Annotated in this window: 209 protein-coding genes, 7 tRNA genes and 4 pseudogenes (1 of these 220 cut by a window edge); 85 read left to right on the top strand and 135 right to left on the bottom strand. The window is 55.9% G+C overall.

The features are described from left to right. Together alaA and yfbR are read left to right on the top strand one after the other, a co-directional pair. Window positions 1–324 carry the 3' portion of an alanine transaminase AlaA gene (alaA, locus tag PGR23_RS01100; protein ID WP_015365583.1) on the top strand. The gene continues 894 nt to the left of window position 1, outside the view, so 324 of the gene's 1,218 nt are visible here — the last part of the coding sequence; its start codon lies beyond the left edge, outside the window; it ends in the stop codon at window positions 322–324. An 81-nt stretch (window positions 325–405) separates the two neighbouring features. Further along, on the top strand, window positions 406–1,005 hold the full coding sequence (yfbR, locus tag PGR23_RS01095; RefSeq protein WP_032712094.1) for a 5'-deoxynucleotidase: 600 nt from the start codon (window positions 406–408) through the stop codon (window positions 1,003–1,005). Window positions 1,006–1,042: 37 nt separating this feature from the next. Here yfbR and PGR23_RS01090 read toward each other — a convergent pair whose 3' ends face one another. From PGR23_RS01090 to yfbV, 4 genes are all read right to left on the bottom strand, one after another. Beyond that, window positions 1,043–2,875 carry an SLC13 family permease gene (locus PGR23_RS01090; RefSeq protein ID WP_396279508.1) on the bottom strand — a complete coding sequence of 611 codons (1,833 nt, stop codon included), beginning with the start codon at window positions 2,873–2,875 and terminating at the stop codon, window positions 1,043–1,045. 76 nt (window positions 2,876–2,951) lie between these two features. Further along, window positions 2,952–3,611 carry a sugar phosphatase gene (locus PGR23_RS01085; protein ID WP_047043353.1) on the bottom strand — a complete coding sequence of 220 codons (660 nt, stop codon included), beginning with the start codon at window positions 3,609–3,611 and terminating at the stop codon, window positions 2,952–2,954. Window positions 3,612–3,622: 11 nt separating this feature from the next. After that, complete coding sequence (locus tag PGR23_RS01080) at window positions 3,623–4,117, bottom strand: YfbU family protein (protein ID WP_045391472.1); 495 nt, start codon at window positions 4,115–4,117, stop codon at window positions 3,623–3,625. Between the two features lie 85 nt (window positions 4,118–4,202). Then, window positions 4,203–4,658, bottom strand: a complete 456-nt coding sequence (gene yfbV / locus PGR23_RS01075; protein ID WP_045391475.1) for a terminus macrodomain insulation protein YfbV — start codon at window positions 4,656–4,658, stop codon at window positions 4,203–4,205. Window positions 4,659–4,996: 338 nt separating this feature from the next. Here yfbV and ackA point away from each other — a divergent pair, with 338 nt between their 5' ends. Continuing rightward, on the top strand, window positions 4,997–6,199 hold the full coding sequence (ackA, locus tag PGR23_RS01070) for an acetate kinase (protein ID WP_045391478.1): 1,203 nt from the start codon (window positions 4,997–4,999) through the stop codon (window positions 6,197–6,199). 118 nt (window positions 6,200–6,317) lie between these two features. Continuing rightward, a complete protein-coding gene (pta, locus tag PGR23_RS01065; RefSeq protein ID WP_026612251.1) occupies window positions 6,318–8,465 on the top strand; it encodes a phosphate acetyltransferase in 2,148 nt (715 codons plus the stop codon). A 67-nt stretch (window positions 8,466–8,532) separates the two neighbouring features. Here the strand turns inward: pta and yfcD are convergent, their stop codons facing one another. From yfcD to yfcF, 3 genes are read right to left on the bottom strand one after another with little or no spacing between them, the layout of a single operon-like run. Further along, window positions 8,533–9,090 carry an NUDIX hydrolase YfcD gene (gene yfcD, locus PGR23_RS01060; RefSeq protein WP_015365574.1) on the bottom strand — a complete coding sequence of 186 codons (558 nt, stop codon included), beginning with the start codon at window positions 9,088–9,090 and terminating at the stop codon, window positions 8,533–8,535. A 56-nt stretch (window positions 9,091–9,146) separates the two neighbouring features. Next, window positions 9,147–9,698 carry a phosphodiesterase gene (gene yfcE / locus PGR23_RS01055; RefSeq protein WP_047043293.1) on the bottom strand — a complete coding sequence of 184 codons (552 nt, stop codon included), beginning with the start codon at window positions 9,696–9,698 and terminating at the stop codon, window positions 9,147–9,149. Window positions 9,699–9,755: 57 nt separating this feature from the next. After that, window positions 9,756–10,400, bottom strand: coding sequence for a glutathione transferase (gene yfcF / locus PGR23_RS01050; RefSeq protein WP_015365572.1), 645 nt, complete (start codon window positions 10,398–10,400; stop codon window positions 9,756–9,758). A 161-nt stretch (window positions 10,401–10,561) separates the two neighbouring features. Between yfcF and yfcG the strand changes: the two genes are divergently transcribed. The 6 genes and pseudogenes from yfcG (at window position 10,562) to PGR23_RS01020 (ending at window position 14,191) form a co-directional block, all read left to right on the top strand. Then, entirely contained in the window at window positions 10,562–11,191 is a 630-nt protein-coding gene (gene yfcG, locus PGR23_RS01045; protein WP_047043304.1) for a GSH-dependent disulfide bond oxidoreductase, read from the top strand. A gap of 65 nt (window positions 11,192–11,256) precedes the next feature. After that, entirely contained in the window at window positions 11,257–11,619 is a 363-nt protein-coding gene (folX, locus tag PGR23_RS01040) for a dihydroneopterin triphosphate 2'-epimerase (RefSeq protein ID WP_015365570.1), read from the top strand. A gap of 21 nt (window positions 11,620–11,640) precedes the next feature. After that, entirely contained in the window at window positions 11,641–12,534 is an 894-nt protein-coding gene (locus PGR23_RS01035; protein ID WP_316423256.1) for a TIGR01777 family oxidoreductase, read from the top strand. Window positions 12,535–12,747: 213 nt separating this feature from the next. Next, window positions 12,748–13,002, top strand: coding sequence for a hypothetical protein (locus tag PGR23_RS01030; protein WP_063447805.1), 255 nt, complete (start codon window positions 12,748–12,750; stop codon window positions 13,000–13,002). A gap of 3 nt (window positions 13,003–13,005) precedes the next feature. Continuing rightward, the gene (locus PGR23_RS01025; protein WP_047078307.1) at window positions 13,006–13,560 is read left to right on the top strand and encodes a hypothetical protein; all 555 of its coding nucleotides are present in this window, start codon (window positions 13,006–13,008) and stop codon (window positions 13,558–13,560) included. A 75-nt stretch (window positions 13,561–13,635) separates the two neighbouring features. Continuing rightward, window positions 13,636–14,191 (top strand): annotated as a pseudogene (locus PGR23_RS01020) (GNAT family N-acetyltransferase). On the opposite strand, the gene hisP reads toward PGR23_RS01020, so the two are convergent. The 5 genes from hisP to argT form a co-directional block, all read right to left on the bottom strand. Further along, on the bottom strand, window positions 14,172–14,945 hold the full coding sequence (gene hisP / locus PGR23_RS01015) for a histidine ABC transporter ATP-binding protein HisP (protein ID WP_015365566.1): 774 nt from the start codon (window positions 14,943–14,945) through the stop codon (window positions 14,172–14,174). The pseudogene PGR23_RS01020 and the gene hisP sit on opposite strands and share 20 nt — an antisense overlap. Before the next feature lie 7 nt (window positions 14,946–14,952). Continuing rightward, window positions 14,953–15,669, bottom strand: a complete 717-nt coding sequence (locus tag PGR23_RS01010; protein WP_015365565.1) for an ABC transporter permease — start codon at window positions 15,667–15,669, stop codon at window positions 14,953–14,955. Next, window positions 15,666–16,352, bottom strand: a complete 687-nt coding sequence (locus PGR23_RS01005) for a histidine ABC transporter permease HisQ (protein WP_045391496.1) — start codon at window positions 16,350–16,352, stop codon at window positions 15,666–15,668. The genes PGR23_RS01010 and PGR23_RS01005 overlap by 4 nt, the downstream gene beginning before the upstream one ends. Before the next feature lie 66 nt (window positions 16,353–16,418). Beyond that, the gene (gene hisJ, locus PGR23_RS01000; RefSeq protein ID WP_015365563.1) at window positions 16,419–17,201 is read right to left on the bottom strand and encodes a histidine ABC transporter substrate-binding protein HisJ; all 783 of its coding nucleotides are present in this window, start codon (window positions 17,199–17,201) and stop codon (window positions 16,419–16,421) included. A gap of 267 nt (window positions 17,202–17,468) precedes the next feature. Further along, window positions 17,469–18,251, bottom strand: a complete 783-nt coding sequence (gene argT, locus PGR23_RS00995) for a lysine/arginine/ornithine ABC transporter substrate-binding protein ArgT (protein ID WP_015365561.1) — start codon at window positions 18,249–18,251, stop codon at window positions 17,469–17,471. 49 nt (window positions 18,252–18,300) lie between these two features. Between argT and PGR23_RS00990 the strand changes: the two genes are divergently transcribed. Continuing rightward, window positions 18,301–18,429 carry a hypothetical protein gene (locus PGR23_RS00990; RefSeq protein WP_163351141.1) on the top strand — a complete coding sequence of 43 codons (129 nt, stop codon included), beginning with the start codon at window positions 18,301–18,303 and terminating at the stop codon, window positions 18,427–18,429. Window positions 18,430–18,539: 110 nt separating this feature from the next. On the opposite strand, the gene PGR23_RS00985 is transcribed toward PGR23_RS00990, so the two are convergent. The 10 genes from PGR23_RS00985 to pdxB all read right to left on the bottom strand — a co-directional run bounded on the left by PGR23_RS00985 (window position 18,540) and on the right by pdxB (window position 28,364). Continuing rightward, a complete protein-coding gene (locus tag PGR23_RS00985; protein ID WP_047043317.1) occupies window positions 18,540–19,112 on the bottom strand; it encodes a UbiX family flavin prenyltransferase in 573 nt (190 codons plus the stop codon). 126 nt (window positions 19,113–19,238) lie between these two features. Further along, on the bottom strand, window positions 19,239–20,756 hold the full coding sequence (gene purF / locus PGR23_RS00980; protein ID WP_047043320.1) for an amidophosphoribosyltransferase: 1,518 nt from the start codon (window positions 20,754–20,756) through the stop codon (window positions 19,239–19,241). A gap of 33 nt (window positions 20,757–20,789) precedes the next feature. Continuing rightward, the gene (cvpA, locus tag PGR23_RS00975; RefSeq protein WP_015706172.1) at window positions 20,790–21,278 is read right to left on the bottom strand and encodes a colicin V production protein; all 489 of its coding nucleotides are present in this window, start codon (window positions 21,276–21,278) and stop codon (window positions 20,790–20,792) included. Window positions 21,279–21,497: 219 nt separating this feature from the next. Next, window positions 21,498–22,193: a cell division protein DedD gene (gene dedD / locus PGR23_RS00970; protein ID WP_348876100.1), complete on the bottom strand. Its 696-nt coding sequence runs from the start codon at window positions 22,191–22,193 to the stop codon at window positions 21,498–21,500. Then, window positions 22,183–23,451, bottom strand: a complete 1,269-nt coding sequence (gene folC / locus PGR23_RS00965; RefSeq protein WP_348876101.1) for a bifunctional tetrahydrofolate synthase/dihydrofolate synthase — start codon at window positions 23,449–23,451, stop codon at window positions 22,183–22,185. Before folC ends, dedD begins: the two co-directional genes overlap by 11 nt. 63 nt (window positions 23,452–23,514) lie before the next feature. Further along, entirely contained in the window at window positions 23,515–24,429 is a 915-nt protein-coding gene (gene accD / locus PGR23_RS00960; RefSeq protein WP_015365554.1) for an acetyl-CoA carboxylase, carboxyltransferase subunit beta, read from the bottom strand. Window positions 24,430–24,628: 199 nt separating this feature from the next. Further along, window positions 24,629–25,288, bottom strand: coding sequence for a DedA family protein (locus PGR23_RS00955; RefSeq protein ID WP_047066227.1), 660 nt, complete (start codon window positions 25,286–25,288; stop codon window positions 24,629–24,631). Window positions 25,289–25,339: 51 nt separating this feature from the next. Then, complete coding sequence (truA, locus tag PGR23_RS00950) at window positions 25,340–26,152, bottom strand: tRNA pseudouridine(38-40) synthase TruA (protein ID WP_396279507.1); 813 nt, start codon at window positions 26,150–26,152, stop codon at window positions 25,340–25,342. Next, window positions 26,152–27,165: an aspartate-semialdehyde dehydrogenase gene (locus tag PGR23_RS00945; protein WP_045364476.1), complete on the bottom strand. Its 1,014-nt coding sequence runs from the start codon at window positions 27,163–27,165 to the stop codon at window positions 26,152–26,154. Before PGR23_RS00945 ends, truA begins: the two co-directional genes overlap by 1 nt. Window positions 27,166–27,227: 62 nt before the next feature. After that, window positions 27,228–28,364, bottom strand: a complete 1,137-nt coding sequence (gene pdxB, locus PGR23_RS00940) for a 4-phosphoerythronate dehydrogenase PdxB (protein ID WP_045391501.1) — start codon at window positions 28,362–28,364, stop codon at window positions 27,228–27,230. Between the two features lie 109 nt (window positions 28,365–28,473). On the opposite strand from pdxB, the gene flk reads away from it, so the two are divergent. Next, complete coding sequence (gene flk / locus PGR23_RS00935; protein WP_020078229.1) at window positions 28,474–29,457, top strand: flagella biosynthesis regulator Flk; 984 nt, start codon at window positions 28,474–28,476, stop codon at window positions 29,455–29,457. Window positions 29,458–29,499: 42 nt separating this feature from the next. Here flk and PGR23_RS00930 read toward each other — a convergent pair whose 3' ends face one another. Both PGR23_RS00930 and fabB read right to left on the bottom strand, forming a co-directional pair. Further along, a complete protein-coding gene (locus PGR23_RS00930) occupies window positions 29,500–30,675 on the bottom strand; it encodes an MFS transporter (RefSeq protein WP_045391503.1) in 1,176 nt (391 codons plus the stop codon). A gap of 138 nt (window positions 30,676–30,813) precedes the next feature. Beyond that, window positions 30,814–32,034: a beta-ketoacyl-ACP synthase I gene (gene fabB, locus PGR23_RS00925; protein ID WP_015706178.1), complete on the bottom strand. Its 1,221-nt coding sequence runs from the start codon at window positions 32,032–32,034 to the stop codon at window positions 30,814–30,816. A 158-nt stretch (window positions 32,035–32,192) separates the two neighbouring features. Here fabB and mnmC point away from each other — a divergent pair, with 158 nt between their 5' ends. Further along, complete coding sequence (gene mnmC / locus PGR23_RS00920) at window positions 32,193–34,181, top strand: bifunctional tRNA (5-methylaminomethyl-2-thiouridine)(34)-methyltransferase MnmD/FAD-dependent 5-carboxymethylaminomethyl-2-thiouridine(34) oxidoreductase MnmC (RefSeq protein WP_396279506.1); 1,989 nt, start codon at window positions 32,193–32,195, stop codon at window positions 34,179–34,181. A 368-nt stretch (window positions 34,182–34,549) separates the two neighbouring features. Here mnmC and PGR23_RS00915 read toward each other — a convergent pair whose 3' ends face one another. From PGR23_RS00915 to prmB, 6 genes are read right to left on the bottom strand one after another with little or no spacing between them, the layout of a single operon-like run. Further along, window positions 34,550–34,831, bottom strand: a complete 282-nt coding sequence (locus tag PGR23_RS00915; protein WP_015365545.1) for a YfcL family protein — start codon at window positions 34,829–34,831, stop codon at window positions 34,550–34,552. Window positions 34,832–34,863: 32 nt separating this feature from the next. Beyond that, entirely contained in the window at window positions 34,864–35,412 is a 549-nt protein-coding gene (locus tag PGR23_RS00910; protein WP_032708825.1) for an elongation factor P hydroxylase, read from the bottom strand. Next, window positions 35,412–36,221 (bottom strand): sulfite exporter TauE/SafE family protein, encoded by an 810-nt coding sequence (locus PGR23_RS00905; protein ID WP_015365543.1) that lies wholly within the window; start codon window positions 36,219–36,221, stop codon window positions 35,412–35,414. The genes PGR23_RS00910 and PGR23_RS00905 overlap by 1 nt, the downstream gene beginning before the upstream one ends. Next, entirely contained in the window at window positions 36,221–37,045 is an 825-nt protein-coding gene (gene mepA / locus PGR23_RS00900; RefSeq protein ID WP_015706180.1) for a penicillin-insensitive murein endopeptidase, read from the bottom strand. The genes PGR23_RS00905 and mepA overlap by 1 nt, the downstream gene beginning before the upstream one ends. A 3-nt stretch (window positions 37,046–37,048) precedes the next feature. Beyond that, entirely contained in the window at window positions 37,049–38,134 is a 1,086-nt protein-coding gene (gene aroC / locus PGR23_RS00895) for a chorismate synthase (RefSeq protein ID WP_320482564.1), read from the bottom strand. A 40-nt stretch (window positions 38,135–38,174) separates the two neighbouring features. Continuing rightward, window positions 38,175–39,107, bottom strand: coding sequence for a 50S ribosomal protein L3 N(5)-glutamine methyltransferase (gene prmB / locus PGR23_RS00890; RefSeq protein ID WP_088389897.1), 933 nt, complete (start codon window positions 39,105–39,107; stop codon window positions 38,175–38,177). Window positions 39,108–39,273: 166 nt separating this feature from the next. Between prmB and smrB the strand changes: the two genes are divergently transcribed. After that, window positions 39,274–39,825, top strand: coding sequence for an endonuclease SmrB (gene smrB, locus PGR23_RS00885; RefSeq protein ID WP_045391516.1), 552 nt, complete (start codon window positions 39,274–39,276; stop codon window positions 39,823–39,825). A 23-nt stretch (window positions 39,826–39,848) separates the two neighbouring features. On the opposite strand, the gene sixA is transcribed toward smrB, so the two are convergent. The 4 genes from sixA to PGR23_RS00865 form a co-directional block, all read right to left on the bottom strand. Then, entirely contained in the window at window positions 39,849–40,334 is a 486-nt protein-coding gene (sixA, locus tag PGR23_RS00880; protein ID WP_045391518.1) for a phosphohistidine phosphatase SixA, read from the bottom strand. A 210-nt stretch (window positions 40,335–40,544) separates the two neighbouring features. Continuing rightward, window positions 40,545–42,689 carry a fatty acid oxidation complex subunit alpha FadJ gene (fadJ, locus tag PGR23_RS00875; protein ID WP_380378648.1) on the bottom strand — a complete coding sequence of 715 codons (2,145 nt, stop codon included), beginning with the start codon at window positions 42,687–42,689 and terminating at the stop codon, window positions 40,545–40,547. Continuing rightward, window positions 42,689–43,999 (bottom strand): acetyl-CoA C-acyltransferase FadI, encoded by a 1,311-nt coding sequence (gene fadI, locus PGR23_RS00870; RefSeq protein ID WP_045391522.1) that lies wholly within the window; start codon window positions 43,997–43,999, stop codon window positions 42,689–42,691. Before fadI ends, fadJ begins: the two co-directional genes overlap by 1 nt. A gap of 159 nt (window positions 44,000–44,158) precedes the next feature. After that, window positions 44,159–44,443, bottom strand: coding sequence for a YfcZ/YiiS family protein (locus PGR23_RS00865; protein WP_015706185.1), 285 nt, complete (start codon window positions 44,441–44,443; stop codon window positions 44,159–44,161). A 371-nt stretch (window positions 44,444–44,814) separates the two neighbouring features. Between PGR23_RS00865 and fadL the strand changes: the two genes are divergently transcribed. Further along, a complete protein-coding gene (gene fadL / locus PGR23_RS00860; protein WP_045391524.1) occupies window positions 44,815–46,137 on the top strand; it encodes a long-chain fatty acid transporter FadL in 1,323 nt (440 codons plus the stop codon). Between the two features lie 66 nt (window positions 46,138–46,203). On the opposite strand, the gene mlaA is transcribed toward fadL, so the two are convergent. Next, entirely contained in the window at window positions 46,204–46,965 is a 762-nt protein-coding gene (gene mlaA / locus PGR23_RS00855; RefSeq protein WP_045376992.1) for a phospholipid-binding lipoprotein MlaA, read from the bottom strand. Window positions 46,966–47,212: 247 nt separating this feature from the next. Between mlaA and PGR23_RS00850 the strand changes: the two genes are divergently transcribed. Both PGR23_RS00850 and PGR23_RS00845 read left to right on the top strand, forming a co-directional pair. Beyond that, entirely contained in the window at window positions 47,213–48,124 is a 912-nt protein-coding gene (locus PGR23_RS00850) for a formate/nitrite transporter family protein (RefSeq protein WP_045391527.1), read from the top strand. Window positions 48,125–48,198: 74 nt separating this feature from the next. Next, a tRNA-Arg gene (locus PGR23_RS00845) sits at window positions 48,199–48,273 on the top strand. 24 nt (window positions 48,274–48,297) lie between these two features. On the opposite strand, the gene PGR23_RS00840 is transcribed toward PGR23_RS00845, so the two are convergent. The 4 genes and pseudogenes from PGR23_RS00840 to PGR23_RS00825 all read right to left on the bottom strand — a co-directional run bounded on the left by PGR23_RS00840 (window position 48,298) and on the right by PGR23_RS00825 (window position 53,326). Beyond that, on the bottom strand, window positions 48,298–49,419 hold the full coding sequence (locus PGR23_RS00840; protein WP_316423358.1) for a hypothetical protein: 1,122 nt from the start codon (window positions 49,417–49,419) through the stop codon (window positions 48,298–48,300). A 74-nt stretch (window positions 49,420–49,493) separates the two neighbouring features. After that, window positions 49,494–51,938, bottom strand: a pseudogene (locus tag PGR23_RS00835) (T6SS phospholipase effector Tle1-like catalytic domain-containing protein). Then, window positions 51,926–52,498, bottom strand: a complete 573-nt coding sequence (locus tag PGR23_RS00830; protein WP_047045769.1) for a DUF3304 domain-containing protein — start codon at window positions 52,496–52,498, stop codon at window positions 51,926–51,928. The pseudogene PGR23_RS00835 and the gene PGR23_RS00830 overlap by 13 nt, the downstream one beginning before the upstream one ends. Before the next feature lie 48 nt (window positions 52,499–52,546). Continuing rightward, window positions 52,547–53,326 carry a DUF4123 domain-containing protein gene (locus PGR23_RS00825; RefSeq protein ID WP_396280094.1) on the bottom strand — a complete coding sequence of 260 codons (780 nt, stop codon included), beginning with the start codon at window positions 53,324–53,326 and terminating at the stop codon, window positions 52,547–52,549. Between the two features lie 322 nt (window positions 53,327–53,648). Between PGR23_RS00825 and PGR23_RS00820 the strand changes: the two genes are divergently transcribed. The 6 genes from PGR23_RS00820 to ypdK all read left to right on the top strand — a co-directional run bounded on the left by PGR23_RS00820 (window position 53,649) and on the right by ypdK (window position 58,950). Then, entirely contained in the window at window positions 53,649–54,140 is a 492-nt protein-coding gene (locus PGR23_RS00820) for a WbuC family cupin fold metalloprotein (protein ID WP_045391542.1), read from the top strand. Window positions 54,141–54,487: 347 nt separating this feature from the next. Then, window positions 54,488–55,351 carry a hypothetical protein gene (locus tag PGR23_RS00815; RefSeq protein WP_045391545.1) on the top strand — a complete coding sequence of 288 codons (864 nt, stop codon included), beginning with the start codon at window positions 54,488–54,490 and terminating at the stop codon, window positions 55,349–55,351. A gap of 348 nt (window positions 55,352–55,699) precedes the next feature. Further along, window positions 55,700–56,377 carry a MipA/OmpV family protein gene (locus tag PGR23_RS00810; RefSeq protein WP_052667981.1) on the top strand — a complete coding sequence of 226 codons (678 nt, stop codon included), beginning with the start codon at window positions 55,700–55,702 and terminating at the stop codon, window positions 56,375–56,377. 486 nt (window positions 56,378–56,863) lie between these two features. Next, window positions 56,864–57,319: a nucleoside deaminase gene (locus PGR23_RS00805; RefSeq protein WP_047078322.1), complete on the top strand. Its 456-nt coding sequence runs from the start codon at window positions 56,864–56,866 to the stop codon at window positions 57,317–57,319. Then, the gene (locus tag PGR23_RS00800; protein WP_047045754.1) at window positions 57,319–58,512 is read left to right on the top strand and encodes a cyanate transporter; all 1,194 of its coding nucleotides are present in this window, start codon (window positions 57,319–57,321) and stop codon (window positions 58,510–58,512) included. The genes PGR23_RS00805 and PGR23_RS00800 overlap by 1 nt, the downstream gene beginning before the upstream one ends. Window positions 58,513–58,878: 366 nt before the next feature. Continuing rightward, window positions 58,879–58,950, top strand: coding sequence for a membrane protein YpdK (ypdK, locus tag PGR23_RS00795; protein WP_077777854.1), 72 nt, complete (start codon window positions 58,879–58,881; stop codon window positions 58,948–58,950). 44 nt (window positions 58,951–58,994) lie between these two features. Here the strand turns inward: ypdK and alaC are convergent, their stop codons facing one another. Further along, window positions 58,995–60,233: an alanine transaminase gene (gene alaC / locus PGR23_RS00790; protein WP_047078323.1), complete on the bottom strand. Its 1,239-nt coding sequence runs from the start codon at window positions 60,231–60,233 to the stop codon at window positions 58,995–58,997. A gap of 381 nt (window positions 60,234–60,614) precedes the next feature. Between alaC and PGR23_RS00785 the strand changes: the two genes are divergently transcribed. Continuing rightward, window positions 60,615–62,312 carry a sensor histidine kinase gene (locus PGR23_RS00785; protein WP_047045749.1) on the top strand — a complete coding sequence of 566 codons (1,698 nt, stop codon included), beginning with the start codon at window positions 60,615–60,617 and terminating at the stop codon, window positions 62,310–62,312. An 11-nt stretch (window positions 62,313–62,323) separates the two neighbouring features. Then, window positions 62,324–63,067 carry a LytR/AlgR family response regulator transcription factor gene (locus tag PGR23_RS00780; RefSeq protein ID WP_047066271.1) on the top strand — a complete coding sequence of 248 codons (744 nt, stop codon included), beginning with the start codon at window positions 62,324–62,326 and terminating at the stop codon, window positions 63,065–63,067. Between the two features lie 40 nt (window positions 63,068–63,107). Here the strand turns inward: PGR23_RS00780 and glk are convergent, their stop codons facing one another. Next, window positions 63,108–64,073: a glucokinase gene (gene glk, locus PGR23_RS00775; RefSeq protein ID WP_047078324.1), complete on the bottom strand. Its 966-nt coding sequence runs from the start codon at window positions 64,071–64,073 to the stop codon at window positions 63,108–63,110. Window positions 64,074–64,337: 264 nt separating this feature from the next. On the opposite strand from glk, the gene PGR23_RS00770 reads away from it, so the two are divergent. After that, window positions 64,338–65,573 (top strand): ion channel protein, encoded by a 1,236-nt coding sequence (locus PGR23_RS00770; RefSeq protein ID WP_088389880.1) that lies wholly within the window; start codon window positions 64,338–64,340, stop codon window positions 65,571–65,573. Here the strand turns inward: PGR23_RS00770 and PGR23_RS00765 are convergent. Next, the gene (locus PGR23_RS00765) at window positions 65,570–67,231 is read right to left on the bottom strand and encodes an alpha-keto acid decarboxylase family protein (protein WP_045391573.1); all 1,662 of its coding nucleotides are present in this window, start codon (window positions 67,229–67,231) and stop codon (window positions 65,570–65,572) included. The two genes, PGR23_RS00770 and PGR23_RS00765, sit on opposite strands and share 4 nt — an antisense overlap. 176 nt (window positions 67,232–67,407) lie before the next feature. Between PGR23_RS00765 and mgrA the strand changes: the two genes are divergently transcribed. After that, a complete protein-coding gene (gene mgrA / locus PGR23_RS00760; protein ID WP_047078326.1) occupies window positions 67,408–68,400 on the top strand; it encodes an L-glyceraldehyde 3-phosphate reductase in 993 nt (330 codons plus the stop codon). Between the two features lie 126 nt (window positions 68,401–68,526). Further along, window positions 68,527–68,883 (top strand): DUF2502 domain-containing protein, encoded by a 357-nt coding sequence (locus PGR23_RS00755; RefSeq protein WP_013878154.1) that lies wholly within the window; start codon window positions 68,527–68,529, stop codon window positions 68,881–68,883. 39 nt (window positions 68,884–68,922) lie between these two features. Here PGR23_RS00755 and PGR23_RS00750 read toward each other — a convergent pair whose 3' ends face one another. Continuing rightward, entirely contained in the window at window positions 68,923–70,158 is a 1,236-nt protein-coding gene (locus PGR23_RS00750; protein ID WP_396279505.1) for an Nramp family divalent metal transporter, read from the bottom strand. Between the two features lie 345 nt (window positions 70,159–70,503). On the opposite strand from PGR23_RS00750, the gene nupC reads away from it, so the two are divergent. Further along, complete coding sequence (gene nupC, locus PGR23_RS00745) at window positions 70,504–71,706, top strand: nucleoside permease NupC (RefSeq protein WP_013878156.1); 1,203 nt, start codon at window positions 70,504–70,506, stop codon at window positions 71,704–71,706. 55 nt (window positions 71,707–71,761) lie between these two features. Here the strand turns inward: nupC and PGR23_RS00740 are convergent, their stop codons facing one another. The 3 genes from PGR23_RS00740 to PGR23_RS00730 all read right to left on the bottom strand — a co-directional run bounded on the left by PGR23_RS00740 (window position 71,762) and on the right by PGR23_RS00730 (window position 74,346). Beyond that, window positions 71,762–73,945, bottom strand: coding sequence for an EAL domain-containing protein (locus PGR23_RS00740; RefSeq protein ID WP_047045744.1), 2,184 nt, complete (start codon window positions 73,943–73,945; stop codon window positions 71,762–71,764). Between the two features lie 208 nt (window positions 73,946–74,153). After that, window positions 74,154–74,229: transfer RNA gene (locus tag PGR23_RS00735), tRNA-Ala, on the bottom strand. Between the two features lie 41 nt (window positions 74,230–74,270). After that, window positions 74,271–74,346 (bottom strand) — tRNA-Ala (locus tag PGR23_RS00730). Window positions 74,347–74,565: 219 nt separating this feature from the next. Here PGR23_RS00730 and PGR23_RS00725 point away from each other — a divergent pair. Together PGR23_RS00725 and PGR23_RS00720 are read left to right on the top strand one after the other, a co-directional pair. After that, window positions 74,566–74,919, top strand: coding sequence for a YfeC-like transcriptional regulator (locus PGR23_RS00725; protein ID WP_013878158.1), 354 nt, complete (start codon window positions 74,566–74,568; stop codon window positions 74,917–74,919). 7 nt (window positions 74,920–74,926) lie between these two features. After that, window positions 74,927–75,322 (top strand): YfeC-like transcriptional regulator, encoded by a 396-nt coding sequence (locus tag PGR23_RS00720; RefSeq protein ID WP_047045741.1) that lies wholly within the window; start codon window positions 74,927–74,929, stop codon window positions 75,320–75,322. A 55-nt stretch (window positions 75,323–75,377) separates the two neighbouring features. On the opposite strand, the gene gltX is transcribed toward PGR23_RS00720, so the two are convergent. Continuing rightward, window positions 75,378–76,796, bottom strand: a complete 1,419-nt coding sequence (gltX, locus tag PGR23_RS00715; protein WP_020078209.1) for a glutamate--tRNA ligase — start codon at window positions 76,794–76,796, stop codon at window positions 75,378–75,380. Window positions 76,797–77,054: 258 nt separating this feature from the next. On the opposite strand from gltX, the gene PGR23_RS00710 reads away from it, so the two are divergent. From PGR23_RS00710 to PGR23_RS00695, 4 genes are all read left to right on the top strand, one after another. Then, a tRNA-Val gene (locus PGR23_RS00710) sits at window positions 77,055–77,130 on the top strand. Between the two features lie 46 nt (window positions 77,131–77,176). Then, a tRNA-Val gene (locus PGR23_RS00705) sits at window positions 77,177–77,252 on the top strand. A gap of 46 nt (window positions 77,253–77,298) precedes the next feature. Continuing rightward, window positions 77,299–77,374: transfer RNA gene (locus PGR23_RS00700), tRNA-Val, on the top strand. Window positions 77,375–77,378: 4 nt separating this feature from the next. Further along, window positions 77,379–77,454 (top strand) — tRNA-Lys (locus PGR23_RS00695). Between the two features lie 96 nt (window positions 77,455–77,550). Here PGR23_RS00695 and PGR23_RS00690 read toward each other — a convergent pair. Next, window positions 77,551–79,356, bottom strand: a complete 1,806-nt coding sequence (locus PGR23_RS00690; protein WP_047078073.1) for a cation:proton antiporter — start codon at window positions 79,354–79,356, stop codon at window positions 77,551–77,553. Window positions 79,357–79,604: 248 nt separating this feature from the next. Further along, the gene (locus tag PGR23_RS00685; RefSeq protein ID WP_047065093.1) at window positions 79,605–80,531 is read right to left on the bottom strand and encodes a LysR family transcriptional regulator; all 927 of its coding nucleotides are present in this window, start codon (window positions 80,529–80,531) and stop codon (window positions 79,605–79,607) included. Between the two features lie 89 nt (window positions 80,532–80,620). Between PGR23_RS00685 and PGR23_RS00680 the strand changes: the two genes are divergently transcribed. Then, complete coding sequence (locus PGR23_RS00680) at window positions 80,621–81,619, top strand: bile acid:sodium symporter family protein (protein WP_045392582.1); 999 nt, start codon at window positions 80,621–80,623, stop codon at window positions 81,617–81,619. Here the strand turns inward: PGR23_RS00680 and PGR23_RS00675 are convergent. From PGR23_RS00675 to zipA, 3 genes are all read right to left on the bottom strand, one after another. Further along, a complete protein-coding gene (locus PGR23_RS00675; RefSeq protein WP_013878164.1) occupies window positions 81,616–81,834 on the bottom strand; it encodes a DUF3820 family protein in 219 nt (72 codons plus the stop codon). The two genes, PGR23_RS00680 and PGR23_RS00675, sit on opposite strands and share 4 nt — an antisense overlap. Window position 81,835: 1 nt before the next feature. Then, on the bottom strand, window positions 81,836–83,851 hold the full coding sequence (gene ligA / locus PGR23_RS00670) for an NAD-dependent DNA ligase LigA (protein WP_045392584.1): 2,016 nt from the start codon (window positions 83,849–83,851) through the stop codon (window positions 81,836–81,838). A gap of 74 nt (window positions 83,852–83,925) precedes the next feature. Further along, on the bottom strand, window positions 83,926–85,005 hold the full coding sequence (gene zipA, locus PGR23_RS00665; protein WP_045392587.1) for a cell division protein ZipA: 1,080 nt from the start codon (window positions 85,003–85,005) through the stop codon (window positions 83,926–83,928). 230 nt (window positions 85,006–85,235) lie between these two features. On the opposite strand from zipA, the gene cysZ reads away from it, so the two are divergent. From cysZ to crr, 5 genes are all read left to right on the top strand, one after another. Continuing rightward, on the top strand, window positions 85,236–85,997 hold the full coding sequence (gene cysZ, locus PGR23_RS00660; RefSeq protein ID WP_047043535.1) for a sulfate transporter CysZ: 762 nt from the start codon (window positions 85,236–85,238) through the stop codon (window positions 85,995–85,997). Between the two features lie 177 nt (window positions 85,998–86,174). Then, window positions 86,175–87,146 carry a cysteine synthase A gene (gene cysK, locus PGR23_RS00655; RefSeq protein WP_045362238.1) on the top strand — a complete coding sequence of 324 codons (972 nt, stop codon included), beginning with the start codon at window positions 86,175–86,177 and terminating at the stop codon, window positions 87,144–87,146. A 379-nt stretch (window positions 87,147–87,525) separates the two neighbouring features. Then, a complete protein-coding gene (ptsH, locus tag PGR23_RS00650; RefSeq protein WP_000487600.1) occupies window positions 87,526–87,783 on the top strand; it encodes a phosphocarrier protein Hpr in 258 nt (85 codons plus the stop codon). A gap of 44 nt (window positions 87,784–87,827) precedes the next feature. Beyond that, entirely contained in the window at window positions 87,828–89,555 is a 1,728-nt protein-coding gene (gene ptsI, locus PGR23_RS00645; protein ID WP_396279504.1) for a phosphoenolpyruvate-protein phosphotransferase PtsI, read from the top strand. Between the two features lie 42 nt (window positions 89,556–89,597). Further along, window positions 89,598–90,107, top strand: a complete 510-nt coding sequence (crr, locus tag PGR23_RS00640; protein ID WP_015365497.1) for a PTS glucose transporter subunit IIA — start codon at window positions 89,598–89,600, stop codon at window positions 90,105–90,107. A gap of 42 nt (window positions 90,108–90,149) precedes the next feature. Here crr and PGR23_RS00635 read toward each other — a convergent pair whose 3' ends face one another. Both PGR23_RS00635 and pdxK read right to left on the bottom strand, forming a co-directional pair. Beyond that, window positions 90,150–90,377 carry a hypothetical protein gene (locus PGR23_RS00635; RefSeq protein ID WP_015703131.1) on the bottom strand — a complete coding sequence of 76 codons (228 nt, stop codon included), beginning with the start codon at window positions 90,375–90,377 and terminating at the stop codon, window positions 90,150–90,152. A 2-nt stretch (window positions 90,378–90,379) separates the two neighbouring features. Continuing rightward, a complete protein-coding gene (gene pdxK, locus PGR23_RS00630) occupies window positions 90,380–91,243 on the bottom strand; it encodes a pyridoxine/pyridoxal/pyridoxamine kinase (protein WP_015703132.1) in 864 nt (287 codons plus the stop codon). An 82-nt stretch (window positions 91,244–91,325) separates the two neighbouring features. Between pdxK and ptsJ the strand changes: the two genes are divergently transcribed. Continuing rightward, the gene (gene ptsJ, locus PGR23_RS00625) at window positions 91,326–92,621 is read left to right on the top strand and encodes a transcriptional regulator PtsJ (RefSeq protein ID WP_396279503.1); all 1,296 of its coding nucleotides are present in this window, start codon (window positions 91,326–91,328) and stop codon (window positions 92,619–92,621) included. A gap of 14 nt (window positions 92,622–92,635) precedes the next feature. Continuing rightward, the gene (locus PGR23_RS00620) at window positions 92,636–93,352 is read left to right on the top strand and encodes a type 1 glutamine amidotransferase (RefSeq protein WP_047065088.1); all 717 of its coding nucleotides are present in this window, start codon (window positions 92,636–92,638) and stop codon (window positions 93,350–93,352) included. A 45-nt stretch (window positions 93,353–93,397) separates the two neighbouring features. Here PGR23_RS00620 and cysM read toward each other — a convergent pair whose 3' ends face one another. The 5 genes from cysM to PGR23_RS00595 all read right to left on the bottom strand — a co-directional run bounded on the left by cysM (window position 93,398) and on the right by PGR23_RS00595 (window position 98,216). Further along, a complete protein-coding gene (cysM, locus tag PGR23_RS00615) occupies window positions 93,398–94,309 on the bottom strand; it encodes a cysteine synthase CysM (protein ID WP_047043515.1) in 912 nt (303 codons plus the stop codon). A gap of 98 nt (window positions 94,310–94,407) precedes the next feature. Beyond that, window positions 94,408–95,502 carry a sulfate/thiosulfate ABC transporter ATP-binding protein CysA gene (cysA, locus tag PGR23_RS00610; protein ID WP_047043512.1) on the bottom strand — a complete coding sequence of 365 codons (1,095 nt, stop codon included), beginning with the start codon at window positions 95,500–95,502 and terminating at the stop codon, window positions 94,408–94,410. Then, a complete protein-coding gene (cysW, locus tag PGR23_RS00605; RefSeq protein WP_015365490.1) occupies window positions 95,492–96,367 on the bottom strand; it encodes a sulfate/thiosulfate ABC transporter permease CysW in 876 nt (291 codons plus the stop codon). Before cysW ends, cysA begins: the two co-directional genes overlap by 11 nt. Further along, window positions 96,367–97,200, bottom strand: coding sequence for a sulfate/thiosulfate ABC transporter permease CysT (cysT, locus tag PGR23_RS00600; protein WP_015365489.1), 834 nt, complete (start codon window positions 97,198–97,200; stop codon window positions 96,367–96,369). The genes cysW and cysT overlap by 1 nt, the downstream gene beginning before the upstream one ends. Then, window positions 97,200–98,216: a sulfate ABC transporter substrate-binding protein gene (locus PGR23_RS00595; protein ID WP_015365488.1), complete on the bottom strand. Its 1,017-nt coding sequence runs from the start codon at window positions 98,214–98,216 to the stop codon at window positions 97,200–97,202. The genes cysT and PGR23_RS00595 overlap by 1 nt, the downstream gene beginning before the upstream one ends. A 200-nt stretch (window positions 98,217–98,416) precedes the next feature. Between PGR23_RS00595 and PGR23_RS00590 the strand changes: the two genes are divergently transcribed. Continuing rightward, window positions 98,417–98,779: an endonuclease domain-containing protein gene (locus tag PGR23_RS00590; protein WP_072059378.1), complete on the top strand. Its 363-nt coding sequence runs from the start codon at window positions 98,417–98,419 to the stop codon at window positions 98,777–98,779. A 204-nt stretch (window positions 98,780–98,983) separates the two neighbouring features. Here the strand turns inward: PGR23_RS00590 and PGR23_RS00585 are convergent, their stop codons facing one another. The 4 genes from PGR23_RS00585 to PGR23_RS00570 form a co-directional block, all read right to left on the bottom strand. Continuing rightward, complete coding sequence (locus PGR23_RS00585) at window positions 98,984–99,883, bottom strand: Dyp-type peroxidase (RefSeq protein ID WP_032712132.1); 900 nt, start codon at window positions 99,881–99,883, stop codon at window positions 98,984–98,986. Window positions 99,884–99,977: 94 nt separating this feature from the next. Next, window positions 99,978–100,553, bottom strand: coding sequence for an RpoE-regulated lipoprotein (locus PGR23_RS00580; RefSeq protein ID WP_047043503.1), 576 nt, complete (start codon window positions 100,551–100,553; stop codon window positions 99,978–99,980). A 60-nt stretch (window positions 100,554–100,613) separates the two neighbouring features. After that, the gene (locus PGR23_RS00575; protein WP_047050999.1) at window positions 100,614–101,063 is read right to left on the bottom strand and encodes a DUF2919 domain-containing protein; all 450 of its coding nucleotides are present in this window, start codon (window positions 101,061–101,063) and stop codon (window positions 100,614–100,616) included. Then, window positions 101,050–101,475, bottom strand: coding sequence for a GNAT family acetyltransferase (locus PGR23_RS00570; RefSeq protein ID WP_045392622.1), 426 nt, complete (start codon window positions 101,473–101,475; stop codon window positions 101,050–101,052). The genes PGR23_RS00575 and PGR23_RS00570 overlap by 14 nt, the downstream gene beginning before the upstream one ends. Before the next feature lie 211 nt (window positions 101,476–101,686). On the opposite strand from PGR23_RS00570, the gene amiA reads away from it, so the two are divergent. Then, the gene (gene amiA / locus PGR23_RS00565; protein ID WP_045392625.1) at window positions 101,687–102,559 is read left to right on the top strand and encodes an N-acetylmuramoyl-L-alanine amidase AmiA; all 873 of its coding nucleotides are present in this window, start codon (window positions 101,687–101,689) and stop codon (window positions 102,557–102,559) included. Beyond that, window positions 102,559–103,458, top strand: a complete 900-nt coding sequence (gene hemF / locus PGR23_RS00560; RefSeq protein ID WP_047078069.1) for an oxygen-dependent coproporphyrinogen oxidase — start codon at window positions 102,559–102,561, stop codon at window positions 103,456–103,458. The genes amiA and hemF overlap by 1 nt, the downstream gene beginning before the upstream one ends. Window positions 103,459–103,513: 55 nt before the next feature. Here hemF and maeB read toward each other — a convergent pair whose 3' ends face one another. Further along, the gene (gene maeB / locus PGR23_RS00555) at window positions 103,514–105,793 is read right to left on the bottom strand and encodes an NADP-dependent oxaloacetate-decarboxylating malate dehydrogenase (RefSeq protein ID WP_015365481.1); all 2,280 of its coding nucleotides are present in this window, start codon (window positions 105,791–105,793) and stop codon (window positions 103,514–103,516) included. Between the two features lie 293 nt (window positions 105,794–106,086). Between maeB and tal the strand changes: the two genes are divergently transcribed. Together tal and tkt are read left to right on the top strand one after the other, a co-directional pair. Continuing rightward, window positions 106,087–107,055 carry a transaldolase gene (gene tal / locus PGR23_RS00550; protein WP_380378865.1) on the top strand — a complete coding sequence of 323 codons (969 nt, stop codon included), beginning with the start codon at window positions 106,087–106,089 and terminating at the stop codon, window positions 107,053–107,055. 6 nt (window positions 107,056–107,061) lie between these two features. Then, the gene (tkt, locus tag PGR23_RS00545; RefSeq protein WP_396279502.1) at window positions 107,062–109,056 is read left to right on the top strand and encodes a transketolase; all 1,995 of its coding nucleotides are present in this window, start codon (window positions 107,062–107,064) and stop codon (window positions 109,054–109,056) included. On the opposite strand, the gene PGR23_RS00540 is transcribed toward tkt, so the two are convergent. The 3 genes and pseudogenes from PGR23_RS00540 to aegA all read right to left on the bottom strand — a co-directional run bounded on the left by PGR23_RS00540 (window position 109,046) and on the right by aegA (window position 112,796). Beyond that, window positions 109,046–110,092 carry a DUF1176 domain-containing protein gene (locus PGR23_RS00540; protein ID WP_042892993.1) on the bottom strand — a complete coding sequence of 349 codons (1,047 nt, stop codon included), beginning with the start codon at window positions 110,090–110,092 and terminating at the stop codon, window positions 109,046–109,048. The two genes, tkt and PGR23_RS00540, sit on opposite strands and share 11 nt — an antisense overlap. Window positions 110,093–110,169: 77 nt before the next feature. Next, window positions 110,170–110,767, bottom strand: a pseudogene (nudK, locus tag PGR23_RS00535) (GDP-mannose pyrophosphatase NudK). Between the two features lie 58 nt (window positions 110,768–110,825). Beyond that, window positions 110,826–112,796 (bottom strand): formate-dependent uric acid utilization protein AegA, encoded by a 1,971-nt coding sequence (aegA, locus tag PGR23_RS00530; RefSeq protein ID WP_396279501.1) that lies wholly within the window; start codon window positions 112,794–112,796, stop codon window positions 110,826–110,828. A gap of 383 nt (window positions 112,797–113,179) precedes the next feature. Here aegA and acrD point away from each other — a divergent pair, with 383 nt between their 5' ends. Further along, the gene (gene acrD, locus PGR23_RS00525; protein WP_380378859.1) at window positions 113,180–116,293 is read left to right on the top strand and encodes a multidrug efflux RND transporter permease AcrD; all 3,114 of its coding nucleotides are present in this window, start codon (window positions 113,180–113,182) and stop codon (window positions 116,291–116,293) included. An 84-nt stretch (window positions 116,294–116,377) separates the two neighbouring features. Here acrD and ypfM read toward each other — a convergent pair whose 3' ends face one another. Further along, window positions 116,378–116,437, bottom strand: a complete 60-nt coding sequence (gene ypfM, locus PGR23_RS00520) for a protein YpfM (RefSeq protein ID WP_087867655.1) — start codon at window positions 116,435–116,437, stop codon at window positions 116,378–116,380. A gap of 355 nt (window positions 116,438–116,792) precedes the next feature. Here ypfM and PGR23_RS00515 point away from each other — a divergent pair, with 355 nt between their 5' ends. The 3 genes from PGR23_RS00515 to PGR23_RS00505 are packed head-to-tail and all read left to right on the top strand — an operon-like array spanning window position 116,793 to window position 118,534. Then, the gene (locus PGR23_RS00515; protein ID WP_015703145.1) at window positions 116,793–117,149 is read left to right on the top strand and encodes an ArsC family reductase; all 357 of its coding nucleotides are present in this window, start codon (window positions 116,793–116,795) and stop codon (window positions 117,147–117,149) included. A gap of 3 nt (window positions 117,150–117,152) precedes the next feature. Next, on the top strand, window positions 117,153–118,280 hold the full coding sequence (gene dapE, locus PGR23_RS00510) for a succinyl-diaminopimelate desuccinylase (RefSeq protein ID WP_396279500.1): 1,128 nt from the start codon (window positions 117,153–117,155) through the stop codon (window positions 118,278–118,280). Between the two features lie 53 nt (window positions 118,281–118,333). Next, complete coding sequence (locus tag PGR23_RS00505) at window positions 118,334–118,534, top strand: YpfN family protein (RefSeq protein WP_015365470.1); 201 nt, start codon at window positions 118,334–118,336, stop codon at window positions 118,532–118,534. A gap of 309 nt (window positions 118,535–118,843) precedes the next feature. On the opposite strand, the gene ypfH is transcribed toward PGR23_RS00505, so the two are convergent. The 6 genes from ypfH to dapA all read right to left on the bottom strand — a co-directional run bounded on the left by ypfH (window position 118,844) and on the right by dapA (window position 125,442). Next, window positions 118,844–119,542, bottom strand: coding sequence for an esterase (gene ypfH, locus PGR23_RS00500; protein WP_047043485.1), 699 nt, complete (start codon window positions 119,540–119,542; stop codon window positions 118,844–118,846). Between the two features lie 107 nt (window positions 119,543–119,649). Beyond that, window positions 119,650–121,650, bottom strand: coding sequence for a tRNA(Met) cytidine acetyltransferase TmcA (locus tag PGR23_RS00495; protein WP_396279499.1), 2,001 nt, complete (start codon window positions 121,648–121,650; stop codon window positions 119,650–119,652). A gap of 9 nt (window positions 121,651–121,659) precedes the next feature. Next, the gene (ypfJ, locus tag PGR23_RS00490; protein WP_047043480.1) at window positions 121,660–122,535 is read right to left on the bottom strand and encodes a KPN_02809 family neutral zinc metallopeptidase; all 876 of its coding nucleotides are present in this window, start codon (window positions 122,533–122,535) and stop codon (window positions 121,660–121,662) included. A gap of 121 nt (window positions 122,536–122,656) precedes the next feature. Further along, on the bottom strand, window positions 122,657–123,370 hold the full coding sequence (gene purC, locus PGR23_RS00485) for a phosphoribosylaminoimidazolesuccinocarboxamide synthase (RefSeq protein WP_015703148.1): 714 nt from the start codon (window positions 123,368–123,370) through the stop codon (window positions 122,657–122,659). Between the two features lie 142 nt (window positions 123,371–123,512). Next, complete coding sequence (gene bamC / locus PGR23_RS00480; RefSeq protein WP_396279498.1) at window positions 123,513–124,547, bottom strand: outer membrane protein assembly factor BamC; 1,035 nt, start codon at window positions 124,545–124,547, stop codon at window positions 123,513–123,515. 16 nt (window positions 124,548–124,563) lie between these two features. Then, window positions 124,564–125,442 (bottom strand): 4-hydroxy-tetrahydrodipicolinate synthase, encoded by an 879-nt coding sequence (gene dapA / locus PGR23_RS00475; protein WP_015365464.1) that lies wholly within the window; start codon window positions 125,440–125,442, stop codon window positions 124,564–124,566. Between the two features lie 153 nt (window positions 125,443–125,595). On the opposite strand from dapA, the gene PGR23_RS00470 reads away from it, so the two are divergent. Both PGR23_RS00470 and bcp read left to right on the top strand, forming a co-directional pair. Beyond that, the gene (locus tag PGR23_RS00470) at window positions 125,596–126,165 is read left to right on the top strand and encodes a glycine cleavage system transcriptional repressor (RefSeq protein ID WP_015365463.1); all 570 of its coding nucleotides are present in this window, start codon (window positions 125,596–125,598) and stop codon (window positions 126,163–126,165) included. A 3-nt stretch (window positions 126,166–126,168) separates the two neighbouring features. Then, window positions 126,169–126,639, top strand: coding sequence for a thioredoxin-dependent thiol peroxidase (gene bcp, locus PGR23_RS00465; RefSeq protein ID WP_015365462.1), 471 nt, complete (start codon window positions 126,169–126,171; stop codon window positions 126,637–126,639). 64 nt (window positions 126,640–126,703) lie between these two features. On the opposite strand, the gene PGR23_RS00460 is transcribed toward bcp, so the two are convergent. Beyond that, on the bottom strand, window positions 126,704–127,768 hold the full coding sequence (locus PGR23_RS00460) for an AI-2E family transporter (protein WP_045392657.1): 1,065 nt from the start codon (window positions 127,766–127,768) through the stop codon (window positions 126,704–126,706). 223 nt (window positions 127,769–127,991) lie between these two features. On the opposite strand from PGR23_RS00460, the gene bepA reads away from it, so the two are divergent. The 3 genes and pseudogenes from bepA to PGR23_RS00445 form a co-directional block, all read left to right on the top strand. Then, a complete protein-coding gene (bepA, locus tag PGR23_RS00455) occupies window positions 127,992–129,455 on the top strand; it encodes a beta-barrel assembly-enhancing protease (RefSeq protein WP_047043473.1) in 1,464 nt (487 codons plus the stop codon). A gap of 9 nt (window positions 129,456–129,464) precedes the next feature. Then, window positions 129,465–129,824 (top strand): arsenate reductase (glutaredoxin), encoded by a 360-nt coding sequence (gene arsC / locus PGR23_RS00450; protein ID WP_047043470.1) that lies wholly within the window; start codon window positions 129,465–129,467, stop codon window positions 129,822–129,824. Window positions 129,825–129,890: 66 nt separating this feature from the next. Then, window positions 129,891–130,112, top strand: a pseudogene (locus PGR23_RS00445) (ISNCY family transposase); the annotation flags it as partial. Here the strand turns inward: PGR23_RS00445 and PGR23_RS00440 are convergent. The 4 genes from PGR23_RS00440 to PGR23_RS00425 form a co-directional block, all read right to left on the bottom strand. Beyond that, on the bottom strand, window positions 130,109–130,810 hold the full coding sequence (locus tag PGR23_RS00440; RefSeq protein ID WP_026612247.1) for a DnaA inactivator Hda: 702 nt from the start codon (window positions 130,808–130,810) through the stop codon (window positions 130,109–130,111). The pseudogene PGR23_RS00445 and the gene PGR23_RS00440 sit on opposite strands and share 4 nt — an antisense overlap. A 98-nt stretch (window positions 130,811–130,908) precedes the next feature. Further along, entirely contained in the window at window positions 130,909–132,195 is a 1,287-nt protein-coding gene (gene uraA / locus PGR23_RS00435; protein ID WP_045379877.1) for a uracil permease, read from the bottom strand. 96 nt (window positions 132,196–132,291) lie between these two features. Continuing rightward, on the bottom strand, window positions 132,292–132,918 hold the full coding sequence (gene upp, locus PGR23_RS00430) for a uracil phosphoribosyltransferase (protein WP_015370402.1): 627 nt from the start codon (window positions 132,916–132,918) through the stop codon (window positions 132,292–132,294). 196 nt (window positions 132,919–133,114) lie between these two features. Further along, entirely contained in the window at window positions 133,115–134,545 is a 1,431-nt protein-coding gene (locus tag PGR23_RS00425) for a 6-phospho-beta-glucosidase (RefSeq protein ID WP_047043464.1), read from the bottom strand. Window positions 134,546–134,794: 249 nt separating this feature from the next. Here PGR23_RS00425 and purM point away from each other — a divergent pair, with 249 nt between their 5' ends. Next, a complete protein-coding gene (gene purM / locus PGR23_RS00420) occupies window positions 134,795–135,832 on the top strand; it encodes a phosphoribosylformylglycinamidine cyclo-ligase (protein WP_047043459.1) in 1,038 nt (345 codons plus the stop codon). Next, entirely contained in the window at window positions 135,829–136,470 is a 642-nt protein-coding gene (gene purN, locus PGR23_RS00415; RefSeq protein ID WP_045392675.1) for a phosphoribosylglycinamide formyltransferase, read from the top strand. Before purM ends, purN begins: the two co-directional genes overlap by 4 nt. Window positions 136,471–136,523: 53 nt before the next feature. On the opposite strand, the gene PGR23_RS00410 is transcribed toward purN, so the two are convergent. Beyond that, entirely contained in the window at window positions 136,524–137,864 is a 1,341-nt protein-coding gene (locus tag PGR23_RS00410; protein ID WP_047043456.1) for a glycoside hydrolase family 28 protein, read from the bottom strand. A 420-nt stretch (window positions 137,865–138,284) separates the two neighbouring features. Between PGR23_RS00410 and PGR23_RS00405 the strand changes: the two genes are divergently transcribed. After that, window positions 138,285–139,736, top strand: coding sequence for an MFS transporter (locus tag PGR23_RS00405; RefSeq protein ID WP_045392682.1), 1,452 nt, complete (start codon window positions 138,285–138,287; stop codon window positions 139,734–139,736). Beyond that, window positions 139,711–140,808, top strand: a complete 1,098-nt coding sequence (locus PGR23_RS00400; RefSeq protein WP_396279497.1) for a glycoside hydrolase family 105 protein — start codon at window positions 139,711–139,713, stop codon at window positions 140,806–140,808. The genes PGR23_RS00405 and PGR23_RS00400 overlap by 26 nt, the downstream gene beginning before the upstream one ends. Before the next feature lie 5 nt (window positions 140,809–140,813). Here PGR23_RS00400 and PGR23_RS00395 read toward each other — a convergent pair whose 3' ends face one another. Then, entirely contained in the window at window positions 140,814–142,472 is a 1,659-nt protein-coding gene (locus PGR23_RS00395; protein ID WP_396280093.1) for a hypothetical protein, read from the bottom strand. A 177-nt stretch (window positions 142,473–142,649) separates the two neighbouring features. On the opposite strand from PGR23_RS00395, the gene ppk1 reads away from it, so the two are divergent. Together ppk1 and ppx are read left to right on the top strand one after the other, a co-directional pair. Next, window positions 142,650–144,710 (top strand): polyphosphate kinase 1, encoded by a 2,061-nt coding sequence (gene ppk1, locus PGR23_RS00390; RefSeq protein ID WP_047043447.1) that lies wholly within the window; start codon window positions 142,650–142,652, stop codon window positions 144,708–144,710. A 3-nt stretch (window positions 144,711–144,713) separates the two neighbouring features. Beyond that, window positions 144,714–146,240 carry an exopolyphosphatase gene (gene ppx, locus PGR23_RS00385; RefSeq protein WP_045392691.1) on the top strand — a complete coding sequence of 509 codons (1,527 nt, stop codon included), beginning with the start codon at window positions 144,714–144,716 and terminating at the stop codon, window positions 146,238–146,240. A 48-nt stretch (window positions 146,241–146,288) separates the two neighbouring features. On the opposite strand, the gene PGR23_RS00380 is transcribed toward ppx, so the two are convergent. Then, the gene (locus PGR23_RS00380; RefSeq protein ID WP_045392694.1) at window positions 146,289–148,520 is read right to left on the bottom strand and encodes an EAL domain-containing protein; all 2,232 of its coding nucleotides are present in this window, start codon (window positions 148,518–148,520) and stop codon (window positions 146,289–146,291) included. Between the two features lie 370 nt (window positions 148,521–148,890). On the opposite strand from PGR23_RS00380, the gene PGR23_RS00375 reads away from it, so the two are divergent. Beyond that, window positions 148,891–149,082 carry a YfgG family protein gene (locus PGR23_RS00375; RefSeq protein WP_045392697.1) on the top strand — a complete coding sequence of 64 codons (192 nt, stop codon included), beginning with the start codon at window positions 148,891–148,893 and terminating at the stop codon, window positions 149,080–149,082. A gap of 268 nt (window positions 149,083–149,350) precedes the next feature. Here PGR23_RS00375 and guaA read toward each other — a convergent pair whose 3' ends face one another. Beyond that, the gene (guaA, locus tag PGR23_RS00370; RefSeq protein WP_015703162.1) at window positions 149,351–150,928 is read right to left on the bottom strand and encodes a glutamine-hydrolyzing GMP synthase; all 1,578 of its coding nucleotides are present in this window, start codon (window positions 150,926–150,928) and stop codon (window positions 149,351–149,353) included. Between the two features lie 69 nt (window positions 150,929–150,997). Beyond that, on the bottom strand, window positions 150,998–152,464 hold the full coding sequence (gene guaB, locus PGR23_RS00365; protein WP_015370334.1) for an IMP dehydrogenase: 1,467 nt from the start codon (window positions 152,462–152,464) through the stop codon (window positions 150,998–151,000). Window positions 152,465–152,622: 158 nt separating this feature from the next. Between guaB and xseA the strand changes: the two genes are divergently transcribed. The 3 genes from xseA (at window position 152,623) to PGR23_RS00350 (ending at window position 155,440) form a co-directional block, all read left to right on the top strand. Further along, on the top strand, window positions 152,623–153,996 hold the full coding sequence (gene xseA / locus PGR23_RS00360; protein WP_396279496.1) for an exodeoxyribonuclease VII large subunit: 1,374 nt from the start codon (window positions 152,623–152,625) through the stop codon (window positions 153,994–153,996). An 80-nt stretch (window positions 153,997–154,076) separates the two neighbouring features. Next, entirely contained in the window at window positions 154,077–155,105 is a 1,029-nt protein-coding gene (locus tag PGR23_RS00355) for a M4 family metallopeptidase (RefSeq protein WP_045392703.1), read from the top strand. After that, window positions 155,102–155,440, top strand: coding sequence for a protealysin inhibitor emfourin (locus PGR23_RS00350; protein WP_396279494.1), 339 nt, complete (start codon window positions 155,102–155,104; stop codon window positions 155,438–155,440). The genes PGR23_RS00355 and PGR23_RS00350 overlap by 4 nt, the downstream gene beginning before the upstream one ends. Here the strand turns inward: PGR23_RS00350 and PGR23_RS00345 are convergent. The 11 genes from PGR23_RS00345 to PGR23_RS00295 all read right to left on the bottom strand — a co-directional run bounded on the left by PGR23_RS00345 (window position 155,437) and on the right by PGR23_RS00295 (window position 172,367). Further along, window positions 155,437–155,652, bottom strand: a complete 216-nt coding sequence (locus PGR23_RS00345) for a zinc ribbon domain-containing protein (RefSeq protein ID WP_047043436.1) — start codon at window positions 155,650–155,652, stop codon at window positions 155,437–155,439. The two genes, PGR23_RS00350 and PGR23_RS00345, sit on opposite strands and share 4 nt — an antisense overlap. Window positions 155,653–155,769: 117 nt before the next feature. Next, window positions 155,770–157,248: a ribosome biogenesis GTPase Der gene (der, locus tag PGR23_RS00340; protein WP_049060146.1), complete on the bottom strand. Its 1,479-nt coding sequence runs from the start codon at window positions 157,246–157,248 to the stop codon at window positions 155,770–155,772. 113 nt (window positions 157,249–157,361) lie between these two features. Beyond that, entirely contained in the window at window positions 157,362–158,540 is a 1,179-nt protein-coding gene (gene bamB / locus PGR23_RS00335; RefSeq protein ID WP_045392712.1) for an outer membrane protein assembly factor BamB, read from the bottom strand. Window positions 158,541–158,550: 10 nt separating this feature from the next. Continuing rightward, the gene (locus PGR23_RS00330; RefSeq protein ID WP_045392715.1) at window positions 158,551–159,171 is read right to left on the bottom strand and encodes a YfgM family protein; all 621 of its coding nucleotides are present in this window, start codon (window positions 159,169–159,171) and stop codon (window positions 158,551–158,553) included. Window positions 159,172–159,205: 34 nt separating this feature from the next. Beyond that, entirely contained in the window at window positions 159,206–160,480 is a 1,275-nt protein-coding gene (gene hisS, locus PGR23_RS00325) for a histidine--tRNA ligase (RefSeq protein ID WP_015703166.1), read from the bottom strand. 89 nt (window positions 160,481–160,569) lie between these two features. Then, entirely contained in the window at window positions 160,570–161,691 is a 1,122-nt protein-coding gene (gene ispG / locus PGR23_RS00320) for a flavodoxin-dependent (E)-4-hydroxy-3-methylbut-2-enyl-diphosphate synthase (protein ID WP_015370324.1), read from the bottom strand. Between the two features lie 26 nt (window positions 161,692–161,717). Next, window positions 161,718–162,716, bottom strand: a complete 999-nt coding sequence (gene rodZ / locus PGR23_RS00315) for a cytoskeleton protein RodZ (RefSeq protein WP_047043431.1) — start codon at window positions 162,714–162,716, stop codon at window positions 161,718–161,720. 274 nt (window positions 162,717–162,990) lie between these two features. Then, a complete protein-coding gene (locus PGR23_RS00310; protein WP_396279493.1) occupies window positions 162,991–164,157 on the bottom strand; it encodes a bifunctional tRNA (adenosine(37)-C2)-methyltransferase TrmG/ribosomal RNA large subunit methyltransferase RlmN in 1,167 nt (388 codons plus the stop codon). Between the two features lie 349 nt (window positions 164,158–164,506). Next, window positions 164,507–164,938, bottom strand: a complete 432-nt coding sequence (gene ndk, locus PGR23_RS00305) for a nucleoside-diphosphate kinase (protein ID WP_004866348.1) — start codon at window positions 164,936–164,938, stop codon at window positions 164,507–164,509. Window positions 164,939–165,098: 160 nt separating this feature from the next. Then, window positions 165,099–167,423 (bottom strand): peptidoglycan glycosyltransferase PbpC, encoded by a 2,325-nt coding sequence (gene pbpC / locus PGR23_RS00300; RefSeq protein WP_047043428.1) that lies wholly within the window; start codon window positions 167,421–167,423, stop codon window positions 165,099–165,101. Further along, window positions 167,424–172,367 (bottom strand): alpha-2-macroglobulin family protein, encoded by a 4,944-nt coding sequence (locus PGR23_RS00295; protein ID WP_396279492.1) that lies wholly within the window; start codon window positions 172,365–172,367, stop codon window positions 167,424–167,426. It lies immediately after the preceding gene. Between the two features lie 204 nt (window positions 172,368–172,571). Between PGR23_RS00295 and sseA the strand changes: the two genes are divergently transcribed. The 3 genes from sseA (at window position 172,572) to PGR23_RS00280 (ending at window position 175,186) form a co-directional block, all read left to right on the top strand. Further along, window positions 172,572–173,429 (top strand): 3-mercaptopyruvate sulfurtransferase, encoded by an 858-nt coding sequence (gene sseA, locus PGR23_RS00290; protein WP_396279491.1) that lies wholly within the window; start codon window positions 172,572–172,574, stop codon window positions 173,427–173,429. A gap of 164 nt (window positions 173,430–173,593) precedes the next feature. Further along, on the top strand, window positions 173,594–174,244 hold the full coding sequence (locus tag PGR23_RS00285; protein ID WP_396279490.1) for a DUF5066 family protein: 651 nt from the start codon (window positions 173,594–173,596) through the stop codon (window positions 174,242–174,244). Window positions 174,245–174,343: 99 nt separating this feature from the next. Then, window positions 174,344–175,186 carry a hypothetical protein gene (locus PGR23_RS00280; RefSeq protein ID WP_348876949.1) on the top strand — a complete coding sequence of 281 codons (843 nt, stop codon included), beginning with the start codon at window positions 174,344–174,346 and terminating at the stop codon, window positions 175,184–175,186. 72 nt (window positions 175,187–175,258) lie between these two features. Here the strand turns inward: PGR23_RS00280 and sseB are convergent, their stop codons facing one another. The 11 genes from sseB to trmJ all read right to left on the bottom strand — a co-directional run bounded on the left by sseB (window position 175,259) and on the right by trmJ (window position 184,106). Continuing rightward, a complete protein-coding gene (sseB, locus tag PGR23_RS00275; protein WP_047043418.1) occupies window positions 175,259–176,035 on the bottom strand; it encodes an enhanced serine sensitivity protein SseB in 777 nt (258 codons plus the stop codon). 94 nt (window positions 176,036–176,129) lie between these two features. After that, window positions 176,130–177,416 (bottom strand): aminopeptidase PepB, encoded by a 1,287-nt coding sequence (pepB, locus tag PGR23_RS00270; RefSeq protein ID WP_045392740.1) that lies wholly within the window; start codon window positions 177,414–177,416, stop codon window positions 176,130–176,132. 71 nt (window positions 177,417–177,487) lie between these two features. After that, on the bottom strand, window positions 177,488–177,688 hold the full coding sequence (iscX, locus tag PGR23_RS00265; RefSeq protein WP_002913954.1) for a Fe-S cluster assembly protein IscX: 201 nt from the start codon (window positions 177,686–177,688) through the stop codon (window positions 177,488–177,490). Between the two features lies 1 nt (window position 177,689). Beyond that, window positions 177,690–178,025, bottom strand: coding sequence for an ISC system 2Fe-2S type ferredoxin (fdx, locus tag PGR23_RS00260; protein WP_012540871.1), 336 nt, complete (start codon window positions 178,023–178,025; stop codon window positions 177,690–177,692). A 1-nt stretch (window position 178,026) separates the two neighbouring features. Next, on the bottom strand, window positions 178,027–179,877 hold the full coding sequence (hscA, locus tag PGR23_RS00255; RefSeq protein ID WP_396279489.1) for a Fe-S protein assembly chaperone HscA: 1,851 nt from the start codon (window positions 179,875–179,877) through the stop codon (window positions 178,027–178,029). A 15-nt stretch (window positions 179,878–179,892) separates the two neighbouring features. Then, window positions 179,893–180,408: a co-chaperone HscB gene (gene hscB / locus PGR23_RS00250; RefSeq protein WP_047043410.1), complete on the bottom strand. Its 516-nt coding sequence runs from the start codon at window positions 180,406–180,408 to the stop codon at window positions 179,893–179,895. A gap of 74 nt (window positions 180,409–180,482) precedes the next feature. Next, window positions 180,483–180,806, bottom strand: coding sequence for an iron-sulfur cluster assembly protein IscA (gene iscA / locus PGR23_RS00245; protein ID WP_012540868.1), 324 nt, complete (start codon window positions 180,804–180,806; stop codon window positions 180,483–180,485). A gap of 19 nt (window positions 180,807–180,825) precedes the next feature. Further along, a complete protein-coding gene (iscU, locus tag PGR23_RS00240; protein WP_004866383.1) occupies window positions 180,826–181,212 on the bottom strand; it encodes a Fe-S cluster assembly scaffold IscU in 387 nt (128 codons plus the stop codon). Between the two features lie 26 nt (window positions 181,213–181,238). Next, entirely contained in the window at window positions 181,239–182,453 is a 1,215-nt protein-coding gene (gene iscS / locus PGR23_RS00235; RefSeq protein ID WP_015703173.1) for a cysteine desulfurase, read from the bottom strand. Between the two features lie 177 nt (window positions 182,454–182,630). Further along, window positions 182,631–183,122 (bottom strand): Fe-S cluster assembly transcriptional regulator IscR, encoded by a 492-nt coding sequence (gene iscR, locus PGR23_RS00230; RefSeq protein ID WP_015370314.1) that lies wholly within the window; start codon window positions 183,120–183,122, stop codon window positions 182,631–182,633. Window positions 183,123–183,371: 249 nt separating this feature from the next. Continuing rightward, window positions 183,372–184,106 carry a tRNA (cytosine(32)/uridine(32)-2'-O)-methyltransferase TrmJ gene (trmJ, locus tag PGR23_RS00225; RefSeq protein ID WP_015370313.1) on the bottom strand — a complete coding sequence of 245 codons (735 nt, stop codon included), beginning with the start codon at window positions 184,104–184,106 and terminating at the stop codon, window positions 183,372–183,374. A gap of 120 nt (window positions 184,107–184,226) precedes the next feature. On the opposite strand from trmJ, the gene suhB reads away from it, so the two are divergent. After that, window positions 184,227–185,030, top strand: a complete 804-nt coding sequence (gene suhB, locus PGR23_RS00220; protein ID WP_015370312.1) for an inositol-1-monophosphatase — start codon at window positions 184,227–184,229, stop codon at window positions 185,028–185,030. Between the two features lie 48 nt (window positions 185,031–185,078). Here the strand turns inward: suhB and PGR23_RS00215 are convergent, their stop codons facing one another. Both PGR23_RS00215 and PGR23_RS00210 read right to left on the bottom strand, forming a co-directional pair. Continuing rightward, window positions 185,079–186,059, bottom strand: coding sequence for a nickel/cobalt transporter (locus PGR23_RS00215; protein ID WP_047078052.1), 981 nt, complete (start codon window positions 186,057–186,059; stop codon window positions 185,079–185,081). Then, complete coding sequence (locus PGR23_RS00210) at window positions 186,050–186,688, bottom strand: DUF1007 family protein (RefSeq protein WP_045392748.1); 639 nt, start codon at window positions 186,686–186,688, stop codon at window positions 186,050–186,052. The genes PGR23_RS00215 and PGR23_RS00210 overlap by 10 nt, the downstream gene beginning before the upstream one ends. Window positions 186,689–186,812: 124 nt before the next feature. Here PGR23_RS00210 and csiE point away from each other — a divergent pair, with 124 nt between their 5' ends. Further along, window positions 186,813–188,090, top strand: coding sequence for a stationary phase inducible protein CsiE (gene csiE, locus PGR23_RS00205; protein WP_045392750.1), 1,278 nt, complete (start codon window positions 186,813–186,815; stop codon window positions 188,088–188,090). On the opposite strand, the gene PGR23_RS00200 is transcribed toward csiE, so the two are convergent. Next, window positions 188,087–189,223, bottom strand: coding sequence for a 3-phenylpropionate MFS transporter (locus tag PGR23_RS00200; protein WP_047043398.1), 1,137 nt, complete (start codon window positions 189,221–189,223; stop codon window positions 188,087–188,089). The two genes, csiE and PGR23_RS00200, sit on opposite strands and share 4 nt — an antisense overlap. A 299-nt stretch (window positions 189,224–189,522) precedes the next feature. Between PGR23_RS00200 and PGR23_RS00195 the strand changes: the two genes are divergently transcribed. After that, on the top strand, window positions 189,523–189,945 hold the full coding sequence (locus PGR23_RS00195) for a DoxX family protein (RefSeq protein ID WP_045392754.1): 423 nt from the start codon (window positions 189,523–189,525) through the stop codon (window positions 189,943–189,945). A 56-nt stretch (window positions 189,946–190,001) separates the two neighbouring features. On the opposite strand, the gene glyA is transcribed toward PGR23_RS00195, so the two are convergent. Continuing rightward, window positions 190,002–191,255, bottom strand: a complete 1,254-nt coding sequence (gene glyA, locus PGR23_RS00190) for a serine hydroxymethyltransferase (protein WP_015370305.1) — start codon at window positions 191,253–191,255, stop codon at window positions 190,002–190,004. A gap of 325 nt (window positions 191,256–191,580) precedes the next feature. Between glyA and hmpA the strand changes: the two genes are divergently transcribed. Further along, window positions 191,581–192,771 carry an NO-inducible flavohemoprotein gene (gene hmpA / locus PGR23_RS00185; protein WP_045392756.1) on the top strand — a complete coding sequence of 397 codons (1,191 nt, stop codon included), beginning with the start codon at window positions 191,581–191,583 and terminating at the stop codon, window positions 192,769–192,771. Window positions 192,772–192,913: 142 nt separating this feature from the next. Here the strand turns inward: hmpA and glnB are convergent, their stop codons facing one another. The 5 genes from glnB to purL form a co-directional block, all read right to left on the bottom strand. Further along, window positions 192,914–193,252, bottom strand: a complete 339-nt coding sequence (gene glnB, locus PGR23_RS00180) for a nitrogen regulatory protein P-II (RefSeq protein WP_002914032.1) — start codon at window positions 193,250–193,252, stop codon at window positions 192,914–192,916. A 65-nt stretch (window positions 193,253–193,317) separates the two neighbouring features. Beyond that, window positions 193,318–194,655 carry a two-component system response regulator GlrR gene (gene glrR / locus PGR23_RS00175; RefSeq protein ID WP_315711271.1) on the bottom strand — a complete coding sequence of 446 codons (1,338 nt, stop codon included), beginning with the start codon at window positions 194,653–194,655 and terminating at the stop codon, window positions 193,318–193,320. Continuing rightward, entirely contained in the window at window positions 194,642–195,334 is a 693-nt protein-coding gene (qseG, locus tag PGR23_RS00170; RefSeq protein WP_047043539.1) for a two-component system QseEF-associated lipoprotein QseG, read from the bottom strand. The genes glrR and qseG overlap by 14 nt, the downstream gene beginning before the upstream one ends. A gap of 17 nt (window positions 195,335–195,351) precedes the next feature. Beyond that, window positions 195,352–196,788, bottom strand: coding sequence for a sensor histidine kinase (locus PGR23_RS00165; protein WP_072251588.1), 1,437 nt, complete (start codon window positions 196,786–196,788; stop codon window positions 195,352–195,354). Between the two features lie 569 nt (window positions 196,789–197,357). Then, window positions 197,358–201,245 (bottom strand): phosphoribosylformylglycinamidine synthase, encoded by a 3,888-nt coding sequence (purL, locus tag PGR23_RS00160; RefSeq protein WP_396279488.1) that lies wholly within the window; start codon window positions 201,243–201,245, stop codon window positions 197,358–197,360. 173 nt (window positions 201,246–201,418) lie between these two features. On the opposite strand from purL, the gene mltF reads away from it, so the two are divergent. Further along, on the top strand, window positions 201,419–203,038 hold the full coding sequence (mltF, locus tag PGR23_RS00155) for a membrane-bound lytic murein transglycosylase MltF (RefSeq protein WP_396279487.1): 1,620 nt from the start codon (window positions 201,419–201,421) through the stop codon (window positions 203,036–203,038). Here the strand turns inward: mltF and tadA are convergent. Both tadA and yfhb read right to left on the bottom strand, forming a co-directional pair. After that, window positions 203,035–203,538, bottom strand: coding sequence for a tRNA adenosine(34) deaminase TadA (tadA, locus tag PGR23_RS00150; protein ID WP_289577840.1), 504 nt, complete (start codon window positions 203,536–203,538; stop codon window positions 203,035–203,037). The two genes, mltF and tadA, sit on opposite strands and share 4 nt — an antisense overlap. A gap of 79 nt (window positions 203,539–203,617) precedes the next feature. Next, complete coding sequence (yfhb, locus tag PGR23_RS00145) at window positions 203,618–204,253, bottom strand: phosphatidylglycerophosphatase C (protein WP_396279486.1); 636 nt, start codon at window positions 204,251–204,253, stop codon at window positions 203,618–203,620. A gap of 214 nt (window positions 204,254–204,467) precedes the next feature. On the opposite strand from yfhb, the gene PGR23_RS00140 reads away from it, so the two are divergent. After that, complete coding sequence (locus PGR23_RS00140) at window positions 204,468–205,316, top strand: MurR/RpiR family transcriptional regulator (protein WP_045392768.1); 849 nt, start codon at window positions 204,468–204,470, stop codon at window positions 205,314–205,316. A 34-nt stretch (window positions 205,317–205,350) separates the two neighbouring features. On the opposite strand, the gene nadS is transcribed toward PGR23_RS00140, so the two are convergent. Both nadS and PGR23_RS00130 read right to left on the bottom strand, forming a co-directional pair. After that, window positions 205,351–205,647, bottom strand: coding sequence for a NadS family protein (gene nadS / locus PGR23_RS00135; RefSeq protein ID WP_045392770.1), 297 nt, complete (start codon window positions 205,645–205,647; stop codon window positions 205,351–205,353). Window positions 205,648–205,713: 66 nt separating this feature from the next. Continuing rightward, complete coding sequence (locus PGR23_RS00130) at window positions 205,714–206,031, bottom strand: type II toxin-antitoxin system RelE/ParE family toxin (protein WP_045392772.1); 318 nt, start codon at window positions 206,029–206,031, stop codon at window positions 205,714–205,716. A 203-nt stretch (window positions 206,032–206,234) separates the two neighbouring features. Between PGR23_RS00130 and PGR23_RS00125 the strand changes: the two genes are divergently transcribed. After that, a complete protein-coding gene (locus PGR23_RS00125; RefSeq protein ID WP_015370294.1) occupies window positions 206,235–206,495 on the top strand; it encodes a YfhL family 4Fe-4S dicluster ferredoxin in 261 nt (86 codons plus the stop codon). 8 nt (window positions 206,496–206,503) lie between these two features. Here the strand turns inward: PGR23_RS00125 and acpS are convergent, their stop codons facing one another. From acpS to rseD, 12 genes are all read right to left on the bottom strand, one after another. Continuing rightward, complete coding sequence (acpS, locus tag PGR23_RS00120; RefSeq protein ID WP_045392774.1) at window positions 206,504–206,884, bottom strand: holo-ACP synthase; 381 nt, start codon at window positions 206,882–206,884, stop codon at window positions 206,504–206,506. Beyond that, window positions 206,884–207,615, bottom strand: a complete 732-nt coding sequence (pdxJ, locus tag PGR23_RS00115; RefSeq protein WP_032715172.1) for a pyridoxine 5'-phosphate synthase — start codon at window positions 207,613–207,615, stop codon at window positions 206,884–206,886. The genes acpS and pdxJ overlap by 1 nt, the downstream gene beginning before the upstream one ends. 11 nt (window positions 207,616–207,626) lie before the next feature. Next, the gene (gene recO / locus PGR23_RS00110; RefSeq protein ID WP_015370291.1) at window positions 207,627–208,364 is read right to left on the bottom strand and encodes a DNA repair protein RecO; all 738 of its coding nucleotides are present in this window, start codon (window positions 208,362–208,364) and stop codon (window positions 207,627–207,629) included. 11 nt (window positions 208,365–208,375) lie between these two features. Further along, window positions 208,376–209,281, bottom strand: coding sequence for a GTPase Era (gene era, locus PGR23_RS00105; RefSeq protein WP_015370290.1), 906 nt, complete (start codon window positions 209,279–209,281; stop codon window positions 208,376–208,378). Then, entirely contained in the window at window positions 209,278–209,958 is a 681-nt protein-coding gene (gene rnc / locus PGR23_RS00100; protein ID WP_020078171.1) for a ribonuclease III, read from the bottom strand. The genes era and rnc overlap by 4 nt, the downstream gene beginning before the upstream one ends. A gap of 253 nt (window positions 209,959–210,211) precedes the next feature. Beyond that, complete coding sequence (gene lepB / locus PGR23_RS00095; RefSeq protein ID WP_045392778.1) at window positions 210,212–211,186, bottom strand: signal peptidase I; 975 nt, start codon at window positions 211,184–211,186, stop codon at window positions 210,212–210,214. 14 nt (window positions 211,187–211,200) lie between these two features. Then, window positions 211,201–213,000 carry a translation elongation factor 4 gene (gene lepA, locus PGR23_RS00090; protein ID WP_008803765.1) on the bottom strand — a complete coding sequence of 600 codons (1,800 nt, stop codon included), beginning with the start codon at window positions 212,998–213,000 and terminating at the stop codon, window positions 211,201–211,203. Window positions 213,001–213,184: 184 nt separating this feature from the next. Further along, window positions 213,185–213,664, bottom strand: coding sequence for a SoxR-reducing system protein RseC (gene rseC / locus PGR23_RS00085; protein ID WP_396279485.1), 480 nt, complete (start codon window positions 213,662–213,664; stop codon window positions 213,185–213,187). Further along, window positions 213,661–214,617, bottom strand: a complete 957-nt coding sequence (gene rseB, locus PGR23_RS00080; RefSeq protein ID WP_045392783.1) for a sigma-E factor regulatory protein RseB — start codon at window positions 214,615–214,617, stop codon at window positions 213,661–213,663. Before rseB ends, rseC begins: the two co-directional genes overlap by 4 nt. Then, the gene (rseA, locus tag PGR23_RS00075) at window positions 214,617–215,267 is read right to left on the bottom strand and encodes an anti-sigma-E factor RseA (protein WP_015370285.1); all 651 of its coding nucleotides are present in this window, start codon (window positions 215,265–215,267) and stop codon (window positions 214,617–214,619) included. Before rseA ends, rseB begins: the two co-directional genes overlap by 1 nt. Window positions 215,268–215,299: 32 nt before the next feature. After that, window positions 215,300–215,875 carry an RNA polymerase sigma factor RpoE gene (rpoE, locus tag PGR23_RS00070; RefSeq protein WP_396279484.1) on the bottom strand — a complete coding sequence of 192 codons (576 nt, stop codon included), beginning with the start codon at window positions 215,873–215,875 and terminating at the stop codon, window positions 215,300–215,302. Continuing rightward, window positions 215,872–215,934, bottom strand: a complete 63-nt coding sequence (gene rseD, locus PGR23_RS00065; RefSeq protein WP_350425049.1) for a rpoE leader peptide RseD — start codon at window positions 215,932–215,934, stop codon at window positions 215,872–215,874. Before rseD ends, rpoE begins: the two co-directional genes overlap by 4 nt. A 363-nt stretch (window positions 215,935–216,297) precedes the next feature. Here rseD and nadB point away from each other — a divergent pair, with 363 nt between their 5' ends. After that, window positions 216,298–217,917, top strand: a complete 1,620-nt coding sequence (gene nadB, locus PGR23_RS00060; protein ID WP_396279483.1) for an L-aspartate oxidase — start codon at window positions 216,298–216,300, stop codon at window positions 217,915–217,917. On the opposite strand, the gene trmN is transcribed toward nadB, so the two are convergent. After that, complete coding sequence (gene trmN / locus PGR23_RS00055; RefSeq protein ID WP_049061051.1) at window positions 217,902–218,639, bottom strand: tRNA(1)(Val) (adenine(37)-N(6))-methyltransferase TrmN; 738 nt, start codon at window positions 218,637–218,639, stop codon at window positions 217,902–217,904. The genes nadB and trmN overlap by 16 nt on opposite strands. Window positions 218,640–218,770: 131 nt before the next feature. Between trmN and srmB the strand changes: the two genes are divergently transcribed. Continuing rightward, window positions 218,771–220,102 carry an ATP-dependent RNA helicase SrmB gene (gene srmB / locus PGR23_RS00050; protein WP_348876942.1) on the top strand — a complete coding sequence of 444 codons (1,332 nt, stop codon included), beginning with the start codon at window positions 218,771–218,773 and terminating at the stop codon, window positions 220,100–220,102. Between the two features lie 45 nt (window positions 220,103–220,147). Here srmB and grcA read toward each other — a convergent pair whose 3' ends face one another. After that, window positions 220,148–220,531: an autonomous glycyl radical cofactor GrcA gene (gene grcA / locus PGR23_RS00045; RefSeq protein ID WP_002914084.1), complete on the bottom strand. Its 384-nt coding sequence runs from the start codon at window positions 220,529–220,531 to the stop codon at window positions 220,148–220,150. A 312-nt stretch (window positions 220,532–220,843) separates the two neighbouring features. Between grcA and ung the strand changes: the two genes are divergently transcribed. After that, window positions 220,844–221,533, top strand: coding sequence for a uracil-DNA glycosylase (gene ung / locus PGR23_RS00040; protein ID WP_020078167.1), 690 nt, complete (start codon window positions 220,844–220,846; stop codon window positions 221,531–221,533). A gap of 55 nt (window positions 221,534–221,588) precedes the next feature. On the opposite strand, the gene PGR23_RS00035 is transcribed toward ung, so the two are convergent. Beyond that, complete coding sequence (locus tag PGR23_RS00035) at window positions 221,589–222,659, bottom strand: tRNA/rRNA methyltransferase (RefSeq protein ID WP_015703188.1); 1,071 nt, start codon at window positions 222,657–222,659, stop codon at window positions 221,589–221,591. Window positions 222,660–222,863: 204 nt separating this feature from the next. On the opposite strand from PGR23_RS00035, the gene trxC reads away from it, so the two are divergent. The 5 genes from trxC (at window position 222,864) to PGR23_RS00010 (ending at window position 228,584) form a co-directional block, all read left to right on the top strand. Next, window positions 222,864–223,289 carry a thioredoxin TrxC gene (trxC, locus tag PGR23_RS00030; RefSeq protein ID WP_015370277.1) on the top strand — a complete coding sequence of 142 codons (426 nt, stop codon included), beginning with the start codon at window positions 222,864–222,866 and terminating at the stop codon, window positions 223,287–223,289. A gap of 69 nt (window positions 223,290–223,358) precedes the next feature. Beyond that, window positions 223,359–224,057, top strand: a complete 699-nt coding sequence (tapT, locus tag PGR23_RS00025; protein ID WP_396279482.1) for a tRNA-uridine aminocarboxypropyltransferase — start codon at window positions 223,359–223,361, stop codon at window positions 224,055–224,057. Between the two features lie 35 nt (window positions 224,058–224,092). Then, window positions 224,093–226,768: a bifunctional acetate--CoA ligase family protein/GNAT family N-acetyltransferase gene (locus PGR23_RS00020; RefSeq protein WP_047043363.1), complete on the top strand. Its 2,676-nt coding sequence runs from the start codon at window positions 224,093–224,095 to the stop codon at window positions 226,766–226,768. A gap of 96 nt (window positions 226,769–226,864) precedes the next feature. Further along, the gene (gene pssA / locus PGR23_RS00015) at window positions 226,865–228,220 is read left to right on the top strand and encodes a CDP-diacylglycerol--serine O-phosphatidyltransferase (protein ID WP_045392797.1); all 1,356 of its coding nucleotides are present in this window, start codon (window positions 226,865–226,867) and stop codon (window positions 228,218–228,220) included. 40 nt (window positions 228,221–228,260) lie between these two features. Then, window positions 228,261–228,584, top strand: coding sequence for a YfiM family lipoprotein (locus PGR23_RS00010; RefSeq protein ID WP_045392800.1), 324 nt, complete (start codon window positions 228,261–228,263; stop codon window positions 228,582–228,584). A gap of 2 nt (window positions 228,585–228,586) precedes the next feature. Here the strand turns inward: PGR23_RS00010 and PGR23_RS00005 are convergent, their stop codons facing one another. After that, complete coding sequence (locus PGR23_RS00005; RefSeq protein WP_045392803.1) at window positions 228,587–229,885, bottom strand: MFS transporter; 1,299 nt, start codon at window positions 229,883–229,885, stop codon at window positions 228,587–228,589. Window positions 229,886–230,686: the final 801 nt, after the last annotated feature.

The raw sequence follows: 230,686 nt of genomic DNA, 5'->3' as shown, positions 1-230,686 counted from the left end.
TTTATCATTCCGGGCGGGCGCTTGTATGAGCAACGTAACCGCGCCTGGGAGTTAATCAACGAGATCCCGGGCGTCTCCTGCGTCAAGCCAAAAGGCGCGCTGTATATGTTCCCGAAAATCGACGCCAAACGCTTTAATATCCACGATGACCAGAAGATGGTGCTCGATTTCCTGCTGCAGGAGAAAGTGCTGCTGGTCCAGGGTACCGCCTTCAACTGGCCGTGGCCGGATCACGTGCGTATCGTCACCCTGCCGCGTGAAGATGACCTGGAAATGGCGATTTCCCGCTTCGGGCGCTTCCTCTCCGGCTATCATCAGCTTTAATCGCGCCGCCGCCGGTATTTGCATCCGGCGGCGATCCCTGCGCACAATGGAACCCGATGTTGTCACTGCTTAAGGGTTCCTATGAGTCAGAGTCATTTCTTTGCCCACCTCTCCCGCCTGAAACTAATTAACCGCTGGCCATTGATGCGCAACGTGCGCACCGAGAACGTCTCCGAGCACAGTTTGCAGGTGGCGATGGTCGCCCACGCGCTGGCGGCGATTAAGAACCGCAAGTTTGGCGGCCAGGTCAACGCCGAACGCATTGCCCTGCTGGCGATGTATCACGATGCCTCCGAGGTCCTCACCGGCGATCTGCCCACGCCGGTGAAATATTTCAATTCGCAGATTGCCCAGGAATATAAGGCGATTGAAAAAATCGCTCAGCAAAAACTGGTCGATATGGTTCCCGATGAGCTGCGCGATATCTTTGAGCCCCTGATTGATGAACACCATTACAGCGAAGAAGAGCAGTCGATTGTGAAGCAGGCCGACGCCCTGTGCGCCTATCTGAAATGTCTTGAAGAGCTTTCTGCCGGCAATAACGAATTTCTGCTGGCGAAAGGTCGGCTGGAAAAAACGCTGGAGTCGCGCCGTAGCCCGGAGATGGATTACTTTATGCAGGTATTTGTCCCGAGCTTCCAGCTGTCGCTCGATGAAATCAGCCAGGATTCACCGCTTTAATATTCAGGCCGGGCAGCCCCTGCCCGGCCTGAATGAATTAAAACGGAAAGAGTACCGGGATCAGCAGTACGCAGACCACCATCACCAGTACGGTGAAGGGCACACCGATTTTGACAAAATCACTGAACGAATATTTACCGGGTCCGAGCACCAGCGTATTAACCGGTGAAGAGACCGGGGTCATAAACGCCGCCGAAGCCGCCATCGCCACCACCATGGCAAAAGGATATGGCGATACTCCCATCGATTTCGCCGCCGCCAGAGCAATTGGCGCCATCAGCACCGCCGTCGCGGTATTCGAGATAAACAGACCAATCGCCGCGCACATCACAAACAGACAACCCAGCATCAAATAGGGGCCTTTACTTCCGGCGACGTCCATTAATCCCTGCACCACTAAATCCACGCCGCCGGTTTTCTGCAACGCCAGGGCGAAGGGCATCATACCCACGATCAAAATGATGCTCGGCCAGTGGATCGCCTTATAGGCGCTCTCGGCGTTAATACAGCGAAACTTGCCCATCAACAGGCAGGCGATGATGGCGGCGATAGGGTTGGGGATTTCATCGGTAAGCATCAGCGCTACCATTAACACCAGGCAGAAAATGGCGTGCGGCGCCTGGCTGTGCGCGGGCGAAGCATCGTTGACCTCTACCGGCATATTCAGCACCACAAAATCGCGGCCGCGTTTAGCCAGCATGGCTATCTGCCGCCAGTTGCCAACTACCAGCATAATGTCGCCTAACTGGAGTTGTTCATCGACTACCGCGCCGTCGAGCGCTTTACCATCGCGCTTCAGGCCAACGATATTCAGACCAAAACGGGTACGGAAGGCCATCTCGCGCACCGTTTTGCCGATAAGCTCTGAGTCAGGGATTAACGAAACTTCCGCCATACCGACGTCCAGCGCCTGGTCGGAAAAGTATTCGCCGCGCAGCACCATCGGCTCAAGCATCTGCTCGCCGCAAAACTGCCGCAGATCGACGTCGGATGCCGACATATCGATCAGCAACACGTCGCGGGCGCGAAACTCCGACACCCCGTTAACGTTGACGATCACCCGGCGAAAACGCCGCCAGCGTTCGACGCCGATAACGTTGGCGCAGTAACGTTCACGCAGCTTTAAATCATCAAGCCGCTGGCCGATCATCGGCGAGCCCGGACGAATCGCCAGCCGGCGCGCCCTACCGGTGAGGTGGTACTCTTTGATTAAATCGCGGAAGGTGCTTTTCTTGCGGCCATCGCGGGCGGCGCTGTCATCTTCGCCCTTCAGCATAAAGCGCATCACCAGCATATAGACGATACCCAACACCAGCACCACCAGGCCAATCGGGGTCACGCTGAAGAAGCTGAAGCCATGCAACCCCTCGCGCAGCAGCTCACTGTTGACCACCAGGTTCGGCGGCGTCGCCACCAGCGTCATCATGCCGCTAATCAGCCCGGCGAAGCTTAGCGGCATCATCAGCCGCGACGGCGAGGTATTCATACGCAGCGAGACGCTGAGCACTACCGGAATAAATATCGCCACTACGCCGGTTGAGCTCATAAACGCCCCCAGTCCGGCAACGGTGAGCATCAGGTAGACCAGCATTTTGGTTTCGCTATTGCCGGCAACCTTGACCAGCCAGGAGCCCATCTTAGTCGCCACGCCGGTGCGCACCAGGCCGTCGCCAATGATAAATAAAGCAGCAATGAGAATAACGTTCGGATCGCTAAAGCCGGAGAAGGCTTCGCTGAGGGTTAAGGTACCGCTAAGCACAAACGCAACTATCACCATCAGCGCGATGGCATCCATGCGCACCTTGCCGGTCGCAAACAAGACAACCGTGATGGCCAGTAGCGATAACACCCAAATCAATTCACCGTTCACAACTTATCCTTGTCTGAAGAGGGAGCCGAAATTGTGGCACAAAAAAGCCCCGGCAACGCGGGGCTAAGTCATGAGATTATGCTTTAAGATTCACCTGAACATTGCCATCCGCCTGCCGCTCAATGCGCAAGCTTTCGAGGGTCGTCAGCACCAGATCGGCCTCATCAAGGCGCGGCGCATCGGCCGGAACGTTGACGGCGATGGTGCGGCATCCGGCAGCCAGCCCGGAAAGCAGCCCCGCCGGCGCATCTTCCACCACCGCGCACTGTTGTGCCGGTATGCCCAGCAGTTCGGCGCCGAGCAGATAGGCATCCGGCGCCGGTTTCCCCTTCTTCACCTGCTCGGCGGTAACGAACACTTTCGGCATCGGCAGACCTGCCGCGCGGTGGCGGGCGTGAGCAACCGGAATGGAACCCGAAGTCACGATAGCCCACGGGATCCCCGCTTCATTAAGCGTATTCAGCAAGCTTAACGCGCCCGGCAGTGCGACAATGCCGTCGATATCGGTGGCTTCAATCTGCTCAAGGAAGCGGAACTCGGCCTGAATATCCTCTTCGCTGCGCCCCGGCATAAAATGACGAATCGAAGTGATGGCCTGTTTACCGTGAATGAAACCGAGAATCTCATCGTGCGGAATGCCGAAACGATCGCCCCATTTACACCATGAACGCTCGACCACCGGCAAAGAATCCACCAGCGTCCCGTCGAGATCGAACAGGAAACCTTTACACTGCACGGGCACCTCCATCAGGCATTGATAATTTGGTTAATTTCGTTACTACTCAAGTGATACTGGCGCGGGCAGGAGTGCCAGGCGGCCAGCATACGCTGGTATTTTTCCCACATCGGCGTCTGCGAGTTAAAGCCGTGAGTCCCGGCGTCGAAGTGGCTATAGCGCCCTTCTACATTGACCATAAAGCGCACGTAGCCGAGATAGCGGGCCTCGGTGGCGACGTCAAAACCAAGGAAGGTCACCCGACGTTCATCGATAGCGGACGCGTCCTTCAGGTTGGTCCACGAAACGTGCAGCGCGTGGTACATCTCCATGATATCGATAATGGTCCGGCAGGTTTCTTCCGTCAGTTGGCCAAACTCGCGGTCCAGCTCGCGCATTTGCAGCCCATATCCACGCTCGATGATGGTCTGTAGACGGCGGTAACGTTCGGCGTTGTCCGGGTCGAGCATAGTCATCATCTTGTACTGATTGGACAAAATCAGACGCTGCGCATTGGTCATTTCCATTTTTGACTCCTGTAGCACTTACGGCGTGAAATAAAGAAGGCGCATAAATCATGCGCCTTCTTTTATATGCGTTTTCCGTATGGAATTACAAATCATCAAGGAAAGTTTTATCCAGTTGTTTGAAGGCGCGCTTAAGCGTGTCAGCCAGCGCCTGGTAATCCGGCTTGCCGTCAACCGGCGCTAACGCCTGCCCGGCCTCTTGTAATTTGCCGCGCACTTCATAAAACCAGTTCAATATTGATGGCGGTAATGGCGTCACGGAACGCTTGCCCAACCACCACAGCCCCTGCATCGGCAGGCTTAAGGCAAACAGCGCGGTGGCGACGGCCGGGCCAAGCTGGCCGCCGAGCGCTATCTGCCAGCATAAGGTGAAGACCGCAACCGGCGGCATGATGCGAATCGCGTAGCGGGTAGCGCGAATAATGCGGTTTTCGACAAACACCGGCGCCAATCGCTTATCGAGGGGCCAGGTCTTCGCATAGTGCTGCCCGCGACGAAACAAGCTAAAAAAGCTAACGGGGCGATTCTCAGGGGTCGACATGGCTATACCTCAACTTTACATATAAAACTTAAAATTTTCGTGCAAAACACCAACTGTGCATGACAACGTTCAAAAGATTTTGGCAATGGATGCGGCAATCAGGTATCCTGTGCCCACCTGAGAGGGCGGTTAGACCCTTTTACCAGGTTAGTCAAATTATCGCATATTCTGCTGCTGGCGGAAAATTATGCAAAATGACATAAAATCATATGTACTTCCCTCATCGTGCCAGAAAACAGAACAAGGCATGATGTTAATCATAAATGTCGATGTCATCCTGCGCTACGCTTTGTGACACACTGATGTTTTTTTAGCCACGTATCATAAAAGGTACTTCCATGTCGAGTAAGTTAGTACTGGTTCTGAACTGCGGTAGCTCTTCCCTGAAATTTGCTATCCTGGATGCCGTTAACGGTGACGAATATCTCTCCGGTTTAGCCGAATGTTTCCATCTTCCTGAAGCCCGTATCAAATGGAAAATGGACGGCGGCAAACACGAAGCTGAGTTAGGCGCAGGCGCCGCTCACAGTGAAGCGCTGAACTTTATCGTTAACACTATTCTGGCACAAAAACCAGAACTGTCAGCACAGCTGACCGCAATTGGCCATCGTATCGTTCACGGCGGTGAAAAATACACCAGTTCCGTCGTCATCGACGATTCCGTTATTCAGGGCATCAAAGATTCCGCTTCCTTCGCACCGCTGCACAACCCGGCGCACCTGATCGGTATCGCTGAAGCGCTGAAATCCTTCCCGCACCTGAAAGACAAGAACGTTGCCGTGTTCGACACCGCGTTCCATCAGACCATGCCGGAAGAGTCCTACCTGTACGCCCTGCCGTACAGCCTGTACAAAGAGCACGGCGTACGTCGTTACGGCGCGCACGGCACCAGCCACTACTATGTGACTCAGGAAGCCGCTAAGGTACTGAACAAGCCGGTTGAAGAACTGAACATCATCACCTGCCACCTCGGCAACGGTGGTTCCGTTTCCGCTATCCGTAACGGTAAATGCGTTGATACCTCCATGGGTCTGACCCCGCTGGAAGGTCTGGTGATGGGTACTCGCTCTGGCGATATCGACCCGGCGATCATTTTCCACCTGCACGACGCGCTGGGTATGAGCGTAGATGCTATCAACAAAATGCTGACCAAAGAGTCCGGCCTGCTGGGTCTGACCGAAGTCACCAGCGACTGCCGCTACGTTGAGGACAACTACGCGGATAAAGCTGACGCTAAGCGCGCAATGGACGTTTATTGCCACCGCCTGGCGAAATACATCGGTTCTTACACCGCGCTGATGGACGGTCGTCTGGACGCGGTTATCTTCACCGGTGGTATCGGTGAAAACGCCGCGATGGTTCGTGAACTGTCCCTGGGTAAACTGGGCGTTCTGGGCTTCGAAGTTGATCACGAGCGTAACCTGGCTGCCCGTTTCGGTAAGTCTGGCTTCATCAACAAAGAAGGTACCCGCCCTGCCGTGGTTATCCCGACCAACGAAGAGCTGGTTATCGCTCAAGACGCACACCGTCTGACCGCTTAATTCCACACCGCCAGCGATAACCCTGACGTCTTCGAGTTGCCACTTGAAGCATGACGGTAAGCTGGCGGTGCTGTTTTGTATCCCGCCTAAAACTGGCGGTAACGAAAGAGGATATATCGTGTCCCGTACTATCATGCTGATCCCTACCGGAACCAGCGTAGGCCTGACCAGCGTCAGCCTCGGTGTTATCCGCGCTATGGAACGCAAAGGCGTTCGCCTGAGCGTCTTTAAACCTATCGCCCAGCCGCGTTCCGGTGGCGATACTCCAGACCAGACTACCACCATCGTTCGCGCCAGCTCTTCAACGACGACTGCCGCTGAGCCGATGAACATGAGCCACGTTGAGTCGCTGCTGTCCAGCAACCAGAAAGACGTGCTGATGGAAGAAATCATCGCCAACTACCATGCCAACACTCAGGATGCTGAAGTGGTGCTGGTTGAAGGCCTGGTCCCGACCCGTAAACACCAGTTCGCTCAGTCTCTGAACTACGAAATCGCGAAAACGCTTAACGCGGAAATCGTCTTCGTGATGTCCCAGGGCACCGATACCCCGGAACAGCTGAACGAGCGTATTGAACTGACTCGCAACAGCTTCGGCGGCGCGAAGAACACCAGCATCACTGGCGTTATCGTTAACAAACTGAATGCTCCGGTTGATGAACAAGGCCGTACCCGCCCTGACCTGTCCGAAATCTTCGACGACTCGTCTAAAGCGAAAGTCGTGAAGATCGACCCGGCGCAGCTGCAGAACGGCAGCCCGCTGCCGGTGCTGGGCGCGGTGCCATGGAGCTTCGATCTGATCGCCACGCGCGCTATCGACATGGCGCATCACCTGAACGCGACCGTGATCAACGAAGGCGACATCAATACTCGCCGCGTGAAGTCCGTAACCTTCTGCGCGCGCAGCATTCCGCACATGCTGGAGCACTTCCGTCCGGGTTCTCTGCTGGTGACTTCCGCAGACCGTCCTGACGTACTGGTCGCAGCCTGCCTGGCGGCGATGAACGGCGTAGAAATCGGCGCTATCCTGCTGACCGGCGGCTATGAAATGGACGCGCGCATCAGCAAACTGTGCGAACGCGCTTTCGCCACCGGCCTGCCGGTATTCATGGTTAACACCAACACCTGGCAGACCTCTCTGAGCCTGCAGAGCTTCAACCTGGAAGTACCGGTTGACGATCACGAGCGCATCGAGAAAGTTCAGGAATACGTTGCCAACTACATCAACGCCGACTGGATCGAATCGCTGACCGCGACCTCCGAGCGCAGCCGTCGTCTGTCTCCGCCGGCCTTCCGCTACCAGCTGACCGAGCTGGCGCGTAAAGCGGGCAAACGCGTCGTTCTGCCGGAAGGCGACGAACCGCGTACCGTTAAAGCGGCGGCCATCTGCGCCGAGCGCGGTATTGCTACCTGCGTACTGCTGGGTAACCCGGATGAGATCAACCGCGTTGCGGCCTCTCAGGGCGTAGAGCTGGGCGCTGGTATTGAAATCGTCGATCCGGAAGTGGTTCGCGAAAGCTACGTGGCGCGTCTGGTCGAACTGCGTAAGAACAAAGGCATGACCGAAGCGGTTGCGCGCGAGCAACTGGAAGATAACGTGGTTCTCGGCACCCTGATGCTGGAACAAGACGAAGTTGACGGCCTGGTATCCGGCGCGGTTCACACCACCGCCAATACCATCCGTCCGCCGCTGCAGCTTATCAAAACGGCGCCGGGCAGCTCGCTGGTCTCTTCCGTATTCTTCATGCTGCTGCCGGAACAGGTTTACGTTTACGGCGACTGCGCGATCAACCCGGATCCGACCGCAGAACAGCTGGCGGAAATCGCGATTCAGTCCGCTGATTCCGCGATTGCCTTCGGTATCGAACCGCGCGTGGCGATGCTCTCCTACTCCACCGGTACCTCCGGCGCAGGTAGCGATGTAGAAAAAGTACGCGAAGCGACTCGTCTGGCGCAGGAAAAACGTCCTGACCTGATGATCGACGGTCCGCTGCAGTATGATGCCGCAGTTATGGCTGACGTAGCGAAGTCCAAAGCGCCGAACTCTCCGGTAGCTGGCCGCGCGACCGTGTTCATCTTCCCGGATCTGAACACCGGTAACACCACTTACAAAGCCGTACAGCGTTCCGCTGACCTGATCTCCATCGGGCCGATGCTGCAGGGTATGCGTAAGCCGGTAAACGACCTGTCCCGCGGCGCGCTGGTAGACGATATCGTCTACACCATCGCGCTGACGGCGATTCAGTCTTCTCAGCAGCAGAAATAATCTCCCGCTGAGACAAAAAAGGCAGCCAAATGGCTGCCTTTTTTATGACGCTAACACGTAAAGGAAATTACGCTTCGTCTTCTTCCGGCTCGTCGCGATCGTGGCCGGTATTGCCCGCGTTACGGGTCATCCACAGCGCCAGCGCTTTCAGTGAATCGGCGGTGAACTCATCGCAGCGCGCGGTGATCTCTTCCGGCGTCAGCCAGCATACTTCGCTGACCTCTTCTTCCTGCAGGGCGAACGGGCCATGAGAAACACAGCTGAATAAGCTTCCCCAGACGCGGCAGTGTTTATCTTCGTAGTAGAATTGGCCGTGATCGGCAAAAGGCACGCCCGCAATCCCCAGCTCTTCTTCCGCTTCGCGGCGCGCGGAGTCCAGCAGCTGTTCATCCGCCTGCACCACGCCGCCGGCGGTCGCATCCAGCATGCCCGGCATGAAATCTTTGCTCTCGGTACGGCGCTGCACCAGAATCTTGCCCATCCCATCATGAACCACAATATAGGTCGCGCGGTGACGCAGACACTGCGCGCGCATCTGCTCGCGGCTGGACTGTGCTATCACCTCATTGTTTTCATTAACAATATCGACCCATTCTGTGCTTGCCAAATGCTTCTGTTCCGCCATCAGGAAACCTTACTTTTAAGCGCTCTCGCGGCGCGTCTTTACGATTGAGGGGTAAATTACGGGTAAATTGCGGCCTCTGCAATAACCTGATTATCTTTGAGTGCGAAAACCTGCAGCCGATCATCTTCCAGCATGCCGTAGCTGGCGGCAAAGCCGCCTTTCGGGATGCTCACAGAACCAGGATTGAAGAGGAAAATATCGCCGCGTTTCTCGGCAACCGGAATATGAGTATGACCATAAGCCAGTACATCGCCAGCGGCGAGCGGCGGCAAATTATCCGGACTATAGAGATGACCGTGGGTCAGAAACAGGCGGTAGCGTTCGCTGAGCACCTGCTGCCAGGGGGCGGTAATGGGGAAATGCAGCAGCATTTGATCGACTTCGCTATCGCAGTTACCGCGGACGGCGATAATCCGCTGCGCGACGCTGTTCAGCCGCTCGGCGACCTGCGCCGGCGCATACCCTTCCGGCAGCGCGTTGCGCGGCCCGTGATTAAGCACATCGCCGAGGATAACCAGCCACTGCGCCCCGCTCTGCGCGAAGCGTTCCAGAACGCGTTCGGTCGCAGGCAGCGAGCCGTGAATATCGGATGCGAACATCAGTTTCATATCAACCCCTTACCAGACAATACGGTCTGTCTATGATAACGGAACTGCCTGCGCTTATCAGCCGCTACGTTTAGCCGACAGTGCGGCATAACGCTGAACAGATGCCCGCTGCCACTGGAAGGTCGCGTAGTCCGCCAGCGCTTCCGGCACCTCGTCGCCGTTCAGCACCAGACGGTTTAGCATCAGTGCAAGATCGGCATCGGCGATACACCATTCGCCAAACAGATTCTGCCCGCCATGCGCCAAAAGCGCGCCGGCGGTAGCAAAGAGTTTAGCCGCACTGGTTTGCCCCGCGGCGCTGAGCGCCGGCTTCTTCGCGCCGCCAAACACCACATCGGTGGAACGTTCTTCGCGTATGGGCATCAGATCGCTGCGCAGCCAGGCCTGCACCTGCCGCGCCCGCGCGCGTTTTTGCAGGTCGTGCGGATACAAGCGCTCCCACTCCGGCGGCGCAAAGCGTTCATCAAGGTATTCGGTAATGGCCGAGGATTCGCTCAGCGAAAAATTATCCACTTCCAACAGCGGCACGCGCCGTGTCGCGGAGTAGCCCTTCCAGCCTGGCTGCAGATGCTCGCCGCTGTCGAGATTGACGGTCTTAAGAGTGAACGGCAGGCTTTTTTCCTGCAGCGCCACGTACACGGACATCACATAGGGGGAGAAAAAATCGGCATCGGACCACAGGGTAATAACAGGCTGATTCATAACATCCTCAATGAAGCCAGGGGGAGATAAATCAACATAGCTGGTCTGCTATAAGATGTCACTGGCAGCCGCATGAGGATTTCGCAATATAATCTTTGCCCCGCGATTGCGCAGGTCGCCTATACTCGAAACGTTTGCGACCTTCGATGGCGGGAGACCTCATGATCGATCTTTACTACGCACCCACCCCCAACGGCCACAAAATCACTCTTTTTCTCGAAGAGGCGCAGCTGGCCTATCGCCTGATACGCGTCGATATCGGCAAAGGTGAACAGTTTCGCCCGCAGTTTCTGGCTATCTCGCCAAATAATAAGATCCCGGCGATCGTTGACCACGTTCCGGTCGACGGCGGCGCGCCGTTAAGCCTGTTTGAGTCCGGAGAGATCCTGCTCTATCTGGCGGAAAAATCGGGAAAATTACTGAGCGGCGAGCTGCGCGAACGGCATACTACCCTGCAATGGCTGTTCTGGCAGGTCGGCGGTCTGGGGCCGATGCTTGGGCAAAACCACCACTTTAACCATCACGCGCCTCAGGCTGTCCCCTACGCCATTGAACGCTATCAGGTCGAAAGCCAGCGTCTGTATGGCGTAATGAACCGGCGTCTTGAAGCCAGTCCATGGTTGGGCGGCGAGCACTACAGTATCGCCGATATCGCCTGCTGGCCATGGATTAATGCCCACCAGCGCCAACGCATCGATCTTAGCCAGTTCCCGGCGGTGCATAACTGGTTTGAACGCATCCGCCAGCGCCCGGCAACGCAACAAGCGCTACTCAAAACGCAACAGTATTAATCCCCTGCTCGCAGGGCGTGCTTTGATGTATGATTGCGGAAATTACTACACGGAGGAAGCCTGCAATGTCTCAGCCAGACGCCATTATTCGTATTAAGAACCTGCGCCTGCGTACTTTTATTGGAATCAAAGAGGAAGAGATCGCCAACCGTCAGGATGTGTTGGTGAATGTGGTGATTCACTATCCGGCCGATAAGGCTCGCGACAGCGAAGACATCAATGATGCCCTGAACTATCGCACCATTACTAAACGCATCATCAGCCATATCGAGAATAACCGCTTCTCGCTGCTGGAAAAATTAACCCAGGATGTGCTCAATATCGCATGCGAACATCACTGGGTCACTTATGCTGAAGTAGAGATCGATAAACTTCACGCGCTGCGCTATGCCGACTCAGTATCGATGACTATGAGCTGGCGGCGCTAAAACGTTTGTAAGGGAGGCGGTATGAAAATCCTGCTCACTGGCGGTACCGGGCTCATTGGTCGGCATCTTATTACCAGGCTACTGGAACTTGGGCACCAGCTCACGGTTTCCACCCGCAACCCTGAACGTGCGAAACCCCGTCTCGATCCCCGCGTCACGCTGTGGCGCGGTTTCGAAGGGCAAAACAACCTCGATGGCTTTGACGCCGTCATTAACCTTGCCGGTGAACCGATCGCCGATAAGCGCTGGACGGCAGAGCAAAAAGAGCGCCTGTGCCACAGCCGCTGGGACATCACCCGCCAGCTGGTCGCGTTATTTAAAGCCAGCGAAACACCACCTTCCGTGCTGATTAGCGGTTCCGCTACCGGCTATTACGGCGATCTCGGTGAAGTCGTGGTGACCGAGGAAGAGCCGCCGCACAACGAATTTACCCATAAACTTTGCGCCCGCTGGGAGCAAATCGCCTGTGAGGCGCAAAGCGATCGCACGCGCGTGTGCCTGTTGCGCACCGGCGTCGTCTTAGCGCCGCGGGGCGGGATCCTGGCCAAAATGACGCCCGCGTTTAAGCTCGGCCTGGGCGGACCTATCGGCGACGGTCGCCAGTATCTGGCGTGGATCCATATCGATGATATGGTGAACGGTATTCTGTGGCTGCTGGATAACGATCTGCGCGGCCCGTTCAATATGGTCTCGCCCTATCCCGTGCGTAACGAACAGTTTGCCCACGCGCTCGGCCACGCGCTCAATCGCCCGGCGATTTTCCGCGTTCCCGCCGCCGCCATTCGCCTGCTGATGGGGGAATCCTCGGTACTGGTGCTCGGCGGCCAGCGCGCGCTGCCAAAACGCCTGGAAGCCGCCGGCTTTAGCTTCCGCTGGTACGATCTGGAAGAGGCGCTGAAGGATGTGTTGGGCTAGGTAGATAAACGGGGAGCAATGGCTCCCCATTCTCTTCTCTGGGGCGGAAGCCGCCTCGCAAATCGTTAATTCCCTGTTCTCCTTGCTACGTTTCTTGTGAAGCACATTCCAACCGCAAAAATATTCTCCTGCCATAACGTCCTGACGAGGAATATATCCTCAAAACTCGTTGACACCCGTCAACACTCTTTTTATTCTGAGCAGGATTTAACGATGAAGGAACATCCGGACAAACATATCAGGATGGCGATTGCCACGGCGCTGGCGCGGGGGTGGATATTGCTGCCTGCAGGTAAAAGCGCTCATTGCTTTGGGCGTCTCGTCTGCGGCGTGGCGGAGCACCGTGAACATATGATGAGCATTTGGTCGACGCCCGCCGTCCCTGAAAACCACGCCCGGCAAATAATCAGAATGGTCGAACGGTGTCCCATCCCGGCTACCGCACGCATCACGCATAAGGAACGCTAAACGATGCCGATATTTAATTTTACGCTGACGCTATCCGGCGTCACCAGTCAAACGCCCGGACTGGAAGATGCGCTCTTTGCCGCAGGCTGTAGCGACGCTCTGGTCTGCTTTTACGGTACCGCGGTCTACCTCGAGTTCGATCGCGAGTGCCAATCGCTGGAACAGGCGGCGCTGTCCGCCATCCGCGATGTAGAAACCGCCGCGCTGCCAGATATCCGCGTGGAGTCCATCGATTCGACACTGGTCGGGCTGAGCGATATCGCCGAACTTATCGGCGTCTCCCGCCAGGCGATCGCGCTATTAAAAGAGGGCGCTCGCGGCAGCGGGCGGTTTCCCGGCCCCGTACAGCGTGTGAAAGGCAATTCCCCTCTCTGGCGCTGGAAATCCGTCGTTGAATGGTTAGTCGCGGAAAAGCGCATCGCCGCCGATTCGCCGTTGGTGGCTAACGCCCAACTGCTGGATAGCCTCAACCTGGCGCTACAGCTTCGCCGTTCACCTGAAAATCACCGCGTGCAGCGCTACCTGCAAAGTCTGAGCGCCACGTCACCCACGGGCTGATTCGCGAGGACGAGCATGTTACCCGGCGCAGCATAGTGGTAAAGTAGTCTTTCGTTTTAGCTGATTAATCGCTTTATGACTACGATAACAACGCCCCGCCTGTTGCTTTCCCGCTTCACTCCGGCCGATTGGCCCTTTTTTCTGCGTCTGCGTCAGGATCCTGACGTCATGCGTTACATGGGTGAGGTGTTAAGCGAAACGGCGCTACGCAGCGTGTTTGAATGCCGCTGCGAAGATACCGGCGTCTTTGTGTTGCGCGATTCGGCCGGCACGCCGCTGGGAGATATTGGTCTGCGCATCAGTACGAAAAATCCGCACGAGGCCGACGTCGGCTACGCGCTACTGCCGCAAGCGCAGGGCCAGGGCTACGCCAGCGAAGCGCTGCGCGCGATTTGTGATTACGGCTTTACCACCCTTGGCATCCACGCCATTAATGCCTGGGTGCTGGGAGATAACCTGGGGTCGTCGCGGCTGCTGGAAAAGCTGGGTTTTGTACGCATTCAGGTGCTGGAACAGGCCTACCACCTCAACGGCGTGGATTACGATGATTGGATCTACCGACTGGAGCGTTAAGTCATTCCCGGCGAGCAAACCCGCCGGGATAGAGGCGATTACTTCAGTGAACCTTTAAGGAACTGCTGCAGGCGCTGGCTTTTCGGGTTGCCGAACAGCTCGTCGGGATGCCCCTCTTCTTCGATTCTTCCCTGATGGAGGAAAATCACGTGTGAAGAGACGTGGCGGGCAAAGCCCATTTCGTGGGTGACGACCACCATGGTTTTCCCCTCTTCCGCCAGTTTTTGCATAATACGCAATACTTCGCCCACCAGCTCCGGATCAAGTGCCGAGGTCGGCTCATCAAACAACAGTACGTCCGGCTCCATCGCCAGCGCCCGCGCGATGGACACGCGCTGCTGCTGACCGCCGGAAAGATGTACCGGATATTTGATCTGCTGGCGTTCATCGATGCCGACTTTCGCCAGATACTTCACCGCCCGCTCGCGCGCTTCCTGTTTGTTGAGGCCGAGCACCTGAATCGGCGCCTCCATGACGTTTTCCAGTACCGTCATGTGGCTCCACAGGTTGAAGTGCTGGAACACCATCGTCAGTCGCGTGCGCAGCAGACGCAGCTGGTTTTTATCCGCTACCTTCAACTGGCCGTCTTTATCGCGCACCAGGCCAATATTCTGTCCGTTGACGATAATCGTTCCTTCGCTTGGCTTCTCAAGAAAGTTAATGCAGCGCAGGAAGGTACTTTTACCGGAACCCGATGAGCCGATAATACTAATCACGTCTCCGGCCTTCGCTTTCAGCGAGACGCCTTTCAGCACCTCGTGCTCGCCGTAACGTTTATGCAGATCGATAACGCTTAATTTATTGTCGGTCATGGCTTTCTCAGTGCGTCGAAGAAGGTTTGATATGCTGCAGCCAGCGCTTTTCCGCCTTGCGGAACAAGCTAATCAGCACATACGAAATAATTAAGTACAGTACCGCGGCGATACCGAAAGCGGTAAACGGCTGATAGGTCGCCGAGTTAATATCGCGCGCGATCTTCAGCAAATCCGGCACCGTGGCGGTAAACGCCAGCGCCGTCGAGTGCAGCATCAGAATGACTTCGTTACTGTACGCGGGCAGCGCAATACGTAGCGCAGAGGGCAAAATAATGCAGCGGTACAGCTTAACTGACGAAAAGCCGTAAGCCCGCGCGGCCTCAATCTCGCCCGGCGCCACCGAACGAATCGCCCCCGCAAAAATCTCGGTGGTGTAGGCGCAGGTATTTAAGGTCAATGCCAATACCGTACAGTTCAGGCCGCTGCGGAAAAACGCATTCAACAGATCGCTGCCTTTGACGATTTCCAGCGTATACATCCCGGAGTAAAACACCAGCAGCTGCACGTACAGCGGCGTGCCGCGGAAAATATAGGTAAACAGCCAGATCGGAAACTGAATGTATTTATTGCTCGATACGCGCCCGATGGCGAGAAACACCGCGAGGATGCCGCCCATCACCACTGAAGCAATCAACAGCCACAGGGTGATCGCCACGCCGGTAAAACGGTAACCGTCGGTCCACAGCAGGGATTTCCAGTACTCCTGAATAATTTCAATCACAGGTCAGCCCTCTTCACACCCACGGAGTAGCGGCGTTCAAGCAGCAGCAGCACACCATTGGAAATCGTGGTAAACACCAGATAGATAGCCCCGCAGACGATAGCGAAATAGAACGGCTGCCAGGTACTTTTGCCCGCCAGCTGCGTTGCCTTAACCACGTCTTCCAGACCGAGCAGCGACACCAGCGCGGTGGCTTTGAGAATCACCTGCCAGTTGTTGCCGATGCCGGGCAGCGCATAGCGCATCATCGCCGGAAACAGGATGCGGCGGAACGTCTGCCAGCCGCTGAAGCCAAATGCCGTCGCCGCTTCAATATGGCCTTTCGGCACCGCCAGAAACGCGCCGCGGAAGGTTTCAGTGAAGTACGCTCCATAGATAAAGCCGAGGGTGATAATACCGGCAATCATCGGATCAATATCAAATTGCGCCATGCCGAATGCATCGGTAATGCTGTTAAGGGCGATTTGTAGCCCATAGAAAATCAGCAGCATCAGCACCAGATCCGGCACCCCGCGGATCAGCGTGGTATAGCCTTCAAACACCAGCGCCATAGGCCGGTTGGCGGATAGTTTCGCCCCCGCGCCCACCAGCCCGATAAGGACCGCCAGCACCACCGAGCTAAGCGCCAGCTCAAGGGTGACCAGCGCGCCCTGAAAAATAACCTGTGAGAACCCGTACAGCATGCTGTCTGCCCTGTCTGTCATCGATCGCCGCACGTGAAAACGCGTGCGGCGAGGTACTAACGATGATTAGTCGCCGTACACGTTAAAGTCGAAATATTTCTTCGCCAGCTTGTCGTAAGTGCCGTCTTTACGCATCTCGGCGAAAGCTTTATTTAGCGCCTCACGCAGCTCGGTGTCGTCTTTCCGCAGACCCATGCCGGTACCGACGCCAAACAACTTCTCATCCTTAATGGACGGGCCGCCAAACTGATAATCTTTGCCAATCGGTTGTTTGAGGAAACCTTCGCTGGCGGCGACCTCATCCTGGAACGCGGCGTCAATACGGCCCGCGGTCAGGTCGGAATAGATATTGTCCTGGCCCTGATAGGAGACAATTTCAATGCCTTTCGGCGCCCAGTGCTCGTTGCCGTAGGTTTCCTGAGTCGTACCCTGCAGCACGCCAATGCGCTTGCCTTTCAGCTTGCTCAGGTCTGGCGTAATATCGCTGCCCTTTTTCACCACCAGACGGGAATCAGCGGCATAAAGTTTGTCGGTGAAAGCAATTTCCTGCTGACGCTTTTCGGTGATCGACAGCGAGGACATAATCGCATCGATTTTCTTCGCTTTTAACGAGGGGATCAGCGCATCCAGCGGGTTTTCAACGAAGGTACATTGGGTATTGATACGCTTACACAGCTCTTTCGCCAGATCGATGTCAAAACCAATCAATTGACCCTGCGCATTCTTCGATTCGAACGGCGCATAAGTAGGATCGGTACCAATACGGATTTTCTGTGGAATGGCTGCGAATACCGTGGAAACGCTGGAAAGGGCCAGCGCCAAAGAAAGAGACAACGCCAGTTTTTTCATAATTATCCTCAACAGACTGTCATTCTAACGGGTTTATTAGAAGCACTTACGCCAGTTATCGTGCCATTATTCGCCCTGCCAAGGCAAAGCAAAATGCGCATGAAAGCAGATTTTTTTGCATCAGAAACGCTTAACTATGCACTTTCTGAACAAAGAAAAACCGCTATCGCCCCATTCTGGTGCAAGCCATTAACCGCTTGCACCTATCAAGGGCAACAATAACCGCGTCGCAATAGAGCGGCCTGGCATAACCAGACCGCTACAGTCTTAATCGCCGTAGACGTTAAAGTTGAAGTATTTCTTCGCCATTTTGTCGTAGGTGCCGTCTTTACGCATCTCACCCAGCGCTTTGTCGAAAGCGGCTTTCAGCTCGCCATCTTCTTTGCGCAGGCCGATGCCGGTACCATCGCCGAAGTATTTTTTGTCTTTAACGGAAGGGCCGGCAAAGGCGTAATCTTTACCGGCAGGTTGTTTGAGGAAACCTTCGCTGGCCGCGACTTCATCCTGCAGCGCCGCATCGAGGCGCCCGGCGGCGAGGTCGGAATAGATCAGATCCTGGTTGGCATAGGCGACAACATCCACGCCCTGGCTGCGCCAGCGTTCGTTGGCATAGGCCTCCTGAGTAGAGCCCTGCAGTACGCCAACATGCTTGCCTTTCAGCGACTCCAGCGTCGGCTGAATCGGCGAGCCTTTTGCCGCGATCAGACGAGAGTCTGCCGCGTACAGCTTGTCAGAGAACGCAATCTCCTGCTGGCGTTTTTCGGTAATCGACAGCGACGAGATAATCGCGTCGATTTTCTTCGCTTTCAGCGATGGGATCAGCGCGTCAAAATCGCTGCCCACCCAGGTGCACTTCACCTTGATACGCGAGCACAGTTCATTGCCCAGATCGATGTCAAAGCCAATAAAGTTGCCCTTCGAATCCTTCGACGAGAAAGGCGCATAGGTGGTATCGGTGCCGATGCGGATACTTTGCGGCAGCGCCGCAGATACGCTGGCGGCGCTACTGATTCCCATGATTAACGAGAGAGCCAGGATCGTCTTCTTCATAGAAAGCCCTTAAGTGTCGTGATGTTGTTATGTTGTGCGCTGTCTGGTTATGTGTGTTGCCGACGGTTCTTGCAGGTTTTATGCCATTTTCCCGGTGCGTGCCGGTAACAGCGTTAAATTTGTTAATATAAAGTTGCAAGATTGTCTTGAGAGGGAAGATACCAGCATTAACGGATAAACCGCAGCGGCAAAACGCAAAAAAACAAATTAAATGTCGAGGATTTGATCAGGACAACAAAAATGCACCAGCGGAAGGCAAAGGTAAATAAAATGCACCAAACAGGTGCATCAGGCCCCGCCCTGCCAGCGGGTAAACAGGTCCTGCGGCAGGTCAATATCAAACTGATCGATAACCCGGTTAACCGTCTGATTAATCACATCGTCCAGCGTCTGGGGACGATGATAGAAGGCCGGCACCGGCGGCATAATCACCGCACCCATTTCCGCCGCCTGCACCATTAAACGCAGATGCCCCAGGTGGAACGGCGTCTCGCGTACGCAAAGCACCAGCGGGCGGCGCTCTTTTAACACCACGTCCGCTGCGCGGGTCAGCAGACCGTCGGTATAGCTATTGACGATGCCGGAGAGCGTTTTCATCGAGCACGGTAGAATAACCATCCCGCTGGTTTTAAACGAGCCGGAGGAGATGCTGGCGGCGATATCGCGCGCGTCGTGTACCACATCGGCCAGCGCCTGCACTTCCCGCAGCGAGTAGTCGGTTTCCAGCGACAGCGTCTGACGCGCCGCCTGGCTCATTATCAGATGGGTTTCGACCTCCGCGACGTCACGCAGCACCTGTAGCAGGCGTACGCCGTAAATCGCGCCGCTGGCGCCGGAAATGCCGATAATGAGTCGTTTCACGATGTTATACCCCTTGCGCATAGTGCCGCAGACTTTGCCGGATTATAGTCCCCGACGCAACCTGGCGGGTAAAAATAAAAAGGCCCGCGGTCTTCGAAAGACGGCGGGCCAGCAACAAGGGACCAATTAGCCTTCGTTATGCATCTCTAAGTTTTCAACTTCGGTTTGCAGTTGCACCGCTTTCGCATCGTCGTTACGCAGAGAATCAAGATAATCGAGATACTGTTGGTCAACGTCTTTGGTGACGTACACGCCGTTAAAGACAGAACACTCGAACTGTTGAATGTCCGGGTTCTCGGCGCGTACCGCTTCGATCAGATCGTCCAGATCCTGGAAAATCAGGCCATCGGCGCCGATGATCTGGCGGATCTCGTCAACTTCGCGACCGTGGGCGATAAGCTCGTTGGCGGTCGGCATATCGATACCGTAGACGTTCGGGAAGCGAATTTCCGGCGCCGCGGAGGCCAGATACACCTTTTTCGCCCCCGCTTCGCGCGCCATTTCGATAATCTGTTCAGAGGTGGTGCCGCGAACGATAGAGTCATCCACCAGCAGCACGTTCTTATCACGGAATTCGGCGCGGTTGGCATTCAGCTTCCGGCGCACGGATTTACGGCGCAGCTGCTGGCCCGGCATGATAAAGGTACGACCAACATAGCGGTTTTTGACGAAGCCCTGACGATACGGTTTATCAAGGATACGGGCAATCTCCAGGGCGATATCGCAGGAGGTTTCCGGGATCGGAATAACGACATCGATATCCAGATCTTCCCACTCACGGGCAATTTTCTCGCCAAGCTTCGTGCCCATGTTCACGCGGGCGCTATAGACGGAAATCTTGTCGATAAAGGAGTCCGGACGCGCGAAATAGACGTATTCGAACAGGCATGGGTTGCTGACCGGGTTTTCCGCGCACTGGCGGGTAAACAGCTGGCCTTTCTCGGTGATGTAAACCGCTTCGCCCGGCGCGACGTCGCGCAGAAATTCAAAGCCCAGAGTATCCAGCGCCACGCTTTCGGAGGCGACCATATACTCGGTGCGGCCATCGCCGATATCGCGCTTGCCGAGCACCAGCGGACGAATACCGTTCGGGTCGCGGAAGGCGACCATGCCGTGGCCGATAATCATCGCCACGCAGGCGTACGCGCCGCGGATCTGGCGGTTCGTCGCGGCAATCGCGGCGAAAATGTTATCGGCTTCCAGCGGGTAATGACGGAAATTATCCAGCTCGCTGGCGAAGATATTGAGCAGAATTTCGGAATCGGAGGTGGTGTTGATGTGGCGGCGTTTTTCTTCAAACAGCTTTTGACGCAGCTCGTGGGCATTGGTCAGGTTGCCATTATGGGCCAACGTAATGCCGTACGGCGAGTTAACGTAAAAAGGCTGCGCTTCAGAAGCGCTGGAACTGCCTGCCGTTGGGTAACGGACGTGGCCAATCCCCATATTTCCCTGCATACGCTGCATGTGGCGCGCTTCGAACACATCGCTCACCAGTCCGTTGGCTTTACGCAAACGGAAGCAGTTATTTGCATCAATGGTGATGATGCCCGCGGCATCCTGCCCACGATGCTGAAGCACCGTTAACGCGTCATAAATCGACTGGTTTACCGGCATAACACCGGCGATACCGACAATACCGCACATACGTCTTTTCCTCGTTAAGCTACATCCCAACGCTTATGCTTTGGGCAAGAAACTTGACGAGCTCTGCAGATAGTCAAAGAACCATCTGATAACGAAACTGAACTGCGGGATAAGCTCAGACTTTTGCCAGTCTTCACTTTTTGCCATACCGGTGAAGCTGTCGAGAAAGAACAGAATAGCGGAGACGATCAGCACGCCGCGCAGGGCGCCAAAACAGATCCCCAACACCCTGTCTGTTCCTGACAGACCGGTTTTCTCTACCAGAGCGCCTATCACATAGTTAACGATAGCGCCGACGATAAGCGTTGCGATAAACAATATCGCGATAGCAATCCCATTTCGGACCAGTTCGTCTTCAAAGCCCGTGAACCAGACAGCCAGGTAAGTGTAGTAATGACTGGCGACAAAGAAGGCACATCCCCATGTCACCAGCGATAACGCTTCACGAACAAAGCCGCGGATAAGGCTAACCAAACAGGAAAAACCAATTACCGCAATAATGGCGTAATCAATCCAGACCATATACATCCCACGATTTTACGCCCTGTCGTCCAGTTCGGGGCGCATTCTAACAGAAAAAGAAAACGTTTGCGTAGGGATTTCCGTGCCCTACAGAAATAAAAATGGCGCTGAAAAAACATTCAACGCCATACTGCCTGACGCCTCTTCAGGGCGTATCCGGCAAGGGTTTCAGCAGGTTAACCCGCTTGCTGGCTCACCCAATCGGAGCGGATATGGTTTTTAATTCGGGCTATATCCCATGACCACGCCGCTCAGGCCAGAAATTTGCTGCAGCTCGCCGAGTTGCCCCTTCAGCTTGTCTTTCGACGCATCCGGCCCTACCAGAATACGGGTAATTTTACCCTGAACCGGGGTGGATGGCGATGTCCAGGCTTTAAAGCCCGAGGAACGCAGTTTACCCACGATTTCGTTAACCTTATCGGCATTCTTCAACGCCCCTAACTGCACCACATAGGCTTTTCCGGTCGGCGCCGGAATAGCGGCCTGCTGCTGTTGCGGCTGTGGTTGCGGCTGCGGTTTCGCCGGAGGCGGCGTCTGCGCGACCTGCTGCTGCGGTTTCTCAACCGGCTTCGGCTGTGGTTTCGGTTGCGGCTTGGCGGCCACCACCGGCTCCTGAACTTCATCGAAGCTATTGTTATTCACCGGGATGCGCGACGGATCCAGCGATGGCGCTGCGGCGTCTCCCGCTCTCACCTCTTCCGCGGCGCCTTCCGGCGGCTGCGAAGGCAGCGCCTGGGTAGCCGCCGGCAGCATATCCGGCTCATCGCGATCGCCCGGCTTCGGCACCAACGGGATCGCCGCAAACTCATCCTGATAATGTTTTTTCTGACCGTCGAGCAGACCCGGGAGAATAATTACCCCCAGCGCTACCAGTACAATCGTCCCGACTAAACGGTTCTGAAACTTACTCGCCACCGATTCTCCCCGCGTCTATCTCTTCCATTACATGCGCTACCGTGTGGAAGGAACCACACACCAGCACCGTATCTTCGGCTTTGGCATCCGCCATGGCGGCATGCCACGCCTGGGCTACGCTGTCATAACTTTGCCCTGCGCGCAGATGCGCAATGAGCTGATCCGCCGTGGCGCCGCGCGGCCCTTCCAGCGGCGCGCAGTACCACGCGTCTACTTCAGGCGCCAGATTCGCCAGGGTTCCGGCGATATCTTTATCATGCAGCATACCAATAACCGCCAGTACGCGCCCCGTTTTCGCTAAGGTTTTGAGACGCCCGGCGAGATAAGCCGCCGCATGCGGGTTATGCGCGACATCGAGGATCACCCGCGGCGCATCGCTGATAATCTGAAAACGCCCCGGCAGCATGGCGTGATGGATGCCGTCGCGCAGCGCCTGTTCAGCGACGTTAAGCCCGCTGGCGCGTAGCGCCGCCAGCGCCGTCGCGGCGTTCGGCAATGGAACCTGCGGCAGCGGCAGCCCTGCCAACTCGCCCTGACCATCGCTAAAGTTCCATGACTGGCCAGTCACGCTATAACGCCAGTCGTGGTCGCGGCGCAGCAGCGTCGCGCCCTTTTCATCCGCCACGTCGGCAATCGTCTGCGGCATATCGGGTTCGCCCACCACCGCCGGTTTGCCGGCGCGGAAAATACCGGCTTTTTCACGGCCAATGCTTTCACGATCCGGCCCCAGCCAGTCGGTATGATCCAGCGCGATGCTGGTGACCACCGCCACGTCGGCATCGACGATATTCGTGGCGTCCAGGCGCCCGCCGAGGCCCACTTCGAGGATAACCACATCGAGCTGCGCCTGCTTAAACAGCCATAGCGCGGACAGCGTGCCAAATTCAAAATAGCTCAGCGAAATATCGCCGCGTGCCGCTTCGATTTCGGCAAATGAGGCGGTATGCGCCGCTTCCGGCAGCTCTGCGCCCTGAATGCGCACGCGCTCGGTATAGCGCACCAGATGCGGCGAACTATACACGCCAACTTTATAACCCGCCGCCATCAGCACGGATTCCAGCGTCCGGCAGGTGGTGCCTTTGCCGTTGGTACCCGCCACGGTAAAGACAAACGGCGCCGGTTTTAGTATCGCCATCCGTCCGGCGACTTCGCTCACCCGCGAAAGCCCCAGATCGATGGCTTTACTGTGCAGATGCTCCAGATAAGAAAGCCACGTAGCCAGGGGCGACGTGGCCTGAGGAATAGGATCTTTTTCCATGATGTCCGCGAGAGTTAACGGTAAAAAAAAGGGCAGCGCCTGTCGGCCCTGCCCTCTGCATTATCAGGCCTCTGGTTCCTGATCCGGTACCGGTGGCACCACCTCGCCTTCGTGAGGCGCATCGGCCTGCGGCGAAGGAAGATTCATCAGTTTCGCCAGGATGCTGGCTAATTTCAGACGCATTTCAGGACGACGGATAATCATGTCGATCGCCCCTTTCTCAATCAGGAACTCACTGCGCTGGAATCCCGGCGGCAGCTTCTCACGCACGGTCTGCTCGATAACGCGAGGACCGGCGAAGCCGATCAGCGCTTTCGGCTCGGCGATATTAAGATCGCCCAGCATCGCGAAGCTCGCGGAGACGCCGCCCATGGTCGGGTCGGTCAGCACGGAGATGTACGGTAAACCGCGTTCCTGCATTTTCGCCAGCGCCGCAGAGGTCTTCGCCATCTGCATCAGCGACATCAGCGCTTCCTGCATACGGGCGCCGCCGGAAGCGGAGAAGCAGATTAGCGGGCAGTTGTCTTCCAGCGCCTGCTCAACCGCACGGACGAAACGCGCGCCAACAACGGAACCCATCGAACCGCCCATAAAGGCGAATTCAAACGCCGCCGCCACGACAGGCATGCCGTGCAGGGTGCCTTTCATCACCACCAGCGCGTCTTTCTCGCCGGTCTCTTTCTGTGCAGAGGCCAGACGGTCTTTATACTTTTTCGAATCGCGGAACTTCAGCACATCCTTTGGCTCGAGCTCGCTACCCAGCTCCACGAGAGAACCTTCGTCCAGCAGGCTATGCAGGCGATTGCGCGCCGACATACGCATGTGGTGATCGCACTTAGGGCAAACCTCCAGGTTGCGCTCCAGCTCTGCGCGGTACAGTACCTGACCGCAGCTGTCGCACTTGGTCCATACACCTTCAGGAATACTTGCCTTACGGGTGGGGGTTATATTGCTTTTAATTCGTTCAATCCAGCTCATTGATAACCTTTCTACCTGAACCTGGTCGATGCCAGTTTTGTCGCAAGGGGCGCATAATGCCACTTTTGCCCCTCACAGACCATGAATGTTGCACATTAAATCATAACATCCCGTAACATGGGATAAAAAAGTGGTCGAACCGCTCACACTTTGCGCGCCGGACGTCATTGCAACGCCCGGCGAAAATGCCGCTAAGGGCTTATTTAGCCTGCTTTGCCGCCGCCCGGCGATGGCGAATCACTTCGATAACACCCGGCAGTACCGACAGGACGATAATCGCCACGATCAGCAGCTTCAGATTTTCCTGCACGATCGGCAAATCACCGAACAGGTACCCGGCGTAGGTGAACAGCAGTACCCACAGCAGCGCGCCTACCACGTTATACGCCGCAAAATGACGATAGGACATGTGGCCCATTCCCGCCACAAACGGCGCAAAGGTTCTGACGATCGGCACAAAACGCGCGAGGATGATGGTTTTGCCGCCGTGGCGTTCATAGAAGGTATGGGTTTTGTCGAGATAGCTGCGACGGAAAATCTTCGAGTTCGGATTGCTGAATAGCTTTTCGCCGAACAATCTACCGATGGTGTAGTTCAGGGCATCGCCAACAACGGCGGCAATGACCATCAGCGTGACCATCAGGTGTACGTTGAGATCGTTAGTTGGCAGCGCGGAGAGCGCGCCGGCGACGAACAGCAGAGAATCTCCGGGCAGGAACGGCGTCACCACCAGGCCGGTTTCGCAGAACAGAATCAAAAACAGGATGGCGTAAACCCAGACGCCATACTGTGCGACCAGCTCCGCAAGGTGCACATCAATATGCAGGATGAAATCAATCAAAAAATGAATCAGGTCCATATTTGTCTTAGCCTTTAGTGACAACCGCCCCCTGTTACGGGGGCGCTGATATTAGTCCGCCAAAAATAGCGGGCCCATCGGCATTACCGGCAGATCGAAATGGGCCGGATAATCCACCGACACCAGATACAATCCTTCCGCTTTCGCCGTCGCGGCAGCCAGAGTCCGGTCCTTCGCCGCCAGCAGTTCTGCAATCCAGCTCTCTGGCTGGTTTCCGGCGCCTACTTCCATCAGGCTGCCGACGATGTTCCTTACCATATGATGAACAAAAGCGTTCGCCTTGATATCCACCACCACATAAGCCCCGTGACGGGTCACGTTGATATGCATCACGTTGCGCCACGGCGTGCGCGACTGACATTGCACCGCGCGAAACGAGGTGAAGTCATTCTCGCCAATTAAACACTGCGCGGCGCGATGCATCCGCCCGGCATCCAGAGGGTGGTAATAATGCGTCACCCCCTGGCTTAACACCGCCGGACGCAGGCGGTGATTATAGATGACGTAACGGTAACGACGGGCCGTCGCGCTGAAGCGGGCGTGAAAATCGTCCGCAACATGCTTCACCCAACGCACGGCGATGTCACCAGGTAAATTCGCATTTACGCCCAGCGTCCACGCGGCGTCTTTACGCTGAGCGCGGGTTTCAAAGTGCACCACCTGGCCGGTACCGTGTACGCCGGCGTCGGTACGCCCGGCGCAGAATACGAGTACCGGTTCGGCCGCCACCTGCGACAGCGCCTTTTCCAGCTTTTCCTGCACGCTGCGCACTTCGTTTTGCCGCTGCCAGCCGTAGTATTTGCTGCCGTCGTACTCGATGCCCAGCGCGATTTTATACACCGGCTGCTGCTGTGCTTCAGACATCAGTACAAATACTCCTGAACCAGCTTCTCGGCGATTTTCACCGCCATCAGCGCGCCGCCAAAGCGCACGTTATCGGCAACCGACCAGAACTGAATCTGCTCGGGCATGCCGTAATCGTTATGCACGCAACCGATGGACAGACGCGCGTTACCGGAAGCATCGCCGACCTGCGTCGGGAACTCGCCCTCTTCAGAAAGCTCGATATCCTCGCCGCGGGTAAAGGCGTCGCGCGCCTCCTCCGCCGCTAGCGGACGCAGCGCTTCAAAATTCACCATCTGCGCATGACCATAGAAGACCGGCGATTGCACGACGCTCGCGGAAATCATCAGGCCGTCATCCTGGAGAATTTTGCGCGCTTCATCGACGATACGTCGTTCTTCGCGCACGCTACCTTCGCGATCCGGCAGAATCGGCAGCATGTTGAATGCCAGCTGGCGACCAAAGAAATCGTCTTCATCAATCGGAATACCGTTCAGCAGCTTCGCGCTCTGCCCCGCCAGCGCATCGACCGCTTTTTTCCCCTGCGCCGAGGCAGACAGCAGATTGGTAACGGTAATACGCGACAGGCCGCCATCATCGATCAGCGGTTTCAGCGCCGTCAGCAGCTGGCTGGTCAGGCTGTTTGGTACCGCAATCACGTTACGGTTGCGGTAGTCGCCGAGCACGAACGGGTTAACGTCCGGCACCACCAGCGGCACGTCCGGCTCCAGCGCGAACAAGCCGCTGAGATCGATAACCAGACAACCGGCGTTGGTGGCTTCTTCGACATACGCCGCGCTGGCTTCGACGCCTGCGGCGAAGAAAGCCAACTGGGCCTGGGTCCAGTCAAATTCGGCGGCGTCCTGCACGATGACCGATTTGCCACCATAACGCAGATGTTCGCCCGCGCTTTCATTGCGCGCCAGCGCATAAATTTCGCCTACCGGAAACTGGCGTTCAGCAAGGGTTTCAAGCAGGGCTTCGCCTACGGCGCCGGTTGCGCCCAGTACGGCAATATTCCAGCCTTCAGACATGGTGGTGTACTCCAGAAAATAGCGACCCTGCCGGATTATCCGACAGGGGCATTAAGAAGATATTAACGAACAGGATGATGTACGGCATTAAAACCGAGCTGACGCAGCAGCGTCGCTGCTTTTTCATCGCTGCACTGTACGTACAGGGACGACCATTCGCGGCGTTCCTGATAATTTTTACGCAGCTTGTCGAATTCGCCGGCAATGCCTGCCACTTTACGCAGCGGCGCATCATCGCGGCGCACATCATACACCAAATGGACCAGCCTTTTTAGCGTCGCCTGATCGAGCGGGCCGTGCAGAGTGATGCGGCCAAATTCCGGCGCCGGCAGTAGCGTATCCAGCGCCACCTGCTGCGGATGACCAATGAACGCGCTATAGGCTTCAAACACCTGAGTGGTGCCGCGCGCTTTGCCTTCAAGGGTATAACCGGCGATATGAGAGGTACCGATATCGACACGCGCCAGCAACTCAGTATTCAGATCCGGTTCGGGTTCCCAGACGTCGAGCACCACGCTCAGTTGCTGCCCGGCCTGCAAGCGCTTGAGCAGCGCCGCATTATCCACCACGGGGCCACGGCAGGCGTTAATCAGAATAGCCCCCGGCTGCAGGCGGCTAATCAGCGCTTCATCGGCAAGATGCAGCGTTTTATACTGTCCGTCTTTAAACAACGGCGTGTGGAACGTCAGGATATCCGCCTGCTGCACTAACTCGTCCAGGCTGCGGAAATCGCCTTCATCGCCGCGATCGGCGCGCGGCGGATCGCAGAGTAACGTTTTAATTCCCAGCGCTTCCAGACGTTTTTGCAAACGCCCGCCAACGTTGCCGACGCCGACGATACCGACGGTGCGGTCAGCCAGCGCGAATCCATCGCGCTCGGCGAGCATCAGCAGCGCCGAGAAAACATACTCCACCACCGCGATCGCATTACAGCCCGGCGCGGCGGAAAAGCCAATCCCCGCCTGCTGCAGCCACGCTTGATCGACATGATCGGTGCCTGCGGTGGCGGTGCCGACAAACTTAATCGTCTTACCGGAGAGCAGCGCTTCGTTCACCTTAGTAACGGAACGCACCATCAGCGCGTCGGCGTCGGTTAACGCTTCCTGCGGAATGGGACGACCGGGAACGGCCTGCACGTCTCCCAAACGGCTAAAAAGCTCACGCGCATAGGGCATATTTTCATCAACGAGGATTTTCACGGTTCAGTACCTGTCTGAGAACGAGAGTAAACCGGGGAAGTGTGCCATAATCTGGCCGCCAGGAACATCATCACCCGGCTTAAGTACAGCACTACGGTAAGGATTCATCATGACACCACCCGTTTCAGGTATGTCCGATCGCCCTCCGGGGACTGGCCCATCCGGCGCATCCGCCGTGGGTCCAAATGCGCTCACCATGCAGCAACGCACCGTTCTGGAGCGGCTGATAACGCGTCTGGTGACGCTGACATCGCAGCAAAACGCCGAAGTGTGGGCCTGCGTGAAGCACGATCTGGGTCTGAAAGGCGATACGCCGCTACTGGCGAGCCATTTCAGCGCGGCTGAGAGCAACCTGAATCAGCGCTTAAGTATCGCTCAGCAAAACCATCACCACCGGCAAATTCTCGCCCAACTCAGCGAACTGCTGACCCAGGGGAATAACCGTCAGGCGGTGAGCGATTATATCCGCCAGAATTACGGTCAAACCGTGCTGCATGCGCTGACCCAGGCGCAGCTGGAGAACGTGCTGCATCTGCTGCAAAACGGCCAGTTGGCGATCCCGCAGCCGCAGCAGCGTACGCCGACGCTGCGTCCTTTGCTGCCGGCGGAACATAACACCCTGAACCAGTTAGTGACCAAACTGGCCGCCGCAACCGGCGAATCGAGTAAGCTTATCTGGCAATCAATGCTTGAGCTGTGCGGCGTGAAATCCGGCGAGCTGATCCCCGCCACCCACTTCACCCCGCTCTCATACTGGCTGCAGGCGCGACAAACGCTGAGCGCGCAAACCGCGCCGACGATGAATTCGCTGCAGGCAGCGCTTAAGCAACCGCTGGAGGCGCAGGAGTGGCAGAAAATCGCCGATTTCGCGCAAAGCAGCTGGCAGGTAACGCCAACGACGACCTTAACCAGCCCGCAGGTGCTAACGCTATTAAATAAAGTCTTTGCGCTACGCGTGGCCCGCGCCCAGGCGACAATGGCAATTACCCCGGTCGAGCCGCTGCCCGCCCCCCATGCGGTGTATAGTAAAAAAGCGTGGACGGTGGCGATTGCGCTGCTGGTGGTGATTATTCTGCTGTGGCTGGTGCTGTAAGCCTAAAAGAATAACGGCGGCCTGATAGCCGCCGTTATGCCTTTATTTACGTAGCGTCAACAGAGTGACCACAATCCCTAATACCGCGCAAATCGCCCCGGCAAGAAAAACGGATGCATAGCCCAACGAGGTGGCAAGCAGGCCAGTCAGCGGGCCGGTGACGCCGTAAGAGATATCCTGAAACGCGGCATAGCCGCCAAGCGCGGTGCCGCGAACCTGAGCCGGAACCCGTTTGACTACCTCAACGCCCAGCGCCGGGAAGATAAGCGAGCAACCGCAGCCGGTCAAAGCGGCGCCCGCCAGCGCCACCCAGGCGCCCGGCGCTTGCCACAGCAGCGTCAGGCCAATAGCTTCAATCAGTAGTGACACCATCGCCACCTTAATGCCGCCGAAGCGATCCGGCATCCAGCCGAACAGAATACGCATCAGGACAAAAGCGCCGCCAAACGCGGTCAACGTGAAGCCGGCCATCGCCCAGCCGTGGCTGGCGAAATAGAGCGAAACAAAGGTGCCGATTACCGCAAAGCCGACGCCCTGCAGGCCGAGACCAATCCCCGGCCGCCAGATCATGCCGATGACGCTCCATAGCGAAGGACGCTCGCCGCCGTGAGCGGGAACTTTACGGACCGTGCCGTTAATCGCCCACGCCAGCAACGGCAGCGCCATCGTGACGCAGGCCAGCGTCGCCACGCCGAAACGGCTGTAAATCAGCAGCCCCAGCGGCGCGCCCACCGCCAGCGCCCCATACATCGCCATGCCATTCCACGACATCACTTTACCGGAACGACGCGGGCCAACCAGCCCTAATCCCCAGCTTAAGTTACCGGTCAGCAGTTGGCTTTCACCAAAACCGAGAATCAAACGGCCCAGCACCAGCAGGCCAAATTTGGCCATTACCGGCACCGGCAGCAGCGCCGCCGCCAGCCAGGCGCCGCCGGCCAGAGCACAGGCCAACATTCCTTGCAGCACCGAGCGTTTCGCGCCGTACTGATCGGCCAGTCTCCCGGCATAGCCGCGGGTTAAGACCGTGGCGAGAAACTGGATGCCGACGGCCACGCCGACGAGAGTGTTGCCAAAACCGAGATCGTGATGCACAAATAGTGGGATAACCGGTAGCGGCAACCCCACGGTCATATAGGTCAGAAAAACCGCAAAGGTAATGCGAAATAGCGAGAGATTCTCTGAAGCGTTGTTTATCGTTTTTGTCGCTGCGGACATGCGTTACCCCAGTTTTGCAGAGCAAGGCGAGAAGATGGAATGAGAATAATGGCGAGCAATTTGCCTTCTCTCGCCGGGCGCTGTCAAGACGTCAAAAAAAGGGGAGCCTGAGGCTCCCCTGGTTCTGTTTCGTACCAATTAGGCGTTGTATTTACGCATAACCAGAGTAGCGTTGGTGCCGCCGAAGCCGAAGCTGTTGGACATCACGGTGGTCAGCTGAGCATCGGTCGGTTTGGTGACGATGTTAAGGCCGGCAGCCTGCTCGTCCATCTCTTCGATGTTAATGCTTGGCGCGATAAATCCGTGCTCCAGCATCAGCAGAGAGTAGATGGCTTCCTGTACGCCTGCGGCGCCCAGAGAGTGGCCGGTCATCGCTTTGGTGGCGGAGATAGCCGGGCTGTTGTCGCCGAAGACTTCGCGGATAGCGCCCAGCTCTTTCACGTCGCCTACCGGAGTAGAAGTGCCGTGGGAGTTGAGGTAGTCGATCGGGGTATCAACGCCGTGCATCGCCATCTGCATGCAGCGCACTGCGCCTTCGCCAGATGGCGCAACCATGTCCGCGCCATCGGAAGTCGCGCCGTAACCGACGATTTCCGCATAGATATGCGCGCCGCGCGCCAGCGCGTGTTCCAGCTCTTCAACCACGACCATGCCGCCGCCGCCCGCGATAACGAAACCGTCGCGGTTCGCATCATAGGTACGGGACGCTTTGTCCGGAGAATCGTTGTATTTGGTGGACAGCGCGCCCATGGCGTCGAACTCGCAAGCCATTTCCCAGCACAGCTCTTCGCCGCCGCCGGCAAAGACGATGTCCTGTTTGCCCAGCTGAATCTGTTCTACCGCGTTACCGATGCAGTGTGCGGAAGTGGCGCAAGCGGAGCTGATAGAGTAGTTGACGCCGTGGATTTTAAACGGCGTGGCGAGGCAGGCGGATACGCCGGAAGCCATCGCTTTGGTGACAACATATGGGCCCACGGCTTTCAGACCACGCGGGCTACGCATGGCATCGGCGCCGAAGACCTGGAATTTCGGGGAGCCGCCGCCGGAACCTGCAATCAGGCCGACACGCGGGTTATTCTGGTATGCTTCCGGCGCCAGACCGGCGTCGGCTACCGCCTGCTCCATGGACAGATAAGCATAAATGGATGCGTCGCTCATAAAGCGCACTACTTTGCGGTCAATGAGGCCCGTGGTATCCAGTTTGACGTTGCCCCATACGTGGCTACGCATTCCTGAATCCTTCAGCTCCTGAGAGAAAGTGATCCCTGAACGTCCTTCACGCAGAGATGCCAGGACTTCCTGCTGGTTATTACCGATGCTGGAAACGATGCCCAAGCCAGTAATCACTGCACGTTTCATTCAATACCTCTGTAAGTCGCACTATTTTAAGTTTCGAGTCGCACAATAGCGTACACTTGTACGCCGAACAAGTCCGATCAGCCATTTTGTGTATAAATTTGCGCCTTCTGGCACACATCGTTAAGATCGCGCTACGCCTTGTGATTCGAGTAACTTACGTGAAACAAAACGCCATACAACCCGCCAACCTGGAATTCAACGCTGAGGGTACACCTGTTTCCCGAGATTTTGACGACGTTTATTTTTCTAATGACAACGGTCTGGAAGAGACGCGCTACGTTTTTCTCAACGGCAACCGGCTTGATAGCCGTTTCCCAACCCACCCGCGCCCGTTGTTTATCGTCGCGGAGAGCGGCTTCGGCACCGGGCTCAATTTCCTGACGCTGTGGCAGGCGTTTGCTGTTTTTCGTCGCGATAATCCGCAGGCTACGCTGCAAAGATTACATTTCATCAGTTTTGAAAAATTTCCGCTGAAGGCCGACGACCTGCGCCTGGCGCACCAGCACTGGCCGGAACTGGCGCCATGGGCTGAACAGCTACAGGCGCAGTGGCCGCTACCAATCGCGGGCTGCCACCGCCTGCTGCTCGACGATGGCCGCGTCACGCTGGATTTATGGTTTGGCGATATCAACGCGCTTACCGACCAGCTTGATGATTCCCTTAACCGCCAGGTCGACGCCTGGTTCCTCGACGGCTTCGCGCCGGCGAAAAATCCGGATATGTGGACGCCGGGGCTGTTTTCCGCCATGGCGCGCCTGGCCCGCCCCGGCGGCACGCTGGCGACCTTTACCTCAGCCGGTTTCGTGCGCCGCGGGCTGCAGAAGGCCGGTTTTAGCATGCAAAAACGCAAAGGCTTTGGCCGCAAGCGCGAAATGCTAATCGGCGAATTGACCGCCGACGCGCCGACGCTGGCGCGGACGCCATGGTTTGCCCGCAGCGGCAGCCAATCGCGCGAAGCGGCGGTGATCGGCGGCGGTATCGCCAGCGCCCTGCTCTCGCTGGCGCTGCTGCGTCGCGGCTGGCAGGTGACGTTGTACTGCGCTGACGATGCGCCCGCCAGCGGCGCATCCGGCAATCGCCAGGGCGCGCTGTATCCGCTATTAAGCCAGCACGATCCAGCGCTGGCGCGTTTTTTCCCGGCGGCGTTTACTTTCGCGCGCCGCCTCTACGACGCGTTGCCAGTGGAATTCGATCATCAATGGTGCGGCGTAACCCAACTCGCCTGGGATGAAAAAAGCGCGCAGAAAATCACCCAAATGCTGGCGTCAGATTTACCAGAGGAGGTCGCCCGCGCGGTGACGGCGGATCGGGTCGCTGAACTTACCGGCGTTGATACCGGCTGCGGCGGCATTACCTATCCTGCCGGCGGCTGGCTATGCCCGCAGCAGTTGACGGCAGAATTGCTGTCGCTGGCGGCAACGCAGGGACTACGCAGCCACTTCGGTTATCCCGTTGAAACGCTCAGCGCGGAGGGCGACGGCTGGTTGCTCAATCAGCAGCATCATCATCAGGCGGTGGTACTGGCGAACGGACATCGCCTGACTGATTTTGCCCAGACCGCGCAGTTGCCGGCTTATCCGGTCGGCGGCCAGGTTAGCCATATCCCCACCACGCCGGGGCTTTCCGCCCTGCGCCAGGTGTTATGCTATGACGGCTATCTGACGCCGCAGAATCCCGCGAATCAGCAACACTGTATCGGCGCCAGCTATCATCGCGGCAAGACGGATACCGATTTCAGCGCCGAAGATCAGATGCAAAATCGCCAGCGCCTGATTGATTGTTTCCCGCAGGCGGCATGGGCAAAAGAGGTGGATGTTAGCGGCAACGACGCCCGCTGCGGCGTACGCTGCGCCACCCGCGACCACCTGCCGATGGTGGGCAATGTTCCGGATTATGAGAAAACGTTGACGCAGTACGCCACGCTTCACGAACAGCAGGAAAATGTCGACAGCGCGCCGGTTTATCACAATCTGTTTATGCTCGCGGCATTGGGATCTCGTGGGCTGTGCACCGCGCCATTGAGCGCCGAACTGCTGGCCGCGCAGATGAGTGAAGAACCGCTGCCGCTGGATAGCGACACGCTGGCGGCGCTGAATCCGAATCGGCTGTGGGTGAGAAAACTGCTGAAGGGAAAAGCGGTAAAATAACGGCGACTTGCGCCTTATCCGGCCTACGGTCCGTGGGGTCTGCCGTAAATTTATTCACTACGCTGGCTAAAACTGCCGGCGCTGGTGGCCTAAAAACCCCCGGTGGCGCTGCCGCTTACCGGGGCTACCGCGCTGTGCGATTTGGTAGCCCGGAAGGCCCTGTGCGCTCTCTGCGCCACGGAAAACATCTTGCAGAAGAATTAACCGGGAGCGCAGGATACTCTGGAGCGAAACGAGATAAATGCTTTCTCAAGATAAAAATTGCAAACCGATAACAGTATCTACAGCCTGGTAGCCCCGGTAAGCGCAGCGCGACCGGGGAGAGTCTCCGGATGTCGGCTAACGCCTCATCCGGATGACATCAGTTATCAGGCCTGATTTTTCGCCTGCTGGTACAGGTTATTCCACATCCCTTGCACCAGAATCTGATCCGGCGGCGATAGTTCGCCCGCGCTGATGGCCTTTTCCAGGCTGCTGGCGACTTTATCATTAATCGCCTGCGCCGTATGTTCCCCTTCCCCTTCCAGCTCAGCCACCGCCAGCGTCAGGTGGCCGCGCAGATAACCGCCAGCAAACAGTTCGTCATCACTGGCGTGGTCTACCATATCGTCAATTAACGCCAGAATGCGTGATTCAAACTCCGCGATCATCGTCTTTCCTCTTTCATTTGTAGAACGTGGCTTTAGTGCAGGTCTTCCGGCCACGGAAATTGTTCTGCCGTCAGCGGCGGCGTTTGATAATACTGTTGCAGCGCGCGAATAAAGCGTGCCGGTCGCTCAGGGATCCCTTGCTCCAGATAGGTCATCACCTGGGCATGTACGCGCCGTTGAAAGGCGATGCGGTCAGGCTCAAAGTCGCCTTCGAGGTTGTCACAGCTGACGTTAAACGGAAATCCCGCCGCCGTGCAGAACAACCAGTCAAAAGCCTGTGGCTTGACCTCGACGTCTTCGAACTTGCTTTGCGTCATCGCATCGCGGCCGTCCGGGCAGTACCAGTAACCAAAATCTACCTGCTCGCGCCGCGCCTTGCCGGCGATACACCAATGGGAAATTTCGTGCAGCGCGCTGGCGTAAAAGCCGTGAGCAAACACAATCCGGTTATAGGGCACTTCGCTATCTGCAGGAAGATAGATCGGTTCGTCGTCGCCTTTAATCAGACGGGTATTAAAATCATCGGCAAAGCAGCCGTCGAAGATCTCGACCAACTGCTGATAATGGTGTTGCTGTTGCATTAGTGAATTCCCAACCACTGCAAAATCTCAGCCCCGTGGCTGTCGTAAAGAAGTTTAGCGCTCATCACCGCGGAGACGATGACGATCATCGGCCGAATCAGCGACTGCCCTTTACTCAGCACCAGCCGCGAACCGGCGCGAGCGCCGATAAACTGCCCGGCCATCATCACAAAACCGGTGGCCCAAATCACTTTGCCGCCAATGATAAATAGCAGCAGGCCGCCAATATTGGAGGTGGCGTTTAGCAGTTTGGCGTGAGCGGTGGATTTCGCGAGATTAAACCCGGCGAGCGTCACAAAGGCCAGCGCATAAAAAGAACCGGCGCCGGGGCCAAAAAAACCGTCGTAGAAACCCACGCTGCCGCCAGCGACCAGCGCGAACGGCAAACCATACAGGCGACGCTGACGATCGGATTCGCCAAGCTTAGGCATCAGCAAAAAGTACAGCCCAATGCCGATCACCAGCAGCGGCAGGATTTGCTTCAAAATATCGGACTGCACGTGCTGCACCAGCAGCGCCCCCGCCGTCGAGCCGATAAACGTCATCAGAATATTGAGTTTCTGATCGGCAAGATTTACCACCTTGCGACGGATAAAGTAGAGCGTCGCGGAAATGGAACCGCCGCAGGCCTGTAGCTTATTGGTCGCCAATGCCTGAGCGGGCGGCATACCTGCCGCCATCAACGCCGGGACGGTTAACAACCCGCCGCCGCCAGCTAAGGAATCAATAAATCCGGCCAGAATCGCGACGAAAAAGAGCGCCACCAAAACCATTGGCGACACCATAAACAGTTCGACAAAACTATCCATTAGAGAAGATGCTCATCCAGTAGCGCCTGGCAGGAAGGCGGCAGCGGAGGCGGCGTCTTCTTCACAGGTGGGGTTGACCCAGGTTTAGGCGGTTCAAACCAGCTTTGCAGCTCGGCTCCGCAGCCATCGCCAGCCGGCGGCGGCGCTTGATCTTCGCACTCAAGGCTGCCCGCCGGGCAGCGCAGGCGCACGTGCATGTGGGCGCGATGCTGGAACCACGGGCGAACTTTGCGTAGCCATTGGCGATCGTTACCAGCATCGAGGCACAATTGCTGTTTGATAGCCGGGTTGACGAAAATACGCGTTACATCGTTATCTTCCGCCGCCATTTTAATCAGGTTGCTGATTTGCGGGCTCCACAGTGACGGCACCACCCGCTTGCCATCACGGGCGACTAAATCCAGCGCCTGCGGTTTCAGCAGCTGTGCGGAGGTCCAGCGGGTCTGCGGCAATTGCAGGAAAATATCAACATCCAGACCCGACTGATGGCTAGCGTGGCCGCCATTAAAACGCCCGCCGGCAGGCATGCCCATATCGCCAATCAGCACCGTCCCCATACCTTTATTGTGCGCCTGCAGGCTCAGCCGCTGAATAAACTGCACGAGATCCGGGTGGCCGAAGTAGCGACGCTGATCGGTACGCATCACCTGGTAATCAGGGGAGTTCAACGGTAGCGGCTGGGCGCCGACGATGCAGCCATTGGCAAACGCGCCAATAGACTGGGCGCTGCCGCTAATCGGCTGGGATATTTTCTGCCACGGCGTCGCCGCCAGGCTGGCGGTGCTGGCCAAAAGCGCCAGCAGTGCGATAACGGTATTTTTCATCGGTTACCAGCGTGGAATTGATGTTGTCACGTCGCCATTCTGCGCGCGTTGACGCATAAAGTGATCCATTAACACGATAGCCAGCATGGCCTCGGCGATCGGAACCGCGCGAATGCCGACGCACGGATCGTGACGCCCTTTGGTGATCATTTCGACTTCTTCGCCGAAGCGGTTAATCGTATGACCGGGAACGGTAATACTGGAGGTTGGCTTCAGCGCGATGTTAGCAACAATTTGCTGACCGCTGCTGATACCGCCAAGAATGCCGCCGGCGTGGTTACTCTGGAAGCCAGCTTTGGTGATTTCGTCGCGGTTTTCGCTGCCGCGCAGTTTGACCACCTCAAAACCATCGCCGATTTCCACCCCTTTCACCGCGTTGATGCTCATCAGCGCGTGGGCGATATCGGCATCCAGACGGTCGAAGACCGGCTCGCCGAGGCCCGGAGGAACGCCGTCCGCCACGACGGTCACTTTCGCGCCGATCGAGTCGCCCTCTTTTTTCAGGCCGCGCATCAGTTCATCCAGCGCGTCGATTTTATCCGGATCCGGGCAGAAGAACGGGTTCTGCTCAACCTGCTCCCAGTCTTTAATCGCCAGCGGAATATCGCCCATCTGCGTCAGGCAGCCGCGGATCACAATACCGAATTTGGCCGCGAGGAATTTTTTGGCAATCGCCCCGGCCGCCACGCGCATCGCGGTTTCACGCGCAGACGAACGCCCGCCGCCGCGATAGTCGCGCAGGCCATATTTCTGCTCGTAGGTGTAATCCGCATGGCCCGGACGGAACACATCTTTGATAGCGCCGTAGTCCTGGGAACGCTGATCGGTGTTCTCAATCAGCAGGCCAATGCTGGTCCCGGTGGTCACGCCTTCGAAGACGCCGGAGAGGATTTTCACCTGGTCCGGTTCGCGGCGCTGGGTGGTGTAGCGCGATGTCCCAGGGCGACGGCGATCCAGGTCGTGCTGCAGGTCGGCTTCGGTCAGCGGAATGCCTGGCGGCACCCCGTCGACGATGCAGCCCAGCGCCAGGCCGTGCGATTCGCCGAAGGTGGTGACGCGAAAGAGTTGTCCAATTGTATTTCCTGCCATCACGGCTCCGTTCTTTTCGTTATGTTTGCGTGTTGTTTTTTTAGTCTTTATAAATGCCGAAATGCGCGCGCGCCTCAATGAGCTGCTGTTTAGTCAGCATAAAGACGCCATCACCGCCGTTATCAAACTCAAGCCAGGTGAACGGCACGTCCGGGTACTGCTCCATCAGATGTACCATGCTGTTACCGACTTCACAAATCAGAATACCGTCGTCGTTGAGGTAATCCGGCGCGCAGCCGAGAATGCGGCGCGTCAGCTTCAGGCCATCGCTACCGGAAGCCAGACCCAGAACCGGCTCGTGTTCATATTCATCCGGCAGATCGGCCATATCTTCTTCATCAACATACGGCGGGTTGGTCACGATCAGATCGTACTGCAGCTTCGGCAGATCGCGGAACAGATCGGAGCGGATCGGCGTAACCTGGTTAATCAGGCCATGTTCTTCAACGTTATGTTCGGCAACGGCCAGCGCGTCCGGGGAGATATCGACAGCGTCGACTTCGGCTTCCGGGAAGGCATAGGCGCAGGCGATAGCAATGCAGGCGCTACCGGTACACATATCGAGAATATGCTGCGGTTTATGGTTTATCAGCCCGGCGAACTGGTTATTGATCAGTTCGCCAATCGGCGAACGCGGTACCAGCACGCGCTCATCGACATAGAATTCATGGCCGCAGAACCACGCTTTGTTGGTCAGGTAAGCGACGGGAATACGTTCGTTAACGCGGCGAATCACGCGCTCGACGATACGATGTTTTTCGCTGGAGGTCAGGCGCGCGGCGCGCATATCTTCCGGTATATCTAACGGCAGGTACAGCGAGGGTAATACCAGCTGTACAGCCTCATCCCACGGGTTATCGGTACCATGACCGTACCAGATGTTGGCGGCGCTAAAACGACTTACCGCCCAACGCAGCATGTCCTGAATGGTCTGCAGCTCATTGACCGCTTCATCAACAAAAATTTTATCCACGCAATCCTCCAGGGCACGCTCTGCTATAAATTCGGCGGCTAGTTTGCCACGACGGCGGCGATAAATCAGCATTCTTGCGCAGCCGGAGTGGGGAAAAATAGGTTTTCCTTGCCTGAAGCGCGGGCGAGTCGGGTAAACTACCGAAAAGAAATAGTGAGATTGGGCAATGAAAAAGAAAACACCGCTAAGCGCGGAGGATCAGGCGCTGTTCCGCCAGCTAATGACCGGCACCCGGCAAATTAAACAGGACACCATCGTACACCGCCCGCAGCGCAAGAAACTCAGCGAGGTACCGCCCAAGCGATTGCTGCAGGAACAGGTGGATAACAGCCACTATTTTTCCGACGAATTTCAGCCGTTGCTCAATACGGAAGGCGCGATGAAGTACGTGCGCGCGGATGTCAGCCATTTTGAGCTGAAAAAACTGCGCCGCGGCGACTATTCGCCGGAGCTGTTTCTCGATCTGCACGGTTTAACCCAACAGCAGGCTAAACAAGAACTCGGCGCGCTGATTGCCGCCTGCCGCCGCGAACACGTCTTCTGCGCCTGCGTGATGCACGGGCACGGCAAACATATCCTCAAGCAGCAAACGCCGCTGTGGCTGGCGCAACATCCGCATATTATGGCGTTCCATCAGGCACCAAAAGAGTACGGCGGCGATGCCGCGCTATTGGTACTGATTGAAGTTGAAGAGTGGTTGCCGCCGGAGCTTCCGTAAACGGAAGCTCCGGGGGAAAAGCCTTAGATTGCTTTCGCCATTCTCAAATTGCAGGGGCTCATCTGCCAGGTGAATTCGCCCTTGCCGTCGGCGTCGAGGGTGACACAGGCAATCGCTGAGGTCGTAAACATCGGGGGCGTTTCCCCCGGGCACAGCTCTGAGACGAGGTACCCCACCAGCGGCAGGTGTGAAACGACCAGCGCCGTTTTCACGCCTTCATTCGCCAACGCCTGAAGATAAGCGCTGACCATCCCTACATCGCCGCATGGCGTGAGTTCCGGCATCACGTCGACATCTTTCGGCAGGTTCATGCACTCCCCTACTATGTCCAGAGTTTGCTCTGCACGCAGGTAAGGGCTGACAAGCACCCGCTCAATATCCACTTTTTGACCTTTCAGCCAGGTTGCCATCTGACGAGATTCGTCACAACCACAAACGGTTAAGGGACGAACGGAGTCACTGGCTGCATCGAGGGCAGCGTCGCCGTGACGCATGATAAAAACTTGCATATTGCACCGCTTTTGTTAACCAGAATCACCGCAACTCGCTCTGCGTAAACAATACGTAGGCGACCCGGTGGCCGGGCATTGTGCCTGATCCATCCAACGAATGAAACGCTGTTTTTTACCTCAATGGCGTAAGTATAGTCAATATTTGTTTACAAAACCGCCAATCAACAGCGCCAGCCAACGTTGGATTTACCTTCTTTTGACCACAACTTAGGTCGTCCGTTCACCAGTGGGCCAAAAGGTCGCCCCCTGCTCGGCCATGCGTAATAAGGTGTCGCACGGAGAAAAACGAGGGCCGTACTGTGCGGCCAGACGCTGCAAGATTGCGGCGACTTCACCCGCGCCGAGGCTATCCATATAGCGGAACGGGCCGCCGAGAAACGGCGGAAAACCTATACCAAAGACGGCGCCGATGTCGCCATCGCGCGCGCTGCGCACGATCTGTTCATCAAAACAGCGCGCCGCTTCGTTGAGCATCATCATCACGCAGCGTTCAGCAACCTGCTGAGCAGACAAACGCGCCTGCGGACTGGCTACTGCCAATAATGGGTAAATAGCGGGGTCAGCCCGTTTTTTGCTTTTACGCCTTTTTGTCTCATAAAGATAGAAACCGCGATTATTTTTTCTCCCTTTGCGATCGTCCTTCAAAATCGCGTCAATGATGTTTGCAGGCGGGCTAAAACGTTCACCAAAAGCGGTCTCCAGTACCGGGATAATCTTAGTGCCGGTATCAATGCCGACTTCATCCAGCAACTGAATAGGTCCGACCGGGAAACCAAATTTAACCAATGCATTATCAATATGTTCGACCGGCTCGCCTTCCAGCAGCAGGCGCATGGATTCATTGATATAGGGCGCCAGAATACGGTTAACATAAAAACCGGCGCGATCCGCGACCACGATTGGCGTTTTCCCCTGCAGCTTCGCGAGCTTGACCACCGTGGCGATAGTTTGCTCATCGGTCGTTGCGTGCGGGATAACCTCAACCAGCGGCATTTTTTCGACCGGGCTGAAAAAATGCAGACCGATGACCTTCTCCGGCCGGGCGGCCTGAGCGGCGATCTCGCCGATCGGTAACGATGAGGTGTTAGAGGCAAAGATCGTTTGCGGCCCGCAGCATTGTTCGATCTCGCCCACCATCCGCTGCTTGAGCGCCAGATCCTCAAACACCGCTTCGATCACCACATCGCGATGGGCAAAGCCATGATAATCTGTGGCCCCGGAAATCAGCGCCAGCTGACGATCGCGTTCACTGGCGCGCAGATAGCGGCGACGCACCTGCTTATCCAGCAGATCCCAGCTGTACTTCAGCGCATGATTGATGCCTTTCGCCTGAATGTCTTTTATGCGTACCGGCAGACCGCCTTTACAAGCGGTGACGTAAGCAATACCGCCTCCCATTAAACCACCGCCTAGCACGCCGATGCTTTTAAGCGCAGCAGGGTCAGCCTCGGCGCCACGATCTTTTTTCAGATCGGTACTGGCAAAGAAAATAGAGCGTAACGCTTGCGATTGCGGCGTCATCGCCAGTTCGCCAAACGCCCGCGCCTCTTCTGCATAACCGCTGCTGCAGCCGTGCGCCAGTCCGTTTTCTATCACCTGTAAAATACGCTCTGCCGCCGGGTAATTACCCTGCGTTTTTTGCCGGGTCTTTTTTGCCGCCATGCGGAACAGCAGCTGACGGCCCAGAGGCCCGGCAAGCACCCGTTCGCGCGCCGGTACTGTTCGGCTCGCCGGCCGGCCCTGTAGCGCCAACTCAACCGCGGTCTGTAGCAATATCGATTGCGGGACAACATCGTCCACCAGACCGGCTTTCAGCGCCTGACGCGGACGCAATTGTTTACCGGTGAGGATCATTTCGAGCGCCGTACTGACGCCAATCAGCCGCGGCAGGCGTTGAGTGCCGCCCGATCCCGGTAACAACCCCAGCTGTACTTCCGGCAATCCCAACCGCGTTTTATCATCATCGCTACAGACTCGCCCATGACAGGCCAGCGCCAGCTCCAGGCCGCCCCCAAGGCAGGCGCCGTGAATGGCGGCAATCACCGGGATAGAAAGCGCGTTGATCTCGGCCATGATCTGCTGACCCTGACGCGCCAGCGCTTCGGCCTCTGCGGCGCTGGTACAACGAGCAATCATGTTGATATCGGCGCCGGCGATAAAGTTATCGGGTTTAGCGGAGATAAATACAGCGCCGCGCAGCGCTTTATTCTCGCGGAGCTGACGGATAATCGCCCGTACCTCGCCGCCGAACTCGGCTTTCAGTGTGTTCATCTTTTCGCCGGGCGCGTCGATGGTGATAACGGCGATATTATCCGGGCGAATTTCAAGCGTAAAAGCTGTTGCCGCTTCCATTATTCGGCCTCCAGAACCATAGCTGAACCTAAACCCCCTGCCGCGCAGGCAGTGACCAAACCAAATCCGCCGCCGCGGCGCCGGAGTTCATGCAAGGTCTGCGTAATCATGCGCGCGCCGGTCGCCGCAAAGGGGTGTCCGTAGGCGATAGAGCCGCCCAGCACATTGAACTTGCTGGCATCGACTTCCCCGGTCGCCTGCGCGCGGCCCAGAACTTCCCGGGCGAAACGATTGCTGGCTAAACATTGTAAATTCGCCAACGTCTGCGCCGCGAAAGCCTCATGCATATCAATCAGCGTGAGGTCTGCAAGGGTAATTCCGGCCCTGTCGAGCGCCAGGGGAGTCGCCCACGCAGGGCCCAGCAGCATATCCTGCCAGACATCAATAGCGGTGAAAGCGTAGCTACGCAGATAGCCCAGCGGCGTTAACCCCAACTCTTTGGCCCGGGATTCGGTCATCATGATCACCGCGGCGGCGCCGTCGGTAAGCGGCGTACTGTTTGCCGCCGTGACGCTACCGTGTTTGCGATCGAACGCCGGACGTAACTTCTGGTAATCCGCGAGGGTTGAATTTTTACGAATATTGTTGTCCTGTTCCAGCGGCTCGCGATAAGGCGGCACATAGGCCGTCATCACTTCACTGGCCAATTTGCCCTCTTCCCAGGCGCGGGCGGCAAGCTGATGCGAGCGCAGCGCCAGCGCGTCCTGATCTTCACGGCTGATGCCCCAGGTTTTCGCCATCTGCTCAGCGGTGTCGCCCATCCGCAGGCCGGTTGAGTATTCCGCGACAGCAGGCGGCACCGGTAAAAGATCGCGCAGGCGCAGGCGGGAAAAGAGTTTTAGCCGCTGACCAAGGGTGCGCGCTTTATTGGCATCCACCAGGGTGCGGGCCAGTTTTTTACTCACGCCGATGGGGAGAACGGAGGAGGAATCCGCGCCGCCGGCAATGCCCGCGCGGATCGTGCCGGCCATCAGGCTTTCGGCAATATTGGCTACCGCCTGAAAACTGGTGGCGCAGGCGCGACTAACACTATAGGCGTCGGTATGCACATTCATGCCGGTACCGAGCACGATTTCACGAGCAATATTAGGCGCTTCCGGCATCTGCACAACCTGGCCAAAGACCAGCTGTTCAATCACTTCCGGGGGAACTTCACTGCGCGCCAGCATTTCGCCGACGACCATTTTACCCAGATCAACGGCCGGAACGCCGTGATACGCCGTCGCCTGACGGGCAAATGGGGTACGTAAACCGCTGACAATGGCAATGCGATCGCCCTGACGGGTGATAAGCGGTAATGCCTGACTCATAACACTCCCCTGTTAACCGATAAAACCAAGTGGTCTGACCTGATAACTAGTCTTAACTAATTTTTTACATTAAGCCAATCGGGGAAGAGAAAAAGTGGGAGCCAAAACACATTGAATAGAAAAGATAACGCCTCAGGAAAGAGGCGTTAAGAGAGAGGATTAACGTAACCCCAACTGGAAGATCAGCGATTCCGCTTCGCAGCTAAAAACAAAATCGATATTCAACTGCACGCCGCCGTCAACATCGGTGAACGTCGAGTTAATTTTGCACGGTTCAGACTCCACATTGCGGGCTTTTTCGCTCAGCGCGGCGAGCGTCGCTTCCGCTTCAGCGCGGTTGGCAAACACGCGGCTGTAGGAGGCGGTGCAGTCGGTGTTGTCCACAATGGTGCCAACATCCATACAGCAGCAAACTGGGGTTTCATCAGCGCTACATTTACTCATCGTAGATTTCCTCTGTATATGCACCTTTGGTGCCAGACAAATAATGCGCCTATTTTACGCCCGCCCCCGGCCGCCCTCCAGTTGTTAATAGCAAGAAAACGGTTAAGTGACAGAAATCACACTTAAAAATGATCCAAAACAAAAATGCCCCACTTTGGGCATGACGCACCGGGGCAATTTTGCCAGCTGGATCGCGTTTCTGTTATCACAATTGAAAAATCTCATAAACAAACTTGCAACAACTCATCTGGTCAGACCTATACTCAGGCCACTGGTCTGATTTCTCTGTCGTAAAGCAGACCCTACACTTCGCGCTTCTGTTACGGCATGTAACATAGTTTAAATAAAAATAACTCAATGAGGTTATGGGCATGAGCCAGAAAACCCGCTTTACCCAATCTGCCCTTGCAGTGGCTGTAGCACTTGTTTCAACCCAAGCCTGGTCCGCAGGATTCCAGTTAAATGAATTCTCCTCTTCAGGTCTTGGTCGTGCCTATTCCGGTGAAGGGGCAATCGCTGACGATGCGGGCAACGCCAGCCGTAACCCCGCGTTAATCATGATGTTTGACCGCCCGACGATGTCGGCAGGCGCCGTCTTCGTCGATCCGGACGTTAATGTTTCTGGTACCTCGCCTACCGGTAAAAGTCTGAATGCAGACAATATTGCCCCAACGGCATGGGTACCAAACTTCCACTTTGTTTCGCCAATAAACGAGCAGTTTGGTTGGGGTGCATCTATTACCTCTAACTATGGTCTCGCGACTGAGTTTGCTGATGACTATGCTGCCGGCAGTATGGGTGGCAAAACCGATCTCACCACCGTTAACCTCAATTTAAGCGGCGCCTATCGCCTGAACAGCAACTGGAGCTTTGGCTTAGGGTTTGATGCGGTGTATGCGAAAGCGAAAATCGAACGCTACGCAGGTGATTTAGGACAAATCGTTGCCGGTTCCGGCAAGCTGCCGCCAGCGCTAGCGGGCCGGGTTTCCCAGATCCCTGCAGACACTCAGATTGCGCATTTGAACGGCAACGAATGGGGCTTCGGCTGGAACGCCGGTATCCTGTATGAGCTGGACAAAAACAACCGCTACGGTTTCACCTACCGCTCTGAAGTTAAAATCGACTTTGATGGCAACTATAAGAGCGATCTGCCGTCCGCGTATAACCAGATCCTCGGCAACTTCGGTCTACCGGCCGGTACCGATGGCCGTACCACTAACGGCGCGCTGACTCTCAATCTGCCAGAAATGTGGGAGCTGTCGGGTTATAACCGCGTCGCGCCGCAGTGGGCAGTGCACTATAGCCTGACCTACACCAGCTGGAGCCAGTTCCAGGAGCTGAAGGCCACCGGCAGCAATGGTCAGACGCTGTTCTATAAAGATGAAGGCTTTAAAGATGCTTATCGCATCGCGCTGGGTACTACCTATTACTATGACGATAACTGGACCTTCCGTACCGGTATCGCCTTCGATGATAGCCCGATTCCGGCTGGCACCCGCTCCATCTCTATCCCGGATCAGGATCGCCTGTGGCTGAGCGCCGGTACCACCTACGCGTTCAATAAAGATGCTTCAGTGGATGTCGGCGTCTCTTACATGCACGGTCAGCACGTAGAAATTAAAGAAGGTCCTTACACCTTCCGTTCTGAAGGTACCGCCTGGCTGTACGGCGCGAACTTCAACTACCGCTTCTGATAAGCAAACGATATAAAAAAAGGGTGAACATCATGTTCACCCTTTTTCTTTTATGAATCGCGTGGATTACTGCGAATCGATATCTTTCAGCTCATCCTGAATCGCCTGCGCGTTCGGGTTGTCTGCCGGCGTCAGCTTACCGCCGTTAGCGATAAAATCGTGCCGCTGGAAGTAGGCTTCACGCATCAGGATGTACGGATCGGAAGACTGGCGCAGCAGGCCATCGGAATCCAGCAGCTGAGCGCGAGTTTCAATCCCTTCTACCGCCCATTTACCGATAGACATCGGCCAGGTCAGCCAGGAGAGTACCGGATACAGGCCATCGGCCATGTCGCCGCCCTCATCACGCAGGGTGAAACTGCCATAGAACGGTAACTGTACGTACGGGCCGTAGCCCACGCCGTAGTGGCCCAGCGTGCTACCGAAACGATGCGGTTCAACGCGCTGCAGCTGCGGGTTCGCCATACCGGCCACGTCGATCAAGCCGCCCATCCCAAGAATAGTGTTAAGGAAGAAGCGAGTGAAATGCACCATGCCTTTATAGGGATCGCCCTGCAGGAAGGAGTTGACCATTACCGCCGGTTCTTCAAGGTTGCTGGTGAAGTTGCTTAAACCATTACGCGCCGGTTGCGGCACATAATCACGCCAGGCGACGGCAACGGGGCGCAGTACATAAGGATCAACCACATTAAAGTTGAAGTTGAACATGGTACGGTTAAACCCTTCAAGCGGATCTGAACGCCCCTGCGACCGATCGTCAGTGCTGGAACTGGCGCATCCCACCAGCAATGTGGCGCCAAGCGCAAGCGCCGACAGGCGATAATTCATAGGTTTCTCCCTGTTAATTCTGGCTATCGCTGGAGGCATCCGGGACGGCGCCCCCATTAGCATTTTATCGTTGGGTAGCTGCTTTCAGCATAGCCTTCTTTGGCATCAATGTAGCTTCCCGATTCTATACATATTTTGCAATATTCGTATTGCTATTCTTGCCATTGCGCTGAATTTAGGAGCATATCCTGTGCCGCCGCGCTGATTTCTCTCTACGCTTAGTAACAAATACAAATGGAGAGCAGCCATGACCCGACAAAATAGCGCCACCGGCACACATGATAGCGATGAACGCGAAGTTGAAAGCGAAGAGAAGCAACATGGCGAGAAAATAGAAGTGGATGAGGAGCGTCTGCCTTCGCAGGCAATGGCCACCCATGAGGTGATTCGCCAGGAGGGAGAAAAGGAGCTCGAGCGCGATGCCATGGCGCTACTGTGGTCAGCGATTGCCGCCGGCTTATCAATTAGCGCTTCGCTGGTGGCCAAGGGAATTTTTCATGTTCACCTCAGCGCCCTGCCCGGCGGTTATCTGCTGGAGAATTTGGGTTACACCTTCGGCTTTATTATCGTCATTCTCGCCCGTCAGCAGCTGTTTACGGAAAATACCGTTACCGCCGTGCTGCCGATTATGCATAAACCCAGCGCCGGTAATATTGCGCTATTGCTACGCCTGTGGGGCGTGGTGTTATTAGGTAATTTATTGGGTGGCGCTATCGCCGCCTGGGCGTTTAATATCATGCCGATTTTCGATGACGCCACTCGTGAGGCGTTTCACAGCATCAGCCAGAAAGTCATGGAGAATACGCCTGGCGAGATGTTCGCCAATGCGATTATTTCCGGCTGGCTGGTGGCGACAATGGTCTGGATGTTCCCGGCCGCTGGTTCGGCGAAAGTCATCGTCATCATCCTGATGACCTGGCTCATTGCACTGGCGGACACCACGCATATCGTCGTCGGCAGTGTGGAAATTTTCTATCTGATTTTCAGCGGCGCCCTGCCCTGGCAAGAGTTCATCTGGCCCTTCGCGCTGCCGACGCTCGCCGGCAACATCTGCGGCGGCACCTTTATCTTCGCCCTGCTAAGCCACGCCCAGATTCGCAACGACATGACCCAGGAACAGAAAGCCAAAGCGAAGGCCGAAGCAGATAAAAAGGGCTAAACGGCTGCAAATTAAGCAATTAATCGCAATGCGCTTAACGGGCGGCGGAAAAAACGCTATAATCCCGCCGCCTTGTCCCCTTAGTTAAATGGATATAACGAGCCCCTCCTAAGGGCTAGTTGCAGGTTCGATTCCTGCAGGGGACACCATGTTTACCTCATCTTACGGCTATTTCAATTCTCTTCCCCACCCGGTTTAACGATCCCAAGTGCCAGCGTATGTTGCGGATCGCGGGCTATCCAACTACAAGGTCGGCGAAAATACTCAGCACTTATCGCGGCAAGCGCGATGACTATTAACATTTCCATCTCGCCACAGTTGCCCCAATAAACATCCTGCCGATGGCGGGTAATATTCCAGCCGCAGCCAGATAGCGTAGGCTGCGCAAACAGTATGCAGGCGTCAGGCGCCTCTTCGAGCCCGATTTGCCGCTCCGCTCGAGAGCAAGTCTCTGATAATGTTTCTTTATCTGTAACATCGTACACTTCACCGCGAGTGAGGCAGACGGAGCCGCCCTTACCAACCAGCCATAATGCCGCCGACTCGCCGGCTGGCAGTACCGAGTAAAAGGAAGCCATTAGCGAGTGGCACCCGGCCACCAGAATCGCTTCATTGCTCGCTAAGGTGTCGCTTATCGCAGCAAATTCCGCAAGGCTCTGTTCGCCTCGCCACAACCGTGGCTCAGCAGGCAACCCGACTGTAGGAAATGTCGCCTGCATCTGAGCGCAAAATGCCTGCCAGGCGCGGCGCGAACCCTGCCAGTAACAGCACCGTAAATCGGGTAACCCAGCGTGGAGGCGTTGTTCCTTCCATTGCAGCACCAGCATTTTCACGAGCTGTACCTCGCGTTCATGCGCAGGCTCAACCAAGGTACGGGCAACTCGTAATGCCTTGCCGCTCGCCTCGTTTTTTACCTCTGCGGGACGCTGTTCATGTTTGAGCAGGCGCCACCAATGCGTATTCGTTGATCCAGACGGCCCGAGCAACACTACGTCACTTAACGTAAAATGCAGCTGATGCTCTGTCCACCACTCCTGCTGATACTGACTGACCAGCCGGTAATAGTATTGAGCGTAATGAACCGACAGCCGGTAATAGAGGAGACGAAGCATCCACAGTATCACCATCACTATCGCACTGCCGCATGACACTATGCCGACAACGTTTCCAACAGGCTGAAGTATTAGCGCCCCGATTCCCGAGAACACCACCACTATCAAGCTTATCGACAACCAGAGCACACCATAAGGCGGGCTGGCAACCTGGTAAGGCGGATATTCAGGTAATGGCCTCATCTTCCATATCCGCACAATAGGTGCAGAGTAAGGTTCTGGCGTCTTTCCTGTAACATTGTTCGCTCCTGCTCCAACTATACCAGCAGCGCTGAGGCTATTGATTCCGTCCAACGCTTTTCTATTTGTGATTTCTTCAGCGCCAGCCGCTGCTCACTAATCATCTGGGTTTGACCGGCAACGACCAGGCCAGGCTCCATGGTGGGCAACTGTAACTGCGCGGCGTTTTTCAGCATCGATAATGGCTTACCAGAAAGCAGATCGATTGCCTGAGTTTCTAGATAAATAGCCCCCGCAGCGCCAATTACCCCAATAAGCTCACCCATTACCCGCTTCTGTTTAATGATAACGGCGACACCGCCTGCGACCGTCGCTGCCCCAACTACCGCACCAGCAATCATCAGTGGAGTTAGCGGTTTACTACTTCGGCTGCCAAAGTAGATCATCCGCTGCAGAAAATAACTCCCCCACGGCTCGCGGGCTCCTAGAGCGCTGTGCATAAACCATGCGCGGGAATCATGTATTTGCTCGTCGAACAACGCCCGTACCAGTCCTGCTGGCAGATGGGCATTACTGCTCTCACCCTGCGGCGGAAAAAGTATTTTTTCTCGCTCGGCGCCTGTGGTTTTTATTTTTAGCCACTCACCGTATTCATCATCACCATTTAGCAGGAAAATCCCATTACTCATTGCGTCGACGGCCTTAAACAACCAATTGCCGTTATCCGTACGCGATAGTCGATGATAATCCTCCCGAAACTCATCTGCCGCCTGACGCAATTGCGTCTGCCCAAGGGCGGCATCAAAATCTTTTGGCCCTTGCGGCAGCATCAGAAACGCGGACTCCTGATCTTGCTCAACAATACGTTTACGCCGTGCTTTTTCTACCGCCTGTTGGGCCTCCTCTCTCTCAGCTTCAGATTTTTTTCTGACCTGCGGATCGCTATCTTTATCCAGTCCATTTGCCGCAGAATCGATGTAAAAGCGCTGGGTCTTGTAGCTACCGCCGGCATAGCGATTAATGCGCCATGCGGTGATCCAAGCGATCTGTTCTTCCAGGGCTCGTTCCAGGCAGAGGGGAGCACGTTGGGGGTCATATTTGGCGGCCAGTTCTTTACTAATATCTTTGGCGTAACTTTCAACACTTAAAGTTAAAGTCCTCCAACTGTTAAAACGCAGAACCACTTCTGGAGAAATATCAAAGTCACGAACTAATTGGACGGGCATAACGCGCCAAAGATCCTTTTTCAAATCAACAGGTAAACTTTGCAGCTTCACCTTTAATGGCGCACCTATATTATAGGCTGCAGCGTATATATCATTCAGCGCAATTTGGGATATTAATTCTAAATCAGAATCACCTTTTCCCTGATCCCCCGGCGGATATCCTCCCCCTATATCCGAGTGCACCCCCGGATAAATAACCTCCACGCTATTCGCCGGGTATTTGCCGTCCGGGCGGCGAATGGAATCCAGCGGGAAACACAGCCGCTGTTCATGTGCCGAAACCAGATGTACACAGCGTTTGATAAATCCGCCGTAGAACTCTTCATCCGGCAGCTCCTGGCTTCCGTCCGCCCACCCCATATGTCCTTCCGCTACGGGGGCAATATGCGCGACCCCCACTGAAGCAACGGTATCTAACAGGCCCAGAAACTCCACGCTTAATGGGATCTTCAGCTCTCCCACCGCCAGACACTGTTCGGGCTTTGTTTCTCCCTCCCCTGGCTTTGGCAGCAGTTCGCTCAGCCAGTTAACAAAGGTCCTGGCCGCTGCCGCTCCACGAGAAAAACCATACACATACAGCTTAATGCCTAATAGCTTCTGTTTGCCGGGCGTAGCGGGCAGCAGCGCTTTGCGCAGATCTGCGGACATTGCATTCAACAGATTATGGATGGTTTCATAGCGGTTAGCGCTGCCGGTCAGGCCAAAGGAAACCATCGATGTTGCCATCTTTTTGACCGCCTTCCAGCTATCGCCATCCGAGAGCGCATCCTTATCCATGGTCCGTTTGAGAGCATCGACCAGCCGTAGCAGCCCCCAGTTTATCCGGTCTTCGCCGTGTGTTGCCGCGGCGAGTCCCATTATGCTGAAATCCAGATCCATCACCTCCGGGAAAGGAGTACCGACGCCGGGAATATAATATTTGTAGTATTTATTGCCGCCACTGTTGCTGGCATCCAGCAGCTCAGGCCCTTTATCCGCCAACCCACCAGCATAACCCTGGCCAATAGTGGCGCGGAACAGGCGGGCAATATTAGTTGGATGCTTCGGATTGGCGACAAAAAGATCGTGATTAAGGTTATTACCGGTGCCATCAAAAAACAGGCTGATATGCAGTGTTTTGCAACAGGGGGGCTCCACGCGCCGCCCGACGGCCAGCGATAATTGCTATCGGTAGGCCGTTTCAAGGCTCTCCTGGCGGAGGCTATTCTGCCCTACCAGCGCGGCTTGCGTCGGTAAACGTCCTTGCGCCGGAAACGCAGGCGGGTACCATGCCCGCTCGCTAATTATCGCGGACATAATTTCGGCTCCATCATCTTTATAGGTTCCTTAATGGGGTATCCCGGACTGCCGTAGTTGGCACAACTGGTGGTCACTTTGGCCCGATCGCAAGGCAAAAAATGCACGGTGATCCCGCAGGTTTCCTGTCCCGTATAGTCCGGTACCGAAACTAAAAATGAATGATGTCCACCTAATGCATTGATTTTTTTATACCACTCTTGTATTTCATCTGAATAACTTTGCCACGCCTGATAATATTCTTTTTCACTCATTCTAGAGGTATCAGGCCGTTCTGGCTCTGGGATATCAGGAACATCGCTGGCAAAAGCCACCCCCGTTTCCCAGTTCACCTTTACCGTCATCCCTGGTCTCCATTTCGCAGGTACCTGGTAACAGCATCCACCGCCGCCCCCCTGATACGGCCCGATAATGTCTATTCCCGACTGGCCATCGACGCTGAAAGCGTTAATCGCCCAACGGGTATGATTGATGGCTTTAATGGTTCCCGCCAGCGCCCCCTGGCTGGCGACAGTCAGCAGCAATGCCACCAGTATCACGCGCGGAAATGTTAGGTTCATGGAATATTCCTTTATCAATAACGAGGCATGTGAGTCATGATTTGGTTTTCATTCTGCAAGAGAGTGCCGTTCCACCAGGGTATTCATCACCCATTCCTCGCGATCGTTGTCCAGCAAAATTCCATTTTTTGTCGCATCCAACATCGCCCGAAAGCAGGCTGAAAAGCGTTCTTCTTGGGAGCTGAACAAGCTGTCCGGCAGACTTCGATGGCGAAGAAATAACCTAACGTCGCAAAGACACATCATCACTTCGAATTGCTCATCACTGAAAGCGATTTTCTGGCATTTTTCACCACGCCCAAGCGGAGCGCCGTGACCGATCAATAGTGCCGGCCTGGCATCAAGATCCAGCCAGCTCCAGAAGAGTGCGGGACGACGTAGCTGCGCTTGCTGCTCGGGTTGCAGAATATCGGAAAATAGCCACGGAAATAGACGAGCGTCAAAGTAGCGAAAAAGGCCTGATCGCCCCTCATGCGTTGCATCAACGCAGTCAGTTAGCCATTCGGCTAGCGTGGAGAAAGCCCACTGCGACCCTATTGCCAGTAATGGCGTTCTGGTTTGCGTTTTATACGCCAGTTCGATAAACCACTGCCGCTGTAGCGGGGCATTAAGTGCGATACGAATCAGGAGCGGCGCCATTTCGGGCAGAGATTCCTCCGGCAGACCAAGGTAAAGGAACTGCCATTGAAGAGGGGGAGAAAACTCCTCAAGTGCCGGGATAATGGAATAATCGAGACCGCTCTGGTCAATAATAAAATCAAGATACGCCGTTTCTATTTCGGCACAAAGCGGCTCAAGCTTGCTTACCCAGTCACTTATAGATTGCATACTCAACTATGTTTCCCTCTGTAAGAAACGCTCAGGTATGTTGCTATTTCCCCCCTATTTTTATGCTACACACCTTCGCCAACAATAAAAGAATAATGATTGAGATGAGATAAAATTAAGCGACGCCACTAAAAAAATAAAAAATCACTTAAATATATTCATCAATATGAAATAGATAAATCACCCTATGCTAATGGCGTTAAATGTGCATAATCAGGCAACCGGGAGAGCAATCTGCGCTTCGTAGCGCAGATTGCTCAACTCCACCTTAGTCATGCAAACCGGCGTAAGCCCTGAGTCATCTTTTTTGCAGGCGGTATACATGAAACAAATCACTATCAGTGATATGCAACAACAGAGCGCGGCCGCCGCGGTCTCACCCCGCCTACGGGCGCATCGTAACTTCCATCCGGAACTCAGCGATCCGGTACAGCGTCTGGCCATTGCCATGGAGCCGGGAACTTACATTCGTCCTCACCGTCATCCTCATACTTTTGAGCTGCTGCTGCCGTTAAGCGGCCGTTTTGTAGTACTGAACTTCGATGAACAAGGCACCGTGACCCACCGCGTGGTATTAGGAGAAGAATGCACGGCGCTGGAAATGGCGGCCGGCACCTGGCATGCGGTATTGTCGCTCGATCGCGGCGGTATCATTTTTGAAGTCAAGCACGGAGGCTATCAGCCGGTAGCCGAACAGGATTCCGCGCCATGGGCGCCAGCCGAAGGCGCGCCGGGTACCGAGGAATTAATGGCGTGGTATGCCACGGCGCAGGTGGGGGATGGCGGTTTTACTCTCCAGAAGAGCGCCCGCTAATTTGTGCCTGCGATGGTTACTATAAAAAGGCGCTGCGGCGTCTTTTTTATTTGTCGATACAATCATTAACATCTAACGCATTCAGTTTTAGAGTAATTTATTATAGTTCAAACCCGGCTTACCGTTAATTAAGCATTGTTCTATTCCTTATTTATAAAACAGGGATTATAATTATCTACAGAGGGTATTTTAACCATCCTCCGCCGTATAAATATTATGAACTATAAACTCACATTCCGCTGATGAATAGTTTTTCATGAAAAGGATTGTGTAGTCGAATAAAAACGCTCGCGTTCTGTTAATCAGAACACGCAAACCATTTAAAACATTTATATTAAATTAACGCCATGAATAAGATAGAAAGAAACATTTGGAAGTTGAACAATCTCCCACCGCTGGAGTATTGCTCTATCGCTCGTGCGCAAAAACTCTTGCAGTGCGAACTGGAAGATTTACTTCACTGGCACGATATCGGCGCTATCAGCCTGTGCCTGAAACTGAAAAAAAATCGCGGCACTCTCAATAGCGCCTTAACCAGGAATCAAGGGGTTGGCGACTCGTCATACGGCTACGGTGGTTTTGATGACATTACCAAAGCCAATAAACCCTGGTCTCAGCACTCTAAAATAAACAATATCATCACCCTGAATGAAAATGTGTCGGTCATTGATGCCAATCACGACAGCGCCATCGCCAAAATTAAACTCAACGTTTCAGTTTCTGGTTTATGGCACACTCATTCAAGAAATCTAATGGATGTACTGGAGAATCCGGACAACATTCAACAAGAAGATTCACTGAGCATTATCTCTCCGGCTAAAAACGTCATCTACTGCAATTTCATTCCTGATAATGATGATAAGCCGACGATTGAGCTAAGCAAGCTGTACATTACCTGTAAAGAAATTGAGAAAATTTACGAGCACACCATCAGTAGTCGTCCGCTGGAACATTCTGAAGCCGCGATGAATTCATATAATGAAAAAACCATTAATGAGCCATCCACGCCGCCACAAAATAAGCTGCTGCTCGAATTCATTAATTATATCATTCAATCTAATCCCGCCTTTAACCGCGATCTACTTAATGCGACAGAAAGCAGTAAACAGCTCGCTTTTAAATCCATCATGGAAAAACTAAAAAAAGAAGGCATCGTCACCAACGAAAATCATTCGATGGCTTCACTCTCTGAACTGATTCTCAATTCATGATACTCATTTTTGTGCGGATTATTCACACGAATAATCCGCTACTGTTACAGTGATAGTGCTGATACCGGCGCACTTTGCTTTCCCGAGTAAAAGCAAAACAGAAAAAGTACGATAAAAGACAAAAAATATCCCCCTACCGCGTTCGCTATCGTCTATATATCTTCTATTGTTTATCACGGTCGATTCACATCGACTTCATCATCTCACGCCAACTATAAGCTCATGCTCAAACTATCCCGATGCCCCATAGCCATTCTCGGTACGCTTGCTTTGTATTGCGGTTCCGCTAGCGCTGAGGTCGACCTCGGCTCAATCGACATTTTTTCCGCCGATAACCCGAATAGCCCGGTGCCTAAAGGATGGGTTCTCGGCGGCGCCGCCATTAGCGGTACCGCACGCTACCAAAAGCAGGACAACGAAACCCACTTTATTCCCGGAGGATTGTATTTTGGCGACCAGTTAATGTATCTCGGCGATCGCGCCCGCTACTACTTTCACCTTGATGACAATATCGCGCTTTACGGCTATGGGCGCTGGCGTTTCGGTAATTTAGATCCCAGCGACGATGCGGCATTCAAGGGAATGGACGAACGTAAAGGGGAACTGGAAGGCGGTATTGGCGCTACCTGGATCACGCCATACGCGCTGATAAGCGCGCGCATCAGTTCCGATATCAGCGGCCGCAGCAACGGCCAGGAGCTGCTGTTATGGGCCGATTTTCCGATTGTTAAAGACAATCTGCTGGTGATGCCCGGTATGGGGCTGATGGTGCGTAGCCATAACATGGCGAACTACTATTTTGGCGGCGTCTCAGCAGGCGAGGCGACGCCCGAGCGCCCGCAGTGGGATACCGGTACGACGGTATCGCCAATGGTCGCCATCATTACCAGCTACCGCTTTAGCCCGCATTGGGTCGCTATGGTAGCGGCAAACTACGAACGCTATGATGACGATATTGCCGATAGCCCCATTGTCCAGCACAGCGGCGAACTGTATGGCATCCTTGGCGTTGGATATACCTGGTAGATAAACCGCATGTCTGGCAAAAATCATCCTCGCGTGAGAGAACTCAGTAGTATTTCGGCAACCCATAAGCAAATCTTATTGACTCAATCATAAATAAGTCTTTTAGCTTATGGCATAAGCTCGCTACCCTGAAGCAGGGTTCAATCTCCAGCCTGCCGCCGACTGAGTTCTTTTACCCGGCCTCTACGCCGGCATGTGCTCTGTAGGCCCGCGCAAGCATAGCGCCGCCTGGCAATAACCGCGGGTAAAAAGCCGCTTTCGAGCCGGATGGCGGCTGTGCCTTATCCGGCCTACGGTCCGTGCCATGGCGAGCTGAAAATTTCTACCGCTGTCCCCATGGTTACTGAAACTGCCGGTGTTGGTGGCTTCAAAATCACTGAGACGTTCCCGGCAGGAGGGGAGCGCAATGTGCTCTGAATTAACACCACATGTTTTTCCCGGACCAAAACAGTTGCAAACCGATAACAGTATCTACAGGAGCCGCTCATGCCTACTCATGATAACTATCTTCAGCGCGCCATTACGCTTGCTGCCAAAAATGTTGAAAACGGCGGCCGCCCATTCGGCGCCGTCATCGTGCGCCAGGGTGAAGTCATTGCCGAAGCGGTGAATACCTTGCACCAGAGCGGCGATCCTACCGCGCACGCTGAACTCAACGCCATCCGCGACGTTTCTCTACGTCTGGGCAATCAGGTATTGCGCGAATGCGTGGTTTACGCCAGCGGACAACCCTGCCCGATGTGTCTGAGCGCGATGTATTTAACCGGCGTGCGCGAAGTCTATTTTGCCAACAGCAATCAGGATGGCGAGCGCTTCAATCTCTCTACCGCCGCTATCTACCAACAATTGCAGCAGCCATTGGATGACCAATCACTCCCCATTCACCACTGCCCACAACCCGAAGGGCTGGCCCTGTATCAGCGCTGGGCGGGTAAAGCGTAATGAGCCAGACGCAACGCAATACGCTGACGTTATTTGTGCTGGTACTGATCGGCATTAATATGCGCCCGCTACTGACCTCGATAGGTCCATTGCTGCCGCAACTGCAACAGGCAACCGGTATGAGCTTTACCCTGGTTTCACTGTTGACCGCGCTTCCGGTCATCGCGATGGGGGTGCTGGCGCTCGCTGGCGGATGGATTAACCGCCACGTTAGCGAAAACCGCAGTATTGCGTTAAGTCTGCTGGCGATTGGCATTGGCGCGCTCCTGCGCGAGCTGGCGCCGCAAAGCGGCCTGCTGCTTAGTAGCGCGCTGCTCGGCGGGATTGGCATCGGCGTGATTCAGGCGATTATTCCCAGCGTCATCAAGCGTCTTTTTCATCGCCGCACGCCGCAGGTGATGGGATTGTGGTCAGCGGCGTTGATGGGCGGAGGCGGCCTTGGCGCCGCGCTCACCCCCTGGCTTGCGCAGCAAAGCGCGCTCTGGCACCACGCGCTGGCATGGTGGACGCTACCGGCCCTGGCTGCGCTCATTGGCTGGTTGCCGATCAGCAAAATGCTGCCCGCCGCGCCGGTTGCCGCATCGGCGCAAGCCGCGCCGTCGGTCTTTCGTCACCATCGGGCCTGGACGCTTGGCCTTTATTTCGGGCTGATCAATGGCGGCTACGCCAGCCTGATTGCCTGGTTACCGCCCTATTATATGCAGCTTGGCCACAGCGCTCAGTTTAGCGGCACGCTTCTGGCATTGATGACCGTCGGCCAAACCGCCGGCGCGCTGTTACTACCGATGCTCGCTCGCCACGAAGATCGCCGTAAGCTGCTGATGTTGGCGCTGGCGCTGCAGTTGCTCGGGTTCTGCGGTTTCATCTGGTGGCCACAACAGTGGCCGCTGCTGTGGGCGGTGAGCTGCGGCATAGGACTGGGCGGCGCCTTCCCGCTGTGCCTGGTACTGGCGCTGGACCATTCACCGCAACCTGCCGTCGCCGGTCGGCTGGTGGCGTTTATGCAGGGCATCGGTTTTATTATCGCCGGTTTATCGCCGTGGCTTTCAGGGCTGCTGCGCAGCCTGAGCGGAAACTACCAGCTAGACTGGGAATTCCACGCCATCTGCGTTTTCCTCTTAATGGCGCTTACCTTGCGCTTTGTTCCCGCACGTTATCCACATCAATGGCGCGCGCCGACGACCGGCCACTAACCTCATCGCGATAGGGTGCAGAAAGTGATTTCTGCACCTTCCCGCCTATAGAAAAAATCCCAAAATCAAATAACTACAGAATGTCAGGGTATTGCTTAAAATCATCGTCGCCGTAATTGAATTTATTACCGAATGAAATTAATGTGTCGCCTATTCACGACAGTCGTAAGTAACTAAAAATTAATAAAAAAATGGATCTTGTTTCCACCATTTTTTAAGCGTACATTAGCGCCATCTGGAGCAGTTAACGCACAGAATTTCGGGTTGCCGCAGCTGCCAGAATAGTCTGGTTTTATCTGCGACAATCCTGCAATGGTTAAAGTTAAATTCATTTAGGCGTTTCGCCAAAATGCGGAGTGACATGTCGTGAAATACTTTTTGATGGGAATTTCTTTTATGGTCATCGTTTGGGCCGGTACCTTCGCCCTGATGATTTAACCTGCTATGCAGTAAAGAGATGGGAGCCAGACGGCTCCCATTTTTTATTCGTGGTGTTCAGCTACCGTTTTACCAGCTGCCGGTAGCAGCCCATCTGCACGGAACATGGATTTGATACCGCGGATGGCCTGACGGATACGATCGCGGTTTTCGATTAATGCGAAACGCACATGAGTATCGCCATAGTCGCCAAAGCCGATTCCCGGCGAGACGCACACTTTGGCCTCCTGCAGCAACTTTTTAGCGAACTCCAGCGAGCCCATCGCCGCATATGGCTCCGGAATTTTCGCCCACACGTACATTGACGCTTTCGGGCATTCAACCATCCAGCCGGCTTCATGCAGCCCTTTCACCAGCACATCACGGCGACGTTTATATTGTTCCGCAATATCACGCACGCACTGCTGATCGCCTTCCAGCGCGGCAATCGCCGCTACCTGCAACGGCGTGAAGGTACCGTAGTCATGGTAGCTTTTGATGCGGGCCAGAGCATTAACCAGCGTTTTGTTCCCTACCATAAAACCAATACGCCAGCCGGCCATGTTGTAGCTTTTTGACAGGGTGAAGAATTCGACAGCCACATCGCGCGCACCGGGCACCTGCATAATCGACGGCGCTTTCCAGCCATCATAGACGATGTCGGCGTAGGCCAGATCGTGCACCACCAGCACGTCATAACGTTTCGCCAGCGCGACGACTTTTTCGAAGAAATCGAGTTCAACGCACTGGGCGGTAGGGTTCGACGGGAAGCCCAGAATCATCATTTTTGGCTTCGGATAACTTTCACGGATCGCGCGTTCCAGTTCATTGAAGAAATCAACGCCTTCCACCAGCGGGACGGAACGGACCTGCGCCCCGGCGATAACCGCGCCGTAAATATGAATCGGATAACTGGGGTTTGGCACCAACACCGTATCGCCATGATCGAGCGTCGCCAGCATCAGATGCGCCAGTCCCTCTTTCGAACCAATCGTCACGATGGCTTCTGATTCCGGGTCGATATCGACGTCATAACGCTCCTGGTACCAACGCGAAATCGCGCGGCGCAGACGCGGAATACCGCGAGAGGTAGAGTAACCGTGGGTATCCGGGCGCTGGGCAACGGTACAGAGTTTTTCGACGATATGCGGCGGCGTGGCGCCATCCGGGTTACCCATACTGAAATCGATAATATCTTCGCCACGCCGACGCGCAGCCATTTTCAGTTCGGCAGTAATGTTAAAAACATACGGAGGGAGACGATCGATACGCGTAAAACGGCGTTCAGGACTGAATTCAGCCATAGATTCCTCAGATTAACGTTAGCGCCCGGACCGTCCGAGCGACGCGGCCACCGATGTGGCTCGCTTAGAAAATAACCTGAAAAAAAACACGCTGTCGAGAGGGTTGATAAAAAATAATCGTTGGCGCAAAAAATAAGGCATTACTTATTAGTATGCGGCAGAACGCCTCCCTAAAACGTGCATATATTAAATAAACAATTAACATATTGATATCATTTATAATACTTGAATTTATCATCACTCCCCATCAACGCCCTGATAGCTGGAGATATCCACTTATCCCCTTTTATTTTTATGCTTGTTCCTCATTGATTTCTGCGGCTAGCCTTCTGGCGCGAGGTTTTCTATCATATTGCTTTCCTGCGAATCCTGGGCGCACCCATGCACGATATTTTTAATATGCTGCTGGCGGTTTTTGACCGCGCGGCATTAATGCTCATTTGCCTCTTTTTTCTTATCCGCTTACGCCTGTTTCGCGAACTGCTGCATAAATCGGCGCATACGCCTCGCGAGCTGCTGGCGGTCACCGCCATCTTCTCCATGTTCGCGCTGTTCAGCACCTGGTCCGGCGTTCCGGTAGAAGGTTCTCTGGTCAACGTACGTATTATCGCGGTGATGTCCGGCGGGATCCTGTTTGGCCCGTGGGTCGGCGCGATTGTCGGCGTAATTGCCGGGGTACACCGCTATCTCATTGATATTGACGGTGTGACCGCCATCCCCTGCTTTATCACCAGTATTGTCGCCGGGCTGCTTTCCGGGCTTATCAACCGCAAAATCCCGAAAGCCCAGCGCTGGAAGGTGGGGATTCTGGCCGGGATGCTGTGTGAAACGCTAACCATGATCCTCGTGGTGCTGTGGGCGCCGACGCTGGCGTTGGGGATCGATATTGTCTCCAAAATCGGTATCCCGATGATCCTTGGCAGCATCTGCATCGGTTTTATTGTACTGCTGGTCCAGAGCGTGGAAGGCGAGAAAGAGGCCAGCGCGGCGCGCCAGGCAAAACTGGCGTTGGATATCGCCAACAAAACGCTGCCGCTGTTCCGTCACGTGAACAGCGAATCGCTGCGTCAGGTTTGCGATATTATTCGCCGGGACATCAATGCCGATGCGGTCGCGATTACCACCACTGACCGGGTGCTGGCCTACGTTGGCTATGGGGAAAATAACTATAACGATCGCAACAACGATATCAGCCCAACGACTCGTAAAGCTATTGAAAGCGACACCATCATCATTAAAAACAACGATGAAGCCTACAGAACGCCGGAGATCCACTCCATGCTGGTGATTCCGCTACGCGAGAAAGGTGTGGTGACCGGCACGCTGAAAATTTACTACTGCCACGCGCATCGTATTACCTCCTCGCTGCAGGAGATGGCGATCGGCCTGTCGCAAATAATCTCCACCCAGCTTGAGGTCTCCCGGGCCGAACAGCTGCGTGAAATGGCCAATAAAGCGGAACTGCGCGCCCTGCAGAGTAAAATAAATCCCCATTTTCTGTTTAATGCGCTTAACGCCATCTCCTCTTCCATCCGTATGAATCCGGATACCGCCCGGCAGTTGATTTTCAATTTGTCGCGTTATTTACGCTATAACATTGAGTTAAAAGATGACGAGCAGATCGACATCAAGCGCGAGCTATACCAAATTAAGGATTATATTGCGATCGAGCAGGCGCGATTCGGCGACAAGCTGACGGTGATTTATGATATTGATGAGGACGTCAGCTGCGTCATCCCCAGCCTGCTCATTCAGCCTCTGGTAGAAAATGCCATCGTCCACGGTATTCAACCCTGTCGGGGCAAGGGCGTGGTGACTATCGCCATCAACGAATGCGGAAACCGGGTGCGCATCAGCGTACGGGATACCGGGAACGGTATTGACCCGGCGGTGGTGGCCCGCGTCGAAGCCGACGAGATGCCGGGTAATAAAATTGGCCTGCTGAATGTTCATCATCGGGTGAAACTGCTCTACGGCGAAGGGCTGCATATCCGCCGCTTGACGCCGGGGACGGAGATTGCGTTCTACGTCCCCAACCAGCACGCCCCGGCGACTGAACCGGTATCGCTGTTGCCATGAGCGGAGAAAACATGAAAGTCATTATTGTTGAGGATGAGTTCCCGGCGCAGCAGGAACTCACCTGGTTGATTAACACCCACAGCCAGATGGAGATCGTCGGCACCTTCGACGACGGTCTCGACGTGCTGAAATTCCTGCAGCACAATAAAGTCGATGCCATCTTTCTCGACATCAATATCCCCTCGCTGGATGGCGTGCTGCTGGCGCAAAATATTAGCCAGTTCGCGCATAAGCCGTTCATCGTCTTTATCACCGCGTGGAAAGAACATGCGGTGGAAGCCTTTGAACTGGAAGCGTTTGACTACATCCTCAAGCCTTATCAGGAATCACGGATTATTAATATGTTGCAGAAGCTGTCCAGCGCCTGGCAGCAACAGCAGCAAGTGGCGGTAAGCGGCACGCCCGCGCACAACCCAACCCGCGAAAACGACACCATTAATCTGATTAAAGACGAGCGGATCATCGTCACCAGCATTCACGATATTTATTACGCGGAAGCGCATGAGAAAATGACCTTCGTCTATACGCGCCGTGAATCATTCGTCATGCCGATGAACATCACCGAATTCTGCAGCAAGCTGCCGGCTGCGCACTTCTTTCGCTGTCACCGCTCGTACTGCGTCAATCTGAATAAAATCCGCGAAATTGAACCATGGTTCAACAACACCTACGTCCTACGATTGCGCGACCTTGAGTTTCAGGTGCCGGTCAGCCGCAGTAAGGTAAAAGAGTTTCGCCAGTTGATGAATCTGTAATGAGATGGGCGGCGCCAAACGCCGCCCGACTGAGAGTGGCTTAGAGTATATACCCAAGCGTCTGGCGCAGATGCGCGCCGGAGCCGAGCAGGCCAGGGTTATCATGAACGATGAGATAGACCGGAATATCCTGCACGTAGGCTTTAAAGCGCCCTTTATCTTCAAACCCGCCGCGGAAACCCGACGCCTTAAAGAACTCAAGGAAACGCGGGACAATGCCGCCCGCGATGTACACGCCGCCGAATGTGCCAAGGGTTAGCGCCAGGTTACCGCCAAAGCGCCCCATAATGACGCAGAACAGCGACAGCGCGCGGCGACAATCAATGCAGGTATCCGCCAGCGCACGTTCAGTGACGTCCTTCGGCTGTAGGTTTTCCGGCAAACGGCCATCGGATTTAACGATAGCCCGATACAGATTAACTAATCCAGGGCCGGACAAAACGCGTTCGGCGGACACGTGGCCCAACTCGTTGCGTAACTCCTCAAGAATAATGCCCTCTTCTTCGCTATTCGGCGCGAAATCGACGTGGCCGCCCTCGCCCGGCAGGCTCACCCAGCGTTTATCAACATGTACCAGGTGCGCTACGCCAAGACCAGTACCAGCGCCGTAGACGGCGATCGGTTTACCTTCCGCCGGTTGCGCGCCGCCGAACTGGATCAGATGCTCAGTTTTGAGCATTGGGATCGCCATCGACACCGCGGTGAAATCATTAATGATTTCCAGATGCGCAAATCCGAGGTTCTTTTTCATCTCGGCAATAGAAAAAGCCCAGGTATGGTTGGTCATCGCCACCCAGTCGCCGGTGATGGGGCAAGCAATGGCGATGCAGCCATCCTCGACCTTCACGGTTTGTTCGTCGAGATAGACGCGTACAACGGCCTCAAGGCTTGGGTAATCGAGCCCGGAATAAGTTTTAGCGCGGGAAATCTCCCCGCTTGCGATATCACATAACGCCAGACGGGCGTTAGTTCCGCCGACGTCTCCTACTAAAGCAAATTTTGTCATTCCGTTACGGCTCCGCTAAAGTCAAAATAATTCTTTTCGCACACTGTAAATTCATGGCGACATAACAACAACGACCAACGTACAGCCGCCGGTAGTTTAGCGACATTGGTCACATTTAGACTGTAATCTATGTAACATGCCAGTTTATGTCATACACGCAACGTCAGGTTTGGCCTTAAGTTTATCGTTTCAGCACCATTTGCGCCGAAGCTCTTTACAGAGACAGGCAAAGTAGCGCTTCAGGACATTTAAAAGGAACCCTTCATGCTGCACCCGCGCGCCAGAACGATGCTGTTGTTATCGATACCCGCCATTCTTATTGGTATCGCATCCAGCCTGGTATTGATTGTGGCGATGAAGATAGCCGCAGTCCTACAGAGCATCTTGTGGAGCGACCTGCCGGCACATGTCGGCATTGCCGCCGATAGTCCGCTATGGATAATTGCCATCCTCACTCTCACCGGGATAGCCGTGGGGCTGGTGGTCCGTTTCAGTCCTGGACATGGTGGGCCAGATCCGGCAACAGAATCCTTAATCGGCGCGCCCATCGCCACCAGCGCGCTACCGGGGTTACTGGCGGCGTTGATTCTCGGCCTCGCGGGCGGCGTGAGTCTCGGGCCGGAACATCCGATCATGGTCGTCAATATCGCGCTTGCCGTCGCCCTTGGCTCGCGTCTGTTCCCACGAGTAAGCTCGCTGGACTGGACAATCCTCGCCGCATCGGGAACCATCGGCGCGCTGTTCGGTACGCCGGTTGCCGCGGCGCTTATTTTTTCGCAAACGCTCAATAGCAGCAGCGACGTTCCGTTATGGGACCGGCTATTCGCCCCGCTGCTGGCAGCGGCGGCAGGCGCATTGACGACCGGTATCTTTTTCCATCCCAATTTCACCCTGCCGATCCCGCACTATCCACACCTGCGTATCGTCGATATTATCAGCGGCGCAATCGTCACGCTTATCGCCATCGCCGTCGGCATGGTCGCCGTGTGGTGTCTACCACGTCTGCACGCGCTGATCCACCGCCTGAAAAATCCGGTGTTAATGCTAGGTATCGGGGGGTTTTTACTGGGGATCCTGGGCGTTATTGGCGGGCATATTACGCTGTTTAAAGGGCTGGACGAAATGCAGCAACTGGCCTCTAGCCAGACCCTTGGCGCCGGCGATTTTCTACTCATTGCCGTGGTGAAACTGGCGGCGCTGGTGCTGGCGGCCGCCTGTGGCTTCCGCGGCGGGCGTATTTTCCCGGCGGTGTTTGTCGGCGTCTCGTTGGGGCTAATGCTGCATGCCCACGTTGAAGCGGTACCGGCCGCCATTACCATCTCCTGCGCGATCCTCGGCCTGGTGCTGGTCGTCACCCGCGACGGCTGGCTGAGCCTGTTTATGGCGGCGGTGGTGGTGCCGGATACCACCTTGCTGCCGCTACTATGTATCGTGATGCTCCCGGCCTGGCTACTGCTGGCCGGGAAGCCGCTGATGATTGCCAAACGCCGCGGCGATTAGCTGCGGTTGTTGCGATCTTCCAGCGCCTGGGTAACCGCGCGTAAGAAGTCAGGGATATCCATTTTCGGCAGCATCACTTCGACCATCGTTAGCTTATCGGAGTTAACGCTATCGGCCATCGCCTCAGCCAGCTCACCGGTTTGCGATACCCGCCAACAGCGGGAAGGCGTATCCGGCGCAAAAGCATCGGGGAAGCGGCTCCAGTCCCACAACGCAATATCGTTGTAGCGCTGTTCTGGTCCGTGGATGGCGCGCTCGACGGTGTAGCCCTCGTTATTCAACAGCAAAATTAACAGTTTTTGCTTATCGCGCAGCATTGAGCTCATCTCCTGGATAGTGAGCTGCGCGGCGCCATCGCCAATGATTAATACCACCCTTCTGTCCGCGGCGGCGGTCTGCGCGCCGTAAGCGGCAGGTAGCGTGAACCCGATTGAGCCCCATAGCGGTTGCACCAGCAGCGTGGCCTGCGAGGGTAGTTTTAATGAGGCGATACCGAATGCCGAGGTCCCCTGATCGGCAAGAATAATATCGCCCGGCCGCAGCTGTTTCTCGACCGTACTCCAGAAGTTTTTCTGCGTCAGATTACCCTGCGGCGCGCCGGAAGCGTCGGGCGCGATGATATCTGGCGCTCGCCATTCCGCGGACAGCTTGCCAGAAACATCAATGAGGGCCGCCAGCGCCTGATCCATCGGGATTCGGCTGAACCAATGATCGCCAACCCGCGCGGCAAACGGCTGGATTTCGATGGTTTTCTCCGTTGGCAAATGATGGGTAAAGCCGGCGGTAATCGTATCGGTAAAGCGTGTACCCACGCAGATGATGGCATCGGCGCTTTCCATCGCTTCGCGGGTTTGCGGCGCGCTGGCGATCCCGCTATAGGTCCCGGCGAACCCCGTTCCCTGTTCGTCAAATAGCCCTTTCCCCATTAGCATGGTGGCGTGGGTAATCGGCGCGGACTTAACCCACTGCTGTAGTGTGTTTTGCAGACCGTAACGCTGAGCGAGAAAATCCGCCAGCAGCGACACGCGGCGACTGCTGCGCAACAATTTGGCCGCGTGCTCGCGAAAGCCGGCAAGCTGGTTTTCATCGGCCGCCGGGCCCTTAATGACCAGCGCGCGGGCCGGCGGCACCGCGCGGGCTTTCGCCACGTCGGCAGGCAGCATCAGATACCCTGGGCGGTGGTGGGTCAGCATGTCGCTTAATACCCGGTCAATTTCGTGACAGGCGTTGCCCGCCGTTAACGTCGCCTGAGAACAGGTAATATGTTCGCTCATCCGCGAGAAATGGGTGAAATCGCCATCGCCGAGGGTATGGTGCAGCAGTTCGCCGCGCTGCTGCGCGCCGGTAGATGGCGCGCCCACAATGTGCAGCACCGGGATATGTTCCGCATAGCTACCGGCCACTCCGTTTAACGCGCTTAACTCACCTACGCCATAGGTGGTTAGCAGCGCGCCGGCGCCTTTTATACGCGCATAGCCGTCTGCGGCGTAGGCCGCGTTCAGTTCGTTAGCACAGCCGACCCATCCCAAATTTTGATGGGCTATCACGTGATCGAGAAACTGTAAGTTGTAATCACCAGGTACGCCGAACAGGCGATCGATACCACAATCTACGAGACGATCCAGCAGATAATCGCCAATGGTGTAAGTCGGTTGCATATCCATAATCCTTGTTGTTGTGCAGGTAATCTGAGTATTAGATATGCGTTTTACCTGTCCAGATTGTGAGCAATAATGAGGGTGGAAAGCAAAATTTACGCGTTTTCCCCATATACTCCGCGTGCAACATTGATTAGTGTAAACGTATACACACCCTGTTTTGATGCGGAGGAAGTATGGTTTACCAGGCAAGCGACACGCGTTATCAGACCATGGAATACCGCCGATGCGGACGCAGCGGCCTGAAGCTACCGGCGATATCTCTCGGTCTGTGGCATAACTTTGGCGATGAGACACAGGTCGAGGTCAGCCGCCAGTTGCTGCGTCACGCCTTCGACCTCGGGATTACCCACTTCGACCTGGCGAACAATTACGGCCCACCGCCGGGATCGGCGGAGAGCAACTTCGGGCGGTTCCTGAAAGAAGATTTTCTGCCCTACCGCGACGAACTCATCATCTCCAGTAAAGCCGGCTATACCATGTGGGACGGTCCTTATGGCGACTGGGGATCGCGCAAGTATCTGGTCGCCAGTCTCGACCAGAGCCTGAAGCGGATGGGTCTTGAGTACGTCGATATCTTTTATCACCACCGCCCGGACCCGGAGACGCCGCTGGAAGAAACCATGCGCGCGTTGGATCATCTGGTTCGCCAGGGAAAAGCGCTCTACGTTGGTTTATCGAACTACCCGCTTGAGCTGGCGCGTCAGGCTATCGCTATCCTCAACGATCTCGGCACACCTTGCCTGATTCACCAACCCAAATATTCGATGTTTGAACGCTGGGTGGAAGAAGGATTATTAGCGATGCTGCAGGCCGAAGGCGTGGGAAGTATAGCGTTTTCACCGCTGGCTGGCGGGCAGTTGACCAACCGCTATCTAAACGGTATTCCGCCAGACTCGCGCGCAGCCAGCAATAGCCGTTTTTTACAGCCGGAACAGCTCACCGCCGAGCGGCTGGAAAAAGTCCGCCAGCTTGACGCCATTGCCGGGCGCCGCGGACAGAAGCTATCACAGATGGCCCTGGCCTGGGTGCTGCGTGAAGATAAAGTGACGTCAGTGCTGATCGGCGCCAGTAAAACGACGCAACTGGACGATGCCGTGGGTATGTTAAGCAATCGTCAGTTCAGCGCTGAAGAGTGCGCCGCCATTGACGCGATCCTTGCGGTGTAAACTCATTTTTACTTTGGCAAAAAGTGCTATTTCTTGCGATTTAAGAGTTCCCTGATGCTACGCCTCTTTACCGGCTCGTAATATCTGATTAACAGGTCATTTAGACCCGATCGTGAGGAGAAGAGTATGTTCAGGTCACTGATTCTGGCTGCGGTACTGCTGGCGTGCGCGCCGGTTATCGCCAATGCTGGTGAAATCACCCTGCTGCCATCGGTAAAATTACAAATTGGCGATCGTGACGGTTACGGTAACTACTGGGACGGTGGCGGCTGGCGCGACCGTGATTACTGGCGTCGTCATTATGAATGGCGCGATCACCGCTGGCATCGCCATGATAACGGCTGGCATCGCGGTTGGGATAAACGCGGCTGGGATCGTGGTCGTGCTTACGAGCGCGGCTATCGCGAAGGCTGGAACGATCGCCGTGGCGGCTGGGGCCGAGGCCCTGGCGGCGGGCGCGGACATGGTCACGGGCACCACTAATTGATAAAGGGAGCGAAAGCTCCCTTTTTTGTTGCCGTATTAATCTAATGCGGAACCAATAATCAGCCAGCCGTTCAGCGCCACCACAATCGCCACAATCAGCCAACCGATGCGTTTTACCCAGCGACTGTTTACCAGATCGCCCATTAACCGCGCATCGCTGGTAAAAATCAGCAGCGGCACCAGCGCCAGCGCGATCCCGAAGCTCAGCAATACCTGGCTCATCACCAGGATACGCGTTGGATCCAGCCCCATCATAATCACGATAAACGACGGCAGCATGGTGATAGTCCGGCGAAACCACAGCGGAATATGGAAGCGGATAAACCCCTGCATCACGACCTGCCCGGCAAGCGTTCCGACTACCGTCGACGAGAGACCGGCAGCAACCAGACTGAGACCAAAAATCGTCGCAGCGGCATGGCTAAGCAGCGGTTCGAGAGTTAAATAAGCCTGGTCGAGATCGGCCACGCCGGTGTGGCCGTTGAAGTGAAACGCAGCGGCGGCGGTCGCCATCATCGCCAGGTTAACGAAGCCGGCAATGGTCATTGCAATCGCCACGTCCCAACGCGTGGCGTTATAGCGTTCTTTGCGCGAGCCGTCGTGCAGGTTTTGCGTCAGCGATGAGTGCAGATAGATAACGTGCGGCATAATCGTCGCCCCGAGAACCCCGGCGGCAAGGAATACCGCTTCGCCGTTCGGCAGGCTCGGAATAATCATGCCTTTGGCCAGCGGCGCTAACGCCGGCTGCGAGAAGATGAGCTCGACCACATAGGCAGCCGCCACAAACAGCAGCAGCCCGCCGATGACTTTTTCCAGCGGTTTCTGCCCGCGACGCTGCAACATCAGGATCAGGAAGGTGGCGACGCCGGTCAGCACCGCCCCCTGTAATAAGGAAACGCCGAGCAGCAGCTTAAAGCCGATGGCCGCGCCGATGAATTCAGCCAGATCGGTCGCCATGGCGATAATTTCCGCCTGTATCCAGTAAAACCACACCACCGGGCGCGGGTAATGGTCGCGGATCTGTTCCGCGAGGTTTTTACCGGTGGCGATACCGAGCTTGGCCGATAACACCTGAATCAGCATCGCCATCAGGTTCGCCCATACCACTACCCATAACAATTGATAGCCAAAGCTGGCGCCAGCCTGGATATTCGTGGCGAAGTTACCCGGATCGATGTAGCCGATGGCAGCAATGAATGCGGGCCCCATCAGTGCGAGCCTCATCTTGCGCGCTGCGCGACCGCTGCTATTCTCAACGCGACTGCTAGTCATTTTCTGCCCCTGGAAATATAGCCTTTGCTATGTTTAATGCTATCAAAATGCGAATGATTATCAAGTTCATTTAGAAAGGTGATAATGATTGCTTTGATAGGAGGGAACGATAGTAGGCCAAACAACAAAATGGGCGTGAAGATGTAGACAACGCGCCTTTCATCAGATTAGTACATTAATGCAACTTTTAATACCTTTGCATAACATAACAAAAATGTACGATTGATCACTATTTTTGTTATTGGTCACATATCCTTGCAATAGTGTGGATTCGATCTCGTTTTATTTAGGCTTGTTGCATAGAATGTGCACGGAAATTTAACCTGCCTCATATTTGGAGCAAATATGGACCGCGTCTTGCATTTTGTCCTCGCGATCGTTGTGGTGGCTATACTGGCCTTGCTGGTCAGTCACAACCGTAAGCAGATCCGCATTCGTTATGTTATTCAATTACTTGTTATTGAAGTTTTGCTGGCCTGGTTCTTCCTGAACTCCGATGTCGGTCTGGGTTTCGTGAAAGGCTTTTCTGAGATGTTCGAGAAACTTCTCGGTTTCGCCAACGAAGGCACCAACTTCGTATTCGGTAACATGAACGATAAAGGTCTGGCCTTCTTCTTCCTGAAGGTTTTGTGCCCAATCGTCTTTATTTCCGCGCTGATTGGTATTTTACAGCATATTCGCATTCTGCCGATTGTCATCCGCGCGATCGGTACCGTGCTGTCGAAAGTTAACGGCATGGGTAAACTGGAATCTTTCAACGCCGTCAGCTCGCTGATCCTCGGCCAGTCGGAAAACTTCATCGCCTATAAAGATATTCTCGGCAAAATGTCGCGCAACCGTATGTACACCATGGCGGCAACCGCGATGTCTACCGTTTCGATGTCCATCGTCGGCGCCTATATGACTATGCTGCAGCCGAAGTATGTGGTTGCCGCGCTGGTGCTCAACATGTTCAGCACCTTTATTGTTCTGTCGCTGATTAACCCGTATCGCGTTGAGCAGAGCGAAGAAAACCTGCAGATGTCCAATCTGCACGAAGGTCAGAGCTTCTTCGAAATGCTGGGCGAATACATTCTGGCAGGCTTTAAAGTAGCGATTATCGTTGCGGCGATGCTGATCGGCTTTATCGCGCTGATTTCCGCGCTCAACGCCCTGTTCGCCACCGTCACCGGCTGGTTTGGCTACAGCATCTCCTTCCAGGGGATCCTCGGCTACATCTTCTACCCGGTTGCGTGGGTGATGGGTGTGCCGGCGAGCGAAGCGCTGCAGGTAGGCAGTATCATGGCGACCAAACTGGTGTCTAACGAATTCGTGGCGATGATGGATCTGCAGAAAGTGGCAGCGACGCTCTCCCCGCGTGCGGAAGGTATCATCTCCATCTTCCTGGTCTCCTTCGCCAACTTCTCTTCTATCGGCATCATCGCCGGGGCGATTAAAGGCCTGAATGAAGAGCAAGGTAACGTGGTTTCTCGCTTTGGTCTGAAACTGGTTTACGGTTCCACGCTGGTCAGCGTGTTGTCAGCCTCTATCGCTGCGCTGGTACTGTAATCTCAAACAGACGTTAATTAAATAACAAGCCGGGCTGCGTTATCGCCCGGCTTTTTTACGCCTTCAATTCGCTTAACGGCTGCGGTTTGCCAATCAGGTAGCCCTGCAAATAATCGACGCCCAGCGCCAACAGCATCGCCTTTTGCGCCTGAGTCTCTACGTACTCTGCGACGACCGTTAACTGTTTCGCCCGCGCGATTTCGATAATGGATTTCACGATAATCGCATCAAGCTGGTCGCTCTCGATTTCGTGTACGAAGCAGCCGTCAATTTTTACGATATCCGCCTGCAGGCTCTTCAGACGCTCATAGTTGGCGTAGCCGGTACCGAAGTCATCAATGGCGATAGCGCAACCGAACTCACTCAGCAGCTGAATATTATGCATGCTGGTATCCGCATTCGAGAACGCCTGCTCTTCAGTTATCTCAATCGTGATATAAGCAGGCGAAACGCGATAACGCTTAAACAGCGCGATAATCTGCGCGGCGCTATCCTTTTGCATCAGCGTATACGGCAGCAAATTGACGGAGAAGCGTCGGCCGGGATGTTGATCAAGCTGGCTGAACAACGTTTCCAGCACCAGCATATCGAAGCGCTGACTGAGGTTAAACTGTGCAATAAGTGGAATAAACCGATCCGGCGTGATAATCGTCTCGCCGCAGCGCATACGGGTGAGGATTTCGTAATAGCCCTCCCCCTCCGCATTCTGAATCGGCTGCGCGTACAGCAGGAGATTACGCTCGTTCAGCGCTTGTTTTATTTTCGTCAGCATCCGCACCTGTTCGGTTGTTTGGTCAGAAACCTCCTCCTGCGCGGTATCTAACGCCAGCACCCGCTGCACGGCGCCAGCCTGCTCCGATAACCAACTAAGCTGGCCGAGCATAGGGTGTAATTCGGTCTCAATGCCGCTGTAACTCCCCCACGCCGCGCCAAACTCTAAATCCAGAACCTGGTTATGCCAGTTAAATTTAGCGTGGTTAAGCATCGCGACGATGTGATTTAGCCGCGCAGCCGGTTCCGGCCCCTCAATCACCAGCAACAACTCGCTACCCGGGAGCTGATAAATTTTATCGCGGTGGTCCAGTAGCGGCTGCAGACGGCGGGCTATTTGCCGCTTGCACTCTACGCGCATCATCATGCCGTAATGGCGGCTAAGGAAGTCCAGGTTTTCGATGCGCAGACTGCTAATAACAACCCGCGGCGACTGGCGCAAATGTCCTTCCAGCGCCCGCAAATTGGGTAACCCGGTTAACGGATCTTCTTCAGCTCGATCGCGCCAGCGTTGTTTAATTCTGTCACTACGCGAATAAATATCTGTCATGTAAAACAAACAAATCGTGAATGAAATTAACACCGACAGGACAAATGACAAGGAGTACCCCGACTGAACACCCTGCAGAAAATTTTTGTTATAGGCGACTAAAAAGAATGCCGAAATAGCCCACGTAATGCGAATTAACTCATGCCCCAGACGCCCAATACCAACGAAGTAGAGAATAAAAATAATTGGCACCAGATATCCGGCAATTAAATCGGAATCAAAAGGCGCACAAAGCACCAGCATGATTGTGATTAATGCCATAAACCAGTACAAGGTAAAGGTTCTTTTTTCTTTCACCAGCCACGGTTGACAATGACGCAGCCAAAACACCCGCCGATAACGTGGGCTAACTATCATTCTCATCGGATAATAGAAAGCGGTAGTAAAGATTAAGGCGGCGCATATCAACGCCTGGATATCAATAACGGAATAGATGATTGACGCAGTACTGAAGTAGCTGGAGACGGCAAGCGGGAAGGCGAAGAAGCGCCCGGCCAGATACATCGTCAGCTTAAGCAGGATGGGGGCAAAGAAGCCGCCCCAGAAGATACGACGACCGATATGGCGCTTCGCTGGCCTTCCGCTACGCCATTTTTTTCCCGACAACGAGCGCATGATTGCGAAGGTGAAAAAGACGGAAAATAACTGACAGAATAATAGGATAGCGGCCTGCGCATAGGTTAGATCTATTATAAATGTATTAGTAATTGCAAACGCAACAATCAAGGGAGCAACGGCATAACGACCAAAAATACAAATGGTTGCGTACATGACGCTTAATGGCAGCCATGCCAGATAAATTTGTTTTCCGTCGATAAGGGTTTGCGGAGAAATTAATCGAGAAAGCGGAATAAAAATCAAACAAACAATTAACGCCAGCAGAGTTTTTTTAACTTTGATGTTAAATATGTCAGTCATTATTGTTAATCAACACCTCTGCGGCTAAAAATTATAGGCAATCAGAAAATAGTATGTTGGTTAATAATGGCAGGCAAGAAAATAAACCGAGAAAAATTCCTAAATTACGTTGGTTTTTATTTGCTCGATACACGCTGACGTAAGCTGAAAATCATTTACATTGAGGACGCTAAAGCAAAAACCCCCGCCGTAGCGAGGGTTCGAATTTTGGTGGAGCTAAGCGGGATCGAACCGCTGACCTCTTGCATGCCATGCAAGCGCTCTCCCAGCTGAGCTATAGCCCCACAGGACCTCTTTACGAACCAAATCCGCTGGGTGCAGAATTTGGTGGAGCTAAGCGGGATCGAACCGCTGACCTCTTGCATGCCATGCAAGCGCTCTCCCAGCTGAGCTATAGCCCCGTAACGTAAAGCGTGTCGTGTTGACGGGCGGCATAATATGAATTCCTTCGCCAGGTGTCAACGGCAAAATTACCCCTCCTGATTCAATCGCTGAAAAAGCAGGCAAATAGCTGACAATGCGAGCCTTATCGCAGGCAGGCGTTAAACATGTCACTATTTCCTGTAAAAGGATGCTATAACATGAAGCACTAATTCCCACATATTTACTCAGGAAATAGTATGCTCAAGGAACGAATGACTCCGGAAGAAATTGCGCATCTAACTGGCTTCAGCCGACAGACGATAAATAAATGGGTTCGTAAAGAGGGGTGGCAAACTTCTCCGCGGCCTGGCGTACAGGGAGGCAAAGCGCGTCTCGTACACGTTAACGAGCAGGTACGGGAGTTTATCCGCAATGCCCAACGCGTAGCGGAAACGCCCTCTCCCTATTCGGTCGCCGAGACCGATCTCGAACCCTTATTGCTTACGCTCTGCAAAGAGATGACTCATCGCGAACAGAAGCAGCTAATGTCGCTACTGCTGCGCGAAGGCATTACCGGGTTGTTAAACCGTCTTGGAATACGCGGCCAGTAAAATAAGAATGATGAAACTAAAAGAAAAAATGACGCCTGCAGAGCTTGCCGAAGTTCTGGGTCTGGCCAGACAAACGGTCAACCGTTGGGCGCGAGAACAAAAGTGGCGAACCGAAGCGATTCCCGGCGTCAAAGGCGGGCGTGCGCGTTTGATTGTCATCGATAGGACAGTGATTGATTTTCTGACCAATATTCCGGCATTTCGCCATCTGAATGAAGAGTACCAGCTCGCCGAACAGCCCGGCGGCTACTTTATCAATGAAGCGGATGCGGTATGGCGGCAAATCGCCGATACGCTGCAGCTGATGACCGCCGCGGAACAAACTCACCTGCGCGATCTTCTTGCCCGCGATGGCATTAGTGGCTTCCTGGCGCGGTTAGGTATCAACACTGCGACAAAATAGCGGCGAAAAAAAACGGCAGGATTAACCTGCCGCTTGCTTTAGCTTACGCTCGGCCTCAGGACTGCTGGCTTTCGCGTTCGGCGATAAACGCCAGCGCTTTGTTGATACGTTCAACGCTACGGGATTTACCGATAGCATGAACGGTGACGTCCAGCGCCGGAGATTGACCCGCGCCGGTCACGGCCACGCGCAGCGGCATGCCTACTTTCCCCATGCCCACTTCCAGCTCATCGGCGGTCGCCTGAATCGCATGGTGGACATTTTCCGCCGTCCAGTCGCTAATGGCCGCCAGCTTATCGCGAACCACTTCCAGCGGCTGACGTGCCACCGGACGCAGGTGTTTCTTCGCCGCATCGGCGTCGAACTCGGCGAACTCTTCATAGAAGTAGCGGCAGCTCTGGGCAATCTCTTTCAGCGTTTTGCAACGCTCGCCCAGCAGCTTAACCAGCTCGGACAACTGAGGGCCGTTACGGGTATCGATATTTTCCTGCTCAATGTGCCACTGCAGATGCGTCGCCACATATTCCGCCGGCAGCGTGTTGATGTAGTGATGGTTTAACCACAGCAGTTTATCGGTGTTGAACGCACTGGCGGACTTGCTCACCGCGCCCAGCGAGAAGAACTCGATCATCTCTTCGCGAGTGAAGATCTCCTGATCGCCATGGGACCAGCCCAGGCGCACCAGATAGTTCAGCAGCGCTTCCGGCAGGTAGCCGTCGTCGCGGTACTGCATCACGCTCACCGCGCCGTGGCGCTTGGAGAGTTTTTTACCGTCATCGCCGTTGATCATCGATACGTGCGCATACACCGGTACCGGCGCATTCAGCGCTTTAAGAATATTGATCTGGCGCGGGGTATTGTTGATGTGGTCTTCGCCGCGGATCACGTGGGTGATCGCCATATCCCAGTCATCCACCACGACGCAGAAGTTGTAGGTCGGAGAGCCGTCGGTACGGCGAATGATCAGATCGTCCAGCTCCTGATTGCTGAATTCGATCGGCCCGCGGATTTGATCGTCAAAGATAACCGAACCTTCCTGCGGATTAGCAAAACGCACGACGCAAGGCTCATCGGCGGCGTGATGCTGATGATCATGGCGGCAGCGACCGTCGTAGCGCGGCTTTTCGCCGTTCGCCATCTGTTCTTCGCGCAGCGCGTCCAGACGTTCTTTCGAGCAGTAGCATTTATAAGCTGTGCCTGCTTCCAGCATTTCATCAATAACCGCGTTATAGCGATCGAAACGTTTAGTCTGGAAATACGGGCCTTCGTCCCATTCCAGATTCAGCCAGTTCATCCCATCCATGATGGCTTCAATTGCTTCCGGGGTGGAGCGTTCGAGATCGGTGTCTTCAATACGCAGCACAAACTCACCGCCGTGGTTACGTGCAAAAAGCCAGGAATAGAGAGCAGTACGCGCACCGCCAACGTGCAGATAGCCTGTTGGGCTTGGCGCGAAGCGAGTTTTGATTTTCATGAAATGGCCTTACGTTTAATAAAGATGCCGATAGCCGGCAGTGTTCTTGGAATTGATAGGGGAATATTCTAACACCACAGGCTGATTCCTCAATGTAGATCCCGCTTCAACATCACGCTTTACCATTTTTGTTTATAAATCATACGCCGAAGCTGATTTTGCGATCGCTTTGTTTAATTTTACGACGAACAAACAAATTATTTAGAAAAGGCGTTGACTCAATTTCAACTCTCCCTATAATGCGACTCCACACAGCGGGGGTGATTAGCTCAGCTGGGAGAGCACCTCCCTTACAAGGAGGGGGTCGGCGGTTCGATCCCGTCATCACCCACCAACTACTTTACGTAGTCTCCGCCGTGTAGAACAGAAAATTGAGAAGTGGGTGATTAGCTCAGCTGGGAGAGCACCTCCCTTACAAGGAGGGGGTCGGCGGTTCGATCCCGTCATCACCCACCACTTTCTCGCCAGCTGGATTTTCTGTCAAAATGTGAAGTACCGAAGTGGGTGATTAGCTCAGCTGGGAGAGCACCTCCCTTACAAGGAGGGGGTCGGCGGTTCGATCCCGTCATCACCCACCACTTCGGGTCGTTAGCTCAGTTGGTAGAGCAGTTGACTTTTAATCAATTGGTCGCAGGTTCGAATCCTGCACGACCCACCAATGTAAAAAGGCGCCCTAAAGGCGCCTTTTTGCTATGCGCAGAACGCCAGATAGCGGGACGGCCTGCAACGACAGCCAACAATGAAGAACAGGCTATCAATACGCTTCTGACGGAGTTTTTTCACTTTCCACTCCAGGTTCGATAATCGCCACGACGGTACAGGGTGGCGGCGGCATGATTCCATTATTAATCGCTATCAGATTGCCATCCTCTCTTTGCGCAAACAGCGGTGTTGCACCGGGGTTGGTGCTGAGATACTCCGGCCAGCCAAAATTGTTATTCAGGCGAGTGACTTTCATGACTGCGCCTTTCGCTATCAAGCTACTAAGCCGTGCCCAGGTCATTTCAGTATCGAAAAGCTGTTCGTGACGCGTTTCTTTCTCACTACGTCCTTTGGTCACAGGCCCCGTACGGATTGAGAAGACGCGATTATTACCAAATATATGCTGAAAATGCAGGGCGGTCAGCGCATTCTGGTGACGATTTGGCGACAAGGCGATCACCTGACGAATCTCACTCAGATTCAGGTAGTTTTCCGCATGTTCAGACCAGACATTGCCATAATATGTTGGTAACCCTTCCATTCTTGCCAGCCGGTAGTATTCCCAGCTGTTATCGCTCAGCTGAACCGGAATATCGAGTTTTCTGAGCGCCTGGGCCAGGGTTCTGGCGACCGTATTCGCCCCGACAATCAGCACTCCTCGAGGCCTACGTTGCTGCACGCCAAGCCAGCGCGCCAATTGACTGCTGGTAAGGCTTTGCAAAACTACCGTACCTATAATGATTGCGAAAACGACGGTTACCAGCTGATCCGCGTTCTCATAGCCTTTTTTTTGCAGCGTCAAAGCAAACAGGGAACTGACGGCGGCAGCAACGATTCCGCGCGGGGCGATCCAACATAACATCAGCCTGTCACGCCAATGCAAGCTGGAACGCCATGTCGAGACAAGAATGCATAGTGGACGGGCCACAAACTGGACGATCAGCATCAATATCAGCAGCGGCCAGCCCATCGCCCAGAGTGCATGGATATCCAGACGGGCCGCCAGGATGATAAATAGCGCTGAAAGTAAGATGGCGGATAGCTCTTCTTTAAATTCAACGATATCCGAGGTCTCAACCTCTCGCATATTAGCCAGCCAGATCCCCAGAACCGTTACCGCAAGCAGACCAGATTCATCCGCCAGCGTATTGGACACGCCAAACGTCAATAGAACGAAGGATAAAACAGCGAAGTTTTGCAGATAACCCGGGATCCAACCACGCCTGAGCGCATTCCCTAAGAACACGCCAAATACCGCCCCGCTCACCAGCCCTATAACGACCGTTTTTGTAAGCATGATCAGCAAATGAAGCCATGTGCCCGTTTGCTCCTGCAAAGTAATAAACTCAAATACTAATAGTGTAAAAATCGCTCCCACCGGATCAATGACGATCCCTTCCCAGCGCAGTACCTGATTAATAGAGGCTGTTGGGCGAACCACTCGCATGAGTGGAGAAATCACTGTCGGCCCTGTAACCACCGTGACCGCCCCGATCAGCGCTGAAATCTGCGGCGTGAGGCCTAAAATCCCCCAGCAGGTTAGTGAGATAACGGCGAAGGTAATCAACATTCCAATTGTGACCAAATTGCGCACAATACCACCCAAGCCGCGAATCTCGTCAAAGCGTAGCGTTAGGGCCCCTTCAAACAGAATGATGGCCACCGACAGCGATACCAGTGGGAAAAGTAGAGGACCAAATAATATATCCGGTTGCAATAAATGCACCCCGGGGCCAAGTAGTACGCCGATGAGCAGCAGCGGCAGGATAGAAGGTATACGTAATCGCCACGCCAACCACTGAGCAAGCAGCGAAGCAATGGAAATAATAACGAGCATAAAAGGGACTGATAATTCCATTTTTACCATTCTCAAATAGCGTGTGGAAAATTCAACAGCTCGGCCGCCCGACAATGACACGCTCCGCTCTATTCTCTGTATAGTGTAAACAAGTTGATCGAACGTAGTGTATTTAAACAATGATTCAAATTGGGGCTGTTGATTTCTGAACAGACTAAAGTAGGGTTTTCACCAGGCATGAGAAAAGGAAATATCTACGATTGTGCAGTATAAAAAATAGCGTTCCCCACCAGCGTTAAGAATGACGCTTAGCGCTGATACAGCGGGTCCTCGACCCTGGCTGCTGTCAGGTTTGCGCCCTCTTCGCGTACAATCTCCCATAGCGCCTGAGCCGCGGTCGACAGAGAGCGATTTTTTCGCTGCGCCAGCATCAATTGGCGCTCCACAACCGGGGTTAATCTTTTTACCTGCAAACGGCTGCCCTGCGGCAAGGGTAAAGCCAGCGCCGGCAGCACGCTAATACCAATCCCCGATTCCACCATCGGGAACAGCGTCGCCGGATGACCAATCTCCTGCACGATATCGGCTTTGATGGCGAAACGCGCCAGCGCGGCATCAATCAGCGGCCGACTGCCGGAAGCATAGTCCTGTAATACCAGCCTCTCCCCCTGCAGCTCCTGCCAGTTGACCGATGACTGCCGGGAAAAGCGGTGATCCTCACGGCATAACAACAGAAAAGGTTCCGCCAACACGGACTCGCACTGCAGATCTGCCGCCGTCCCCGGATCGATAACGATACCAAAATCAACCTCGCCCTGACGGATACTTTCCAGCACCCACTGCTGCGGCCTGTCATGCAGTACGAAATCAATATCCGGATAGCGGCGATTGCTATGTGCGATGCATTGCGGGATCAGATGCGCCGAGATGGTCTGGCTGGCGGCGACGCGCACGGTCCCCGTCAACTGCTGCCCTACCCGCCCCGCTTCACGTAGGGTCACATGGAGTTCATCAAGCAAACGCTCAAGCCTGCCCGCCAGCTGATGGCCTGCCTCGGTGAGCACCACTTCACGCGTCGTTCTGTCGAGCAAACGTACGCCGGTCTGGTGCTCCAGCTCCTTAACACTATGGCTTACTGCCGACTGGCTGAGACCAATAATCTCCCCGGCACGGCTAAAACTGCGCGCCCTGGCAACGGTGATAAAGACCCTTAACTGACGTAGCGAGTAATTCATCTTTTTTATTCATGAATAGATGCAATAAATCAATTTTATTTCTCAAAACAAAGAAAGCACAATAGCGGCATCGAATTTCAGGAGCGTTTATGAAACTTTTCCGCATTCTTGATCCATTTACACTGACATTGATTACCGTGGTTCTGCTGGCCTCGTTCTTTCCGGCGCGCGGCGAATTCGTCCCTTTCGTCGAGCACCTCACCACCGCCGCCATCGCGCTATTATTCTTTATGCACGGCGCCAAGCTGTCGCGTGAAGCAATTATCGCCGGCGGCAGCCACTGGCGTTTACACCTGTGGGTGATGTGCAGCACCTTTATTGTTTTTCCGGTTCTGGGGGTTCTGTTTGCGTGGTGGGCGCCGATTAAGGTCGACCCGATGCTTTATAGCGGTTTTATTTACCTTTGTATCTTACCGGCGACCGTACAGTCAGCAATTGCCTTTACTTCGCTCGCCGGCGGTAACGTCGCCGCGGCGGTCTGTTCCGCTTCAGCGTCAAGTCTGCTCGGTATTTTTGTCTCGCCATTGCTGGTAGGACTGCTGATGCATTTGCATGGCGCTGGCGGCGATCTGGAACAGGTCGGTAAGATTATGCTGCAGCTGCTGCTGCCGTTTGTACTCGGCCACCTGTCGCGCCCGTGGATCGGTAGTTGGGTGGCGAAACATAAAAAATGGATTGGCAAAACCGACCAGACCTCAATCCTGCTGGTGGTCTACTCCGCCTTTAGCGAAGCCGTCGTCAATGGAATCTGGCATAAAGTGGGCGTGGGATCGCTGCTGTTTATCGTCGTTGTCAGCCTGGTACTCTTGGCTATTGTCATCGCGATCAATATCTTTGTCGCCCGCCGCTGCGGCTTTAGCAAGCCGGATGAAATTACCATCGTCTTCTGCGGCTCGAAAAAGAGCCTGGCGAACGGGATACCGATGGCGAATATCCTGTTCCCGGCGTCGATTCTGGGAATAATGGTGCTGCCGCTAATGATCTTCCATCAGATCCAACTGATGGTCTGCGCCGTACTGGCTCGTCGCTATAAAGCGCAGACAGACGCCCAACTGGCGCAGGAGAAATCCCGCGCCACGGCAGGTTAACGCGGTTGTTTCAGGGGCTGAACCAGTTGCGTCAGCCCCTCGGTCTTGATCAATAAGGTCAACGCCATCAGCTCGCCGAGATGCCCGGCAGGGAATTGATCCTTACGGGCAAACCACAGCAAATATTCTTCCGGGACGTCGATCAAGCGGCGCCCCTTATATTTGCCAAACGGCATCTCGGTATTAGCAATCTCGATGAGCTGCGCTTTATCCACGTTATTCTCCCAGCAGGCGCATCATTTCGGCTTCATCGATAACCTCGATGCCTAACTCCTGCGCCTTCGCAAGCTTAGAACCCGCCGCTTCGCCGGCAATCACCAGATCGGTTTTCTTCGACACGCTGCCGGCGACTTTCGCCCCCAGCGCGACCAGCCGCGCTTTGGCATCATCGCGCGACAGCTGGCTCAGGCTACCGGTTAATACCACGGTTTTACCGGCAAACGGACTGTCAATTTCTTCCGCCTTCACCACCACCGGCGCCGGCCAGCGGACACCTTCCGCGCGCAGTTGCGCGATAACCTCGCGGTTGCTCTCTTCGGCGAAGAAGTTAAAAGTATGCGTGGCGACGACAATCCCGACGTCAGGCACCTTCTGTAGTTCCTCGATTGAAGCCTGTTCCAGCGCTTCAATCGTGCCAAAATGCGCCGCCAGTCCCGCGGCGGTCGCTTCGCCAACCTCACGGATACCTAACGCATACAGGAAGCGGGCGAAGGTCGTCTCTTTTGCTTTTTCCAGCGCGTTGACCACGTTTTGCGCCGACTTCGGCCCCATGCGATCCAGCCCGGTTAGCTTACCGGCGCTGAGGCGGAACAGATCGGCTGGCGTATGCACGTACTCTTTCTCAACCAGCTGATCGATGATTTTATCGCCCATACCGTCGACATCCAGCGCCCGTCGGGAGACAAAGTGCTTCAGCGCTTCTTTACGCTGCGCGCCGCAGATAAGCCCGCCGGTACAGCGCGCCACCGCTTCCCCTTCTACGCGTTCAACATCGGAATGACAGACCGGGCAATGGGTTGGGAAGATGATTTCACGCGTATGTTCCGGGCGTTCGGAAAGCACTACGTTGACGACCTGCGGGATCACGTCCCCGGCACGGCGAATCACCACTTTATCGCCAATGCGCAAGCCTAAACGTTCGATTTCGTCGGCGTTATGCAGCGTGGCGTTACTGACCAGCACCCCGGCCACGTGCACCGGTTCCAGGCGCGCAACCGGCGTAATCGCTCCGGTACGGCCAACCTGGAATTCCACATCGTTGACGAAAGTCATCTGCTCCTGGGCCGGGAATTTAAAGGCCACCGCCCAGCGCGGGGCGCGGGCAACGAAACCGAGCTGCTCCTGCAACGCCAGCGAATCAACTTTTATCACCACGCCGTCAATATCAAAACCAAGATGCGGACGGTCTTCTTCAACCTGGCGATAGTAAGTAAGCACTTCCTCTGGAGAATGACACAGCTTCACGCGGTCGCTCACCGGCAATCCCCACTGCTTAAACTGCTGCAAACGCGCAGAGTGGCTGGCCGGCAGTTCGCCGCCTTCCAGCACGCCAACGCCGTAGCAGAAGAAAGTAAGCGGTCGCTTCGCGGTAATACGCGGATCCAACTGGCGCAACGAGCCCGCGGCGGCATTGCGCGGGTTAGCAAACACTTTGCCGCCGGTGCGGCGCGCTTCTTCATTAATTTTTTCAAATCCGGCCTGCGGCAGGAACACTTCCCCGCGTACTTCCAGACGCGCCGGAATATTGTCGCCGCGTAGCTTCAGCGGAATAGCGCGAATGGTCCGCACGTTGGAGGTGATATCCTCGCCGGTAGTGCCATCGCCACGGGTCGCCGCCTGCATCAGCACGCCGTTTTCATACAGGATGCTGACCGCAAGGCCATCGAGCTTGAGCTCACAGCACCAGGTCAGGTCCGCGGTATCGCTTAAACGGTCCTGCACGCGTTTGTTAAAGGCGAGGAAACTCTCTTCATCAAAGACGTTATCCAGCGACAGCATTGGCACTTCATGGCGAATCTGGCTGAAAGAGGCCAATGGCGCCGCGCCCACGCGCTGGGTCGGCGAGTCGGGGGTTATCAGTTCAGGATGTTGCGCTTCGAGTTCGCGCAGTTCACGCATCAGCCGGTCATATTCCGCATCGGGAATCTCCGGAGTGTCCATAACATGATACAGATATTCATGATGGCGAAGGGTGGTTCGCAGTTCAGTCAGTTTTTGTTCGATTGGTTCCATATCGCACCATCAATGATAAAAAACCCCCGACGGGCGGGGGTTCAGATTAAGCAGACGACACGCTAGCGCGTAGATCAGGCGTTAGCCTCTTTTACTTCACGAATACGATCCTGGTACTCGCGCAGTTTCTGCGGCGTCATCATCCGGCGCTGATCGTCAAGCACCACGCCGCCAACTTCATCGGCGATGTACTGCGCCGACTGCAGCATCAGTTTAAAGTTTTGCAGCTCGTCGCCAAACGACGGCACCTGCATAAAGATAGTCACGCCCGGCGTGGTCATATCCACCATCGCATCCGGATTAAAGGTGCCAGGTTTAACCATGTTCGCCAGGCTGAACAATACCTGTCCGCTACCGTCTGGGCTTAAATGACGGTGGAAAATATTCATATCGCCAAACTTAAAGCCGGCCTGCTGGATGCTGTTGATCAGCAGTTCACCGTTAAGCTGAGAACCATGATGCGCGGCGACGTTCATCACGATGACCGTCTCTTTGCGCTCTTTCGGCTGCGGCGCGGCGGCTGGCTGCTGAGGTTCAGCGGCTGGCGCTTCAGGCGCCTGTTGCGGCTGCGGCGCGGCTGGCTGTTGAACCGGCGCAGGTTGTTGAGCAACAGGTTGTTGGACTGGCGCCGGCTGTTGCGCTACAGGCTGCTGCGGCGCAGGCTGCACCGGCTGCTGATATTGCGGCGGTACCGGCTGAGGCTGGGTCGGCTGCGGCTGATGGACCGGCTGCGCAGGGGCAACGTGCTGCGGCGGCTGAACGTGCGGCTGCGGAGCAACAGGCTGCTGCGGTCGCGGCGCGTGCGGCGGCGCCTGATGCACCGGCTCGTCCTGACGCACAGGCTGCTGCACCTGACGCTCGTACGGAGGCTGATACTGGTGTTGCGGCGCCTGACGAGGTGCTTCTTGCTCCCCATATGCGCCGTTCGGGGCGTGATTAACCCGGTGAACGCGAACTTCACCTACGCCTTCAACATCGTCATCAAAGTCATCGCCTTCCGATGTTTCATCGTCGCGAGACTTCATACGTTTCAGTGGGCGATCGCGGAACATCGAGGAACGCTCTTTACGGCTGGTCCAGAAACCATGTACCAGTAAAGCGATTATGGCGATCGCGCCAACAATGATTAATATCAGACGCAAATCCTGCATCATTATATTCTCTGTTGTTCTAACACCTTGCCACCACGGCAAACATTTACTCACTAAGAGTATTTGCCGATTACATCAAGTGCAAGTGCGTCTGCCCCTTTCACCCCATAAAGATGAACTAAATCGTGCTTTTTGCTGTTTTTTCGAACATTTCCTAACTGGTTATTGTCTGGCAACCCGATAAAATAAGCGGGCATTCACACTGAATGTTAAAAAAGGAGCATCGCCTGACTATGGTTTCATCATCCGCAACTACCCCACGTAGCGGCGTCTACTATTTTTCACAAGGCTGGAAACTCATCAGGCTGCCAGGGATCCGACGTTTCGTGTTCCTGCCTTTATTAGTTAACGTCATTCTGATGGGCGGCGCGTTCTGGTGGCTGTTTACCCGCCTCGATAGCTGGATCCCTTCATTAATGAGCCATGTGCCTGAATGGCTTCAGTGGTTAAACTACCTGCTATGGCCGATGGCGGTTATCTCTATTTTGTTGGTATTTGGTTACTTCTTTTCGACCATCGCCAACTGGATTGCCGCGCCGTTTAGCGGTCTGCTGGCGGAACAGCTCGAAGCGCGACTGACCGGCGCCACGCCGCCGGATGTTGGCGTATTCGGCATCATGAAAGATGTCCCGCGCATTATGAAACGCGAATGGCAAAAGTTTGCCTGGTACCTGCCGCGCGCCATCGTTCTGTTGCTGCTGTACTTTATCCCCGGCATTGGCCAAACCGTCGCGCCGGTACTGTGGTTCCTGTTTAGCGCCTGGATGCTGGCCATTCAGTACTGCGACTATCCGTTCGATAACCATAAAGTGCCGTTTAAAACCATGCGCGAGGCGCTGCGCTCGCGGAAGGTCATTAACATGCAGTTTGGCGCGCTGACCAGCCTGTTCACCATGATCCCGGTTCTCAACCTGGTCATTCTGCCAGTCGCTATCTGCGGCGCGACGGCGATGTGGGTGGATTGCTACCGCGATAAGCACGCCATGTGGAAATAGCGAGCTGAGCTGTCTCTTTCAGGGCGGTTCACGCCGCCCCTTATTTCCGTCTTATTCCTTCTTGCTCATCATTATTTCCCTTCAGCATATAGATATGCTAAATCCTTACTTCCGGATATTGTTTAAGCGGGTATGCTGAAGCCGTACCCCCAAATTTCATACAGTTAAGGACGGGCCATGAGTAAGATTTTTGAAGACAACTCCCTGACTATCGGTCATACGCCGCTGGTACGACTGAACCGCATCGGTAATGGCCGAATCCTGGCCAAGGTAGAATCTCGTAACCCGAGCTTTAGCGTTAAATGCCGTATCGGCGCCAATATGATTTGGGATGCTGAAAAGCGCGGCGTACTGAAACCGGGTGTGGAACTGGTTGAACCAACCAGCGGCAACACCGGTATCGCCCTCGCCTACGTCGCCGCCGCTCGCGGCTACAAACTGACGCTGACCATGCCGGAAACCATGAGCGTGGAACGCCGCAAGCTGCTGAAAGCGCTGGGCGCTAACCTGGTGCTGACCGAAGGCGCGAAAGGCATGAAAGGCGCCATCCAGAAGGCGGAAGAGATTGTCGCCAGCGACCCGGAAAAATATCTGCTGCTGCAGCAGTTCAGTAACCCGGCGAACCCGGAAATTCACGAAAAGACCACCGGCCCGGAAATCTGGGAAGACACCGACGGCCAGGTTGACGTCTTTATCTCCGGCGTAGGTACCGGCGGTACCCTGACCGGTGTCTCTCGTTATATTAAAGGCACGAAAGGCAAAAAAGATCTGATCACCGTCGCCGTTGAGCCAACCGACTCGCCGGTTATCACTCAGGCGCTGGCTGGCGAAGAGCTGAAACCTGGCCCGCACAAAATTCAGGGCATCGGCGCCGGCTTTATCCCGGGCAACCTCGACCTGAAACTGGTCGATAAAGTGGTCGCCATCACCAACGAAGAAGCCATCTCCACTGCTCGTCGCCTGATGGAAGAAGAAGGTATTCTGGCCGGTATTTCTTCCGGCGCGGCTGTCGCCGCGGCGTTAAAGCTGCAGGAAGATGAGGCCTTTACCAATAAGAATATTGTGGTTATCCTACCGTCTTCCGGTGAGCGTTATTTAAGCACGGCGCTGTTCGCAGATCTCTTCACCGAGAAAGAATTGCAACAGTAGTGCCAGTTTGTAAAAACCGTGTAAAAAAGCACCTTTTCGGGTGCTTTTTTGTGGCATACGTCAAAGTTTTACCCCTCCTGGCATTGATTCACCTCGTAGGGTCTGGTATTTAACCAGCACATTTATTTTGAAGCGCGAAATTATTCAGATTTGGATTTCCGCAGGCTGAATCGATTTTATGATTTGGTTCAAGTCTTCCTTTCGCGGCATAATGTTTAATGAAGTGCTAGACGTCAACGGACTTAAGGTCCTCTCAGCGGTTCCGCTGCTGACGCCTTAGCCACACACGTAACGCCGGCGCTAACAATACAGGCTAAAGTTTGGTCGTTAGACTAGACTTTAGGTCCACAACACTAAACCTATAAGTTGGGGAAATATAATGTTCCAGCAAGAAGTTACCATTACCGCTCCGAACGGTCTGCACACCCGCCCTGCTGCTCAGTTTGTTAAAGAAGCGAAAGGCTTCACTTCTGAGATCACTGTAACCTCCAACGGCAAAAGCGCCAGCGCAAAAAGCCTGTTCAAACTGCAAACTCTGGGCCTGACTCAGGGTACCGTTGTGACCATCTCCGCTGAAGGCGAAGATGAGCAAAAAGCAGTTGAGCATCTGGTTAAACTGATGGCTGAACTCGAGTAAGTTCACGGGTTCTTTTTAATATCAGTCACAAGTAAGGTAGGGTTATGATTTCAGGCATTTTAGCATCCCCGGGTATCGCTTTCGGCAAGGCTCTCCTGCTGAAAGAAGACGAAATTGTCATCGACCGGAAGAAAATTTCTGCCGATAAGGTTGATCAGGAAGTTGAACGTTTCCTGAACGGCCGCACCAAGGCCTCCGCCCAGCTGGAGGTCATCAAAACCAAAGCTGGTGAAACTTTCGGTGAAGAAAAAGAAGCCATCTTCGAAGGGCATATTATGCTGCTGGAAGATGAGGAGCTTGAGCAGGAAATCATAGCCCTGATTAAAGATAAGCACATGACTGCCGATGCGGCAGCCAATGAAGTTATCGAAGGTCAGGCAACTGCACTGGAAGAGCTGGATGACGAATACCTGAAAGAGCGTGCCGCTGACGTACGCGACATCGGTAAACGTCTGCTGCGCAACATTCTGGGCCTGGCAATCATCGATCTGAGCGCTATCGCGGATGAAGTTATCCTCGTTGCCGCCGATCTCACCCCGTCGGAAACCGCACAGCTGAACCTGAACAAGGTGCTGGGTTTCATCACCGACGCGGGCGGCCGTACTTCCCACACCTCTATCATGGCGCGCTCCCTTGAGCTGCCGGCAATCGTCGGTACCGGAAGCGTCACCTCCCAGGTGAAAAACGGCGACTATCTGATTCTCGATGCGGTCAACAACCAGGTTCTGGTTAACCCAAGCAACGAAAAAATCGAAGAGCTGCGTGCGCTGCAGGCGCAGGTTGCTGAAGAAAAAGCAGAACTGGCGAAACTGAAAGATCTGCCGGCCATCACTCTCGACGGTCATCAGGTTGAAGTTTGCGCCAACATCGGTACCGTTCGCGACGTCGATGGCGCTGAGCGCAACGGCGCGGAAGGCGTTGGCCTGTACCGTACTGAATTCCTGTTCATGGACCGCGATTCTCTGCCGACTGAAGAAGAACAGTTCGCAGCCTATAAAGCGGTGGCTGAAGCGTGCGGCTCACAGGCCGTTATCGTTCGCACCATGGACATCGGCGGCGATAAAGAGCTGCCGTACATGAACTTCCCGAAAGAAGAGAACCCGTTCCTCGGCTGGCGCGCCGTGCGTATCGCGATGGATCGTAAAGAGATCCTCCGCGACCAGGTTCGCGCTATCCTGCGTGCCTCCGCTTTCGGTAAGCTGCGCATCATGTTCCCGATGATCATCTCTGTTGAAGAAGTGCGCGCACTGAAGAAAGAGATTGAGATCTACAAACAGGAACTGCATGACGAAGGTAAAGCTTTTGACGAATCGATTGAAATCGGCGTGATGGTGGAAACCCCTGCAGCCGCGACCATTGCTCGTCATTTAGCCAAAGAAGTTGATTTCTTTAGTATCGGAACCAATGATTTAACGCAATATACTCTGGCAGTTGACCGTGGTAATGATATGATCTCGCATCTTTACCAGCCGATGTCACCGTCTGTGCTGACTCTGATCAAGCAAGTTATTGATGCTTCTCATGCAGAAGGCAAATGGACGGGTATGTGTGGTGAGCTTGCAGGCGATGAACGTGCTACACTTCTGTTGCTGGGTATGGGGCTGGACGAATTCTCTATGAGCGCCATTTCCATCCCGCGCATCAAGAAGATTATTCGTAACACGAACTTCGAAGATGCAAAAGTATTAGCAGAGCAGGCTCTTGCTCAACCGACGACGGACGAGTTAATGACGCTGGTTAACAAGTTCATTGAAGAAAAAACAATCTGCTAATCCACGAGATGCGCGGCCCAAATTACTGCTTAGGAGAAGATCATGGGTTTGTTCGATAAACTGAAATCTCTGGTTTCTGATGACAAAAAAGACACCGGAACTATTGAGATTGTTGCTCCGCTCTCTGGCGAGATCGTCAACATCGAAGACGTGCCGGATGTGGTTTTTGCGGAGAAAATTGTGGGTGATGGCATTGCCATCAAACCTACTGGCAACAAAATGGTTGCGCCGGTAGAGGGTACCATCGGTAAAATTTTTGAAACCAACCATGCTTTCTCTATTGAATCCGATAGCGGCATTGAGCTGTTTGTTCACTTCGGTATCGATACCGTTGAACTGAAAGGCGAAGGCTTCAAGCGCATCGCTGAAGAAGGTCAGCGCGTGAAAGTCGGCGACCCGGTTATCGAATTCGATCTGCCGCTGCTGGAAGAAAAAGCCAAGTCTACCCTGACTCCGGTTGTTATCTCCAACATGGACGAGATCAAAGAGCTGATCAAACTGTCCGGTAGCGTCACCGTTGGTGAAACTCCGGTTATCCGCATCAAGAAGTAATTCTTGCTTGCCGAGAAAATGGCGCCTTCAGGCGCCATTTTTTTATGCCGGCCGGTAGCACTTTTCACTCGCCAGGATTTTCATCCCCTGCGGGCTACTTTCCAGAATCCGCCGTTCGCTATCCGCGACCCATAGCTCGCACTGGCAGCCACTCTCGTTTTCAAACATCGTTCTCGCCCTACAGGCATCTTCCAGAGCGTTCATCCCCATCGTCTCAAAATGGCCAACGGTTCTCCCCTCCCTGCGTACCACTAACCGATAGCTATGCATCGTTATTGCGCTCCCGACGGCGGTAAAATGAGTTCATCGCAGCCCTGACTCTCGGTCCAGGTCATTACCGCCAGCACGCGCTGAGCGGCGGCGCGCGTAGCGTCGCCCAACGGCATGTCGCACACCAGGTTGCTGATGAGCTCGGCGCAGAACAGGTCGCCGGTACCTTTGAGGTCGGTTTCGACGCGAGGATGGACGACCACTTCGACCGCGTCGTCGGTGACCACCAGCACGTTAATAGTCGAAGCATCCAGCCCAGGCGCGCTGGTAATCACCACCCACTTTAGGGTATCGGAAAGCAGACTACGCGCGGCGATCACCGCTTCCTGCTGGTTGTGGCACGGCATGCCGCTGAGGGTTTCGAGCTCGAAAAGATTTGGCGTGATCCCCCGCGCCAGCGGCAACAGGTGGCGGCGATAAGCCTCGGGGATCTCCGCTTTTACGTAGATGCCGCTATCTACATCGCCAATCACCGGGTCAACCAGAATACAGAGGTCGGGATGGTGCACACGGATCCGCTGCAGCCACTGCGCCAGCAGCGCAATTTGCCCGGCGCTGCCCATATACCCGGTGGTCACCGCCCGCAGCTCGCGAAGCGCATCACGCTCCTCCAGCGCCCGCAGATAGCCGCTAAACCACTCTTCCGGGATCACCCCACCGTAGAAAGTATCGTAATGTGGGGTATTGCTGAATAACACCGTCGGCACCGCCATCACCCGCAATTCATGCTGCTTGATTGCCGGTACCGCGATACTGTTACCGACGCTGCCATAGACTACCTGCGATTGCACCGCCACGATATCAACCTCCAGCGCCCGGCTGTGGTCGTTAAAGAGCACGGACTGTATTTCGTCTTGCTGACTCATCCTTTCTCCCCCCGCTGGACAGCGGGTCATACTCTGATTATCATTCGTCCTATGCTAAAATTCATTTTGTCATAGGTCAATAATGTTCACCGGAAAAACCGCAAACGAGATTTTCGATAACATCCGTCATCTGGTGCAGAGCGGCGCGTTGCAACCCGGCGAGGCGCTGCCGCCGGTGCGCGAGCTGGCAGGCGAACTGGCAGTCAACCGCAATACGGTGGCGGCGGCCTACAAGCGGCTGGTGACCTCAGGGCTCGCCGTCAGCCAGGGGCGCAACGGCACGGCCATTAAGGCGCTTAATACGCTTAATGCGGTCGAGGGCGGCGATCCAACGACATCGCTGATTGATATTTCCGGCGGCAATCCGGATCCGCGACGTCTGCCGGATATTGTCCGTTTTCTTCCCAAGCTGACGCGGACCCCGCACTTATATGGCGATACCGCCGTTGAGCCACGGCTGGCTGACTGGGCGCGGGAGTGGGTCAGTCGCGATATTGGCCACGAATTTGACATCAATTTGACCAGCGGCGCGATTGACGCCCTTGAACGCCTGCTCTGCGCTCTGCTGCTCCCCGGCGACAGCGTCGCGGTAGAAGACCCCTGCTTTCTGAGCAGCATCAATATGCTGCGTTACGCCGGTTTCCAGCCCAGCCCTGTCGCCGTCGACGGTGAAGGCATGAACCCAGAGCGGCTTGAAGAAGCCCTGCGCAACGGCGCCCGCGCGGTAATACTAACTCCACGCGCCCACAACCCGACCGGCTGCAGTTTGACGCCGGAGCGCGCGGAAGCGATTCGCACCGTGCTCGCCCGCTATCCGCAGACGCTGGCGATCGTTGACGATCACTTCGCCCTGCTCTCAGCGACACGCTGGCACAATCCTCTACCTGAAGGCATTCAGCGTTGGGCGCTGGTGCGCTCAATGTCCAAAACCCTGGGCCCGGATTTGCGGCTGGCGATAGTCGCCAGCGATCCGACCACCTCAGCGGCGCTGCGCCTGCGCCTGAACGCCGGTAGCCAGTGGGTCAGCCATTTACTACAAGAGCTGGCGTTCTCCTGCCTGAATGATAACGCTTTTACCGCTTCTCTGACTGCGAGCCAGCGCCATTATCAGCAGCAAAATCAGCGGCTCGCCGCCGCGTTGGCCCACCACGGCGTTGGCGATTTTCCGCCTGGCGATGGTCTTAATTTCTGGCTGCCGCTATCAGCCGTCAGCCAGTCGCTGGCGCTGCGTCTGGCGCGGGCCGGTTGGCTGGTGCGTGAAGGTGAAGCCTTTGGCGTGAAAACACCGTCGCACGGCCTGCGCCTGTCGCTGGGCGCTTTAACCGAGGCGCAAATTGAACAACTTGCACACGATTTATCGCTGGTCTTACCTTGTTAAACACGGGAGTTGTTATGCGGATCCACTTTATCGTCCATGAAGTTTTTGAAGCGCCTGGCGCCTATCTGCGCTGGGTTAACGCGCGCGGCTATCAGGCCAGCTGGTCGCGAGTTTATGTCGGGGATCCGCTGCCGGCGAATGCCGAAGGTTTTGATATGTTGGTGGTACTTGGCGGCCCGCAATCACCACGCACTACGCTTGCCGAGTGCCCATGGTTTGATGCCCATGCCGAGAAAAACCTGATTGCCCAGGCGATTGCCGCCGGGCGTATCGTGGTCGGGATTTGCCTCGGGTCGCAGCTTATCGGCGAAGCGCTGGGGGCGCCGGTGATGCAAAGCCCGGAAAAAGAGATTGGCCACTATCCTATCATCCTGACCACCGCCGGGCTGCAGGATGACAACATCGCCCATTTCGGCCCATCGGTGGTAGTCGGTCACTGGCACAACGATATGCCGGGCCTGACGCCTGCGGCGGAAGTCCTGGCCTCCAGCGAAGGGTGCCCGCGGCAAATCGTCAAATATAGCGATCGGGTCTACGGTTTTCAGTGCCATATGGAGTTTGACGCGGAGGTCATCGAGTTATTAATTACGCACTCGCAACCTGAACTTACCGCCGCAAAAGGCAGGCGCTTTATTCGCAGCGAAGATGAAATGAGGCAATGGGATTATCGCGAGATGAATCAAAAGCTATGGGCGTTTCTGGATAAGCTGGTAGCGAAACACGCACTTTAGGTTAACCGCCCCCCATGCCAGGCATGGAGGGCCGTGATAGCGCGTTTAGATACCCGCCCCCTGGCTGAAGTGTTCTTCGCCGAACACGCCGGTTGAGAGATAACGATCGCCGCGATCGCAGATGATCGCCACTACCACCGCGCCCGGATTGGCGCGAGCAATACGCAGCGCCCCGGCAACCGCACCGCCGGAACTGACGCCACAGAAGATCCCTTCCTGTACGGCCAACTGGCGCATCGTGTTTTCCGCATCCTGCTGGTGGATATCCAGCACCTCATCCACCAACGAGGCATTAAAAATGCCCGGCATATATTCCTGCGGCCAGCGGCGGATCCCCGGAATACTGCTGCCCTCTTCCGGCTGCAGCCCAATGATGCTTACCGGCTTCACCTGTTCGCGCAGAAAACGCGATACGCCGGTAATGGTACCGGTGGTGCCCATGCTGGAAACAAAGTGGGTGATACGCCCGTCCGTCTGGCGCCAGATCTCCGGGCCGGTAGTGGTGTAATGGGCGTAAGGGTTATCCGGATTGTTAAACTGATCCAATAGTTTACCCTCGCCACGCTCGGCCATCGCGGCGGCCAGATCGCGAGCGCCTTCCATCCCCTGCTCTTTGGTGACCAGGATGAGTTCAGCGCCGTAGGCGCGCATCGCGGCACGGCGCTCCTGGCTCATGTTGTCCGGCATCAGCAGTTTCATCTGATAGCCTTTTAACGCCGCTATCATCGCCAGCGCGATACCGGTATTACCGCTGGTCGCCTCGATAAGCACGTCGCCTGGTTTAATTTCGCCGCGCTTTTCCGCTTCGACAATCATCGACAGCGCAGCGCGATCTTTTACCGAGCCCGCCGGGTTATTGCCCTCAAGCTTAAGCCAGATTTCGCTGCCGTTGTCCGGCCCCAGACGTTGTAATTTCACCAGCGGCGTGTTGCCGATTGTTTGTTCTAATGTGTTCACTTCAGCTGTCCAATAAAAAGCCCGGCCGCGTCATGCGCTCCGGGCTGTCGGCCGGGTCAGCGCAGCGCCGCCCGGCAAAAGCACGTGGATTTAAGCTATCAGGCCGTCTCTGCCAGAGCAAGTTCGCCGCGCGGTTCGATGCGTTCGGTTCCATTATACAGGCGCGCATTCTGCAAGCCGACAAACAGGCGTTCGCCACGGGACGGGGCCTCATCGCCCGCCAGCACCACGCTCAGCGGTTCGTCATACCACCCCAGAGGCTGGACAACTAATTGGGTGTAGTGCCCCTTCGGACTGGCTTCCAGCACCTGCACCGGCAACGGCGAATCCAGGCTGGTACGGCGGCTGATATCTACTTCCCACGGTCGCAGGAACAGATCGACCGGCCCCTGATATGCCGGGGTATAGCCTAAAGGCCAGCGGTGGGCGCCGACGTGGAACTGGCCGCCGCGAATGGTGCCCTGCAGGCGGTTAACTTCGCCCATAAACTCGAGCACAAAACGGGTCGAAGGTTCCCGCCACACGCGTTCAGGCGCATCGGCCTGTTCGATATTGCCCTGGCTCATTACCACCACCCGATCGGCGACTTCCATCGCCTCTTCCTGATCGTGGGTAACAAACACGCTGGTGAATTTTAATTCTTCGTGCAGCTGGCGCAGCCAGCGGCGCAATTCTTTACGCACCTGCGCATCCAGCGCGCCAAAGGGTTCATCCAGCAGCAGAATTTGCGGCTCGACCGCCAGCGCGCGCGCTAACGCTACGCGCTGCTTCTGGCCGCCGGAAAGCTGCGCCGGATAACGGTCGGCAAGATGGGCCAGTTGCACCATCTCCAGCAGTTTGGTCACTTTGGCTTTAATCGCCGCCGCATTGGGACGCTCACGACGCGGCAGCACGGTCAGGCCAAAGGCGATGTTATCGAACACCGTCATATGACGGAACAGCGCATAGTGCTGGAAAACAAAGCCCACTTTACGATCGCGGGCGTGCATCCGGCTCACGTCGGTGCCGTGAAAACGGATATGGCCGCTGGATTGATGCTCCAGCCCGGCGATAATCCGCAATAAGGTGGTTTTACCGGAGCCGGACGGCCCCAGCAGCGCAACCATTTGCCCGGAAGGGATATCCAGCGAGATATCATTCAGCACCTGGGTGCGACCAAACGATTTCTTAATATTGGCAATCTCAATGCTCATGATTTCCCTCCTGTTGCGCGCGTTTTTCCTGATTGGCCAGACGCCATTGCAACATACTCTTTAAAAACAGGGTCAAAATAGCCATTAACGTCAGCAGGGCCGCGGCGGTAAACGAACCGACGGTGTTGTAGTCCTGCTGCAGTAATTCAATTTGCAGCGGCAGCGATAGCGTTTCGCCGCGGATCGAGCCGGAAACGACCGACACCGCGCCGAATTCGCCAATCGCGCGGGCGTTGGTCAACACCACGCCGTACAGCAGCGCCCAGCGAATATTGGGTAGCGTCACCCGGCGGAACATCTGCCAACCGGAAGCGCCGAGCAGGATCGCCGCTTCATCTTCATTGCTCCCCTGACTCATCATGACCGGCACCAGCTCGCGGACCACAAACGGACAGGTGACGAAGATAGTCGCCAGCACCATGCCCGGCCAGGCGAACATGATCTGCAGGTTGTGCTCATCAAGCCAGCCGCCGAGTGGGCCGTTGGAGCCGTAAAACAGTAAATAAACCAGACCTGCCACCACCGGCGAGACGGCAAACGGGATATCCAGCATCGTCAGCAGCAGCTGGCGGCCAGGGAAGGTAAAGCGCGTCACCAGCCAGGCCAGCAGCGTACCGAACACCAGATTCACCGGCACGGTAATCAACGCAATCATCACCGTCAGCCAGATGGCGTGCAGCATGTCCGGGTTGGCCAGATTTTCCAGCACCGGCATTAACCCTTTACTGAAAGCCTGGACAAAAATATAAATCATCGGCACCACGAGGATGAAGGCGGATACCAGCATCCCGACGCCGATCAGAAACCATTTGCCCCAGTTGATCCGGGGCGCGTCATAGCGCTTCAATTGAGTAACTTCCGCCATTAGTGACCTACCACGCGTCGACCAAAGCGACTCTGCAGAGTGTTGATGGAGAACAGCAGCAGCAGCGACGCCGCGAGGATCACCGAGGCAATCGCGCTCGCCGCCGGGTAATCAAACTCCTGCAAACGAATGAAAATCATCAGCGAAGTCACTTCCGTTTTCCACGCGATGTTGCCGGCGATAAAAATCACCGCGCCGAACTCGCCAAGGCTGCGGGTAAACGACAGCGCAATCCCCGCCAGCAGAGCCGGCGACAGCTCCGGCAGCACCACTTTGCGGAAACTCTGTAAGCGCGTCGCGCCGAGGGTTTCCGCCGCCTCTTCATATTCCGGCCCTAACTCTTCCAGCACTGGCTGCACGGTACGCACCACAAACGGGATGCTGGTAAAGGCCATCGCCACCGCGATGCCAAGCCAGGTATAAGTCACTTTGATATCAAACTTCGCCAGCCATTCGCCGTACAAGCCATTAACCGAGAACAGCGAGGCCAGCGTCAGGCCGGCCACCGCCGTCGGCAGCGCGAACGGCAGGTCCATCAGGGCATCCAGCAGGGTACGGCCCGGGAAACGATAGCGGGTAAGGATCCACGCCATCAGCAGGCCAAACACACCGTTAAAAATTGACGCCACAAAAGCAGACAGCAGCGTGACTTTATAGGCAGCGACCACCTGCGGGTTGGTAATCACCTCCCAGTACTGCGCCCAGCTCATCTGCGCCAGCTGCATTACCAGCGCGCTGAGCGGCAACAGTAAAATCAGGCACACAAACAGCAGGCTGGTGCCAAGGCTCAGGGTAAAGCCCGGCAGCACGCGCTTGGACGACACAGCCAACATTACTGACGCCCCGCTGCCAGCAGTTTGTCCAGCTCGCCGCCGCTGACGAAGTGGGTTTTCATCACTTCAGGCCAGCTGCCAAACTGGTCTTCCACGCGGAACAGTTCGGTCTGCGGGAATTTATCTTTCAGCGACGCCATGACTTTCGGGTCATTCACGCGATAGTAGTAATCGGTGATGATGGTCTGCGCCTGCGGACTATAGAGATAGTTCAGGTAGGCTTTCGCCGCTTTTTCAGTACCGTTGGCCTTAACGTTTTTGTCTACCCACGCTACCGGAAACTCGGCAAGGATATTGACCTTCGGCACCACTACTTCGAAACCCTGCGCTTCATACTGTTTACGGATGTTGTTAACTTCCGATTCAAAAGTAATCAGCACATCGCCCAGCCCGCGCTCAACGAAGGTGGTGGTCGCGCCGCGACCGCCGGTATCGAAGACCTCGACGTTCTTCAGGAACTGGGTCATAAACTGTTCGGTTTTGGCTTTATCGCCGCCATCGGCTTTATCCGCCGCCCCCCAGGCCGCAAGATAGGTATAGCGCGCGTTACCGGAAGTTTTAGGATTCGGGAAAATCAGCTTCACGTCGGAACGCACCAGATCGTTCCAGTCGTGAATATTTTTGGGGTTGCCCTTACGCACCAGGAAAGCCATGGTCGAATAGAACGGCGAGCTGTTATTCGGCAGACGGCTCTGCCAGTCTGCCGGGATCAGGTTGCCTTTATCATGCAGAATCTGGACGTCCGTCACCTGGTTATAGGTCACGACGTCAGCCTTCAGGCCTTGCAGAATCGCCAACGCCTGCTTGGATGAGCCCGCATGGGACTGCTTGATGGTCAGCTTGTCGCCGCCGTTTTCTTTTGCCCACTGCTGCTCAAAAGGCGGATTAAGGGCGGCGAACAGCTCGCGGGAAACATCATAGGAACTGTTCAGCAGTTCAGTCGCCTGCGCCTGCGCCACCAGCAGCATGGAAGCCGCCAGCGCCAGATATCCTTTTTTCAGTGATTTAACGGCCATTGCGCACCCTTATCAAAAATGATCATTTACTGATGATCATCATATTTATAACGAGTACGAAAGGAGTAACGGTTTTATATACCGTTTGGCGATTTAGAAGTAGAAAAGAGAATAAGCAACTGGTAAAGCTTTGCTGAAAGCGGCTCGCAGATTCGACGTGTCATTGTGACAAACGGCAGCCAAGCGTGCACTGTGTTTATATGAAAAACACACAGATATTTGCACGTCAGCTCAGACGTAGCTTAACGCCAACAGAACGTCGACTATGGTACTTACTGCGCAACCGCCGTTTTGCTTGCTATAAGTTTCGCCGCCAACATCCCGTTGGTCCCTACATTCTCGATTTTGCCTGCTGCGCAACACGGCTGGCGATTGAACTGGACGGCGGTCAGCACGATGAGAGGCGCGTCTACGATGTTCGCCGCACCCGCTGGCTACAGAGCCAGGGATGGCGGGTTTTACGCTTCTGGAATAATGAGTTTGAAGAGTATGAAGATGCGGTGATGGAGAGAATACTTGAAGCGCTTGAGTCGCCGATGCCCTCACCCCGCCCCTCTCCCTGAGGGAGAGGGAGAAAGAGAGTCCGCACGCGGAATCCATAACCGCGCCGTACCGTTCTTTCTCCCTCAGGAGAGGGAGAAAGGGAGTTCGCACGCGGAATCCATAACCGCACCGTACGTCCCCTCTCCCTGAGGGAGAGGGAGAAAGAGAGTCCACCGTGCCGTCCCCTCTCCCCCTTGGGGAGAGGGTTAGGGTGAGGGGAAAAATTACAGCGCCTGAATACGCTCCAGCGACGGCGCGAAGTAATAACCGCCGGTCACCGGTTTAGTGAAGCGCAGCATGGCATCACGCTTACCGTCGGTATCGCCGAACATGCTCAGCAGCTGCTGTTCAATGTTGTACAGGCGCGCGCAGTAGGCGCAGAAGTACAGGCCGTTAGTGCCGCTGGCGGTACCGTACGGCAGGCTCTGGCGGACGATTTTCAGCCCTTTGCCATCTTCTTTTAAGTCCACGCGGCTCAGGTGCGAAGTGACCGGGCGCTCGTCGCCGTCGATCTCTTCATTGGCTTCTTTGGTACGGCCAATCATCATCTCCTGATCCGGCACGCTCATGCGGTTCAGTTGCTTAAGATTGTGCTCCCAGCGTTGCACAAATACGTAGCTGCCGCCCGCGTCAACGCCGTCTTTAATCACCGCGACTTCACGGCGAGTTTCTTCGCCTGCCGGGTTTTCGGTGCCGTCAACGAAGCCACTCAGATCGCGTTCTTCCACCCAGCGGAAACCGTGAATTTCTTCTTTCACTTCGATGGCGTCGCCGAAGGCGGCCATCGCCGCCTGGGCGACGGAAAAGTTCACTTCATGGCGGGCGGATAAAATATGAATTAACACGTCATACTGCGTGGATGGCGCCAGCCCTTTACCATAGACCGGAAAATCTTTTAACTCTTCCGCGCCTTCACCGCCGCTCAGCTGACGCCAGACGGTATTGCCGAAAGCGACCACCGCGCCGAGTTTGGCGTCAGGGAATTTAGCCTGGAAAGTGGCCACTTTATCGACAAAAATTTTGCTCGCTTCGCGCAGGGCGTTAACGTCCCCTTTGACATTGGCTTCAATCCAAATCGCCGCGCGGCAATGTTCCGGCAAAATGCCGCTCTGAACCTGAGACATCGCTCCTCCTGAAATGATGCAACCACAACGCTATGACGTTGCTAACGCGCCATTGTAACCGTTTTTATCCGCCCACGTGTCTCTTCAGATCAAATTAGCGACGCCAGATAATTTTGCTGACTTTCCAGTTTTTCAGGGTATCGTCGGACGGCATCAGCTCGTCCGGGCCGCTCCAGTGGCCGGTAAAGGCGTAGCTGATGTGCTGGCTACCTGCGGCTTTACATTCCACCACCGCGCCGTTATCGGGGGCGCCTTTCTCGCAGTTGCCGAACGCTTTGCTGTACAGCTCGCTAAACGGGGTACCGATTTTCACGCCGCTGGCGGCGGGAATTGCGCTATCGCGCACGTCAATGCGGCTCACCGTACCGCCATCGCCGTTGATGGTCAGCGCCAGCTTGTCATCCTTCAGCGCTTCAAAATAGTGAACGATTTTGCCATCCGTGGTTTTCATTCCGCTGCGCAGACGGTAGCTGCCGCCGAGGGCATCGCTAATCGCCTGCTCATTCAGCGGCGTCGATGCTGTCAGTTTACCCACGCCCTGCTCGGTGACCTCGTTGGAAGAACCAAACCAGTTCCACGGATAGGCAGCCGACCAGTTCACCGCGCTCATCGTTGAGCAGCCGGTTAGCGCCAGCGGAAGCGCGCAGAGCATTAGACGTAGCGATTTCATATCTCAATCCTTCTGATTAATTCAACGCATGTTGGAGTACGCGATCGGCAAAAAGTGCCATTAAAGCGCTTCGAGGCGAAAACAGGCGTGCAACCTGCGGCTGGTTATCAGCCACCATAGCGCATAAATATCGGCCGCCAGCAGGGCGATGGTCAGCGCGGAAGGCGCCTCGCCGGTGAACCACAGCCACGGCTGCCAGGCCAGCAACAGCGCCTGTGAAGCAATCAGCAGCCAGCGCATCAGCGGCCAGAGACGCGGGAAACGCTGACGCTGACCGCTCAACAAAAATGCCGCGACCGCCGGTACGCCGGGCAGTAACCCCAGCCAGAAGTTATCGTGATCGGGATAGAACAGGCTCAGCAGCGCATCGCCCTGCTGGCGGGAGGCGCCGGCCATGACGAACAGTACCCAGGTGCGCGCCTGCAGCAACAGCACGCCCCAAAACAACAGCGGCAGCCGCAAACGGCCCTGGGCATCGTAATCGGCAGGAATAAATTCAGTATTCTTCATCTTCGATCAGGCGTTTACCCAGGGTGAGTACATCCGAGTGCTCGTAACCGAGACGCTCATACATCCCCTGCACCACTTCGTTATCGTCACGCACCATAATTGAAATTTTCGGGCAGCCGCGGGCGATCAGCTTCTTTTCCAGCCGATTGAGCAGCGCATTGGCTATTCCGCGGCCGCGGTATTCCGGATGTACGCCAAGATAGTAAGCGGAACCGCGGTGACCGTCGTAACCGCCCATTACCGTCCCTACCACTTCACCGTTCACTTCAGCGACCAGAAACAAGCTCACGTCGTGGTTGAGCTTACGCTCGATATCCATTTCCGGATCGTTCCATGGGCGCAGAAGATCGCAGCGCTCCCAAAGGGTGATCACTTCTTCGAAATCCTGCTGGCGAAAAACGCGAATCTCCATGGTATTCCCCACCATTTACGGTTAAAAACAGTGATTATGGCGCGAATATGACTGATAGCCAATATCAGGCGAAATCATCGGCAAAAAATGGCATAATATATCTTTGTCATGTATTGAAATGAAAAGTAAAACAATTCTTATTTTGAGTGGTCGTAACGGGAAACGCGATACGATATAACATTGGACATCACTTGTTTACAATTCAGGCCGAATGAGCACTTTTAAACCATTAAAAATACTTGCTTCGCGCCGTCAGGTGCTGAAAGCAGGACTGGCTGCGATGACGCTAACCGGCGTCGCTTCCCAGGCCAATGCCAAAGAACAGCCGCTAAAAACTTCCAATGGACACAGCAAACCCGTCGCAAAGAAAGCAGGCAGCAAGCGCCTGGTGATGCTTGACCCCGGTCATGGCGGCATCGATACGGGGGCAATTGGCCACAACGGTTCGAAAGAAAAACACGTCGTGCTGGCCATTGCCAAAAATGTGCGCAGTATTTTACGCAGCAACGGCATCGATGCCCGCCTGACGCGTAGCGGCGATACCTTTATTCCGCTATACGATCGCGTTGAAATCGCCCACCAGCACGGCGCCGATCTGTTTATGTCGATTCACGCCGACGGCTTTACCAACCCGAGTGCGGCCGGCGCCTCCGTCTTTGCGCTCTCCAACCGCGGCGCCAGTAGCGCCATGGCGAAATATCTCTCCGAGCGCGAAAACCGCGCCGATGAGGTCGCCGGTAAAAAAGCGACGGATAAGGACCATCTGCTGCAGCAGGTATTGTTCGATCTGGTGCAAACCGACACCATTAAGAACAGCCTGACGCTCGGCTCGCATATTCTGAAAAAGATTAAGCCGGTGCATAAGCTGCACAGCCGCAATACAGAACAGGCGGCCTTTGTGGTGCTGAAGTCACCTTCCATTCCCTCGGTGCTGGTCGAGACATCGTTCATTACCAACCCAAATGAAGAGAAGCTACTCGGCACAACCGCTTTCCGCCAGAAGATCGCCAACGCTATTGCTTCCGGTATTATTAGTTATTTCCACTGGTTCGATAACCAGAAAGCGCATTCGAAGAGACGTTAATGAAACCCGATGTACAGCAGGTAAAAGCCTTCCTTCTTCAGCTGCAGGATGCCATTTGCGCCAACCTCTCCGCCGTTGACGGCAAGGATTTTGTCGAAGATAGCTGGCAGCGCGAAGGCGGCGGCGGCGGACGCAGCCGGGTTTTACGCGACGGCGGCGTCTTTGAGCAGGCCGGGGTTAACTTCTCTCACGTCCACGGCGATGCGATGCCTGCATCGGCAACCGCCCACCGCCCGGAGCTCGCCGGGCGCAGCTTTGAAGCGATGGGCGTTTCGCTGGTGGTGCATCCGCGCAACCCCTATGTGCCGACCAGCCACGCCAACGTCCGCTTTTTCATTGCCGAGAAGCCCGGCGCCGACCCGGTGTGGTGGTTCGGCGGCGGGTTTGATTTAACGCCTTATTACGGATTTGAAGAAGACGCCATCCACTGGCATCGTACCGCCCGCGATTTGTGCCTGCCGTTCGGCGACGAGGTCTATCCGCGCTATAAAAAGTGGTGCGATGACTACTTCTACCTCAAGCACCGTAACGAACAGCGCGGCATTGGCGGCCTGTTCTTCGATGATTTAAATACCCCGGACTTTGACCACTGCTTCGCCTTTATGCAGGCGGTGGGCAACGGCTTTACTGACGCCTATCTGCCGATCGTTGAGCGCCGAAAAACCACGCCTTACGGCGAACGCGAACGCGATTTCCAGCTTTATCGCCGCGGGCGCTATGTGGAATTCAATCTGGTGTGGGACCGCGGCACGCTGTTCGGCCTGCAGACCGGCGGGCGTACGGAGTCTATTCTGATGTCGATGCCGCCGCTGGTGCGCTGGGAATACAACTTCCACCCGCAGGAAGGCAGCCCGGAAGCCGCACTGAGCGAGTTCATCAAAGTGAAAGAGTGGATCTGAATTTAGCCATCTGAGACAAAAAAGCCCCGGAATACCGGGGCTTAATTTTATGCGTTTACAGCGGCTGGGTCTGCGCTTCCACGACCGCCAGCGCCACCATGTTGACGATACGCCGCACGGAGGCGATAGGCGTCAGAATATGCACCGGCTTAGCGATACCCATCAGTACCGGCCCGACGGTGACCCCTTCCGAACTGGAGACGCGCAGCAGGTTGTAGCTGATACGCGCGGCTTCCATATTCGGCATCACCAGAATATTGGCCGCCCCTTTCAGCGGGCTATCCGGCATACGGTCATTACGGATGCTTTCGACCAGCGCGGCGTCGCCGTGCATTTCACCGTCAATCATCAGATCTGGCGCGCTCGCTTTCACCAATTCCAGCGTTTTACGCATTTTGCTGGCCGACGGGCAATCGGCGGAACCGAAGTTGGAGTGCGACAGCAGCGCCACGCGCGGTTCGATACCAAAACGACGCACGCTTTCCGCCGCCATCAGGGTGATCTCCGCCAGCTCTTCCGGCGATGGATCGTGATTGACGTAGGTGTCGGCGATAAAGGTGTTACCGCTTGGCAGCAGCAGCGCGTTCATCGCCCCGGCGGTGCTGACGCCGTCGCGGAAGCCAAACAGCGGCTGTACCACGCGATAGTGCTCATGATAATCGCCGATGGTTCCGCAGATCATCGCGTCCGCCTCACCGCGATGAACCATGATCGCGCCAATGACCGAGGTGTTGCTAATTACTGCCCGTTGCGCCTGCTCCTGGGTAATGCCGCGGCGCTTCATCAGCTGATAGTACTCGCTCCAGTACTCTTTAAAGCGCGGATCGGATTCATTATTGACGATTTCAAAGTCCACGCCCGGTTTGATCTGCAGACCCAGTTTCTGGATGCGCATTTCAATCACGCTCGGACGACCGATGAGGATTGGCTTCGCCAGCCCCAGCGATACCAGCTCCTGCGTGGCGTGCAGCACGCGGGTCTCCTCACCTTCCGCCAGCACCACGCGCTTCGGCTCTTTGCGCGCCTGGGAGAAGATCGGCTTCATAAACAGGTTGGTTTTATAAACGAACTCGCTCAGCTTCTCGATGTAGGCATCGAAGTCGGCAATCGGCCGCGTCGCCACGCCGGATTCCATCGCCGCTTTGGCAACCGCTGGCGCGATCTTGACGATCAGGCGCGGATCGAACGGTTTCGGAATAATGTACTCCGGGCCAAAGCTGAGATCCTGGTCGCCATAGGCGGAAGCCACGACTTCACTCTGTTCGGCATGCGCCAGCTCGGCGATAGCGTGAACCGCCGCCAGCTTCATCTCTTCGTTAATCGCCGTCGCGCCAACATCCAGCGCGCCGCGGAAAATGAACGGGAAGCACAGCACGTTGTTGACCTGGTTTGGGTAGTCGGAACGGCCGGTACAAATAATCACGTCGTCGCGCACTTCCTTCGCCAACGGCGGCAGGATTTCCGGCTCCGGGTTCGCCAGCGCGAGGATCAGCGGCGAGCGCGCCATTTTCTTGACCATCTCCGGAGTCAGAACTTTCGGCCCGGAGCAGCCGAGGAAAATGTCCGCGCCATCGATGACATCGTCGAGGGTACGTTTCCCGTCGTCTTCCACCGCGTAGGCCGCTTTGGTTTCCGCCATATTGGCTTCGCGATCTTTATAGATAACGCCTTTCGAGTCGCAGACCACGATATTGTGTTTCTGCATTCCCAGCGCCACCAGCAGGTTCATACAGGCGATTGCCGCCGCTCCCGCGCCGGAGACCACCATCCGCACATCGGAGAGATTCTTCTCAACCACCCGCAGACCGTTGAGAATTGCCGCGGTGCTGATAATCGCCGTGCCGTGCTGATCGTCGTGGAACACCGGAATATTCATGCGTTCACGCAGTTTCTGCTCAATATAGAAACATTCCGGCGCTTTAATATCTTCGAGGTTGATGCCGCCAAACGTCGGCTCCAGGGCGGCGACGACATTAATGAATTTGTCAGGATCCAGCTCATCGACTTCAATATCAAACACATCGATGCCGGCGAATTTCTTAAACAGAACGCCCTTTCCTTCCATTACCGGTTTTCCGGCCAGCGCGCCGATATTGCCTAAACCGAGGACGGCGGTACCGTTGGAGACCACCGCGACAAGGTTGCCGCGAGCGGTGTATTTGTAAGCGGCCAAAGGATCCTTCTCAATTTCCAGGCACGGCGCGGCAACGCCCGGCGAATATGCCAGCGCCAGATCGCGTTGGGTCGCCAGGGGTTTGGTCGGCGACACCTGAATTTTCCCGGGCACCGGGAACTCGTGGAAATCGAGGGCGCTTTGTTTCAACTGCTCATCCATTTTATGGTTCCTTTCACGTATCGAATCGTAGGGGGTGAAGCGTGATGGCGAGCCGTCGGCCCGCCTTAAGGCGATGCTTAGTATCGCGCCTGACGGCGGTTTAAACTTTGAAGGCCGCCATACTCTTGCCATCACAAAGGTCTGGTTGTTATCAATTTATAATATTTATGTAACCTAGTTTCACGGTCAATGATAGCCCCGTCTGCTATGCTTTTTAGTTATGTACCTCATCACCATCTCTACCGCATAACGACAAGAACTCATGCAACTTATTGTTCCAGGAGTACTTTTTAATGAATCAGCTAGACAGTATCAAACAATTCACCACCGTAGTCGCCGACAGCGGCGACATTGAATCTATCCGCCACTATCAGCCGGAAGATGCCACCACCAACCCTTCGCTGCTTTTAAAGGCTGCCGGATTGGATAACTACGCCGGGCTTATCGATGATGCCCTCGCCTGGGCCGCGAAACAGGGCGGCAACCGCGAGACGCAGGTCGCTAATGCCTGCGATAAGCTGGCGGTCAATTTCGGCGCGGAAATACTCAAAAGCATTCCAGGGCGCGTCTCTACCGAAGTCGATGCCCGTCTCTCCTTCAATCGTGAAAAAAGTATTGAGAAAGCGCGCCACCTGGTCGCTCTCTATCAGGAAATGGGGATCGATAAGTCGCGGATCCTGATCAAACTGGCCTCCACCTGGGAGGGGATCCGCGCCGCGGAGGTGCTGGAAAAAGAAGGGATCCACTGCAACCTGACGCTGTTGTTCTCATTCGCCCAGGCTCGCGCCTGCGCCGAAGCCGGCGTGTTTCTGATTTCGCCCTTCGTCGGGCGTATTTACGACTGGTATCAGGCGCGTCAGCCGTTAGAGCCTTACGTGGTTGATGAAGACCCGGGGGTGAAATCGGTGCGCAATATCTACGACTATTTCAAACTCCATAAGTACAACACCATCGTGATGGGCGCCAGCTTCCGCCGTACCGAACAAATCCTCGCGCTGGTCGGCTGCGACCGCCTCACCATCTCCCCGGCCTTGTTACAAGAGCTGCAGGCCAGCGACGCGCCGGTAATACGTAAACTCATCCCCGCTCATCAGATACTTCCGCGCCCGGTTCCGCTAAGCGAAGCGGAATTCCGCTGGGAGCATAACCAGGATCCGATGGCGGTAGAAAAGCTGGCGGAAGGTATTCGCCAGTTCGCCGTCGATCAACGCAAACTGGAAGATCTGCTAGCAGCCAAACTGTCATCCTTTGTCACGGAGTAAACGACTATGTCCCGAAGAGAGCTTGCTAACGCCATTCGCGCCCTGAGCATGGACGCCGTCCAGAAAGCCAACTCCGGCCACCCCGGCGCTCCGATGGGGATGGCGGATATTGCCGAAGTTCTGTGGAACGATTTTCTTAAACATAACCCGGCAAACCCGCACTGGTACGATCGCGATCGTTTCATTTTGTCTAACGGCCATGCTTCGATGCTGCTGTATAGCCTGCTGCATTTGACCGGCTACGATCTGCCGATGAATGAGCTGAAAAACTTCCGCCAGCTGCATTCGAAAACGCCGGGCCACCCGGAACATGGTTATACCCCCGGCGTGGAAACCACCACCGGGCCGCTCGGCCAGGGGCTGGCTAACGCCGTCGGGATGGCTATCGCCGAACGTACGCTGGCGGCGCAGTTTAACCGTCCCGGCCACGACATCGTCGATCACTACACCTGGGTGTTTATGGGCGATGGCTGTCTGATGGAGGGGATTTCACACGAGGCCAGTTCGCTGGCGGGCACCCTGGGATTAGGTAAGCTGATTGGGTTCTACGATCACAACGGTATCTCTATTGACGGCCACGTTGAAGGCTGGTTCACCGACGATACCGCCGAGCGCTTTCGCGCCTACCACTGGCACGTGATTGGCGATATCGACGGTCACGATCCGCAGGCGGTGAAGCAGGCAATCCAGCAAGCGCAGGCGGTAACAGACAAACCTTCGCTGATTATTTGCCGCACCATAATCGGCTTTGGTTCACCGAATAAAGCCGGTTCCGAAGAGTCGCACGGCGCGGCCTTGGGGGAAAAGGAGGTCGCGCTGGCCCGCGAACAGCTGGGCTGGAAATATCCGCCGTTTGAAATCCCAAAAGAAATTTATCAGGGCTGGGATGCGCGGCCGCGCGGCGAGAAAGCAGAACATGCGTGGAATGAAAAATTCGCCGCTTATCAGCAGCAGTATCCAGAACTGGCGGCTGAGCTCAAACGGCGCATGGAAGGTGAGCTCCCGGCTGACTGGCAAAAAACGGCCCATGACTATGTGGCGAAGCTACAGTCGGAACCGGCGAAAATAGCCAGCCGTAAGGCTTCGCAAAATGCGCTTAACGCCTACGGCCCGGATCTGCCTGAGCTGCTCGGCGGTTCCGCCGACCTGGCGCCCAGTAACCTGACGATCTGGTCCGGCTCGAAGTCGATCAAAGAGGATCAGGCGGGTAATTATATCCACTACGGCGTACGCGAATTCGGTATGACCGCGGTAGCTAACGGCATCGCCCTGCACGGCGGTTTTATTCCCTATACCTCGACCTTCCTGATGTTCGTCGAATACGCGCGTAACGCCGCACGCATGGCGGCGCTGATGAAGGCGCATCAGATTATGGTCTATACCCATGATTCAATCGGCCTTGGCGAAGACGGCCCAACGCACCAGGCGGTGGAGCAGCTGGCAAGCCTGCGCCTGACGCCCAATTTTAGTACCTGGCGGCCGTGCGATCAGGTGGAAACCGCCGTCGCCTGGCAGGCGGCCATCGAGCGCAATGACGGCCCTACCGCGTTAATCCTTTCGCGACAGAATCTGGCGCAAATGGCCCGTACGCCGGAACAGGTGCAGGAAATTGCGCGCGGCGGTTACGTTCTGAAGGATGCGGGCGGCAAGCCGGATCTCATCCTTATCGCCACCGGTTCGGAAGTCGAGATTACCGTTCAGGCGGCGGAGACGCTGCTGGCCAGCGGCGTAAACGTGCGGGTGGTGTCGCTGCCCTCCACCGACGTTTTCGATGCTCAGGATGAGGCCTGGCGCGAGTCGGTGCTGCCTTCCGATGTTAGCGCCCGCGTCGCTATCGAAGCCGGTATCGCCGACTACTGGTATAAATATGTCGGCCTGAAAGGCGCAATTGTTGGTATGACCCGCTACGGGGAATCGGCGCCAGCCGACAAGCTGTTCCCGTTCTTCGGCTTTACCGCTGAACATATTGTCGAAGTCAGCCGCAAAGTGCTTAACGAGTGATCCATAATGTGGGCCAGGCGTCTGGCCCCTGCCAGTTATCGCACTGCGGTTGCTGAGCGTAGCGGGTCAAATTAAACCGCTGGCCGTCATAGCGCCAGCGGGTTTGGATCCCGCAATCGCCCGGCGCGCGGCCTTTATCGAATGTCACCAGTTCATGACGCTGCTCATCGAAGCTGGCGTTAATCAACTCAATATCGCGCGGCGCATTGCCGGGCGGCTGGAAAGGCAGCGCCAGCCGCACCTGACGGGCAAGATGCGGCGTTTTGCGCGACACCAGCCACGCCAGCCAGACGGTGTTATACGCGCCCGCTTCGCAACTGGTCATCAACAGAACTTTCTCATCGGTTAGCGCGGTGACGCGGATTTCCCGGCGGAAAGGATCGAGCGAACAGGGGCTGGCGTTCATCCGCTCATTGCCGTAATCGATAAGCTCATTAAGTTCGTCGCGGCTGAGCGGCGACTGCGCTACTTCCGCTTTACCTACGGTTCGCAACGCTGGTGCCGGCGGTACGCTGAGCGGCGGTTCTTCACCTTTGCCGACCCACGCGGTTTCGCTGCCGACCCGCTTTTGCCGATTATCAATAAATAGCAGCGCGGCCTTCAGGCCCTTCAATGAAATGCTTTGCAGACCGTTTTGCAGGGTAATCTCTTTCCCCTCCTGGGCCTGCTGCAGGAAAGCGTCGATACTGACGCTATCGCCGGTTTTAATCAGCTTATCGGCAATCTGCCAGTGTTTGCCGTCAAAATGCAGCGGTTTACCATCCAGTTGCAGCCGCGGGCCGATGGCCGCCAGCGCGGCGACCGGATTACCGACGCCGCCAAGTTCAATGCGCAAAGCGGCATCGGTAGCCGCTCCCGCGCTCCGGCTTAGGGTCATCACCAATCCATGATGCAGCCCGACATTACGCGTGACGCAATAATTTTGATTGTTGCAGGTGACAAGCCAATCTCCAAACAACTGCTGGGCTGGCGCCGCCCACGCCAACGACGTCGGCAGAAAACCGAAAAAAAGCAGTATTAAAACCCGATAAAGCATGAGCGGCACAATCCCGAAGTATGACTGACAGAGTGATTTCTAATTCATCATTATCATCAGCACTGGCGGGGTTTTGCTCAATCAGATTTATCAGAGATCCCGCGACATGAGGCCGGAATTTTGTAGGTATTGCAGCAGGATCACCGCTTTGCCATCCTGGATTTCACCGCTGGCGACCATTTCCAGCGCCCGGACGAACGGCAGTTCCAGCACCTCAATATCTTCATCATCTACGCCGCCGCCCCGGTTAGCGCGCTGCGCCTCGCTGTATTCGGCGATAAAAAAGTGAATCAGTTCGGTCACGCCGCCGGGCGACATATAGAGTTCGAAGACCTTGCGCGCCTCGCCGACCTGATAGCCGGTCTCCTCGATCGCCTCCTTGCGGATACACACCTCTGGCGCGTCGTTATCCAGCAGTCCGGCGCAGGTTTCAATCAGCATGCCATCCTGGTTGCCATTCACCCAAGTGGCGACGCGGAACTGGCGCACCAGAACCACGCTTTGCTTGCCGGGGTTGTAGAGCAGAACCGTGGCGCCATTGCCGCGATCGTACACTTCGCGTTTGTGACGCACGACGCTGCCGTCGCGGCGCGTCAACTCATAGGTCATGTTGCGCAGTACGAAGTAGTTTTCGGAGAGGATTTTATCTTTAATGACGTGGATATTAAGTGACATGCAAACTCCGCAGCGTGAAATAACCCAGTCATACTACGCCGCGGAGCCTGCTTTGTCGTTAGTGCGGCAGTGCGGAAGCGACGCCAAGGTAGTCCATGATCCCCTGCGCGGCATGCCGCCCTTCCGCCATCGCCGTCACCACCAAATCCGCGCCGCGCACCGCATCGCCGCCGGCGAAGATCTTCTGATTACTGGTCTGGTAACGATAGCGGCTCTCCACGTTCGCCTTGATCCGCCCGCGGCTATCCAGCTGTACCCCCGCGGCTTCCAGCCACGGCATTGAATGCGGGTGGAAACCAAACGCCATAATGACCGCGTCGGCAGGCATCACAAATTCGCTGCCGGGGATCGGCGACGGGCTGCGGCGGCCCTGAGCGTCCGGTTCGCCAAGCTGGGTGCGCAGAAAACGCACGCCGCTGACCCGGCCATCCTCACCGAGCTCAAGGGTGATCGGCTGAACATTGAATTCAAAACTCGCCCCCTCTTCCCGGGCATTTTTGACCTCTTTTTTCGAACCTGGCATGTTGGCTTCATCACGACGATAGGCGCAGGTGACCTGCTGCGCGCCGTGGCGCAGCGCGGTACGCACGCAGTCCATCGCCGTATCGCCGCCCCCCAGCACGACCACCTTCAGCCCGGCGGTATCGATATAAGGTTCATCGGCCAGCGCCTCCAGCCCCATCACCTGTTTGGTGTTGGCGATAAGGAACGGCAGCGCCTCATACACGCCCGGCGCCTCCTCGTTAGGCAGATCGGCTTTCATTGAGCGATAGGTACCGGCACCGACGAAAACCGCGTCATAGTCTGCAAGCAGTTGTGTGAGTTTGATGTCTTTACCCACCTCGCAGTTCAGTTCAAAGCGGATGCCCATCTGGCTGAAAATCTCGCGCCGACGGGCCAGCAATGATTTATCCAGCTTGAAAGGCGGGATGCCGAACGTCAGCAGGCCGCCGATTTCCGGGTGGCGATCGAACACCACCGGCGCCACGCCGCTACGCGCCAGAAGGTCGGCGCAGGCCAGGCCCGCAGGCCCGGCGCCGATGATGGCAACCTTCCTACCGCTGGCTTTTACCGCCGAAAGGTCCGGGCGCCAGCCGCCGGCCAGCGCCTGGTCGGAGATATAGCGTTCGATATTGCCGATCGTCACCGAGCCGCTCTCATCGCGCAGCGTGCAGGCCCCCTCGCACAGACGATCCTGCGGGCAGACGCGACCGGTGATTTCCGGCAGGCAGTTGGTTTGATGGGAAAGCTCAACGGCGCTGGCGATGTCGCCGGCTTTTACCCTCTCGATCCACTGCGGAATATGGTTATGCAGCGGACAGGTCCACTCGCAGATGCTGCGATCGCCGCATTTCAGACAGCGCTGCGTTTCCCGCTGCGCCTGCGCCGCGCTGAACGGCAAATAGATTTCGCCAAAGTGCTGTTTACGCGCGTCAGCCGCCAGTTTATCCGCCTCGCCGCGGGTGGGCGTGGCCGCCATCTGGCTAGCCTTATCGCCGGCGGTTGACGCTAAAGCGGTCAAAGTCCGATGTTGCCAGGACGCCGCATCCGCACGCGCCGCCCGCAGCCGCCGCGCTTTCGCCATCTCGCTTAACGCGAAATCGGTCGCCAACTGTAACGCCTGCGCCGGACAATTCTGCACGCAGGCTGGCCCGGCTTCGCGACCATGACATAAGTCGCATTTGTGCGCCGTCGCTCTGCCGTTTGGCGTGACGACGATTTGCATCACGCCAAAGGGACAGGCCACCACGCAGGATTTACAGCCGATACATTTTTCTTCCTGCACCAATACGCTGTCTTCCTGCCGGCTAATGGCGCCGTTAGGACAGCTACGCGCGCAGGGCGCGCCTTCACAGTGACGACAGGTTACCGCGTTACGCTGTTTCTGGTTTTTAATCACGGTAATGCGCGGCAAAAAGCGCTGTGGGGTCAAGACATGTTGTTCGCCATTATGCGCCATCACGCAGGCCACTTCGCAGCCCCTGCATCCGATGCATTTGCGACTATCGCTCATAATAAAGTGGTTCATACATCCTTCCGGCTTATCGCTAATAACCCCTCATTTAGTATGACTGTTTATTACCTGACATCATGACCGTGGGACAATGGTCGTTTGCCCAGAAATCGGCTTTTCTCACCAGAATCCGGTTTAGATCAAAAATATTGACCTGAATGAAATTTTGTTTCATTTAGCTGAGCAATAATAAGCGGCTTTGACGGAATGACAGAAAAGACGTGATAAGCGCATATAAATTCAGAGAGGAGCGACAGACGTTTCTTTACGCTCTCATAAAAGACACATGATAAATTACACTATCTCCTTAATTTCTCCACGATTGCCTGCGGGGTTATCTATAAAGTATCACAGGCTGCGAAATAACAAAAAATGTACACAATGAGGTCCTGATTCCGATGGCGAATTTCTTTATCGATCGCCCCATCTTTGCCTGGGTTTTGGCTATTTTATTAGTCCTGACCGGCACGCTGGCAATTTTGTCGCTCCCCGTAGAACAATATCCGGATTTGGCGCCGCCTAACGTCCGAGTGACGGCCAATTATCCCGGCGCTTCGGCGCAAACGCTGGAGAATACCGTCACCCAGGTTATCGAACAGAATATGACCGGCCTTGATAACCTCATGTACATGTCATCGCAGAGTAGCGCCACCGGTCAGGCAACGGTTACCCTGAGCTTTACCGCCGGTACCGACCCGGATGAAGCCGTACAGCAGGTACAAAACCAGCTGCAATCGGCGATGCGTAAACTGCCGCAGGCGGTACAGAATCAGGGGGTCACGGTGCGCAAAACCGGCGACACCAACATTCTCACTCTCGCGTTTGTCTCTACCGACGGCAGCATGGATAAGCAGGATATTGCCGACTACGTCGCCAGTAACGTGCAGGATCCTCTAAGCCGCGTCAACGGCGTCGGCGATATCGACGCCTATGGTTCGCAGTACTCAATGCGTATCTGGCTCGATCCGGCGAAACTCAACAGCTATCAGATGACGGCGAAAGATGTAACTGACGCCATCGAATCGCAGAACGCGCAAATTGCCGTCGGCCAGTTGGGCGGTACGCCGTCGGTTGATAACCAGGCGCTGAACGCCACCATCAACTCACAATCGCTGCTACAAACACCGCAGCAGTTCCGCGATATTACCCTGCGCGTTAATAAGGATGGTTCGGAAGTCACGCTGGGCGACGTCGCCAGCGTCGAAATGGGCGCAGAAAAATATGATTATCTGAGCCGCTATAATCGTCAGGCCGCTTCGGGGCTGGGGATTAAGCTCGCCTCGGGTGCCAACGAAATGGCCACCGCCGAGCGCGTTATCGCCCGTCTTAATGAACTGTCGCAATATTTCCCGCACGGACTGCAGTATAAAGTCGCCTACGAGACCACCTCTTTTGTAAAAGCCTCGATTACCGATGTGGTGAAAACGCTGCTGGAGGCGATTCTGCTGGTGTTCCTGGTCATGTATTTGTTCTTGCAGAACTTCCGCGCGACCCTGATCCCGACCATCGCCGTGCCGGTGGTATTGATGGGCACCTTCGCCGTGCTCTACGCCTGCGGCTACAGTATTAACACCCTGACGATGTTCGCGACGGTGCTGGCTATCGGCCTGCTGGTCGATGACGCCATCGTCGTCGTCGAAAACGTCGAGCGCATTATGAGCGAAGAAGGTCTTTCGCCGCGCGAAGCGACGCGAAAATCGATGAAGCAGATCCAGGGGGCGCTGGTCGGTATCGCCATGGTCCTTTCGGCGGTATTCGTCCCTATGGCCTTCTTCGGCGGCACCACCGGCGCCATTTACCGCCAGTTCTCCATCACCATCGTTTCAGCAATGGTGCTGTCGGTGCTGGTGGCGATGATCCTCACCCCGGCGCTCTGCGCCACGCTGTTAAAACCGATTCACAAAGGCGAGGAGCATGGTCAAAAAGGGTTCTTCGGCTGGTTTAACCGCACCTTCAACCGCAGCGCCAGCCGCTATGAAACTTTCGTGGGCAAAATTCTCCATCGTTCGCTGCGCTGGATTTTGATTTACGTCCTGCTGCTCGGCGGCATGGTGCTGCTGTTCCTGCATCTGCCGACTTCGTTCCTGCCGCTGGAAGACCGCGGTATGTTCACCACCTCGATACAGCTCCCGAGCGGCTCCACCCAACAGCAGACGCTGAAAGTGGTGCAAAAAGCGGAAGATTATTTCCTCAATAACGAGAAGAGTAACGTCGAGTCGGTATTTGCTACCGTCGGCTCCGGCCCCGGCGGCAACGGCCAGAACGTCGCACGTATGTTTGTCCGCCTGAAAGACTGGGATCAGCGCGACCCAAAAACCGGCTCCTCGTTCGCTATCATTGAGCGCGCGACCAAAGCCTTCAATAAAATTAAAGAAGCGCGCGTGTTTGCCAGCAGCCCGCCGGCCATCAGCGGCCTTGGCAGCTCCGCGGGCTTCGATATGGAGCTGGAAGATCACGCCGGCAACGGCCACGAGGCGCTGATGTCGGCGCGCGACAAACTGCTGGAGCTGGCGGCGAACAACGACCAGCTCACCCGCGTACGCCACAACGGCCTGGACGACAGTCCGCAGTTGCAGGTTGATATCGACCAGCGTAAAGCCCAGGCGCTGGGGGTCTCCATTGATGATATTAACGATACGCTGCAGACCGCCTGGGGTTCGAGCTACGTGAACGACTTTATGGATCGCGGACGCGTGAAGAAGGTCTACGTCCAGGCGGCGGCGAAATATCGCATGCTGCCGGACGATATCAATTTGTGGTATGTGCGTAACAGTAGCGGCACCATGGTACCGTTCTCCGCCTTCGCCACCTCGCGTTGGGAAACGGGTTCGCCGCGCCTCGAACGTTACAATGGCTACTCAGCGGTCGAGATCGTTGGCGAAGCTGCGCCTGGCGTCAGCACCGGTACCGCCATGACCATTATGGAAGAGTTAGCCAAACAGCTCCCGAACGGTTTCGGCCTGGAATGGACGGCGATGTCCTATCAGGAGCGTTTGTCTGGCGCTCAGGCGCCTGCCCTGTACGCCATTTCTCTGCTGGTGGTGTTCCTGTGTCTGGCGGCGCTATATGAAAGCTGGTCGGTACCGTTCTCGGTGATGCTGGTGGTGCCGCTGGGGGTTATCGGCGCGCTGCTGGCGACCTGGATGCGCGGCCTGGAAAACGATGTCTACTTCCAGGTAGGTCTGTTGACGGTCATCGGCCTGTCGGCAAAGAACGCCATCCTGATTGTTGAGTTCGCCAACGAGCTGAACCAGAAAGGCGAAGATCTGCTGACCGCCACCCTATCGGCCTGTCGTCAGCGTCTACGCCCGATACTGATGACCTCACTGGCGTTTATCTTCGGCGTGCTGCCAATGGCCACCAGTACCGGCGCGGGCTCCGGCAGCCAGCACGCTGTTGGTACCGGCGTCATGGGCGGAATGATCTCCGCCACCGTGTTGGCCATCTTCTTTGTACCTCTGTTCTTCGTGTTGGTACGCCGCCGCTTCCCGCTGAAAGAGAGGCCGGAATAAACCGTCAAATAACAGAAAAGGCGACTGTCACAGTCGCCTTTTTCATGGGTCAAACATTGTCTTCAGTACCGACAAAGCCAGATTTTATTTACGCAGCATATCTTCGATAAAATCTTTCCAGTTCCCCAGTTCATGTTCAATCATAATAGCCTCTCTTATTATTATGGCGATTTTAGATAAATTCCCCGCTCAGGAGAAGTTCGTCCGATCTATCGCTCTAATCGCTTTTCTTGTCACCGCAAGCCTTGAATACTCTGGCTTGCGGCTACCATAAGCCGGTTCATGTAAATTTAATGTGACATAGAGCAACATTACGCAACATTTTGTTAATATCAGAATTCCTGTAATTCATTATCTTAGTCTGTCGCGAAAAAGAACAAATTTTAATCAGACAAGGCTGAAAAGTTATATTTATCCAGCCGATTCACGTATTATTTAACAAAGCTTATATATTCGGAAAAAACTGAGAAACATATTCTTTTAACGTGAAGGTTTAATTATGTTGACCATGTACGGCATCAAAAACTGCGACACCATTAAAAAGGCCCGCCGCTGGCTGGAAGCCCATCAGATAGACTATCGCTTCCATGATTATCGTGTTGACGGACTGGACCGCGAATTGCTGAATACCTTTATTGCCGAATTAGGCTGGGAAGCGCTGCTTAACACCCGCGGCACCACCTGGCGCAAACTCGATGAATCGGTCCGCACTGGGATCGATAATGCCGATGCGGCGGCGGCGTTGATGCTGGAAATGCCGGCAATTATCAAACGCCCATTGCTCTGCGCGCCCGGTCAGCCTATGCTGCTGGGCTTTAGCGAAGCAAACTACGAAAAATTTATTAACGAGGTGTAGTCTATGTCTTGCCCGGTCATTGAGCTGGCTCAGCAGCTTATTCGCCGCCCTTCCCTTAGCCCCAATGATGCGGGATGCCAGGCGTTAATGATTGAACGCCTGCGGGCGATCGGCTTTACCGTTGAAGCGATGGACTTCGGCGATACGCAAAATTTCTGGGCCTGGCGCGGACAGGGTGAAACGCTGGCCTTTGCCGGCCATACCGATGTGGTGCCGGCCGGCGACGCCGACCGCTGGATCAACCCGCCGTTTGAACCAACTATTCGCGATGGCATGCTGTTTGGCCGCGGCGCGGCGGATATGAAAGGATCGCTGGCGGCAATGGTTGTCGCCGCCGAGCGCTTTGTCGCGCAGTATCCGGATCATAAAGGACGCCTGGCGTTTCTCATCACCTCTGATGAAGAAGCCAGCGCCACCCATGGCACGGTAAAAGTGGTCGAAACGCTGATGGCGCGTAACGAGCGCCTTGATTACTGCCTGGTCGGCGAACCTTCAAGTACCGAAGTGGTCGGCGATGTCGTGAAAAACGGCCGCCGCGGTTCACTCACCTGTAACCTGACGATTCATGGTGTCCAGGGCCACGTCGCTTATCCGCACCTCGCCGATAACCCGGTACACCGCGCCGCGCCGATGCTGGCGGAGCTAGTGGCTATCGAATGGGATAAAGGCAACGAATACTTCCCGCCGACCAGCATGCAAATCGCCAACGTGCAGGCTGGCACCGGCAGTAACAACGTCATCCCTGGCGATATATTCGTTCAGTTCAACTTCCGTTTCAGCACCGAGCTGACCGACGAGATGATCAAAGCACGCATCATCGCGCTGCTGGAAAAATATCAGCTGCGCTATACCGTCGAATGGTGGCTTTCCGGCCAGCCGTTCCTGACCGGTCGCGGCAATCTTGTCGATGCGGTCGTGAACGCCATTGAGCACTATAATGAAGTAAAACCGCAGTTGCTAACCACCGGCGGTACCTCTGACGGACGCTTTATCGCCCGCATGGGCGCGCAGGTGGTGGAACTGGGCCCGGTGAACGCGACCATTCACAAAATTAATGAATGCGTCAATGCCGCCGACCTGCAGCTGCTGGCGCGGATGTATCAACGCATCATGGAACAACTGGTCGCCTGACGACAATAACGATTACCCTGCAGCGCCGCTGCGGGGTAAAAAGAGGACACAGCATGGAATGGCTTATCAACCACTGGTGGATTCTGGTGTTGGTATTTTTAGTCGGCGTGATGATCAACGTGATTAAAGATCTTAATCGCGTCGACCCGAAAAAATATCTCGACAACAAACCGGATCTGCCGCCGCATCGCGACTTCAATAGCAAGTGGGATGACGACGACGACTGGCCGAACAAAGACCAGCCGAAGAAGTAAACCTGCGCTCCCCGTCATCACGCGGGCTGGTTGCATTCCCGGGTAGCGGCCGACGCCTTACCCGGGCTACGGCCCGTACCATTGCGAGCTGAGGCTCTCAATTTTACCTCTGTACCCATGGCTACTGAAACTGCCGGTGTTGGCGGCCTCAAAATTCCCCGGTGGCGCTGCCGCTTACCGGGGCTACAGCGCTGTGCGATTTGGTAGCCCGGAGAAGGCGCAACGCGCCGCGTCCGGGAAAACCCTTAAAAAAGTTGTAAACCGATAACAGCATCTACCTATACCAGCCGACGTTGTACCGCGGGGCCATTACAGCATTTCGATTATATCGTCATCTTTCGGCGTACCGCCGCTCAACGCTTCATCAAAATAGTGCTTCGGTACGGTATAACGCAGACGGTCGAGGGCAAACTGCATGCTCCGGTCATCAATGGCATGTCCGAGATCTTCAACGATATCCAGCGTGACATCTCCACCCAGCTCCTGCAGCCGCTCCTGCGCGGAGACCGCCCACGCCAGATCGATCACCCGATCCTCGCCGCCGTGGATCAGATGCACGGTAGTTTGCGTGGTCGCCGTTTGCGGCAGCGTCGCGTAACGGCCGTTAAAGGCAATTACCCGCGACGCCAGTCCTGGCTCGGCTTTAATACTCTCGAGGGACATAATCGCACCCTGCGAAAAACCGATCAGCGCCGTCGCCTGCGGGCCCAAACCGCTCTGTTTTTGCCAGTAGCGTACCGTTTCAATAAAGGTCGGCATAATGGCATCAATGCGCTGCTGACGATTCTCTTCCGTCACGCCTTGTACCGAAAACCACTGGCGCGCCGGCGCCGGACCGCAGGGCTCCGCACCACCGATACTGACAATGAGCGCGTTGGGAAACAGCGGCGCAAACCAGCTACCTATTTGCCCCATCGAAACCGGATTATCGCCCACGCCATGAAACAGCAGCAGCAACTGTTGCGCAGGCGTCGCCGGGCTCTGAACAATAAAGTGATCGTGTTTCATGGTTATCTCCTGATGTCTCAGATAAACAGGAATCGGGCTCCTGATTGATGCAAGGCAGTTTACGCCGCGCAGAGAATATGACCATGCCATTTAACTGAATGAGTTAGTTAAAAAAATTGCAGCTTCCTGACCCACTCTTCCAGCCGCTGCGCGCGGGCAGGATCGAGTCCCGCCATGGCCGAAGCCGCCTCTTCCCGCAGTCGCGCCAGCAGCGCCTTGCGACCGGATAAGCCGAGGTCCACGCATAGCGCTGCTTCATCCTGCTGCGCTAAGCGCGCGCGTAGCGCCACTAACGGCAGCGGCGTCGCCTGCAAAAGCCGGTTCAGACTCCCGACCGCCGCCAACAGCGGACGATGCGCAAAGGCAAAACCGGCGACCTCCAGCCAGTCCTCCTCAGTAAGCATAGCTGTTTCATCCATCGTCACCGGAGCGCGTTCATCACGCCACTGACTCAGCCAGCGTTCATCCCGCGCCAGCCGTTGATGTTCGCGCCAGGCCAGTTGCCGCCCCTCTTCGCTGAGCGGATAGAGCGCCATCGCCGTATAGCAGCCGCTGCTCGCCTCGCGATGCGTGCCCATGCGCACCAGCAGAAACCCGCAGCGCTGCCAGAAGCGCCATAGTTCAGGGGTAAAACCAAAGCTGACGGAGAGATAGTCACAGCCGTGCGTCTGCTTGACGGCATGGGCGATTAAACGCTGCCCCAACCCTTCGCGCTGGCGCGCTGGATGGACGGCAATACGACTGACGCGCCTGCCGGTCAGCGTCGCCGCCAGCGGGCTACCGCCGTGCGCGGCCAATGATTGGGCGACAAGATTGCCGCGCGGGCGGCGATATCCGGCCCAGACGGCGCGGCTAAGCTCAGGTTCGAGACCGCCCTCTTCCACCAGCCACACCGCGCCAGCGACGCCATCCGCGCAGCGAGCCACGGTGAAGTGCTGGCCTGGCGCATCCATCATCCTGCGCAAATCCAGCGGCGAAGTGCGGTAATGAGCGCCGGAAAGCAGTTGATAAGCCTCTGATGGGCGCGTGGGTTGTTCGCGCCAGGCATCCTGGCTTAACGTCTCCAGCTGCGGTTCCCCATGCGGCGCCAGCAGAAATGCCTCATCGTTAAATAACAATAACCGGTCGATAACCGACTCCAGCGGGCAACCCGGCGCCCAGCGAATCGGCGACGACAGGTTATACCGCCGTAGCGTTGGGAAACCGGCGCAGAACTTCAATAAGAAGCCGCGGCCGGTTCCCTCATAGCCCTGAACCGTCGTCGTTAACAGCGTATGGGGAAAACGCGCCGTCAGCTGGCGCAGCGTCGGTGCCGGGATAGCGGCGGCCTCATCGACCACCAGCCAGTCGGCTTTCGCATCGCTTGCCAGCAGCGCATCGGGCGCCATAAAGCATATCTTTTGTCCCGCAAAAACGGCGATGACTTCCGTCGCGTCGCGCGTCGGCGCGGTGACGATGGTAGAGCCGGTGAGCTGATGAATCAACATTCCCGCCAGCGCAGATTTACCGCGCCCGCGCCCGGCGGTGACGGCGGCAATTTCCGGGGGCGATGACAGTAGTGACGAAAGAATGGCGGCCTGTTCGGCCTGCGGGTAGCCATCGGCAGCGTGCCAGTCTCTGCGCGGAGCGACCTCCGGCAAACGTAAGCCGTAGCCCTGTCGCCACAGTGCGACCTCAGGATCCGCGGTGAAGAGCTGGAGACAACGGTGGACAAAGTTAGGGGTGGCGATTGGTTCAGACGTATCGCTCCAGCGCAGCGAATCGCCATCCGCCTGCTCAGGCCAGCGGGCAAAATCCGGCGCCAGCAGCACTAACCAGCTGCCGGCGCGCAGCGTGCCGGCAAGCGCGGCAAAAGCCGCCACGTCAAAACCGTGGCGAGCGTCGAAAAAGGCATGCTGAAATTCGCGCCCGAGCAGCGTTTTCAGCGCGCCCGGCGCCGCGCAGGGCGCCAGCTGTGACGACGGGCCGACCCACAGTCCGTCGCCCTCCAGCCGCGCTCGTAAATCCAGGGCTTGCGTCAGGCACCAGTCTTCGTCGCCGCTAAGCACCAGCAGGCGACGAATGCCCTCGCGCGCCATCCGCGCGGTCAGGTGAACAAGCGGTTCCATGAGCAAGCGTTAACGAAGTGAACTGCCAAAGGTATTACACTGCGCAGGATCGCCGCTATCAAAACCGCGTTTGAACCAGGTATAGCGCTGCTGGGAAGTCCCATGGGTGAAGCTGTCCGGCACTACGCGGCCCTGGCTTTGTTCCTGCAGACGATCGTCGCCGATGGCCTCAGCGGCATTGAGCGCTTCCTGCAGATCGCCGGTTTCCATCACATCCTGCTTCTGCATGTTATTGCCCCAGACGCCCGCAAAGCAGTCTGCCTGCAGCTCCATTTTCACCGACAGGCGGTTCACTTCGGTCTGCGAAGCCTGCTGCTGCATCTGACGGACCTTAGGTTCGATGCCGAGCAGTTTCTGCACATGATGGCCGACTTCGTGCGCAATCACGTAGCCCTGCGCAAAGTCGCCGTCAGCGCCGAGTTTGTTTTTCATCTCGTCATAGAATGACAGGTCGATATAGACCGTGCTGTCCGCCGGACAGTAGAACGGCCCCATCACCGATTGGCCGGTGCCGCAACCGGTACGGGTCGCGCCGCGATACATCACCAGCTTCGGCTGAACGTATTGCCGCCCCATCTTTTCGAAAATAGGCCCCCAGGTGTCTTCGGTGGTTGCCAGAATCACAGAGGTGAACTTCGCCGCTTCGTCATCCTTCGGGCTGATGGAACGTTGGGTAGAAGTCTGCTGCTGCGGCATCGGTTCGCCGGTCAGCATGCCGGTTAAATCCACGCCATAATAACCCGCCACCAGAACGATAATCAGCAGGACGATGCCGCCTTTACCGCTTGGAATACGGAAACCGCCACCGCCGCCGCCCAGCGGCGAACCTGAATCACTACGTCTGTCTTCCACATTGTCGCTTTCACGACGCCCTTGCCAGCGCATAAGCACCTCTATTCCATCATGTTACGAATATGAGAGATCGTAGGCGGTTCAGCGGAGGATTACCACAGGAAACAACGAATAAGAGCGCCGGAAGAGACTATTTCTTCCGGCGCGGAGGAGATTAGTCGAGCTTGACGCCCAGACGGTGGGCCACTTCTTCGTAAGCTTCGATCAGGCCGCCGAGACTCTGGCGGAAGCGATCTTTGTCCATTTTATCGAGGGTGTTTTTATCCCACAGACGGCTACCGTCCGGAGAAAATTCATCGCCAAGCACCACTTCGCCTTTGAACAGGCCGAACTCCAGCTTGAAGTCGACCAGAATCAGACCGGCATCATCAAACAGCTTGCTGAGTACGTCGTTCGCTTTGTAGCTGAGCTCTTTCATGCGCGCCAGGTTTTCTTTATTCACCCAGCCGAACGTCTCACAGTAGGATTCGTTGACCATCGGGTCGTGCATGGCGTCGTTTTTCAGGAACAGATCGAACAACGGCGGAGTCAGTTCGATACCTTCTTCAATACCCAGGCGTTTCACCAGCGAGCCCGCCGCGCGGTTACGAATCACGCATTCAACCGGCACCATATCCAGCTTCTTCACCAGGCATTCAGTATCGGAAAGCAGCGCTTCCATTTGGGTCGGGATACCGGCTTCTTCCAGCTTGCTCATAATGAAATGGTTGAATTTGTTATTCACCATACCTTTACGATCGAACTGTTCGATGCGGGCGCCATCCCCTGCTGACGTATCGTTACGGAATTCAAGTACCAGCAGATCCGGGTTTTCGGTGCTGTATACCGTTTTCGCTTTGCCACGATACAACTCAGCTTGCTTTTTCATCTTTCACCACTCCAGTGATATTAAGCCAAAAAATTACGTTTCCGCCCGTAGGCAAAATCAGGCAATTTACCGGACTTTGCGGCCACGCACACGTTTGCGTCACTATACATTAAAAAGGGCCGGATTGCTCCAGCCCTTTTTATTACTTGTTAAATGCGGCCTGGAATACGGCTACCAGGGCGTCATTTTGCGACTGCGTCAGAGTGTGGCCTTTCGGGTCGATGAACTGCAGACTACTGCGGTTATCGAGATCGCCGACCTGCAGTTTATAGTCGCCAGAGACCAGCTGTGGGTCACTGGCGCCCAGTTCCTGCCAGCTGCTGTCAGACAGCGGCTTGTAAGTTACCGCCATGCTGCCCTGGGAGCGAGTGCTGTCGGTCACCTTCATGCCCACTTTTTCAAGCGTGGCCGGCAGTTTCTGCCATACCATGTTGAATGGCGCGCGCACCACCAGCATCGGCAAGCCGGTGTCATCCGCCGCGCTCTGCACGTCGAAGGTCGCGCCAGCGCTTCTCTGCGCCGCGTTCTGCGCATTGGTGGCGTTAGAATCAAGACCGGAAGAGATAACGTTCAGCATCGAGGTGCTGTAGCGCTGCAGAGAAGCTGGGTCAGACACGGGCTTGCCCGCCTGCTCCAGGTTCACCAACTTCACTACCACCGCCTGCTGATAGCCCTGCGGCTTAACGGAGATTTGATAACGGCCACGGTACTGCTGGTCTTCATCAAGGCGGTTCCACTCAACCCAATCGGTATTCAGCGTCTGGCCTGCATCGTCACGCTTGGTGATGGTGTAGTTTTTCGCCTGGATGATGCTGACAACCTGCGCCCATAAAGAACCGCTGCGGCTATTTTCAACCATCAAGGTGGAGGTGTCGCCGTTAAACTGGGTACGCGCGCCGCTGACCAGAGCTAACGCCTGAGCCGGCGGACGAATGTCCAGCGCTTTGCCTACCGCGCCGGTGCTGGAAGCAACCGGAATGTTGTAGTCGCCAGTCTGCAGCGGCAGGATCATCCCCGCCGGGGCGTGAAGTTCACTAAGCGACGCGGCATCTAAATAAGCCTCGTCGCCGCTAACCTGACGCTTATAGCGCGAGTCAGAACTACAGGCCGCGAGGAGTAAAACCAGCGAAACACCCGCAACCTTCGCCAGGCGCGACTTCTGTACTGAGTAAGCCATCAAATCTCCCTAAACTCTACAGCAAACCGGCATGCTTCAGCGCTGCGGTAACCGCTTTCGTACCCGCTTCGGTAATCGGCGTCATCGGCAGGCGCAGCGTGTCGGTCGCTACAAGTCCCAACGCCTTACAAGCCCATTTGACTGGGATCGGGTTGGGTTCGACAAATAATTTTGTATGCAGCGGCATCAGACGCTGGTTAATCGCGCGAGCTTCCGCGAATTGCCCCGCCATCGCCAGTCGGCACATGTCCGCCATTTCACGCGCAGCAACGTTCGCCGTGACGGAAATGACGCCGACGCCGCCGAGCTGGATAAAGTCCATGCCGGTCGCGTCATCGCCGCTCAGCAGAATAAAGTCATCTGAAACCAGCTCTTTGATCTGGTGAACACGACTTAAGTTCCCTGTTGCTTCCTTAATACCGACAATATTTTTAATTTCCGCCAGGCGACCGACGGTTTCCGGCAGCATATCGCAACCGGTACGGGACGGCACATTATACAGAATTTGCGGCAGGTCAGTATGTTCAGCGATAGCTTTAAAGTGTTGGAACAGGCCTTCCTGGGTCGGACGGTTATAATAAGGAGTGACCGTCAGGCAGCCGACAACGCCGCTATCGTTAAAACGCTTGGTCAGGCTAATCGCCTCTGCGGTTGCATTTGCACCGGTACCTGCAATGACCGGAATGCGGCCATCGGCCAGCTCGAGGGTCATCATTACGACGTCGCCATGCTCTTCATGGCTTAACGTGGCGGATTCGCCGGTAGTCCCTACAGAAACAATCGCCGAGGTTCCGTTGGCGACATGGTAATCAATCAGTTTTTTCAGGCTTGACCGGCAGACATTACCGTTATCATCCATCGGCGTGACAAGCGCTACAATACTTCCCGTGAACATGGGCCATCCTCAGAGCAGAAGTGGGACAAGATTCTCAATGTTACGTTTGGTGCCGCAATAAAAGCAAGAGACCCAACGCCATCTGGGATGTTGTACGCCGGTTTTTTTTATGCTTTCCTAATGTTACCTCACCTTTTTAAAGGAAGAACAGGTTTGACAGCCTCATTACAACACTATCTGGTGATTACCGCTCTGGGCGCAGACCGCCCCGGCATCGTAAACACAATCACTCGCCACGTCAGCAGCTGCGGCTGCAACATTGAAGACAGCCGGTTGGCCATGCTCGGCGACGAGTTCACGTTTATAATGCTGCTTTCCGGCTCGTGGAACGCGATTAACCTGATCGAATCAACGCTGCCGTTAAAAGGAGCCGAGCTGGATTTGCTGATCGTAATGAAGCGCACCTCCGCCCGGCCGCCGCAGGCGATGCCGAATACGGTTTGGATCCAGGTAGAGGTGCCGGACTCGCCGCATATTATTGAGCGCTTTACCGCGCTGTGCGACACGTGGAATATGAATATCGCCGAACTCGTCTCCCGAACTCAACCGGGAGAAGATAAAGACGCCGCTCAGCTATTTATTCAAATCACCGCGCACAGTCCTGCCTCGCAAAACACGACAAATATCGAGCAAGCGTTCAAAGCACTATGTACAGAACTGAGCGCACAAGGCAGTATTAACATCGTTAATTATTCACAGCATGATGAACAGGATGGAGTTTAACCAATGACCCCACTGAAAGCCGGTGATATCGCACCGAAATTTAGCTTACCGGACCAGGACGGCGAGGAAGTAAATTTAACCGACTTCCAGGGACAGCGTGTTCTGGTTTATTTTTACCCGAAAGCCATGACCCCAGGCTGCACCGTACAAGCGTGCGGTTTACGCGATAATATGGACGACCTGAAAAAAGCAGGCGTCGAAGTACTGGGTATCAGCACTGATAAACCAGAAAAGCTGTCTCGTTTTGCCGAAAAAGAGCTGTTGAACTTTACGCTGCTGTCTGATGAAGATCATCAGGTCTGCGAACAGTTCGGCGTCTGGGGCGAAAAATCATTTATGGGGAAAACCTACGACGGCATTCACCGTATTAGCTTCCTCATTGATGCTGACGGCAAGATTGAACATGTGTTTGATAACTTCAAAACCAGCAATCACCACGATGTCGTGCTGAACTGGCTGAAAGAAAACGCATAACGTCTAAATGAAAAACGCCGGGGGATAAAAATCGCCCGGCGTTTTTTTTGGCTCAATCAGCGAGTCACTCGTCTTCGATAGCCATTCCATCTGGCCAGGCATGCATTACCGCCTTGATAAGCGTCGCCAGCGGAATCGCGAAGAAAACGCCCCAGAAGCCCCACAGCCCGCCAAAAATCACCACCGACAGAATGATCACCAGCGGATGTAAATTCACCGCCTCCGAGAACAGCACCGGCACCAGCAGGTTGCCGTCCAGCCCCTGAATAATCAGGTATACGGCAAACAGGCTCCAGAACTCAGTGCCCGCGCCGAACTGGAACAACGCCACGCCGATCACCGGAATAGTGACCACAAAAGCGCCGATATAGGGGATTAACACCGAGAATCCCACCAGTACGGCCAGCAGCAGCGAGTAGTTAAGACCGAAGAGAATGAAGCCTATCCAGGTAGCGACGCCAACGACAATCATCTCCAGCACCTTACCGCGGATATAGTTGGTAATCTGCTGGTTCATCTCCTTCCACACCTGCCCCGCCAGACCGCGATTACGCGGCAATACCCGGCGTACGGCATTCAGCATCTGCTGTTTGTCTTTCAGCAGGAAGAAGACCATCAGCGGAACCAGGACCAGATAAACCGCCAGGGTCAGCAGGCCCACCAGCGAGGCGAGCGAATACTTCACCACCGAATCCCCCACGGTCAACATGCGAGTGCGCACATTTTCCGCCATCGCATCGATGATGCCGGCATCCACCAATGCCGGATAGCGACGCGGCAGCGTGGCGGCGAAATCGGAAAGCTTATTAAGCATGCCAGGCATATCGCGGATGAGATAAATGCCCTGTTGCCAGGCCACCGGCATCACCACAAAGGCCATCAGCAGCAAGATACCGACAAATAGCACCAGCACCAGCGAGGTGGCCCAGGTTCGCGACAGGCCGATACGCTCCAGGCGAACGGTCGGCCACTCCAGCAGATAGGCCAACACGATGGCGACCAGAAGCGGCGCCAGCAGGCCGCTGAAAAAGAACATAATGCCGAAGCCGGCCAGCAGAATAACCAGCAGCGCTATCGCTTCCGGGTCGCTGAAACGACGACGATACCACTGCATTAACATCTCAAGCATAAACCCTTCCCTGAAGCGCAAATCGCCACAATCCGGGGAATTGTATCTAAGTGTCACAAAAAAGACTTCGCTTTTTATTGGCTATGACACAAACCTGCACAACTGTGCGAATATCATATTTTCAACGCCATCAACCACAGCTAAACTCGCAGAATCTGCGGCACGGGAACATTGGGCCGCGCAACCGGTCAAACTGGCACACCCACATTACAGGACAGAGGTTATGTTCAGGCAGTTAAAGAAAACGCTGGTGGCCGCCGCCGTCGCGTCGCTGACGCTGGGGACGATATTACCTGCCGCCGCTGACTCGGCTGATACGCTGCCGGATATGGGCACCTCGGCAGGAAGCACGCTTTCCATCGGTCAGGAAATGCAGATGGGGGATTACTACGTGCGCCAGCTGCGCGGCAGCGCGCCGCTGATTAACGACCCGCTGCTGGTGCAATACATTAACGGGCTGGGCATGCGCCTGGTCGCCCATGCTAACTCCGTGCGTACGCCGTTCCACTTTTATCTGATTAATAACGATCAGATTAACGCCTTCGCCTTCTTCGGCGGCAACGTGGTGTTGCACTCGGCGCTGTTCCGTTATTCCGATAACGAAAGCGAGCTCGCCTCGGTGATGGCGCACGAAATCTCCCACGTTACCCAGCGCCATCTGGCGCGCGCGATGGAAGACCAAAAACGTAGCGCGCCGCTAACCTGGGTGGGCGCGCTGGGCTCAATTCTGCTGGCGATGGCCAGCCCGCAGGCGGGGATGGCGGCATTAACCGGCACCCTTGCCGGCACCCAGCAGGGGATGATTAGTTTCACCCGTCAGAATGAAGAAGAAGCTGACCGCATCGGTATTCAGGTATTGCAGCGTTCCGGTTTCGATCCGCAGGCAATGCCGGCGTTTATGGGTAAATTACTCGACGAATCCCGTTATTCCAGCCGCCCGCCGGAAATGCTGCTTACTCACCCGCTGCCGGAAAGCCGTCTGGCCGACGCCCGTAACCGCGCCAATCAGATGCGTCCGGTGGTGGTCCAGTCGTCGGCGGATTTCTATCTCGCCAAGGCCCGTACGCTCGGGATGTACAATTCCGGGGAAAATAAGCTCGGCAGCGATCTGCTTGACGCCTGGTCGAAAGGCAATATCCGCGAGCAGCACGCCGCGCTGTATGGCCGCGCGCTATTGGCCATGGAGAGCAATAACTACGATCAGGCGCGCAAAACGCTACAGCCGCTACTCAGCGCCGATCCGCAAAATCCCTGGTATCTTGACCTTGCCACCGATATCGATCTTGGACAGAAAAAGACCACTGACGCGATTAACCGTCTGAAAAACGCCAAAGAGATCCGCACCGATCCGGTCCTGCAGCTGAACCTGGCCAACGCCTATCTTCAGGGCGGGCAGCCGGCGGAAGCCGCTACCATACTCAATCGCTACACCTTTAATAATAAAGATGACGGCAACGGTTGGGACCTGCTGGCGCAGGCGGAAGGCGCCCTGGGTCATCGCGACCAGGAGCTGGCGGCGCGGGCCGAAGGCATGGCGCTGGCCGGCAGGCTTGACCAGGCCATCTCGCTGCTGAGCAGCGCCAGTTCGCAAGTGAAATTGGGCAGTTTGCAGCAGGCGCGCTACGACGCTCGCATCGACCAGCTGCGCCAGCTGCAGGAAAGATTCCGCCCCTATCAGAAAATGTAAGGAGACCACATGTCTGACGCGGTAAAAATTTACCACAACCCGCGCTGCTCGAAGAGCCGCGACACGCTCAGCCTGCTGAAAGCCAACGGCATCGACCCTGAAGTGGTGCTGTATCTGGAGACACCGCCGGATGCCGCGACGCTGCGCCAGCTGTTGAAAATGCTCAATATGAGCAGCGCCCGTGAACTGATGCGCCAGAAAGAAGATCTGTATAAGTCGCTCAATCTCGCCGACCCACAGCTCAGCGAAGAGGCGTTGATTAAGGCCATGGTCGAGAACCCGAAACTCATCGAACGGCCCATCGTGGTCAGCCACGGCCAGGCGCGTATCGGCCGCCCGCCGGAACAGGTGCTGGAAATCGTCAGCTAACCCCTACGCGCCGCCGGTGTTGCCCGCGGCGCGATTTTTTTCATCTTATACGCTGGCTGGATGAATTTGCCACGCCGGACGCCGCAACATAAGGAGACGCTGATGACTATTGCAGAATATCTCGAACAGCAAGGGCTGGAACGCGGTCTGCTTCAGGGCCGGCAAGAAGGTCGGCAAGAAGAAGCAAAACGTATCGCCGCCGCGATGTTACGTAGCGGTCTCGCCCCCGCGCTGGTGGCGCAGCTAACCGGCCTGGCAGAGCAGGAGTTGGCGTCGCTTTCGGCCTAAAGCTTCAGGATCTCTTTAACGAATGGGATCGTCAGTTTTCGTTGGGCGGTAATCGACGCGTGATCCAGCTGATCGAGCGTCATAAACAGCGAGCGCATTTCTCTATCCAGCCGCTTGAGCAGGAAACGGCAGACGTCTTCCGGCATCTCGAAACCGCGTAATCTGGCGCGCAGCTGCAGCGCCTGCAGCTTATCTTCATCCGACAGCGGTTGCAGCTTGTAGATTTGGCCCCAGTCAAGGCGCGAGGCGAGATCCGGCAGGCCGAGATGCAGCTGCCGCGGCGGGCAATCGCCGGTGATCAGCAGGCGGGTTTTACCTGATTCGAGAATACGGTTATAGAGATTAAAGATAGCCATCTCCCAGGGCTCGTCCCCTGCCACGCACTCGATGTTATCGATGCACACCAGCGCCAGTTGCTCCATGCCGTCCAGCACTTCCGGCACGAACCACGTGCGCTTATCCAACGGCACGTAGCCGACGGCATCGCCACGCTGGGATAGCTCAGCGCAAGCGGCATGCAAAAGGTGGCTACGCCCCGCGCCTTCACGAGACCAGATATAGATGTATCCGCTGTGTTCCTGCCGCAACACGTTCTGCAGAGCGGCAAGTAGGGAAGGATTATCACCCGGCCAGAAACTCGCGAACGTTTCGTCGTCAGGAAGATACAGTGGCAAAGAGAGCTGTGCCGGAGCGTTCAGATGGACCTCAACATAGGCTTACAGAAAAACGCGAAGAGTTTAACACAGTTTTAGGTCCGGAGAGAACCGGGCAGGATCGCTGCCCGGTATCAGGATCGTTATTTCGCTTCTTCGCTATCCGCGGCGTCCAGCACCACTTCTTCCGGACGCAGAACGCTGATCAGTTTAAAGATCAGACTCAAACAAATACCGACGATCGTCGCCAGCGCCATGCCTTTCAGCTCCGCCGCGCCAATATGCACCTTCGCGCCGCTCACGCCGATAATCAGAATAACTGAGGTCAGAATCAGGTTCTGCGCTTTGCTGTAATCGACTTTTGATTCGATCAGCACGCGGATACCGGATGCGCCGATCACCCCGTACAGCAGCAGAGAAACGCCGCCCATCACCGGTACCGGGATAATCTGAATCGCCGCCGCCAGCTTGCCGACGCAGGAGAGCAGAATCGCGATAATCGCCGCACCGCCAATAACCCAGGTACTGTATACGCGGGTAATCGCCATCACGCCGATATTTTCACCGTAGGTGGTGTTTGGCGTCGAGCCAAAGAAACCGGAGACAATCGTCGACAGCCCGTTGGCGAACATCGAGCGGTGCAGACCCGGATCGCGGATCAGGTCGCGCTTAACAATATTGGCGGTCACCACCAGGTGCCCCACGTGCTCGGCAATGACCACCAGCGCGGCAGGCAGAATGGTGAAAATGGCAAACCACTCAAAGCGCGGGGTGTAGAAGGTCGGCAATGCGAACCAGTGCGCTTCGGCGATAGGCGTCGTATCGACTACGCCCATCACGAAGGAGAGCGCATAGCCCACCAGCACGCCGATAAGAATCGGGATAATCGCCAGGAAACCGCGGAACAGTACGGAACCAAAAACCGTCACCGCCAGCGTTACCATCGAAATAATAATGGTTTTGCTGTCGGGAGCTTGACCGTCAGCCGGCAGCAGCCCGGCCATATTCGCCGCCACGCCCGCCAGTTCCAGGCCGATAACCGCCACGATGGCGCCCATCGCCGCCGGCGGGAACATTACATCCAGCCAGCCGGTACCGGCTTTTTTGACAATAAAGGAGACGATGCAGAACAGGACGCCGCACATAATGAAGCCGCCGAGCGCCACTTCATAACCCAGCGGCAACAACAGTAACACCGGGGAGATAAAGGCGAAGCTCGACCCCAGATAGGCTGGAATTTTGCCTTTACAGATAAAGAGGTACAACAGCGTACCGATGCCGTTAAACAGCAGTACGGTAGCCGGGTTAATGTGGAACAGGATAGGCACCAGAACCGTTGCGCCAAACATGGCGAACAGATGTTGCAAACTAAGCGGGATTGTCTGTAAAAGCGGCGGTCTTTCACTCACCCCGATTGCACGGCGCGTCATAATATTATCCTCTGAGAGTCGTTTGTTATTTGTTGTGGGCGTGATTTATTCAAAAAAAAGCCGACTCTCAAAGTCGGCTTTTTATCACTTCATCATTTATTTGGTACCGAAAATCTTATCGCCGGCATCGCCGAGGCCCGGAATAATGTATCCGTGCTCGTTAAGGCCCTGGTCGACGGACGCGGTGTACAGCTCGACGTCAGGATGCGCTTTCTCCAGCGCGGCAATGCCTTCCGGCGCCGCCACCAGCACCAGCACCTTAATGCTCGAGCAGCCCGCTTTTTTCAGCAGGTCGATAGTCGCGATCATCGAACCGCCGGTTGCCAGCATTGGGTCAACCACCAGCGCCATACGCTCGTCAATGTTAGAAACCAGCTTCTGGAAGTAAGGAACCGGCTCCAGCGTTTCTTCATCACGGTAGATACCCACGACGCTGATACGCGCGCTCGGCACGTGCTCCAGCACGCCTTCCATCATCCCCAGACCGGCACGCAGAATGGGCACTACGGTAATTTTCTTCCCTTTGATCTGCTCAACTTCGACCGGACCGTTCCAGCCTTCGATGGTGACACGCTCGGTAGCGAGATCGGCGGTTGCTTCGTAGGTCAGTAAGCTACCAACCTCTGAGGCGAGTTCACGGAAGCGTTTAGTACTGATGTCATGCTCACGCATCAGGCCCAGCTTGTGTTTGACGAGTGGATGTTTCACTTCCACAATCTTCATTCTCTTTCTCCTCTGAGGGGCAGCCACAAAAAAAATCGCGGGATTATACCGCTTTTTGCGGATTGCGCCATACCCATCTTGCTTGACGTATATCAAACAAAGTGATTTATGGATTGTTACACATTATAAAACAAACAAAAAAAGCCGGAGGTTCCCCTTCGGCTTTTATATCTGGCAACGCTACGCTTGTTGGCAACTACAGGTTTTCGCCGTTACTGGCAATAACCTGCTGATACCAGGCAAAAGATTTTTTCCGGCTGCGGGCCAACGTACCGCGACCTTCGTTATCTTTATCAACAAAGATAAATCCATAGCGCTTTTTCATCTCCCCGGTACCGGCGGAGACCAGGTCGATGCAGCCCCACGGGGTATACCCCATCAGGTCGACGCCATCTTCCACCACCGCTTTTTTCATTTCGGCAATATGGGCGCTGAGATAATCGATACGATACTGGTCGTCCACGCTGCCGTCCGCTTCACGCACGTCAATGGCGCCAAAGCCGTTTTCAACGATAAACAGCGGCAGTTGATAATGATCCCAGAACCAATTGAGCGAGTAGCGCAGGCCAACCGGGTCAATCTGCCAGCCCCAATCCGATTTCTTCACGTACGGGTTGGAGACCAGGCTGGTGCTTTCGTCGTAATCCAGGTGCGGATTATCGTCAGTCGCTTTGGTGGCGAAGGACATATAGTAGCTAAAACCAATATAGTCGACACAGCCCTCTTGTAACGCCCGGCGGTCGGCGTCGGTAATATCCAGCGTAAAACCGCGGCGCGCGAAGTAGTTGAGCAGATGTTGCGGATAGCGACCGCGTACATGCACATCGGTAAACCAGTAACGACGATGCATGGCGTTCATCGCCATCATCATGTCGTCCGGCGCGCAGGTGAGCGGATAGATAGGACACATCGCGATCATACAGCCAATCTGCAGGGCAGGATTAATCTCGCGTGCCGCCTCTACCGCCAGCGCACTGGCGACTAGTTCATAATGGGCGGCCTGGAACATCACCGGTTCACGGTCTTCGCCGGGCTGATACTTCAGGCCCGAGTTGGTAAAGGGGGCGAAATCTTCATGGAAGTTGGCCTGGTTGTTGATCTCGTTAAAGGTCATCCAGTACTTCACTTTGTGCTGATAGCGGGTAAACACTACCTTCGCGAAGCGGACAAAGAAATCAATGAGTTTACGGTTGCGCCAGCCGCCGTATTCAGTCACCAGGTGGTAAGGCATCTCAAAATGGGAGAGCGTGATCACCGGTTCGATACCATATTTCAGGCACTCGTCGAACAGATCGTCATAGAATTGCAGGCCCGCTTCATTGGGCTCCAGCTCATCACCCAGCGGAAAAATGCGCGTCCAGGCAATTGAAGTACGGAAACACTTAAATCCCAGTTCGGCAAACAGCGCTACGTCTTCTTTATAACGATGATAAAAATCAATTGCCTCATGGTTGGGATAGTTATGACCAGGCAGTACGCCGTCGGTGATCGTTCGCGGCACCCCGTGGGCGCCTGCGGTCATCACGTCAGCGACGCTAATTCCCTTCCCTCCTTCTTGCCAGCCGCCCTCAAGCTGATGCGCCGCTACCGCGCCGCCCCACAGAAAACCTTCTTTGAATCCGGACATATGCTCTCCCTTTAGACGATCGTTATTCGCTTTTCACCAAACAGAAACCGGTTTCATTGGCATAATGATCATTCAACAAAGGCGAGGCAAGCAGAAGACTGTACCCGGTTTCATTTTCGTGAACAGTATCAAATTTGCTCATCTGTAAGCCGTTTTAAATCGAGTGTAAAGCAGGCTCGCAAACGTTTGCTTTCCCTGTTAGAATTGCGCCGATTTTTCTTGCTACCGCAAACGCGTGGAGACTTCGCAGTGACCGATAAAACCTCTCTCAGCTATAAAGATGCCGGCGTGGATATTGATGCAGGCAACGCTCTCGTCGACCGTATTAAGGGCGTGGTGAAGAAAACCCGTCGCCCGGAAGTGATGGGCGGACTGGGCGGATTCGGCGCGCTGTGCGCTCTGCCGCAGAAATACCGCGAACCGGTACTGGTCTCCGGCACCGACGGCGTCGGCACCAAGCTGCGTCTGGCGATGGACCTTAAACGTCACGACACTATCGGTATCGATCTGGTCGCCATGTGCGTTAATGACCTGGTGGTTCAGGGCGCCGAGCCGCTATTTTTCCTTGACTACTACGCGACCGGTAAACTGGACGTAGACACCGCGGCAAGCGTCATCAACGGCATCGCCGAAGGCTGCTTACAGTCCGGCTGCGCGCTGGTTGGCGGCGAAACGGCAGAGATGCCGGGTATGTACCATGGTGAAGATTATGACGTGGCCGGTTTCTGCGTCGGCGTGGTAGAAAAATCAGAAATCATCGACGGCAGCAAAGTGGCTGACGGCGACGTACTGGTCGCGCTTGCCTCCAGCGGCCCGCACTCTAACGGCTACTCGCTGGTACGTAAGATTATCGAAGTCAGCGGCGTTGACCCGCAGACCACCGACCTCAACGGCAAACTGCTGGCCGACCACCTGCTGGCGCCGACCCGTATTTATGTCAAATCGATTCTGAATCTGATTGCCAATGTCGACGTCCACGCTATCGCCCACCTGACCGGCGGCGGCTTCTGGGAAAATATCCCGCGCGTACTGCCGGACAACACCCAGGCAGTGATCGACGAGTCATCCTGGCAGTGGCCGGAAGTCTTCAACTGGCTGCAAACCGCCGGTAATGTCAGCAGCCACGAAATGTACCGCACCTTTAACTGCGGCGTCGGCATGCTGGTCGCGCTCCCGGCAGCCGAGGCGGATAAAGCTATCGCCCTGCTGAACGAGCAGGGTGAAAACGCGTGGAAAATCGGTTATATCAAGGCATCCGATGCCGAACAACGTGTGGTCATTGAATGAAAAACATTGTGGTGCTGATTTCCGGTAACGGCAGTAATCTACAGGCGATTATTGATGCCTGCGCCCGGAAGCAAATCAACGGCACCCTGCGTGCGGTATTCAGCAATAAGGCCGAAGCATTCGGCCTTGAGCGCGCCCGCGAGGCCGGTATTCCGGCCTTTGCGCTCTCGCCGAAAGCGTTTGATAGCCGCGAGGCCTTCGACCGCGAGCTGATGCAGCAAATCGACGCCTTCCAACCGGATTTGGTGGTGCTGGCAGGCTATATGCGCATCCTTAGCCCAGCGTTTGTTGACCACTATCAGGGGCGCTTGCTGAATATCCATCCTTCTCTGCTGCCGAAATATCCAGGGCTGCATACTCATCGCCAGGCGCTGGAAAACGGTGATGAGGAACATGGCACCTCGGTGCATTTCGTCACCGACGAGCTCGACGGCGGGCCGGTGATCTTACAGGCTCGGGTACCGGTATTTCCGGAAGACAGCGAAGATGACGTTACCGCCCGCGTTCAGGCGCAGGAGCACGATATCTACCCGCTGGTGGTGAGCTGGTTTGTTGATGGTCGCCTGCGTATGGAAGCTAACTCTGCGTGGCTGGATAATCGCAAGCTGCCGCCGCAGGGCTATGCCGCTGAAGAATAACTTGTTCTGGCCCCGGAGCAATCGCCGGGGCAACTACCTCTCTTGTTTCCTCGCTAATTATCTCCGTTTTCCAGACATAGCGCGTTAGGGTTCCAGGCTGCCGGTAATGGGGTCGGGCGCTGATAATCAAATTCGCGCAGTGTCAGACCCGCTACGCCGTTAGCATACAGTACCGGCAAACCGCCGGGATAAGGCTCGACACCCCAAACGCGGCCGCTTTGCGGATTCAAACACCAGGCGTTATCAATCCCCATCCCGGTCGGCGACATCGGATTGCACGGCGGGCGGATATCATAAAGCCCCTGCTCCGCTGCCAGGTTCAGCTTCTGGGTTAGCTGCACGCCGTCAAACAGAATACGCCGGATCTGACCTGGCGTTTCACTATGCAGGTTTATCGCGCCTTCGCACTCGCCAACCAGCCCGCGGAACTGGATCTGTGAGATTTCGCCGGGTTCAATCGCCGGATCGCGACGGCGCGCGGAAAGGAAAACAGGGTCCGCCTCGCCCCAATGACAGGCCGGCGCGCTCACGCAATCAAAAGCAATGCTGCTAAATATCATCCGCCGTAGCCGCCCGCCGTCGCGGGATATCAGGCCAATGCCGCGATTGGAGTCAAAGATAGTGCAGTTACTCACCAGCACATCTTCAATATCCCGCCAGGTTTCAGTACCAATTTTAAAGGCGCAGCTTTTCGAGCGCAGCGTGCAGTTAACGATGGTTACCTGACGCAACGGTCGCTGGATGCGCTCAGGTTTATCGGTGGTTTTCAAACAGATGGCATCATCCGCCGCGCTGAAATAGCTATTGGCGATATGGACCTGCTGGCAGCTGTCGATATCCAGCGCATCGGTATTAGCCATCGTCAAATCATTGTCGACGGTAACGCCGTCAACCACCACGCCCGTGCAGGAGACCAGATGGATTGTCCACATCGGGGCATGTCGTACGGTGATATTTTCCAGCCGGACGCGACGGCAATTCTCCAGCAAAATGATCCGCGGGCGCGCCCTGGCTGGCGTGCGGTAGCCCATGGCATCAACGCCACGGGAGAACCAGCCGTCAGCGCTGCCGTAAATCTCGCCGCCGCCGCAGATGGTAATATTCTGTGCATCCACAGCATACAGAAAGGCCCGATCTGAAGATTCCGCCCGGCTCAGCGCCGTCGCCTGAGCAAAGTCATCATAGTTTTCGCTAACGATAAGCTCGGCCCCCGGCGACAGCCACAGACAGGTGTTCGACCCTATCCGCAAACCGCCAAGCGCGTACCTGCCGCAATCAACTACCAACTGGCCGCCGCCCGCCTGCGCCAGTTCGTCCAGCGCCTGTTGAAAAAGTTCGGTATCCGGCGTCACGCCATCCGCATGGGGATGGCGCTGCGAAAGATAAATGTTCATAGCATGTCCTGGAAATCAACGTATTGGCTATCTCACCATCTCTCTCGCCCTCAGCGTAGGGTCGAAATCACTACCGCGGAAATATCTGCGTACCCTTTCACATTCCCCGTCACGCTCAGAGGAAAAACGTGAGATAACGCGCATAATTTACCGGCGAAAAAAATGAAAACAGGGCCGTTATCACAGTTATTGCCCTCTTAAACCGCAGCATATGTGAGCAGCATCACGGGATTTATTTCATTTTGTCGCCATTTGGCATGCTGCTCGCAGAACGGTACGAAAAACCGACTGTCGGGATTCTCGCCCCCCTCCCCCTCTTTTACTGTGCAACCTCGCATTCCTTACCAAAGAGATACGCTCATGACGAGGACAGTGACCCCGCAACGAGAAGTCAAAACCCGCAACATCCTCTGCTGGGGGATGGGCGATATTTTCGGCAGCGGCGCGATGACCATCACCGGCCTGTGGCTGCTCTACTTTTATATCGAAGTCGCCGGACTCTCACCCGCCGCCGCGGCCTCTATTTTCGCCATCGCCAAGATTTGGGACGGCATCACGGATCCGGTGATGGGCTACATTACCGACAACATTCGCACCCGTTGGGGACGGCGACGGATCTTCTTCATTCTCGGCGCGCCGCTATCGCTCTGTTTCGCTCTGATGTGGATAAGTGGTTTTGGCTACGCCTGGTACCTTGGTACCTATCTACTATTCAGCACCGTCTTCACCCTTCTGATGGTGCCTTACGATACGCTGCCTGCAGAGATGACCACCCGCTATGATTTGCGCTCGAAAATGTCCGGCGCGCGAATGCTATTCGCTCAGGCGACAGCCTTTCTCGCGGCGCTGATCCCCGGGCAAATCATGGCCCACGTCGCCGATAAATCGCAGGCGTTTCTCTATATCGGCATTATCTTCGCCCTGCTTTTTGCCTTGCCGTGGATCTTCGTCTGGCGCGGTACCTGGGAGCGCGACAACCTCCCGCCGCCGCAGACGCAGCAAGGTTTAGGCAAAACGCTGCGTTCGCTGTATCGGGAAATGGCCTCGACCTTCCGTCTGCGGACCTTCCGTATTCATATCATGATGTACGTCGGCGGCGCGGTGGCGCTGGATATTTTCGGCTCGCTGTTTATGCACTATATGACCTACGTGCTGCGTGTCGGCACATCGCTGGCTTCGCAGGCCATGAGTCTGATGACGCTGTTCCAGTTCTTCGCGATCCCTTTATTTACCTGGCTTTGCATCCGCGTCGGCAACGGCAACGCCTATAAGGTGGCCATCGCGCTGATCCTCTGCGCGCTACTGTGGTTCAGCCAATTGACCGCTTCTTTCAGCCATCTTTCCTGGCTGCTGCTCGGCGGCGCAATCGTGATGGGGATCGCCCGCGGCGGCACCTATCTCATCCCATGGAATGTCTACAATTTCCTGCCCGATATCGATGAAGCCTACACCGGCGTGCGGCGTGAAGGGATCTACGCAGGGGTGATGATGCTGACGCGCAAATTCTCCCAGGCGCTGGCGCTGTTTATCGTCGGCCTGGCGCTGGAAGCCTTTGGATTCACCAAAGGCGCCGAAACGCAGAATACCGCCGCGCTGAATGGCATCTGGTGGGTATTCCTCGTTGGCCCCGGTCTGCTGGCCCTACTGGCGATGTATGGCGCGTTTCGTTTTCGCTTGAGCCAGCCGCGACATCAAATCCTGATTAGCGAACTGGAGCGTCTGCGCGCCGGTGGTCATCCACAGGATGCCAGCCCGCTGGCACGCGAAACCATCGAGCTATTGACCGGCCATCCACATCGCAACGATCGCTGGCAACGCGCCGCCGTTTCTTCTCAAGGAAATCACTATGTCGCAGAAAAACAACCGTCCTGAATTACAGTCACTCATCGAAGCGCTAATCGGCAACTTAACCGCGATTACCGACGATAGCGGCCAGTATTTGCAACGGCTGGCGGATGGCCGGGTGGTTGACACCAAAGGTTGGGACGGCTGGGAGTGGACGCATGGCATCGCCCTGTTTGGCCTGTTTCGCTACCAGCAACTGACAGGATCGCTTCGGGCTCGTGAACTTATTGACGGCTGGTTTAGCGCCCGCTTCGCCGAGGGCACGCCGGAAAAAAACATCAATACCGCTTGCCCGTTTTTAACCCTGGCGCTGCGCTATCAACAGACGCCTCGCAGCGACTGGCGCGCCTACCTGGAAAGCTGGGGAGACGCTATATATCGCCAGATGCCGCGTACCGATGAAGGCTGCCTGCAGCACGTCACCTATGAGGCTCCCCATCATCAACAAATCTGGGACGATACGCTAATGATGGCGGTGCTGCCGCTGGCGATGCTCGGCAAAATGTTTGGTAAACCGCGCTGGCTAGAAGAGGCGAAATTTCAGTTTTTGCAGCACCTGCATTATTTAAGCGACCGCCAAAGCGGCCTGTGGTTTCACGGCTGGCATTTCAACGGCAGACACCATTTCGCCGGCGCGCTGTGGGCTCGCGGCAATAGCTGGATAACGCTGGCGATACCGGAGCTGCTGGAGATGCTCGATCTCGACGAGCACGACGCCTTTTACCGCCAGTTGCAAAATACTCTGCAAATTCAGGTCAGCGCCCTTGCCCGCTGCCAGGCCGAAAACGGCCTATGGCCGACGCTGCTCAACGACCCGGATAGTTATCTGGAAGCCTCTGCGACGGCGGGATTTGCCGCGGGTATTTTCAAGGCGGTGCGCCTCGGCTACCTCGACGACGCGTTTCTGCCGGTCGCCGAGCGGGCCTGCCGGGGTATAATCGAACATATCTCGCCGCAAGGAGAGTTAACGCAGGTGTCGTTTGGCACAGCGATGGGCAACGACCTCGACCACTATCGTAATATCCCCCTGACCGCCATGCCCTACGGCCAGGCAATGGCGATACTGTGCCTGGTTGAAGCCCTACGTCGCACCCTTTAATGCAGTTACCTGAGCGCCGCCAGTTCGGTGCTCAGGCTATCCGCCAGATTACGTGCTCGTACAGGATCGAACATCACGTAAAACGCCGGCGAGGCCTCGCCAATCTGCTGACAAAGCGTTTCCATTTCCGATGCGCAGCGATATAACGCCTGCACGTTGATATGGCAAATTTCCCGCATGCTCCAGCTGTTTTCCACCTCTCGGGCGTAGTGCAGGGTAAAGAAGGCCTTTTGCGCATGGGTAAATAACTGACAATAGAGCGGCAGTCCCTGCCACTCTTCACGCCACCGAAGCGCCAGCGCGGCGGGAAAATCCGCGGTGAGAGCGAACGCTTGCGCCGCTATCCCCAACTGCTGCGCGCTGGCTGCAACTTCATCTTTTTCTTGCGCGATTTGCGTGAGATTAGCCATCGACTTCTGCGGGTCATCGCGGGTGAAGTGGATATCCTGCGCCGAACCGGGTAACCAGTGGCTACGCGCCAGTTGTCCGTAAAGGCTCCACACCGCCTGGCCGTAGCTTTCAGGCAATTGGCTATGGCGATGGAAAACATGGTCACGCACATATATTGACTGGTAGAGCGTCTGCGTCGCCTGTTCAAGCAGCAACTGGAACTGCTGCGCGACATCGGCTGACGGACACCAGCCGTAACGTTGCGCCAGCCATTGCACCAGTAACTGCTGCTGATTTTTTACCGCCCCTTCGCCCAGCAACTGACTACAGGCGAAGAGGTTGCATTCGCTTAGCGTCGCAGGGATCCAGTGATTATCGATACTTTCCCAACTGGTTTTACAGATAGCGCCGGTAATGCGCGGGTTGCGACTCTGACACCACAACAGTCGCCCCTGCAGCTCATCAATACGTAAAAACGGCATGACGCCCCATCCCACTTCTTCGCCGGCAAGATCGATATCGATCCATACATCTCGCGTCTGCACCGCCAACAGCGCCGGATTGTTAGGGAAAGCAGGCCAGAAACGTTCCGGCGTGAGTTTTATCGATACCGAAACCGCAGGCGGCAGCGGTTCAATCGCATCCAGTACGACGCTGAGATCGTCATTGCTGGCGGGGAAAACTCGCAGTACCAGATGCTTATTTTGCGCGGCTACCGCCTGACTCAGGGCATTAAAGCAGCGACGATAGAGCATCAAGCTTTGCGCCGGCTGGCGAAGACCGTCGCTTTGCCTGACCCACTGCGGGCGAGAGATCGGCAGTAAACCGTCGGTACTGGAGAGCGCGATAATCAAACCGGTGAGCGCCGGCACGCTTTGGCACACGGCGCGCACTTTGTCAGTTAACCAGCGGCTCCAGAAATCGACATCAAAACGCACCCCGCGCGGGGTATCCAGCAGTTCCGGATGCGCTAATAACAGTTCGGTGGGAAAGCTAAGTTCTTTCGCCTGCAGATAAAATCGCAACCCCTGTTCACGACAGCGCAACGCCAGGCGATTGAGATAGATACAGCGCGCTCGTTGTTGGCTCGACAAGCGGTCGTTATAGTCAAAAGGCGTATACCCCTGTGGCGAAACCAGCTTGCCAAATAGCTCAGCCTGCCCCACCACCACGGTATTAAAATCATGCTCAATTGCGTATTCAATCAACCGGCAGGCCGACGGCCAGTGCCAGATATCCTGATTGTTAAGCTCCAGCGCCCGCGTTTCCCACATCGTTTCGCCCTCCATTTCGCCCCTGACTGAACATAACGTAAGCAAACAAACGCGTCCGCTTTTTCCTGACATCCGATTGAAAGAAAACTGTCATATTGCTTTGACATAGTTGGACATTCAATGGCAAAGCTCGCCATAATGAAAAAGCGACGTCAATGATCCGGAGTGTGAGTTGTAATGGGCCAGGAAAAGCTATACATCGAAAAAGAACTCAGCTGGTTGTCCTTTAACGAGCGCGTACTTCAGGAAGCGGCAGACAAGAGTAACCCGCTTATCGAGCGCATGCGCTTCTTAGGAATTTACTCCAATAACCTTGATGAGTTTTACAAAGTGCGCTTCGCTGAACTTAAGCGACGCATTCTTATCAGTGAAGAACAAGGTAGTACCGCCCATTCACGTCATCTGTTAGGTAAAATCCAGGCCCGCGTGCTCAAGGCCGATCAGGAATTTGATGGTCTTTATAATGAACTGCTGCTGGAAATGGCGCGTAATCAGATCTTCCTGATTAACGAACGCCAGCTGTCCGTTAATCAGCAGTCCTGGCTGCGCAACTACTTCAAACAGTATCTTCGCCAGCATATTTCGCCGATTCTGATCAATCGCGAAACGGATCTGGTTCAATTCCTGAAAGATGATTACACCTATCTGGCGGTGGAGATTATCCGCGGCGATACCATTAACTACGCGCTGCTGGAAATTCCATCCGATAAGGTGCCGCGCTTTGTGAACCTGCCGCCGGAAACGCCGCGACGCCGCAAGCCAATGATTCTGCTGGATAACATTCTGCGTTACTGCCTGGATGATATCTTCAAGGGTTTCTTTGACTACGATGCCCTTAATGCATACTCGATGAAAATGACCCGTGATGCCGAGTACGATCTGGTACACGAAATGGAATCGAGCCTGATGGAGCTGATGTCCTCGAGCTTGAAGCAGCGCTTAACCGCCGAGCCGGTACGTTTTGTCTACCAGCGCGATATGCCGGACGCGATGGTTGAAATGCTGCGCGATAAGCTCTCCATCTCCAACTACGATTCAATGCTGCCGGGCGGGCGTTATCACAACTTTAAAGACTTTATCGGTTTCCCGAATGTTGGCAAGGCCAACCTGGTCAACAAACCGATGCCGCGCCTGCGCCACCTGTGGTTCGATAAATTCCGCAACGGCTTTGACGCCATCCGCGAACGCGACGTACTGCTCTACTATCCGTATCATACCTTCGAGCACGTGCTTGAACTGCTGCGTCAGGCCTCGTTCGATCCAAGCGTGTTGGCAATCAAAATCAATATTTACCGCGTCGCTAAGGATTCACGGATTATCGATTCGATGATCCACGCCGCCCACAATGGTAAAAAAGTGACCGTGGTGGTTGAACTGCAGGCGCGCTTCGATGAAGAGGCCAATATTCATTGGGCTAAACGTCTGACTGAAGCCGGCGTACACGTTATCTTCTCGGCGCCGGGGCTGAAGATCCACGCCAAACTATTCCTCATTTCACGTAAAGAAGGCGATGAGGTAGTACGTTATGCACATATCGGCACCGGCAACTTCAACGAGAAAACCGCTCGTATCTACACCGACTATTCATTACTCACTGCCGACGCGCGCATCACCAATGAAGTCCGTCGCGTATTTAACTTTATCGAAAACCCTTACCGACCCGTCAGCTTCGACTACCTGCTCGTATCGCCGCAGAACTCGCGTCGTCTGCTGTATGAAATGATCGATCGCGAAATCGCCAATGCGCAGAATGGGCAACCGTCCGGAATTACGCTTAAATTAAATAACCTGGTCGATAAAGGGCTGGTGGACAGACTCTACGCCGCCTCCAGCACCGGCGTACCGGTGAACCTGCTCATCCGCGGCATGTGCTCGCTGATCCCGGGTCTTGAGGGGATTAGCGAAAATATTCGCGTTATTAGTATCGTTGACCGTTTCCTTGAGCACGACAGGGTCTATTGTTTTGAAAACGGCGGTGATAAACAGGTGTGGTTATCCTCCGCCGACTGGATGACGCGCAATATCGACTATCGTATCGAAGTGGCCGTACCGCTGCTGGACCCGCGTCTGAAGCAACGCGTACTGGATATTCTCGATATCCTGTTCAACGATACCGTAAAAGCGCGCTATCTTGATAAAGAACTGAGTAATCGCTACGTGCCGCGCGGCAATCGTCGCAAAGTACGCGCACAGATGGCGATTTACGATTATCTCAAATCACTCGAACAACCCGATTAACCTATGCCAATAAACGAAAAAACACCTCGGCCGCAGGAGTTCGCTGCGGTCGACCTTGGTTCGAACAGTTTTCATATGGTGATCGCCCGTGTCGTCGACGGGGCAATGCAGATCATCGGTCGCCTGAAGCAGCGCGTCCACCTGGCCGATGGCCTGGATGAAAACTCGGTGTTGAGCGAAGAAGCGATTACTCGCGGACTGAACTGCCTGTCGTTGTTTGCTGAACGTCTGCAGGGGTTCTCCCCTTCCAGCGTTTGTATCGTCGGGACGCATACCCTGCGCCAGGCGGCTAACGCGGCGGATTTTCTCAAACGAGCGGAAAAAGTCATTCCTTATCCCATCGAGATAATCTCCGGTAACGAAGAAGCGCGTCTGATTTTTATGGGCGTTGAACACACGCAACCGGAACGCGGACGTAAGCTGGTTATCGACATCGGCGGCGGTTCGACTGAGCTCGTTATCGGCGAAGATTTCGAGCCCCGCCTGGTGGAAAGCCGACGTATGGGCTGCGTAAGCTTCTCGCAGGCCTATTTCGCCGGCGGCGTTATCAATAAAGAAAACTTCCAGCGCGCGCGCCTGGCGGCGGTGCAGAAACTGGAAACCCTGGCCTGGCAATTCCGTATTCAGGGGTGGAACGTGGCGCTGGGCGCCTCTGGCACCATCAAAGCAGCGCACGAAGTGCTGGTCGCGATGGGTGAAAAGGACGGATTCATTACCCCAGAACGCCTTGAAATGCTGGTCAGTGAACTGCTGAAGAATAAAAACTTCGATTCATTAAGCCTGCCGGGATTGTCGGAAGACCGTAAAGCGGTATTTGCACCCGGTCTGGCCATTTTGTGCGGGGTATTCGACGCGCTGGCGATCAAAGAGCTGCGCCTGTCCGACGGCGCGCTGCGCGAAGGCGTGCTGTACGAGATGGAAGGTCGCTTCCGTCATCAGGATATTCGCAGCCGTACGGCCCAGAGCCTCGCAAACCAGTACAATATCGATCGCGAGCAGGCGCGCCGGGTACTGGAGACCACCACTCAGATGCTCGAGCAGTGGCAGGAACAAAACCCGAAACTGGCGAATCCGCATCTGTCCGCCCTGCTGAAGTGGGCGGTAATGCTACATGAAGTGGGGCTGAACATTAACCACAGCGGCATGCATCGCCACTCCGCCTATATCCTGCAAAATAGCGATCTACCGGGCTTTAATCAGGAGCAGCAGATGCTGATGGCTACGCTGGTGCGCTATCACCGCAAAGCTATCAAGCTTGATGATCTGCCGCGTTTTACCTTGTTTAAGAAAAAACAATTCTTGCCGCTGATCCAACTGCTGCGTCTGGGCGTATTGCTGAACAATCAGCGTCAGGCGACGACTACGCCACCAAAACTGACATTGAAGACGGAAGCCAATCACTGGACATTAATTTTCCCCCACGACTGGTTTAGCCAGAACGCGTTAGTGCTACTGGATCTGGAGAAAGAGCAAGAATACTGGGAAGGCGTGCCGGAATGGCTGCTGAAAATTACTGAAGAAGAAGCGTAAAGCTGGATTCTTTCACTAAAACGGCCGGGTCATACGCCCGGCCGTTTTTTATGCGACGTCAGCCGCGCAGGCCAGCTGTTCTATCGGAACCGGCATACCAATGTCATAGCCCTGCATATAATCAATCCCCAGTGAAATCACAGCCTGGCGGATCTCCGGCGATTCCACATATTCCGCCACTACCTGCATGTTTTTGATTTGCGCTAACCGGCAAATCGACGCTACGACCTGATAATCCAGGCTACTGGTGACCAGATTACGGATAAAGCTACCGTCAATTTTCAGCATGTCGACGTTAAGCGTTTTCAGCCGCGCATAGCTGGCATAGCCGGTGCCAAAATCATCAATCGCCACCCGGCATCCCAATTCCTGCAACCGCGCGAGCGTTTGTTGCGCCTGCTCCGGATTGCTGAGCGAGTGGTTTTCCGTCAGTTCAAAAATAAGCTGCCACGGCTCGATATTATAATGATGCAGCATTTCCTCGACTTCATCCGGGAAACGGCTGCGACTGACCGAGACTGGCGACAGATTGATGGCCAGACGCATGCCTGGCAACGTATGGCGATTATCGTTCATAAAAGCCAGCGTATTGTCGATAACCCAGCTGTCGATGCGCGAAGCCAGGCCAAATTCGTGCGCCGCGGACAAAAAATTATCCGGGGCAACCAGCTCGCCCTGCTCGCCAACCATGCGTAACAGGACTTCATGATAGCTATCGCCGCGCATGCCGACAATTGGCTGCGCCATCAGCCGAAAGCGATTCTGCTCCAGCGCCTGCAGGATCTGGTTCATCATGGACACGCGTTCTTTTAGCCCCTGTTGAACATGAACGGCGCCGCGGCGCTGCACGTTTTCCGGCTGTCCGCTGGTTAACGACATGTCGGCAATATTATTCAGTTCACCGAGCAGTAAATACAGATGCTTGACCGGAGAGCGCACGTTGCAATAGCTGATCCCGACGGGCGGCTGCAGCGGAATACCATCCCAAATGAAACGGAACTGCTTAATCCGCTCATCCAGCATCACAATGCGTTTTTGATGATCGTCGCTATTCAGGCGTACCACAAGGTCATGGCCCGAAAGATGACAGACCATTTCGTTTGGCTGCAGTAGGTGACTCAAATACTCCGACAGCTGCTGCTTATACTGAATTCGCAGCATCACGCCGTAGTGCCGCCCGAGCAGCTCCAACTCTGGCATGCGTAAAAAGCACAGTACCGACCAGGTCGAGTGGTTTAACGCCCGGCTCAGGGCGCGCAAATTTGGCATATGAACGACCGGGTCGAGAAAGGCCATTCTTCGAACCCGACGGTGGATCATCCGCTGCTGCGTCGCCAGCATTGCCATATAAGCGATAATAAAAGAGAAAACCAGGTAGCTGGAGGAGGTAATCGCCAGCTGGTTATTGTAGATGGGGGAAAATGGCAAGTAGCTGTAATGAAAATGGATGACCAGAATTAATATCGGCGGCCACACCAGGGAAATAAAACGATAACCAAAGCGCATCGCTCCCCATAACATGACCGGCATAAGTAATGACAATGTATAATTTGTGCTAAATATCGTGCTGTTGACATTTAACGGCATGAATAATAAAGCCAGTATTATTAACAATGCTATTGCCCAGACAATAATTTCCAGCGGTTTTATTTTTTGGTCGATTTGTAAACGCACCTGGGATATAAAGCCGCGTAAATGCAAAGGATTACGAATAACGCGCAGCAAAAAATAGCACAGCGGCACGCCGGTCAGACAACCGACCATCAGCGCCTGAAAAGTGATTAACGATCGTAAACTAAATGGCGTCGTCCCAACCAGCTCCGCCGCGCGCGGATGCAGACCCAGATACTCCGCAAGTTGCGAGATAATGAGAAAAATCACCGAAGGCAGCAGCATTTGCCAGAACAATCGATGCGGCATCAGGGCAACATTGCCGTGGGAAATCTGCTGGCGGCGCGGAACGAAAATACGATATCCGCCCCAGCACAGCACCGCGGGGATCAAAAAATGAAATAACACGCCGATGGCCTGCTCAAAGGTCATGCCGCGCGTAATGGTCAGCAGCAGGCCGATAACAATGCCAGGCAATGCCGCCCAGCCAAAAAATAGCATCAGGCTTAATACTAGCGCCAGCGGAAGGTAATACAGGAAGACGGTATGACCGTTAAGATTCGCGAATGTATTTGCAGCGCGCGCTAATGGCAACAACAACGTAGGTAAGACGAGCGGTAGTGCCCACCATTTATCCTGATATCGTTTGTATAGTTTAATAATACTCATAGATGCTCGACAGATTACCCCAACTCCTGCGGAGTATATTCAGACAGGCATCCAACCCGACCAGGCTAACCGCGAAAGTAATAACGATGCGGAACAGATGGTCGATTTTAGTGAGCAACAGAATCAAGCAATTGACGCAAATCAATAAACTATTTAGCTAATATTAATAAAACTTATTTTTTTGCGACCTTGTGCAACAACCAAAATCCGTGTAAATACGATGTTCATCTTATATAACATTAAGTAATGTTTTAGCTCTACGATTTTTACACCGCCGACAATTGACCCCACCGCTATACTATGACTTAATAGCCCCATTGCCCGTCTTCGGGTATACTTCAAGGAACCTTTTGTGAGTCAGGCACCCAGTATGCGTAAACGACATCGATTTAACCGTCGCATGACCCGTATCGTACTACTTATCAGTTTTCTCTTCTTCTTTGGACGCTTTGTCTACTCTTCTATCGGCGCCTGGTACCATCATCAGGGCAAGCAAGAGTCGCAGCAATCGACCATCACCATTGATGCTCCCGCGACGCCAACCACTCCAGCCCAGGAATAACGCCTACGGCCAATGTAACGGCTCTTTCGAGAACCCGCGCCCTTCCGCTTTATCTTTCTGTGACAGGGTAAGCAACTGCAGCAAAAATTGACATTCACCCGTCGCGGCGTTCTTTTAACGTTGCTGATTGACTCGACTTCATGGCGTGTTCGCTAATCGTCAGGCATCGTTTTTAATCCAGACCATATGCCCAACCGACATCAAACATCATTACGGACATAAAAAAACCCTCTGTAAACAGAGGGTTTCGTTCAACTATCAGCAGGAATTATTCCCACTCAATAGTCGCTGGCGGCTTGCCGCTGATGTCGTACACCACACGGGAAATACCGTTAACTTCGTTGATGATGCGGTTGGAGACGCGGCCGAGGAAATCATACGGCAGGTGCGCCCAGTGCGCGGTCATAAAGTCGATGGTTTCTACCGCACGCAGGGAGACGACCCAGTCGTACTTACGACCATCGCCCATCACGCCGACGGAGCGAACCGGCAGGAACACGGTGAATGCCTGGCTTACTTTGTCATACAGGTCGGCTTTGCGCAGTTCTTCAATGAAGATAGCGTCCGCGCGACGCAGCAGGTCGCAGTACTCTTTCTTCACTTCGCCAAGTACGCGAACGCCGAGGCCCGGCCCCGGGAACGGGTGGCGGAACAGCATGTCGTACGGCAGGCCCAGCTCCAGACCAATCTTACGCACTTCGTCTTTGAACAGCTCTTTCAGCGGCTCAACGAGGCCCATCTTCATTTCTTTCGGCAGGCCGCCAACGTTGTGGTGAGACTTGATGACGTGCGCTTTACCGGTCGCGGAAGCAGCGGATTCGATCACGTCAGGGTAGATAGTGCCCTGCGCCAGCCATTTCACGTCTTCCAGCTTCAGCGCTTCTTCGTCAAACACTTCAACGAAGACGCGGCCAATGATTTTACGCTTCGCTTCCGGATCGTTTTCGCCCTTCAGCGCGGTCAGGAAGCGATCTTCCGCCGCAACGTGTACGATGTTCAGGCCGAAACGGTCGCCGAACATATCCATAACCTGCTCGGCTTCGTTCAGGCGCAGCAGGCCGTTATCCACGAATACGCAGGTCAGATTTTTACCGATGGCGCGGTGCAGCAGCATCGCGGTAACGGAAGAGTCAACGCCGCCGGACAGGCCGAGGATGACTTTATCTTCACCCACCTGCTGACGAATACGCTCAACCGCGTCGTCGATGATTTTCGCCGGCGTCCACAGCGCTTCACACTGGCAGATGTCGCGCACGAAGCGCTCCAGCATACGCAGCCCCTGACGGGTGTGGGTGACTTCCGGGTGGAACTGTACGCCGTAGAAGCGTTTTTCTTCATTCGCCATGATGGCGAACGGGCAGCTCTCAGTGCTGGCGACGGTCACAAAGTCGGAAGGGATAGCGGTGACTTTATCACCATGGCTCATCCACACGTCCAGCAGCGGCTTACCGTCAGCGCTCAGCGCATCTTCGATGCCTTTGATCAGCGCGCTGTCGGTCTGCACTTCCACCTGCGCGTAGCCGAACTCGCGCTCGTTGGAAGCTTCAACGTGACCGCCCAGCTGCATAGCCATGGTCTGCATGCCATAGCATACACCGAAAACCGGTACGCCGGCTTCGAAGACGTACTGCGGCGCGCGCGGGCTGTTGTCTTCGGTAGTGCTTTCCGGGCCGCCGGAAAGAATGATGCCGTTCGGGTTGAACTCACGGATTTGAGCTTCGGTCACGTCCCAAGCCCAGAGTTCGCAATAGACCCCTAACTCACGTACGCGACGTGCAACCAGCTGGGTGTACTGTGAACCGAAGTCCAGGATAAGAATGCGATGTTTATGAATGTTATCCGTCATTGACGTTAATTCCAGAGAAGTAGCGATGATTGAATAAAAATCGCCCGGCGCGTAGCCGGGCGATGAAAATCAGGAGCCCATGCGGTAGTTCGGGGATTCCTTGGTGATCGTCACGTCGTGAACGTGGCTCTCCTGGATGCCCGCGCCGCTGATGCGCACGAACTCTGCTTTGGTACGCAGTGCGTCAATAGTACCACAACCGGTCAGACCCATACAGGAGCGCAGGCCGCCCATCTGCTGGTGAATGATCTCTTTCAGGCGGCCTTTATAGGCAACGCGGCCTTCGATACCTTCCGGTACCAGTTTGTCAGCGGCGTTATCGCTCTGGAAGTAACGGTCGGAGGAACCTTTGGACATAGCGCCCAGGGAACCCATACCGCGGTAGGATTTATAAGAACGGCCCTGATAGAGCTCGATTTCACCCGGGGATTCTTCGGTACCGGCCAGCATGGAGCCTACCATCACCGCGGCGGCGCCTGCGGCAATCGCTTTTGCGATATCGCCGGAGAAGCGGATACCGCCATCGGCGATAACCGGAATACCGGTGCCTTCCAGCGCTTCAACCGCGTCAGAAACGGCGGTGATCTGCGGAACGCCTACGCCGGTAACGATACGGGTAGTACAGATGGAGCCAGGGCCAATACCCACTTTCACCGCGCTGACGCCCGCTTCCGCCAGGGCACGAGCGCCCGCGCCGGTCGCCACGTTGCCGCCGATGATTTGCAGGTCAGGATATTTAGCGCGCGTTTCGCGAATACGCTGCAGAACGCCTTCGGAGTGACCGTGAGAGGAGTCGATCAGCAGAACGTCAACGCCTGCGGCGACCAGCGCGTCAACGCGCTCTTCGTTACCGGCGCCAGCGCCAACGGCGGCGCCAACGCGCAGACGACCGTGCTCGTCTTTACACGCATTCGGTTTACGTTCCGCTTTCTGGAAATCTTTTACGGTGATCATGCCGCGCAGATGGAAGCTATCATCCACTACCAGCGCTTTTTCTACGCGTTTTTCGTGCATTTTCGCGAAGACCACTTCACGGCTTTCGCCTTCACGCACGGTGACCAGGCGCTCTTTCGGCGTCATATAAACGCTGACCGGCTGATTCAGGTCGGTAACAAAACGCACGTCGCGGCCGGTGATAATGCCGACCAGTTCGTTGTCTTCGGTCACTACCGGATAACCGGCGAAACCGTTACGTTCGGTCAGTTCTTTCACTTCGCGCAGGGTGGTAGTCGGCAGAACGGTCTGTGGATCGCTTACCACGCCGGATTCATGTTTCTTCACGCGGCGGACTTCTTCAGCCTGGCGCTCGATTGACATGTTTTTATGAATAAAGCCGATGCCGCCTTCCTGGGCCAGGGCAATTGCCAGGCGCGCTTCAGTTACGGTATCCATCGCCGCGGAGAGCATAGGAATATTCAGACGAATCGTTTTCGTCAGCTGCGTGCTGAGATCGGCGGTATTCGGCAGAACGGTAGAATGAGCGGGAACAAGGAGGACGTCGTCAAACGTCAGGGCTTCTTTAGCGATACGTAGCATGGGCAATATCTCGACCAGGGTGGATAAATATTGCCGTGGCATTATACAGAGCGTAACCGATTGCATCCACCCTTTTTTGCAAATAATACTTGCGATCCCCTCTCAGCGCGTTACTATCGACTGAATAACCTGCTGATTTAGAATTTGATCTTGCTCACATGTTGCCATCTCAATCCCCTGCAATATTTACGGTCAGCCGCCTGAATCAGACGGTTCGCTTACTGCTGGAACGCGAAATGGGCCAGGTCTGGATAAGCGGCGAGATCTCTAACTTCAGCCAGCCCTCTTCCGGCCACTGGTACTTCACCTTAAAAGACGATAACGCCCAGGTGCGCTGCGCGATGTTTCGCAACAGCAACCGCCGCGTCACGTTTCGCCCGCAGCATGGCCAGCAGGTGCTGGTTCGCGCCAACATTACGCTTTACGAGCCGCGCGGCGACTACCAGATCATCGTCGAAAGCATGCAACCCGCCGGTGAAGGCCTGCTGCAGCAGAAATATGAGCAGCTCAAAGCGCTCCTGACGTCGGAAGGGTTATTCGATCAAAGTCACAAGCAGGCGCTCCCCTCACCCGCGCACTGCGTCGGCGTTATCACCTCCAAAACCGGCGCCGCGCTGCATGATATTTTACATGTGTTGAAACGCCGCGATCCCTCGCTGCCGGTGATCATCTATCCCACGGCGGTGCAAGGCGATGATGCGCCGGGGCAAATCGTGCGCGCGATAGCAGTAGCCAACCAGCGCCAGGAGTGCGACGTGCTGATCGTCGGGCGCGGCGGCGGTTCGCTGGAAGATTTATGGAGCTTTAACGACGAACGGGTCGCGCGGGCGATATTCGCCAGCCGCATTCCGGTAGTGAGCGCCGTCGGCCATGAAACCGACGTCACCATCGCCGATTTCGTCGCCGACCTGCGGGCGCCGACGCCCTCTGCGGCGGCAGAGATCGTCAGCCGCAATCAGCAGGAGCTTCTGCGTCAGCTACAGTCCGGCCAGCAGCGCCTGGAGATGGCGATGGATTACTTCCTCGCCAACCGCCAGCGCCGCTTTACGCAGTTGTTTCACCGCTTACAGCAGCAGCATCCGCAGCTGCGTTTAGCGCGTCAGCAGACCGAACTGGAACGCCTGCGTCAGCGGATGCGCTTTGCGCTGGAAAGCCAGCTCAAACGTGCCGACCAGCGCCAGCAGCGCGCCGCGCAGCGGTTGAATCAGCAAAACCCGCAGCCGCGTATCCATCGCGCGCAGTCGCGTATTCAGCAACTGGAGTATCGTCTGGCGGAAAATATTCGTGCCCGACTGAGCGAGCAGCGCGAGCGTTTCGGCAATACCGTGACGCATCTGGAAGCCGTCAGCCCTCTGGCGACGCTGGCTCGTGGCTATAGCGTCACATCAGCCGGTGACGGCAAGGTACTGAAAAAAATCAAACAGGTGCAGGCTGGCGATGTTGTCACTACCCGGCTGGAAGATGGTTGGGTCGAAAGCGAAGTGACAACCATTACCCCGGTGAAGAAAACGCGCGCCCGCAAAAAAGTCTGATTATCCCCCCGTTTCAAGCGGGGATAACTATACTGCTGTCATGCCCTTTTAACACCGTTCATCCGGCCAGGGAGCGTGATATGCCAGATACTTGTCCTCGTTTCGTGATTCCACCCTACATTTTACGCCGTATTGTCGACCATGGTTCCGTTCAGCAGCAGCGCTGCGCGCAGCAAACGCTGAGCCATGTACAAACCCTGATGGCGCACGTGCCGGGCCGCCCCGCCGCCGCCCATGTCGCCACGCCAGGCCAGCTTGAGCGCGACATTTACGATGCCAGGCAGACTCAGGAACTTCCAGGATTCCAGGTGCGCTTTGAAGGACAACCTTCCAACGGCGATGTCGCCGTCGATGAGGCCTACGACTATCTCGGCATCACCCATGAGTTTTTCTGGAAGAGCTATCATCGCGATTCGCTGGACAACCGCGGATTGAAGCTGACCGGCAGCGTCCACTATGGTCACGAATATCAAAACGCCTTCTGGAACGGGCAGCAAATGGTGTTTGGCGATGGCGATGGCGAGATCTTTAATCGTTTTACAATTGCGATTGATGTGGTGGCGCACGAGTTAAGCCATGGCGTTACGGAGAGCGAAGCCGGGCTTATCTATTTCGAACAATCCGGCGCGCTCAATGAATCGCTTTCCGATGTTTTTGGCTCGCTGGTCAAGCAATATCAACGCCAGCAAACGGCAGATAAAGCAGACTGGATAATTGGCGAGGGGCTCCTCGCGAAAGGGATTCACGGCCAAGGACTGCGATCGATGTCGCATCCGGGGACCGCCTATGATGACCCCATTCTTGGCAAAGACCCGCAACCCGCCCATATGAAAGATTTTGTGCATACCCAGCAGGATAACGGCGGCGTGCATATTAACTCCGGCATTCCTAATCATGCTTTCTATCTCGCCGCCAGCGCGCTGGGTGGTTTTGCATGGGAAAAAGCGGGATACGCCTGGTACGACGCGGTTTGTGATAAGTCACTGGCCAAAGACGCCGATTTTTCAGCCTTTGCCAGACTGACGATTCAACATGGCGAAAAACGTTTTGGTAAAGCGGTCGCCGATGCGATTCGCCAGGCCTGGGAGGGCGTTGGAGTCACATCATGAACGAGGCCGATCTTAGCGATGACGCGATTATTGAACTGGCGCGTGAAGGCGGCGTCGCCTGGTTCCCGACGCTTAGCGGCATGCGTAAGATTGTCGTAGCGCAACTTAACGAGCAACAAAAACAGCGCATCGCCGCAATACTGCAGCAGTCGTTGCCGCTCGGCAAGCCGCCGGGGCAGCCGGATTCCCCGGGTAGCGGCGACCAGCGTTTCTTTCGTATCCAAATAATCAGCGCCCAACGCTATCACAGCCTGATCATTCTCATCCCGGAAGAGCGCGCGCCGGAGGCGCTGGTTGAACTCTGGCGAAATGGTGAAGGCTGCGTTAGCGATTAACCGAGCACAAATTCGACGCGTTTTTTCGAAATCAGTCCGTGGCCGTGCTGGCAGAAATAATCCACCGCACCGCACGCCTTCAGCACTTCCAGCGGCTGATGGCAGTCCGGGCAGCGCGCCTCTAAAGCAAAATCTTTCTCACAGTGCGCGCAATGCGCGCTGTTGCCTTGTGCTTCCAACCGGGCATGACAAATGGGGCAATTGAGTTCCATGGTGTCTCCTTCTCATAATGAATAGCATGAGTTTATCACGTCATACGTCAGCGTTGCTGACCCGGCGAAGCGTTGAATCGGGTAGATAAAAAAACCCGCCAGCGGCGGGTTTCTACATTATTTGCTTTTCTTGATATGTTTAATCAAGCGCTTACGCTTACGCATCTGGTTCGGCGTCAGGGTATTGCGTTTATTGGCAAACGGGTTTTCCCCTTCCTTGAACTGAATGCGGATCGGCGTACCCATGACATCCAGCGATTTACGGAAGTAGTTCATCAGGTAACGCTTGTAGGAATCCGGCAGGTCTTTCACCTGATTGCCGTGAATCACCACGATCGGCGGGTTATAACCGCCAGCGTGCGCATACTTCAGCTTCACGCGGCGACCGCGTACCAGCGGCGGCTGATGATCTTCTGCCGCCATGGTCATAATACGTGTCAGCATGGCGGTACCCACGCGACGGGTGGCGCTGTCGTATGCTTCACGCACCGATTCGAACAGGTTGCCGACGCCGCTGCCGTGCAGAGCGGAGATAAAGTGCACGCGGGCGAAGTCGATGAAGCCCAGACGGAAGTCGAGGGTTTCTTTCACCTGCTCTCTCACTTCCTGGCTCAGGCCATCCCATTTGTTGACCACGATAACCAGGGAACGACCGCTGTTAAGGATAAAGCCCAGCAGCGATAGGTCCTGATCGGAGATACCTTCACGGGCATCAATGACCAGCATCACCACGTTGGCGTCTTCAATCGCCTGCAGCGTCTTGATGACCGAGAATTTCTCCACGACGTCGGTAATTTTGCCGCGCTTACGCACACCAGCGGTATCGATAAGCACATATTCGCGTTCATCGCGCTGCATCGGAATGTAGATGCTGTCGCGGGTTGTGCCCGGCATATCGTAAACCACCACGCGATCTTCGCCGAGAATACGGTTAGTCAGCGTTGACTTACCGACATTTGGACGACCGACGATCGCCAGCTTAATCGGGAGATCTTGCGGGTTGAAGTCGTCTTCCGGCTCTTCAGCTTCTTCGCCGTTTTGCTCGGCTTCAAATTGCGCCCAGTAGGCGGCGTCTTCATCCACTTCTTCCTGCGGATTAACCTCATCCACCCACGGCAGCAACACATGTTCCAGCAGGCTGGTAACGCCGCGACCGTGCGAAGCGGCGATCGGATAAATATCGCCCAGCCCCAGCGACCAGAAGTCGGCCATCGCCTGATCGACGTCGATGCCGTCGGTTTTGTTCGCCACCAGGAAGGTCGGTTTTTCGCGAGAACGCAGATGTTTGGCGATTGCGGAATCCGCCGGCATCAGGCCCGCGCGCGCATCAACCATAAACAGCACCACGTCGGCCTCTTCAATCGCCAGCAGCGACTGTTCCGCCATCCGGGTTTCCACGCCTTCTTCCGTACCGTCGATACCGCCGGTATCGATACAGATGAATTCGCGGCCTTCCACTTCAGCACGACCGTACTTACGGTCGCGAGTCAGCCCCGGGAAATCCGCGACCAACGCGTCACGAGTGCGCGTTAAGCGGTTGAAGAGCGTGGATTTTCCAACGTTAGGGCGCCCGACAAGCGCGACCACAGGTATCATGTTAAATGCCTCATACAAATTGCAATACAACCTCATTTTACGAGGTTTTTTAAAAAGTCAAAACGGCCCCTGTCTGTCAGGAGCCGTTTATTAAAGCGATACTACCGCGCGAGTTAACGCGTGATTGAATACAGCGTACCGTCTTTGGCCTGGATAAGCAGGCGACCGTCGGCGATAACCGGGTCGGTCAGGAAGCCGGAACTATCGACTTTCTGCTGCGCCACAAAGTGGCCGTCTTCCGGATTGATCCAGTGCATGTAGCCTTCGCTGTCGCCTACCACCAGGCTGCCGTTATACAGCGCCGGAGCGGTCAGCAGACGGTGCAGCAGATCGCTCTGGGTCCACAGCGTTACGCCGCCATCGGTGGTCAGCGCCAGCAGGCGGTCATTCTGATCGACCAGATAGATACGATTGCCGTCAACGATGAAATCGTTCACTGAACCCAGTTCGCGTTTCCAGATAATCTGGCCGCTGCGCAGATCCAGCGCGGTCAGGTTGCCATTATAAGCCAACGTATAAACAACGCCATTAACGATAACCGGCGTGGTGTCAACGTCGTTCAGACGGTCGATCTCAGTCGGGCCGGTAGCCGTAGAAATACGCTGCTGCCAAATCATCTGCCCCTGCTGCATCAGCACGGCGCTGACGCGGCCGTTATCGCCGCCGACAATTGCCGCGCCATAAGCGGTGGCCGGAGCGGATTCACCGCGCAGGGAGAGCGCCGGCATGTCCAGGTTCACGGTCCATTTTACCGCGCCGTCGGTTTCGTTCAGCGCCTGCAGCTGACCGTTACTGGTATGCACCAGTACCATGCCATCGCTAACGACCGGACGAGAAATCGCTTCACCCGCAACACGGCTCTGCCACGCAACGGTACCGTCGCTGGTATTCAGCGCGAACAGCTGCGCCTTTTCAGTACCAACATAAACGTGGCCGCCGGAAACGGTCAGCCCGCCGGAGAGCAGCGCCGGGGCGCGCGAGAACCAGCCGTCTTTTTCCGCCAGGTTCACCGACCAGACTTCTTTTCCGTCTTCAGCGTGCAGCGCTTTCACGGTGCCTTTACGGTCAGCCGCATACACAACGCCGTCAGCAAACGCCGGGTGCAGGTTGGAATAGAAATCACCGATACCATCGCCAACTGAAGTGCTCCAGGACGTGGACGGCGTAAACTGGTTTTCCACCGTCGGCAGCGGTGACATTTTCACCACGTCTTCTTCGCTGTTAAACAGCGAGCAACCGCTCAGTAAGGTGACGGAAAGCAGCCCTGGCAAAAGTAATTTACGCAATTGCATCGAGTCCCTCTCAGATGGACAAATTATTTATTTTCATACGCATCATTTCGCTGAGCGCTGGCGATGCATCGCTTTTCACGCCTGCTTCCCAGGCCGCGCGGGCGCCCTGCTTGTCGCCTTTGCTCAGCAGAATTTCACCACGCAAATCGGCAACGATAGCGGTCCAGCCTTCGCCTTTAATGCCTTCCAGGGTTTTCAGCGCCGCATCCGGCTGCTTGAGCTGCAGCTGTACGCGGGCCAGACGCATATTGATAACCGATTTCAGGTTATCATCGGAGGCGGCAGTCAGCCCTTGTTGCAGCTGCTTCTCCGCGCCCTGCAGATCGTTTTTGTCGACCAGACGCTGCGCGAGCTCCAGCGATGCGAACGCGCCATAGGTGTTTTTACTGTCGGCGGCGAATTTCTCCGCCGCGGTCAGCGTTTCAGGCGTACCCGATTTCAGCGCGGAAATGGCATTTTCGTAGGCCAGAGAGGAATCCCGGGCCGAATCCAGCTGATGGGAAGTCCAGTAGCGCCAGCCAACCAGCGCGCCGATCCCTAAAATCACCCCGACGGCCAGCGCTTTACCGTTCTCGGCAAAGAAACGCTTGAGGGCGTCGACCTGCTCGTTTTCGTTGTTGAAAGTTTCCACGCAGTCCTTCTCCTGACTAATGGTTTCCGGGAAATTAACCCAGAAGTGTGCGCAAATGCGCGGCAACGCTATCCTGCGTTACGGTAGTTTGCTCACCTGAGCGTAAATCCTTCACTACCACGTTTCCGTCAGCAATTTCTGACTCACCGACCACCAGCGCGACGCGCGCGCCCCACTTGTCAGCGCGAGCGAACTGCTTCTTAAAGTTACCGCCGCCGTGGTTAGTCATCAGCTTAACGCCGGGCAGCGCATCGCGAACCTGCTCAGCCAGACGCATTGCTGCGGACTGAGTATCGGTACCGGAGGCTACCAGGTATATATCGACAACAGGATCGGCTTTAAATTCCGGATTGACTGCCTGAACCAGCAAAACAAGACGTTCCAGGCCCATCGCAAAGCCAACGCCCGGCGTCGCGCGACCGCCAAGCTGCTCAACCAGACCGTCGTAACGGCCGCCGGCGCAGACGGTGCCCTGCGAACCGAGGCTGGTGGTGACCCACTCAAATACGGTGCGATTGTAATAGTCAAGCCCGCGCACCAGACGCTGGTTGACGGTATAGCGAATTCCGGCCGCGTCGAGCAGCGCGCACAGACCGGCGAAGTGTTCTTTGGACTCGTCGTCCAGATAATCGCCCAGCGCCGGCGCATCGTTCAGCAGCGCCTGTACTTCCGGATTTTTAGAGTCCAGCACGCGCAGCGGGTTGGTATACATGCGGCGTTTGCAGTCTTCATCAAGCTTATCTTTAAATTGTTCCAGATAGGCAACCAGCGCGTCGCGATAGGCGGCACGCGCCTCCAGCGAACCGATGGAGTTCAGCTCAAGGCTGACGTGATCGGAAATGCCCAGCTCGCGCCACCAGCGCGCGGTCAACATGATAAGCTCGGCATCGATGTCCGGCCCCTGCAGGCCAAAGACTTCCGCGCCAATCTGATGGAACTGACGGTAGCGTCCTTTCTGCGGACGTTCGTGGCGGAACATCGGCCCCACGTACCACAGACGCTGTTCTTGATTGTACAGCAGACCATGTTCGATGCCGGCACGTACGCAGCCCGCCGTTCCTTCCGGACGCAGCGTCAGGCTATCGCCATTGCGGTCTTCGAAGGTATACATCTCTTTTTCAACCACGTCGGTCACTTCGCCGATCGCGCGTTTGAATAACGGGGTCTGCTCTACAATCGGCAAACGAATTTCGCTGTAACCGTAGCTACCAAGCACCTGCTTCAGTGAGCCTTCAATGCGCTGCCAGAGAGCGGTTTCGCCCGGCAGATAATCGTTCATGCCACGGATGGCTTGAATGTTCTTTGCCACGTTTATTCTCTTTATATATAAAAATGAACCCCGGCGCCTTGCGCCCGCAGGTTCAATCATACACGGGAAGCGTATTGCTTCCCAACACGTTATTTTGCTTCAACCTGCTGAACTTCGATACGACGCGCTTCATCCAGCATGGTGGCTTTCGCGCGGATACGCGCTTCCAGCTGGTCGATCATGTCATTATTGTCCAGTCGGTCTTTGCGCACGCCGTCTTCATACAGGCCGCTTTTCTTGTTGCCGCCGGTGACGCCGAGGGTAGAAACCAGCGCTTCGCCTGGGCCGTTAACCACACAGCCGATGATCGAAACATCCATCGGAGTGATGATATCTTCCAGACGCTGCTCCAGCGCGTTCACCGTACCGATGACGTCAAACTCCTGACGCGAGCAGGTTGGGCAAGCGATAAAGTTAATACCGCGGGAACGGATGCGCAGCGACTTCAGGATATCGAAGCCGACTTTAATCTCTTCCACCGGATCGGCTGCCAGCGACACGCGCAGGGTATCGCCGATCCCTTCAGACAGCAGCAAACCTAAACCGATCGCGGATTTTACCGCGCCGCTACGCGCGCCGCCGGCTTCGGTGATCCCGAGATGCAGCGGCTGATCGATCTGCTTCGCCAACAGGCGATAGGATTCAACGGCGAGGAAGACATCAGAAGCTTTTACGCTAACTTTGAACTGATCGAAGTTCAAACGATCGAGATGATCGACGTGACGCATGGCGGACTCTAACAGCGCCTGCGGCGTCGGCTCGCCGTATTTTTCCTGCAGATCTTTTTCCAGCGAACCGGCGTTGACGCCGATGCGGATAGGAATGTTTTTGTCGCGCGCGCAGTCCACGACCATGCGGATACGCTCTTCGTTACCGATGTTGCCTGGATTGATGCGCAGGCAATCAACGCCATATTCCGCGACTTTCAGCGCAATACGGTAGTCAAAGTGGATATCGGCGACCAGCGGCACGTTGACCTGCTGTTTGATGAGCTTGAAAGCTTCCGCTGCGTCCATCGTCGGGACGGAAACGCGGACGATGTCCGCGCCCACGCGCTCCAGCGCTTTAATTTGATTTACCGTCGCGGCCACATCGGTGGTGCGAGTATTGGTCATCGACTGTACGGCGATGGGAGCCCCATCGCCAATCGGCACATTACCAACGTAAATGCGTTTGGACTTTCTACGTTGAATCGGAGCCTGGTTATGCATGAAAAATCTCCCGCGTTACCCGTCTGTTACTGCGCCGGTGATTGTTCGGCATTAAGGGTCAGACGCGCAACCTGGTTAGTTCTGATAAAACGACTCAAATCGACTGGTTTGCCCAGATACTGGATTTGTACCGCAGCCGGGGCGCCGATTTTCAGCTTATACGGCGCCTGACCGCTCAGGTTCAGGTTCCCGCCTTTACGCTGCAGGCCGCTGAACAGTTTTTTACCGGTCGCATCGCTCACTTCCAACCAGCAATCGGCGCTAAAGTTCATTACCAGATCCTGAGCGGAAGCCGCCGCTGCGGCATTGGCCTGATCGGTAGGCAATGCGGAGGTCGGGGCTGGCGCAGCCGGCGCGGTGGCGGCGGTATCGACGTTCGCCTGCGAAGGGGCGACCACGGCGTTGTTATCCGCCGGCGCGGAGGTAGTCGCTGGCGCGCTCGCGGCTGGCGCAGTCGAGTTATCGACCGGCGCGCTATTGGTATTGGCTGCCGTCGTATCCGGCGCGTTATTCGCCGAACCGGTGTCCAGCGGAATTGACTGGCTGCCGCTATCGCTACTGTTCAGATCGCTGGAGGATTGATCGGCCATGCTGGTGATCTCTTCCTGCTGCGCTTTGTGGTCTTGCCACCACCATGCGCCGCTCAGGCCGATAACCACAAACAAAATCAGCCAGGTAAAGCTCATCAGCCAACCGTCGCGTTTTTTACGACGTTTACCCAGCGAGAAGCTCTGCATCGGCGCCACTTTGGCGGCGCGAATTGGCGCTTGCTTCGCCATCATCGGCAGCAGTTCTTCTTCCGGGATATGTACGAGGCGAGCGTAGGAACGGATATAGCCGCGCAGGAAGGTCGAAGCGAGATCGGCTGGCGCCTTATCTTCTTCAATATCACGAACCGTGGAAACCTTCAGGCATAAGCGTTCAGCCACCGCTTGCTGGCTGAGTCCGAGTTGTTCGCGGGCATTACGCAGGCGCGCGCCCGTAGAGTTTGCTTCTTGATGGTCTTGAGTGGCTTCAGTATTCATTCGCTACAACTACTGGTACGTGAAATTTAAAGTTCAGCGCGGGAAAGAGCCTGCGCCGCGAGACACTGCTCAACGTCAACCGACAGTATAAGGCTGTCCGGGCGACTATCACAGAGACTTATCAATATTGAATGCTAAGCGGTTGTTGTACCGCTACATACTGCCTCAAAGTCGACAAAAACGCACCGTAATTATTAACCGAATCAGCGTATTTCGCCTGGCAATTCGACATATTTATGCAGCGCGCAGCGAAAGCTGTGCGCTGCATAACTTATCAGACGGATTTCACGTCGATCGCTTCGCCCTGCATACGCTTACGCAGCGTACGTTTGGTACGGTCGATTACGTCGCCCGCCAGCTGGCCGCAGGCGGCATCGATATCGTCGCCGCGGGTTTTACGCACGATGGTGGTGAAACCATATTCCATCAGCACTTTGGAGAAACGATCGATACGGCTGTTAGAACTACGGCCATACGGCGCGCCCGGGAACGGGTTCCATGGGATCAGGTTGATCTTGCACGGCGTATCTTTCAGCAGCGCCGCCAGTTCGTGGGCGTGCTCGGTACCGTCGTTGACGTGATCCAGCATGACGTACTCGATAGTCACGCGGCCCTGGTTGGCGTTGGACTTCGAAATATAGCCGCGCACCGAGTTCAGGAAGGTCTCAATATTGTACTTTTTGTTAATCGGTACAATTTCGTCGCGGATGGTGTCGTTCGGCGCGTGCAGAGAAATCGCCAGCGCAACGTCGATCATGTCGCCGAGTTTATCCAGCGCCGGCACCACGCCGGAAGTGGACAAGGTCACGCGGCGTTTGGAGAGACCAAAACCGAAATCATCCAGCATGATTTCCATCGCCGGAACGACGTTATTGAGGTTCAGCAGCGGCTCGCCCATACCCATCATTACCACGTTGGTAATTGGACGTACGCCGGTAGTCTTCACCGCACCGACGATTTTCGCCGCGCGCCAGACCTGGCCGATAATTTCGGAAACGCGCAGGTTACGGTTGAAGCCTTGCTGAGCGGTGGAGCAGAATTTACATTCCAGCGCACAGCCAACCTGTGAAGAGACGCACAGCGTGGCGCGGTCTTCTTCCGGGATGTAGACCGTTTCAACGCGCTGATCGCCAACGGCAATCGCCCATTTGATGGTGCCGTCGCTGGAGCGCTGCTCTTCAACGACTTCCGGCGCGCGGATCTCGGCGACTTCCTTCAGTTTGCCGCGCAGGACTTTGTTGATGTCGGTCATTTCATCAAAGTCATCGCAGCAGTAGTGATACATCCATTTCATCACCTGATCGGCGCGGAAAGGCTTCTCGCCCATGTTTTTGAAAAACTCGCGCATCTGCTGACGGTTTAAATCCAGCAGGTTGATTTTGGCATCTTTATTCGGCACCGTCAGAGCGGCGGTATCAGGTGTGACAATTTGTTCAGACATAATTTTTCCGGCCTCGTTATTACACGTTATGGCCCCAGGTGGGTTGAAAAAGAAACGCCCCGGAGAGCGACTGCTCGTCCGGGGGCGCTATATTCTACAAATTCTGGCGCATCATTGCCACGTTTGCACAAAGCAATGATAAAAAAATCTGTAACTGACTGCTCAATCCTCTAAGGCTTTTCGATTGTCAGGCCACGCCGCGACGGTCGAAAAGACGAGGGTCGTATCTCCAAAGTATTTCAGGTCACAGCGAGGCGGCGAGTTCGCAAATCCCCGGGAGCATAGATAACTATGTGACCGGGGTGCGCGAATGAAGCCAACAAAGCTGTGGCGTGAAAGACGCAGGAGATTAGCGAGTACGCGGGCAAACCTCGCCTTCAGCAAAGAAGAACGCGATTTCGCGAGCAGCAGACTCTACAGAGTCGGAACCGTGGGTGCCGTTCTCGGTGAAGCTGTCAGCGTAGTCAGCGCGCAGGGTACCGGCCAGGGCGTTGTCCGGGTTGGTCGCGCCCAGCAGGTCACGGTGACGCTGAACCGCATTTTCGCCTTCCAGTACGGAAACCACGATCGGGCCGGAGGTCATGAACTCAACCAGACCGTCGAAGAACGGACGGCCTTCGTGCTCAGCATAGAAGCCGCGAGCCTGCTCAACGGTCAGATGCAGCATTTTGGTGCCGACGATTTTGAACCCTGCAGCTTCAAAGCGAGAAAAGATGCTGCCAATAACGTTTTTTGCCACCGCGTTTGGTTTGATGATGGAAAAAGTACGTTCAATAGCCATGATTACCTCTAATTAAATGTTCTGTTGTTGCACATACGATCGTATGGCCTGGCGCGCATTATAATGAGCAACGTCGGCGATGCCTACGGACGAAGGTAACATTTTGTTAAAATAAGATGAGTATTAGCAACACAAACCGCCAACAACAGATTTACCCTGTTTATTGTAGGGTGAAATTGGCGGCCGCCGTTTGCCCCGCCTCATCCATTACCACCAGTTGCCACTCGCCGGGCCTATCGAGCGTAATTATCGTTCTTGCGCCTGCTGCCTCTAACGGTTCACCGTTAATAAACCACCAGCGCCGCCCTTCTCCACCGCTCGTTTGCACGGGTAACATCACCCGCGCCTCGCCCGGGAGCCGTTTTATTACCGCCCCTTCGCGAATGCCGGAAAGCACCAGCGGCGCGGCATCCTGAGTCTGCAGCGGCGGACACGCCTTCGATGCCGTGCCCAGCCGCGCCCGGCGGCGCTCGCTAACCGGCAGCCAGGGTTCTAACGGTAGCGGCCAGACATCAACAGAAGTTTCTGTCGCGCCCGGACAATCCGCGGCGACCCTTTCTCCTGCTGCGTTACGCCACACCGGGAAGCGGATACCGCGCACACCCTCCTGACCCGGCAACAGCAGCGTCGGCGGCTGGCTGGCATCCAGAAGCCAGCTGGCTAAGCGCCGGCGGCAGTTGCTATCGCCAACCGGCAGATCCTGCCCGCCGGGCCAGCAGATAGTGCCGCGGCTGACCGACGGCGGACGCGGGTCGACCGGCAGCCCGCCGCGGCTCATTAACGGACGCGCCAGCAGCATATTATTGACCTGGTTTAACAGCGGCACGGCGCTGGCAAAACCAAACTGCCCCACCACCGGCGTACCGTCTGGCCGTCCGGTCCAGATGCCAATCAAGTAACGCGCGTTGAGGCCTACCGCCCACGCATCGCGATAACCGTAGCTGGTGCCGGTTTTCCACGCCAGCGGCACCGCTTGCGGCAGCGACGCATCGGGTAACGGCTGGGCTTCGCCTGCCAATATCCGCCGGGTGATCCACGCCGCGCCTGGCGACATTAGCGCCCTTTCCACCAGCGGGTCGTCGGGTTTCATGCGCAACCGCGCCGCTTTGCCATGACGGGCGAAAGCGCCGTACGCCGCGACAATATCTTCCAGCCTCGCTCCAGCGCCGCCGAGGATCAGCGACAGATTCGGTTCAGCGCCGGCGGGCAACATCAAGGGAAGGCCGGCATTGCGTAAATTAGCCGCAAAGCGTTTGGGTCCATAGGCCTCGAGCACCTGCACCGCCGGCAGATTCAACGAACGCACCAGAGCCTCGCTGGCGCTCACCGGGCCATGAAACCCGCTGTCGAAATTACCGGGGCGATAATCGCTAAAGCGCCGCGGCACATCCTGTAATAGCGATGCCGGGTGAATCAGCCCGTCATCCATCGCCATCGCGTAGATAAAGGGTTTCAGCACCGAACCCGGCGAGCGCACCGCCGAGACCATATCAATGTGGCCGAAGCGGCTATCGTCGCGGATATCCGCCGAACCCACCCAGCCGCGGACTTTCATGTCAGTGTGATCGACGACGACAATCGCCAGTGAGCTGCGCGGCGGCAGACGTGATTTCCAGTTCATCGCCAGATCTTCAAGCTGCCGCTGGAGCCCGGCATCGAGCGTTGTCGTCACCTTTTCATCACGACTTGTCGCCAGCGCCCGGCGCGCAAACAGCGGCGCCAGCTGCGGCATCTGCCGCGGGAAAAGCCACACCGGCTCTTCCATCGCTTCCTGTACCGCCCGTTGCGGCCAGACGCCCTGGCTGAGCATCCGCTCCAGCACCTTATCGCGAGCGGCCTGGGCCCGCTGCGGCCAGCGGTCCGGGCGTAAACGGCTCGGCGCCTGCGGCAGCACGGCCAGTAGCGCCGCCTCGCCGTAGCTGAGCTGGGCGGGCGGTTTGCCGAGATAAGCCCAGCTGGCCGCGCCGATCCCCTGTAGGGTGCCGCCAAACGGCGCGCGGTTCAGATACAGGGTAAGAATTTCGCTTTTTGACAGATGCCACTCCAGCTGCAGCGCCCGCCATAGCTGGCGTAGCTTGCCGCCAAAGGTGCGCGGATGAGGGTCGAGCAGACGCGCCACCTGCATGGTGAGGGTGCTGCCGCCAGATATCACCCGCCCGGAAGTAAGATCCTGCCAGGCGGCGCGCAGCACCGCGAAGGGGTTGACCCCCGGATGTTTCCAGAACCAACGGTCTTCATACTGAATGAGCGCCTGCAGATAGCGCGGCGAAACGTCAGCGATAGCCACCGGGTAACGCCAGACGCCCTGCGCGTCAGCAAAGCGCCACAGCGGCGTGCCGTCTTCCGCCACCACCACGCGGGCAGGAGTGACTTCATGCAGCGGCAGCGGCCACAGACGGTCGGCCGCCAATAGCGCCAGCCACGACAGAAAAATAAACGCCGCCAGCCAGCGCCAGCGGCGTTTTATGCGAGGTAATGCACGCATTTACGGCGTAACGGTAAGCGGGCCGCTGGCCGCCCCTGTTGCCCGCCACTGCGGTACATACATCGATTCCACCTGCGGCTGCGGAACCTGATAGGTGCCAGGCGTCACCGCCCGCGCCAGATAGACCAGCGTCACCGGCTGACCTTCATTAATGGCGACTGCGGCGACAAAGCGGTCGTCGCGGAACTCGATATGCTGAATATCCGCCTGCTGCATCTGGTTAAGCAGATTTTGTACCGCTTCGCCATTCTCCTGCAGGCTGGCGCTGCTATTGGCCAGGTTCTGGTTTTCCAGCTCAAGGCCCGCCGGCAGCAGATCGACCACCAGCGCGTCAGGAACGTTACGTTTGGCGGTCACCTCCAGCTTGACCAGCACCAGTTCGCCGCTACGCAGCGAGGTCAGCGATTTCTGCTGTCCGTGAGTATCGAAAATGGCGCGTTCAATCCCCAACACGTTGCCGCCCGGCTGCGGCGCGCTTTGCGGATAACCGCTGCTATCGAGACGCAGCCACAGCGGCTGATTGCCGGTATTCGTCACCTGTAGCGCCGCCAGCCGATCGCCGTCGAGATTGCGGGTTTGCGCTTTGTCGCTGGCAAGCGGCTGCGCCTGCAGCGAGGTTTGCGCCTGCCAGTTGCCCGGCAGGTCGGCGAGGGTACGCCCGGCAAGGAACAGCGCGTTGGTTTCCTGGGTCGACAGCCAGCGCTGACCGAAGGCTTCTTCCGACAAGCTGCCCAACAGCTGATTTTGTACCTCCGGCAGCAGCTTGTTCTCTTCCAGCAGCGCCAGTTTCAGCGCATCATCGCGAAGTTGGCTGCCGTAATCGCCCAGCCAACGATTCTCATCCTGGCGCGGCGTGGCAACCGCCAGCTTCATGGCCTCATCGCCGCGCGGCGCATCGCCCATGGTTTTCAGCGCAATACCGAGTTGCAGCAGCGGTAGTCCGGATCGCGCCTGTTCGTGACGGCTCCAGATTTCACGCAAGGCGCCGAGCGGCGCTTTTTGCTGGCGCGCCAGCACCAGCGCGGCGTAGGCCTGAGCGGCAAAGCGGCTGGCCTGCGCATCGTCGCTGTAGCGCACGGTCATCAAACCCGGTTCCTGCAGATAGCGCAGCAGGCGCTCGTTGCCCTTATTAAGGGCGTTGACCGGCACGCTATAGCCCTGCTCGCCCGCGCGGACGAGGAAGTCCATGGCGTAGGCGGTTAACCAGTACTCTTCCGGGCCCTCTTTATCCCATAGCGCAAAGCCGCCGTTTTCCAGCTGCATCTGCAGCAGGCGCGAGATACCAACATCGACCGCCGCGCGGCGTTTCTCATCGCTATCGCCGCTGATCCCCAGCGCTTTTAGCTGCGCCGCGCTGGTGTACAGAGAAGGGAACAGGCCGCTGGCGGTCTGCTCAAGGCAGCCGTAAGGATAGGCTTTCAGCTCGCGAATATAGCGGGCGAGATTCAACGGCGGTTTACCGCTGAGCAGCAGTTGGCCCTGCAGCGTTTGCGGGGCGAACCCCTGACTCTGCGCCGCCGGCGCCTGCCAGCTTTCACCAGGTTGTAGCACCGCGCCGCTATTGACGGTCTGGGCCGGGAATGCCGGACGCACGCCGATTTTCCACTGCTTTTGCAGCGGCGCGAAGGTTTCGCCCGGCAGATTCAGGCCGCTGATGGTGGCATTGACCTGACCATCGCCGAATCCCGCTAACGCGGTCACCGGTATAAACAGCGTGCTGCGGGCGCCCGGCGCCAGTTGTACTGGCGGCAGTTGGCCATCGGTCAACGTGACCAACCCGCTGGCGGTAAGATGCACCTGCAGGGTTTGCGGTTTGTCGGTCAGATTACTGAGATCCAGCGCCAGACGCGTGGCGTCGCCGCTGGCAAGGAAGCGCGGGGTATTCAGTTCCGCGATAACCGGGGCGGCAACCACCACTTTATCTTCGCTGCTGCCGAAGTCATCTGCCGTCCACGCCTGAGCCATCACCCGCAGCTCGCCGTTAAAATCACCGATGGGCAACGTCACCGTGCCTTCGCCCTGGTCATTCAATACCACCGGCTGCGCCTGCTGGGCGACGATCGTCACGTGATTAACCGGCGGTTTACCGCCGCGTTTCAACTCGTCGCCATCGCCGCCGAAGCGCAGGCTGGCTAAACGCCCCTGCCCTTCGATTACCTGACCATAGATGTCATAAATATCCGCGCCGTAGCGCTTCTGGCCAAAGAAGGCGTTCCACGGATCCGGCGTGGCGTAATCGGTAATATTCAGCACCCCGCTATCCACCGCCGAGAGCAGAACGTTAACCTGTTTCGGCACCTCGCCCTCCTTGACGCTGGCCTTCACTTTCACCGTCAGCGGCTGGTTCGGGCGCATTTTGTCCGGCGCCTCCAGCGCCAGAGACAGACGGCGGTTTTCATCGCCCAGCGGCAGATGCAGCAAGCCGACCGCGCGTTTCGGCGTCGCCGAGCGCGATTTATCGCCGGGGCGAACCACCAGCGTGCTGAGGTAGAGGTCGTGGCGATTCCAGGCTTTATCGACCGGAATCGACAGATCCATGCCCTCCGCCGGGACGTCAATTTCCTGCCACCACAGCGGCCCTTCGCTGGATTCCACCATCGCGTAGCCTTTACCCGCCGCCGGAGCGGCGATATGCAGCTTGATGGTGTCGCCCGGTTTGTAGCCTGGTTTGTCGAGCTTCATCGTCACGCGGTCAGGACGCGCCGCGCCGGCGCCTTCGCTGTTATCCTGCCAGCTATAGCCTGCCCAGAAGCGCACGCTGCTGACGACGTCGTCCGGCCCTTTCACCTCAAGACGATACGAGCCCCACTCCACCGGGAAACTTACTTTGCCGGTCTGCCCGGCCTGCAGATCCAGCGACGTTTCGCCCTCCTGCAGATCTTTTTGATCAAACTGCGACTGCCAGCCCTCACTATCGGACCAGTTCCAGTAGTAGTCGCGCCGCTCGCGGATCAGCCGCACCTGCAGACCGGAGACCGCTTTTTTCTCGCCTTTCGCGTCGGCATAGACGATGTCAAAAGCGGCGTTACTGTTTTCATCCACCACCGGCTGTTTCACCGTGGTATCGGTGCGGTAGTCGTAAACGTCCTTCAGCGTAAATTGCGGGCGGATCCCCGGCAGCGCCTCGGCAGGCCAGATCGGCTGCTGTACGGTGCGGGTCACCGGACGGCCGCCTGATTCCAGCAGGCTGGCCTGCAACACCACCTGCAGCGGCGAGTGGCTATCCTGCCACTGGCTCGAAGTCGTCACTTCCCCATGGCCTTTTTCATCCAGCGTCAGCTGAACTTCGTCCAGGCTGCGGGAGAGGTTTTCTTCCGCGATATCGCCGAACTGGAAGCCCGGCAGCGCCGCGACGGCGTCGCGCAGCGGGCGCAGGAACAGTTTGCCCTGCAGTTGGTTGCCGCTGGCCGGCGCGCCGTAGAGATAGGCGCCGCTGACGCTAAAGGCGACGTCGGCATCCGGGGCTATAGGCGCGGACTGCGGTGTCAGATTCAGCGCCATGCGTTCGGGCATAAAGTCTTCGACGTGGAAATCCCACTCGCGGGGTTGATTATCGCCGGTGCTGGCGCGAATGTGCCACATACCGGTGGCCGCGCCGCTGTCGAGCGGATAAGTAAACTGATACAGGCCATTGACCGGTTTGCTCATCACAGAGCGAATCACCTGGCCATCCGGCTGCACCACCTCCAGCTTCACCGGCTGCTCCGCCAGCGGTTTACCATCGCCGTCGCGCAACAGCGCGTTAAGAATAACCGTTTCCCCCGGGCGATAGAGATCGCGCGGGCCAAACATAAAGAACTGTTTACTGAAGCCAGGAGCGCCAGCGATGGAGAATTCCGCCAGATCCAGCGCCGGCAGTTTAAGGTCAAGCAGCGTAGTCTGCCCGTCTTTACGCGCCAGCAGCAGCGCCGCTTCTTTGTCGGTTTGCAGAGTAACATGGCCCTGGCTATCACTTTTCGCCTGCGCCAGCGTCTGCCCTTTGGCGTTTAGCAGTTGCACTTCAATTCCCGACTGCGCGGCGCCATTTTCGAGGCTCTGGGTGAAGACATCGAGCCGGTTGTGGTAGCGATGCGCCGAGACGCCAATATCGCTGAGGGTGAACAGCGTTGCCGCGTTACTGTAGCTATAATGACCCGCCGGGTTCATCACCGCCACATAGACGCCCGGCTGCTGGAGCGGCTTGATGTCGGTAAGCGGCAGCAGCAGCTTTTCACGGGTATTCCGCGCCGGGTTGAGATCGAAGCGTCCGCTATAAACCAGATCGGCCATCTTCAACAGTTCGTCAGATTCCCAATTGCTTAACGAGTTACGGTATTCCCACTGACTGACGAAGGCTGAGAGTGATTCCGGCTTAATACGGAAGAAATTGACGTCGACGTTGTCGACGTTCAGCGCCATCACCGGCAGCCCGGCGACCACTTTCCCCGGCAGCAGCGAGCCGCGACTGGCGAAACCGACGCTCGGCGCGATATCGCGGGTGGCGATGTTTTTTTCAAAAGGGCTGCCGAGGGTGGCGTCATTGAGGGCAATGAGCGTTGGATCAACGGTAACGATCAATTCACGCTTTGGCTCGAGATGGCGCAGACGCAGCTCTTTGAGATTCGGCGCCAGCTCCCATGCGCCGTCAACCTTGCCGCTTTTCTTATCGACCAGATGGACGCTGCGGGAAAAATCCTGATCCGGCTTGAGCGGAATGGAGAAGGTCAGCACCAACGTCGCCGCGCCATCGAGCTGCACTTCAGAAGCGTCGAGCACCGTCAGCGCCTTGCCCTGGCTTTTTTCTTTTAACGTCGCCAGCTGGGCGCTATCCGGTTTTTTCGCGCTATCGGCAGCGCCTTTGTCGGCCGCCGATACGGCCTGCGGTTCACCGCTGTTATCGCAGCCGCTTAATGATAGTGCGGTAAGGAGCGCCAACGATAGCGCCGCTAAACGAAATGGTTTCATCCTTCTAACCCCTAGGCCCAGAGCCTGATGCAATCAATAACGTTCTATTATGCGTCATCGCGGCGATTCTCAACAGCTACCAGCATAGAAACCGCCTATGAATCGGGAAACTCCGTGACCGCCTCCCCACTCCCGCGTCCTTAACTTGTCAGCCCTTTATAAAACGCCGACAATTCATTGATCGATAATAAAACGGAGGCACTCATGTCCACCTCATTCTTTGTCGCCGCCGACTGGCTGGCGGAACATATTGATGACCCGCAGATTCAAATTCTGGATGCGCGGATGGCGCCGGCGGGTCAGGAAGCGCTGCGCGATATGGCGGCGGAATACCGCGACGGGCATATCCCCGGCGCGGTTTTTTTTGATATCGAAGCGCTGTCTGACCACACCAGCCCGCTGCCGCATATGATGCCGCGGGCGGAAACTTTCGCCGTAGCAATGCGCGAGCTTGGCGTCAGCAGCGATAAGCATCTGGTGGTGTATGACGAAGGCAATCTCTTCTCAGCGCCGCGCGCCTGGTGGATGTTACGCACCTTCGGCGTCGAAAAGGTATCGATTGTCGCCGGCGGCCTCGAAGGCTGGCGTCGCGACGAATTGCCGCTGGAAAAAGGCGAACCGGACCTGCCGGAAGGCGAATTTGAGGTGAACTTCGATCCTGAGGTGATCAAACGCTTAACCGATGTGCTGCTGGTCAGCCATGAAGGATCGGCGCAGATCGTAGACGCCCGCCCGGCGGCGCGTTTTAACGGCCTGGCGGATGAACCGCGTCCAGGCTTACGCCGCGGGCATATCCCCGGCGCGCTTAACGTCCCGTGGACCGAGCTGGTGATTAATGGCGAACTGAAAACCGTCGATGAGATGAACGATATTTTTGCGCGTCAGGGCGTTGATTTTGCGCGACCGATTATCTCCAGCTGCGGTTCCGGGGTTACGGCGGCAGTGGTGGTACTGGCGTTGACCACCCTCGGCGTCAACGGCGTGTGCCTGTACGATGGTTCATGGAGCGAATGGGGCGCGAGAACGGATTTGCCGATCGAGCCGACCCCTGCCGCTGAGTAAACGCGTCGTGACTGCGGGTCCCCCCTCCCGCAGTCCCTAAATAATTTCTGATTTTCCCCGCCCCTTTCTTCTGCTTCTCGATAAACCGGTTACTCTACCCTGCCGCAGGATTTGTACCTGCCGAATTTGCTCTACCGCCACCCAATTTATAAGGAAATTGAATAATGGCCTTTTCATTACAGAACCTCATGGATGTCGTAAAAAAGCACAATCGCAATCCCTCTCCTAAACCGATGCCGGAAGATGAGGTGGAGCGCCTGCGGGTCAGGAAATACCGCGATCCGCAAAATAGCGAAACCGTGGCGCTTCCGGACAGTTTGAAAGCGCTGTTGGCCTACGATTGTCAACTGAAAAGCCCCCACGGTCAGTTGGTGCTGGAATCGGTTGTGGACTCAATTGATGAACATGGCGTCCTGCTTTCCGACTCGCTGGATGAAGATGCTTATTACATGAATGGTCTTGATATGGCCGGGCTGGACTTTGAAGAGCTGACGCCAATCTGGAACGACGATCCGCGTCTTCCTGCCCTGATTCGCATCAGCCATTCCGGCGATCAGCAGGTATTTATCTATGTCACCGAGCGTGATGAACAGGGTGAATATCCTGTCGTCCGCTTCGAAGGTAAAGAGAATGACCTCTGGCTGGCGGAATCGTCACTGATTGAATATCTGCAAGGGGTCTTTATCGATGAGGAAGAGAGCCATGACGAATGGCAGCGCCAGCAAGCCCTCAACGAGGCACGCGATGGCGCCTTGCTGGAGCTGGAATATATTCATGAGGATCTTTACGCCAGGCTTGAAGGCTGCCCTGACTAATTCACGGTCTCGCCTCGGATGGCGAGGTTAACGCGCGCCGCCGGGGCTGCTCCAGGAGAGCGCCTTTTCCGTAACCTGATGTCACCACAAGGAGTGAAAATGGCATTAGTCTCCACCCCACATTCTGCTGATTCATCTCGCCTGCCCTGGCTGGGAGGCATAACCGGCCTGCTGGCGGGCGGCATCATTCTTTATTTTTGGCCGGAATGGAACCGGGCATGGTTAAGCCTGGTTCCTGCGCCGGTTTCCGTTTATACCCGCTTTCTCGGAGTCACTCTGGAACAAGTTCCGTTGATAACCTATTTCCATCAGGCGCTGCTGGGTTTTCTGATGGTGCTGCTTGCTCCCGGATACGGTAAATCGACCCTTGCCGCATGGATGCTGCATAGCCCGTCGCCATACCGCCGCTGGCCGGGCGAGATATTACGCGCCTGGAGCATGAAATTTGGCCTGCTGGTCATTGTCTTTTGCAATCTTTTCTTTTTGTCCAGGGTCAGCTCCGGGACTCTGGCGTTATATATCTTTTTTCTCCAGCACGTTAGCGTTGCCGCTGCGGTGGCGTCAGGCGTACTGCTGCTGCGTGATGCCCGACGCCTGACCCACACGTCTCATGCTCAGCTGGCGGACCTGCACCTTCTCATGATACTCACGCTGGGGTGCCAGACGATTTTGCCTGCACAGATCGCGCTAATGAGCGCCCGCGGCGTGAACACACCGTTAGGCTGGTACATTGTTATCGCGCAGATGGCAGGCGTGTTACTGGCGTTAATACTGGTCGGCGGGCTGGTGGCAGCGATACGTTCTCTGTTGGGCGAAAAGAGGTGTCGGGCCTGGCGCGGTGATATGGCGCTCTTCAACGGCATTGTTACGCTGTGCGTGACGGGATTCCTTATCTATAACATGGTGTCAGCCTATCCGCGGATCTTTGCCGCCCTGCATTGACCTTTGCAAACCCGATTTTCGGCCTCGCGCAGAAGACATAAAAAAACACAGCGGGGGCTAACGCCCCCGCTTTCAGATAATCCGGTTCTGCTTGAAATCGCGCAGGAAGCTGCCCCAGCGCTTTTCATAGAACGGCGTGATATGGGCAATCATAAAGTGGCTGATGCCCTTCTCGCCTTCTACCACCTGACAAATATCGATAGGTTCATCGCCAGGCAGGGTATCGGTGGCCACGCTGCCGGTGGTCTGGATAACGGATTCAATATCCCCTTCCGCTTCAATACCGATCAACAAGTTGGCCGGCGCGTCGGCGCTCTCTTTAATCGAGCACAGAAACGCCCGCTTGACGGTCTTCAGCGTTTTGAACAGCGTGGTCAGCGAATCCACCATCTGCGCCGGTGGTTCGGCGACCTCAGACAGCAGCAGCGCTTCGCCGCCTTCCAGAACCGTCTGGGTACTGAGCGGACTGCCCTCTTCGCCCAGCAAATGGCTGATTTCTCGCGGGGTGAACTCTTTGCCGCTCGGCAACTTCGGGTTGAGGAACAGCGATTCGCCCAGCGTCATCGCCATCAGCGTGCGCGCTGGCATCATCACGAAGGCCTGTTCCTCTTCTACCGCCTGCTGTAGCGCCTCCAGCGAGGTGAAGAACGGTATGACCGACGTGCCGTCATCTTTTTCCCAATGCTGGAGATCGAGGGCGCTATCTTCGACAACCTGCTCACCGTCCGCCGCGCTACCCGGCACCCACACGGTTGCCTCAAGCAGTGCGGTGAAAAATGCCGGACGATGAGCAGGCTCGGTCGCCGCCTTCTCCAGCAATGTTTCTAATTCATTTTTAGTATCAGACATAGATTCGCTACTTCAAAATCGCCCGGCGGCGCTACGTCCGCGCGGGCCTACGGTTTTCCAGGCCGGGTAAGCGTAACGCTACCCGGCAAGGCCATCACTCAGCCGTCAGCAAATTAGCGATAGTACGCACGCCAAGACCCGTCGCGCCCGCCGACCACTGCTCTACCGCGGCTTTGCGGTACGTCGCGGAGCAGTCGATGTGCAGCCAGCCCTGGTGGTAGTTTTCCACGAAGTGGGACAGGAAGCCCGCCGCAGTGCTGGCGCCGGCCGGATACGCCGCGCTACCGGTGTTGTTCAGTTCCGCGAAGTTAGACGGCAGCTGGTTGCGATGAAATTCGGCCAGCGGCAGACGCCAGAAGGCTTCATTTTCCGCCTGCGCGCTCGCCAGCAGGCGATTCGCCAACGCGTCGTCAAAACTGAACAGCGCGTGGTAGTCGTTACCCAACGCGGTTTTCGCCGCGCCGGTCAGGGTGGCGGCATCGATGATCAGTTGCGGCTTCTGCGCCGAGGCATCGATCAGGCCATCCGCCAGCACCAGGCGGCCTTCGGCGTCGGTATTCATGATTTCAACGGTTTTACCGTTGCGGTAATGAATGATATCGCCAAGCTTGAAGGCGTTGCCGCTAATCAGGTTATCCGCGCAGCACAGATACAGCTTCACACGTTTGTTCAGACCGCGGGTAATAGCGAAAGCCAGCGCGCCGGTCACGGTGGCCGCGCCGCCCATGTCGGATTTCATCGAGTCCATAAAGGCGCTTTGCTTGATGCTGTAGCCGCCGGAGTCGAAGGTGATGCCCTTGCCAACCAGACAGGCGTATACCGGCGCGTCTTTATCGCCGGTCGGGTTATAGTCCAGCGCCAGCAGGACCGGCGGGCGCTCGGAGCCGCGGCCAACGGTATGCAGGCCAAGATAGTTCTGCTCACGCAGATCTTCGCCTTTGGTGATGCGATAGCTGACCTTTTCGCCCGCCACGCCGCACAGCAGATCGACGGCGCGCTGGGCCAGCTGTTCTGGCCCCAGCTCTTCTGCCGGCGCGTTGATGGTGTCGCGAACCCAATCGATAATCGTCAGGCGGTTATCCAGCTCGCTGCGCTGCGCATCGTCAAGGGTTGGCCATTCGACCTGGCGCTGACCTTTCGGCCCTTTATAGCCGGCCCAAAAGGCCCAGGCGCGATCGGTATTCCAGCCTTCGCCGCTCAGGGCGACGTGCTTGATACCCATGCCGTCAATTTTGCGCGCCGCGCGCTGGATTAACCCCAGGTCGTCTTTACCATTGAGATGTAAGGCGATACCGTCGTTATTGATACTCCAGGTCGCTTTTTCTCCCCAGCGCGCATCGGCAGGCAGAGTAGAAAGCGTAATCTTCATGGCTTCGGTCATTATCTTTATCCTTATTAACAAACGGGCCACCCTATGGCAGCCCGTTAAAATTTTTCCGCTTGAGGCGAAAATTATTCTGCTTCGTCTAACCAGACTAGCAGAATCGCCTCCAGAATTTTTTCATTGGATGCGTTTGGGTCGTCATCGAACTCTTCCAGATCGCAAATCCACTGATGCATATCGGTAAAGCGAACGGTTTTCGGGTCGAGATCCGGGTAAGCGTCATACAAGGCTTCGCCGATTTCGCGACTGTCGGTCCATTTCAGTGCCATATTAGTGCTCGCGTGCGTGGTTGATGGTATAACGCGGGATCTCAACGACCAGATCTTCGTCGGTGACGCGCGCCTGGCAGCTCAGACGGCTGTCAGGTTCCAGCCCCCAGGCTTTGTCCAGCATGTCGTCTTCATCTTCGCTACTTTCCGCCAGCGAGTCAAAACCTTCACGCACGATGCAGTGGCAGGTGGTGCAGGCACAGGATTTTTCACAGGCGTGTTCAATCTCGATACCGCTACGCAGCGCCGCATCCAGAATGGTTTCACCGCTCTCAGCTTCCACAACTACGCCATCCGGACACAGGTCCTGGTGGGGCAGAAAAACAATTTTTGGCATTTTAAACCTCGTCCACGGATTGGCCTTTCAGCGCAGCGCGGACCGACTGGTCCATGCGGCGTGCGGCGAATTCCTGGGTTTGTGTGTCGATATTTTTAATGGCTTCTTTAATCGCGTCTGCATCTTCGCCTGCCGCGGCGGCGCGAACTTGCTCCGCGGCGGCATCGATAGCCTGACGCTCTGCGGCGCTTAACAGCGCGGCGTCGGCGGCCAGCGCGCTTTCCAGGCTCTCCAGTACGCGAGCGGCTTCGACTTTCTGTTCAGCCAGCATACGCGCCTGGATATCCTGTTCGGCGTAGCTCATCGAATCTTTAATCATGTTGGCGATTTCGCCGTCCGTCAGGCCATAAGACGGTTTCACCTGGATTGAGGCTTCCACGCCGGTCGATTTTTCCATCGCCGTGACGCTCAGCAGACCGTCGGCATCAACCTGGAAGGTCACGCGAATATGCGCCCCGCCCGCCGGCAGCGCCGGGATACCGCGCAGCGCAAAACGCGCCAGCGAGCGGCAATCCTGCACCAGTTCACGCTCGCCCTGCATCACGTGAATAGACATCGCCGTTTGACCATCTTTGAAAGTGGTAAACTCCTGCGCGCGGGCCACCGGAATGGTGGTATTACGCGGGATCACTTTCTCTACCAGGCCGCCCATGGTTTCCAGCCCAAGCGACAGCGGGATAACATCAAGCAGCAGCAGTTCGCTGTCCGGTTTGTTGCCGACCAGAATATCCGCCTGAATCGCCGCGCCAATGGCGACGACTTTGTCCGGGTCAATAGAGGTCAGCGGGGTACGGCCAAAAAATTCGCCAACGCGCTCACGCACCAGCGGCACGCGGGTGGAGCCGCCGACCATTACCACTTCCAGCACCTCTTGCGCTTCAACGCCGGCGTCTTTCAGCGCGCGACGGCAGGCCATCAGGGTACGTTTTACCAGTGGGGCAATCAGATCGTTAAACTGGCTACGGCTGATATCGCCCTGCCAGCCGCCTACCGCAACGTGCGCCACATCGGCATCGCTCAGGGCGATTTTCGCCGCAATGGCGGCATCCAGCAGCTCACGCTGCAGGCGGTTATCGCTACGGTCGCTGAGGCCCGCCTGCTCACGCAGATAGTCGGCCAACAGATGGTCGAAATCATCGCCGCCGAGAGCGGAATCACCGCCGGTCGCCAGCACTTCAAACACCCCGCGGCTTAAGCGCAGAATGGAGATATCAAAGGTGCCGCCGCCGAGATCGTAGACCGCAATCACCCCTTCCTGGCCGGAATCGAGGCCGTAGGCGATAGCCGCTGCGGTCGGCTCATTGAGCAAACGCAGCACGTGCAGGCCCGCCAGACGCGCCGCGTCTTTGGTTCCCTGACGCTGAGCGTCATCGAAATAGGCCGGAACGGTAATGACCACGCCGTCGAGATCGCCTGCCAGCGCTTCAGTGGCGCGAGCGGCAAGGGCTTTCAGGATATCGGCGGAGACCCGTACCGGGTTCAGCAGGCCGCCGGCGGTTTGAATCATCGGCAGTCCATTTTCACTGGCCTGCAGCTGGTACGGTAGATGCGGATAGCGGGTTTGAATATCGGCGAGGGAACGCCCCATCATTCGCTTCACCGAACTAATGGTGTTCACCGGATCCTGAGCAGCATTGAGCCGGGCTTCATAGCCGACGGTCAGCCCCGAGGCGTGGTAGTTCACGACCGACGGCAGCAGGTAGCGGCCTTGATGGTCGGGCAGAGTTTCGGCCTGGCCGCTACGCACGGTAGCAACCAGAGAATTGGTGGTGCCAAGGTCGATACCTGCCGCCAATCGACGCTGATGCGGCGCGGCGCTCAGACCAGGCTCACTAATTTGTAATAGGGCCATAATTGCTTCCGAAAATTAAAAGTCGAGCAGTTTTTCTTCGAGTTCTTCAGCACTGCTGCGCAGTTTATCGAGAAAACGGAGCTTGCGTACAGTATCAGCCGCCGCATCCCAGGTCTCGTTTTGCAATTGTTCAACCATCAGTTGATGGCGGGTATCAAACAGCGCTTTTACCCGTTTGATAAAGGTTTCCAGCCGCGCTTCGTCTTTCGCCTGGCCGATATCATCGAGCTCTTCGCGCAGTTCCAGCTGTTCCATCAGGAACGCGGTGTCGCGTACGGTGTGCTGCTCGCTGGCGAGGTCAAAGCCGTGTAGCGAGAGGAGATATTCCGCACGGGTCAGCGGATGGCGCAGAGTCTGCCATGCCTGGTTAATGGTGGCGGAGTGCTGAACCGCAGCCAGCTGTTCCGCAGCGGGCGCGCTGGCGAATTTATCCGGATGGTACTGGCGCTGCAGATCCTGATACCGGACAGCCAGTTGTTCGAGCGAGAGGGTATAGCTGGCTGGTAACCCGAAGAGGGTGAAATAGTCCATAGTAACCTCAGGGTCATGCATCTAAACTAAAACCCCACGCGCGGCGTGACCGCGGTGGGGTTGGGGATTACCGATTATACGTTAAAGCTTTCGCCGCAACCGCACTCATCTTTCACGTTCGGGTTGGTAAATTTGAACCCTTCGTTGAGACCTTCTTTGACGAAGTCCAGTTGAGTGCCGTCGAGGAATTGCAGGCTCTTGCCGTCGATCACGACTTTCACGCCTTTGTCTTCAAACACGGTGTCTTCTGCCGCCGGCTCGTCAACAAATTCCAGTACATAAGCCATGCCTGAACAGCCGGAGGTTCTTACCCCCAGACGCAGGCCAAAGCCTTTACCGCGGTTCGCCAGGAAGGAATTGACTCGCGCTGCTGCACTGTCGCTTAAGGTAATCGACATAACAAACCTCAACTCTTAATTATTTTGCTTCACGTTTGCTTTTGTAATCCGCAATCGCGGCTTTAATCGCGTCTTCCGCCAGGATAGAACAGTGAATTTTCACCGGCGGCAGTTCCAGTTCATCGGCGATATCGGTGTTCTTGATAGCCTGCGCTTCGTCCAGCGATTTACCTTTCACCCACTCGGTGACCAGGGAGCTGGAAGCGATAGCGGAACCGCAGCCATAGGTCTTGAAGCGCGCGTCTTCAATGATACCTTCATTGTTGACTTTAATCTGCAACTTCATGACGTCGCCGCACGCCGGCGCGCCAACCATACCGCTACCGACGCTGTCGTCGCTGTTGTCGAAAGAGCCGACGTTGCGCGGGTTTTCGTAATGATCGATGACTTTTTCGCTGTATGCCATGATGAATTCTCCTTATCGGTGCCGAATTAGTGATGTGACCATTCAATGCTGTTCAGATCCACGCCCTGCTTGAACATTTCCCACAGCGGAGAAAGGTCGCGCAGACGGCCGATGGAGTTACGAACCAGCTTGATGGTGTAGTCAATCTCTTCTTCGGTAGTGAAACGACCTAAAGAGAAACGAATAGAACTGTGCGCCAGTTCATCAGTCATGCCTAATGCGCGCAGCACGTAGGATGGCTCAAGGCTCGCGGAAGTACAGGCTGAACCGGAGGAAACCGCCAGGTCTTTCAGCGCCATAATCAGCGACTCGCCTTCAACATAGTTGAAGCTGACGTTGAGAATGTTCGGCGCGCCCTGCTCGAGGTCGCCATTCAGATAGACTTCTTCCATATCTTTCACGCCGTTCCACAGACGGTCACGCAGGCCGCGCAGGCGCGCCATTTCGCTTTCCATCTCTTCTTTCGCGATACGATAAGCTTCGCCCATACCGACGATCTGGTGGACAGGCAGGGTACCAGAACGCATGCCGCGCTCGTGACCGCCGCCGTGCATCTGCGCTTCGATGCGAATACGCGGCTTACGGCGTACATACAGCGCGCCGATACCTTTCGGGCCGTAAATTTTGTGACCGGAGAAGGACATCAGGTCAACTTTCAGCTGGCTCAGATCGATAGGCAGCTTGCCCACGCTCTGGGTGGCGTCAACGTGGTAAATGATACCGCGGGCGCGGCACATCTCGCCGATGGTAGCGATATCCTGCACCACGCCGATTTCGTTGTTTACGTGCATGATGGAAACCAGGATGGTGTCGTCACGCATCGCCGCTTCCAGTTCTTTCAGATCGATAATACCGTTGCTCTGCGGAGCAAGGTAGGTCACTTCAAAACCTTCGCGTTCGAGCTGACGGCAGGTATCCAGTACCGCTTTATGCTCGGTTTTGCTGGTGATGATGTGCTTGCCTTTTTTCTGATAAAAGTTGGCTGCACCTTTAATCGCCAGGTTATCGGATTCCGTTGCGCCGGAGGTAAAGACGATTTCGCGCGGATCGGCGCCGACCAGTTCGGCAATCTGATTACGGGCGATATCTACCGCCTCTTCAGCCTGCCAACCGAAACGGTGAGAACGTGAGGCCGGGTTACCAAAGGTCCCGTCCAGGGTCAGGAACTGCATCATTTTCTCGGCAACACGCGGGTCCACCGGCGTTGTTGCGGAGTAATCGAGGTAAATCGGTAATTTCATTGCTCTTAAACTCCGTACATCACTCAATGCAAGGAACCAGGCAACCGGCTTGATGTACGACCGAGTACACGAGATGTCTTAACATCCCGGCCTGATTCTGAAAATCTTTATTATTGCTATCTACCCTGCCGTTTCACCTTGCAGCCCGTAAGCCGCAAGCTGAAACTAAGCCTCGTGCTAGGCGCGCAGTTTTACGTCAATGGCGTCCTGAGAACGCGTAGTACGCTGAGATTCATGATTGTGCTGACGACCGGAAACATCGAGGATTTCCTGGTTATTCACCAGTTCGCCCAGGGTGATGTTGTTCAGGAAACCGGTCAAACGTTCGCTCAGATCGCGCCACAGCGCGTGAGTCAGACACTTATCGCCACCCTGGCAGCCGCCTTTACCCTGACAACGGGTGGCGTCAACGGATTCGTCTACGGCGCTGATCACTTCGCCTACGGCGATGCTGCCAGCTTCTTTACCTAACAGGTAACCGCCGCCTGGTCCACGAACGCTGGATACCAGACCATTTTTACGCAGGCGAGAGAACAGCTGTTCCAGATAGGAAAGCGAAATTCCCTGACGCTCTGAAATATCTGCCAACGGAACCGGACCCGTTTCAGAGTTGAGCGCAACGTCAAGCATTGCGGTCACGGCATAACGCCCTTTAGATGTCAGTCTCATGTCTTACTTAACCTCAAACTCGCCCCTGCCCGGGCTTTTTATTAATATGGGTATTGCATAGCAGGGCCAAGTCTGACATTCCCGAGTAAATTGGTCAACTATTTACTTGACTGTTTTAGTCAGGTATTTGGCTTTCCGTGCCGTTATTGATTTCGAGCCGCTCCCGGGGTCGGCCAAAGGCCTCGCCCGGGCAACAGAGATGTAGCTTCGTAGGCCGGATAAGCGAAGCGTCATCCGGCGGGAACGCGGTTACTTACCTTTATTCTGCTGCTCAATAGACGCCAGCATCCCGCGCAGAATGTTCAGCTCCTGGCTTTCCGGACGCGCGCGGGTGAACAGACGACGCAGCTTGTTCATCACCTGCCCCGGATGATTCGGACGGATAAAACCGGTCGCCAGCAGCGTCTGCTCAAGGTGGCCGTAAAAACGTTCTAAATCATCGACCAGCGGATACGGCGTCTCTTCATGTTCAACCGCCGGCTGCGCCTGCTCCTGCGTCGCCAGCCAGGCCATTCGCACTTCATAGGCGATAACCTGCACCGCCATTGCCAGGTTCAGCGAGCTGTACTCCGGGTTGGCGGCGATCGCCACGTGATAGTGGCACTTCTGCAGTTCGTCGTTGGTCAGGCCAACGCGCTCGCGGCCAAAGACCAGCGCGACCGGCGCATGCTGTCCTTCGGCGACGCTTTTCAGACCGCATTCGCGCGGATCCAGCATCGGCCACGGCAGCGTGCGGGAGCGCGCGCTGGTGCCAACCACCAGGCTACAGCCCGCCAGCGCTTCATCAAGGGTATCGACGATCTGCGCGTTGCCAATCACATCGCTGGCGCCAGCGGCCAGCGCGATGGCCTGGGAATCAGGTTTCACCAGCGGGTTGACCAGCCACAGGTTAGTTAAGCCCATGGTTTTCATCGCGCGGGCAACGGAGCCCATATTGCCGGTGTGTGAGGTTTCTACCAGTACGATTCGAATATTTTGCAGCATTATGGTTCTTCGGCTAAAGATTATTCGTGCATGCTAACATAAAACGGAGACATAAGCAGAATTCGCTGTTACTATATGCGCCGTTTTTTCCCGTTCTTTAACATCCAGTGAGAGATACCGATGCATCCGATGCTGAACATTGCCGTGCGCGCAGCGCGCAAGGCGGGTAATTTAATTGCCAAGCACTACGAAACGCCAGATTCCGTAGAAACCAGCCAGAAAGGCAGCAATGACTTTGTGACTAACGTCGATAAAGCCGCAGAAGCGATTATTATCGAAACCATTCGCAAGTCTTACCCACAGCACACCATCATCACCGAAGAAAGCGGCGAGCACGCTGGTGAAGATCAGGATATTCAATGGGTTATCGATCCACTGGATGGCACCACCAACTTCGTTAAACGTCTGCCACACTTCTCTGTTTCCATCGCCGTACGCATTAAAGGCCGTACTGAAGTCGCGGTGGTTTACGATCCGATGCGTAATGAACTGTTCACCGCCACCCGCGGTCAGGGCGCGCAGCTGAACGGCTACCGTCTGCGCGGCAGCAACGCTCGCGATCTCGACGGCACCATCATCGCCACCGGTTTCCCGTTCAAAGCCAAGCAGCACGCTACCGCTTACATGAACATCCTCGGCAACATGTTCACCGAGTGCGCTGACTTCCGTCGCACCGGTTCCGCCGCGCTGGATCTGGCCTACGTTGCCGCTGGCCGCGTTGACGGTTACTTTGAAATCGCCCTCAAACCGTGGGATTTCGCCGCAGGCGAGCTGATCGCTCGTGAAGCAGGCGCCATCGTTTGCGACTTCACCGGTGGTCATAACTATATGCTGACCGGCAACATCGTAGCCGGTAACCCGCGCGTCGTGAAAGCGATGCTGGCGAACATGCGCGAGCAGCTGAGCGAAGCGCTGAAGCGTTAATTTATCACTGAATGTAAAAAGGAAGCCGCGGCTTCCTTTTTTTATCCCCTAAAACGGCCGCAAGCCGCCGCCCGGCGGGATCGCGCTACTCCACATCACGACGGCCGCCGTCAACAGCGCCACGCCGCCGGCCAGCGCCAGCGTCGCCCAGCCAACCTGTTTCCACATCGCTGGTGCCTGATGGCGACTCAGGCGGATAGCCAACTGGCGGAATCCATGCACCAACAGCGCCAGCCCGCTTATGGTCAGCGACGTTCCCGCCGCCATCACCAGCGCGGCTGCCATGCCCCAGCCAAAGACGTCGATCACCTTACTGAACAGCAGCACCATAATCGCTCCCGAGCAGGGACGCATGCCCATCGACAGCACAATCGCCAGCCTGGCGCGCCAGTCGTCGCCGCTCTGTAGTTGATCCGGCGCCGGAAGGTGCTGATGGCCGCAGCCGCAATGTTCATCATGGACGTGCTGCAGGGTAAAAGCGGTAAACGTTGGCCGCCGTAGCAAGACTCGCAGTTTTTTCAATGCCCGCCAGCACAGTAAAAGCCCCAATGCGCCGACCAGCAGATAACTGCCCTTCTCCAGCCAGAAGCTGCTGAGATGCAGTTGACGCGCCGGGAGCTGCAGCAGCGTCAATACCACCACCACCAGCGCTATCGCCACCATTCCCTGCAACAGCGATGCCGCCAGCGTCAGCGTAATACTCGATTTCAGCTTTGAGGGATGGGTGGCAAGCCAGGTGGTAATCACGATTTTACCGTGGCCAGGGCCTAAGGCATGTAGCACACCGTAGACAAAGCTGAACCCGAGCAGCGATAGCCCCGCCGCTGAAGGGTTATCCGCCACCGCCTGCAGCAGTTGGCTGAGCTCAAGATTCAGTGAACGCTGCCAGACCGCGCTTTGCAACAGTACCTGCGGCCAGGCGAGCCACAACCAGATACCGCCCACGACGGTCAGCGTCAGAAACAGCGCCAGCGGCCAGAGTGATTTCCAGCGCGGCGCCCGCGCTCGCGGCGTAAAGACTACTGACATGTCAAGGTCACCTTCTGGGCGAAGTAGTTACCCAGTTCCATGTCTTCCGGCGGCGCGTCCTCTTTATCGAGCGACTGCGCATAAGACAGCATTTTGTCGTTGGGTTTCGGCGTCATTACCGTGGTCTTACAGGAGGCCCGCAGCGCGGCAGGCAGTGAAAAATCGCTATCCTGCTCATAAAACATATCGACATAGTAGGTCGGATCGAAGGTGGATAAAGTGAAGGTTTGTCCGGCAATGGGCTGCGGCGTCGCCAGCGGCAAGGTGAAGGTAAGTACCGCCTGCATCCCGCTACGCGCAAGGCCGTAACCATCCGGGCGGTTAGCAAACTTCACCCGCTGGCCGTTATGCCACAGCTCGCTGAAGTAGTGCTGGCCGAGCACATTGGCCATCACCTCCGCTGCCAGTTTTTTCCATACTTCGCTGCCCGGCTTGGCATTTCCGGCATCATAGAGCAGATCCGCTGAGGTTATTTCGTCCATCGTCCAGCGCATATTGAAACCGGTCAACTGACCGTCTTTCACCACGGCCTCACTCTGCAAATTAATGAAGCTGTGCGGATGCGCAACGGCTGACAATGATAAAACCATGAAAAATGCCGCACTGACGCAGTGTTTCACTCTCTTCATCTGTTCCTCGCGTGAAAAATTCTGTGAACCTCGCCAGCAATCCTGATCTAAAGGCCGCGGCCCGTCCTGCTCAACCCGCATCCTTTGGCTATTCTTAGCTGAAACCCTAACTGGAACTTACCAGATGATGACAGTGATTGAACCACCATCTGCGCTTTCCAGTCCACAGCGCCGTAGCCAGGTGCTCCTGATGTTCTATCTTCCGGGACAATCCGTCACGCCGCAACAGCTGGTCAGGCTCAACCAGGTGGATGAGGCGACGGCCCAACAGGATATCGCGGAGACGGGGCGCGAAATTCAGCGTTATCATCGACTGACTCTCGCGTCGCAGATGGACGGCAGCTATCGGATTGAAGGCGCCGCGCTCGATCAACGCCTGTGCCTGCTGCACGCTCTCCGGCGCGGGCTGCGCCTGTGCCCGCATTTCGTTCACCACCATTTTACCCCGGCGTTAAAAACGCAGCTTAAACAGCAGGGTATCGCGCGAACCTTATATGATGATACCAATCTTCAGGCGCTGGTGAATCGCTGCGCGCGCGCGCTCAATCGGCAGTTTGACTGTCGGGACGGGCAGTTCCTGCGCCTGTATCTTCAGTACTGCCTGCTACAACATCATCTGGGCCAGTCGCCGGATTTCACCCACCAGCAGCGCAGCTGGGCCCAGGCGGCGGCGGAATTTGACCTCGCCGCCGAAATCGTTCGCCACTGGCAGCGTCGGGTCAGCGCCACGCCCCACGCCGGCGAACAACATTTCCTGACCCTGCTTTTTATGTTGCTGAAAACGCCGGATCCGATTCATGACGGCCATCAACAGGACAGACGCCTGCATCTGGCGATCTCCCGCTTGATCCATCGTTTCCAGGATCTGGCGGGACGGCCGTTTAGCGATGAACAGGGGTTAAGCGACCAGCTCTATATTCATCTTTCGCAGGCGTTGAACCGCAGCGTATTCGCTATCGGTATCGATAACGCCTTACCTGAGGAGATCGGACGCCTGTATCCGCGCCTGATGCGTACTACTCAGGACGCATTGCGCGATTTCGAAACGGCCTATCATATTCAATTTAATCAGGAAGAGGTCAGTTTAATTGCGGTGATTTTCGGCGCATGGTTGATGCAAAAAGCCGACCTGCATGAAAAGCAGGTGGTGTTGCTGACGCGGGAAAATAGCGAGCTGGAACAGGCGCTGGAAATGCAATTGCGGGAATTGACGCTGCTGCCGCTGAATATTAAATACTTAAGCGTGACGCAGTTTCAGCAACAAGGCGCGCCGAAAGATGTGACCTTAGTAGTCACGCCTTACACCACCGCGCTACCGCTGTTTTCGCCGCCGCTGTTTCATGCTGAAGAGAATTTCAGCGATCACCAACGGCAGCAGATTTGCAAAATGCTTGAGAGCTAGGCGGTTACCACCTTCGGCCGCACGATCAGCGCCGGAAGCGCTACCAGCGCCATCACCCAGAAGACGCCCTGATGCAGGTGCTGATAGAGGAAGCCGGCAAATACCGTCATCACCGCAATGCTGCCGCCCATCGCCACCGCCGAGTAAACGGCCTGCAGGCGGATGACCTCACTTCCCTGCCGTGCGGCGATATAGCGCATGGCCGCCAGGTGGCAGACGGTGAACGTTCCACAGTGGAGGATCTGCGCAACCAGTAGCCACGGCAACGCGGTCGTCCAGCCCATAATCGTCCAGCGCGCCACGCCGCACACCGCCGAGAGCAGCAGCAGGTCGCGGGCGCTAAAGCGACGGAAGACCTTTTTACTCAGGGCGAAAATCACTACTTCGGCGACGACGCCGAGCGACCACAAATAGCCGACGGCGGAAGCTGAATAACCGGCCTGCTGCCAGTACAGCGCGCTGAAACCGTAATAGGCGGCGTGCGCCCCCTGCAACAGACAGACGCAGGCAAGAAAACGCCAGCTTTGCCGCACCAGGCTAAGCCACGCCGATAGTCCGGCCGCCTCCTGATGTCGGCTCTCCCCCTGCGGCATCACTGAAGGTTTCAGTAACATGCCCAACAGCATCGAAGCGGTGCCCAGGCTTAACAACAGCAGGATCGCCCGGTAATCATACAAACTCACCAGTTTGCCGGTCAGCGCAGAACCGATGACGAAAGCAATCGATCCCCACAATCGCACCCGGCCGTAATCCATGGTGATCTGCTTTTGCCAGGTGTTGGCCAGCGCATCGGTTAGCGGCACCAGCGGGGAGAAAAAGAGGTTGAATCCGACGATGACTACCATCAGCCAGGCCACCTGCCCGCCGACCCAGAAGGCGAGAGCAAACAGCAGCGTCAGCAACGCGAGGATTCGCAAGGCGCTAATCAAACGAGAAGGATCGCTAACCCGCGGCGCAATCAGCAGACTGCCCAGAAAACGCGCCACCAGCCCGGCGCCGAGCAGCACGCCGATGGTTTCCGGCGTCAGGCCAACGCCTGCCAGCCAGACGCTCCAGAATGGTAGAAAAATACCGTAGCTAAAAAAATAGGTGAAGTAACTTAGCGCCAGCCAGCGCGTGGAGTGCAAGACCATGATTCCCTCCCGAATGGAAGCTCTAGTCTGGCGATAAAGCGCATACTGAGCAAACCCATGTCTCACTATCTGCATGGTCATTAACTACATTTCTCTTAAAATCGTGAGCATCGTCACGCAAAGGTTTTACGAAATGGCGGGCAGTATGAAAAAAAATCCGATAACCGGGCATCAAAGCGCTTTCTGCATATCGACTCAATCGCCGCTAAACGAAGCGCAACAATATTAGTTTCCCAGCGTGGCGGGGAGTAAAAATGTGTATTACGTTTAGATCACACGCCTGTGATAAAGGACTGATTATGAACACGCTACGCTATTTTGACTTTGGCTCTTCCCGCCCTGTTCTGCTGTTAATCGCACGTATTGCGATCGTGCTGCTGTTCATTATTTTTGGCTATCCGAAACTGATGGGATTTAGCGGAACGGTACAATATATGGCTTCTTCCGGCGCGCCGCTGCCGACGCTGGCGGCGATTATCGCGGTCATCATGGAGGTTCCCGCCGCTATTCTGATTATTTTAGGTTTCTTTACCCGCCCGCTGGCGGTGATCTTTATTTTTTACACCCTGGGTACCGCGGTTATCGGCCACCATTACTGGGATATGACCGGCGATGCGGTATTGCCGAATATGATTAACTTCTATAAGAACGTCAGTATCGCCGGGGCCTTCCTGCTGCTGGCAATAACCGGACCGGGTTCAATTTCGCTTGACCGCCGCTAATCATCAGACACAAAAAAGGCCGCAATCGCGGCCTTTTTTATCTTAACGCGGCAAGATTATGCGTAAACCGGGAAACGTGCGCAGATATCCAGCACTTTACCTTTGACGCGCTCAATAACAGCTTCGTCGTTGATATTGTCGAGAACGTCGCACATCCAGCCAGCCAGCTCCTTCACTTCCGCTTCTTTAAAGCCGCGGCGAGTCACAGCCGGAGAACCGATACGGATACCGGAAGTCACGAACGGGCTCTTCGGATCGTTCGGCACGCTGTTTTTGTTAACGGTGATGTTGGCGCGGCCCAGGGCGGCGTCAGCTTCTTTACCGGTCAGGTTTTTATCAACCAGATCCAGCAGGAACAGGTGGTTTTCAGTACCGCCAGAAACCACTTTGTAACCGCGGTTCAGGAACACTTCCACCATCGCTTTGGCGTTTTTAGCAACCTGCTGCTGGTAAACTTTGAACTCTGGCTCCATCGCTTCTTTCAGCGCCACCGCTTTCGCGGCGATAACGTGCATCAGCGGGCCGCCCTGCGCGCTTGGGAACACGGCGGAGTTCAGTTTCTTGTACAGCTCTTCGCTACCGCCTTTCGCCAGGATCAGGCCGCCGCGCGGACCCGCCAGGGTTTTGTGGGTGGTAGTAGTAACAACGTGGGCGTGCGGAACCGGGTTCGGATAAACGCCGGCGGCAATCAGGCCCGCTACGTGCGCCATATCGACGAACAGGTATGCGCCGATGCTGTCAGCGATTTCACGCATTTTCGCCCAGTCAACGATACCGGAGTAAGCGGAGAAGCCACCGATGATCATCTTCGGTTTGTGCTCCTGGGCCTGCTTCGCCATGTCTTCGTAGTCAATTTTACCGGACTCATCGATGCCGTAAGGAATGATGTTGTACAGTTTACCGGAGAAGTTAACCGGGGAGCCGTGGGTCAGGTGGCCGCCTTGCGCCAGGTTCATACCCAGCACGGTATCGCCTGGCTGCAGCAGCGCGGTGTAGACGGCAAAGTTAGCCTGCGAGCCGGAGTGCGGCTGCACGTTAGCGTAGTCGGCGCCGAACAGTTCTTTCGCGCGGTCGATAGCCAGTTGCTCAACGATATCCACGTACTCGCAGCCACCGTAGTAGCGCTTGCCCGGATAACCTTCGGCATATTTGTTAGTCAGCTGGGAACCCTGAGCCTGCATCACGCGCGGACTGGTGTAGTTCTCGGAGGCGATCAGTTCGATGTGCTCTTCCTGACGTACTTTTTCCTGCTCCATAGCCTGCCACAGTTCGGCATCATAATCGGCAATGTTCATTTCACGCTTTAACATCCGCATCTCCTGACTCAGCTAACGATAAAATTTTTGGCCTAAAAAGGCGGTCCTGATGGACAACGGCCCACAGTATAACCGAATCATTCTGTGATAACAGGTCTTGACAAAGGATTTTACGCAAACGATTGGCTCCACAGCACACAAGGCTTTGAGCAATAACGCATCAAACATTATCAACGGATTTCTTTTCAGGTTTGTGATGCAAATTCTTCATGTTGTAACGGCTTTGCGGCAAAGTGATAAAGAACCATTTACATAGCAGGGTTATTTATATAAGATGCATTTGAAATGCATCAATAGGATAATATTTAAGGAAGCTGCTATGCTCGACGCTCAAACCATCGCCACGGTCAAAGCCACCATTCCCCTGCTTGTAGAGACCGGCCCAAAGTTAACCGCGCATTTTTATGATCGTATGTTTACTCATAATCCGGAGCTCAAAGAGATCTTCAATATGAGTAACCAGCGTAACGGCGATCAGCGCGAAGCGCTGTTCAACGCTATTGCCGCCTACGCCAGCAATATCGACAACCTGCCGGCCCTGCTGCCGGCGGTCGAAAAAATCGCCCAGAAACATACCAGCTTCCAGATTAAACCGGAGCAGTACAATATCGTCGGCAGCCATCTGCTGGCGACCCTCGACGAAATGTTTAGCCCGGGCCAGGAAGTACTCGACGCCTGGGGCAAAGCCTATGGCGTGCTGGCGAACGTCTTCATCAATCGCGAAGCGGAAATCTATCAGGATAACGCCAGTAAAAATGGCGGTTGGGAAGGTACCCGTGCGTTTCGCATTGTTAAGAAGACCCCGCGCAGCCAGCTTATTACCAGCTTTGAACTGGAGCCTGTCGACGGTCAGCCGGTCGCCGATTACCTGCCGGGACAGTATCTGGCTATCTGGCTGAAGCCGGAAGCCTTCGAATATCAGGAAATTCGTCAATACTCTCTGACCCGCAAAGCGGACGGTAAGGGCTATCGCATCGCGGTGAAACGCGAGAATGGCGGCCAGGTGTCTAACTGGCTGCATAACCACGCCAGCGAAGGCGACGTGGTCTATTTAGCCGCACCGGCAGGCGACTTCTTCCTTAACGTGGAAGCGCAGACGCCGGTGACCCTGCTCTCCGGCGGCGTCGGCCAAACGCCAATGCTGGCGATGCTGGATACGCTGGCGAAAAGCCATCATCAGGGCCAGGTGAACTGGTTCCACGCGGCGGAAAACGGTGACGTTCACGCTTTTGCGGACGAAGTGAAGGCGCTTGGCGCGACGCTACCGAAATTTACCTCACACGTCTGGTACCGCAGCCCGAGCGAAGCCGACCGTCAGGCAGGACGTTTTGATAGCGAAGGTTTGATGGATTTAGCGCCGCTGGCGGAAAATATTCGCGACCCGCAGATGCAATTCTATCTCTGCGGCCCGGTAGCGTTTATGCAATTTGCAGCGAAGCAGCTGGTAGAATTAGGGGTCAATAAAGACAACATTCATTACGAATGTTTCGGCCCGCATAAGGTTCTGTAAGCCCCGACGCGCGGGGATTTGTAGAAGGCCACCAACACCGGCAGTTTCAGCAAGCGTGGTGAATAAATTAACGGCAGGCCGCACGGACCGTAGGCCGGGTAAGCGCAGCGCCACCCGGCAATACTGCAGCGAGCGGCGAGGATTAAATCGCCGCGTCGTCTTCTTCACCGGTACGGATACGAATCACCCGCGCCACGTCGAAGACAAAGATTTTACCGTCACCGATTTTACCGGTCTGGGCGGTACGAATGATGGTATCGACGCAGGTATCAACGATATCGTCAGTCACCACGATTTCAATTTTCACCTTCGGCAGAAAATCCACCATATATTCCGCGCCGCGGTACAGCTCGGTATGCCCTTTCTGACGACCAAACCCTTTGACTTCCGTCACCGTCATGCCGGTGATACCGACTTCCGCCAGCGCTTCACGCACGTCATCCAATTTGAACGGTTTAATAATCGCATCAATCTTTTTCATGGTTTTCCTGTCTTTGTCGCGTAACCGGTTGCTTACCGTATCATAGCTTGCGCTATGCCGCGGGGCTACTCTTTAAAGTCGTTGGCGTCGAGCTCGTGGCGCGACAGCAGTTTGTAAAATTCGGTGCGGTTGCGCCCGGCCATCCGCGCGGCATGCGTCACGTTACCTTTGGTTATCTGTAAAAGCTTACGCAGGTAGTTGAGCTCAAACTGATTACGCGCCTCAACGAAGGTCGGCAACGCGGTATTCTCCCCCTCCAGCGCCTGCTCCACCAGCGCATCGCTGATCACCGGCGATGAGGTTAGCGCCACGCACTGTTCAATCACGTTAACCAGCTGGCGCACGTTGCCCGGCCATTTGGCGGCCATCAGCCGCTTCATCGCATCGTTGGAGAAGGCGCGCACGAAGGGTTTGTGACGGTCGGCGGACTGGCGCAATAGATGATTAGCCAGTAGCGGAATATCCTCCGCGCGCTCGGAAAGCGGTGGGATCTTCAGGTTAACCACATTGAGCCGATAGAACAGATCTTCACGAAACTCACCGCGCGCCATCGCCTTCGGCAGATCGCGGTGGGTCGCCGAGATAATGCGCACGTCGATGTCGATATCGCGGTTGCTGCCCAGCGGGCGCACCTTACGCTCCTGTAAGACGCGCAGTAGCTTTACCTGCAGCGCGACGGGCATATCGCCGATTTCATCAAGGAACAGCGTACCGCCCTCGGCGGCCTGAAAAAGCCCTTCGCGGTTGCTGACCGCGCCGGTAAAGGCGCCGCGCGCGTGGCCGAACAGTTCGGACTCCAGCAATTGCTCCGGCAACGCGCCGCAGTTAATCGCAATAAACGGTTTTTCGTGGCGCGGACTGGCGTTGTGGATCGCTTGGGCGACAATCTCTTTCCCGGTACCGCTCTGGCCGATAATCAGCACGCTAACGTCCGACTGCGCCACCATACCGGCCTGCTCCAGCAGCCGCAGCATCTGTGGGCTACGGGTGACGATCGCCTGTCGCCAGCGCTCGTCGGTGGCCGGCGAGCTCTGCTCGAGAGCATCATCAATCGCTTTATACAGCGCGTCTTTATCGACCGGTTTAGTCAGAAAACTAAAGACCCCTTGTTGGGTAGCGGCAACGGCGTCTGGAATGGAGCCGTGGGCAGTCAGGATGATGACCGGCATGCCGGGCTGCGCCTTCTGGATTTCAGCAAACAGCTGCAGGCCGTCCATTTCATCCATGCGTAAATCGCTCACCACCAGGTCCACCCGTTCGCGCGTCAGCACGCGCAGCGCCTCGGGCCCGCTTTCCGCCGTGACCACGCTGTACCCTTCGCTGACCAGACGCATCCCCAGCAGCTTTAACAGCCCCGGATCGTCGTCCACCAGCAGCAGGTGGGCGGGTTTACGGATCGTCATGGATCACCTCCGGTACCTTATCGCTACCGCTATTAAAATTGCCGCCGGGCTTACGGCTGGAGAGCTGGCGCTCAATATCGGTAAGGTTTTCCAGCTTGCGGGTGGTCAGCTCCAGTTGGCTACGCAGCTGCTGCTCCTGCTGGCGCAAGGTTTCCAGTTCAGCATCGCTTGATTGCTGGAGTTTGCCGTAGCGGGAGCGCTCCTCGAATAACTGCAGCTGCCGGGCTTGACCGTCGCGCCACAGCCGGTATAGCGGGCGAACCTGCGCGGCGATTTGCGGGCTAAAGCTGTCGATGCGGGCAACCATTTCGCGACGCTCGTCGGGGGTGATTTTGGCGTCGGCCAGCAGAATGCCGCGTTTGAAAGCATCCTGCCAGTTATCATCATTATGCAATTTGGCTTCGGCACGGGCCTGTACCGGCGCCAGGCGATCCGCGCAGTCAATGCCGCGCAGCCAGTACAGCGGGTTTTTATCACTGGCATCGTTTTCCAGCGACCAGATATTGGCGCAATCTACGGAGAGAAAATCCGCCACCTGATGTTCCGGCAGCTCGGGCGGCGCATTGCCGTCAGCGGCGCGCGGCGACATAGCGGCGGAACAGCCCGCCAGCGTCAGGCAGCATAGGCCCGACAGCAGCCATCCCCGTAAAGGACGGCGCAATGCGAAAAAGTGGGACATATTCACCCAATGTTGATTCATGTGTTGGTTTTTCCCGGCTCAGCGGCGGGGAGCGAGATGCGAAAACAGATGAACCCGGGATTGTCATCGACCAGGCTCAGCTCTCCCTGCATTTGCCGTACGCAGTCGCGGGCGATACTCAGCCCCAGACCGCTGCCTTTTACTGCCCCTTTACGCAGGTGGCTTCCCTGATAAAAAGGCTCGAAAATCATGTTTCTTTCGGCGGCGGGGATCGGCTCGCCGCTATTGGCGACATCGATACGAACCTGCTCGCCGTGGCGGTAACTATGAATACGAATGTTACCGGATTCAGCGCCATAGTGCACCGCATTGGAGTACAGATTATCAAGCACGCTGGTCAGCAACGTCGGCTCCGCCAGGCAGAAGCGTTCATCCAGCGCCAGCTCGGTAGACATCATCTTGGCCCTTGCCGGTAAACTATGCGCGGAAACGACGGTCTGCGCCAGTTCGGCAATATCCACCTTCTGCCGCTCGACCGGGCCATCGGCCAGTTTACGGTTATAGTCGAGCAGTTGTTCGATTAGCTTTTGCAGATTACGGCTGCTGTTATCGAGGATCTCAACGATTTCTTGCTGCTCCGTCGTCAGCGGCCCCGCTACCCGGTCCGCCAGCAGTTCCGTTCCTTCACGCATGCTGGCGAGCGGTGTTTTCAGTTCATGTGACAGATGACGAAGAAACTGATGGCGTTGGGACTCCAGCCACGCCAGACGTTCGCTCAACCAGATAATCCGTTTACCGACCGATCGCAGTTCGCGCGGGCCGGTGAACAGCGCCGCATCATCCAGCGACTTCCCCTCCCCCAGGCGGTTAATCATCTTCTCGATGCCCTTCACCGGGCCGATGATCATGCGGGTAAACAGCAAAACCAGCGTCAGGCTCAGCAGAAACAGAACCAGCGCCTGCCATCCGAAAAACTGCCCGCGCTCGGCAATCTCCTGCTGTAGCTGCTGGCCGCGGGAGAAGATTACCGTTCGGGTCGCCTGTACCATTTCATTGTTAGCATCGGCAAAGGCTTCGAGGCTCGCCGCAGCTTTGGCGTCCGGCGCGCTATTATGGCAACGTAGTTGGGCCAGATCGGCGAGGTTTTGCCGCAGGGTCTGCCAGATGTCAGCATCCGGCAACACGTCAGAGAGCGCCTCAAGCATTTCGCTATAACGCTTACGTTGATTTTGATAGACCCGCTCAAGGGTAGGATCGTCCAGCACGCAATACTGGAGATAGCTACGCTCCATTTCCAGCGAGGCGTTGACCATCGCTTCGCTACGCCGCGCATCCGTCAAGGTGGTGCGGTTAATATGCGCGGCCTGGGCGCTGAGCGCGTTCAGGCTTTGCCAGGCCTGCCATGCCAGGACAAGCAGCGGCAACATGATCAGCACAAAGGAAAGCGTCACCAGTTGGCGCAAGGAACGGGGGAAAAGAGAGAATCGCTTCAAAGATATAGCCTCAACCATTAGCTCCTGAAGATGCTAACTGAGGATGGCGGAAACATCCACGGCAGAAACAATAAAGGCAGGCTCTAAAGCCTGCCTTTATTAAGGAATGAGGCGGTGCCTTACTCGACGTTTCGCCCGATGACTGATAAAGCAGAGCTGTTATCAGGAGTTGGACGGCAGGCACCTGTTTGTGCGTCATTCGAAGTTTATGTAGCGCTTCCCGAAGGGGCTGACATAAGAAGGTGAATGAGCCACTGCCAATTATTATGCATGAAGTGTGCCACCTTTCAAAACAAATTATTAACAGCATGATATATAAAGAATTACATGTAATTCCGCTTCAAAAGCCTATCGCACAACATTCGGCCTTTGTGTCGCTAATTAGCAACACCAAATAAGCATATATATAGAATCTTTTAAAATCAGTGTGTTAAGTGTCGCCTTTTGGAGACACCCCAAAACCGCGTTTGTCGGTAATTCCCGACACCGTCACGCGGCCCCGATCACAAATAAAAAAGCCCCCTGATGACCAGGGGGCTCATTATCAACAACGCGTTACGTAAACGGTATTAACCCAGTTGCTTACGCGCGTTGCGGAAGATGCGCATCCATGGGCTGTCTTCACCCCAGTTTTCCGGGTGCCAGGAGTTGCTGACAGTACGGAAGACGCGTTCCGGGTGCGGCATCATGATCGTCGCGCGACCGCTTTCGCTGGTCACTGCGGTAATGCCGTTCACCGAGCCGTTCGGGTTCGCCGGATAGGTTTGCGTCACTTTGCCGAAGTTATCGACGAAGCGCAGCGCCACCAGGCCTTTGCTTTCAAGCTGAGCCAGATGCGCGCTATCACGAACTTCCACCTGCCCTTCGCCGTGCGAAACGGCAATCGGCATCATCGAACCGGCCATCCCCTGCAACAGCAGCGATGGGCTTTGGGTAACTTCAACCAGGCTGAAACGCGCTTCAAAGCGGTCAGAGTGGTTGCGTACGAAGCGCGGCCACAGGTCGCTGCCAGGGATCAGTTCACGCAGATTGGACATCATCTGACAACCGTTACACACGCCCAGCGCCAGCGTCTGCGGGCGGTGGAAGAAAGTGGCGAACTCATCGCGTACGCGTTCGTTGAACAGAATCGATTTTGCCCAACCTTCACCTGCCCCCAGTACGTCACCGTAGGAGAAGCCGCCGCAGGCCACCAGCGCATGGAAGTCGCCAAGACCGGTACGACCCGCCAGCAGATCGCTCATATGCACATCGATGGCGTCGAAGCCGGCGCGATGGAAAGCGGCGGCCATTTCAACATGGGAGTTAACCCCCTGCTCGCGCAGCACGGCCACTTTCGGGCGCGCGCCGGTCGCAATATACGGCGCGGCAACATCTTCATTGATATCAAACGACAGCTTAACGTTAAGACCCGGGTCGCTATCGTTAGACTTCGCCTGATGCTCCTGATCGGCGCACTCCGGATTATCGCGCAGACGCTGCATCTGCCAGGTGGTTTCCGCCCACCACATACGCAGCGTGGTGCGGCTTTCGCTGAACAGCGGCTGACCGTCGGCGGTGATAACAAAACGATCCCCCGCCGTCGCCTGGCCTAAGTAGTGCACGCAATCTGCCAGACCATTCATCGCCAGCAGCGCTTCTACCGCTTCGCGATCCGCGGCGCGAACCTGAATCACCGCGCCCAATTCTTCGTTGAACAACGCAGCCAGACGGTCGTCGCCCAGCGCGGCGATATCGGCAGTTACGCCGCAGTGACCGGCAAAAGCCATTTCCGCCAGCGTCACTAACAAGCCGCCATCGGAGCGGTCATGGTAAGCCAGCAGCTTACGCTGCGCCACCAGCGCCTGCATCGCGTCCCAGAAGCCTTTCAGCTGCGCGACATCACGCACGTCGGCCGGCTGGTCGCCTAGCTGACGATAGACCTGCGCCAGCGCGGTGGCGCCCAGCGCGTTACGCCCTTTGCCGAGATCGATCAGCAGCAGGGCGTTGTCTTCCGTAGAGAGCTGCGGGGTCACGGTGCCGCGCACGTCTTCAACGCGGGCAAACGCGGAGATAACCAGCGACAGCGGCGAGGTCATTTCGCGCTGCTCGCTGCCTTCCTGCCAGCGGGTTTTCATCGACATTGAGTCTTTGCCCACCGGGATAGTCAGGCCCAGCGCCGGACACAGTTCTTCACCGACCGCTTTTACTGCTTCATACAGACCGGCGTCTTCACCCGGGTGACCGGCTGCCGCCATCCAGTTTGCCGACAGTTTAACGCGGTTGAGTTCGCCAATCTGCGTAGCGGCGATATTTGTCAACGCCTCGCCGACCGCCAGACGGGCTGAGGCGGCAAAGTCGAGCAGCGCAACCGGCGCGCGTTCGCCCATCGCCATCGCTTCGCCGTAGTAGCTATCGAGGCTGGCAGTGGTCACCGCGCAGTTAGCGACCGGGATCTGCCACGGTCCTACCATCTGATCGCGCGCTACCATACCGGTCACGGTGCGGTCGCCGATGGTCACGAGGAAGGTTTTCTCGGCCACCGTCGGCAGATGCAGCACGCGGTTAACCGCATCCGCAATCGTCATTGGTTGACGATCCAGCTCACTGCCCTGTGCTTTCAGCGTTTGCACGTCACGCGTCATTTTCGGCGTTTTGCCGAGCAGGACGTCCAGCGGCAGGTCGATTGGCCGATCGTTAAAGTGGCTGTCGCTCAGGCTAAGGTGTTGCTCCGCCGTGGCTTCGCCAATCACCGCGTAAGGCGCGCGCTCGCGGCGGCACAGCTCTTCAAACAGCGGCAGCTGTTCCGGCGCGACCGCCAGAACATAACGTTCCTGGGATTCGTTACACCAGATCTCCAGCGGACTCATTCCCGGCTCATCGCTGAGGATATCGCGCAGCTGGAAATTCCCGCCGCGGCCGCCATCGCTCACCAGCTCCGGCATGGCGTTAGAGAGACCGCCCGCGCCAACGTCGTGGATAAACAGAATCGGGTTCGCATCGCCCAGCTGCCAGCAGCGGTCGATCACTTCCTGACAGCGGCGCTCCATTTCCGGGTTGTCGCGCTGTACGGAGGCAAAATCCAGATCGGCATCAGACTGGCCGGAAGCCATGGATGACGCCGCGCCGCCGCCGAGACCGATATTCATCGCCGGGCCACCCAGCACGATAAGCTTGGCGCCAACGGTGATTTCGCCCTTCTGGACGTGCTCGCCGCGGATGTTGCCAATACCGCCCGCCAGCATGATCGGTTTGTGATAGCCGCGCAGCTCTTCGCCATTGTGGCTGGTCACTTTCTCTTCATAGGTACGGAAATAGCCATTCAGCGCCGGACGACCAAATTCGTTGTTAAACGCCGCGCCGCCCAGCGGGCCTTCGGTCATGATATCCAGCGCGGTCACGATACGCTCAGGTTTACCGAAATCCTCTTCCCACGGCTGCTCAAAGCCCGGAATACGCAGGTTAGAAACCGAGAAGCCGACCAGGCCCGCTTTCGGCTTCGCGCCGCGTCCGGTTGCGCCTTCGTCGCGGATCTCGCCGCCGGAACCGGTCGCGGCCCCTGGCCACGGCGAAATTGCCGTCGGGTGGTTGTGGGTTTCAACTTTCATCAGAATGTGCGCCGGCTCCTGATGGAAGTCATAGCGCCCGGTCTGATAGTCGGCGAAATAGCGGCCGACTTCGGAACCTTCCATTACTGCAGCGTTGTCTTTATAGGCAGACAGCACATATTCCGGGTTTTTCTCGAAGGTGTTTTTGATCATTTTAAACAGCGACTTCGGCTGTTTTTGGCCGTCGATAATCCAGTCGGCGTTAAAAATTTTGTGACGGCAATGTTCCGAGTTGGCCTGCGCGAACATATACAGCTCAATGTCGTTCGGATTGCGGCCAAGTTTAACGAATGCGTCCTGCAGGTAGTCGATTTCGTCATCGGCCAGCGCCAGCCCCAGACGGAGGTTGGCGTCAATCAGCGCCTGACGTCCCTGGCCCAGCAGGTCTACGCTGGTCACTGGCGTCGGCTGATGGTGAACAAACAGCTTCTCTCCCTCTTCCAGCTCAGTGAAAACGCTCTCCATCATACGATCGTGCAGTTCCGCCGCAACGGCGTCCCACTGCGCGTCGCTCAGACCCTGTGCTTCAACGTAGTACGCCACGCCGCGTTCCAAACGCACGACCTGCGATAAACCGCAGTTATGGGCGATGTCTGTAGCTTTGGAGGACCAGGGAGAGATAGTGCCGGGGCGAGGGGTGACGAGCAGTAATTTACCGGTTGGCGTATGGCTGCTGAGGCTTGGGCCATATTTGAGCAGTCTGACCAGTCTTTCGCGCTCCTCATCGCTTAGCGGGGCGCTCAGGTCGGCAAAGTGAACATACTCCGCGTATAAGGTGCTAACCGGCAGGTTGGCCGCCTGAAAACGTGCCAGCAGTTTGTTGATACGGAATGCCGACAGTGCAGGTGAACCACGCAAAATATCCATCATAAGTCTCTCGTCTTCGAAGCTTTCAAGGTGAGCCAGGGGGAAACGGCCGCCATTATAGAGAATCCTGAGCCCCGACGAAACCGTTTGCGTAGAAATAAAATGATTCATCAGTTTTATCAATAAATGTGACATGAATCGCGAATAAGTTGCCAACTGGCGCATTCTTAAGCAAAATGCCGCTCAACTTACGGCAACCTTTAACTTTTTCCGGATATACCCAGCTGAGGAACTCCACGCTGCAGAAAATTAACTATTTGAAAAAATTAAAGATTAATTATCTGCTGATCGGCGTCGTCACCCTTTTGTTGGCGGCGGCGCTGTGGCCGTCTTTGCCGTGGATGGGAAAACCGGAGAACCGCGTGGCCGGGATCATTGCCCGCGGCGAACTGCGCGTGAGTACCATTAACTCGCCGCTGACCTATGCTGCCATCAACAACAAAGACTACGGTCTCGATTACGAGCTGGCGAAACGCTTCGCCGATTACCTTGGGGTGAAGCTGAAAGTCACCGTGCGGCAGAATATCAGCCAGTTGTTCGACGATCTCGATGCCGGTAAAACCGATATGCTGGCCGCCGGGCTGGTCTATAACACCGAGCGGGTGAAGAACTATCAGGCAGGCCCTACCTATTATTCCGTTTCGCAGCAGCTGGTCTATCGCGTTGGCGGTAATCGCCCGCGCACGCTGGCCGGGATTAACGCCGAACAGCTCGCCATCGCCCCAGGCCACGTCGCCCTCAACGACCTGCAGGCGCTGAAGGAGAGCAAATACCCGGACCTCAACTGGCGCGTCGATGAAAAACGCGGCACCACCGCCCTGATGCAGGCGGTCATCGACGGTACGCTGGAATATACCGTCGCCGATTCCGTCGCCGTCAGCCTGTTCCAGCGCGTGCATCCGGAGCTGGCTGTGGCGCTCGATATCAGCGATGAACAGCCGGTCACCTGGTTTAGCGAAAAAAGCGAAGACAATTCATTATCGGCAGCCATGCTCGATTTCTTTAATAGTATGAACGAAGACGGCACTCTCGCCCGCCTGGAAGAGAAGTATCTCGGCCACGGCAACGACTTCGACTATGTTGATACCCGCACCTTCCTGCGCGCGGTGCAAAATACGCTGCCGGATCTGAAGCCGCTGTTTGAGAAATACGCCCGGCAGATCGACTGGCGACTGCTGGCGGCGATTGCCTGGCAGGAGTCGCACTGGGACCCGCAGGCCACCTCGCCGACCGGGGTGCGCGGCATGATGATGCTAACCCGCAATACCGCCCAGAGTTTAGGTCTGACCGACCGTACCGATGCCGAACAGAGCCTAGACGGCGGTATGCGCTATCTGCAGGATATGATGGCCAAAGTGCCGGACTCGATCCCGAAAGAGGAGCGGATCTGGTTTGCGCTGGCGGCTTATAACATGGGCTACGCGCATATGCTTGACGCGATGGCGCTGACTAAAAAACAAAAAGGCAACCCGAACAGCTGGTCCGACGTTAAGCAGCGTCTGCCATTGCTGAGCCAGAAGCCCTACTACAGCCGCTTAAAATATGGCTACGCCCGCGGCCATGAGGCCTACGCCTACGTGGAAAATATTCGTAAGTACCATATCAGCCTGGTTGGATATTTGTCTGAACAGGAAAGGAAAGCGGCGCAGGAGATGGCGATTGCTGAAGATTATCCAGCCGTCACGCCGGAAGAACTCGATGGCGAGCATAAAGAGTATGCGATGCCCTTCTTTAGATTCCGCGGCGAAAAGCTTGTCGACAACGTTAAACTAAAGTTGCCGACAGCAGGACGTTAGCCCTCCTCCTGCCGCGCTCTTTTCAACGCTTTTTTCTCTTCCCGCCGCCAGCGGAAGAAATCGCTCAGCATCGTGGAGCAAGATTCAGCCAGAATTCCCTCGGTAATTTCAACGCGGTGGTTCATCCCCGGATGATGCAGCACATCGATTAACGACCCGGCCGCGCCGGTTTTAGCATCGCGGGCGCCGAACACCAGCCGCGAGATGCGGCTATGCACCATCGCCCCGGCGCACATCACACAGGGCTCCAGCGTGACGTACAGCGTGGCATCAATTAAACGATAGTTCTGCAGAACCAGTCCACCCTGACGCAGCGCCATTATTTCGGCATGGGCTGTGGGGTCGTGACGGCCAATCGGCCGGTTCCATCCCTCGCCGATGACCTGATTGTTATGCACCAGCACAGCGCCCACCGGCACCTCGCCCTCTTCCCAGGCGCGTTTCGCCAACGTCAGCGCATGGCGCATCCAGTATTCATCGTTAAATTCGTGGTCAGACACAGCGGCACTCCTGCAGAAAAAGCGGGGCGCATTATACATGGGCGCTATATATCACCCAAATAATTCGCCGGCAGCGGAATTATTCGAGCTGCTGGAGATCGCCCTGCGGCGTCACCCGCCAGCGGTGCTGGCAAAAACAGAGTAGCGGGTTATCCTGCTCGCTATCGCTATAGCCGCTGTATAAACGTAGCGGCGCGCCGATCCGCTGTTCCAGCTGCGCTACTTTCTCATGGCCCAGGCAACGCAGCGTCAGCACCCAGCCGCCGCGACGACGGCTCATGCGGCTGGCGATAAGTTTTACGCGCGGCAGCCAAAGCGTATCGGCATAGACCTGTTCCACCAGCGACTGCGGTGAGCCGGTAATCAGCCAGACGTCGGCATCAGTACTGGTTAAATAGTCGTTTAGCCGGCCCTGCACCACCGGAAAGGCGGTCACGTGCTGGCGAAACCAGCTAACGAACGCCGCCTCCAGACGCTTAAGATGGCTTTCACGCCGCCCGCAGGTAGCAGCCCACAGCAGCAGGCTCATCGGCCAGCGCGCCGCGCGACCGTTAACCAACAGCCCGAGCAGTACTACTGGCGAGAAGGCCGCCACTGCCAGCACGTTGAGCGGCTGACGACGTAAAAGATAACGAATAAAGCTGCCGAACATATCCTGCTGGTGCAATGTGCCATCAAGATCGAAAAACACGACTCGTCGCGCGTTACTGTTCAAACCGAACTCCTTTCTGGTACGGATTTTCCTGGCGATGTCGATAGCTTAACAGGCTTGCCGCGACGAGCGCGAAATTGTCTGCCGTGGTTGAGGTAAGATTCAGAATCTGACCCGTTCGCATAATTCTTCACAGCAGAATTTTTAATTCGTATTATTCCACTTATAATCGAATACAAAATTCTTTCAGCCGCTAACGCCCTCCTTCGGAGAAGCCATGAACTGTTTAATCCGCATCCGCCAGCGTTACCCGTCGCTGGCGGCGAGCGACAAAAAACTTGCTGACTTTATTCTGGCTCAGCCGGACCAAACCCGCCATCTCAGCTCGCAGCAGCTGGCGGGCGAAGCGGGAGTCAGCCAGTCCAGCGTGGTGAAGTTCGCGCAAAAAATGGGGTTCAAAGGCTTTCCGGCATTAAAACTGGCGCTCAGCGAAGCGCTGGCCAGCAGCCCGGACCCGCACTCGGTGCCGGTACACAACCAAATCCGCGGCGACGATCCACTGCGTCTGGTGGGCGAAAAGTTGATCAAAGATAACATCGCGGCGATGCACGCCTCGCTGGACGTCAACAGCGAAGAGAAACTCCTGGAGGCGGTGACTCTGCTGCGCGATGCTCGCCGGATAATCATTACCGGTATCGGCGCCTCCGGGCTGGTGGCGCGCAATTTTAGCTGGAAGTTAATGAAAATTGGCATCAACGCCGTCGCCGAGCAGGATATGCATGCGCTGCTGGCAACGGTGCAGGCGATGTCGGCGGACGATCTGCTGCTGGCTATCTCCTATTCCGGCGAACGCCGCGAGATCAATATGGCGGCTGCTGAAGCGCTACGCGTTGGCAGCAAGATCCTCGCGATCACCGGGTTTACTCCCAACGCCTTGCAGCAGCAGGCTTCGCAGTGTCTCTACACTATTGCTGAAGAGCAGGCGACGCGCAGCGCGGCGATCTCCTCCACCAGCGCGCAAATGATGCTCACCGATCTCCTCTTTATGGCGCTGGTGCAGCAAGATCTCGAACACGCGCCGGAACGGATACGCCATAGCGAAGCGCTGGTGAAAAAGCTGGTCTGAGTAGAAAATGGGCATCTGGCGATGCCCACAAACATTAGATTGTTTTGAGCTGATTGATAATAAAAGGATTGAGCTGTAATAAAAGCAGCAATTTTCGCGGCGCCCCGGTTGGCTGACGCCGTTTAGTTTCCCAGCTTTTAACTAAGTCATAGCTAACGCCTACGGCGAGAGCAAAATCCTGCTGTTTTAACCCCGTCGCTTCGCGAATAGCTTTCACATCGATCGGGCTAAAAGTGTGAACATGCTGCGGCTCAGGGGTTTGCTCACCTTTTTCAATTCTCACCATTTCTTCTGCACTGGCCAGCAGATCGGCAAATAATTCGTCTTTCATCTGTACCTCATCGCCCTCGTGGGCACCACTGACAACGTGGTCCCGTGGAGTGATAGAAACTCAGCGTTATTCCAGCATAGCGGATAACTGTTTCAGCATCTTCTTTTGTTCTTCCGTTAAATCATCCAGCTCATTTTTGGGATAGACCAATGCCAGGTAAATTCGCCCTTTACGCGTCACATTGTAATAAATAATTCTCACCCCGCCACGCTTGCCCATCCCCGGTCGGCTCCAGCGAATTTTTCGAAATCCCCCTGTCCCTGCGATGGTATCGCCAGCCTCAGGATCCTCAATCAACACCTCCTGAAAAACGCGAAACTCGTCATCCGGTAGAAGCGCCTGACGCCGTTTACTGAAACCCTGCAGCTCAATAAAAGTGTACATACCGCATCCTGCGTATCATGATTATAAAATCATCATAAGTGTACGGGGTACAACAAGCAAGTTAATAAATGTACCAGGTACATATTCAGGCTCAACGGGGTTATAAATATAGACGCTAGCGAAGCGCTGGTGAAAAAGCTGGTCTGAGTAGAAAATGGGCGTATAATGCCCGCCCTGTTTGTGTTGTTTCTGAGATTTTCCTGATGGCGCTGTTAATCACCAAAAAATGCATCAATTGCGATATGTGCGAGCCGGAGTGCCCGAATGAAGCCATTTCGATGGGCGAGAGCATTTATGAGATTAACAGCGATCGCTGCACCGAGTGCGTCGGCCACTACGACACGCCAACCTGCCAGAAAGTGTGCCCGATCCCGAATACTATTCTCAAAGATCCGGCGCACGTCGAGAATGAAGAACAGTTGTGGGATAAATTCGTGCTCATGCATCACGCGGATAAGCTTTAACCGCGGGTTTAACTTTCGACGATCACCGTGGCGCAGGCATAGTGGCGTTCATCGGCGAGAGTGACGTGAATAACGCTTACCCCCATCCGTTCAGCCAATAGCTTTGCTTCGCCCCATAGCCGCAGTTTCGGCTTGCCTAATTCATCGTTGAAAACTTCGAACTGATTAAACGCCAGGCCGTTGCGAATACCGGTTCCGAGCGCTTTCGCCGCCGCTTCTTTGACCGCAAAGCGTTTTGCCAGAAAACGCACCGGCTGCTGATGCTGCTCCCAAATGCTCCATTCATGATCGCTCAGCACCCGGCGCGCCAGGCGATCGCCGCTACGGGCGATCACCGCTTCGATGCGGGCGATTTCGACGATGTCGGTACCCAGCCCGAGAATCGCCATTAGCCGCGCGCTTCCAGCATCAGGCGTTTCATTTCCGCGACAGCCTCTTTCAGACCGCTCATCACTGCGCGACCAATAATGGCATGGCCGATATTCAGTTCGTGCATTTCCGGCAAGGCGGCAATGGCTTTCACGTTGTGATAGGTCAGACCGTGACCGGCGTTCACCTTCAGTCCAAGGCTGGCGGCATAGGTCGCCGCTTTGGCGATACGCTCAAGCTCTTTAGCCTGTTCGGCATCGGTTTTGGCATCGGCATAGCAGCCGGTGTGGATTTCAATATACGGCGCGCCCACGTCGGCAGCCGCTTTGATCTGCTCATCATCGGCGTCAATAAACAGGGAGACCAGAATACCGGCATCCGCCAGGCGCTTACAGGCATCGCGCATCTTATCGCGCTGCCCGGCAACATCCAGTCCACCCTCGGTGGTCACTTCCTGACGCTTCTCCGGCACCAGACAGCAGAAGTGCGGTTTTGTCTCGCAGGCAATCGCCAGCATCTCTTCGGTAACCGCCATTTCGAGATTCATTCGGGTATGCAACGTCTGGCGCAGGATGCGCACGTCACGATCGGTGATATGGCGGCGGTCTTCGCGCAGGTGCACGGTAATACCATCGGCGCCGGCCTGTTCTGCAATAAAAGCCGCCTGCACCGGATCCGGATAAGCGGTACCGCGCGCGTTACGCAATGTCGCAATGTGGTCAATATTGACCCCTAACAGTAATTCAGCCATGACAATCCTCGTTAATCATTATTCGTATTATCGGCTCGCGCCTTTCGCGCGGGCATAAACTGGCGAAACAATTCCCGGCTCTTGAGCGGTTTCCCTCCAAGATACGGCTTCAGGGCGATGCGGGTAAAGCGCTTCGCGGCGCGCAGCGTATCTACATCTGGAAACTCGCGGCTAGCCAACGCTTTCAAATGGTGCCCGGTAAACGTGCTGTTATCAATCACCAGGCTGGCGATAAAGCCTTTTTCTTCGCGATAGCGGTAGGTCATGGTGTCATCCACCGGGTCGCCGCTGCCGGCACAGTGGAGGAAATCCACGCCATAGCCCAGGTGCCCGAGCAGCGCCAGCTCAAAGCGCCGCAGCGCGGGCTCCGGCGAACCGCTGGCCCCGGCCAGCGCCTGGATGCAGTGCAGGTAGTCGAAAAAGAGTTCGGAGAAGCGCGTTTCGTGCTCAAGCACGCGGGAGATGAGCTCGTTTACGTAAAGACCGCTGTAGAGCGTGATGCCGCTAAGCGGCAGCGCCAGCGAGACGGCTTCCGCGCTGCGAAGGGTTTTGACTTCGCCGCGGCCGCCAAAGCGAACCAGTAAGGGGGTGAAGGGCTGTAAAGCGCCCTTGAGATTAGAACGTTTGGAGCGTGCGCCTTTGGCAACCAGGCGCACGCGACCGGACTCTTCCGTGAAGACGTCCAGCATCAGACTGGTTTCGCTCCACGGTCGGCTATGCAGGACAAAGGCGCGCTGCCATCCATCCACGTTGCGTTAACTCAGAGGTCGTCAACGTAACCGAGACTGCGCAGCGCGCGCTCGTCATCGGCCCAGCCGGATTTCACTTTGACCCACAGTTCGAGGTGCACCGGCGCTTCAAACATCTCTTGCATGTCTTTACGCGCTTCGATGCCGATGGTTTTGATTTTGGCGCCTTTGTTGCCAATTACCATCTTCTTCTGCCCTTCACGCTCGACGAGGATCAGGCCGTTGATGTCGTAGCCGCCGCGTTCGTTGCTCACGAAACGTTCAATTTCGACGGTCACGGAGTACGGCAGTTCAGCGCCCAGGAAACGCATCAGCTTTTCGCGGATGATCTCGGAAGCCATGAAACGCTGGGAACGGTCGGTAATGTAATCTTCCGGGAAGTGATGAATCGCTTCCGGCAGATGTTTACGTACGATCGACGCGATAGTATCAACGTTGGTGCCGGTTTCCGCAGAAATCGGCACGATGTCGAGGAAGTTCATCTGGCTGGCAAGGAACTGCAAATGCGGCAGCAGATCCGCTTTTTCCTGCACGTTATCAACTTTGTTGACGGCCAGAATCACCGGCGCGCGCGCATCGCGCAGCTTGTTCAGCACCATCTCGTCATCTTGCGTCCAGCGGGTACCTTCAACGACAAAGATGACCAGTTCCACGTCGCCAATCGAGCTGCTGGCCGCTTTGTTCATTAAGCGGTTAATCGCGCGCTTCTCTTCCATATGCAGGCCCGGGGTATCAACATAAATCGCCTGATACGGCCCTTCGGTATGGATACCGACGATGCGGTGACGGGTAGTCTGCGCTTTACGGGAAGTGATCGAAATCTTCTGCCCAAGCAGCTTGTTCAACAGCGTGGATTTGCCAACGTTTGGACGACCAACGATGGCGACAAATCCGCAATAACTTTTTTCTTCGCTCATTCCAGCTCCAGTTTTTTCAGCGCCTGTTCGGCGGCAGCCTGCTCCGCCTTGCGACGGCTGGAACCTGTGCCAACCACCGGTTCACTCAGGCCACTGACCTGGCAGTGGATAGTAAATTCCTGATCGTGCGCTTCGCCGCGAACCTGGACGACCAGGTAGGACGGCAGCGGCAGATGACGCCCCTGCAGATACTCCTGCAGACGAGTCTTCGGATCCTTTTGCTTATCGCCCGGGCTGATTTCATCCAGACGAGTCTGGTACCAGGAGAGGATTAAGCGTTCAACATTTTGAATATCGCTGTCGAGGAAAACCCCGCCGATTAAGGCTTCTACGGTGTCAGCCAGAATCGATTCGCGACGAAAACCGCCGCTCTTCAGCTCGCCAGGCCCAAGGCGCAGGCACTCGCCCAGTTCAAATTCGCGGGCGATTTCCGCCAGCGTATTGCCTCGCACCAGCGTCGCGCGCATACGGCTCATATCCCCTTCGTCTACCCGCGGGAAACGATGATAGAGCGCATTGGCGATCACGAAACTTAAAATAGAGTCGCCTAAAAACTCGAGACGCTCGTTGTGTTTGCTGCTGGCACTGCGGTGAGTTAATGCCTGTTGCAACAGCTCCTGATGAACAAAAGTGTAGCCCAGCTTTCGTTGAAGCCGATTAATTACGATGGGGTTCATGCGTTACCAATAAATGAATGCGTCAAAGATGCAGCACACGAAACCGACCTGAGCATACATACCCTTGATATATAAGGGCAGAAACTAACCAACGCGGTTTCGTGTGCAGTGTCACTCTTTCGAGAGACAACCAAAAACTTCGGGGGGATATTCTATACGCAACGACAAGGGATGTCGTTAGTTTGGATGGATTTAAATACTAAATAATTCGCGCTGCCATTATTGCACCGGCAGCGCGAATTAAGACAAGGAATTAGTGGATGCCGCCGATGCGCGATAAACGTACGCCGGTTGGCCACTCACCTTCCTGTTTTTCGAAGCTCATCCAGATGGCGGTGGCTTTACCCACCAGGTTCGCTTCCGGCACGAAGCCCCAGTAACGGCTGTCGGCGCTGTTGTCGCGGTTGTCACCCATCATGAAGTATTCACCCGGCGGAACGACCCATGTCGCCAGCGGCTGACCGGACTGACGATAGTACATCCCCACCTGATCCTGAGCGATAGGTACCGTCAGAATACGGTGGGTCACTTCGCCCAGCGTCTCTTTGCGCTCGGTCAGACGAATACCGTCGGCTTTGGTTTCGCCTTTTGGCAGCTGCCAGAAACCGCTGGTGGCTTCACCGCCGTTGCGACGGGAGAAGGTCTGAACGAAATCGCTCGGCTCAACGTTTGAGTAGGTGATCGGCAAGGCGCTCCCGCATGCCTGGCCCGACGCGCAGCCAGGCTCAATCGTCACCTGCTTAGCCACCGGATCGTAAGTGACTTTATCCCCCGGCAGACCAACCGCACGCTTGATGTAGTCAAGGCGCGGATCTTCCGGATATTTAAACACCACGATGTCGCCACGCTTCGGATGGCCGGTTTCGATCAGCGTTTTCTGGTAGATCGGATCTTTAATGCCGTAGGCGAATTTCTCCACCAGGATAAAATCGCCAATCAGCAGGGTCGGCATCATCGAACCTGATGGGATCTGGAACGGTTCATAGATAAACGAACGCACAATCAGCACAATCGCCAGCACCGGGAAGATCGAGGCGCCGGTTTCCAGCCAGCCCGGTTTTGGGCCAACCTTTTTCAGCGTTTTCTTGTCCAGCTGATCGCCGGTCGCTGCCTGAGCAGCGGCCTGACGTTCACGACGTTTTGGTGCGAATATGAACTTATCCAGGCACCACAACAGCCCTGTCACAAGGGTCGCAATGACCAGAATCAGGGCAAACATGTTCGCCATGCCAACTCCTTAGATTATTTGCCGTCTTTACCAACGTGCAGAATGGCGAGGAACGCTTCCTGCGGCAGTTCAACGTTACCAACCTGTTTCATACGCTTCTTACCTTCTTTCTGCTTCTGCAGCAGCTTTTTCTTACGACTGACGTCGCCGCCGTAGCATTTCGCCAGGACGTTTTTACGCAGCTGTTTCACGGTAGAGCGCGCGATGATGTGGTTACCAATGGCCGCCTGAATCGCGATATCGAACTGCTGACGCGGGATCAGCTCTTTCATCTTCTCGACCAGCTCGCGGCCACGATACGGCGCGTTGTCGTTGTGCGTAATTAACGCCAGCGCATCGACGCGCTCACCGTTGATCAGCACGTCGACACGCACCATGTTGGAAGCCTGGAAGCGCTTGAAGTTGTAATCCAGCGACGCATAGCCGCGGGAGGTCGACTTCAGACGGTCGAAGAAATCGAGGACCACTTCCGCCATCGGGATTTCATAGGTCAGCGCAACCTGTTTGCCGTGGTAAACCATGTTGGTTTGCACGCCGCGTTTCTCGATACACAAGGTAATCACGTTGCCGAGGAACTCCTGCGGCAGCAGCATGTGACATTCAGCGATCGGCTCACGCAGTTCCTGAATATTATTCAGCGGCGGCAGCTTCGATGGACTATCGACGTAGATAACCTCTTTAGAGGTGGTTTCTACTTCATAGACTACCGTCGGCGCGGTGGTAATCAGATCCAGATCGTATTCACGCTCCAGACGCTCCTGAATGATTTCCATGTGCAGCAGACCGAGGAAGCCGCAGCGGAAGCCAAAGCCCAGCGCCGTTGAGCTTTCCGGCTCGTAGAACAAGGAAGCATCGTTCAGACTCAGTTTACCCAGCGCATCGCGGAAGTTCTCATAGTCATCAGAGCTCACCGGGAACAGACCGGCGTAGACCTGCGGCTTCACTTTTTTGAAGCCCGGCAGCGCTTTATCCGCTGGATTACGCGCCGCGGTCAGGGTATCGCCCACCGGCGCGCCGAGGATGTCTTTAATGGCGCAAACCAGCCAACCCACCTCGCCGCATTTCAGTTCGGTACGGTCAACCTGTTTCGGGGTGAAGATGCCAAGACGGTCGGCGTTATAGACCTGACCGGTGCTCATCACCTTAATTTTGTCGCCTTTGCGCATGGTGCCGTTTTTAATACGCACCAGCGACACGACGCCTAAATAGTTATCGAACCAGGAGTCGATAATCAGCGCCTGCAGCGGCGCGTCCGGATCGCCTTCCGGCGGCGGAATATCGCGTACCAGACGTTCCAGCACATCCGGCACGCCAACACCAGTTTTCGCCGAGCAGCGAACCGCGTCGTGAGCGTCGATACCGACGATATCTTCAATCTCGTCCGCTACGCGCTCAGGGTCGGCTGCAGGCAGGTCGATCTTGTTAAGAACCGGGACGACTTCGAGGTCCATTTCCATCGCGGTATAGCAGTTCGCCAGAGTCTGGGCTTCTACGCCCTGCCCGGCGTCAACCACCAGCAGCGCGCCTTCGCACGCCGCCAGGGAGCGCGATACTTCATAGGAGAAGTCAACGTGGCCCGGGGTGTCGATAAAGTTGAGCTGATAGGTTTCGCCATCGCTGGCTTTGTAATCCAGGGTGACGCTCTGCGCCTTGATGGTAATGCCACGCTCACGTTCAAGGTCCATGGAGTCCAGAACCTGGGCCGCCATTTCGCGATCAGAAAGGCCACCGCAAATCTGGATGATACGGTCAGACAGCGTCGACTTACCGTGGTCGATGTGAGCGATGATCGAAAAGTTACGTATATTCTTCATATTTAGAGTTAATTATGCCTTACGAGTCTCATGAGGCCGCTGTTCTGTGCCTGACGTTTTTTAATCCGAAAACGCCGCATTCTACACTACATCCGCGAAACCAGGAAATGCTGTTAGATCCAGCATAACGGCAGAATTGTGGCGTTGTATCAGGAAGCGTAAATAAAGATGAGGGACAGTGAAATCACTGCCCCATTTCAGAGGAAGGCGTATCAACGCGCAGCAGACCCGGTGGTAAACCGACGCTTAAAATCACCGGCTGCCACGACTGGCGAGCAGCCAGCTTTGGCGACAGCCCGCGCGCCACCAGGAACCCGCCGACGCCGCCAAGCAACGCGCCGCACAGCGAAGCAATGTCGCTGGCAAACAGCACCTGGAAAATCGACGCCATCACAAACAGCCCGAACAGCGGCGCCATGTATACCAGCAGCGCCGAACCCAGCAGGCTGCTTTCAGCAATGCCCAGTTCCACTTTTTGCCCGGCCGTCAGCGGCTGGTCGCAGGGAACGCTTATGGTATGGCTGGTTTGCGGCCCCAGTTTATTGAGCACCCGGCTACCGCAGCCAGCGCGCGAGGCGCAGCTGCTGCAAGAGGCTTTAACATCGCAGTGAACCTGCGCCACGCCGTTGTGCCAGGAGACGACAGTCGCCCACTCTTTGATCATTGCGCGGCCCTGAACTTAATGCTGTCTGAGATACGTTTTGCCGTTTGCGGCGGTAATTCGCCAACCACCGAGATTTCGGCGTTATCGCGTACCGAAGTGCTGACGGTACGGCGACCAGTGCGCAGCAGCTGATCGCTGCTGTTAGCCGTCGCGCGATTAACGTTAACGGAGAAGCTAAACAGACCGTCGGAATAGAGACGAGACTCGACCGGACCGTCGAAGGTCGGTAAACGACGCTGGCTGCTGGAAACTTCCGTCACGCCCTGCGGCAGCCAGGTTGGCGCCCAGTTAAAGTTGGCTTTATTGCCGCTTTCCGGAACCGACAGCTGCGGCGGCAGGCTGGCTTTCGACAGCGCTTCCATACTCGAGCTTACGTTATCACCGATATTGAATGAGACCACCCGAAACTGCTCCAGGGTTTCACCGTCGCGGTCGAGCAAGTCGACGCGCAGCGGCAGCTTGGTCTCGGCATCCAGCCACGCAATGTAGCTGTAGCGCGTGCCGTCGCGGGCCACCACGCGCACTACATCGCACAGGCGATCGGCGATACGCGTCCGGCCAACGGAGATGAAATCATAATACGAGGCCAGCTTTTTGAAATCGGTGTACACCAGAGACGGCAAGGAATCGACGATATAGTCGCCGTTCAGGGTGAAGGGATCGAGACCGGGTTCAAAATAGCTGATTTCAGTACCGCGCAGCACCACTTCCCGACGCGGACCGTCGAGCTGCAGCAACTGAGCAAGGGGCTGGTTGTTCAACCGCACGTGACGATAGCGCAGCGACTCAACGCCCTGTTTGTTGATACTGACAAAAGACAGCTCGTAATTGAGGGACTGGCTGGCCAGGTTCATCTGCTGCAACAACGCCCCGGACGATGTATCAGCCGAGGCGTTGGTGGAGAAGAACAGGCTGCCTGCCATGAGCGACATGGCACACCAAAGTTGCTTCATTACTGCGATTGCGTTCCTAAAGTTTGATAACCCGGCACCTGAACAGCGGCTTGCTGAGTCTGGGCCTGGCCAAACTGAAGCTGCTCAGCGTGCAGGCGACGCTGCAATTCATAGTCCTGCAGCATAGCATTAATACGACGACGTTGCTCCTGAACCTGCGCCTGCTGACCGCTACCGGCGGAGGCATCGGCCGGAACGCCCAGGCTAACCGGGCTGGCTTTGCCCATCATCGGCATGGTGTTGAAGACTGGCGCTTCCGGCTGCTGGGAAGCATCGGAGTGGCCATTGTATTGTTGAACACCGACGATCACCGCCAGAGACACGCACGCTGCCACGCCCATTTGGGTAAGCGAGCTGGCCCACGGGCGCACTTTCTGCCAGAAAGGCATCTGACGCCACTGGTGTGGAGCGGGTTGAGATTCAGGAATAAGCGGCGCAACCTGACGAGCAGGTTCGTTCTCGATGGCGGCCATTACGCGAGCTGAGATATCGAATTGGAGCATCTCGGCGGTATCGCCTCGCAGCGTGTCGCGGATGAGATGGTAGCTCTCCCAGGTTTTTTGCATTTCAGAAGAACGACTCAGCTCATTGAGCAGCTCGTTATCCAGCGTTTCACCATCCATTAAGGCCGAAAGTTTTTCTTTCTGCATGCCTGATACCCTTTTCCAGTATTCCGCTATCGTCAACGCCTGATTAGCGGTTGAACTTTATTATCAATAGCTTCACGTGCCCGGAAGATACGCGAACGTACCGTGCCAACCGGACAATCCATGATGACGGCTATTTCTTCATAGCTCAGGCCATCCAGCTCCCGTAACGTAATTGCCATGCGTAAATCTTCCGGGAGCGATTCAATGGTACGAAAAACTATTTGTCTCAGCTCTTCTGACAACATTAAGTTCTCAGGGTTCGAAATTTCTTTCAATGCCCCGCCGCTTTCGAAGTTTTCCGCCTCGTTGGCGTCTACATCGCTTGATGGCGGACGGCGTCCCTGAGCAACCAGATAATTCTTTGCCGTGTTTACGGCGATACGATACAACCAGGTATAAAAAGCGCTATCCCCCCGGAAAGAATCCAGCGCACGCCACGCCTTCACGAACGATTCCTGAACAACGTCAGCGATATCGCCCGGCGGTACATAGCGGGAGACCAGGCTTGCCACCTTGTGCTGATAGCGTACTACCAGTAGGTTAAAGGCTTTCTGATCTCCTTTCTGGACCCGTTCAACGAGGACCTGATCCGTTAACTGCTCGCTCATCCGAGGTAATGTCTCCCCAAACCCAATTCCCATGCGTATTCAGAACACCACCCAAGCACTGCATTATGAGCAAGCAGTCGTTTGGAGTGTCTGAACACAATAAAGTTCCGTTACGCTTTTGATTTTTGTCTGACAACGGTGGACTGATTGTTATCTCTCATTATAAGTCCCGTTGTTCAACGCCAGGTAAGCTAATGAAGAAAAAGCGCAAGGCCCGCCTGAAGGGTAACGTAACCCAACTTATTTTTCACTATAAAATCTGAAGGTAACGGCCTGCTTCGCAAATATTTTCTTTCGTTTACATATTTTCTTTTCCGCCAGCTTTGTTTAGCCCGTACAACTATTCACGAAAATAATTGTACGATTTAGCCCCATCAGGTGCTATGGTGACGCCATTGTGTTTAGTAAATTAAACAGAAGCTATGAAGACGACTCCTGACTTTTCCTGTGATGTGTTGATTATCGGCAGCGGCGCTGCCGGATTGTCTCTGGCGCTGCGCCTGGCGGAACGCCACGCGGTCACCGTACTAAGCAAAGGGCCGGTTAGCGAAGGCTCGACGTTCTACGCCCAGGGTGGGATTGCCGCCGTTTTCGATGAAACCGATAGCATTGAATCCCACGTCGAAGATACGCTCATCGCCGGGGCCGGTCTTTGTGACCGCCATGCCGTCTCCTTTGTCGCCAGCAACGCCAAACCCTGCGTACAGTGGCTTATCGATCAGGGGGTACTGTTTGATACCAAGGTTCAGGCCAACGGTGAAGAGAGCTACCATCTGACGCGTGAAGGCGGCCATAGCCATCGGCGGATCCTGCATGCCGCCGATGCCACCGGTAAAGAGGTTGAGACGACGCTGGTCGGCAAAGCGCTGGCTCATCCGAATATCACCATTCTGGAGCGTAGCAACGCGGTTGACCTGATTATCTCCGATAAGATTGGTCTGCCGGGTACCCGGCGGGTCGTCGGCGCATGGATCTGGAATCGTAATAAGGAAAAGGTAGAAACCTGCAGCGCAAAAGCCGTGGTGCTGGCGACCGGCGGCGCCGCGAAAGTCTATCAATACACCACCAACCCTGATGTCTCCTCCGGCGACGGCATCGCCATGGCCTGGCGCGCGGGGTGCCGTGTGGCCAATCTCGAATTTAACCAGTTCCACCCTACCGCGCTGTTTCATCCACAGGCGCGAAACTTCCTCTTAACGGAAGCCCTACGCGGTGAAGGCGCGCTGCTAAAACGGCCCGACGGTAGCCGCTTTATGCCGGACTTCGACGAGCGTGGCGAACTGGCTCCGCGCGATATCGTCGCCCGCGCCATCGACCATGAGATGAAACGCCTCGGCGTCGACTGCATGTATCTGGATATTAGCCATAAGCCCGAAGCGTTTATTCGCCAGCATTTCCCGATGATTTATGAAAAGCTACTCGGCCTTGGCATCGATTTAACCAAAGAGCCGGTACCGATCGTGCCTGCCGCCCACTACACCTGCGGCGGCGTGATGGTGGATGATAACGGACGTACCGACGTTGACGGCCTGTACGCCATCGGCGAGGTGAGCTACACCGGGCTGCACGGCGCCAACCGCATGGCCTCGAACTCATTACTGGAGTGTCTGGTGTACGGCTGGTCGGCCGCCGAGGATATTGCGAAACGCCTGCCGCTGGCGCAAGCGGCGGAACAGCTGCCGCCGTGGGATGAAAGCCAGGTTGAGATCCCGGATGAACTGGTGGTGATTCAACATAACTGGCACGAACTGCGCCTGCTGATGTGGGATTATGTCGGAATCGTGCGTACCACCCGCCGGCTGGAAAGGGCCCTGCGGCGCATTACTATGCTGCAGCAGGAGCTGGATGAGTATTACGCGCGTTTTCGCGTCTCCAATAATTTACTGGAGCTGCGCAATCTGGTGCAGGTGGCCGAGCTTATCGTGCGTTGCGCCATGCAGCGTAAAGAGAGCCGCGGCCTGCACTATACGCTCGACTACCCGGACACGCTGGCCGAGAGCGGCCCGTCAATCCTCTCGCCGCTCACTCACATAAAAAGATAGAAGTCGCGGGTCAGCGCGGTAAAGCCTTCAGAGTACTGCTGCTCTGGCCCACGCACCACCAGCCGATCGCTGAAACACTCGCCGGCGCTGGGAGAGAATGCCAGCAGGACGCGATGCGGCGGACGCATTTCTGTTTCCGCCACGTCGGTGCGTAAGCGCAAATGCCATCCCATCGCTTTTGCCCGTTCGACAAACGCATTACCAATATCCACCGGCAGCACTACGCAGAAAAAGCCCTCCTCGGTAATCAGATCCGCAGCGCAGGCGAGCAGCGTCGTATGATCGAGCGAGGTGGTGTAACGCGCCTGTTCGCGCTGCGACGTCGCGCAAGGGACGCCTTCGGCAAAAAACGGCGGATTGCTGACAATGAGCTCATAGCGCCGCGGCGGCTGCGGCTGCCACTGCTGAATCGGCGCCTGAAATACCGCGATACGTCCAGACCAGCTGCTGGCCGCCACGTTATCCCGCGCCTGCGCCGCGGCCTCTTCATCCAACTCCACCGCATCCAGTTGTACAGACTCCGCGGTACGCTGGGCTAACATTAATGCCAGTAAACCGCTACCGGCGCCGATATCCAGCACGTGCTTCACCTGAGCAATCGGCGCCCAAGCGCCCAGCAGAATACCGTCGGTACCGACTTTCATGGCGCAGCGATCGTGGGCGACGAAAAATTGTTTAAAGGTAAAACCATTGCGCGGCAGCGCAAACTTCGACTGAGACATCCTCAAAAACCTTGCTGGCGAAAACGGCTGTGCTTAAGGCTATGCACAATACCGGAGAACAGATAGCCTTACAAACAGATGAACATTACGTCAGTAACGTCTATAATCGGCGGCCCACTCAGAGGTAGAACATGACTGTAACGACTTTTTCCGAACTTGAACTCGACGAAAACCTGCTGGAAGCGCTCCAGGATAAAGGTTTCACACGCCCGACAGCCATTCAGGCCGCCGCTATTCCGCCTGCGCTTGATGGCCGTGATATTCTCGGTTCTGCGCCGACAGGCACCGGTAAAACTGCGGCATATTTGCTGCCAGCGTTGCAGCATCTGCTTGATTTCCCGCGTAAGAAATCGGGGCCGCCGCGGATCCTTATCCTGACGCCGACCCGCGAGCTGGCGATGCAGGTTGCCGATCACGCCCGCGAACTGGCGAAGCATACCCATCTGGATATTGCCACCATTACCGGCGGCGTTGCGTACATGAACCACGCGGAAGTGTTCAGCGAAAACCAGGATATCGTGGTCGCCACCACCGGTCGCCTGCTGCAGTATATTAAAGAAGAGAACTTCGACTGCCGCGCGGTAGAAACGCTGATCCTTGATGAAGCGGACCGCATGCTGGACATGGGCTTTGCCCAGGATATCGAAACCATCGCCGGTGAAACCCGCTGGCGCAAGCAGACCATGCTGTTTTCCGCCACGCTGGAAGGCGATGCAATTAAAGACTTTGCCGAACGCCTGCTGGAAGAGCCGGTTGAAGTTTCCGCAAATCCGTCGACCCGCGAACGTAAAAAAATCCACCAGTGGTACTATCGCGCCGATGATATCGAGCATAAAACCGCGCTGCTGGTTAATCTGCTGAAGCAGCCGGAAGCAACCCGCTCTATCGTGTTCGTGCGTAAACGCGAGCGCGTTCATGAACTGGCGGCCAAGCTGCACGAATCAGGCATCACCACCTGCTGGCTGGAAGGCGAAATGGTGCAGATCAAACGTAACGAAGCGATTAAACGCCTGACCGATGGTCGCGTGAACGTGCTGATTGCCACCGACGTCGCCGCGCGCGGTATTGATATTCCGGATGTCAGCCACGTGTTTAACTTCGATATGCCGCGCACCGCCGATATCTATCTGCACCGTATTGGCCGTACCGGCCGTGCTGGTAAGAAAGGCACCGCTATTTCGCTGGTTGAAGCGCACGATCATCTGCTGCTGGGCAAAATCGGCCGCTACGTTGAAGAACCGCTGAAAGCTCGCGTGATTGATGAATTGCGACCGAAAACCCGCGCGCCGAGCGAGAAGTTAACCGGTAAGCCATCGAAGAAAGTGCTGGCGAAACGCGCCGAGAAAAAAGAGAAAGAAAAAGAGAAGCCGCGGGTCAAGAAACGCCACCGCGATACCAAAAACATCGGTAAGCGTCGTAAGCCAAGCGCTGCCGGGACGCCGTCAACGTCTAACGAAGAGTAAAAAAAACGCCGGGATATCCCGGCGTTTTCACATCTGGCTTTAGCCTTACAGGCTTTCGGTAAAGGTACGAGCGATAACGTCGCGCTGCTGTTCCGGAGTCAGAGAGTTAAAACGTACCGCGTAGCCGGAAACACGAATGGTCAGCTGCGGGTATTTTTCCGGGTGCTCAACGGCATCCAGCAGGGTTTCGCGACGCAGCACGTTCACGTTCAGGTGCTGACCGCCTTCCACGCGGACTTCCGGTTTCACGTCTACCGGGATTTCACGGTATTCGATTTCACCCAGTTTGCTCACCGCAACCACGTCATCTTCCGCAAAACCACCTTTGGCGCACAGGCAGCGCGCTTCGCCTTTTTCGCTATCCAGCAGCCAGAAAGAGTTCAGCAGGTCGTCGTTTGCCGCTTTAGTAATTTGGATACCAGTAATCATTTGATGCCTCCCAGGCAGTGTTTATTCGATTTTGGCCTCTTTGCGGCCAATTGGTAAAACCATTGTTGTATGAGTGTATATATATCAGCCACACACCCGGCATTCATTGATTTAAATCAACAAAAACCACTCACTCAAAGTGGGTATATGAGGATAGTATTGTTTTACATCAAGTTACGCCAGTAGGTGTCATAAAAAATTTTGTAAATTTTCAATTTTTTTTATGCGCAACCAGTCAGGAATGACGTCGCGATTTTGTTATGCAGAAAGAAGCAGTTAAGCTATGGGCATGACACTTTGCAGGAGAGCGAGATGACCACCCCATTAACCTGGCACGACGTGCTGGCGGAAGAGAAGCAGCAGCCCTATTTTCTCAACACCCTCAAGACCGTCGCCGAAGAGCGTCAGTCCGGCATGACTATCTATCCGCCGCAGAAAGATGTCTTTAACGCCTTTCGCTATACCGAACTGGGCGAGGTCAAAGTGGTCATCTTAGGTCAGGATCCCTATCACGGCCCGGGACAGGCGCACGGTCTGGCCTTTTCTGTTTTACCGGGAGTACAGATACCGCCGTCGCTGCTGAACATGTATAAAGAGCTGGAAGGCACCATCCCCGGCTTTCAGCGCCCGGCGCATGGTTATCTGGAAAGCTGGGCGCGCCAGGGCGTGCTCCTGCTTAATACCGTGTTAACGGTACGCGCCGGTCAGGCGCATTCACACGCCAGTCTCGGCTGGGAAACCTTTACCGATAAAGTGATAGCGCTGATTAACCAGCATTGTGAAGGAGTGGTATTTCTGCTGTGGGGCGCGCACGCGCAGAAGAAAGGCGCCATTATCGATCGCCAGCGCCATTGCGTCCTGAAGGCGCCGCACCCATCGCCGCTGTCGGCGCACCGCGGTTTCTTCGGCTGCAACCACTTTGTGCAAACCAACCAGTGGCTGGCCGAACGCGGCGAGGCGCCCATTGACTGGATGCCGGTGCTGCCCGCTGAAAGCGAGTGAGCGACGACAATAAAAAAGCCAGCATCAGCTGGCTTTTTGCATTCAGAGACCGATATCAGGCCTTATTCTGACGCCACCATTCCGCCAGCAGCACGCCGGTCGCCACGGAGACGTTAAGACTTTCGACATTGCCGGTGCCGTCGATGGCGACGTTGAGGTCAGAGCTGGAGATCGCCGCATCGGACAGACCGTCACGCTCCTGGCCTAATACCAGCACCATTTTTTTCGGCAGCTCGGCCTTAAACAGCGGCGTACCGTTATGGCTGGAGGTCGAGACGATAGCGTAGCCAGCCTGACGGAACTGCGTCAGGGTATCGATAAAGCTGTCGCCGGTGATCGGCTCAACATGTTCCGCGCCGCCTTCTGCAGTGCGGATCGCCGCGCCAGACTCCAGCACGCCGGCATCCTGCACTACCACGCCTTTCACGCCAAAATGCGCGCAGCTACGCATAATCGCGCCGAGGTTGTGCGGGTTGCCAACATCTTCCAGCGCCAGTACGCAATCTTCGGCTTCTGCTTTCGCCACCCACTGGGCCACGGAAGTACCATGACGTTTTTTGATCAGGAAGCAGACGCCGCCGTGGTGTTCGGTACCAGACGCTTTCGCCAGCTCGGCTTCGTCCACTACGTGGTAGGCCTTACGGTTGGCCGCCATCCAGCGCAGCGCCTCTTTAAAGCGCGGGGTGACGCTCTGGATAAACCAGGCGCGTACGATGGCTTCCGGACGGCTCTGGAACAGCGCCTGACAGGCGTTCTCGCCGTAGACGCGGGTCTCTTCCGCGCGCTGACGACGCAGCACTTCCGGATCGATAAAGCTCTTACCGCTGATGCCGCCGTGATCTTCTTTTACCGGCGTCTCATCGCCCGGAGCGCGGGAAACGGTGCGCCACGGGGACGCATCATCGCGATTAAAATCATTACGCTTGCGATCGTCGCGTTTGCGATCGTCGCCGCGGCTGTTACGTTCATCGCGCGCAGGGCGGCTGCGGCCGTCAACACGTGATTTTCCTGGACGCCCTCCCCCTTTCCCGGTACGCGGGTTATGGGTACGTTTGTCAGAATCATCATCACTGCGGACATACATCACTTTGACCTTGCCGCTTTTATTTTTCAGTTCGTCGCTCATCTATTTTCTCCACCTGCGCTGCGCGAAGCGCGAAGATTACCCGATGTATCTTCACTTAGCCATTATTTCATTTAAAAGCCTTGGTCTATTGTAACCATCGAACAAAAGACATTGTCCTTTATTCGCGCCTAATCGATAATATGTAACATTACAGAAACAAATCGGCCACGTGCCGCGCTGCAACCCCATAACCAGAGGTTAGTTATGAATACCGTTTGTGCCAGTTGTCAGGCTCTTAACCGCATCCCCGAAGACCGTAGCGCCGATGGCGCCAAGTGCGGACGCTGCGGCCACGATCTCTTTGACGGCGATGTCATCAACGCGACCGGGGCAACGCTGGATAAACTATTAAAGGACGATCTGCCAGTCGTGATTGATTTCTGGGCCCCGTGGTGCGGTCCATGCCGTAGCTTCGCGCCGATCTTTGAAGATGTGGCTGAAGAGCGCAGCGGCGAAATGCGTTTTGTGAAAGTGAACACCGAAGCCGAACGCGAACTGAGCGCTCGCTTCCGCATCCGTAGCATTCCAACCATTATGATGTTCAAAAATGGTGAAATGGTCGACATGCTGAATGGCGCCGTCCCCAAAGCGCCGTTCGATAGCTGGTTGAACGAAGCCAACCAACAGTAAAGCCGCCGGGGCACCGCTTGTGCCCCGTTTTCTCCTCTGCGACAATAGCGTTTTTCATTAGCGACTCCCATGATTGATAACGCTGTCCTTCGGCTACGCGCCGAACGCCTCGCGCGCGCAACCCGGCCTTTTCTTGCTCGCGGCAACCGCATCCGCCGCTGTCAGCGCTGCCTGCTCCCCCTAAAACAGTGTCTGTGCGCAACGCTGACGCCAGTGCCCGCCGACAGCCGCTTTTGCCTGGTGATGTTCGACACCGAGCCGATGAAGCCCAGCAATACCGGACGTCTTATCGCCGATATTCTGCCCAATACCGAAGCGTTTCAGTGGTCGCGTACCGAGCCGCCGCAGGCGTTGCTCGATCTGGTCGCCAACCCTGATTATCAGCCCATGGTCGTCTTTCCGGCCTCTTATGCCGGAGCGGATCGTCAGGTACTGAGCGCCCCGCCGGAGGGTAAGCCGCCGCTGTTCATAATGCTCGACGGCACCTGGACGGAAGCACGGAAAATGTTTCGCAAAAGCCCGTATCTCGATGCGCTGCCGGTAATCTCAGTCGACCTGTCGCGCATCTCAGCCTATCACCTGCGCGAGGCCCACGCCGACGGTCAGTACTGTACGGCGGAAGTCGCCATTGCTCTGCTGGATTTAGCCGGCGACGCGCAGGCGGCTGCCGCGCTTGGCGATCACTTTAGTCTGTTCAGAAGCCGCTATCTGGCGGGAAAAACGCAGCATAAGGGCAGTATCACAGCACAACAGGCTGAAAGCGTTTAAAATCATTCGGTCACTGGGGATTAAAGGAGACCGGAATGAGCCAACGAGGCCTGGAAGCACTGCTGCGGCCAAAATCGATCGCCGTCATTGGCGCATCGATGAAACCGCAGCGCGCTGGCTATTTAATGATGCGCAACCTGTTGGCCGGCGGTTTTAATGGCCCGGTCCTGCCGGTGACGCCCGCCTGGAAAGCGGTGCTTGGCGTACTGGCGTGGCCGACTATCGACAGCCTGCCTTTTACTCCGGATCTGGCGGTGCTCTGTACTAATGCCCGTCGCAACCTCGAGTTGCTCGAGGCCTTAGGGCGGAAAGGGTGTAAAACCTGCATTATCCTCTCTTCACAGCCGGACCAGTACCCGGCGCTGCTCGAATGCGCCGCCCGTTATCAAATGCGTCTACTCGGCCCCAACAGCCTGGGGCTCCTGGCGCCGTGGCAGGGCCTCAACGCCAGCTTCTCGCCGGTGCCTATCCAGCGCGGCAAGCTGGCGTTTATCTCGCAATCCGCCGCCGTCTCCAACACCATTCTGGACTGGGCGCAGCAGCGTGAAATGGGCTTCTCGTACTTTATTGCGCTGGGCGATAGTCTTGATATCGACGTCGACGACCTGCTCGATTTTCTCGCCCGTGATAGCAAGACCAGCGCCATTCTGCTCTATCTGGAGCATCTCAGCGATGCGCGGCGTTTTGTCTCCGCCGCCCGTAGCGCCTCGCGTAATAAACCCATTCTGGTCATCAAAAGCGGCCGCAGCCCGGCGGCGCAGAAATTGCTGCATGTAAACTCAGGAATGGATCCCGCCTGGGACGCCGCTATTCAGCGGGCGGGGCTACTGCGCGTGCAGGACACCCACGAGCTCTTTTCCGCCGTTGAAACCCTGAGCCATATGCGCCCATTGCGCGGCGAAAAACTGATGATCATCAGTAATGGCGCGGCGCCGGCGGCGCTGGCGTTGGACGAACTGTGGCTGCGTAACGGTAAGCTCGCCACGCTTAGCGAGGCAACCAGCAACCAGCTCAAACAGACGTTACCGACAGGCGTCGAGGTTGCTAATCCTCTGGATCTGCGCGATGACGCCAGCAGCGAGCATTATCTCAAGGCGCTGAATGTGTTGCTGGATAGCCAGGATTATGATGCGCTGCTGGTGATCCACTCCCCCAGCGCCGCGGCGCCGGGTACCGAAAGCGCGCTGGCGTTGATTGATGCCCTTAAGCGTCATCCGCGCGGGAAATACGTTACGGTGCTGACGAACTGGTGCGGAGAGTTCTCCTCCCAGGAGGCGCGACGGCTATTTAGCGAAGCCGGCATTCCAACCTATCGCACGCCTGAGGGTACCATTACCGCCTTTATGCATATGGTGGAATACCGTCGCAACCAGAAACAGCTACGGGAAACGCCGGTATTGTCCGATACGTTGACCGCCAATACCGCCGAGGCCCACACGCTATTGCAGCGCGCGCTGAGCGAAGGCGCGACCTCACTGGACACCCATGAAGTCAGCCCGGTGCTGCGCGCCTACGGCATCCATACTCTGCCCACCTGGATTGCCGCCGACAGCGCCGAAGCGGTACATATCGCCGAGCAGATTGGCTACCCGGTGGCGTTGAAGTTACGTTCGCCGGATATTCCGCATAAATCTGAAGTTCAGGGCGTTATGCTCTATTTACGAACCCCTGCTGAAGTCCAGCAGGCGGCGGACGCGATTATCGACAGGGTAAAAATGGCCTGGCCGCAGGCGCGTATTCATGGCCTGCTAGTCCAAAGCATGGCCAACCGCGCCGGGGCGCAGGAACTTCGGGTCGTCGTCGAGCATGACCCGCTTTTTGGCCCGTTGATCATGCTTGGCGAAGGCGGTGTCGAGTGGCGAGCGGAAAATCAGGCCGCGGTCGCCCTGCCGCCGCTGAATATGAACCTGGCGCGTTATCTGGTGATCCAGGCCATTAAGAGCAAAAAAATCCGCGGACGCAGCGCGCTGCGCCCGTTAGATATTCCCGGTCTTAGCCAGTTGCTGGTGCAGGTCTCTAATCTGATCGTCGATTGCCCCGAGATCCAGCGGTTGGATATTCACCCCTTGCTTGCTTCCGGCAACGAGTTTACCGCCCTCGACGTCACCCTCAGCCTGGCGCCATTTAGCGGCGACAGCGAAAGCCGGCTGGCAGTCAGGCCCTATCCGCAACAGTTAGAAGAATGGGTGGTGATGAAAAACGGTGAACGCTGCTTGTTCCGGCCGATCCTGCCTGAGGATGAACCTCTGCTATTGGCTTTTATCGAACAGGTCACTAAAGAAGATCTCTATTACCGCTACTTCAGCGAGATCAACGAATTCACCCATGACGACTTAGCCAATATGACCCAGATCGACTACGATCGTGAAATGGCCTTTGTTGCGGTACGCGCTACGGAGCAAGGAAGCGAGATCCTTGGCGTGACCAGAGCGATTTCCGATCCTGATAACATTGATGCCGAGTTCGCCGTGCTGGTACGCTCGGATCTGAAAGGTTTAGGTCTGGGACGACAGCTCCTTGAAAAGCTTATCGCCTATACGCAAGGACACGGATTACAGCGCTTAAATGGCATCACCATGCCAAATAACCGCGGCATGATAAGCCTTGCCAGAAAACTTGGCTTTGCCGTAGATATCCAGCTAGAAGACGGAATTGTGAGCCTGTCTCTTGCGCTGAATACGTTACATTCGGTGACAAGCGACAGCAATTAATGACCACATTCGCGGGTAGTGATGGTATTATTGCCCGCTTACGTCGTCTGCATGGTACAGAAGACCCTTCAATAAACAGAGAAGAAACGCACTGTGATGTTGTCAAAATTTAAGCGTAATAAACATCAACAACACCTTGCCCAACTCCCTAAGCTCTCTCAGTCAGTTGATGATATCGAGTTCTTTTACGCGCCGGCTGATTTCCGCCAGGCGCTACTGGCAAAGATAGCCCACGCCACCCAGCGTATTTGCATTATTGCGCTCTACCTTGAGCAAGATGATGGCGGAAAAGGAATACTGCAAGCCCTGTACGACGCCAAACGTCAACGTCCGGAACTGGACGTGCGCGTGCTGGTTGACTGGCATCGCGCCCAGCGCGGCCGCATCGGCGCTGCAGCCTCCAATACCAATGCCGACTGGTACTGTCGTATGGCCCAGGAAAATCCTGGGATTGATATCCCGGTCTATGGCGTCCCGGTCAATACCCGTGAAGCGCTCGGCGTGCTCCATTTTAAAGGCTTCATCATCGACGATAGCGTCATCTATAGCGGCGCCAGCCTGAACGATGTGTACCTGCATCAGCATGATAAATATCGCTACGATCGCTATCAGTGCATCCGCAACGGCAAGATGGCCGATGTCATGTTCGACTGGGTCGAGCACAACCTGGTAGAGGGTCGCGGCGTGAATCGTCTCGATCGCCCGGATCGGCCGAAAAGCCCGGAAATCAAAAATGATATTCGCCTGTATCGCCAGGATCTGCGCGAAAGCGGCTATCACTTCACCGGCAATGCCGATGAAGATCAATTATCAGTCACACCGCTGGTCGGGCTCGGTAAATCGAGCTTGCTCAACAAGACTATCTTCCACCTGATGCCGTGTGCGGAACACAAGCTGACAATCTGCACCCCGTATTTCAACCTGCCCGCCGTACTGGTCAGAAATATTATTTCTCTGCTACGCAGCGGCAAAAAAGTGGAAATCATCGTCGGCGATAAGACCGCGAACGACTTCTATATCCCGGAAGATCAGCCGTTTAAAATCATCGGCGCACTGCCTTATTTGTACGAAATTAACCTGCGACGCTTCCTGAGCCGCCTGCAGTATTATGTGAATACCGATCAGCTCATCGTGCGTTTATGGAAAGATGACGATAACAGCTACCATCTAAAGGGTATGTGGGTTGATAACGAATGGATGCTGTTAACCGGCAATAACCTCAATCCGCGCGCCTGGCGGCTGGACTTGGAAAATGCCGTGCTTATCCACGATCCTAAACATCAACTGCGCGAAATGCGGGAAAAGGAGCTTCAGCTCATCCGTACGCATACGACGGTGGTGAAGCATTATCGCGATCTGCAAAGCATCGCCGACTATCCGGTGAAGGTGAAAAAGCTCATTCGCCGTCTGCGACGTATCCGCATCGACCGTCTTATTAGCCGCATTCTTTAAATCAATGCCCCGTTTACGGGGCTTTTTTTCAGGAAGCACTATGCGTCATCTTGTTATTTTTGCCCCTTTACTGCTTGGCGGCTGCAGCCATATGGCCAATGATGCCTGGAGCGGTCAGGACAAAGCCCAACACTTTCTCGCGTCGGCAATGCTCTCCGCGGCCGGCAATGAATATGCGCAGCATCAGGGATACAGCCGCGATCGCAGCGCCGCCATCGGTCTGATGTTTTCCGTTAGTCTGGGGGCATCAAAAGAGTTATGGGACAGCCGCCCGGCAGGGAGCGGCTGGAGCTGGAAAGATTTCGCCTGGGATGTCGCCGGCGCCACTACCGGCTATGCGGTGTGGCAACTGGCACATCAATAAGGCTACAAACGCAGACCCTTCCCTTTACCGTGCAGCATCAGAGACACCAGGAAGGCAATCGCCGCCATCGCCGTCACGTACCAGTAGAAGGCATTCTCCATTCCCGCAGATTTAAGCGACAGCGCGACGTATTCCGCTGAACCGCCGAACAACGCGTTTGCTACCGCATAGGACAAGCCCACGCCCAGCGCGCGAACCTGTGCCGGAAACATTTCCGCCTTCAGGATCCCGCTGATGGAAGTGTAGAAGCTGACAATCAGCAACGCACAAATCACCAGGGCAAATGCGGCATATGGAGAGCTGACATTTTGCAGCGCGCTAAGGATAGGCACGGTAAACAGCGTCGCCAGCACGCCGAAACACAGCATTGAAGTGCGGCGACCCACCTTATCCGAGAATGCGCCAAACAGCGGCTGTACCAGCATATACACGAAAAGCGCCGCCGTCATAATCATGCTGGCGGTGCTGGCCGACATGCCGGCGGTATTCACCAGATATTTTTGCATGTAGGTGGTGAAGGTGTAAAAAGTCAGCGAGCCGGCGGCGGTAAAGCCCAGCACCATGACAAAAGCCCGGCGATTACGCCACAAACCTTTAAAGGAACCGGCCTCTTTCAGCGCTCGGGTTTCCTGTTTCGAGGTTTCATCCAACTGACGGCGCAGCCACAGCGCGACGATGGCCAGTACGGCGCCCAGAGCAAAAGGTATACGCCATCCCCAGGCATGCAAGTCTTCATCACTGAGGATTTGTTGTAGCGCGACAACGACCAGTACCGCCAGCAGTTGACCGCCAATTAACGTAACGTACTGGAAGGAGGCGTAGAATCCTTTCTTTCCTTCTACTGCCACTTCACTCATGTAGGTCGCGCTGGTGCCATATTCCCCGCCAACGGACAGGCCCTGGAACAGACGTGCCAGCAGGAGCAAAGCCGGTGCCCAGGTGCCGATAGTGGCGTATCCCGGTAGACAAGCAATTACCAGCGAGCCGAAGCACATCATGCATACCGAAATAAGCATTGAGGCTTTACGTCCGCGACGGTCAGCAATGCGGCCAAACAGCCAGCCGCCGATGGGGCGCATCAGGAAGCCAGCGGCAAAAACTCCGGCGGTTTGTAACAATTGAGTAGTGGTATTTCCTGAAGGGAAAAAGATGTGCGCAAAATAGAGTGAGCAAAATGAATAGACATAAAAATCAAACCATTCCACCAGGTTCCCTGAAGATGCGCCCACAATTGCCCATACTCGGCGCCGGGTATCTCCCTGTTCCAGGGCCCCCTGCTCGTTAATACTGCTTTCTGTCATTGTAATTTTGCTCCAGCAAAGACCGTAATCTGTCTCATCGGGCGTGACACGTCACTTCGACAAATTAATTAGTGAACCAAATGTTATATAATTGTTATTTATTTATATGTGATTGTATTCACATTTTTTTTCGTAACACCGCTTTTCGCGATTAACGTCAGTACATGCGCAATGAAAAAGAGAATTATGGCGAAGTGGGTACAACGACGGGGTTTTATATGGCTTTGAATGAAGGTGAGCGTGTGGATTTGGCGCGATCTTCCCCGCAGGAGGTGCGGATCTGTAGCCCCGGTAAGCGCAGCGCCACCGGGGAAGATAGCGGCGCGTCTGGCCGCAAAAGACAAAAGCAGAAAGCCAGGTCTTCCGACTGAGCCTTTCGTTTTACGTTGCTATGGCAGCGGCTTTCCCCGGAGGCGGTGCTGCGCACCTTTTCCGGGCTACGGGTTGCTATGCCAGTCTGTAGCCCCGGTAAGCGCAGCGCCACCGGGGGAGATGGCGGCGCGTCTGGCCGCAAAACACCAAAACAAAAGGCCCGGTCTTCCGACGGAGCCTTTCGTTTACGTTGCTATGGCGGCGGCTTTCCCCGGAGGCGGTGCTGCGCACCTTTTCCGGGCTACAGGACTGTAGTCCCGGTAAGCGCAGCGCCACCGGGGGAGCGATACGCCACACAGCAAAAAACCCCGCACCTTCCGGTACGGGGTTCTTCTTATTTGATGCCTGGCAGTTTATGGCGGGCGTCCTGCCCGCCACCCTCCGGGCCGTTGCTGCGCAACGTTCAAATCCGCTCCCGGCGGATTTGTC

Origin of the sequence: Klebsiella sp. 141162, from assembly GCF_050600755.1 — a bacterium.
Taxonomy (GTDB): domain Bacteria; phylum Pseudomonadota; class Gammaproteobacteria; order Enterobacterales; family Enterobacteriaceae; genus Klebsiella; species Klebsiella aerogenes.
Note: the sequence above shows the minus strand (reverse complement) of the source record. Positions and strands in the feature narration are given on the sequence as shown.

What these genes read in the sequence shown, in the direction of transcription:
- yfbR (WP_032712094.1), top strand. Translation starts at nt 406, where the DNA reads ATGAGTCAGAGTCATTTCTTTGCCCACCTCTCCCGCCTGAAACTAATT.
- PGR23_RS01080 (WP_045391472.1), bottom strand. Translation starts at nt 4,117, where the DNA reads ATGGAAATGACCAATGCGCAGCGTCTGATTTTGTCCAATCAGTACAAG.
- yfbV (WP_045391475.1), bottom strand. Translation starts at nt 4,658, where the DNA reads ATGTCGACCCCTGAGAATCGCCCCGTTAGCTTTTTTAGCTTGTTTCGT.
- ackA (WP_045391478.1), top strand. Translation starts at nt 4,997, where the DNA reads ATGTCGAGTAAGTTAGTACTGGTTCTGAACTGCGGTAGCTCTTCCCTG.
- yfcD (WP_015365574.1), bottom strand. Translation starts at nt 9,090, where the DNA reads ATGGCGGAACAGAAGCATTTGGCAAGCACAGAATGGGTCGATATTGTT.
- yfcE (WP_047043293.1), bottom strand. Translation starts at nt 9,698, where the DNA reads ATGAAACTGATGTTCGCATCCGATATTCACGGCTCGCTGCCTGCGACC.
- yfcF (WP_015365572.1), bottom strand. Translation starts at nt 10,400, where the DNA reads ATGAATCAGCCTGTTATTACCCTGTGGTCCGATGCCGATTTTTTCTCC.
- yfcG (WP_047043304.1), top strand. Translation starts at nt 10,562, where the DNA reads ATGATCGATCTTTACTACGCACCCACCCCCAACGGCCACAAAATCACT.
- folX (WP_015365570.1), top strand. Translation starts at nt 11,257, where the DNA reads ATGTCTCAGCCAGACGCCATTATTCGTATTAAGAACCTGCGCCTGCGT.
- PGR23_RS01035 (WP_316423256.1), top strand. Translation starts at nt 11,641, where the DNA reads ATGAAAATCCTGCTCACTGGCGGTACCGGGCTCATTGGTCGGCATCTT.
- PGR23_RS01030 (WP_063447805.1), top strand. Translation starts at nt 12,748, where the DNA reads ATGAAGGAACATCCGGACAAACATATCAGGATGGCGATTGCCACGGCG.
- PGR23_RS01025 (WP_047078307.1), top strand. Translation starts at nt 13,006, where the DNA reads ATGCCGATATTTAATTTTACGCTGACGCTATCCGGCGTCACCAGTCAA.
- hisP (WP_015365566.1), bottom strand. Translation starts at nt 14,945, where the DNA reads ATGACCGACAATAAATTAAGCGTTATCGATCTGCATAAACGTTACGGC.
- PGR23_RS01005 (WP_045391496.1), bottom strand. Translation starts at nt 16,352, where the DNA reads ATGCTGTACGGGTTCTCACAGGTTATTTTTCAGGGCGCGCTGGTCACC.
- hisJ (WP_015365563.1), bottom strand. Translation starts at nt 17,201, where the DNA reads ATGAAAAAACTGGCGTTGTCTCTTTCTTTGGCGCTGGCCCTTTCCAGC.
- argT (WP_015365561.1), bottom strand. Translation starts at nt 18,251, where the DNA reads ATGAAGAAGACGATCCTGGCTCTCTCGTTAATCATGGGAATCAGTAGC.
- PGR23_RS00990 (WP_163351141.1), top strand. Translation starts at nt 18,301, where the DNA reads ATGTGTGTTGCCGACGGTTCTTGCAGGTTTTATGCCATTTTCCCGGTG.
- purF (WP_047043320.1), bottom strand. Translation starts at nt 20,756, where the DNA reads ATGTGCGGTATTGTCGGTATCGCCGGTGTTATGCCGGTAAACCAGTCG.
- cvpA (WP_015706172.1), bottom strand. Translation starts at nt 21,278, where the DNA reads ATGGTCTGGATTGATTACGCCATTATTGCGGTAATTGGTTTTTCCTGT.
- folC (WP_348876101.1), bottom strand. Translation starts at nt 23,451, where the DNA reads ATGGAAAAAGATCCTATTCCTCAGGCCACGTCGCCCCTGGCTACGTGG.
- accD (WP_015365554.1), bottom strand. Translation starts at nt 24,429, where the DNA reads ATGAGCTGGATTGAACGAATTAAAAGCAATATAACCCCCACCCGTAAG.
- PGR23_RS00955 (WP_047066227.1), bottom strand. Translation starts at nt 25,288, where the DNA reads ATGGACCTGATTCATTTTTTGATTGATTTCATCCTGCATATTGATGTG.
- truA (WP_396279507.1), bottom strand. Translation starts at nt 26,152, where the DNA reads ATGTCTGAAGCACAGCAGCAGCCGGTGTATAAAATCGCGCTGGGCATC.
- PGR23_RS00945 (WP_045364476.1), bottom strand. Translation starts at nt 27,165, where the DNA reads ATGTCTGAAGGCTGGAATATTGCCGTACTGGGCGCAACCGGCGCCGTA.
- flk (WP_020078229.1), top strand. Translation starts at nt 28,474, where the DNA reads ATGACACCACCCGTTTCAGGTATGTCCGATCGCCCTCCGGGGACTGGC.
- PGR23_RS00930 (WP_045391503.1), bottom strand. Translation starts at nt 30,675, where the DNA reads ATGTCCGCAGCGACAAAAACGATAAACAACGCTTCAGAGAATCTCTCG.
- fabB (WP_015706178.1), bottom strand. Translation starts at nt 32,034, where the DNA reads ATGAAACGTGCAGTGATTACTGGCTTGGGCATCGTTTCCAGCATCGGT.
- PGR23_RS00915 (WP_015365545.1), bottom strand. Translation starts at nt 34,831, where the DNA reads ATGATCGCGGAGTTTGAATCACGCATTCTGGCGTTAATTGACGATATG.
- PGR23_RS00910 (WP_032708825.1), bottom strand. Translation starts at nt 35,412, where the DNA reads ATGCAACAGCAACACCATTATCAGCAGTTGGTCGAGATCTTCGACGGC.
- PGR23_RS00905 (WP_015365543.1), bottom strand. Translation starts at nt 36,221, where the DNA reads ATGGATAGTTTTGTCGAACTGTTTATGGTGTCGCCAATGGTTTTGGTG.
- mepA (WP_015706180.1), bottom strand. Translation starts at nt 37,045, where the DNA reads ATGAAAAATACCGTTATCGCACTGCTGGCGCTTTTGGCCAGCACCGCC.
- aroC (WP_320482564.1), bottom strand. Translation starts at nt 38,134, where the DNA reads ATGGCAGGAAATACAATTGGACAACTCTTTCGCGTCACCACCTTCGGC.
- smrB (WP_045391516.1), top strand. Translation starts at nt 39,274, where the DNA reads ATGAAAAAGAAAACACCGCTAAGCGCGGAGGATCAGGCGCTGTTCCGC.
- sixA (WP_045391518.1), bottom strand. Translation starts at nt 40,334, where the DNA reads ATGCAAGTTTTTATCATGCGTCACGGCGACGCTGCCCTCGATGCAGCC.
- fadJ (WP_380378648.1), bottom strand. Translation starts at nt 42,689, where the DNA reads ATGGAAGCGGCAACAGCTTTTACGCTTGAAATTCGCCCGGATAATATC.
- fadI (WP_045391522.1), bottom strand. Translation starts at nt 43,999, where the DNA reads ATGAGTCAGGCATTACCGCTTATCACCCGTCAGGGCGATCGCATTGCC.
- PGR23_RS00865 (WP_015706185.1), bottom strand. Translation starts at nt 44,443, where the DNA reads ATGAGTAAATGTAGCGCTGATGAAACCCCAGTTTGCTGCTGTATGGAT.
- fadL (WP_045391524.1), top strand. Translation starts at nt 44,815, where the DNA reads ATGAGCCAGAAAACCCGCTTTACCCAATCTGCCCTTGCAGTGGCTGTA.
- mlaA (WP_045376992.1), bottom strand. Translation starts at nt 46,965, where the DNA reads ATGAATTATCGCCTGTCGGCGCTTGCGCTTGGCGCCACATTGCTGGTG.
- PGR23_RS00850 (WP_045391527.1), top strand. Translation starts at nt 47,213, where the DNA reads ATGACCCGACAAAATAGCGCCACCGGCACACATGATAGCGATGAACGC.
- PGR23_RS00840 (WP_316423358.1), bottom strand. Translation starts at nt 49,419, where the DNA reads ATGAGGCCATTACCTGAATATCCGCCTTACCAGGTTGCCAGCCCGCCT.
- PGR23_RS00830 (WP_047045769.1), bottom strand. Translation starts at nt 52,498, where the DNA reads ATGAACCTAACATTTCCGCGCGTGATACTGGTGGCATTGCTGCTGACT.
- PGR23_RS00825 (WP_396280094.1), bottom strand. Translation starts at nt 53,326, where the DNA reads ATGCAATCTATAAGTGACTGGGTAAGCAAGCTTGAGCCGCTTTGTGCC.
- PGR23_RS00820 (WP_045391542.1), top strand. Translation starts at nt 53,649, where the DNA reads ATGAAACAAATCACTATCAGTGATATGCAACAACAGAGCGCGGCCGCC.
- PGR23_RS00815 (WP_045391545.1), top strand. Translation starts at nt 54,488, where the DNA reads ATGAATAAGATAGAAAGAAACATTTGGAAGTTGAACAATCTCCCACCG.
- PGR23_RS00805 (WP_047078322.1), top strand. Translation starts at nt 56,864, where the DNA reads ATGCCTACTCATGATAACTATCTTCAGCGCGCCATTACGCTTGCTGCC.
- PGR23_RS00800 (WP_047045754.1), top strand. Translation starts at nt 57,319, where the DNA reads ATGAGCCAGACGCAACGCAATACGCTGACGTTATTTGTGCTGGTACTG.
- alaC (WP_047078323.1), bottom strand. Translation starts at nt 60,233, where the DNA reads ATGGCTGAATTCAGTCCTGAACGCCGTTTTACGCGTATCGATCGTCTC.
- PGR23_RS00785 (WP_047045749.1), top strand. Translation starts at nt 60,615, where the DNA reads ATGCACGATATTTTTAATATGCTGCTGGCGGTTTTTGACCGCGCGGCA.
- PGR23_RS00780 (WP_047066271.1), top strand. Translation starts at nt 62,324, where the DNA reads ATGAAAGTCATTATTGTTGAGGATGAGTTCCCGGCGCAGCAGGAACTC.
- glk (WP_047078324.1), bottom strand. Translation starts at nt 64,073, where the DNA reads ATGACAAAATTTGCTTTAGTAGGAGACGTCGGCGGAACTAACGCCCGT.
- PGR23_RS00770 (WP_088389880.1), top strand. Translation starts at nt 64,338, where the DNA reads ATGCTGCACCCGCGCGCCAGAACGATGCTGTTGTTATCGATACCCGCC.
- PGR23_RS00765 (WP_045391573.1), bottom strand. Translation starts at nt 67,231, where the DNA reads ATGCAACCGACTTACACCATTGGCGATTATCTGCTGGATCGTCTCGTA.
- mgrA (WP_047078326.1), top strand. Translation starts at nt 67,408, where the DNA reads ATGGTTTACCAGGCAAGCGACACGCGTTATCAGACCATGGAATACCGC.
- PGR23_RS00755 (WP_013878154.1), top strand. Translation starts at nt 68,527, where the DNA reads ATGTTCAGGTCACTGATTCTGGCTGCGGTACTGCTGGCGTGCGCGCCG.
- PGR23_RS00750 (WP_396279505.1), bottom strand. Translation starts at nt 70,158, where the DNA reads ATGACTAGCAGTCGCGTTGAGAATAGCAGCGGTCGCGCAGCGCGCAAG.
- nupC (WP_013878156.1), top strand. Translation starts at nt 70,504, where the DNA reads ATGGACCGCGTCTTGCATTTTGTCCTCGCGATCGTTGTGGTGGCTATA.
- PGR23_RS00740 (WP_047045744.1), bottom strand. Translation starts at nt 73,945, where the DNA reads ATGACTGACATATTTAACATCAAAGTTAAAAAAACTCTGCTGGCGTTA.
- PGR23_RS00725 (WP_013878158.1), top strand. Translation starts at nt 74,566, where the DNA reads ATGCTCAAGGAACGAATGACTCCGGAAGAAATTGCGCATCTAACTGGC.
- PGR23_RS00720 (WP_047045741.1), top strand. Translation starts at nt 74,927, where the DNA reads ATGATGAAACTAAAAGAAAAAATGACGCCTGCAGAGCTTGCCGAAGTT.
- gltX (WP_020078209.1), bottom strand. Translation starts at nt 76,796, where the DNA reads ATGAAAATCAAAACTCGCTTCGCGCCAAGCCCAACAGGCTATCTGCAC.
- PGR23_RS00690 (WP_047078073.1), bottom strand. Translation starts at nt 79,356, where the DNA reads ATGGAATTATCAGTCCCTTTTATGCTCGTTATTATTTCCATTGCTTCG.
- PGR23_RS00685 (WP_047065093.1), bottom strand. Translation starts at nt 80,531, where the DNA reads ATGAATTACTCGCTACGTCAGTTAAGGGTCTTTATCACCGTTGCCAGG.
- PGR23_RS00680 (WP_045392582.1), top strand. Translation starts at nt 80,621, where the DNA reads ATGAAACTTTTCCGCATTCTTGATCCATTTACACTGACATTGATTACC.
- ligA (WP_045392584.1), bottom strand. Translation starts at nt 83,851, where the DNA reads ATGGAACCAATCGAACAAAAACTGACTGAACTGCGAACCACCCTTCGC.
- zipA (WP_045392587.1), bottom strand. Translation starts at nt 85,005, where the DNA reads ATGATGCAGGATTTGCGTCTGATATTAATCATTGTTGGCGCGATCGCC.
- cysZ (WP_047043535.1), top strand. Translation starts at nt 85,236, where the DNA reads ATGGTTTCATCATCCGCAACTACCCCACGTAGCGGCGTCTACTATTTT.
- cysK (WP_045362238.1), top strand. Translation starts at nt 86,175, where the DNA reads ATGAGTAAGATTTTTGAAGACAACTCCCTGACTATCGGTCATACGCCG.
- ptsH (WP_000487600.1), top strand. Translation starts at nt 87,526, where the DNA reads ATGTTCCAGCAAGAAGTTACCATTACCGCTCCGAACGGTCTGCACACC.
- ptsI (WP_396279504.1), top strand. Translation starts at nt 87,828, where the DNA reads ATGATTTCAGGCATTTTAGCATCCCCGGGTATCGCTTTCGGCAAGGCT.
- crr (WP_015365497.1), top strand. Translation starts at nt 89,598, where the DNA reads ATGGGTTTGTTCGATAAACTGAAATCTCTGGTTTCTGATGACAAAAAA.
- PGR23_RS00635 (WP_015703131.1), bottom strand. Translation starts at nt 90,377, where the DNA reads ATGCATAGCTATCGGTTAGTGGTACGCAGGGAGGGGAGAACCGTTGGC.
- pdxK (WP_015703132.1), bottom strand. Translation starts at nt 91,243, where the DNA reads ATGAGTCAGCAAGACGAAATACAGTCCGTGCTCTTTAACGACCACAGC.
- ptsJ (WP_396279503.1), top strand. Translation starts at nt 91,326, where the DNA reads ATGTTCACCGGAAAAACCGCAAACGAGATTTTCGATAACATCCGTCAT.
- PGR23_RS00620 (WP_047065088.1), top strand. Translation starts at nt 92,636, where the DNA reads ATGCGGATCCACTTTATCGTCCATGAAGTTTTTGAAGCGCCTGGCGCC.
- cysA (WP_047043512.1), bottom strand. Translation starts at nt 95,502, where the DNA reads ATGAGCATTGAGATTGCCAATATTAAGAAATCGTTTGGTCGCACCCAG.
- cysW (WP_015365490.1), bottom strand. Translation starts at nt 96,367, where the DNA reads ATGGCGGAAGTTACTCAATTGAAGCGCTATGACGCGCCCCGGATCAAC.
- cysT (WP_015365489.1), bottom strand. Translation starts at nt 97,200, where the DNA reads ATGTTGGCTGTGTCGTCCAAGCGCGTGCTGCCGGGCTTTACCCTGAGC.
- PGR23_RS00595 (WP_015365488.1), bottom strand. Translation starts at nt 98,216, where the DNA reads ATGGCCGTTAAATCACTGAAAAAAGGATATCTGGCGCTGGCGGCTTCC.
- PGR23_RS00590 (WP_072059378.1), top strand. Translation starts at nt 98,417, where the DNA reads ATGAAAAACACACAGATATTTGCACGTCAGCTCAGACGTAGCTTAACG.
- PGR23_RS00585 (WP_032712132.1), bottom strand. Translation starts at nt 99,883, where the DNA reads ATGTCTCAGGTTCAGAGCGGCATTTTGCCGGAACATTGCCGCGCGGCG.
- PGR23_RS00580 (WP_047043503.1), bottom strand. Translation starts at nt 100,553, where the DNA reads ATGAAATCGCTACGTCTAATGCTCTGCGCGCTTCCGCTGGCGCTAACC.
- PGR23_RS00575 (WP_047050999.1), bottom strand. Translation starts at nt 101,063, where the DNA reads ATGAAGAATACTGAATTTATTCCTGCCGATTACGATGCCCAGGGCCGT.
- PGR23_RS00570 (WP_045392622.1), bottom strand. Translation starts at nt 101,475, where the DNA reads ATGGAGATTCGCGTTTTTCGCCAGCAGGATTTCGAAGAAGTGATCACC.
- amiA (WP_045392625.1), top strand. Translation starts at nt 101,687, where the DNA reads ATGAGCACTTTTAAACCATTAAAAATACTTGCTTCGCGCCGTCAGGTG.
- hemF (WP_047078069.1), top strand. Translation starts at nt 102,559, where the DNA reads ATGAAACCCGATGTACAGCAGGTAAAAGCCTTCCTTCTTCAGCTGCAG.
- maeB (WP_015365481.1), bottom strand. Translation starts at nt 105,793, where the DNA reads ATGGATGAGCAGTTGAAACAAAGCGCCCTCGATTTCCACGAGTTCCCG.
- tal (WP_380378865.1), top strand. Translation starts at nt 106,087, where the DNA reads ATGAATCAGCTAGACAGTATCAAACAATTCACCACCGTAGTCGCCGAC.
- tkt (WP_396279502.1), top strand. Translation starts at nt 107,062, where the DNA reads ATGTCCCGAAGAGAGCTTGCTAACGCCATTCGCGCCCTGAGCATGGAC.
- PGR23_RS00540 (WP_042892993.1), bottom strand. Translation starts at nt 110,092, where the DNA reads ATGCTTTATCGGGTTTTAATACTGCTTTTTTTCGGTTTTCTGCCGACG.
- aegA (WP_396279501.1), bottom strand. Translation starts at nt 112,796, where the DNA reads ATGAACCACTTTATTATGAGCGATAGTCGCAAATGCATCGGATGCAGG.
- acrD (WP_380378859.1), top strand. Translation starts at nt 113,180, where the DNA reads ATGGCGAATTTCTTTATCGATCGCCCCATCTTTGCCTGGGTTTTGGCT.
- PGR23_RS00515 (WP_015703145.1), top strand. Translation starts at nt 116,793, where the DNA reads ATGTTGACCATGTACGGCATCAAAAACTGCGACACCATTAAAAAGGCC.
- dapE (WP_396279500.1), top strand. Translation starts at nt 117,153, where the DNA reads ATGTCTTGCCCGGTCATTGAGCTGGCTCAGCAGCTTATTCGCCGCCCT.
- PGR23_RS00505 (WP_015365470.1), top strand. Translation starts at nt 118,334, where the DNA reads ATGGAATGGCTTATCAACCACTGGTGGATTCTGGTGTTGGTATTTTTA.
- ypfH (WP_047043485.1), bottom strand. Translation starts at nt 119,542, where the DNA reads ATGAAACACGATCACTTTATTGTTCAGAGCCCGGCGACGCCTGCGCAA.
- PGR23_RS00495 (WP_396279499.1), bottom strand. Translation starts at nt 121,650, where the DNA reads ATGGAACCGCTTGTTCACCTGACCGCGCGGATGGCGCGCGAGGGCATT.
- ypfJ (WP_047043480.1), bottom strand. Translation starts at nt 122,535, where the DNA reads ATGCGCTGGCAAGGGCGTCGTGAAAGCGACAATGTGGAAGACAGACGT.
- purC (WP_015703148.1), bottom strand. Translation starts at nt 123,370, where the DNA reads ATGAAAAAGCAAGCTGAGTTGTATCGTGGCAAAGCGAAAACGGTATAC.
- bamC (WP_396279498.1), bottom strand. Translation starts at nt 124,547, where the DNA reads ATGGCTTACTCAGTACAGAAGTCGCGCCTGGCGAAGGTTGCGGGTGTT.
- dapA (WP_015365464.1), bottom strand. Translation starts at nt 125,442, where the DNA reads ATGTTCACGGGAAGTATTGTAGCGCTTGTCACGCCGATGGATGATAAC.
- bcp (WP_015365462.1), top strand. Translation starts at nt 126,169, where the DNA reads ATGACCCCACTGAAAGCCGGTGATATCGCACCGAAATTTAGCTTACCG.
- PGR23_RS00460 (WP_045392657.1), bottom strand. Translation starts at nt 127,768, where the DNA reads ATGCTTGAGATGTTAATGCAGTGGTATCGTCGTCGTTTCAGCGACCCG.
- bepA (WP_047043473.1), top strand. Translation starts at nt 127,992, where the DNA reads ATGTTCAGGCAGTTAAAGAAAACGCTGGTGGCCGCCGCCGTCGCGTCG.
- arsC (WP_047043470.1), top strand. Translation starts at nt 129,465, where the DNA reads ATGTCTGACGCGGTAAAAATTTACCACAACCCGCGCTGCTCGAAGAGC.
- uraA (WP_045379877.1), bottom strand. Translation starts at nt 132,195, where the DNA reads ATGACGCGCCGTGCAATCGGGGTGAGTGAAAGACCGCCGCTTTTACAG.
- upp (WP_015370402.1), bottom strand. Translation starts at nt 132,918, where the DNA reads ATGAAGATTGTGGAAGTGAAACATCCACTCGTCAAACACAAGCTGGGC.
- PGR23_RS00425 (WP_047043464.1), bottom strand. Translation starts at nt 134,545, where the DNA reads ATGTCCGGATTCAAAGAAGGTTTTCTGTGGGGCGGCGCGGTAGCGGCG.
- purN (WP_045392675.1), top strand. Translation starts at nt 135,829, where the DNA reads ATGAAAAACATTGTGGTGCTGATTTCCGGTAACGGCAGTAATCTACAG.
- PGR23_RS00410 (WP_047043456.1), bottom strand. Translation starts at nt 137,864, where the DNA reads ATGAACATTTATCTTTCGCAGCGCCATCCCCATGCGGATGGCGTGACG.
- PGR23_RS00405 (WP_045392682.1), top strand. Translation starts at nt 138,285, where the DNA reads ATGGGCGATATTTTCGGCAGCGGCGCGATGACCATCACCGGCCTGTGG.
- PGR23_RS00400 (WP_396279497.1), top strand. Translation starts at nt 139,711, where the DNA reads ATGTCGCAGAAAAACAACCGTCCTGAATTACAGTCACTCATCGAAGCG.
- PGR23_RS00395 (WP_396280093.1), bottom strand. Translation starts at nt 142,472, where the DNA reads ATGTGGGAAACGCGGGCGCTGGAGCTTAACAATCAGGATATCTGGCAC.
- ppk1 (WP_047043447.1), top strand. Translation starts at nt 142,650, where the DNA reads ATGGGCCAGGAAAAGCTATACATCGAAAAAGAACTCAGCTGGTTGTCC.
- ppx (WP_045392691.1), top strand. Translation starts at nt 144,714, where the DNA reads ATGCCAATAAACGAAAAAACACCTCGGCCGCAGGAGTTCGCTGCGGTC.
- PGR23_RS00380 (WP_045392694.1), bottom strand. Translation starts at nt 148,520, where the DNA reads ATGAGTATTATTAAACTATACAAACGATATCAGGATAAATGGTGGGCA.
- PGR23_RS00375 (WP_045392697.1), top strand. Translation starts at nt 148,891, where the DNA reads ATGCGTAAACGACATCGATTTAACCGTCGCATGACCCGTATCGTACTA.
- guaA (WP_015703162.1), bottom strand. Translation starts at nt 150,928, where the DNA reads ATGACGGATAACATTCATAAACATCGCATTCTTATCCTGGACTTCGGT.
- guaB (WP_015370334.1), bottom strand. Translation starts at nt 152,464, where the DNA reads ATGCTACGTATCGCTAAAGAAGCCCTGACGTTTGACGACGTCCTCCTT.
- xseA (WP_396279496.1), top strand. Translation starts at nt 152,623, where the DNA reads ATGTTGCCATCTCAATCCCCTGCAATATTTACGGTCAGCCGCCTGAAT.
- PGR23_RS00355 (WP_045392703.1), top strand. Translation starts at nt 154,077, where the DNA reads ATGCCAGATACTTGTCCTCGTTTCGTGATTCCACCCTACATTTTACGC.
- PGR23_RS00350 (WP_396279494.1), top strand. Translation starts at nt 155,102, where the DNA reads ATGAACGAGGCCGATCTTAGCGATGACGCGATTATTGAACTGGCGCGT.
- PGR23_RS00345 (WP_047043436.1), bottom strand. Translation starts at nt 155,652, where the DNA reads ATGGAACTCAATTGCCCCATTTGTCATGCCCGGTTGGAAGCACAAGGC.
- der (WP_049060146.1), bottom strand. Translation starts at nt 157,248, where the DNA reads ATGATACCTGTGGTCGCGCTTGTCGGGCGCCCTAACGTTGGAAAATCC.
- bamB (WP_045392712.1), bottom strand. Translation starts at nt 158,540, where the DNA reads ATGCAATTGCGTAAATTACTTTTGCCAGGGCTGCTTTCCGTCACCTTA.
- ispG (WP_015370324.1), bottom strand. Translation starts at nt 161,691, where the DNA reads ATGCATAACCAGGCTCCGATTCAACGTAGAAAGTCCAAACGCATTTAC.
- rodZ (WP_047043431.1), bottom strand. Translation starts at nt 162,716, where the DNA reads ATGAATACTGAAGCCACTCAAGACCATCAAGAAGCAAACTCTACGGGC.
- PGR23_RS00310 (WP_396279493.1), bottom strand. Translation starts at nt 164,157, where the DNA reads ATGTCTGAACAAATTGTCACACCTGATACCGCCGCTCTGACGGTGCCG.
- ndk (WP_004866348.1), bottom strand. Translation starts at nt 164,938, where the DNA reads ATGGCTATTGAACGTACTTTTTCCATCATCAAACCAAACGCGGTGGCA.
- pbpC (WP_047043428.1), bottom strand. Translation starts at nt 167,423, where the DNA reads ATGCGTGCATTACCTCGCATAAAACGCCGCTGGCGCTGGCTGGCGGCG.
- PGR23_RS00295 (WP_396279492.1), bottom strand. Translation starts at nt 172,367, where the DNA reads ATGAAACCATTTCGTTTAGCGGCGCTATCGTTGGCGCTCCTTACCGCA.
- sseA (WP_396279491.1), top strand. Translation starts at nt 172,572, where the DNA reads ATGTCCACCTCATTCTTTGTCGCCGCCGACTGGCTGGCGGAACATATT.
- PGR23_RS00285 (WP_396279490.1), top strand. Translation starts at nt 173,594, where the DNA reads ATGGCCTTTTCATTACAGAACCTCATGGATGTCGTAAAAAAGCACAAT.
- PGR23_RS00280 (WP_348876949.1), top strand. Translation starts at nt 174,344, where the DNA reads ATGGCATTAGTCTCCACCCCACATTCTGCTGATTCATCTCGCCTGCCC.
- sseB (WP_047043418.1), bottom strand. Translation starts at nt 176,035, where the DNA reads ATGTCTGATACTAAAAATGAATTAGAAACATTGCTGGAGAAGGCGGCG.
- pepB (WP_045392740.1), bottom strand. Translation starts at nt 177,416, where the DNA reads ATGACCGAAGCCATGAAGATTACGCTTTCTACTCTGCCTGCCGATGCG.
- iscX (WP_002913954.1), bottom strand. Translation starts at nt 177,688, where the DNA reads ATGGCACTGAAATGGACCGACAGTCGCGAAATCGGCGAAGCCTTGTAT.
- fdx (WP_012540871.1), bottom strand. Translation starts at nt 178,025, where the DNA reads ATGCCAAAAATTGTTTTTCTGCCCCACCAGGACCTGTGTCCGGATGGC.
- hscA (WP_396279489.1), bottom strand. Translation starts at nt 179,877, where the DNA reads ATGGCCCTATTACAAATTAGTGAGCCTGGTCTGAGCGCCGCGCCGCAT.
- hscB (WP_047043410.1), bottom strand. Translation starts at nt 180,408, where the DNA reads ATGGACTATTTCACCCTCTTCGGGTTACCAGCCAGCTATACCCTCTCG.
- iscA (WP_012540868.1), bottom strand. Translation starts at nt 180,806, where the DNA reads ATGTCGATTACCTTAAGCGACAGTGCAGCAGCGCGAGTCAATTCCTTC.
- iscU (WP_004866383.1), bottom strand. Translation starts at nt 181,212, where the DNA reads ATGGCATACAGCGAAAAAGTCATCGATCATTACGAAAACCCGCGCAAC.
- iscS (WP_015703173.1), bottom strand. Translation starts at nt 182,453, where the DNA reads ATGAAATTACCGATTTACCTCGATTACTCCGCAACAACGCCGGTGGAC.
- iscR (WP_015370314.1), bottom strand. Translation starts at nt 183,122, where the DNA reads ATGAGACTGACATCTAAAGGGCGTTATGCCGTGACCGCAATGCTTGAC.
- trmJ (WP_015370313.1), bottom strand. Translation starts at nt 184,106, where the DNA reads ATGCTGCAAAATATTCGAATCGTACTGGTAGAAACCTCACACACCGGC.
- suhB (WP_015370312.1), top strand. Translation starts at nt 184,227, where the DNA reads ATGCATCCGATGCTGAACATTGCCGTGCGCGCAGCGCGCAAGGCGGGT.
- PGR23_RS00215 (WP_047078052.1), bottom strand. Translation starts at nt 186,059, where the DNA reads ATGTCAGTAGTCTTTACGCCGCGAGCGCGGGCGCCGCGCTGGAAATCA.
- PGR23_RS00210 (WP_045392748.1), bottom strand. Translation starts at nt 186,688, where the DNA reads ATGAAGAGAGTGAAACACTGCGTCAGTGCGGCATTTTTCATGGTTTTA.
- csiE (WP_045392750.1), top strand. Translation starts at nt 186,813, where the DNA reads ATGATGACAGTGATTGAACCACCATCTGCGCTTTCCAGTCCACAGCGC.
- PGR23_RS00200 (WP_047043398.1), bottom strand. Translation starts at nt 189,223, where the DNA reads ATGGTCTTGCACTCCACGCGCTGGCTGGCGCTAAGTTACTTCACCTAT.
- PGR23_RS00195 (WP_045392754.1), top strand. Translation starts at nt 189,523, where the DNA reads ATGAACACGCTACGCTATTTTGACTTTGGCTCTTCCCGCCCTGTTCTG.
- glyA (WP_015370305.1), bottom strand. Translation starts at nt 191,255, where the DNA reads ATGTTAAAGCGTGAAATGAACATTGCCGATTATGATGCCGAACTGTGG.
- hmpA (WP_045392756.1), top strand. Translation starts at nt 191,581, where the DNA reads ATGCTCGACGCTCAAACCATCGCCACGGTCAAAGCCACCATTCCCCTG.
- glnB (WP_002914032.1), bottom strand. Translation starts at nt 193,252, where the DNA reads ATGAAAAAGATTGATGCGATTATTAAACCGTTCAAATTGGATGACGTG.
- glrR (WP_315711271.1), bottom strand. Translation starts at nt 194,655, where the DNA reads ATGACGATCCGTAAACCCGCCCACCTGCTGCTGGTGGACGACGATCCG.
- qseG (WP_047043539.1), bottom strand. Translation starts at nt 195,334, where the DNA reads ATGTCCCACTTTTTCGCATTGCGCCGTCCTTTACGGGGATGGCTGCTG.
- purL (WP_396279488.1), bottom strand. Translation starts at nt 201,245, where the DNA reads ATGATGGATATTTTGCGTGGTTCACCTGCACTGTCGGCATTCCGTATC.
- mltF (WP_396279487.1), top strand. Translation starts at nt 201,419, where the DNA reads ATGCCGCTCAACTTACGGCAACCTTTAACTTTTTCCGGATATACCCAG.
- PGR23_RS00140 (WP_045392768.1), top strand. Translation starts at nt 204,468, where the DNA reads ATGAACTGTTTAATCCGCATCCGCCAGCGTTACCCGTCGCTGGCGGCG.
- nadS (WP_045392770.1), bottom strand. Translation starts at nt 205,647, where the DNA reads ATGAAAGACGAATTATTTGCCGATCTGCTGGCCAGTGCAGAAGAAATG.
- PGR23_RS00130 (WP_045392772.1), bottom strand. Translation starts at nt 206,031, where the DNA reads ATGTACACTTTTATTGAGCTGCAGGGTTTCAGTAAACGGCGTCAGGCG.
- PGR23_RS00125 (WP_015370294.1), top strand. Translation starts at nt 206,235, where the DNA reads ATGGCGCTGTTAATCACCAAAAAATGCATCAATTGCGATATGTGCGAG.
- acpS (WP_045392774.1), bottom strand. Translation starts at nt 206,884, where the DNA reads ATGGCGATTCTCGGGCTGGGTACCGACATCGTCGAAATCGCCCGCATC.
- pdxJ (WP_032715172.1), bottom strand. Translation starts at nt 207,615, where the DNA reads ATGGCTGAATTACTGTTAGGGGTCAATATTGACCACATTGCGACATTG.
- era (WP_015370290.1), bottom strand. Translation starts at nt 209,281, where the DNA reads ATGAGCGAAGAAAAAAGTTATTGCGGATTTGTCGCCATCGTTGGTCGT.
- rnc (WP_020078171.1), bottom strand. Translation starts at nt 209,958, where the DNA reads ATGAACCCCATCGTAATTAATCGGCTTCAACGAAAGCTGGGCTACACT.
- lepB (WP_045392778.1), bottom strand. Translation starts at nt 211,186, where the DNA reads ATGGCGAACATGTTTGCCCTGATTCTGGTCATTGCGACCCTTGTGACA.
- lepA (WP_008803765.1), bottom strand. Translation starts at nt 213,000, where the DNA reads ATGAAGAATATACGTAACTTTTCGATCATCGCTCACATCGACCACGGT.
- rseC (WP_396279485.1), bottom strand. Translation starts at nt 213,664, where the DNA reads ATGATCAAAGAGTGGGCGACTGTCGTCTCCTGGCACAACGGCGTGGCG.
- rseB (WP_045392783.1), bottom strand. Translation starts at nt 214,617, where the DNA reads ATGAAGCAACTTTGGTGTGCCATGTCGCTCATGGCAGGCAGCCTGTTC.
- rseA (WP_015370285.1), bottom strand. Translation starts at nt 215,267, where the DNA reads ATGCAGAAAGAAAAACTTTCGGCCTTAATGGATGGTGAAACGCTGGAT.
- rpoE (WP_396279484.1), bottom strand. Translation starts at nt 215,875, where the DNA reads ATGAGCGAGCAGTTAACGGATCAGGTCCTCGTTGAACGGGTCCAGAAA.
- nadB (WP_396279483.1), top strand. Translation starts at nt 216,298, where the DNA reads ATGAAGACGACTCCTGACTTTTCCTGTGATGTGTTGATTATCGGCAGC.
- trmN (WP_049061051.1), bottom strand. Translation starts at nt 218,639, where the DNA reads ATGTCTCAGTCGAAGTTTGCGCTGCCGCGCAATGGTTTTACCTTTAAA.
- srmB (WP_348876942.1), top strand. Translation starts at nt 218,771, where the DNA reads ATGACTGTAACGACTTTTTCCGAACTTGAACTCGACGAAAACCTGCTG.
- grcA (WP_002914084.1), bottom strand. Translation starts at nt 220,531, where the DNA reads ATGATTACTGGTATCCAAATTACTAAAGCGGCAAACGACGACCTGCTG.
- ung (WP_020078167.1), top strand. Translation starts at nt 220,844, where the DNA reads ATGACCACCCCATTAACCTGGCACGACGTGCTGGCGGAAGAGAAGCAG.
- PGR23_RS00035 (WP_015703188.1), bottom strand. Translation starts at nt 222,659, where the DNA reads ATGAGCGACGAACTGAAAAATAAAAGCGGCAAGGTCAAAGTGATGTAT.
- trxC (WP_015370277.1), top strand. Translation starts at nt 222,864, where the DNA reads ATGAATACCGTTTGTGCCAGTTGTCAGGCTCTTAACCGCATCCCCGAA.
- tapT (WP_396279482.1), top strand. Translation starts at nt 223,359, where the DNA reads ATGATTGATAACGCTGTCCTTCGGCTACGCGCCGAACGCCTCGCGCGC.
- PGR23_RS00020 (WP_047043363.1), top strand. Translation starts at nt 224,093, where the DNA reads ATGAGCCAACGAGGCCTGGAAGCACTGCTGCGGCCAAAATCGATCGCC.
- pssA (WP_045392797.1), top strand. Translation starts at nt 226,865, where the DNA reads ATGTTGTCAAAATTTAAGCGTAATAAACATCAACAACACCTTGCCCAA.
- PGR23_RS00010 (WP_045392800.1), top strand. Translation starts at nt 228,261, where the DNA reads ATGCGTCATCTTGTTATTTTTGCCCCTTTACTGCTTGGCGGCTGCAGC.
- PGR23_RS00005 (WP_045392803.1), bottom strand. Translation starts at nt 229,885, where the DNA reads ATGACAGAAAGCAGTATTAACGAGCAGGGGGCCCTGGAACAGGGAGAT.